General features: G+C 67.7%; 216 protein-coding genes, 3 tRNA genes, 2 rRNA genes, 1 other RNA gene and 1 riboswitch (2 of these 223 only partly in view). Of the genes, 99 read left to right on the top strand and 123 right to left on the bottom strand.

Annotated elements, in window-relative coordinates; genetic code table 11:
* From QO015_RS18950 to QO015_RS18915, 8 genes are all read left to right on the top strand, one after another.
* Positions 1–191, top strand: the 3' end of a protein-coding gene (locus QO015_RS18950) for a ribose-phosphate diphosphokinase (protein WP_266283556.1). It extends 781 nt beyond the left edge of the window; 191 of the gene's 972 nt are visible here — the last part of the coding sequence; its start codon lies off the left edge, out of view; it ends in the stop codon at positions 189–191.
* Between the two features lie 16 nt (positions 192–207).
* Positions 208–576, top strand: a complete 369-nt coding sequence (locus tag QO015_RS18945) for an MmcQ/YjbR family DNA-binding protein (RefSeq protein WP_266283555.1) — start codon at positions 208–210, stop codon at positions 574–576.
* A gap of 29 nt (positions 577–605) precedes the next feature.
* Positions 606–938, top strand: coding sequence for an ArsR/SmtB family transcription factor (locus tag QO015_RS18940; RefSeq protein WP_266283554.1), 333 nt, complete (start codon positions 606–608; stop codon positions 936–938).
* The gene (locus QO015_RS18935; protein ID WP_266283553.1) at positions 935–1,426 is read left to right on the top strand and encodes an SRPBCC family protein; all 492 of its coding nucleotides are present in this window, start codon (positions 935–937) and stop codon (positions 1,424–1,426) included. The genes QO015_RS18940 and QO015_RS18935 overlap by 4 nt, the downstream gene beginning before the upstream one ends.
* An 87-nt stretch (positions 1,427–1,513) precedes the next feature.
* Positions 1,514–2,719, top strand: coding sequence for a lytic murein transglycosylase (locus tag QO015_RS18930; protein WP_266283552.1), 1,206 nt, complete (start codon positions 1,514–1,516; stop codon positions 2,717–2,719).
* A gap of 37 nt (positions 2,720–2,756) precedes the next feature.
* Positions 2,757–3,227: an HXXEE domain-containing protein gene (locus tag QO015_RS18925; protein WP_266283551.1), complete on the top strand. Its 471-nt coding sequence runs from the start codon at positions 2,757–2,759 to the stop codon at positions 3,225–3,227.
* A gap of 156 nt (positions 3,228–3,383) precedes the next feature.
* A complete protein-coding gene (locus QO015_RS18920; RefSeq protein WP_266283550.1) occupies positions 3,384–3,938 on the top strand; it encodes a LemA family protein in 555 nt (184 codons plus the stop codon).
* A gap of 11 nt (positions 3,939–3,949) precedes the next feature.
* Entirely contained in the window at positions 3,950–5,842 is a 1,893-nt protein-coding gene (locus QO015_RS18915; protein WP_266283549.1) for a DUF2207 domain-containing protein, read from the top strand.
* Between the two features lie 19 nt (positions 5,843–5,861).
* Here QO015_RS18915 and QO015_RS18910 read toward each other — a convergent pair whose 3' ends face one another.
* The 5 genes from QO015_RS18910 to QO015_RS18890 all read right to left on the bottom strand — a co-directional run bounded on the left by QO015_RS18910 (position 5,862) and on the right by QO015_RS18890 (position 14,109).
* The gene (locus QO015_RS18910) at positions 5,862–6,836 is read right to left on the bottom strand and encodes an endonuclease/exonuclease/phosphatase family protein (RefSeq protein ID WP_266283548.1); all 975 of its coding nucleotides are present in this window, start codon (positions 6,834–6,836) and stop codon (positions 5,862–5,864) included.
* Between the two features lie 113 nt (positions 6,837–6,949).
* Positions 6,950–8,398, bottom strand: coding sequence for a virulence factor family protein (locus QO015_RS18905; protein ID WP_266283547.1), 1,449 nt, complete (start codon positions 8,396–8,398; stop codon positions 6,950–6,952).
* On the bottom strand, positions 8,395–11,046 hold the full coding sequence (mprF, locus tag QO015_RS18900) for a bifunctional lysylphosphatidylglycerol flippase/synthetase MprF (RefSeq protein WP_370877471.1): 2,652 nt from the start codon (positions 11,044–11,046) through the stop codon (positions 8,395–8,397). The genes QO015_RS18905 and mprF overlap by 4 nt, the downstream gene beginning before the upstream one ends.
* Positions 11,047–11,257: 211 nt before the next feature.
* Complete coding sequence (locus QO015_RS18895; protein ID WP_266283545.1) at positions 11,258–12,511, bottom strand: aminopeptidase; 1,254 nt, start codon at positions 12,509–12,511, stop codon at positions 11,258–11,260.
* A gap of 140 nt (positions 12,512–12,651) precedes the next feature.
* Positions 12,652–14,109: an MFS transporter gene (locus QO015_RS18890; RefSeq protein ID WP_266283544.1), complete on the bottom strand. Its 1,458-nt coding sequence runs from the start codon at positions 14,107–14,109 to the stop codon at positions 12,652–12,654.
* A 285-nt stretch (positions 14,110–14,394) separates the two neighbouring features.
* On the opposite strand from QO015_RS18890, the gene QO015_RS18885 reads away from it, so the two are divergent.
* The 8 genes from QO015_RS18885 (at position 14,395) to QO015_RS18850 (ending at position 24,172) form a co-directional block, all read left to right on the top strand.
* A complete protein-coding gene (locus QO015_RS18885; RefSeq protein ID WP_266283543.1) occupies positions 14,395–15,552 on the top strand; it encodes a Gfo/Idh/MocA family protein in 1,158 nt (385 codons plus the stop codon).
* 10 nt (positions 15,553–15,562) lie between these two features.
* Complete coding sequence (locus QO015_RS18880) at positions 15,563–16,447, top strand: carbohydrate ABC transporter permease (protein ID WP_266283542.1); 885 nt, start codon at positions 15,563–15,565, stop codon at positions 16,445–16,447.
* Positions 16,444–17,304 (top strand): carbohydrate ABC transporter permease, encoded by an 861-nt coding sequence (locus QO015_RS18875; protein ID WP_266283541.1) that lies wholly within the window; start codon positions 16,444–16,446, stop codon positions 17,302–17,304. The genes QO015_RS18880 and QO015_RS18875 overlap by 4 nt, the downstream gene beginning before the upstream one ends.
* A 57-nt stretch (positions 17,305–17,361) precedes the next feature.
* A complete protein-coding gene (locus QO015_RS18870; protein ID WP_370877436.1) occupies positions 17,362–18,576 on the top strand; it encodes an ABC transporter substrate-binding protein in 1,215 nt (404 codons plus the stop codon).
* Positions 18,577–18,690: 114 nt separating this feature from the next.
* On the top strand, positions 18,691–19,782 hold the full coding sequence (locus tag QO015_RS18865) for an ABC transporter ATP-binding protein (RefSeq protein WP_266283540.1): 1,092 nt from the start codon (positions 18,691–18,693) through the stop codon (positions 19,780–19,782).
* 23 nt (positions 19,783–19,805) lie between these two features.
* Complete coding sequence (locus tag QO015_RS18860; protein ID WP_266283539.1) at positions 19,806–20,672, top strand: MurR/RpiR family transcriptional regulator; 867 nt, start codon at positions 19,806–19,808, stop codon at positions 20,670–20,672.
* A gap of 36 nt (positions 20,673–20,708) precedes the next feature.
* Complete coding sequence (locus tag QO015_RS18855; protein ID WP_266283538.1) at positions 20,709–22,742, top strand: beta-N-acetylhexosaminidase; 2,034 nt, start codon at positions 20,709–20,711, stop codon at positions 22,740–22,742.
* Positions 22,739–24,172, top strand: a complete 1,434-nt coding sequence (locus QO015_RS18850; RefSeq protein WP_266283537.1) for a M81 family metallopeptidase — start codon at positions 22,739–22,741, stop codon at positions 24,170–24,172. Before QO015_RS18855 ends, QO015_RS18850 begins: the two co-directional genes overlap by 4 nt.
* Before the next feature lie 3 nt (positions 24,173–24,175).
* Here the strand turns inward: QO015_RS18850 and QO015_RS18845 are convergent, their stop codons facing one another.
* The gene (locus QO015_RS18845; RefSeq protein ID WP_266283536.1) at positions 24,176–25,660 is read right to left on the bottom strand and encodes a M81 family metallopeptidase; all 1,485 of its coding nucleotides are present in this window, start codon (positions 25,658–25,660) and stop codon (positions 24,176–24,178) included.
* 6 nt (positions 25,661–25,666) lie between these two features.
* Positions 25,667–26,041, bottom strand: coding sequence for a RidA family protein (locus tag QO015_RS18840; protein WP_266283535.1), 375 nt, complete (start codon positions 26,039–26,041; stop codon positions 25,667–25,669).
* A 123-nt stretch (positions 26,042–26,164) separates the two neighbouring features.
* On the opposite strand from QO015_RS18840, the gene QO015_RS18835 reads away from it, so the two are divergent.
* Genes QO015_RS18835 through QO015_RS18825 form a run of 3 tightly spaced genes read left to right on the top strand, consistent with a single transcriptional unit; the run spans position 26,165 to position 28,890 of the window.
* Positions 26,165–26,926, top strand: a complete 762-nt coding sequence (locus QO015_RS18835) for an SDR family oxidoreductase (RefSeq protein WP_266283534.1) — start codon at positions 26,165–26,167, stop codon at positions 26,924–26,926.
* A gap of 4 nt (positions 26,927–26,930) precedes the next feature.
* Positions 26,931–27,812 carry a MurR/RpiR family transcriptional regulator gene (locus QO015_RS18830; RefSeq protein ID WP_266283533.1) on the top strand — a complete coding sequence of 294 codons (882 nt, stop codon included), beginning with the start codon at positions 26,931–26,933 and terminating at the stop codon, positions 27,810–27,812.
* A 13-nt stretch (positions 27,813–27,825) separates the two neighbouring features.
* Positions 27,826–28,890, top strand: a complete 1,065-nt coding sequence (locus tag QO015_RS18825) for a D-TA family PLP-dependent enzyme (protein WP_266283532.1) — start codon at positions 27,826–27,828, stop codon at positions 28,888–28,890.
* A 6-nt stretch (positions 28,891–28,896) separates the two neighbouring features.
* Here QO015_RS18825 and QO015_RS18820 read toward each other — a convergent pair whose 3' ends face one another.
* The 4 genes from QO015_RS18820 to QO015_RS18805 are packed head-to-tail and all read right to left on the bottom strand — an operon-like array spanning position 28,897 to position 32,323.
* Complete coding sequence (locus QO015_RS18820) at positions 28,897–30,192, bottom strand: NAD(P)/FAD-dependent oxidoreductase (RefSeq protein ID WP_266283531.1); 1,296 nt, start codon at positions 30,190–30,192, stop codon at positions 28,897–28,899.
* Between the two features lie 27 nt (positions 30,193–30,219).
* On the bottom strand, positions 30,220–31,011 hold the full coding sequence (locus tag QO015_RS18815; RefSeq protein ID WP_266283530.1) for a sulfite exporter TauE/SafE family protein: 792 nt from the start codon (positions 31,009–31,011) through the stop codon (positions 30,220–30,222).
* A gap of 28 nt (positions 31,012–31,039) precedes the next feature.
* Complete coding sequence (locus tag QO015_RS18810; protein WP_266283529.1) at positions 31,040–31,378, bottom strand: protein tyrosine phosphatase family protein; 339 nt, start codon at positions 31,376–31,378, stop codon at positions 31,040–31,042.
* A 45-nt stretch (positions 31,379–31,423) separates the two neighbouring features.
* The gene (locus tag QO015_RS18805) at positions 31,424–32,323 is read right to left on the bottom strand and encodes an MBL fold metallo-hydrolase (protein WP_370877470.1); all 900 of its coding nucleotides are present in this window, start codon (positions 32,321–32,323) and stop codon (positions 31,424–31,426) included.
* A 193-nt stretch (positions 32,324–32,516) separates the two neighbouring features.
* Here QO015_RS18805 and QO015_RS18800 point away from each other — a divergent pair, with 193 nt between their 5' ends.
* Together QO015_RS18800 and trxC are read left to right on the top strand one after the other, a co-directional pair.
* On the top strand, positions 32,517–32,849 hold the full coding sequence (locus QO015_RS18800) for an ArsR/SmtB family transcription factor (RefSeq protein ID WP_266283527.1): 333 nt from the start codon (positions 32,517–32,519) through the stop codon (positions 32,847–32,849).
* Positions 32,846–33,292 carry a thioredoxin TrxC gene (gene trxC, locus QO015_RS18795; RefSeq protein WP_266283526.1) on the top strand — a complete coding sequence of 149 codons (447 nt, stop codon included), beginning with the start codon at positions 32,846–32,848 and terminating at the stop codon, positions 33,290–33,292. Before QO015_RS18800 ends, trxC begins: the two co-directional genes overlap by 4 nt.
* Positions 33,293–33,301: 9 nt before the next feature.
* Here the strand turns inward: trxC and QO015_RS18790 are convergent, their stop codons facing one another.
* Positions 33,302–33,661 (bottom strand): hypothetical protein, encoded by a 360-nt coding sequence (locus QO015_RS18790; protein ID WP_266283525.1) that lies wholly within the window; start codon positions 33,659–33,661, stop codon positions 33,302–33,304.
* 159 nt (positions 33,662–33,820) lie between these two features.
* Positions 33,821–34,036 carry a hypothetical protein gene (locus QO015_RS18785; RefSeq protein ID WP_266283524.1) on the bottom strand — a complete coding sequence of 72 codons (216 nt, stop codon included), beginning with the start codon at positions 34,034–34,036 and terminating at the stop codon, positions 33,821–33,823.
* Between the two features lie 182 nt (positions 34,037–34,218).
* On the opposite strand from QO015_RS18785, the gene QO015_RS18780 reads away from it, so the two are divergent.
* The 3 genes from QO015_RS18780 to QO015_RS18770 all read left to right on the top strand — a co-directional run bounded on the left by QO015_RS18780 (position 34,219) and on the right by QO015_RS18770 (position 37,180).
* Positions 34,219–34,416 (top strand): hypothetical protein, encoded by a 198-nt coding sequence (locus tag QO015_RS18780; protein ID WP_266283523.1) that lies wholly within the window; start codon positions 34,219–34,221, stop codon positions 34,414–34,416.
* Between the two features lie 203 nt (positions 34,417–34,619).
* Positions 34,620–36,023, top strand: a complete 1,404-nt coding sequence (locus QO015_RS18775; RefSeq protein ID WP_266283522.1) for a pyridoxal-phosphate dependent enzyme — start codon at positions 34,620–34,622, stop codon at positions 36,021–36,023.
* Entirely contained in the window at positions 36,017–37,180 is a 1,164-nt protein-coding gene (locus tag QO015_RS18770; protein ID WP_370877469.1) for a trans-sulfuration enzyme family protein, read from the top strand. The genes QO015_RS18775 and QO015_RS18770 overlap by 7 nt, the downstream gene beginning before the upstream one ends.
* 49 nt (positions 37,181–37,229) lie before the next feature.
* Here QO015_RS18770 and QO015_RS18765 read toward each other — a convergent pair whose 3' ends face one another.
* Both QO015_RS18765 and QO015_RS18760 read right to left on the bottom strand, forming a co-directional pair.
* Positions 37,230–38,855 (bottom strand): FMN-binding glutamate synthase family protein, encoded by a 1,626-nt coding sequence (locus QO015_RS18765; RefSeq protein ID WP_370877435.1) that lies wholly within the window; start codon positions 38,853–38,855, stop codon positions 37,230–37,232.
* Between the two features lie 22 nt (positions 38,856–38,877).
* On the bottom strand, positions 38,878–40,989 hold the full coding sequence (locus QO015_RS18760) for a hybrid sensor histidine kinase/response regulator family protein (RefSeq protein ID WP_266283520.1): 2,112 nt from the start codon (positions 40,987–40,989) through the stop codon (positions 38,878–38,880).
* Positions 40,990–41,421: 432 nt separating this feature from the next.
* Between QO015_RS18760 and osmF the strand changes: the two genes are divergently transcribed.
* The 5 genes from osmF (at position 41,422) to QO015_RS18735 (ending at position 45,723) form a co-directional block, all read left to right on the top strand.
* Complete coding sequence (osmF, locus tag QO015_RS18755; protein ID WP_266283869.1) at positions 41,422–42,294, top strand: glycine betaine ABC transporter substrate-binding protein OsmF; 873 nt, start codon at positions 41,422–41,424, stop codon at positions 42,292–42,294.
* Between the two features lie 9 nt (positions 42,295–42,303).
* Positions 42,304–43,455, top strand: a complete 1,152-nt coding sequence (locus QO015_RS18750) for an ABC transporter permease (protein WP_266283519.1) — start codon at positions 42,304–42,306, stop codon at positions 43,453–43,455.
* Positions 43,452–44,399 (top strand): ABC transporter ATP-binding protein, encoded by a 948-nt coding sequence (locus QO015_RS18745; RefSeq protein ID WP_266283518.1) that lies wholly within the window; start codon positions 43,452–43,454, stop codon positions 44,397–44,399. The genes QO015_RS18750 and QO015_RS18745 overlap by 4 nt, the downstream gene beginning before the upstream one ends.
* The gene (locus QO015_RS18740; protein WP_307290884.1) at positions 44,396–45,145 is read left to right on the top strand and encodes an ABC transporter permease; all 750 of its coding nucleotides are present in this window, start codon (positions 44,396–44,398) and stop codon (positions 45,143–45,145) included. The genes QO015_RS18745 and QO015_RS18740 overlap by 4 nt, the downstream gene beginning before the upstream one ends.
* Positions 45,146–45,270: 125 nt before the next feature.
* Positions 45,271–45,723 (top strand): DUF2934 domain-containing protein, encoded by a 453-nt coding sequence (locus tag QO015_RS18735; protein WP_266283517.1) that lies wholly within the window; start codon positions 45,271–45,273, stop codon positions 45,721–45,723.
* Between the two features lie 27 nt (positions 45,724–45,750).
* Here QO015_RS18735 and QO015_RS18730 read toward each other — a convergent pair whose 3' ends face one another.
* Positions 45,751–47,112 carry a sigma-54-dependent transcriptional regulator gene (locus QO015_RS18730; protein WP_266283516.1) on the bottom strand — a complete coding sequence of 454 codons (1,362 nt, stop codon included), beginning with the start codon at positions 47,110–47,112 and terminating at the stop codon, positions 45,751–45,753.
* The gene (locus QO015_RS18725) at positions 47,109–48,917 is read right to left on the bottom strand and encodes a sensor histidine kinase (RefSeq protein ID WP_266283515.1); all 1,809 of its coding nucleotides are present in this window, start codon (positions 48,915–48,917) and stop codon (positions 47,109–47,111) included. Before QO015_RS18725 ends, QO015_RS18730 begins: the two co-directional genes overlap by 4 nt.
* 238 nt (positions 48,918–49,155) lie before the next feature.
* Here QO015_RS18725 and QO015_RS18720 point away from each other — a divergent pair, with 238 nt between their 5' ends.
* The 7 genes from QO015_RS18720 to QO015_RS18690 all read left to right on the top strand — a co-directional run bounded on the left by QO015_RS18720 (position 49,156) and on the right by QO015_RS18690 (position 57,593).
* Positions 49,156–50,496, top strand: coding sequence for a dicarboxylate/amino acid:cation symporter (locus QO015_RS18720; RefSeq protein ID WP_266283514.1), 1,341 nt, complete (start codon positions 49,156–49,158; stop codon positions 50,494–50,496).
* Between the two features lie 219 nt (positions 50,497–50,715).
* Positions 50,716–51,618 (top strand): hypothetical protein, encoded by a 903-nt coding sequence (locus QO015_RS18715; protein ID WP_266283513.1) that lies wholly within the window; start codon positions 50,716–50,718, stop codon positions 51,616–51,618.
* Positions 51,619–51,789: 171 nt separating this feature from the next.
* Positions 51,790–52,830 carry a substrate-binding domain-containing protein gene (locus tag QO015_RS18710; protein WP_266283512.1) on the top strand — a complete coding sequence of 347 codons (1,041 nt, stop codon included), beginning with the start codon at positions 51,790–51,792 and terminating at the stop codon, positions 52,828–52,830.
* Between the two features lie 237 nt (positions 52,831–53,067).
* A complete protein-coding gene (locus tag QO015_RS18705) occupies positions 53,068–54,075 on the top strand; it encodes an ABC transporter permease (RefSeq protein WP_266283511.1) in 1,008 nt (335 codons plus the stop codon).
* Complete coding sequence (locus QO015_RS18700; protein WP_266283510.1) at positions 54,072–55,028, top strand: ABC transporter permease; 957 nt, start codon at positions 54,072–54,074, stop codon at positions 55,026–55,028. Before QO015_RS18705 ends, QO015_RS18700 begins: the two co-directional genes overlap by 4 nt.
* Complete coding sequence (locus QO015_RS18695; protein ID WP_266283509.1) at positions 55,028–56,560, top strand: sugar ABC transporter ATP-binding protein; 1,533 nt, start codon at positions 55,028–55,030, stop codon at positions 56,558–56,560. The genes QO015_RS18700 and QO015_RS18695 overlap by 1 nt, the downstream gene beginning before the upstream one ends.
* A gap of 22 nt (positions 56,561–56,582) precedes the next feature.
* On the top strand, positions 56,583–57,593 hold the full coding sequence (locus tag QO015_RS18690; protein WP_266283508.1) for a GntR family transcriptional regulator: 1,011 nt from the start codon (positions 56,583–56,585) through the stop codon (positions 57,591–57,593).
* 163 nt (positions 57,594–57,756) lie between these two features.
* Here QO015_RS18690 and QO015_RS18685 read toward each other — a convergent pair whose 3' ends face one another.
* Positions 57,757–58,323: a cytochrome b/b6 domain-containing protein gene (locus QO015_RS18685; RefSeq protein ID WP_266283507.1), complete on the bottom strand. Its 567-nt coding sequence runs from the start codon at positions 58,321–58,323 to the stop codon at positions 57,757–57,759.
* Positions 58,307–58,573 (bottom strand): PepSY domain-containing protein, encoded by a 267-nt coding sequence (locus QO015_RS18680; RefSeq protein ID WP_266283506.1) that lies wholly within the window; start codon positions 58,571–58,573, stop codon positions 58,307–58,309. The genes QO015_RS18685 and QO015_RS18680 overlap by 17 nt, the downstream gene beginning before the upstream one ends.
* Positions 58,574–58,719: 146 nt before the next feature.
* Between QO015_RS18680 and QO015_RS18675 the strand changes: the two genes are divergently transcribed.
* Together QO015_RS18675 and QO015_RS18670 are read left to right on the top strand one after the other, a co-directional pair.
* The gene (locus QO015_RS18675; protein WP_266283505.1) at positions 58,720–59,379 is read left to right on the top strand and encodes a response regulator transcription factor; all 660 of its coding nucleotides are present in this window, start codon (positions 58,720–58,722) and stop codon (positions 59,377–59,379) included.
* Positions 59,376–60,725 carry a sensor histidine kinase gene (locus QO015_RS18670; protein ID WP_266283504.1) on the top strand — a complete coding sequence of 450 codons (1,350 nt, stop codon included), beginning with the start codon at positions 59,376–59,378 and terminating at the stop codon, positions 60,723–60,725. The genes QO015_RS18675 and QO015_RS18670 overlap by 4 nt, the downstream gene beginning before the upstream one ends.
* 31 nt (positions 60,726–60,756) lie before the next feature.
* Here the strand turns inward: QO015_RS18670 and QO015_RS18665 are convergent.
* From QO015_RS18665 to QO015_RS18655, 3 genes are all read right to left on the bottom strand, one after another.
* Positions 60,757–60,833: transfer RNA gene (locus QO015_RS18665), tRNA-Met, on the bottom strand.
* Positions 60,834–61,195: 362 nt separating this feature from the next.
* Positions 61,196–61,534, bottom strand: coding sequence for a hypothetical protein (locus QO015_RS18660; protein ID WP_266283503.1), 339 nt, complete (start codon positions 61,532–61,534; stop codon positions 61,196–61,198).
* On the bottom strand, positions 61,524–61,724 hold the full coding sequence (locus QO015_RS18655; protein WP_266283502.1) for a hypothetical protein: 201 nt from the start codon (positions 61,722–61,724) through the stop codon (positions 61,524–61,526). Before QO015_RS18655 ends, QO015_RS18660 begins: the two co-directional genes overlap by 11 nt.
* 111 nt (positions 61,725–61,835) lie before the next feature.
* Here QO015_RS18655 and QO015_RS18650 point away from each other — a divergent pair, with 111 nt between their 5' ends.
* Positions 61,836–62,552 carry an SOS response-associated peptidase gene (locus QO015_RS18650; RefSeq protein ID WP_266283867.1) on the top strand — a complete coding sequence of 239 codons (717 nt, stop codon included), beginning with the start codon at positions 61,836–61,838 and terminating at the stop codon, positions 62,550–62,552.
* A 28-nt stretch (positions 62,553–62,580) separates the two neighbouring features.
* Here the strand turns inward: QO015_RS18650 and QO015_RS18645 are convergent, their stop codons facing one another.
* From QO015_RS18645 to mnmA, 7 genes are all read right to left on the bottom strand, one after another.
* Positions 62,581–63,879, bottom strand: coding sequence for a glycoside hydrolase family 130 protein (locus QO015_RS18645; RefSeq protein WP_266283501.1), 1,299 nt, complete (start codon positions 63,877–63,879; stop codon positions 62,581–62,583).
* A gap of 40 nt (positions 63,880–63,919) precedes the next feature.
* On the bottom strand, positions 63,920–66,208 hold the full coding sequence (locus tag QO015_RS18640) for a glycosyltransferase family 4 protein (RefSeq protein WP_266283500.1): 2,289 nt from the start codon (positions 66,206–66,208) through the stop codon (positions 63,920–63,922).
* The gene (locus QO015_RS18635) at positions 66,205–67,161 is read right to left on the bottom strand and encodes a class I mannose-6-phosphate isomerase (protein WP_266283499.1); all 957 of its coding nucleotides are present in this window, start codon (positions 67,159–67,161) and stop codon (positions 66,205–66,207) included. Before QO015_RS18635 ends, QO015_RS18640 begins: the two co-directional genes overlap by 4 nt.
* A 664-nt stretch (positions 67,162–67,825) precedes the next feature.
* Positions 67,826–67,902 (bottom strand) — tRNA-Met (locus tag QO015_RS18630).
* Positions 67,903–67,985: 83 nt separating this feature from the next.
* Positions 67,986–68,942: a glycoside hydrolase family protein gene (locus QO015_RS18625; RefSeq protein ID WP_266283498.1), complete on the bottom strand. Its 957-nt coding sequence runs from the start codon at positions 68,940–68,942 to the stop codon at positions 67,986–67,988.
* Between the two features lie 6 nt (positions 68,943–68,948).
* Complete coding sequence (locus QO015_RS18620; RefSeq protein ID WP_266283497.1) at positions 68,949–69,635, bottom strand: class I SAM-dependent methyltransferase; 687 nt, start codon at positions 69,633–69,635, stop codon at positions 68,949–68,951.
* Between the two features lie 9 nt (positions 69,636–69,644).
* Positions 69,645–70,835 carry a tRNA 2-thiouridine(34) synthase MnmA gene (gene mnmA, locus QO015_RS18615; protein WP_266283496.1) on the bottom strand — a complete coding sequence of 397 codons (1,191 nt, stop codon included), beginning with the start codon at positions 70,833–70,835 and terminating at the stop codon, positions 69,645–69,647.
* Between the two features lie 351 nt (positions 70,836–71,186).
* On the opposite strand from mnmA, the gene sciP reads away from it, so the two are divergent.
* A complete protein-coding gene (gene sciP, locus QO015_RS18610) occupies positions 71,187–71,462 on the top strand; it encodes a CtrA inhibitor SciP (RefSeq protein WP_026303994.1) in 276 nt (91 codons plus the stop codon).
* A 74-nt stretch (positions 71,463–71,536) separates the two neighbouring features.
* Here sciP and QO015_RS18605 read toward each other — a convergent pair whose 3' ends face one another.
* The gene (locus QO015_RS18605; RefSeq protein WP_266283495.1) at positions 71,537–72,238 is read right to left on the bottom strand and encodes a metal-dependent hydrolase; all 702 of its coding nucleotides are present in this window, start codon (positions 72,236–72,238) and stop codon (positions 71,537–71,539) included.
* 176 nt (positions 72,239–72,414) lie between these two features.
* On the opposite strand from QO015_RS18605, the gene QO015_RS18600 reads away from it, so the two are divergent.
* The 3 genes from QO015_RS18600 to QO015_RS18590 are packed head-to-tail and all read left to right on the top strand — an operon-like array spanning position 72,415 to position 74,111.
* Positions 72,415–72,990 (top strand): YqaA family protein, encoded by a 576-nt coding sequence (locus tag QO015_RS18600; RefSeq protein ID WP_266283494.1) that lies wholly within the window; start codon positions 72,415–72,417, stop codon positions 72,988–72,990.
* A gap of 26 nt (positions 72,991–73,016) precedes the next feature.
* Positions 73,017–73,538, top strand: coding sequence for a Holliday junction resolvase RuvX (gene ruvX, locus QO015_RS18595; RefSeq protein WP_266283493.1), 522 nt, complete (start codon positions 73,017–73,019; stop codon positions 73,536–73,538).
* 3 nt (positions 73,539–73,541) lie between these two features.
* The gene (locus QO015_RS18590) at positions 73,542–74,111 is read left to right on the top strand and encodes an HXXEE domain-containing protein (RefSeq protein WP_266283492.1); all 570 of its coding nucleotides are present in this window, start codon (positions 73,542–73,544) and stop codon (positions 74,109–74,111) included.
* A gap of 6 nt (positions 74,112–74,117) precedes the next feature.
* Here the strand turns inward: QO015_RS18590 and QO015_RS18585 are convergent, their stop codons facing one another.
* Complete coding sequence (locus QO015_RS18585; protein ID WP_266283491.1) at positions 74,118–75,761, bottom strand: acyl-CoA dehydrogenase family protein; 1,644 nt, start codon at positions 75,759–75,761, stop codon at positions 74,118–74,120.
* A gap of 285 nt (positions 75,762–76,046) precedes the next feature.
* Here QO015_RS18585 and QO015_RS18580 point away from each other — a divergent pair, with 285 nt between their 5' ends.
* Complete coding sequence (locus QO015_RS18580; RefSeq protein WP_266283490.1) at positions 76,047–76,835, top strand: hypothetical protein; 789 nt, start codon at positions 76,047–76,049, stop codon at positions 76,833–76,835.
* Positions 76,836–76,859: 24 nt separating this feature from the next.
* On the opposite strand, the gene rnr is transcribed toward QO015_RS18580, so the two are convergent.
* Together rnr and topA are read right to left on the bottom strand one after the other, a co-directional pair.
* Positions 76,860–79,214, bottom strand: coding sequence for a ribonuclease R (rnr, locus tag QO015_RS18575; protein WP_266283489.1), 2,355 nt, complete (start codon positions 79,212–79,214; stop codon positions 76,860–76,862).
* A gap of 208 nt (positions 79,215–79,422) precedes the next feature.
* On the bottom strand, positions 79,423–82,164 hold the full coding sequence (gene topA, locus QO015_RS18570; RefSeq protein ID WP_266283488.1) for a type I DNA topoisomerase: 2,742 nt from the start codon (positions 82,162–82,164) through the stop codon (positions 79,423–79,425).
* A 263-nt stretch (positions 82,165–82,427) separates the two neighbouring features.
* On the opposite strand from topA, the gene QO015_RS18565 reads away from it, so the two are divergent.
* Complete coding sequence (locus QO015_RS18565) at positions 82,428–82,622, top strand: hypothetical protein (RefSeq protein WP_266283487.1); 195 nt, start codon at positions 82,428–82,430, stop codon at positions 82,620–82,622.
* Positions 82,623–82,683: 61 nt separating this feature from the next.
* On the opposite strand, the gene dprA is transcribed toward QO015_RS18565, so the two are convergent.
* From dprA to QO015_RS18545, 4 genes are all read right to left on the bottom strand, one after another.
* A complete protein-coding gene (dprA, locus tag QO015_RS18560) occupies positions 82,684–83,802 on the bottom strand; it encodes a DNA-processing protein DprA (RefSeq protein ID WP_266283866.1) in 1,119 nt (372 codons plus the stop codon).
* 164 nt (positions 83,803–83,966) lie between these two features.
* Complete coding sequence (gene plsY, locus QO015_RS18555) at positions 83,967–84,563, bottom strand: glycerol-3-phosphate 1-O-acyltransferase PlsY (protein ID WP_266283486.1); 597 nt, start codon at positions 84,561–84,563, stop codon at positions 83,967–83,969.
* A 30-nt stretch (positions 84,564–84,593) separates the two neighbouring features.
* The gene (locus tag QO015_RS18550) at positions 84,594–85,913 is read right to left on the bottom strand and encodes a dihydroorotase (RefSeq protein ID WP_266283485.1); all 1,320 of its coding nucleotides are present in this window, start codon (positions 85,911–85,913) and stop codon (positions 84,594–84,596) included.
* Positions 85,910–86,887: an aspartate carbamoyltransferase catalytic subunit gene (locus QO015_RS18545; protein WP_266283484.1), complete on the bottom strand. Its 978-nt coding sequence runs from the start codon at positions 86,885–86,887 to the stop codon at positions 85,910–85,912. Before QO015_RS18545 ends, QO015_RS18550 begins: the two co-directional genes overlap by 4 nt.
* 214 nt (positions 86,888–87,101) lie before the next feature.
* On the opposite strand from QO015_RS18545, the gene QO015_RS18540 reads away from it, so the two are divergent.
* The 7 genes from QO015_RS18540 (at position 87,102) to rpmG (ending at position 93,715) form a co-directional block, all read left to right on the top strand.
* Positions 87,102–88,124, top strand: a complete 1,023-nt coding sequence (locus tag QO015_RS18540) for an ABC transporter substrate-binding protein (protein ID WP_266283483.1) — start codon at positions 87,102–87,104, stop codon at positions 88,122–88,124.
* 93 nt (positions 88,125–88,217) lie between these two features.
* On the top strand, positions 88,218–89,681 hold the full coding sequence (locus tag QO015_RS18535) for a sugar ABC transporter ATP-binding protein (protein WP_266283481.1): 1,464 nt from the start codon (positions 88,218–88,220) through the stop codon (positions 89,679–89,681).
* Positions 89,681–90,691 (top strand): ABC transporter permease, encoded by a 1,011-nt coding sequence (locus QO015_RS18530; RefSeq protein ID WP_266283479.1) that lies wholly within the window; start codon positions 89,681–89,683, stop codon positions 90,689–90,691. Before QO015_RS18535 ends, QO015_RS18530 begins: the two co-directional genes overlap by 1 nt.
* Positions 90,688–91,641 (top strand): ABC transporter permease, encoded by a 954-nt coding sequence (locus QO015_RS18525; protein ID WP_266283477.1) that lies wholly within the window; start codon positions 90,688–90,690, stop codon positions 91,639–91,641. Before QO015_RS18530 ends, QO015_RS18525 begins: the two co-directional genes overlap by 4 nt.
* 74 nt (positions 91,642–91,715) lie before the next feature.
* Complete coding sequence (locus QO015_RS18520; RefSeq protein ID WP_266283476.1) at positions 91,716–92,165, top strand: DUF983 domain-containing protein; 450 nt, start codon at positions 91,716–91,718, stop codon at positions 92,163–92,165.
* Between the two features lie 96 nt (positions 92,166–92,261).
* Positions 92,262–93,437 carry an MFS transporter gene (locus tag QO015_RS18515; RefSeq protein ID WP_266283474.1) on the top strand — a complete coding sequence of 392 codons (1,176 nt, stop codon included), beginning with the start codon at positions 92,262–92,264 and terminating at the stop codon, positions 93,435–93,437.
* A gap of 110 nt (positions 93,438–93,547) precedes the next feature.
* Positions 93,548–93,715: a 50S ribosomal protein L33 gene (rpmG, locus tag QO015_RS18510; RefSeq protein WP_266283473.1), complete on the top strand. Its 168-nt coding sequence runs from the start codon at positions 93,548–93,550 to the stop codon at positions 93,713–93,715.
* Positions 93,716–93,793: 78 nt separating this feature from the next.
* Here rpmG and QO015_RS18505 read toward each other — a convergent pair whose 3' ends face one another.
* Complete coding sequence (locus tag QO015_RS18505) at positions 93,794–95,167, bottom strand: PleD family two-component system response regulator (protein WP_266283472.1); 1,374 nt, start codon at positions 95,165–95,167, stop codon at positions 93,794–93,796.
* Complete coding sequence (locus QO015_RS18500) at positions 95,167–95,538, bottom strand: response regulator (RefSeq protein ID WP_266283471.1); 372 nt, start codon at positions 95,536–95,538, stop codon at positions 95,167–95,169. The genes QO015_RS18505 and QO015_RS18500 overlap by 1 nt, the downstream gene beginning before the upstream one ends.
* Positions 95,539–95,692: 154 nt before the next feature.
* On the opposite strand from QO015_RS18500, the gene QO015_RS18495 reads away from it, so the two are divergent.
* Positions 95,693–95,962: a DUF3572 domain-containing protein gene (locus QO015_RS18495; RefSeq protein ID WP_266283470.1), complete on the top strand. Its 270-nt coding sequence runs from the start codon at positions 95,693–95,695 to the stop codon at positions 95,960–95,962.
* Complete coding sequence (locus QO015_RS18490; protein ID WP_266283469.1) at positions 95,962–96,588, top strand: GNAT family N-acetyltransferase; 627 nt, start codon at positions 95,962–95,964, stop codon at positions 96,586–96,588. Before QO015_RS18495 ends, QO015_RS18490 begins: the two co-directional genes overlap by 1 nt.
* 22 nt (positions 96,589–96,610) lie before the next feature.
* On the opposite strand, the gene QO015_RS18485 is transcribed toward QO015_RS18490, so the two are convergent.
* Complete coding sequence (locus tag QO015_RS18485; RefSeq protein ID WP_266283468.1) at positions 96,611–97,042, bottom strand: flagellar export protein FliJ; 432 nt, start codon at positions 97,040–97,042, stop codon at positions 96,611–96,613.
* 474 nt (positions 97,043–97,516) lie between these two features.
* On the opposite strand from QO015_RS18485, the gene ctrA reads away from it, so the two are divergent.
* On the top strand, positions 97,517–98,218 hold the full coding sequence (ctrA, locus tag QO015_RS18480) for a response regulator transcription factor CtrA (RefSeq protein ID WP_266283466.1): 702 nt from the start codon (positions 97,517–97,519) through the stop codon (positions 98,216–98,218).
* A 205-nt stretch (positions 98,219–98,423) separates the two neighbouring features.
* On the opposite strand, the gene chpT is transcribed toward ctrA, so the two are convergent.
* Positions 98,424–99,077, bottom strand: coding sequence for a histidine phosphotransferase ChpT (chpT, locus tag QO015_RS18475; RefSeq protein ID WP_266283464.1), 654 nt, complete (start codon positions 99,075–99,077; stop codon positions 98,424–98,426).
* Positions 99,078–99,291: 214 nt separating this feature from the next.
* Here chpT and QO015_RS18470 point away from each other — a divergent pair, with 214 nt between their 5' ends.
* Together QO015_RS18470 and QO015_RS18465 are read left to right on the top strand one after the other, a co-directional pair.
* Positions 99,292–99,882: a DUF1134 domain-containing protein gene (locus QO015_RS18470; RefSeq protein WP_266283462.1), complete on the top strand. Its 591-nt coding sequence runs from the start codon at positions 99,292–99,294 to the stop codon at positions 99,880–99,882.
* Positions 99,883–100,013: 131 nt separating this feature from the next.
* A complete protein-coding gene (locus QO015_RS18465) occupies positions 100,014–101,183 on the top strand; it encodes a coiled-coil domain-containing protein (protein WP_266283460.1) in 1,170 nt (389 codons plus the stop codon).
* Positions 101,184–101,187: 4 nt separating this feature from the next.
* On the opposite strand, the gene QO015_RS18460 is transcribed toward QO015_RS18465, so the two are convergent.
* Positions 101,188–102,156: an NAD(P)H-binding protein gene (locus QO015_RS18460; RefSeq protein WP_266283458.1), complete on the bottom strand. Its 969-nt coding sequence runs from the start codon at positions 102,154–102,156 to the stop codon at positions 101,188–101,190.
* A gap of 82 nt (positions 102,157–102,238) precedes the next feature.
* On the opposite strand from QO015_RS18460, the gene QO015_RS18455 reads away from it, so the two are divergent.
* Positions 102,239–103,150, top strand: a complete 912-nt coding sequence (locus tag QO015_RS18455) for a LysR family transcriptional regulator (protein WP_266283456.1) — start codon at positions 102,239–102,241, stop codon at positions 103,148–103,150.
* A 136-nt stretch (positions 103,151–103,286) separates the two neighbouring features.
* Here the strand turns inward: QO015_RS18455 and QO015_RS18450 are convergent, their stop codons facing one another.
* Together QO015_RS18450 and QO015_RS18445 are read right to left on the bottom strand one after the other, a co-directional pair.
* Positions 103,287–103,439, bottom strand: a complete 153-nt coding sequence (locus QO015_RS18450; RefSeq protein ID WP_266283454.1) for a DUF1127 domain-containing protein — start codon at positions 103,437–103,439, stop codon at positions 103,287–103,289.
* A 288-nt stretch (positions 103,440–103,727) separates the two neighbouring features.
* A complete protein-coding gene (locus QO015_RS18445; protein ID WP_266283453.1) occupies positions 103,728–104,138 on the bottom strand; it encodes a DUF2000 family protein in 411 nt (136 codons plus the stop codon).
* A gap of 52 nt (positions 104,139–104,190) precedes the next feature.
* On the opposite strand from QO015_RS18445, the gene QO015_RS18440 reads away from it, so the two are divergent.
* The 7 genes from QO015_RS18440 (at position 104,191) to QO015_RS18410 (ending at position 112,809) form a co-directional block, all read left to right on the top strand.
* Positions 104,191–105,006 (top strand): AraC family transcriptional regulator, encoded by an 816-nt coding sequence (locus tag QO015_RS18440; RefSeq protein ID WP_266283452.1) that lies wholly within the window; start codon positions 104,191–104,193, stop codon positions 105,004–105,006.
* Between the two features lie 222 nt (positions 105,007–105,228).
* Positions 105,229–106,785, top strand: coding sequence for a GMC family oxidoreductase (locus QO015_RS18435; protein ID WP_266283451.1), 1,557 nt, complete (start codon positions 105,229–105,231; stop codon positions 106,783–106,785).
* 11 nt (positions 106,786–106,796) lie between these two features.
* Positions 106,797–107,714, top strand: a complete 918-nt coding sequence (gene yegS, locus QO015_RS18430; RefSeq protein WP_266283450.1) for a lipid kinase YegS — start codon at positions 106,797–106,799, stop codon at positions 107,712–107,714.
* A gap of 63 nt (positions 107,715–107,777) precedes the next feature.
* Positions 107,778–108,317, top strand: a complete 540-nt coding sequence (locus tag QO015_RS18425) for a gluconokinase (protein ID WP_266283449.1) — start codon at positions 107,778–107,780, stop codon at positions 108,315–108,317.
* Positions 108,318–108,393: 76 nt separating this feature from the next.
* Entirely contained in the window at positions 108,394–109,206 is an 813-nt protein-coding gene (locus QO015_RS18420) for a universal stress protein (protein WP_266283448.1), read from the top strand.
* Between the two features lie 199 nt (positions 109,207–109,405).
* Positions 109,406–109,552 (top strand): DUF1127 domain-containing protein, encoded by a 147-nt coding sequence (locus QO015_RS18415; protein ID WP_266283447.1) that lies wholly within the window; start codon positions 109,406–109,408, stop codon positions 109,550–109,552.
* A gap of 197 nt (positions 109,553–109,749) precedes the next feature.
* Positions 109,750–112,809, top strand: a complete 3,060-nt coding sequence (locus tag QO015_RS18410) for a PAS domain-containing protein (protein ID WP_266283446.1) — start codon at positions 109,750–109,752, stop codon at positions 112,807–112,809.
* A 25-nt stretch (positions 112,810–112,834) separates the two neighbouring features.
* Here QO015_RS18410 and QO015_RS18405 read toward each other — a convergent pair whose 3' ends face one another.
* Together QO015_RS18405 and QO015_RS18400 are read right to left on the bottom strand one after the other, a co-directional pair.
* Positions 112,835–113,065 (bottom strand): hypothetical protein, encoded by a 231-nt coding sequence (locus tag QO015_RS18405; RefSeq protein ID WP_266283444.1) that lies wholly within the window; start codon positions 113,063–113,065, stop codon positions 112,835–112,837.
* A gap of 163 nt (positions 113,066–113,228) precedes the next feature.
* Positions 113,229–113,492: a hypothetical protein gene (locus QO015_RS18400; protein ID WP_266283442.1), complete on the bottom strand. Its 264-nt coding sequence runs from the start codon at positions 113,490–113,492 to the stop codon at positions 113,229–113,231.
* Between the two features lie 37 nt (positions 113,493–113,529).
* On the opposite strand from QO015_RS18400, the gene QO015_RS18395 reads away from it, so the two are divergent.
* The 3 genes from QO015_RS18395 to QO015_RS18385 all read left to right on the top strand — a co-directional run bounded on the left by QO015_RS18395 (position 113,530) and on the right by QO015_RS18385 (position 114,373).
* The gene (locus QO015_RS18395; protein ID WP_266283440.1) at positions 113,530–113,853 is read left to right on the top strand and encodes a hypothetical protein; all 324 of its coding nucleotides are present in this window, start codon (positions 113,530–113,532) and stop codon (positions 113,851–113,853) included.
* A complete protein-coding gene (locus QO015_RS18390) occupies positions 113,835–114,044 on the top strand; it encodes a cold-shock protein (RefSeq protein WP_266283438.1) in 210 nt (69 codons plus the stop codon). Before QO015_RS18395 ends, QO015_RS18390 begins: the two co-directional genes overlap by 19 nt.
* Positions 114,045–114,148: 104 nt before the next feature.
* A complete protein-coding gene (locus tag QO015_RS18385) occupies positions 114,149–114,373 on the top strand; it encodes a hypothetical protein (protein ID WP_266283436.1) in 225 nt (74 codons plus the stop codon).
* A gap of 193 nt (positions 114,374–114,566) precedes the next feature.
* Here the strand turns inward: QO015_RS18385 and QO015_RS18380 are convergent.
* Together QO015_RS18380 and QO015_RS18375 are read right to left on the bottom strand one after the other, a co-directional pair.
* Positions 114,567–114,641 (bottom strand) — tRNA-Glu (locus QO015_RS18380).
* Between the two features lie 84 nt (positions 114,642–114,725).
* The gene (locus QO015_RS18375; RefSeq protein WP_307290825.1) at positions 114,726–115,115 is read right to left on the bottom strand and encodes a hypothetical protein; all 390 of its coding nucleotides are present in this window, start codon (positions 115,113–115,115) and stop codon (positions 114,726–114,728) included.
* Between the two features lie 28 nt (positions 115,116–115,143).
* Between QO015_RS18375 and QO015_RS18370 the strand changes: the two genes are divergently transcribed.
* From QO015_RS18370 to QO015_RS18360, 3 genes are all read left to right on the top strand, one after another.
* Positions 115,144–116,166, top strand: a complete 1,023-nt coding sequence (locus QO015_RS18370; protein ID WP_266283432.1) for an RluA family pseudouridine synthase — start codon at positions 115,144–115,146, stop codon at positions 116,164–116,166.
* Positions 116,167–116,287: 121 nt separating this feature from the next.
* Positions 116,288–117,208: an RNA polymerase sigma factor RpoH gene (gene rpoH / locus QO015_RS18365; RefSeq protein WP_266283431.1), complete on the top strand. Its 921-nt coding sequence runs from the start codon at positions 116,288–116,290 to the stop codon at positions 117,206–117,208.
* A gap of 112 nt (positions 117,209–117,320) precedes the next feature.
* Positions 117,321–119,132, top strand: coding sequence for a tetratricopeptide repeat protein (locus QO015_RS18360; protein ID WP_266283430.1), 1,812 nt, complete (start codon positions 117,321–117,323; stop codon positions 119,130–119,132).
* Positions 119,133–119,135: 3 nt separating this feature from the next.
* On the opposite strand, the gene QO015_RS18355 is transcribed toward QO015_RS18360, so the two are convergent.
* The 14 genes from QO015_RS18355 to QO015_RS18290 form a co-directional block, all read right to left on the bottom strand.
* Complete coding sequence (locus tag QO015_RS18355) at positions 119,136–120,080, bottom strand: ABC transporter substrate-binding protein (RefSeq protein ID WP_266283428.1); 945 nt, start codon at positions 120,078–120,080, stop codon at positions 119,136–119,138.
* An 11-nt stretch (positions 120,081–120,091) separates the two neighbouring features.
* A complete protein-coding gene (locus QO015_RS18350) occupies positions 120,092–120,880 on the bottom strand; it encodes an ABC transporter permease (RefSeq protein WP_266283426.1) in 789 nt (262 codons plus the stop codon).
* Positions 120,881–120,929: 49 nt separating this feature from the next.
* A riboswitch (TPP riboswitch) is annotated at positions 120,930–121,035 on the bottom strand.
* A gap of 87 nt (positions 121,036–121,122) precedes the next feature.
* The gene (locus QO015_RS18345; RefSeq protein ID WP_266283425.1) at positions 121,123–122,958 is read right to left on the bottom strand and encodes a hypothetical protein; all 1,836 of its coding nucleotides are present in this window, start codon (positions 122,956–122,958) and stop codon (positions 121,123–121,125) included.
* Between the two features lie 52 nt (positions 122,959–123,010).
* Entirely contained in the window at positions 123,011–124,303 is a 1,293-nt protein-coding gene (locus QO015_RS18340) for an adenylosuccinate synthase (RefSeq protein WP_266283423.1), read from the bottom strand.
* 146 nt (positions 124,304–124,449) lie between these two features.
* On the bottom strand, positions 124,450–126,036 hold the full coding sequence (gene serA / locus QO015_RS18335) for a phosphoglycerate dehydrogenase (protein WP_266283422.1): 1,587 nt from the start codon (positions 126,034–126,036) through the stop codon (positions 124,450–124,452).
* 136 nt (positions 126,037–126,172) lie between these two features.
* Positions 126,173–127,348, bottom strand: a complete 1,176-nt coding sequence (locus tag QO015_RS18330) for a phosphoserine transaminase (RefSeq protein ID WP_266283421.1) — start codon at positions 127,346–127,348, stop codon at positions 126,173–126,175.
* Between the two features lie 367 nt (positions 127,349–127,715).
* A complete protein-coding gene (locus QO015_RS18325; RefSeq protein ID WP_266283420.1) occupies positions 127,716–128,471 on the bottom strand; it encodes an outer membrane protein in 756 nt (251 codons plus the stop codon).
* Between the two features lie 263 nt (positions 128,472–128,734).
* The gene (gene phoB / locus QO015_RS18320; RefSeq protein ID WP_266283419.1) at positions 128,735–129,439 is read right to left on the bottom strand and encodes a phosphate regulon transcriptional regulator PhoB; all 705 of its coding nucleotides are present in this window, start codon (positions 129,437–129,439) and stop codon (positions 128,735–128,737) included.
* Positions 129,440–129,461: 22 nt separating this feature from the next.
* Positions 129,462–130,178 carry a phosphate signaling complex protein PhoU gene (gene phoU, locus QO015_RS18315; RefSeq protein WP_266283418.1) on the bottom strand — a complete coding sequence of 239 codons (717 nt, stop codon included), beginning with the start codon at positions 130,176–130,178 and terminating at the stop codon, positions 129,462–129,464.
* A gap of 22 nt (positions 130,179–130,200) precedes the next feature.
* The gene (pstB, locus tag QO015_RS18310) at positions 130,201–130,983 is read right to left on the bottom strand and encodes a phosphate ABC transporter ATP-binding protein PstB (RefSeq protein ID WP_266283417.1); all 783 of its coding nucleotides are present in this window, start codon (positions 130,981–130,983) and stop codon (positions 130,201–130,203) included.
* Positions 130,980–131,861 (bottom strand): phosphate ABC transporter permease PstA, encoded by an 882-nt coding sequence (gene pstA / locus QO015_RS18305; protein WP_266283416.1) that lies wholly within the window; start codon positions 131,859–131,861, stop codon positions 130,980–130,982. The genes pstB and pstA overlap by 4 nt, the downstream gene beginning before the upstream one ends.
* Before the next feature lie 11 nt (positions 131,862–131,872).
* Positions 131,873–132,865, bottom strand: coding sequence for a phosphate ABC transporter permease subunit PstC (gene pstC, locus QO015_RS18300; protein ID WP_370877434.1), 993 nt, complete (start codon positions 132,863–132,865; stop codon positions 131,873–131,875).
* Between the two features lie 82 nt (positions 132,866–132,947).
* A complete protein-coding gene (gene pstS / locus QO015_RS18295) occupies positions 132,948–134,000 on the bottom strand; it encodes a phosphate ABC transporter substrate-binding protein PstS (RefSeq protein WP_266283415.1) in 1,053 nt (350 codons plus the stop codon).
* Between the two features lie 142 nt (positions 134,001–134,142).
* Positions 134,143–135,492, bottom strand: coding sequence for an ATP-binding protein (locus tag QO015_RS18290; protein ID WP_266283414.1), 1,350 nt, complete (start codon positions 135,490–135,492; stop codon positions 134,143–134,145).
* A 101-nt stretch (positions 135,493–135,593) separates the two neighbouring features.
* Here QO015_RS18290 and ppk2 point away from each other — a divergent pair, with 101 nt between their 5' ends.
* Positions 135,594–136,616: a polyphosphate kinase 2 gene (ppk2, locus tag QO015_RS18285; protein ID WP_266283413.1), complete on the top strand. Its 1,023-nt coding sequence runs from the start codon at positions 135,594–135,596 to the stop codon at positions 136,614–136,616.
* Positions 136,617–136,685: 69 nt separating this feature from the next.
* Positions 136,686–137,915 carry a hypothetical protein gene (locus tag QO015_RS18280; protein WP_266283412.1) on the top strand — a complete coding sequence of 410 codons (1,230 nt, stop codon included), beginning with the start codon at positions 136,686–136,688 and terminating at the stop codon, positions 137,913–137,915.
* Positions 137,916–137,922: 7 nt separating this feature from the next.
* Here the strand turns inward: QO015_RS18280 and QO015_RS18275 are convergent, their stop codons facing one another.
* The 4 genes from QO015_RS18275 to cysQ form a co-directional block, all read right to left on the bottom strand.
* Positions 137,923–138,864, bottom strand: a complete 942-nt coding sequence (locus QO015_RS18275) for a sensor domain-containing diguanylate cyclase (protein ID WP_266283411.1) — start codon at positions 138,862–138,864, stop codon at positions 137,923–137,925.
* Positions 138,865–138,938: 74 nt separating this feature from the next.
* On the bottom strand, positions 138,939–140,855 hold the full coding sequence (gene cysN, locus QO015_RS18270; RefSeq protein WP_266283410.1) for a sulfate adenylyltransferase subunit CysN: 1,917 nt from the start codon (positions 140,853–140,855) through the stop codon (positions 138,939–138,941).
* Entirely contained in the window at positions 140,855–141,763 is a 909-nt protein-coding gene (gene cysD / locus QO015_RS18265; protein WP_266283409.1) for a sulfate adenylyltransferase subunit CysD, read from the bottom strand. The genes cysN and cysD overlap by 1 nt, the downstream gene beginning before the upstream one ends.
* 153 nt (positions 141,764–141,916) lie before the next feature.
* A complete protein-coding gene (cysQ, locus tag QO015_RS18260) occupies positions 141,917–142,735 on the bottom strand; it encodes a 3'(2'),5'-bisphosphate nucleotidase CysQ (protein ID WP_266283408.1) in 819 nt (272 codons plus the stop codon).
* Positions 142,736–142,881: 146 nt separating this feature from the next.
* On the opposite strand from cysQ, the gene QO015_RS18255 reads away from it, so the two are divergent.
* A complete protein-coding gene (locus QO015_RS18255) occupies positions 142,882–144,402 on the top strand; it encodes a glycosyltransferase family protein (RefSeq protein ID WP_266283407.1) in 1,521 nt (506 codons plus the stop codon).
* A 7-nt stretch (positions 144,403–144,409) separates the two neighbouring features.
* Here the strand turns inward: QO015_RS18255 and ald are convergent, their stop codons facing one another.
* Entirely contained in the window at positions 144,410–145,528 is a 1,119-nt protein-coding gene (ald, locus tag QO015_RS18250; RefSeq protein ID WP_266283406.1) for an alanine dehydrogenase, read from the bottom strand.
* 137 nt (positions 145,529–145,665) lie between these two features.
* On the opposite strand from ald, the gene QO015_RS18245 reads away from it, so the two are divergent.
* From QO015_RS18245 to QO015_RS18235, 3 genes are all read left to right on the top strand, one after another.
* Positions 145,666–146,127, top strand: coding sequence for an Lrp/AsnC family transcriptional regulator (locus QO015_RS18245; RefSeq protein WP_266283405.1), 462 nt, complete (start codon positions 145,666–145,668; stop codon positions 146,125–146,127).
* A 76-nt stretch (positions 146,128–146,203) separates the two neighbouring features.
* On the top strand, positions 146,204–147,382 hold the full coding sequence (locus QO015_RS18240; protein WP_266283404.1) for an NAD(P)/FAD-dependent oxidoreductase: 1,179 nt from the start codon (positions 146,204–146,206) through the stop codon (positions 147,380–147,382).
* 182 nt (positions 147,383–147,564) lie between these two features.
* Positions 147,565–148,116: a DUF2087 domain-containing protein gene (locus QO015_RS18235; RefSeq protein ID WP_266283403.1), complete on the top strand. Its 552-nt coding sequence runs from the start codon at positions 147,565–147,567 to the stop codon at positions 148,114–148,116.
* 122 nt (positions 148,117–148,238) lie between these two features.
* On the opposite strand, the gene QO015_RS18230 is transcribed toward QO015_RS18235, so the two are convergent.
* The 8 genes from QO015_RS18230 to aptA form a co-directional block, all read right to left on the bottom strand.
* Positions 148,239–149,231 (bottom strand): ABC transporter substrate-binding protein, encoded by a 993-nt coding sequence (locus tag QO015_RS18230; protein ID WP_370877433.1) that lies wholly within the window; start codon positions 149,229–149,231, stop codon positions 148,239–148,241.
* Positions 149,232–149,265: 34 nt separating this feature from the next.
* On the bottom strand, positions 149,266–150,393 hold the full coding sequence (locus QO015_RS18225) for an ABC transporter permease (RefSeq protein WP_266283402.1): 1,128 nt from the start codon (positions 150,391–150,393) through the stop codon (positions 149,266–149,268).
* On the bottom strand, positions 150,390–151,301 hold the full coding sequence (locus QO015_RS18220) for an ABC transporter permease (protein ID WP_370877468.1): 912 nt from the start codon (positions 151,299–151,301) through the stop codon (positions 150,390–150,392). Before QO015_RS18220 ends, QO015_RS18225 begins: the two co-directional genes overlap by 4 nt.
* 85 nt (positions 151,302–151,386) lie before the next feature.
* Positions 151,387–152,202, bottom strand: a complete 816-nt coding sequence (locus QO015_RS18215) for an ABC transporter ATP-binding protein (RefSeq protein WP_266283400.1) — start codon at positions 152,200–152,202, stop codon at positions 151,387–151,389.
* Positions 152,203–152,210: 8 nt separating this feature from the next.
* Positions 152,211–153,668, bottom strand: coding sequence for a dihydropyrimidinase (gene hydA / locus QO015_RS18210; protein ID WP_266283399.1), 1,458 nt, complete (start codon positions 153,666–153,668; stop codon positions 152,211–152,213).
* A gap of 33 nt (positions 153,669–153,701) precedes the next feature.
* Positions 153,702–154,952: a Zn-dependent hydrolase gene (locus tag QO015_RS18205; RefSeq protein ID WP_266283398.1), complete on the bottom strand. Its 1,251-nt coding sequence runs from the start codon at positions 154,950–154,952 to the stop codon at positions 153,702–153,704.
* A gap of 142 nt (positions 154,953–155,094) precedes the next feature.
* Positions 155,095–156,588, bottom strand: a complete 1,494-nt coding sequence (locus QO015_RS18200) for a CoA-acylating methylmalonate-semialdehyde dehydrogenase (RefSeq protein ID WP_266283397.1) — start codon at positions 156,586–156,588, stop codon at positions 155,095–155,097.
* A gap of 21 nt (positions 156,589–156,609) precedes the next feature.
* On the bottom strand, positions 156,610–157,932 hold the full coding sequence (gene aptA, locus QO015_RS18195; RefSeq protein WP_266283396.1) for an omega-aminotransferase AptA: 1,323 nt from the start codon (positions 157,930–157,932) through the stop codon (positions 156,610–156,612).
* A gap of 123 nt (positions 157,933–158,055) precedes the next feature.
* Here aptA and QO015_RS18190 point away from each other — a divergent pair, with 123 nt between their 5' ends.
* Both QO015_RS18190 and QO015_RS18185 read left to right on the top strand, forming a co-directional pair.
* Positions 158,056–158,619 carry a cupin domain-containing protein gene (locus QO015_RS18190; RefSeq protein ID WP_266283395.1) on the top strand — a complete coding sequence of 188 codons (564 nt, stop codon included), beginning with the start codon at positions 158,056–158,058 and terminating at the stop codon, positions 158,617–158,619.
* Between the two features lie 84 nt (positions 158,620–158,703).
* On the top strand, positions 158,704–159,066 hold the full coding sequence (locus tag QO015_RS18185; protein WP_266283394.1) for a VOC family protein: 363 nt from the start codon (positions 158,704–158,706) through the stop codon (positions 159,064–159,066).
* 18 nt (positions 159,067–159,084) lie between these two features.
* Here QO015_RS18185 and glmM read toward each other — a convergent pair whose 3' ends face one another.
* The 27 genes from glmM to QO015_RS18050 form a co-directional block, all read right to left on the bottom strand.
* Positions 159,085–160,431 (bottom strand): phosphoglucosamine mutase, encoded by a 1,347-nt coding sequence (glmM, locus tag QO015_RS18180; protein ID WP_266283392.1) that lies wholly within the window; start codon positions 160,429–160,431, stop codon positions 159,085–159,087.
* Positions 160,432–160,591: 160 nt separating this feature from the next.
* On the bottom strand, positions 160,592–162,514 hold the full coding sequence (ftsH, locus tag QO015_RS18175; protein WP_266283391.1) for an ATP-dependent zinc metalloprotease FtsH: 1,923 nt from the start codon (positions 162,512–162,514) through the stop codon (positions 160,592–160,594).
* 136 nt (positions 162,515–162,650) lie between these two features.
* A complete protein-coding gene (gene tilS / locus QO015_RS18170) occupies positions 162,651–163,958 on the bottom strand; it encodes a tRNA lysidine(34) synthetase TilS (protein ID WP_266283390.1) in 1,308 nt (435 codons plus the stop codon).
* Complete coding sequence (ybgF, locus tag QO015_RS18165; protein WP_266283389.1) at positions 163,945–164,943, bottom strand: tol-pal system protein YbgF; 999 nt, start codon at positions 164,941–164,943, stop codon at positions 163,945–163,947. The genes tilS and ybgF overlap by 14 nt, the downstream gene beginning before the upstream one ends.
* A 185-nt stretch (positions 164,944–165,128) precedes the next feature.
* Positions 165,129–165,623, bottom strand: coding sequence for a peptidoglycan-associated lipoprotein Pal (gene pal / locus QO015_RS18160; RefSeq protein WP_266283388.1), 495 nt, complete (start codon positions 165,621–165,623; stop codon positions 165,129–165,131).
* Between the two features lie 210 nt (positions 165,624–165,833).
* Positions 165,834–167,207, bottom strand: coding sequence for a Tol-Pal system beta propeller repeat protein TolB (gene tolB, locus QO015_RS18155; RefSeq protein ID WP_266283387.1), 1,374 nt, complete (start codon positions 167,205–167,207; stop codon positions 165,834–165,836).
* A 94-nt stretch (positions 167,208–167,301) separates the two neighbouring features.
* A complete protein-coding gene (tolA, locus tag QO015_RS18150; RefSeq protein ID WP_266283386.1) occupies positions 167,302–168,267 on the bottom strand; it encodes a cell envelope integrity protein TolA in 966 nt (321 codons plus the stop codon).
* A 7-nt stretch (positions 168,268–168,274) separates the two neighbouring features.
* Positions 168,275–168,733, bottom strand: coding sequence for a protein TolR (gene tolR, locus QO015_RS18145; protein WP_266283385.1), 459 nt, complete (start codon positions 168,731–168,733; stop codon positions 168,275–168,277).
* A gap of 3 nt (positions 168,734–168,736) precedes the next feature.
* Positions 168,737–169,429, bottom strand: a complete 693-nt coding sequence (gene tolQ / locus QO015_RS18140; RefSeq protein ID WP_266283863.1) for a protein TolQ — start codon at positions 169,427–169,429, stop codon at positions 168,737–168,739.
* A 232-nt stretch (positions 169,430–169,661) separates the two neighbouring features.
* The gene (gene ybgC, locus QO015_RS18135) at positions 169,662–170,129 is read right to left on the bottom strand and encodes a tol-pal system-associated acyl-CoA thioesterase (RefSeq protein WP_266283383.1); all 468 of its coding nucleotides are present in this window, start codon (positions 170,127–170,129) and stop codon (positions 169,662–169,664) included.
* On the bottom strand, positions 170,126–171,166 hold the full coding sequence (gene ruvB, locus QO015_RS18130; protein WP_266283381.1) for a Holliday junction branch migration DNA helicase RuvB: 1,041 nt from the start codon (positions 171,164–171,166) through the stop codon (positions 170,126–170,128). The genes ybgC and ruvB overlap by 4 nt, the downstream gene beginning before the upstream one ends.
* Positions 171,167–171,220: 54 nt before the next feature.
* On the bottom strand, positions 171,221–171,763 hold the full coding sequence (locus QO015_RS18125; protein ID WP_266283380.1) for a hypothetical protein: 543 nt from the start codon (positions 171,761–171,763) through the stop codon (positions 171,221–171,223).
* On the bottom strand, positions 171,760–172,257 hold the full coding sequence (locus QO015_RS18120; RefSeq protein ID WP_266283379.1) for a hypothetical protein: 498 nt from the start codon (positions 172,255–172,257) through the stop codon (positions 171,760–171,762). The genes QO015_RS18125 and QO015_RS18120 overlap by 4 nt, the downstream gene beginning before the upstream one ends.
* 40 nt (positions 172,258–172,297) lie before the next feature.
* The gene (gene ruvA, locus QO015_RS18115) at positions 172,298–172,915 is read right to left on the bottom strand and encodes a Holliday junction branch migration protein RuvA (protein WP_266283378.1); all 618 of its coding nucleotides are present in this window, start codon (positions 172,913–172,915) and stop codon (positions 172,298–172,300) included.
* Positions 172,912–173,325: a type II toxin-antitoxin system VapC family toxin gene (locus tag QO015_RS18110; protein WP_266283862.1), complete on the bottom strand. Its 414-nt coding sequence runs from the start codon at positions 173,323–173,325 to the stop codon at positions 172,912–172,914. Before QO015_RS18110 ends, ruvA begins: the two co-directional genes overlap by 4 nt.
* Positions 173,318–173,566, bottom strand: coding sequence for an AbrB/MazE/SpoVT family DNA-binding domain-containing protein (locus QO015_RS18105; protein ID WP_266283377.1), 249 nt, complete (start codon positions 173,564–173,566; stop codon positions 173,318–173,320). Before QO015_RS18105 ends, QO015_RS18110 begins: the two co-directional genes overlap by 8 nt.
* An 80-nt stretch (positions 173,567–173,646) precedes the next feature.
* On the bottom strand, positions 173,647–174,156 hold the full coding sequence (gene ruvC, locus QO015_RS18100) for a crossover junction endodeoxyribonuclease RuvC (protein WP_266283375.1): 510 nt from the start codon (positions 174,154–174,156) through the stop codon (positions 173,647–173,649).
* A gap of 62 nt (positions 174,157–174,218) precedes the next feature.
* Entirely contained in the window at positions 174,219–174,968 is a 750-nt protein-coding gene (locus tag QO015_RS18095) for a YebC/PmpR family DNA-binding transcriptional regulator (RefSeq protein ID WP_266283374.1), read from the bottom strand.
* 96 nt (positions 174,969–175,064) lie between these two features.
* Positions 175,065–176,321, bottom strand: coding sequence for a tetratricopeptide repeat protein (locus QO015_RS18090; RefSeq protein ID WP_266283373.1), 1,257 nt, complete (start codon positions 176,319–176,321; stop codon positions 175,065–175,067).
* Positions 176,318–177,028 carry a thiamine phosphate synthase gene (locus QO015_RS18085; RefSeq protein WP_266283372.1) on the bottom strand — a complete coding sequence of 237 codons (711 nt, stop codon included), beginning with the start codon at positions 177,026–177,028 and terminating at the stop codon, positions 176,318–176,320. The genes QO015_RS18090 and QO015_RS18085 overlap by 4 nt, the downstream gene beginning before the upstream one ends.
* 91 nt (positions 177,029–177,119) lie before the next feature.
* Complete coding sequence (locus QO015_RS18080) at positions 177,120–177,908, bottom strand: inositol monophosphatase family protein (RefSeq protein ID WP_266283371.1); 789 nt, start codon at positions 177,906–177,908, stop codon at positions 177,120–177,122.
* Between the two features lie 111 nt (positions 177,909–178,019).
* A complete protein-coding gene (locus QO015_RS18075; RefSeq protein ID WP_266283369.1) occupies positions 178,020–178,841 on the bottom strand; it encodes a TIGR00282 family metallophosphoesterase in 822 nt (273 codons plus the stop codon).
* A 23-nt stretch (positions 178,842–178,864) separates the two neighbouring features.
* Positions 178,865–179,473 (bottom strand): 5-formyltetrahydrofolate cyclo-ligase, encoded by a 609-nt coding sequence (locus QO015_RS18070; RefSeq protein WP_266283367.1) that lies wholly within the window; start codon positions 179,471–179,473, stop codon positions 178,865–178,867.
* Between the two features lie 37 nt (positions 179,474–179,510).
* Positions 179,511–179,669: non-coding RNA, 6S RNA (gene ssrS / locus QO015_RS18065), on the bottom strand.
* A gap of 87 nt (positions 179,670–179,756) precedes the next feature.
* Positions 179,757–180,275 (bottom strand): pyridoxamine 5'-phosphate oxidase family protein, encoded by a 519-nt coding sequence (locus tag QO015_RS18060; RefSeq protein ID WP_266283365.1) that lies wholly within the window; start codon positions 180,273–180,275, stop codon positions 179,757–179,759.
* 63 nt (positions 180,276–180,338) lie between these two features.
* Positions 180,339–180,704, bottom strand: a complete 366-nt coding sequence (locus tag QO015_RS18055; RefSeq protein ID WP_266283363.1) for a cell division protein ZapA — start codon at positions 180,702–180,704, stop codon at positions 180,339–180,341.
* Between the two features lie 17 nt (positions 180,705–180,721).
* On the bottom strand, positions 180,722–181,003 hold the full coding sequence (locus QO015_RS18050; protein ID WP_266283361.1) for a DUF4164 domain-containing protein: 282 nt from the start codon (positions 181,001–181,003) through the stop codon (positions 180,722–180,724).
* 289 nt (positions 181,004–181,292) lie between these two features.
* Between QO015_RS18050 and tkt the strand changes: the two genes are divergently transcribed.
* The 6 genes from tkt (at position 181,293) to QO015_RS18020 (ending at position 189,036) form a co-directional block, all read left to right on the top strand.
* Positions 181,293–183,284: a transketolase gene (gene tkt, locus QO015_RS18045; RefSeq protein WP_266283359.1), complete on the top strand. Its 1,992-nt coding sequence runs from the start codon at positions 181,293–181,295 to the stop codon at positions 183,282–183,284.
* 73 nt (positions 183,285–183,357) lie between these two features.
* Positions 183,358–184,365, top strand: a complete 1,008-nt coding sequence (gap, locus tag QO015_RS18040) for a type I glyceraldehyde-3-phosphate dehydrogenase (protein WP_266283357.1) — start codon at positions 183,358–183,360, stop codon at positions 184,363–184,365.
* 77 nt (positions 184,366–184,442) lie between these two features.
* Entirely contained in the window at positions 184,443–185,639 is a 1,197-nt protein-coding gene (locus tag QO015_RS18035; RefSeq protein WP_266283355.1) for a phosphoglycerate kinase, read from the top strand.
* Positions 185,640–185,802: 163 nt separating this feature from the next.
* Positions 185,803–186,834 carry a class I fructose-bisphosphate aldolase gene (locus QO015_RS18030; RefSeq protein ID WP_266283353.1) on the top strand — a complete coding sequence of 344 codons (1,032 nt, stop codon included), beginning with the start codon at positions 185,803–185,805 and terminating at the stop codon, positions 186,832–186,834.
* Positions 186,835–186,990: 156 nt separating this feature from the next.
* Positions 186,991–188,004, top strand: coding sequence for a flagellar motor protein MotA (locus QO015_RS18025; protein ID WP_266283351.1), 1,014 nt, complete (start codon positions 186,991–186,993; stop codon positions 188,002–188,004).
* Between the two features lie 3 nt (positions 188,005–188,007).
* A complete protein-coding gene (locus tag QO015_RS18020) occupies positions 188,008–189,036 on the top strand; it encodes a peptidoglycan -binding protein (protein ID WP_266283349.1) in 1,029 nt (342 codons plus the stop codon).
* A 192-nt stretch (positions 189,037–189,228) separates the two neighbouring features.
* On the opposite strand, the gene QO015_RS18015 is transcribed toward QO015_RS18020, so the two are convergent.
* Positions 189,229–191,022 (bottom strand): ABC transporter transmembrane domain-containing protein, encoded by a 1,794-nt coding sequence (locus QO015_RS18015; protein ID WP_266283347.1) that lies wholly within the window; start codon positions 191,020–191,022, stop codon positions 189,229–189,231.
* A gap of 238 nt (positions 191,023–191,260) precedes the next feature.
* Here QO015_RS18015 and rpmE point away from each other — a divergent pair, with 238 nt between their 5' ends.
* Positions 191,261–191,485 carry a 50S ribosomal protein L31 gene (gene rpmE / locus QO015_RS18010; protein WP_266283345.1) on the top strand — a complete coding sequence of 75 codons (225 nt, stop codon included), beginning with the start codon at positions 191,261–191,263 and terminating at the stop codon, positions 191,483–191,485.
* Between the two features lie 90 nt (positions 191,486–191,575).
* On the opposite strand, the gene rcdA is transcribed toward rpmE, so the two are convergent.
* Together rcdA and QO015_RS18000 are read right to left on the bottom strand one after the other, a co-directional pair.
* Positions 191,576–192,103 carry a protease adaptor protein RcdA gene (gene rcdA, locus QO015_RS18005; protein ID WP_266283861.1) on the bottom strand — a complete coding sequence of 176 codons (528 nt, stop codon included), beginning with the start codon at positions 192,101–192,103 and terminating at the stop codon, positions 191,576–191,578.
* 227 nt (positions 192,104–192,330) lie between these two features.
* Positions 192,331–192,522, bottom strand: a complete 192-nt coding sequence (locus tag QO015_RS18000) for a DUF1192 domain-containing protein (protein ID WP_266283343.1) — start codon at positions 192,520–192,522, stop codon at positions 192,331–192,333.
* A gap of 100 nt (positions 192,523–192,622) precedes the next feature.
* On the opposite strand from QO015_RS18000, the gene QO015_RS17995 reads away from it, so the two are divergent.
* From QO015_RS17995 to QO015_RS17980, 4 genes are all read left to right on the top strand, one after another.
* Entirely contained in the window at positions 192,623–193,621 is a 999-nt protein-coding gene (locus tag QO015_RS17995; protein ID WP_266283342.1) for an NAD(P)H-quinone oxidoreductase, read from the top strand.
* A gap of 54 nt (positions 193,622–193,675) precedes the next feature.
* The gene (locus tag QO015_RS17990) at positions 193,676–193,915 is read left to right on the top strand and encodes a DUF2171 domain-containing protein (protein WP_266283340.1); all 240 of its coding nucleotides are present in this window, start codon (positions 193,676–193,678) and stop codon (positions 193,913–193,915) included.
* A gap of 144 nt (positions 193,916–194,059) precedes the next feature.
* Complete coding sequence (locus QO015_RS17985; protein WP_266283338.1) at positions 194,060–194,269, top strand: hypothetical protein; 210 nt, start codon at positions 194,060–194,062, stop codon at positions 194,267–194,269.
* Between the two features lie 177 nt (positions 194,270–194,446).
* The gene (locus QO015_RS17980) at positions 194,447–195,169 is read left to right on the top strand and encodes a DUF1013 domain-containing protein (RefSeq protein WP_266283337.1); all 723 of its coding nucleotides are present in this window, start codon (positions 194,447–194,449) and stop codon (positions 195,167–195,169) included.
* A gap of 33 nt (positions 195,170–195,202) precedes the next feature.
* Here QO015_RS17980 and QO015_RS17975 read toward each other — a convergent pair whose 3' ends face one another.
* Positions 195,203–195,988 carry an SDR family NAD(P)-dependent oxidoreductase gene (locus QO015_RS17975; RefSeq protein ID WP_266283336.1) on the bottom strand — a complete coding sequence of 262 codons (786 nt, stop codon included), beginning with the start codon at positions 195,986–195,988 and terminating at the stop codon, positions 195,203–195,205.
* Positions 195,989–196,214: 226 nt separating this feature from the next.
* Between QO015_RS17975 and rpsU the strand changes: the two genes are divergently transcribed.
* Entirely contained in the window at positions 196,215–196,457 is a 243-nt protein-coding gene (gene rpsU, locus QO015_RS17970) for a 30S ribosomal protein S21 (RefSeq protein ID WP_266283860.1), read from the top strand.
* A gap of 147 nt (positions 196,458–196,604) precedes the next feature.
* A complete protein-coding gene (locus tag QO015_RS17965) occupies positions 196,605–197,474 on the top strand; it encodes a tetratricopeptide repeat protein (protein WP_266283335.1) in 870 nt (289 codons plus the stop codon).
* A 625-nt stretch (positions 197,475–198,099) separates the two neighbouring features.
* Here QO015_RS17965 and QO015_RS17960 read toward each other — a convergent pair.
* The 7 genes from QO015_RS17960 to QO015_RS17930 form a co-directional block, all read right to left on the bottom strand.
* Positions 198,100–199,989 (bottom strand): amidohydrolase, encoded by a 1,890-nt coding sequence (locus QO015_RS17960; RefSeq protein ID WP_307290762.1) that lies wholly within the window; start codon positions 199,987–199,989, stop codon positions 198,100–198,102.
* Between the two features lie 526 nt (positions 199,990–200,515).
* Positions 200,516–201,919: an NAD(P)(+) transhydrogenase (Re/Si-specific) subunit beta gene (locus QO015_RS17955; RefSeq protein WP_266283333.1), complete on the bottom strand. Its 1,404-nt coding sequence runs from the start codon at positions 201,917–201,919 to the stop codon at positions 200,516–200,518.
* 10 nt (positions 201,920–201,929) lie between these two features.
* Entirely contained in the window at positions 201,930–202,424 is a 495-nt protein-coding gene (locus tag QO015_RS17950; protein WP_266283332.1) for a proton-translocating transhydrogenase family protein, read from the bottom strand.
* Positions 202,425–202,441: 17 nt separating this feature from the next.
* Complete coding sequence (locus QO015_RS17945; RefSeq protein WP_266283331.1) at positions 202,442–203,596, bottom strand: Re/Si-specific NAD(P)(+) transhydrogenase subunit alpha; 1,155 nt, start codon at positions 203,594–203,596, stop codon at positions 202,442–202,444.
* A 77-nt stretch (positions 203,597–203,673) separates the two neighbouring features.
* Positions 203,674–203,799, bottom strand: a complete 126-nt coding sequence (locus tag QO015_RS17940; RefSeq protein ID WP_266283330.1) for an aa3-type cytochrome c oxidase subunit IV — start codon at positions 203,797–203,799, stop codon at positions 203,674–203,676.
* 101 nt (positions 203,800–203,900) lie between these two features.
* The gene (locus tag QO015_RS17935; RefSeq protein ID WP_266283329.1) at positions 203,901–205,253 is read right to left on the bottom strand and encodes an ABC1 kinase family protein; all 1,353 of its coding nucleotides are present in this window, start codon (positions 205,251–205,253) and stop codon (positions 203,901–203,903) included.
* Positions 205,254–205,541: 288 nt separating this feature from the next.
* A complete protein-coding gene (locus QO015_RS17930; RefSeq protein ID WP_266283328.1) occupies positions 205,542–207,365 on the bottom strand; it encodes a M3 family oligoendopeptidase in 1,824 nt (607 codons plus the stop codon).
* Between the two features lie 230 nt (positions 207,366–207,595).
* Between QO015_RS17930 and QO015_RS17925 the strand changes: the two genes are divergently transcribed.
* The 3 genes from QO015_RS17925 (at position 207,596) to mepK (ending at position 212,926) form a co-directional block, all read left to right on the top strand.
* Positions 207,596–209,059, top strand: coding sequence for a sigma-54-dependent transcriptional regulator (locus QO015_RS17925; protein WP_266283327.1), 1,464 nt, complete (start codon positions 207,596–207,598; stop codon positions 209,057–209,059).
* Between the two features lie 121 nt (positions 209,060–209,180).
* The gene (locus QO015_RS17920; RefSeq protein WP_266283325.1) at positions 209,181–210,842 is read left to right on the top strand and encodes a L,D-transpeptidase family protein; all 1,662 of its coding nucleotides are present in this window, start codon (positions 209,181–209,183) and stop codon (positions 210,840–210,842) included.
* A gap of 341 nt (positions 210,843–211,183) precedes the next feature.
* Positions 211,184–212,926: a peptidoglycan L,D-endopeptidase MepK gene (mepK, locus tag QO015_RS17915; protein WP_503128755.1), complete on the top strand. Its 1,743-nt coding sequence runs from the start codon at positions 211,184–211,186 to the stop codon at positions 212,924–212,926.
* A 163-nt stretch (positions 212,927–213,089) separates the two neighbouring features.
* Here the strand turns inward: mepK and QO015_RS17910 are convergent, their stop codons facing one another.
* From QO015_RS17910 to QO015_RS17900, 3 genes are all read right to left on the bottom strand, one after another.
* Positions 213,090–213,341, bottom strand: coding sequence for a DUF2312 domain-containing protein (locus tag QO015_RS17910; protein WP_266283321.1), 252 nt, complete (start codon positions 213,339–213,341; stop codon positions 213,090–213,092).
* A 118-nt stretch (positions 213,342–213,459) separates the two neighbouring features.
* Complete coding sequence (locus QO015_RS17905; RefSeq protein ID WP_266283320.1) at positions 213,460–213,765, bottom strand: DUF1244 domain-containing protein; 306 nt, start codon at positions 213,763–213,765, stop codon at positions 213,460–213,462.
* Position 213,766: 1 nt separating this feature from the next.
* The gene (locus tag QO015_RS17900; protein WP_266283319.1) at positions 213,767–214,597 is read right to left on the bottom strand and encodes an N-formylglutamate amidohydrolase; all 831 of its coding nucleotides are present in this window, start codon (positions 214,595–214,597) and stop codon (positions 213,767–213,769) included.
* A gap of 132 nt (positions 214,598–214,729) precedes the next feature.
* Between QO015_RS17900 and QO015_RS17895 the strand changes: the two genes are divergently transcribed.
* The 3 genes from QO015_RS17895 (at position 214,730) to pyk (ending at position 217,753) form a co-directional block, all read left to right on the top strand.
* Positions 214,730–215,650: a DMT family transporter gene (locus QO015_RS17895; RefSeq protein ID WP_266283318.1), complete on the top strand. Its 921-nt coding sequence runs from the start codon at positions 214,730–214,732 to the stop codon at positions 215,648–215,650.
* An 82-nt stretch (positions 215,651–215,732) separates the two neighbouring features.
* The gene (locus QO015_RS17890) at positions 215,733–216,317 is read left to right on the top strand and encodes a DUF1036 domain-containing protein (RefSeq protein ID WP_266283317.1); all 585 of its coding nucleotides are present in this window, start codon (positions 215,733–215,735) and stop codon (positions 216,315–216,317) included.
* A complete protein-coding gene (gene pyk, locus QO015_RS17885; RefSeq protein ID WP_266283316.1) occupies positions 216,314–217,753 on the top strand; it encodes a pyruvate kinase in 1,440 nt (479 codons plus the stop codon). The genes QO015_RS17890 and pyk overlap by 4 nt, the downstream gene beginning before the upstream one ends.
* A gap of 66 nt (positions 217,754–217,819) precedes the next feature.
* Here pyk and QO015_RS17880 read toward each other — a convergent pair whose 3' ends face one another.
* The 3 genes from QO015_RS17880 to ykgO all read right to left on the bottom strand — a co-directional run bounded on the left by QO015_RS17880 (position 217,820) and on the right by ykgO (position 219,370).
* Positions 217,820–218,362 (bottom strand): glyoxalase superfamily protein, encoded by a 543-nt coding sequence (locus QO015_RS17880; protein ID WP_266283315.1) that lies wholly within the window; start codon positions 218,360–218,362, stop codon positions 217,820–217,822.
* 196 nt (positions 218,363–218,558) lie between these two features.
* Complete coding sequence (locus QO015_RS17875; protein WP_266283314.1) at positions 218,559–219,173, bottom strand: hypothetical protein; 615 nt, start codon at positions 219,171–219,173, stop codon at positions 218,559–218,561.
* A gap of 71 nt (positions 219,174–219,244) precedes the next feature.
* The gene (gene ykgO / locus QO015_RS17870; RefSeq protein ID WP_073057941.1) at positions 219,245–219,370 is read right to left on the bottom strand and encodes a type B 50S ribosomal protein L36; all 126 of its coding nucleotides are present in this window, start codon (positions 219,368–219,370) and stop codon (positions 219,245–219,247) included.
* Between the two features lie 295 nt (positions 219,371–219,665).
* Here ykgO and QO015_RS17865 point away from each other — a divergent pair, with 295 nt between their 5' ends.
* The gene (locus tag QO015_RS17865; RefSeq protein ID WP_266283310.1) at positions 219,666–220,514 is read left to right on the top strand and encodes an amidohydrolase family protein; all 849 of its coding nucleotides are present in this window, start codon (positions 219,666–219,668) and stop codon (positions 220,512–220,514) included.
* An 85-nt stretch (positions 220,515–220,599) separates the two neighbouring features.
* On the opposite strand, the gene QO015_RS17860 is transcribed toward QO015_RS17865, so the two are convergent.
* From QO015_RS17860 to QO015_RS17845, 4 genes are all read right to left on the bottom strand, one after another.
* Positions 220,600–221,196, bottom strand: a complete 597-nt coding sequence (locus QO015_RS17860) for an OmpA family protein (RefSeq protein ID WP_266283308.1) — start codon at positions 221,194–221,196, stop codon at positions 220,600–220,602.
* A gap of 31 nt (positions 221,197–221,227) precedes the next feature.
* Positions 221,228–221,647, bottom strand: coding sequence for a cysteine rich repeat-containing protein (locus QO015_RS17855; protein WP_266283306.1), 420 nt, complete (start codon positions 221,645–221,647; stop codon positions 221,228–221,230).
* Between the two features lie 896 nt (positions 221,648–222,543).
* A 5S ribosomal RNA gene (gene rrf / locus QO015_RS17850) occupies positions 222,544–222,658 on the bottom strand.
* Positions 222,659–222,737: 79 nt separating this feature from the next.
* Positions 222,738–224,933 (bottom strand): 23S ribosomal RNA (locus QO015_RS17845); it runs 553 nt beyond the window's last position.

The following is a 224,933-nucleotide window of genomic DNA, read 5'->3' as shown; positions in this document are numbered from 1 at the left end:
CCGAGCCCGACATCGTCGAGATCGTCTGCACCAATACGGTCCCCGTACCGGCGGCAAAGCGCGTGCCGAAGCTGACCGTGCTCTCGGTAGCGCCGGCGCTCGCCGAGGCCATGCGGCGCATCAACTGCGGCGAATCCGTCAGCGCGCTCTTCTTCGCCGACACGGACGCTGCGAGGATTGCCGCGGAGTAGCCGAGACAGAAGGCGTTTGGCCAAGACCATGCCCGTGACCGCCGACGATCTCCGCCGTCTCTTCCTCGCGCTTCCCGGCGTCCAGGAGTCGACGCATCACGGGACGATGTCCTTCGTCGTCGGCAAGCGCTTCCTCGGCCGCATCCGCGACGAGGGCACCGTCTTCGCCCTCCCCTGCGACCGCGGCGAGCGCGACTTCCTGATCGAACTCGAGCCCGAGACATTCTTCATCACCGACCATTATCGCGGCTATGCCTATGTGCTCGTCCGCCTCGCCGCCACCGATCCAGACCGCCTCGCCCCGCTGGTGACCCGCGCCTGGCGGGCCGCGGCGCCGAAACGGATGGTCGCCGCCTTCGACAGGACCGCCGCCGGAGGCGCTTGATCTCCGCAGCCATCCTGCTATCGTAAGTCATGACTTACCAATCAGATCGATGGGCCGCCCTCGGCGACCCGATGCGGCGCGCCATTCTGGTGCGCCTCGGCCGTGGCCCGCTGCCCGTCGGACGGCTCGCCGAAGGCCTGCCGGTCAGCCGGCCGGCGGTCTCGCAGCATCTCAAGGTGCTCAAGGAGGCGGGACTGGTGCGGGACGAGGCGGAGGGGACGAGGCGCATCTATCGCATCGACCCGGCCGGCCTCGGCGAGATCCGCCGCTGGCTGGATCAGTTCTGGGACAACGCGCTCGCCGCATTCGCCGCCGAGGCGGACCGCGACGACGAGCCGGCAGGCAGGGAGACCCCGACGTGAACCCGATCATCCGCCCGGCGCCGGTTCGCCGTTCCGTCACCGTCAGAGCCGACCCCGCCCGCGCCTTCGAGGTGTTCGCCTCCGGCATGGACCGCTGGTGGCCGCGCAGCCATTCCGTCGGTACATCGCCGCAGCGGCGCGTCGTGATGGAGCCGACCGCCGGTGGCCGCTGGTACGAGATCGGCGAGGACGGGTCGGAATGCCTCTGGGGCAAGGAATGCCTCTGGGGCAAGGTTCTCGCCTATGAGCCGCCGGCTCGCCTGCTGCTTGCCTGGCAGATCGATGCCGACTGGCGCTACGACGCCGCGCTCCTCACCGAGGTCGAGGTCCGCTTCACGCCGCTCGACGAGGGCGGAACGCGGGTCGATCTCGAACACCGCGATCTCGAGCGCTTCGGCGACAAGGCGGAGATCGTGCGCCCGATGCTGGATTCGCCCGGCGGCTGGCAGGGGCTGCTCGCGCTGTTCGGCGAGGCGGCAGGCGGCTGATCGACCCTCTCCCACGGCCGGCGGCATTGCATTCTCGGCGCGGGAATGTCAGGTGTCGCCGATCACTTGCCGTTCGGAGGTTTCCCCATGCTGAAGGCCGGTTTGCGGCTGCTGACCGTCATTTGCCTCGCGACCGCCGCCGGAGCGGCCGGCGCGGCGACCTGCAGCAACAACGGCGCGGGCTTCCCGGCCTGGCTTACCGCCTTCAAGAGCGAAGCGGTCGCGGCCGGCATCTCGCCGCAGACCGTCTCCGAGGCGCTGGACGGCCTCTCCTACGCGCCGGACGTCGTCCAAAAGGACCGCGCGCAGAGCGTCTTCGCGCAGAACTTCCTGCAGTTCTCGGACCGCATGGTCGCGAAGTATCGCCTGCAGAAGGGCGCGCAGCTCATCAAGAGCAATGCGAAGACCTTCGCCCGCATCGACCAGGACTATGGCGTCCCGGCACCGGTGATCGTCGCCTTCTGGGGCCTCGAGACCGATTTCGGCGCCAATCTCGGCGACCTTCCGACGCTGCGCTCGCTGGCGACGCTCGCCTATGACTGCCGCCGCTCCGATCTCTTCCGCGACCAGCTTCTGGCGGCGCTCACCATCATCGAGCGCGGCGATCTCTCGGCCGCCGAAATGAAGGGGCCATGGGCCGGCGAACTCGGCCAGGTGCAGTTCCTCGCGACGCACTACCGGGACTTCGCGGTCGACTATGACGGCGACGGCAAGCGCGACCTGCTGCATTCGACGCCCGACGTGCTCGCTTCGGCCGCGGCGCTGCTCGTGCACGAGGGCTGGCGGCGCGGCGAGCCCTGGCTGACCGAGGTGCGCGTGCCGGCCACCATGGACTGGTCGCAGTCGGACCTCTCGATCCGCAAGACGGTCGCCGAATGGCAGAGCCTCGGCGTGACCGCGGCGCCGGGCTCGACGCTCGGCGCGGCGGGCCTCCCCGCCGCGCTGATCCTGCCGATGGGCCGCAACGGCCCGGCCTTCCTCGGCTATGCGAATTTCGACGTCTATCTCCAGTGGAACCAGTCCTTCGTCTATTCGCTGACGGCCGCCTATTTCGCGACGCGCCTCGCCGGCGCGCCGCCGGTCAGCCGCGGCGGCAAGGTCGATGCTCTCACCTTCAAACAGGTGCAGGAATTGCAACGCCTGCTCGCGGAGCGCGGCCATCCGGTCGGCAAGGCCGACGGCATGATCGGCTCGGGCACCCGCGCCGCCGTCCGCGCGGCGCAGCTCGAACTCGGCCTGCCGCCGGACGCCTATCCCGACACGACGCTGCTGAACGCGCTCAAGGGCGGCTGAACCGCGCCACACTGGCGCCGAGGATCAGGAGGCCATATTGACTCTGACCGTCTGGGCCTGGCTCGCTCTCGGCGCCTACACGATCCACATCTGCGAAGAGTATTTCTTCAACTGGCGCGATTGGGCGCGGGCGGTGATCCGCCTGCCGGTGACATGGGCCGATTTCGGAGTCGTCAACGGCGCCGTGATCGTCCTCGGCATCGTCCAGGCCGAGCTGGCGGGCAGTCTGACTCTGATCCCGTTGATCTATTCCGCGCTGCTCCTCATCAACGCGACCTTCTTTCATGTCGGGCCGTTCTTGAAGACGCGCGGGCGCTTCTCGCCCGGGCTGATCAGCGCCGTGATCCTGTTCTACCCGATCGCCATCGGCACCTATCGCGAAGCCACGCTGCAAGGGGCGCTCGGCCTCGGGACGCTTCTCGGTTCGATCGTCGGCGGGGCGCTGCTGATGGCGATGCCGATTGCCTTCCTGAAGCTCAGGGACCGGCCCTATTTCCGCCAGTCCTGAAACGCCGAGCGTCCGCGCCGCGCATAGGCTGTGAGCGCTGTTACAGTGGACGTCGAACGATCGGGCTAGCAGCTGGAGCGGGGGCGCCAAACGCCTCTGGAACCGCTACCATGGCCGAGGCGCCGGAAGAGCGCCGCGCCGTCCGGGGAAACGGGTATGTCAACGCTGATCGTCATCGCCGTCATCGTCGCCGTCGGCCTCTATGCCGTCGCGCTCTACAATCGCCTCGTCAGGCAGCGCAATCTCGCCCGCGAGGGCTGGAGCGGCATCGACGTGCAGCTGAAGCGGCGCGCCGACCTCATTCCCAATCTCGTCGAGACGGTGAAGGGCTATGCGGCGCATGAAAAGGGCATCTTCGAGGATGTCGCCGAAAAGCGCGCGGCCAGCATGCGCGCCGGCGACGTCACCAGCCAGGCCGCGGCCGACCAGGCGCTTTCGGGCGCGCTCGGCCGGCTGATCGCCATCTCCGAGGCCTATCCGGAGCTGAAGGCCGACGCCAATTTCCGCCAGTTGCAGACCGAGCTCGCCGCCATCGAGGACGAGATGCAGAAGGCGCGGCGCTACTACAACGCGACGGTGCGCGACCTCAACACCTCGATCCAGTCCTTTCCGGCCGTCCTGGTCGCGCAGAGCCTCGGCTTCCGCGAGGAGCCGTTCTACGAGATCGAGGATCGCGCGGCCGCCTCGATACCGCCCAAGGTCGCGTTCTGAGGTTGCAGCGGATGATGCGCGTCCTCCTCGCCGCGCTGCTCCTCGTCGCGACGCTGCTGCCGGCCGCGGCCGAAGAGCGGATCCTGTCCTTCCTCAGCGACGTCGCGGTCGAGCGGAGCGGCGACCTTCTGGTCACCGAGACCATCCGCTTCGATGTCGAGGGCGACCAGATCCGCCACGGCATCAACCGCGACTTCCCGACCCGCTACGTCGATGGCCGCGGCATGTCGGTCATCGTGGGCTTCACCGTCGAGACGGTGCTGCTCGATGGCGAACCCGAGCCCTACGAACTGCTGCCGCTCGCCAACGGCACCCGCATCCGCATCGGCTCGGCCGACCGGCTGGTGTCCCACGGCCCGCACGACTACACGATCCGCTACCGGACGACGCGGCAGATCGGCTATTTCGCCGATTTCGACGAGCTCTACTGGAACGCGACCGGCAATGGCTGGACGTTTCCGATCGAGAGCGCCGAGGCGCGCATCACCATCCCCGAGCCGGTCGGCTTCCAGAATCTCGCCGGCTATACGGGAGCCTCCGGCTCGCGCGAGCATGCCGTCGCGGTGATGTGGGACACGGCCCATCCCGCGACCGTCACCTTCCGCACGACACGCCCGCTCGGCATCGGAGAGGGGCTGACCGTCGCGGCGAGCTGGCAGAAGGGCATCGTCGACGCACCCTCCTTCGGGCGGCGGGCCGGCTGGTGGCTGCACGACAATCTCGGCGCGCTCGCGGCGATCGTCGGCAGCATCGGTGCGCTCGGCTATTTCGCCCTCGCCTGGCTCAAGGTCGGGCGCGACCCGCCGCGCGGACCGATGGTGCCGCTGTTCTCGCCGCCGGCGGGACTCAGCGCGGCCGCCACGCGCTATATTTCCTCCATGGCGTTCGACAACCGCGCCTTCACCGCCGCGCTGCTCGATCTCGGCGTGCATGGCCATCTGAAGCTTGCCGACAGCGGCCCGACGCTGACCATTTCGCGGCTGGCCGGCACGGCCCCGATCGGCGAAGCGGAGGCGGCGATGGAGGCGGCGCTCTTCAGGGGCGCCATGACGGTCGAACTCGTCCAGCGCAATCACCAGAAGCTGCAGGCCGCCCGCAGCGCATTGTTGGGCGGGCTGGCGCGCGCCTATGCGGGCACGATCTTCCACTGGAACGCTGGCTGGCTGGCGCTCGGCATCCTGTTGACGGTGCTCGTCTATGGTGCGACGGCGGCCGGCCTCATCGTCGCGCTCGGCCCCGATCAGGGGACCGCGGCGGTGCTCGGCCTCGCCTTCGCGTCGGTGGCCGGTATCGTCGTCGGCATCGGGCTCAATGCCGGCCAGACGGGCCAGTCGCTGTTCACCCGCCTCGTCGCCTGGATCGTGATGGGTATCTTCGCGGTCGCCTTCTTCGGCGCCGGCCTCGTCGCCTTCGCAACGACGATCAGGGCGCCGCTCGACGCCGCGCCGCTGCTTCTGCCGATCGTCGTCATGCCGGTTCTCGTCTCGTCCTTCGGCTGGATGCGCAGCCCGACGCCGGACGGGCAGAAGCTGCGCGACGCCATCTTCGGCTTCCGCCACTATCTCGGCACCGCCGAGGAGCATCGGCTCGAGGTGCTCCACCCGCCGGAGAAGACGCCGGAGCTGTTCGAGCGCTACCTGCCCTATGCCGTGGCGCTCGATGTCGAGAATGCCTGGGCGGCGAAGTTCGCCGGCGTGCTCGCCGCAGCCGGCGCCTCGGCCGCGGTCGCGTCCTGGTATGCGACGAGCTCGCATCGCGATCCCGGGAGCCTCGTCGACCGGCTCGGATCGAGCCTGTCGCAGACGGTGGCGTCGGCCTCGTCCGCACCCGGATCACGGTCCGGATCGTCGGGCGGCGGCTCGTCGGGCGGCGGCGGCGGTGGTGGCGGCGGCTCGGGCTGGTAGCGTCGGCGCCGGCCCGAGGCTAGGGCAGCGCGAGATCCGTGATCACCGCGAGATGGTCGGAGCCGAAATCCTCGCTGGTGCGGATGCCCGCCACGCCGATCGCCTTCGAGACGGCAACCCGGTCGATCGGCGTACCGAGCGCGATCGGGGCGCCGAACTCGCGGAAGAAGCGCGTGGGCGGCGGCCACGGGCCACGCTCGGTCGTCAGGATACCGGAGGTCGCGAAGAAGTTCGTCAGGACCGGGGACCAGTAGGGCGTGTTCCAGTCGCCGGCGACGATCACATCGGTCCCCGGCGGCTCCTCCGAGACGCGGCGCGCCAGACCCTCGAGATAGTAGTCGCGGGCGACCCAGCCCCTCGCATCGCGCGTCGTCGAGGGATGGATGCCATAGATGACGAGCGGACGCGCCGCGCCGGGCCGCTGCACTTCGGCACGCACGGCCATCGACCCGCCGATGAATTCGGTCGGGTTCGCCCGGGCGCCGAGCTCGACCAGCTCGGCGGTCACCGGATAGCGGCTCGCGACCATGACGGCCGAGCGCCGGGTCTCCGGTCCGTTGGTGACGTAGCCGAGCCCCGGCAGGCTCTCGATCGTCGAGCGCCAGCCTCGGATGACCTCGACGCCGATGACGACATCGGGCGCCTCCTTGCCGACCAGCGCGGCGAACCGCTCCTTCTCGGGATTGGCGCCGTTGACGTTGGCGACCATGACGCGCAGGTTTCCGGCCGCCGCGGCGGGCGCCGCGGGCAGCGTTGCCACCACCAGCGGATAGACGGCGGCGACGAACAGGGCGGCGGCGATCGCGATGCGGATCCAGCTCGCCGATCCGACCGCGAGCAGCAGGAAGACCAGCGCCACGACCGCGATGTGCGGCCGGAAGAAATTGGTCATGTCCAGCAGCCAGTCCATCGCCCCCAGCCGTCCGACCAGGACGAGGGATGCGATGCCGATGACCAGGACATCGAAGACAAGACGTGTGAGGGAGAGAGTCATGATGCTGCGCGAGGATGCACGATGAATGCCAGCGCTATCATGACGCCGAAGAGACCCTCTTGCGGCCTCGTCGGCTTCCGCATCTTCCGCAACGCTCAAACGGTATTCCCCTGTCAGCGGCCGGCGACCGGTTCGACCGACCCGGACAAGCGCCGGCTCAACCCGTCGAGAATGCGGCGCGCCAGCGCATCATAATCACCATCGAAGTGATGGCCACCCGTCGTCTTGATCAATTCGACGCCACTGCCCTCCAGCTTCGGGCAGAGGCTGTCGTCTTCCTCCTCGCCGTAGAAGCACTGGATCAGCGCCGGCTTGATCGTCTTGATATCCGGCAGCGTCTCGCCGTCGCCCGAATTGGTCCCGAGGAAGGCGCCGACCGAAATGACATAGTCGACCTGGTCCGACAAGCCGAGAAGCGACAGTTCCGCGACCTGGCTCTGCTCGTCCGGCGGCAGCAGCCGGTAGGCCGAGGGCAGCACGTCGGCGCCGAAGGAATAGCCGACCAGCACGACGTGATCGATGCCCCATTTCTCGGTGTAGTAGTCGATGATCCGGGCAAGGTCGGCCGAGGTCTGCTCGGGCGTCCTGCGCGACCAGAAATAGCGCAGCGAGTCGACCCCGATGGTCGGAACGCCCTCCTTCTGGAAGGCATCGCCGATCGACTTGTCGAGATCGCGCCAGCCGCCGTCGCCGGAATAGACCACCGCCATCGTGCCGTGCCGCGCCTGCGCCGGCAGCTCGACCAGCGGCAGGTCCGCCAGCGGATTGCTGGTATCGATCTTCGGCGCGAGGAGCCGGGCAAGGCGCGACTTCAGCGCCGCGAAGCCGGTCTCGGCGACGTCCTTGGTCTTGATCTGGAAGCCCTGCCCCTGCAGCACGGCGACGTGATCGCGGCCGTCCTTCGGCGCGGAGCTCGTATAGAGCACATCGACGGGATTGGTGAGATCACCTTCGGCGAGACCATAGACCGTCCCTCCGGCGACGTCCTGGCGCGGCGCATCGGTGCAGAGCGGCTTCTTGAGCGGCAGCACCAGCGCGGGATCGACGGCGACTCCGTGGCCGATCGTTGCGTCGGGCGTCTGCGCGGCGATCGAGAGCACAAGAGTGCCGCCGGTGCCGACGCCGGCGAGGATCGGCGAGTGATAGTTGGGCGTGCCGAGCGCGCGCTGGACCTGATGCGAGAGGTCCTCGATATCGGCGACGAGATAGACGCACTCGTCCTCGCTGTCCTTCTCGAGGCCGGCGAACATCGATGCGGTGTCGATGCCGACCACGATGGCGCCGCTCTTCTTCAGCGTGTCGGCAAGCGACGCCTCGTCGGCGGTCCAGCCGTCCAGATCGGCGAAAAGGAACACTGTCCCCGTCACCGGGCCGTCGGGAAGAAAGATCTGCGGCTTGCCGAGCAGGCCGGCGGTGAAGGCGGGCAGCGCCTTCGCGGGCGCGGCGGCGGCGGCCGGAGCTGCCGGGGCCGCGGGAGCCGCGGCATCCTCTGCGAGTGCCGGCAGGGCGAGGCCGGCCGTGAGGGCGGCGGCCGCGACGAGGGAAGCGAAACGACGCATCATTTACCCACCACTCCCTTGAGTCCGCCGCCGATCAGGACGGCGACATCGGCGAGCGCGACGATCGCGCTGGTCCCGCCGGAGACCGCCATGTAGCGCGGCTGCCATTCCGGCTGGAATTTGGCCTTGAACGCCCGGAGGCCGTTGAAGTTGTAGAAGCGCTCGCCGTGTTCGAAGACGGCGCGGCCGAGGCGATGCCAGAACGGCGCCGCCGGGCTGCCATGGAGGCCGGACAGCGGCGCCATGCCGAGATCGAAGACCTCGTAGCCGTCATCCTTCAATGCGAGCATCAGACTGACGAAGAGAAACTCCATCGTCGCCGCGGGCGCATCGGGCGCGAAGCGCATCAGGTCGACGGTCGCCTCGTGCTTGCGCGCCGTGGTCATCACTGTCGCGAAGGCGATGATCCGCCCTTCGCGCCGCACCACCGCCGCCGGCTGCGCCGCGACATAGGCGCGGTCGAAAGCGCCGATCGAGAAGCGCTTCTCGCGTGCCTTGTGCTCCGCGAGCCAGAGATTGGACACCGCCTGCAGCGCGTCGATCTCGGCGGCGACCCGCTCGGGCGGCAGCAGCTCGAAGGAGAGTCCTTCGCGGATCGCCCGGTTGTTGCCGTGCCGGAGGCCGGCCCGCTTGGCGCCCTTGAGGTCGAAGGTCGCAAGACGGACCTGCGCCGCCTCGCCGAGCTTGAAGGCGCGCAGCCCGGCATCGGCATAGAGCGAGAGGTTCTGCGGCTGCACCTGGTAGAAGATCGCCCGCCCGCCGGCCGCCTGCGCCATCTCGACGAACTGCCAGACGAGCGCCGGCCAGGCGTCGCGCGGGCCGATCGGGTCGAACAGCGCCACCCAGGAATGCGCCTGGCGGCCGAACATGATGAAGGCGCGCCGATCCTCGGAGAAAAGCAGCGACTTGTCGCCCATGCGGACGAGATTGGCGTCGGGATGCGGCTGGTCGGCGAGGATGGCGACCGCCAGGGCGACTTCCTGCGACGTCGGCGCGCCGGTCTTGCCCTTGGAGGGGCGCAGCAGCGACCAGGCGGCCAGCGAACCGGCGGCGATCACGACTCCGAGCAGCGCACGAAGGCTGCGCGGCGCCTCCTCGGAGAATTCGAACTGCCACCAGAGCTGATGCGAATAGTCGACATCGCTGTAGACGAAGAACAGCACGACCACGGCGCTGACGATCACCGTCGCGATCGCCATCCACCAGCCGGGCGTCAGGCGCTGGTGGAACAGCGAGGCCGGCCGCGTGAACTCGCGCCGGGTCGCCAGCAGCGACAGGAACAGCAGCGAGAGCACGATCGACTCGGTGACGGCGATCGCCTTCAACAGCGACAGCACCACGCCGAGGCCAACCGCGATGGTCGCCGCCCACCAGGCACCGTCCAGACGATGCGCGAGGCCGCGCGAGATGGCGATGAGCCCAAGGCCGAGCACGCTTTCGAGGAAATGCGCGCCCTCGACGATCGGCAGCGGCAGGATGCCCGACAGGATGTCGAGACGCGAGTCGGCGGCCGGCGTCACGCCGGAGAAGATCAGCGCCGCGCCCATGGCGAGCGTCAGCGCCGAGATCACGCGCGGCGACAGCTGCGCGCCGACACGGATGACCCGCGAGGTCTTCGCGCCCGCCGTGGCACGGCGAAGCTCCAGCGTCGCGACCACCGCGGACGCGACGACCAGCGGCAGGCCATAATAGATGACACGGTAGAGGAAGAGCGCCGACAGAACCTGATCGACCGGCGCCGTGCGGCCGATGACGGCGACGATCACCGCCTCGAACACGCCGAGGCCGGCCGGAACATGGCTTGCGACGCCGAGGCCGATCGCCACCGCATAGACGGCGATGAAGGCCGGGAAGCCGAGATCGGTCTGCGGCAGCAGCACCCAGAGAACGGCGGCGGAGGCGGCGACATCGATGAAGGTGCCGCCGAACTGCGCCAGCATGATCCGCGGCCCCGGCAGCGCGACCGAGGCGCCGCGCCAGCCGATGCGGCCCGAACCGAAGGCGGACCATCCGAGCAGCGCGGCGAGCGCGACGAGGACGCCGCCGCCAATGAGCGAGAGGATCGCCGGCGGCAGCCCGACGGGCGCGGCGACATCGACAGGATCGAAGACGAGGCCGAGCGCCGTGACACCCGCAAGCCCGAGGCCGAAGGCGATGGTGATGAAGGCGACGATGCGCGCCACATCCGCCGGCTCGAAGCCGAGACGGCCATAGAAGCGATAGCGGATGGCGCCGCCGGTCAGCGGCCCGAAACCGGCGGTGTTGCCGACGGCATAGGCGCAGAACGATGTGAGCGCGACCAGCGGATAGTCGACCTTGCGTCCCTGATGGGCGAGCGCCGACCAGTCATAGACGCTGAGCGCGAGGAAGGAGAGCGCGGTGAATCCGACCGCGGCGGCGATCGCGCCGAGCGGCGTGGCATGAAGCGCGGCGACGACGTCGTCGTAGTTGACCTCGCCGATCAGGTGGCTGATCGCGAGCCACACCAGCACCAGAACGGCGAGACCGGCGCCGATGCCGATCGCCGGTTTCGACGCGGCGAGGAATTCCGCGATGCGCGCGCCGAAGCCGCGGGGCGATCCGGCCTCTCCGCGCGGTTCACCGGATGCGGGAACGGGCGCGGCGTCGGGCTCCTCGACACGGCGGGACATGGTGGCGGCTTCTGTCATGCGATTTTCGAGGCGCCGCTGTCTGGCTCGTGCCGGCGGCGCCTCTCCCGGATATTGCGTTGCCACTGTGATGAGGCCGCAAATCTGGCTGGATTGAGGCCGCTTCCGCGGCGTCAGGACGCAACCGGGAAGGCGCGGCCGGCGTTTCCGTCGGCCTCACGCAAACGTGCGCTGAGCGGGAGAACGGGCCGCGTCAGACCCACTCGCCCTTGCGCATGATCGGCTCGGCGGCGCCGTTTTCGGAGAGACCGTCGATATCCACCTCGCCCGAGCCGATCATCCAGTCGATATGGATCAGGCTGCGATTGGCACCCTTGGCCGCGAGCTCGTCGGCAGTCATCGTGTCGCCGCCGCGGATGCACTTCGCATAGGCCTGTCCGAGCGCGATGTGGCAGGCGGCGTTCTCGTCATAGAGCGTGTTGTAGAAGAGAAGGCCGCTCGCCGAGATCGGGGAGGAGTGCGGCACGAGCGCCACCTCGCCGAGCCGCGCCGCGCCCTCGTCCGTCTCCAGCACCTTGCGCAGCACGTCCGCGCCGGTGCGGGCCGTCGCCTCGACGATGCGGCCCTCCTCGAAGCGGACGCTGATCTCGTCGATCAGCGTGCCCTGGTAGGAGAGCGGCTTGGTGCTGGTGACGGTGCCCGAGACACGGTCCTTGTGCGGCGTCGTGAACACCTCTTCCGAAGGGATGTTGGGATTGCAGACGATGCCGTTCTTGGCCGTGCCGGCGCCGCCTTCCCATTCATGGTCGTCGGCGAGCCCGACGACGAGATCGGTGCCCGGCCCCGTGAAATGCAGCGCGTGATAGCGCTTGTCGTTGAGCAGCCGGGTGCGCGCATGCAGGGCGCGGTTGTGCTCGGCCCACGCAGCCACGGGATCGACGCGGTCGACGCGCGAGGCGGAGAAGATCGCGTCCCAGAGCTTCGCGACCGCCACCGTCTCGTTCTCGTCCGGAAACACCGACTTCGCCCAGGCCGGCGAGGCATAGGAGACGATGGTCCAGTTGATGTCGAAGCCGGCGATCAGCTCCAGCGCCGGCTGGTAGGCGCGCGAGCGGGCGCGGTTGGCGCGGGCGACGCGGTCGGGATCCTGCCCCGACAGCAGCGACGGGTTCTCGCCGGCGATCGCGAGACGGGCGGCGCCGCCGCGGAATGCGCTGGCCATGCCCTCGAACAGCCAGCCGGAGGCGACGTCGAAGCTGCCGTCCGGCGCATGGCGGAAGCGCATCAGCGTCGCTTCCTCGTCGCTGAACAGGGTCGTCACCAGCGAGGCGCCCGCCTTGTAGGCGTGTTCCGTGATGCGGCGCACCAGCGGCAGCGCGTCGATCGGCGCCGTCATCACGAGCTCCTGGCCGGGCTGGAGGCCGAGGCCGACCTTGACGGCGACCTCGCCGAGCCGGTCGAGCTTCACGTCATGGGTGAGAAAGGGATCGCGATTGGCGACGTTCATGGACGAGTGCTCCTTGCAGCGGCCCAGGCCTCAAAGAGGCCGGCCTCGCGTCGCAGCCGGGGCTGGGCGCAGTCTTCGTGGACGACGACCTTCCGGCCGGCCGATATTGCGGGCGAGATATTGTCTGTCCTCGCCACCCGTCAAGGGCGGCGGGGCGCGGGCGCCGGCATGCGATGGCGGCTCACCAGCGCGCCGGCGTCGCGCGGCAGGCGAAGGCTGTCAAAGAGGCCGAGGAGGCCGATCGCCCCGATGATGAGGAAAGTCCAGCGGAAATCCACCAGCATGAGCCCGCTCGAGCCCGGCGAGGCGACGGCATCGGCGAAGCGCAGGACGACGGCGCCGACCGCGATGCCGAGACCGAAGGTGATCTGCTGGACGAGGCTGAACAGCATGTTCGCCCCGGCCATCTTCTCCTGCGGCACGTCGACGAAGGCGAGCGTATTGATGGCGGTGTACTGCATCGAGCGCGCGGCGCCGGAAACGACGAAGAGGATCGCGATGATCCAGGGCGGCGTCGCCGGCGTCAGCATCGCGCAGCCGACCATGGTGGCGACGAAGACGAGGCCGTTGCCGATCAGGGTCGCGCGGAAGCCGAAGGTCCGCAGCACGAGGCTCGTCAGCGGCTTCATGCCGAGATTGCCGGCGAAGAGCGCCAGCACATAGAGGCCGGCCTGGAAGGGATCGAGCCCGAAGCCGAGCTGCAGCAGCAATGGCAGCAGGAACGGCACGGCGCTCACCGCCGTGCGGAACAGCGAGCCGCCCATCATGGTGACGGCGAAGGTCTGGATGCGCACCGCGGCGAGATCGGGCACGGGATGCGGATGGCGTCCGGCATGGCGCCACGCGGCGGCACCGAACACGAGGCTTGCCAGGATCGAGACGCCGCCGATCATCATGCCCTGCTCGGAATGGCCGATCACCTCGAGCCCGTACATGAGCCCGGCACAGGCGAGGCTGGTCAGAAGGAAGCCGATCCAGTCGAACGGCGGCCGCGTCTGCGACCTGTCATTGGGGATGAGCCAGAACGAGAGGCCGAGCGCCACGATGCCGATCGGCACGTTGAGGATGAAGATCCAGTGCCAGGAGGCATAGGTGGTGATGAAGCCGCCGAGCGGCGGGCCGATGATCGGCGCCGAGAGGGCCGGCCAGGTCAGCGTCGCGATGGCGCGCATCAGGTCGGCCTTGGAGGTGTTGTTGAGCACCACGAGCCGACCGACCGGCACCATCATGGCGCCGCCGACGCCCTGCAGGATGCGCGAGAGCGTGAAGCTGACGACCCCCGTCGAGATGGCGCAGAGCACCGAGGCGATGGTGAAGACGGCGACAGCGGAGGCGAACACGCTCCTGGCGCCGAAGCGGTCGGCCATCCAGCCACTCGCGGGGATGAAGATCGCCAGGGCCAGCATATAGGCCGACATGCCGATATTGAGATCGACGGGCTGCACGCCGAAGGACTGCGCCATCGCCGGCAGGGCCGTGGCGATGACGGTGCCGTCGAGGTTCTCCATGAAGAAGGCCCCGGCGACGAGAAAGGCGATCAGCGACGATTTGGATGCGGAGGAGGTCATCGGCGGGGCGGGATATCGACGCTTCTCCATCGCGCGTTCGCGACCTCGGCACAAGCGGGAAAGCTCCGGCGGCCGGACGCCCAGGTGGGGCCCGGACGGTCGGCGGGCGAAGCGTCGGACTGCCCGGAAATTCAGCAGCGCGATCATTTTCTGAAAAGTCCTTTCAGACCTTGTCAGAAAGCCGCGGAAATGCGGGGCGATGCAACAAATGCCCGCTTGACAGGCCGACATGTTGCGGCATGATCGTGGAAAGAATTTACAGAAATGGCCGGGCGCGGCATGCGTTCGGACCATACGTCATATGCAGGGAATTCAATGAAAGTCGGCATTGTCGGGCTCGGCTATCGGCTGGGCTATCTGGCGCGCATCTTCTCGGCCTCGCTGCCCGATTTCGAGGTCGTCGGCTATGTGGACCCGGAGCCGGCCGGGCTCTCCTACACGAAGCAGTTCGACGTTCCGGTCGGCAAGAACTACGAGACGCTCGAGGCGCTGCTCGCGGGCGAAAAGCTCGACCTCCTGATGGTCGGCTCGCCGAACCATCTCCATCTCGGCCATATCCGCACCGGCCTCGACCATGGCGTGAAGGTCTTCACCGAGAAGCCGGTGGTGACCTCGACAGAGGAGACGATGGAACTGGCGAAGCTGATCGCCGAGCACGGTTCCGACAATGTCATGGTCGGCCTCGTGCTGCGCTACGCACCGCTCTATGTGGACCTGCGCAAGGCGCAGGCGGAAGGCCTTCTCGGCGACATCGTCTCGATCGAGGCTTCGGAGCATATCGCGCCCTATCACGGCGCGTTCTTCATGCGCGACTGGCGGCGCTACGAGAAGTATTCCGGCTCGTTCATGCTGGAGAAATGCTGCCACGACCTCGACCTCTACAACGGCGTCATGGGCGTTCGCCCGTCCCGCGTCGCGAGTTTCGGCGGCAAGCGCAGCTTCGTTCCGAAGAATGCGCCGGAAGGACTCGGCATCAACGACACCGAGGTCTATCATCGCAAGCCGAGCGGCTGGATGGGAACCGACAAGGTGTTCGACAGCGATGCCGACATCATCGATTTCCAGACCGCGATCGTGGAATACGCGAACGGCGCGTCGATGACCTTCCACACCAATCTGAACGTGCCCGACGAATTCCGCCGTTTCTGCGTGATCGGCGCCAAGGGCATGGCGGAAGGCGACTTCGTGCGCAACTTCTTCCGCGTCCATGACGCGCGGACGTCGCAGAAGGTGATCGATACCGCCTATACCGGCTCGGAACTCTCGGTCCATTACGGTGCCGACGAACAGATGGCCCGCGACATCGGCGCCCACATGCTGAACGGCGCGCCGCTGCCGGTCTCGGTCGTCAATGCGCTGGAAGCCGGCCTGCTGGCGCTCGCCATGGACGAGGCGCGGCGCACGCGGCAGGTCGTCGACATGACCGAGACCTGGAAGCGCTTCGACGCGGCGCTCGCCGGCGGCGGCAACTGAGGACGCGGCGATGACGGGCTCCCGCGGTGCCACGCTCTTCGCCCTCGCCCTTCTTCTTCCGGCCATCCTCTACATCCTGATCATCGTCGCCTATCCGCTGGTCGACACCTTCACGCTCTCCTTCACCGACGCCTCGCTGCGCAAGACGGTGAAATGGGTCGGCTGGGCGAACTACCAGAAGATCTTCGGCGGCGATTTCGCGACGATCATCGTCCGGACCTTCGTCTGGACGTTCTTCTCCGTCGCCATCAAGATGATCATCGGCACCTGCGGCGCCGTGCTGCTCAACGCGCTGGTGCCGGGCCGCGCCCTCTTCCGCGTCCTGACCCTGCCGCCCTGGATCGTGCCGATGGCCATCGGCATCTTCATGTGGGGCTGGATGTATAACGGCCAGTTCGGGATGATCTCCGGCGTCCTGCAGAATGTCGGCCTGCTCGACCGGCCGCTCGCCTGGCTGGCCTATGGCGGAACCGCCTTCTGGGCGACGATCATCACCGATGTGTGGATCGGCGTGCCGCTGGTGACGCTTTACCTGCTGGCCGCCATCCAGTCGATCCCGAAGGATCTTTACGAGGCCGCCTGGACGGACGGCGCCGGCCGCTTCTACCGCTTCCGCCGCATCACGCTGCCGCTGATCGTGCCGGCGCTGGTCACGATGTCGATGCTGTCGCTGATCGCGACCTTCAATTCCTTCGACATCATCTGGATCCTGACCCAGGGCGGGCCGAACGGCCAGACCACCACGATGATCATCGACACCTACAAGACGGCGATCGGCTCGTACAAATATGGCGAGGGCGCCGCCCGCGCCGTGATGATCTGCCTGTTCCTGTCGGTCTTCTGCTTCTTCTACTTCCGCGTCGTCAGCAAGATCTCAACGGGAGAAGGCAAATGAGCAGCGGACGCCCGATGATCGACCGCTATCGCTGGTACGAATATGTCGCGATCTATTGCGGCCTGGCGCTGTTCCTGACCTTCGTGCTGGCGCCTTTCGTCGAGGGCTTCCTTGTCTCCCTGAAGCCCCTGACGCATCTCTTCTCGTCGCCCTATCGCTTCTGGCCCGACGACGGCTCGTTCGACGCCTATTTCACGATGTGGGAGCATGTGCCGCTGCTCGGCCGCTACATCTTCAACTCGCTGCTGATCTCGACCGTGGCGACGATCGCGGTGCTGATCCTCGTCGTGCCGGCCGCCTATGCCTTCGCCCGCTTCCAGTTCCGCGGCGCCGGCGCGCTGCTCGGCGCCTTCCTCGCGGTCAACATGTTCTCCGGCGCCGTGCTGCTCATCCCGCTCTACCGGCTGATGCGCTCCATGGGCCTGCTCAACACCTATTTCGCGATGATCGTGCCGGGCGTCGCCTTCCTGATCCCCTCGGCGATCTGGCTGCTTCGGACCTATATGCTGCGCATCCCGCGCGAGCTCGACGAGGCGGCCTGGGTCGACGGCGCCAGCCGGCTCTACATCCTGCGCCGCATCGTCCTGCCGATCGCCGGGCCCGGCATCCTCGTCGTGGCGCTCGCCACCTTCATCGGCGCCTATGCACAACAGTTCATCTTCGCGCTGACCTTCAACTCGAAATCGGAATACATGCCGCTCGCCGTGGGCCTGTTCGCCTTCTTCGGCAAGGAGCGCGTGGTCTGGAACGAGCTGATGGCGGCCAGCTTCGTCGGCATCGCTCCGGTGATGATCGGCTTCATCTTCCTGCAGCGCTACCTGGTGGCCGGCCTCACCGCCGGCGCCGTCAAGCAATAGCGCTCAGGCGCAGCACCGACCCGACGAGAAGGGCCGGCCAAACAACGAGGGAAAGCGATGAGACATTACGGGACCCTTCTGGCGGGAAGCGCCGTCGTCCTGGCGACGATGACGGCTCCGTCCTTCGCCGAGGACAAGACGGTCAGCATGATCCAGTGCGGCGACGCGATCGCCGAGACCTATCCGGATCTGATCAAGAAGTGGGAAGCCGCCAATCCCGGCTTCAAGGTCAATGTCGAGATCGTCGGCTGGGCGCAGTGCCAGGACAAGATCACGACCCTCGCCGCCGCCGGAACGCCCGTCGGGCTCGCCTATGTCGGCTCGCGCACGCTGAAGCAGTTCGCCGACAGCGACCTCATCGTCCCGATCCCGATGACGGACGAGGAAAAGGCCGGCTACTACCCGCATATTGTCGAGACGGTCACCTTCCAGGACCAGGCCTGGGGCATCCCGGTCGCCTTCTCTACCAAGGCGCTGTTCTGGAACAAGGCGCTGTTCGAGAAGGCCGGCCTCGACCCGAACAAGCCGCCGACCACCTGGGCGGAACTGCTGAGCGACGCCAAGACCATCAAGGAGAAGACGGGCGTCCCCGGTTACGGCCTGCCGGCCAAGACCATGGACAACACGATGCACCAGTTCCTGCACTACGTGTACACGAACGACGGCACCGTGATCGATTCCGAGGGCAAGATCACCCTCGACAGCCCGCAGAATCTCGAGGCGCTCGAATTCATCAAGAGCCTGGTGCCCTATTCCGAGGACGGTCCCTCGGCCTATGACCAGGACGACATGATCAAGCTGTTCTCGGACGCCAAGGTGGCGATGATCGAGGGCGGCCCCTGGGTCCGCAACCAGGTCTCGAAGGACATCCAGTGGGGCGTCGCGCCGCTTCCGGTCGGCCCGAAGGCCAAGGGTCCCGGCACGCTGCTGATCACCGACAGCCTTGCCGTGTTCAAGGGCACCGGCGTCGAGGAGCAGGCGATCGACCTCGCCAAGCTGCTGACCAATCCCGAGAACCAGTTCCTCTACGAGAAGACGCACGGCCTGACGCCGCTGCGCCCCGTGGCCGGCGTCGACGGCCTCGTCGCGGAGGATCCGAGCTGGAAGCCGTTCCTCGACGGCATCGCCTTCGGTGGTCCGGAGCCGCTGTTCCTCGACTACAAGGGCTTCCAGAACGCCATGATCGACATGGTCCAGTCGGTCGTGACCGGCAATGCCGAGCCCGCCGCCGCGCTGACCAAGGCGGCCGGCGCCATCGACCAGTACAAGTAAGGCCAGGGCCCTCGTCCCGACCCCTCTCCCACGGGAGAGGGGAAGGCGCCTGCCGCCTCTCCCGCTCGCGGGAAAGGCCGGGGTGAGGGCTTCTCTCCAGCGGAGACCGAAGACTTGAGCGCGCTCACGCTTTCACGCCTGAAGAAATCCTTCGGCGGCACGGACGTCATCAAGGGCGTCGACCTCGACGTCACCGAGGGCGAGTTCGTCGTCTTCGTGGGACCGTCGGGCTGCGGCAAGTCCACGCTCCTGCGCATGATCGCCGGCCTCGAAGAGGTCAGCGGCGGCGAGATCGTCATCGCCGGCAAGCCGGTCAACGACCTGCCGCCCGTCAAGCGCGGCATCGCCATGGTCTTCCAGTCCTATGCGCTCTATCCGCATATGAGCGTGTTCGAGAACATCGCCTTCCCGCTGCGCGTCGAGCGGCTGGCGGAAGACGAGGTCCGCCACCGCGTCGGCGAGGCGGCCCGCATCCTGCAGCTCGAAAGCCGCCTGCAGCACAAGCCGGGCATGCTGTCCGGCGGCCAGCGCCAGCGCGTCGCCATCGGCCGCGCCATCGTCCGCGAGCCACGCATCTTCCTGTTCGACGAGCCGCTCTCGAACCTCGACGCGGCGCTGCGCTCCGACATGCGGGTCGAGCTGACGCGCCTGCACAAGCGCCTCGGCGCGACGATGATCTATGTGACGCACGACCAGGTCGAGGCCCTGACCATGGCCGACAAGATCGTCGTGCTGAACGGCGGCCGCATCGAGCAGGTCGGCACGCCGCTCGATCTCTATCACCGCCCGCAGAACCGCTTCGTCGCCGGCTTCATCGGCAATCCGAAGATGAACTTCCTCGAGGGCCGCTGCACGGCCGCGAGCGGCAGCGGCGTCACCGTCGATCTCGGCCCGCTCGGCACGATCACGCTGCCGCGGCCGGGCAGCGCCGGCCTCGTCGGCGAGACGCTTTCGGTCGGCATCCGGCCCGAGCATGTCCGCCTCGATCAGGACACCGGGTTCCGCCTCGCGCTGAAGCCCGGCATCATCGAGCGGCTCGGCATCCACACCGTCGCCTATGCGCCCCTCCCCTCCGGCGACACCTTCGTCGCGCTGTTCGAGGGCGATCCGCCGGTGAGGGACGACGAGGAGGTCACGGTCAGCGTCGATCCTTCCGCCTGCCATCTCTTCGATTCCTCGGGCGCCGCCATCGGCGTCGCGGCCTGACCATCGGCAGGAAGGCCGCCGCCATGCTGGACCTCGTCGGCCTGTTGCAGACGGAGATGGAGAGCCTCAGCCGCTCCGAGCGGCGGCTCGCCGATCTCGTACTCTCCGACGTGCAGGCGGCGGTCAACGCGTCCATCGTCGAACTGGCGGCGCGGGCCGACACCTCGCCGCCGACCGTGACGCGCTTCTGCCGGCGCCTCGGCTGCCAGAGCTTTGCCGATTTCAAGGTCCGCCTCGCGCAGAGCCGCTTCATCGCCCGCCGCTACCTTCTGCCGCCCTCCGGCCCCGAGACGGCCGGCGAGATCGCGCGGCACATCGTCAACTGTGCGCAGGCGACGCTCTATTCCTTCTTCGAGACCATCGATCCGATGGCGATCGAGGCGGCGGCGGAACGCATCGCCGGAGCGCCCTACATCCTGTCCTTCGGCTCCGGCGGCGCATCGTCCATGATCGCCAACGAGATCGAGACCCGCCTCTTCCGGCTCGGCCTGCGCGTCACCGCCTCGATCGATCACCAGGCGCAGATGATGCGCACCGCCGGGGCGCCGAAGGGCACCGTCATCATCGCCTCCTCGACCAGCGGGCGGAACCTGCAGCTCGCCAACACGCTCGCCATCGCCGGCGAATATCATCTCGAGCGCATCGTGCTGACGCGCCCCGGCTCGCCGGTCGCGGAACAGGCCGACGTGCTGCTCGCCATCGACGTACCCGAACAGGACGACATCCTGCGGCCGTCCTCGGCCCGCTACGCCTTCCTCGCCATGATCGACGCGGTCGCGCAGACCGTCGCGACCCGCATGCAGCCGCGCTCCGTCGAGAGCATGCGCCGCATCAAGCACCAGCTCATGGTCAACCGCGACGGCGACGACACGCAGCCGCTCGGCGACTGATCCCTCCCCTCCGACGAACCACCGACAGGCCCTGCCATGACCATCGCGCCGCGCGCCCTCCGCCTCGAAACCGAATGGACGCCGCCCGCCGAAGGGCGTCCGCTTTCCTACAGGCTGACGCTGAGCAACCGCTCCGACACGCCGCTTTCCGGCTTCCGCCTCGCGGTCAACGGGCCGGCGCGCATCGATCCGAAGGCGGTCGTCGAAGGCGGCACGCTCGTGGCGCGGCTGTCCAACCATGCCGAATTCGCGCCGCCGGAGGGCTTCGTGCTGGAGGCGGGCGCGAGCTGGACGCTGACGGTGCGCGGCCTCTCCTACCCGCTGCGCCACTGGAGCGACGGCGCCACGTCCGCCTATGTGATCCTCGCGGACGACAGCGCCGTTCCGGTCGCCATCGCGGCGACGGTCGCGCGCGGCGACAACGCGCCGCTGAAGCGTGGCGCGGTGCTCTATCCCGTTCCGGCCACCGCACCGGTCTCCGTCTCGGTCATTCCCTGGCCGGCCGAGGTCGCCGTCGCCGGCCGGGCGCCGACGCCGGCCGGGCTCGCGCCTGCCGGCACGACCGCGGAAGCGGCAGCCGCGGCCGCGACCTTCGCGGGCCTCGCCGATGCGCTGTTCCCCGGCGACGCGCTGGTGCGGAGCGCCGCCGAGGGCGGGCGCACGGTCACGCTGGAGAAGCGCGAGGGCTTCGCCGCCGAGGCCTATCGCATCGACTTCGCCGCCGACGCGATCGCCGTCGCGGCCTCGACCGAGACGGGTTTCCTGTATGGCCTCGTCACGCTCGGCCAGATCCTGCGCGGCGCGCTCCGCCACCCTTCGGCGTTCCTCTTCCCCGCCTCCGGCCACATCGCCGATGCGCCGCAGCTCGGCTGGCGCGGCACCCATCTCGACGTGTCGCGGCAGTTCTATTCGACAGGCGAGATCAAGGCGCTGCTGCGCATCCTCGCCTGGAACAAGATGAACCGCTTCCACTGGCATCTCTCGGACGACGAGGCCTGGCGCGTCGAGATCGAGGCCTATCCGGCGCTGACGGAGATCGCCGCCTGGCGCGGCCACGGCCTCAAGCTGCCGCCGCTGCTCGGCAGCGGACCGCAGCCGACCGGCGGCTACTACACGAAGGACGCGATCCGCGAGATCGTCGCCTATGCGAAGAGCCTCGGTATCGTCGTCGTGCCGGAGATCGACATCCCCGGCCATTGCTACGCGCTGCTGCAGGCGCTGCCCGAATTGCGCGATCCCGGCGAGAGCGGCGAATACCAGTCGGTGCAGGGCTTCCCAAACAACTGCCTCAACCCGGCGCGCGAGGAAACCTACCGCGCCCTCGAGACGATCTTCGACGAGCTGATCCCGCTCTTCCCGGACCGCATCATCCATATCGGCGCCGACGAGGTGCCGCTCGGCGCCTGGTCCGGCTCGCCGCAGGCGCTGGCGCGGCTGGAGACGCTGGCCGGCAAGGCGGCGGCCGAGTCGCATGCGCGCCGCAACAATGTCACGACGAACCATGACGGCGCCGATCACATCGAAGGCTCGGGCGCGGCGATCCTGCAGGCCGAGTTCCTCGCCCGCGTGCAGGCGTTCCTCGCCTCGCGCGGCTGCGTGACCGGCGGCTGGGAAGAGGCCGCGCATGGCAATGTCATCGACAAGGCGAAGGTCTATCTCGTCGGCTGGCGCAATCACGAGGTCTCGGCGTCGCTGGCGCGCGAGGGCTACGACATCGTCGTCTCGCCGGGCCAGGCCTATTATCTCGACATGTCGCAGGCGATCGACTGGGCCGAGCCCGGTGCCAGCTGGGCCGGCATCTCCAGCCCGGAAAAGACCTATCGCTTCGATCCGACCGGGGGCTGGAGCGAGGCGGAGCGGGAGCATTTTCTCGGCATCCAGGCCTGCATCTGGTCCGAGCCGATGTCCGACCGCGCCATCTTCGACCGCCTCGTCTTCCCCCGCCTCTCGGCCATCGCGGAGACGGCCTGGACGCCCGCCTCCGACAAGTCGTGGGAGCGCTTCCGCGCCATCGCCGGCATGATGCCGATCCTCTATGGCTGGCAGGACCTCACCGGAGAGAACGCATGAGGATCGCCGTCGGGGGCATCCATACCGAATGCTCGACCTACAATCCGCTGCTGGCCCGGGCGACGGACTTCACCATCCTGACCGGCGCGGCACTCACCGCCTCGCCCGATTTCGCCTGCCTCGGCGAATGGGACTGGGAGATCGCGCCCACCTTCCATGCCCGCACCATCCCCGGCGGCCCGGTCGAGCGCGCGACCTATGAGGCGTTCCGCGCAGAATTCCTGGAGCGGCTGCGCCAGGCGCTGCCGATCGACGGGCTCTATCTCGCCATGCATGGCGCGATGAAGGTCGAGGGGATCGACGATTGCGAGGGCGACTGGTGTGCCGCGGCCCGCGCCGTCGTCGGTCCCGATTGCCCGATCTCCGTCAGCTATGACCTGCACGGCAATGTCAGCCAGCGCGTCATCGACGCGATCGACATGTTCTCGGCCTACCGGACCGCGCCACATATCGACGTGACCGAGACCAAGCGGCGGGCGCTGGCGATGCTCCATCGTCGCCTCGCGGGCGAGATCGACCCGTTCGTGGTCTGGGCCAGGGTTCCGGTGCTGCTGCCCGGCGAGCGCACGAGCACGGTCGACGAACCGGCGAAGTCGCTCTATGCGCGGCTGCCCGCGGTCGACGCTATACCCGGCATTCTCGATGCCTCGATCATGGTCGGCTATGTCTGGGCCGACGAGCCGCGCGCCACCGCCTCGATCATCCTGACGGGTACCGACCGCGCCGCCATGGAGGCCGAGACGCGCAGGCTCGCCGCCGCCTACTGGGATGCCCGCGAGGACTTCCGCTTCGGCCCCGTCACGACATCGGTCGAGGAGTGCATCGCGCTCGCCGCCGCTTCGCCGACGCGGCCGGTGATCCTCGCCGATTCCGGCGACAATCCGACGGGCGGCGGCGTCGGCGACCGCGGCGACGTGCTGGCGGTCTTCCTCGACCGCGGACGCGGCAGCGCGCTCTTCGCGGGAATCGCGGACCGGCCGGCGACCGAAGCCGCCTATCGCGCCGGCATCGGCCAGCGTCTGTGGCTCTCCATCGGCGCCACGCTCGACCCGTCCGGCGTCTCGGTCGAGACAGAGGTCGAGGTGCTCGCCCTTCTCGAAACAGGGAAGGCGGACCTGCGCGAAGCCGTTGTGCGCAGCGGCCAGGCGACGATCATCCTGACCGCCCGACGCCGGCCGTTCCACGATATCGGCGATTTCACGCGCTTCGGCTTCCGCCCCGAGGATTTCGATCTCGTGGTGGTGAAGTCCGGTTATCTCTCGCCAGACCTCGCCCCGATCGCCAATCCGAACCTGATGGCGCTTTCGGAAGGCGTGGTCGACCAGGACATCCCGCGCATCGGCAATCTGCGCCGCACACGACCGATGTTCCCGTTCGATCGCGACTTCGCCTTCACGCCTGAGGTGCTCGCTTCGGTGCGGGCAGGCTGAGGGTCAGACGGTGCCGAGGTCGTGCGGATCCTCGACGCGCGGCCAGATCGGCCGGTCGAGCTTGCGATAGTCCGTGAGGCGCGGATTGGAGGGATAGGGCGCGCCGGCGTCGATATAGACGATCTCCGACGCGATCGGCGCGAAGCCGGCATAGAAGTGGTTGGTCGACTTCACCAGGAGCATCGTCTTCGCCATCGGGTCGATGCCGAGATTGGTGAAGATGTCGGGTTCGAAGGTCTGCGTCCGGTTGGTGTTGAGGATGACGTCGATCGTCGTGCCGACGAGGCGGACCGCCGCCGCCGGCCCGAGCGTGACGCGGCTCATGCCGAAGCTCTGCCAGCCTTCGGCCGCGACCCGCAGCACCTCGACCTCGGCATCGATCGGCGCGCCGCCATCCGGGCCCGCCTTGCCGCCGAAGCGCAGCGGGATGCGCGCGCCCTCCCCGGCCGCGATGCAGAAGGTGACGGCGATCGGATCCCAGATGGTCGCGACCGCGATGCGGTCCAGACCGCGTTCGATCATGCGGCGGAGGATCAGCGTGCCGTCGCCCGCGACGCCGCCGCCCGGATTGTCCCAGGTGTCGGCGGCGACGACCGGCCGGCCCGGACGCTCGGCGGCGATCGCCAGCGCGCGGTCGAGCCCTTCGTCGATGCCGTATTGCGGCATCATGGTCTTGCCGCGCAGGCCAAAGATCTCGAGCCCGAGCGTCCGCGCCAGCGCGTCGCCGGCGGCCTGATCGTCGTCGGTGACCACCAGCATGCGCGTTCCGAGTTCGGGCACGTCGCCTGCCATGAAACCGTGGATGAGCGAGATCGACAGCACCGTTCCCTGTCCCTGCATCGCCTTGATGCGGTCGACGAAGGAGCGCATCGGCTCGCGGCTGGTCGGGAACACCTCGATCATGCGGCAGTCGAACACCGACATCCGCGGCCGGATCTCGCCCCGGATGGCGCGGATCGCGAGTTCGACGACATGCTCGCCGCGCTCGTAGAAATCGGTGTGCGGAAATTCCAGGAAGCTCGCCAGGATATCCGCGTTGGCGACCCGCTTGCGCGTCAGGTGGCTGTGCGGGTCGAGTTCGGCGGCGACGATCACATCGGGGCCGACCATCGCCCGCACGCGCTCCAGAAGATCGCCCTCGCAATCGTCGTAGCCCTGCGCGACCATCGCGCCATGCAGGCCGAACACGACGCCGTCGACCGGAAGCGCCGCGGCGAGCTGGCCGAGAATCTCGTCGCGCAGCCCTTCATAGGCGGCGCGCTGCATCAGCCCGCCGGGCTCGGCCCAGGTCGCGGTGCCCTCGACGAGATCGATGCCATCAGCAGCCGCGCGCCGGCGCAGCGCCACCATCGGCGAGGAGCAGAGCGTCGGCGTGGCGGGATGGGCGCCGGGAGGCGCATAGAAGGCCATCTCGAAGCTCGCCCGGTCGGTCGGCACGGGCGAGAAGGTATTGGTCTCGGTCGCGAACGAGGCCGTGAAGATGCGCATGGACGATCAGCCTTGCGGCGCGTAGGCGATGGCTTCGACCTCGATGCGGATGTCGATCATGAGACGCGCCTCCACCGTCGTGCGGGCCGGCGGCTCGCTCGGGAAATAGGTCGCGTACACCTTGTTGAAGGCGCCGAAGTCCCGCGCGTCGGAAAGGATGACGAAGGTCTTGACCACCTGGTCGAGCGAGCAGCCGGCAAGCGCCAGCGCGGCCTTCACATTGTCCATGACCTGCCGGGTCTGCGCCTCAATGCCGCCGGCGACGACGGCGCCCGAGGCGTCGGTCGGAACCTGGCCGGAGATATAGACGAAATCGCCGGCCCGGACCGCCGGCGAAAGAGGCACATGCGCCGCGCCGTAGACCTGTTTCAGCTTCGCCATCGCCATCTCCCTGCGCCAACCGGACGTCTATGTAAATTCCCGACATGATGGCCCGTCAAGCGACAAATCCATGTTGCTTTTTTTCATTTTGCGGCGAAGCATGAGGCTTCATCGGAGGCGGCGATGTTCGATCTGGCGGGAAGACATGTCGTCATCAGCGGTGCGGGCGGCGGCATCGGCCGGGCGCTCGTCCGCCTCTTTCTCGACGTCGGCGCGCGGGTCACCGCCTGCGACCGCGAGGCGGCGCTTCTGCACGGCCTCGGACAGGCCGAGACGACCGTCTTCGAGCTGACCGACCGGGCCGCGACGCGCGACGCGCTCGCCGCGATCATCGCCCGTTCCGGCACCCCTGCCGCCGTGATAGCCAATGCCGGCTTCAGCCGCGCCGAGCTGATGGACGACACGACCCCCGAAGCCTTCGACAGCGAGATCGCGGTCAACCTCACCGGGACCTACAATTTCGTCGCGCCCGTGCTCCAGCCGATGATCGCGGCCGGAGGCGGCTCGATCGTGCTCGTCTCGTCGGTGAACGGCCTGGCCCATTTCGGCAATCCCGCCTATTCGGCCGCCAAGGCGGGCCTCAACGCCTTCGCACGGGCGCTCGCGGTCGAGCATGGGCGGCATGGCATCCGCGCCAACGCCATCTGCCCCGGCTCGGTGCGCACGCCGGCCTGGGATCACCGGCTCGAAAAGCGGCCCGACCTGCTCGAGGAAGTCGAGAAGCACTATCCGCTCGGCCGGATCGTGACGCCGGAGGAAGTGGCGCACACAGCGCTCTTCCTCGCCTCGCCGCTCTCCTCGGGCATCACCGGCGTCTCGCTGGCCGTGGATGGAGGCCTCACCGCCGGCAACCGCCGCTTCGTCGCCGAGATCCTCGGAGGCTGACGGCATGGCGGCCGTCATCGACCTGATCGAGGCGATCCGCCGCGCCGAGGCCGGCGGCAGCCGGTCGGAGCGGCGGCTGGCCACCACCATCCTCGCCGATCTCGATTTCGCCTCGCGCGCCTCGATCGTCGATCTCGCGCGGCGCGCCGGCACCAGCGAGCCGACCGTCACCCGCTTCTGCCGCGCCGTGGGCACGGACGGCATCCGCGATTTCAAGTTCCGTCTCGCCCAGGCGCTGGCCATCGGCGGCGCCTATCTCGCGAGCCGCGCCGCGGACCGCGCCGCCGAACGCCGCTTCGTCGACGCCGTCGCCGACGGCGCGATCGGGGCGCTGGAACTCCTGCGCGCGCAGGTCGATGCCGGCCGCATCGTCGAGGCGGCCGGGCATATCGCCCGCGCCCGCTCTGTGCTCGCCTTCGGCTCCGGAGGGTCGTCGTCGATCGCGGCGCTCGAGACCGAGCACCGCCTGTTCCGCCTCGGCCTCGCCGTCGCAACGCATTCCGACGGCGAGATGCAGCGCATGACGGCCTCGGTCGCATCGAGCGGCACGGTGGTGATCGCCTATTCGATCTCCGGCTATGTGCAGCCGCTCGTCGAGGCGGTGCGCATCGCGCGCGGCTACGGCGCCGAGACGATCGCCGTCACCGCGCCGGGCTCGGCGCTGGCGGACGCTGCCGCGACGGTGATCTCCTTCGCGGTGCCGGAGGACGAGCAGCTGCTGTTCCGCCCTTCGCCGACGCGCTATGCCCTGATCGGCATCGTCGACATGCTGGCGAGCGCCACGGCCGAGCAGCTCGGCCCGCGCGTCCTGGAAGGCCTTCGCCGCATCAAGCACAGCCTCAACACGCTGAAGGTCAACGACCCGCGCCTTCCCATCGGCGACTGAACGAGGACCCGAAATGCCGCTGACCATCGACCAGCTCGACACGCCCTGTGTCCTCGTCGACATCGATCGCGCCGAAGCCAATCTCGCGCGGGCGCAGGATTATGCCGACGCCCACAGGCTGAGGCTGCGTCCCCATATCAAGACGCACAAGCTGCCGCGCTTCGCCAAGCGGCAGGTCGCGCTGGGGGCGATCGGCATCACCTGCCAGAAGCTCGGCGAGGCCGAGGTGATGGCCGATGCCGGCCTCGACGACATCTTCCTGCCCTACAACATCATCGGGCCCGAGAAGCTGCACCGGCTGCGGCGGCTCAACGAAAGGCTGACGCTCGCCGTCACCGCCGACAACGCGCCGACGATCGAGGGCTATGCCGCGACCTTCGCGGAGGCGGAAAAGCCGCTCAGAGTGCTGGTCGAATGCGACACCGGCATGGGGCGCTGCGGCGTGCAGTCGCCAGAGGAGGCGGTGGCCCTGGCGGCGCTGATCGCGGGAAGCCGCGGCCTCGCCTTCGGCGGCATCATGACCTATCCGCCCGCCGGGAGCCCCGGGCCGGCTCGCGAACTTCTCGGCGCGATCATCGCGGCGCTCGCCGATGCCGGCCTGCCCCCCGCGATCGTCTCGACCGGCGGCACGCCCGACCTCTGGTCGGCGCATGAGACGGCCGCGGCGACCGAATACCGGCCCGGCACCTATATCTATCTCGATCGCTATCAGGTCGCGAAAGGGGTCGGCACGCTGGACGACTGCGCGCTGACCGTCCTCACGACGGTGGTGAGCCGCCCGACCGACGATCGCGCCATCGTCGATGCGGGCTCCAAGGCGCTGACGAGCGACCTGCTCGGCCTGTCCGGCTACGGCCTCGTGCTCGGTTATCCCGACGCCGTCGTGACCGGGCTGAGCGAGGAACACGGCACCATCGATTTCTCGGCCTCGGCGCGGAAGCCCGAGATCGGCGAGCGGCTGCGCATCCTGCCGAACCACGCCTGCCCGGTTTCCAACCTCTTCGACCGCGTGCATCTCGTCTCCGGCGACCATGTGGTGGCAACCGAGACCGTCGCCGCGCGCGGCCGCGTCGACTGAGCGCCGTCAGACCTCCCCTGCGTCCGTCTTCACCGCCTTCAGCTTGTCGATGCCGAGCACCTGAAGCGCGAGATGCTCGTAGAACGGCTCGGACTTGCCGGCCTTGATCTTGCCGAGAAAATACTTCTCGAAGCCGATCTTGGCCATGTGCACCCACTTGCCCTCTGCCGACCAGTTGACGTTGCGCGGCGGAATCTGCGGCTGCGCGACGAAGGCGATGCCGGAATAGCCGAAGTCGGCGAGGCAGACGGCGTTCCAGGTGCCCTCCGCATTGGGTTGCTCGCCCGCGACGAGGCGGCCGATATTCTGCGCCGTCGCCGTCACCATGGACTCGATCATGAAGCCGGTCTTCGGAACGCCGATCGGCACCGGCGTCTTGCCCAGCGGCGGAATGGCGACGCAGACGCCGACGGCGAAGATCTCGGGATAGGTCGGGTTCCGCTGGTGGCGGTCGACGAGGATGAAGCCGCGCGGATTGGTCAGCCCCTCGATGCCGCGCACCGCCTCGACGCCCCTGAAGGCCGGCAGGATCATGGAATAGGCGAAGGGCAGCGCATGCGCCGCGGCGACGCTGCCGTCGCCGGCGATCTCGGAGACGGACATCGTCCCCGCCTCGACCTTGTCGATGCGGGCATTCGTCACCCACTTGATGTGCCGGTTGCGCATGGCGCTTTCCAGCATGCTCTTGGTGTCGCCGACCCCGTCGAGCCCGAGATGGCCGATATAGGGCTCGGCGGTGACGAAGGTCATCGGCACGCGGTCGCGCACCCGCGCATCGCGCAGTGCCTTGTCGAGGATGAAGGCGAACTCGTAGGCCGGGCCGAAGCAGGAGGCCCCCTGCGCCGCGCCGACGATGACCGGTCCCGGATTGGCGACGAGCGCGTCGAAGGCCGGCTTCGCCGCCAGCGCATGGTCGATATGGCAGACGGACTGGGTGAAATGTTCCGGGCCCAACCCCTCTACCTCGTCGAAGGCGAGCTCGGGTCCGGTCGCGATCACGAGATAGTCGTAGTCGACGCTCGTCCCGTCCAGCATTTCCAGCCGCCTCTCGGCCGGATGCAGTCGTTTCGCCCCGGCGGGAAGGAACTCGATGCCGCGTTTGCGCATGACCGGCGCGAGGTCGACGGTGATCGCCTCGCGGCTGCGCCAGCCGACCGCCACCCACGGGTTGGACGGCACGAAGGAATAACTCGAACCCTTGGCGACGAGGCAGACGGCGTGCTCGCGGCCGAGTGCCTCGCGCAGTTCATACGCCATGATCGTGCCGCCGAGACCGGCGCCGAGAACGACGACTTTGGACATTGTCCTACCTCCCAGTCGATGCCGGTATCACCCGGCCCAGAACGCCGTGGCGGAGCGCACGGCGACGTAGATCGCGACGACGAAGACGAGGCCGGCAAACAGCGAGCCGAGCAGGCCGCGGCTCTTCGAGAGATGGCCGGCGGAAAAGGCCCCCGCGACACCGCCGCCGACCCCGCCGGCGATGAAGAGCCCTGCGAGCGGCCAGTCGACGAGGCCCGAGAAGGAATAGTTGATGGCCGTGGTGAGGCCGAAGGCCGTGACGGCGACCAGCGAAGAGCCGATCGCGTTGAGGAGCGGCATGCCGGTCGCCGCGACGAGCCCGGGGACGATAAGGAAGCCGCCGCCGATGCCGAAGAAGCCCGACAGCACGCCGGTCGCCGCGCCGTAGCCGACCGTCTTCGGGGCGTTGACCATGGTGCAGACGGAGTGCGGATTCCCGGCCGCGCCGCGACGGCGGAACATCAGGAAACTGACCACCATCATCAGCAGCGCGAACAGGAAGAGGAGCTTCTGGCCGTCGATGGCCTTGCCGACCGACGAGCCGACAAAGGCTCCGGCGACGCCGGCCGCGGAATAGACCGCCGCGCAGCGCCAGTTCACGTTGCCGCGCCGCGCATGGGCCAGGAGATTGGCGCCGGCATTGGCGGCGACGGCCAGGGCGCTGGTGCCGATGGCGATCTGCGGGCTCGGTACGCCGACGAGATAGACCATCAGCGGAACCGCGAGGATCGACCCCCCGCCGCCGAAGAGGCCGAGCGTGAACCCGACCAGACCGCCGGACAGGAGGCCGAGCAGATACTGGAGAGGTTCGAGATGCATGGTTCGATCCGGGCCGGAGGGAAGAGCCTCAGCTTTGCGCCGCCTTCTGCGCCGCCGCGTAGAGCGAGCCGGCGCGGCCGCCGGAGCGGCAGTAGCCGAACATCGGCTTGGGCATCGCCGCGAGCGCATCGCCCATGCGGATGATCGCGCCCTCGCCGATCGAGCCGGAGATCGGGATCTGGATCGCGGTGAGCCCGTTCTCGGCGGCGGCGCGCTCGATCTCGGAAAAGGCCGGCTGGCCGTGATCCTCGCCGTCGGGCCTCGCGCAGAGGATGGACTTGAATCCCGCCGCCGCGATGTCGCGGACGGCATCGGGCGTGATCTGGCCGGCGACGGCGAAATCAGCGTCGATCATGCGATAGTTCATCGTCTTCTCTCGTCTGGTGAAGGGCCACATGGGCAGGCAACTCGCTCAAAGTCCGTTGACGGGGACCTTCAGGAACGTGCGCCCGCTCTCGTCCTTGGGCGGAAGCCGACCGGCGCGCATGTTGACCTGGAGGGAGGGAATGATGAGACGCGGCATGGCCAGCGTGCGGTCGCGCGCCTCGCGCATCGCGACGAACGCGTCCTCGCCGATGCCGTCGCGCACATGGATGTTGTGGCGCCGCTCCTCGCCGACCGTTGTCTCCCAGCGGATGTCGCGGCCGTTCGGCGCGTAGTCGTGGCACATGAAGAGGCGGACGGCGTCGGGGAGCGAGAGGATCCGCCGCATCGACCGGTAGAGCGTCGCCGCGTCGCCGCCGGGGAAATCGGCGCGGGCCGAACCGCCGTCCGGCATGAACAGCGTATCGCCGACGAAGGCCGCGTCGCCGACGACATGCGTCGTGCAGGCGGGCGTGTGACCGGGCGTGAACAGCACATGCACCGTCATGCCGCCGATCCGATAGCTGTCGCCATCGCGGAACAGACGGTCGAACTGGCTGCCGTCGCGCTGGAACTCGGTCCCCTCGTTGAACACCTTTCCGAACGTGTTCTGAACGACGGTGATGTTCTCGCCGATGCCGAGCTTGCCGCCGAGCTTCTGCTGGATGTAGGGCGCCGCCGAAAGATGATCGGCATGCACATGCGTCTCGATCAGCCACTCCACCCGCCAGCCGGCGGCGCGGATGTGGGCGATCATGGCATCGGCATGCTCATAGCTGATACGGCCCGAGGCATAATCGAAGTCCATCACCGAATCGACGACCGCGCAGGCGTCGGATGCCGGGTCGCGCACGACGTAGCTGATCGTGTTGGTGGCCGGGTCGAAGAAGGGCACGACCTCCGGCCGGAGCGTCAGGTCGACCTTGAACGGGATCGAAGCGGATTCCATGTTCTCGCGATCGTTCTTCGGGCGCTCGGTTTTGGCAGGCATCGATGCGCTCCAGATTTCTTGGCCCTCGCGGCCGATACCGCCTCGCGACCCCGGCGAGGCCGGGCGGGCCGGCGCGGGAGAGGCTGGCGGGCCGGAGACCCGGCCTCGGTTTCTCTTGCATTCATATATTCGAATGTTCTAATGTGTCAATATGAAGATCGCCGATTTCGAACAGCACGCCCATGAAGCCGCGGAACTGCTCGCCGCGATGGCCAACACCAAGCGGCTGCTGATCCTCTGTCATCTGGTGGAGGGCGAGCTCAGCGTCGGCCAGCTCGTCGAGCGCGTTCAGCTTGCGCAGTCGCCGCTCTCGCAGCATCTCTCGAAGCTTCGGGCGATGAAGCTGGTGGCGACGCGGCGCGACGGCCAGCAGGTGCTCTATCGTCTCGCCTCCAGCGAGGTCGCGCGCGTCCTGACGACGCTGCACGGCATCTATTGCGGCGACGAGACCACTACGGAAACCGCGATGGAGGCGGGAGAATGAGCGAGGAAAGGATCGAGATCGTCTGCCCGCATTGCGGCGCGATCAACCGCGTGCCCGGCGGCGCCGACCTCGCGGCCGGCAAATGCGGCAAATGCCATCAGCGATTGCTCGTCGGCGGACCGGTGGCCGCGACGGAGGAGAGCTTCGACCGCTTCGTCACGCGCAACGCAATGCCGGTGGTCGTCGATTTCTGGGCGGCCTGGTGCGGGCCCTGCCGGGCTATGGCGCCCGTCTATGAGCGCGTCGCCGCGAAGATGGAGAAGGAGTTCCGGTTCCTGAAAGTCGACACCGAAGCCGAACCAGGGCTCGCGTCCCGCTACCAGATCCGCTCCATCCCGACGCTGATGATCCTGCACAAGGGCCGCGTGGTGGCGCAGCGCGCGGGAGCGAGCGACGGTCACGCGCTGGAGGCCTGGCTCCAGCAATACGGGATCACTGCCTGACGGGGCGTCTCAGTCTTCGGCCTGCTGCACGCGCAAGGCCTCGATGGCGCTGGCGAGAAGCTTGTCCAGCCGTTGCAGGAATTCCGTATGCGTCTCGAGCTCGTCGCGCCGCTTCTCGCCGCGCACGAGGAAGCGCTCGGCCTCGCGGATCATCTCCGAATTGGAGCGCTCCTCTTCCCCGCTGCCCTCGATCACGTCGCCATAGAGAAAGGCGGCGCGGGAACGGGCATCGTCGAGACGGCTCATCAAGCCCTGCGACTCGCTGCCGGCTTCGCCGAGCGCCCGCGAGACCGCCTGATGGATGGTGGTGAGCCGGTCGATATCGCTGCGGAGATCGCGCTCCTTGGAACGGAAGCGGGGGAAAAGCACGTGACGAATCCTGATCTTGCCGCTTCAATCAGCGGGCGGCCCTGAGCCGGGAACAATACTGCCAGTCGTGACGGGCGCCAAGCCTGCCGGCTTGTGCCGTCTGCCCGATCCGACGGCGCGGCGTCCCCCGACGCACCGCCCCGGCCGGGAAAGCCCGCGCTATCCCCTCGACTGCGACGAGGATTTCGACGATGCCGGCTTGGTGCTGCCAAGATCCTCGATCATGTGCTCCACCGCCATGATCGCATTCTCGATATCGGATATCTTTCTGATGGCACTGTCGGTCGGCAGCATACCGGTCGTTGCAGCCTGGGTGATCAGCTTCTGTTGCTCTTCGACAAGCCGCGCCCTGAGCGCAACCAACTTCTTCTGCATAACGTCTACTCCGCGTCGTTCCTATTTATAGGCTTCGACGCCACCCCGGCAATCGCTTTCCCTTGCCCCGCACGAGGCAACGGATCGTGCACCATGCCATCATCCAGTGCAGCGCAGCTTGATTTCGTCGGTGAAGAGGTTGACGATTCATGAATTGGAATCAGTTGGCTGGGGTTAATCCGATGCTGCGTCGAATATTCCTCACCGAGGCTCTCGACAGGCTCGTCGAAGAGGGCCGGGTCAAGCGACGGTCCAAGGCCTTCCGCATCATCACGCTGGTCATCGAGGACGGCGTCGCAGCGCTCGACGATACGCAGCGCAAGGTCTACGACCAAGTCCTCGTCCCGCAGATCGAACAGTTGCACGCCGGCCTAAACTGAGGCTTCGCCGCCGGTAGCGCCGCAGCCGGGAAATTCGTTCCGTCGGACACTCCGTTCGGCGTCATCGACCGCATTCGGTTTCTTGCATCCTCGCTTGGCGGAGCAATCTGTTCCACAGATCGCGGTCTGGCGCCGCAGCGAGCGCCTTGAGGCCGGAGGCGCGACCGACTAGATCAGGGGTGTCCCCGCCGGAGGCCCCGATCATGACTGGCACGACTAGCGCCGCCACACCCCTGCCCCGCCCCGTCCGCTCGAGCCTCGACCTCATCGGCCGCACGCCGATGGTCGAGCTGACGACCTTCGACACCGGCCCCTGCCGCCTGTTCGTGAAGCTCGAGAGCCAGAACCCCGGCGGATCGATCAAGGACCGCATCGCGCTGTCGATGATCGACGCGGCAGAGCGCGACGGACGCCTGAAGCCCGGCGGCACGATCGTCGAGGCGACGGCCGGCAATACCGGCCTCGGCCTCGCGCAGGTGGCGCTGCCCAAGGGCTATCGCCTGATCCTCGTCGTGCCCGACAAGATGTCCCGCGAAAAGGTGCAGCATCTGCGCGCCATCGGCGCCGATGTGCGCACGACGCGCTCCGATGTCGGCAAGGGTCATCCGGAATACTACCAGGACATGGCCGAGCGGATCGCCGCCGAGACGGGCGGCTTCTTCGTGAACCAGTTCGGCAACCCGGCCAATCCGCTCGCCCATGAGACGACGACGGGACCGGAGATCTTCGAGCAGCTCGACGGAAACGTGGACGCGGTTGTCGTGGGCGTCGGCTCCGGCGGCACGCTGTCAGGTCTCGGCCGCTATTTCAGCCGCGTCTCGCCCTCGACGCAGATGGTGCTCGCCGATCCCAAGGGTTCGATCCTGGCACCGCTCATCGAAACGGGACAGATGATCGAGGCCGGCAGCTGGGCGGTCGAGGGCATCGGCGAGGATTTCGTGCCGCCGAATGCCGACCTGTCGCTGGTCCGCCGCGCCTTCACCATCACCGATCGCGAGAGCATCGCCGCCGCCCGCGCGCTGCTGGCACAGGAAGGCCTTCTCGCCGGCTCGTCCTCGGGTACGCTTCTGGCTGCGGCGCTTCGCTATTGCCGCGAGCAGACCGAGCCGAAGCGGGTCGTGACCTTCGTCTGCGACTCGGGCAACAAGTATCTCTCGAAGGTCTTCAACGATGTCTGGGTCGCCGAGCAGGGCCTCGTCGAGCGTCTTAAGCACGGCAATCTGCGCGACCTCGTGGCGCGCGGCTTCGCCGAGGGCGGCACGATCACCGTGGCGCCGACCGACACGCTCGCCACCGCCTATGCGCGCATGCGCTCGGCGGACGTCTCGCAGCTTCCCGTGATCGAGGACGGACGCCTGGTGGGCCTCCTCGACGAGAGCGACGTGCTCGGCGCGATGGGACGCCTGCGCCGCAGCGGCGGCACTTCGGGCAACAGCGTCGGCGACGCCATGGTCACCGAACTCAACACCGTGCCGGCCACCGCGCCGGTCGATGTCCTGCCGCCGATCTTCGAGCGCAACGAAGTCGCCATCGTCATGGACGGCGCCGATTTCGTCGGCCTCATCACCCGCATCGACCTCATCAACCATCTGAGACAGGCATCGTGACCGCATCGAACCGCCTCGCCTTCGCCACGCGCACCATCCATGGCGGGCAGAGCCACGATCCGCTGACCGGCGCGGTGATGGTGCCGATCTACGCCACCTCGACCTATGCGCAGGAGAGCCCCGGCGTTCACAAGGGCTTCGAATATGCCCGCTCGCAGAACCCGACGCGCTTCGCCTTCGAGCGGGCGATCGCCGATCTCGAAAGCGGCAGCGCCGGCTTCGCCTTCGCCTCGGGCCTCGCGGCGATCGGCACCGTGCTCGAACTGCTCGACAGCGGCGCGCATGTCATCGCCACCGACGACATCTATGGCGGCACGTTCCGCCTGATGGAGCGGGTTCGCAAGCGCTCCGCGGGCCTTTCGATCAGCTTCGTCGACGTGACCGACCTCGCCGCCATCGAGGCGGCGATCCGGCCCGAGACACGCATGATCTGGGTGGAATCGCCCACCAATCCGATGCTGCGCATCGTCGATCTCGAAGCGGTCGCGACGCTCGCCAAGCGCCACAACCTGATCGCGGTCGCCGACAACACCTTCGCCAGCCCCTATATCCAGCGCCCGCTGGAGATCGGATTCGACCTCGTCGTGCATTCGACGACGAAATATCTGAACGGCCATTCGGACATGGTCGGCGGCTGCGTGGCCGTCGGCCCGCGCGAGGATCTCGCCGAACAGCTGAAATTCCTGCAGAACGCCGTTGGTGCCATCTCCGGCCCCTTCGACTCCTTCCTCGCGCTGCGCGGCCTCAAGACGCTGGCGCTGCGCATGCAGCGGCACTCCGAGAACGGCATGGCGATCGCGCGCTGGCTGGAGGCGCGGCCGGATGTCGTCTCGGTCCGCTATCCCGGCCTCGAAAGCCATCCGCAGCATGCGCTGGCGAAGCGCCAGATGCATGCCTTTGGCGGCATGATCACGGTCGAGTTCGACCGCGACCTCGCGGGTACGACGCGGTTCCTGGAGCGCGTGCGGCTGTTCGCCCTCGCCGAGAGCCTCGGCGGCGTCGAGAGCCTCATCGAGCATCCCGCCGTGATGACGCATGCCTCGATCCCGCCCGAGCAGCGGCAGGCGATCGGCATCTCGGATTCGCTGGTGCGCATCTCGGCCGGCATCGAGGATGCGCAGGACCTCATCGCCGATCTCGAGCAGGCGTTGGGATAGCGACCTTTCGCCGGAGCATCACCGGACGCTCGCGTCGGGACCTGCCGGCCTATGCCGGCATGGCGTCGAAGCTCTCGGCCTGCGCCCGCGCCCAGCTCGTCTGGTAGAAGCCTGGCTCGGCTACGGGCGCGAGGAGTTCGCCCGGCTTCAGGAACGCATGCAGCTGCGACAGCAGGCGGATCTCCGTCGGCGTGACGCGGCGGGCGAGATGATGCGGCCCGAGTTGGCCCGGATGGCTGAGGCCGGCGGCGGCCAGCATCTCGGCGAGCGCCATCAGCGTATGCCGGTGGAAGGCCGCGACCCGTTCCGCCTTGTCCTCGACAACCAGCGAGCGCTGGCGCAGCGGATCCTGCGTCGCGACACCGGTCGGGCAGCGATTGGTGTGGCACGAGAGCGACTGGATGCAGCCGAGGGCGAACATGAAGCCGCGGCCCATATTGACCCAGTCGGCGCCGATGGCGAGGCACGAGGCCATGTCGAAAGCCGTGATGACCTTGCCGGCGGCACCGATGCGGATCCGGGGCCGGAGGCCGGCGCCGACCAGCGTGTTGTGGACGAAGATGAGACCCTCGCGCATCGGCACGCCGAGATGATCGGCGAACTCGACGGGCGCGGCCCCCGTGCCACCCTCGGCGCCGTCAACGACCACGAAATCGGGCACGATCCCGGTCGCCAGCATCGCCTTGACGATGCTCATGAACTGCCAGGGATGACCGATCGCCAGCTTGAAGCCGACCGGCTTGCCCCCTGAAAGGCGCCTGAGCTCGGCGAGAAAGTGCATCATGCCGATCGGCGTGTCGAAGCTCGAATGCGACGACGGCGAGACGCAGGCCTCGCCGACCGCGATGCCGCGCACACGCGCGATCTCGGGCGAGACCTTGTCGGCCGGCAGGATGCCGCCATGGCCCGGCTTGGCACCCTGGCTGAGCTTCAGCTCGATCATCCGGATCTGCGGACTTCTTGCGCGCGCGGCAAAGGCCTCGGGATCGAACGCGCCCGTCGCGGTGCGGCATCCGAAATAGCCGCTGGCGATCTGCCAGACGAGATCGCCGCCCGCTTCCTCGTGATAGGGGCTGACGCTGCCCTCGCCGGTGTCGTGGGCGAAGCCGCCGAGCCTGGCGCCCTTGTTGAGCGCGCGGATCGCGGCCGCCGACAGCGCGCCGAAGCTCATGCCCGAGATGTTGAGCACGGAAGCGTCATAGGGCTCGGTGCACTGGTCGTTGCCGATCGTGACGCGGAAGCCGGCGGGATCGGAGACGGGCCGCGGCCGCACCGAATGGCCCATGAACTCGTAACCCTGGCCATAGACATCGAGCAGCGTTCCGAACGGGCGCTGGTCGGGCTCGCTCTTGGCGCGCTGGTAGACGAGCGTGCGCTGGTCGCGCGAAAATGGCAGCGCGTCGCGATCGTCCTCGAACAGATATTGCCGAAGCTCGGGCCGGACATTCTCGAAGAGGTAGCGGATATGCCCGATCACCGGGTAGTTCCGCAGCAGCGCATGCCGCCGCTGCAGCAGATCGTGAATGCCGAGCGCGCCCAAGCCGCCGAACAGCGCCAGCGCCGCCCAGCCCCGCCCCGTCGCGAGGACGAAGGCGAGCGCCACCGCCGCCAGCAGCAGCGACAGTCCGAAAACGGCGTGACGGCCGAGAAAGCCTGCGTCGACCAACCGTCTCACATCGCACCCGATCCGCCGCCGGTCATGAATCGATGGCCGCTCTCACGCTGACGGCGAGTTGTTCGATCGAGAACGGCTTGCTGAGTAGCCGGACGCCCGGATCGAGCAATCCGTTGTGCACCACGGCGTTGCGCGTGTAGCCGGTCGCATAGAGCACCTTGAGAGCGGGGCGCAGCGCGCGGGCGCGGTCCGAAAGCTCGCGCCCGTTCACATCGGGCATGATGATGTCGGTGAAGAGCAGGTCGATGCGCGGCTGTGTCTCGATCAGTTCCATTGCCTTGTCGGCATGATCGGCATGCAGCACGGTGTAGCCGAGCTCGCGAAGTGAATCGACGCTGAGCCGGCGTACATTGGCCTCGTCCTCGACCACGAGGACGACCTCCTCATGCGAGCCCTCCGGCCGCGCGACCGACGCCTTGCCGGCGGGGTCGGCTTCCTGGTCGACGCCGTAATAGCGGGGCAGGTAGATCTTGATGCTCGTGCCCTGCCCGGGCTCGGAATAGATCTTCACGTGCCCGCCGGACTGGCGGACGAAGCCGTAGACCTGCGAGAGACCGAGCCCGCTGCCCTTGCCGACCCCCTTCGTCGTGAAGAAGGGCTCGAAGGCGCGGGCGGCGACATCGGCCGGCATGCCCGTTCCGGTGTCAGTCACGGCGACCATGACATATTGCCCGGCGGGAACGTCCGAGTTCGCCGCCGAGTAGCTTCCGTCGATGCTGGCATTTGCCGTCTCGATCGTCAGCCGCCCGCCGGCCGGCATGGCGTCGCGCGCATTGACGGCGAGATTGAGCAGTGCGTTTTCGAGCTGCGCCGGATCCACGTGCACCTTCCAGAGCCCCGCCGCGAGCACGGTCTCGATGCGGATAGCCTCGGTGAGCGTCCGCTGCAGCATTTCCGACATGCCGGAGACGAAGCGGTTCGGATCGACGGTCTGCGGCGCGAGCGGCTGCTTGCGGGCGAAGGCGAGCAGGCGCTGCGTCAGCGCCGCCGCGCGGCTCGCGCCATCCTGCGCCGCGCTCACATATTTCGCGATGTCGAGCTCGCCGCGCTGCAGCCGCTTCTCGATCAGGCTGAGGCTGGAGACGATGATCGCCAGCATGTTGTTGAAATCGTGCGCGATGCCGCCGGTGAGCTGGCCGATCGCCTCGATCTTCTGCATCTGCCGCAACTGCGCCTCGGCGCTTTCGCGCTCGCTCATGGCGCGCAGAAGCTCCGCATTGGCGGCCTTGAGCGAGGCCTGCGAGGCGCGCTCCTGCCGCGAGCCGCGGACGGCGAGCCAGGTGAGGCCGCCGAACAGCGCGATCGCGACCGCCGGCACCGGCAGGATATTGGCGAACCAGGCCTTCCACGCCGCCTCAACGGCGTCATGCGAGATGTCGACCGTCAGATAGACCGGATGGTCGCCGACACGCCGAAACGCGCCGAAGCGGCCCTCGCCGCCGGGCTCGGCATAGACCCCCTCGCCCGGCAGGTCGCGAACGCTCCCGGCGAGACCGGGCGGCGTCAGGGGAGTGCCCGCGCCCTGTGGGTATTCAGCGAGGACCGCCAGCGTCGGCGCGTGGGTGATCGTGACCCGGGCGTCGTAGGGCTGGATGATGTTGCGCCAGTAGTCGTTGAAATAGGAGAGGTCGGCCGTCACCGAGGCCATGCCGCGGAATCTGCCGTCCTCGCCTTCCATTCGGTTCGAGAGCAGGAAGGTCGGTCGTCCGGTGACGCGGCCGCGGATGGGCGGGCCGACGAAGATCTCGTTGACCGGCTGCCTGGCCGCCTTGAAGTTCTCCCGATCCGACGCGTTCGACTGCGGCGACGGAAAGGCGAAGCTCGTCGCGCGCAGGTCGCCGTTCGGGTCGTTGAGCCATACATCCTCGACATATGCCGTGCCGCGCGCGAGATCGCGCAACTGGCGGGCGAGCCCGGCATCGGCGGCGATATCGTCCCATTCGCGGCCGCGTGTCAGCGCGTCGGCGCTCGCAAGGGCCGCGCGCGCCACCTCGAACAGGCGGTTGGCATGATCGGAGAGGAAGAAGGCCTCGGTCGCAAGCTGCGCGCGGGCGTCCGCATAGCGCCGCTCATGCTCCCGCCAGGCGAGATAGGCGGTGGCCGCAAGCGTCATGACGATGCCAAGAAGGCCCATGAGGGCGACGAGCCGGGTGACGTCAAGTCGGAAACGGGGGCGTCCGGGGCCGGGGAGAGCCAAGTGTCGGTCTCGCTTTCGCATCGCAGATGAGAGAGCCTATACGGCGGCGCGGCGTGGCGCCACGCCCAGCTTGCGCCGCGTCCGGCATCCGCCCATCGTCCTCATAGCGGAACGACATCACGAGCGGCGTGGCCGACAAAATGCGCCCTGGCCGCCCCAAACCGGGGTGACGAACCAGAACGAATAGAGTACGATTTACGGCAGCAGGAAGATGTCGCCTCCTGGACCGGGCCAACACGTGCCCTAAGTCCGATCCATGGCCGTGCCGGTCGTCCGGCGCCCTCTCAAGGAAACGAACCGATGATCGCGATCCTCGACCGCCGTGCCCTTTTTGGCGCCGCCTTCGCCGTCCTCGTCGCCGGGGGGCTGATGCCCCTTCCGGCGGCCCACGCAGCCGATCCCGTGAAGGTCGGCTCCAAGATCGACACCGAAGGCGCCATTCTCGGCAATGTCATCATCGACATGCTGGAGGCGAACGGCATTCCGACCGTGAACAAGGTGTCGCTCGGCAACACCAAGATCGTACGCGGCGCGATCACCGCGGGGGAGATCGACGTCTATCCCGAATACACCGGCAACGGCGCCTTCTTCTTCTCCCTCGACAGCGACCCGCTCTGGAAGGACGCCAAGGCCGGTTACGACAAGGTCAAGGCTCTCGACTACGACGCCAACAAGATCGTCTGGCTGTCACCGGCCCCGGCCGACAACACCTGGGTCATCGCGGTGCGCAAGGACGTGGCGGACGCCAACAACCTCAAGTCGCTCGAGGACTTCGCCAAGTGGATCAACGGCGGCGGCAGCTTCAAGATGGCCGCCTCCGCCGAGTTCGTCGAAAGCCCGGCCGCCCTGCCCGCCTTCCAGTCGGCCTATGGCTTCAAGCTCGGGCCCGACCAGATCGTGACGCTGGCCGGCGGCGACACGACCACCTTCATCCGCGCCGCGGCCGAGCAGACCTCGGGAGTCAACGGCTCGCTCGCCTATGGCACGGACGGCGCGCTCGCGGCGCTCGGCCTCGTCGCGCTGGCCGACGACAAGGGCGTGCAGCCGGTCTATGCGCCGGCGCCGATCATCCGCGAAGCGGCGCTGAAGGACTATCCGAAGATCGCCGAGATCCTCGCCCCGGTCTTTGCGAGCCTCGATGCGGCGACGCTCCAGTCGCTCAACGCCAAGGTCTCCGTCGAGGGCCAGGACGCCGGCCAGGTCGCGAGCGACTACCTGAAGTCGAAGGGCTTCATCAAGTAAGCGGACGACGTGGTCAAGAACCCCGTCCTGCTGGTTCTGGTCGTCGCCGCCCTCGCGGCGTCGATCGCACTTCCCTTCCTCAGCCACGCGCCGAACCGGCTCCTTTCCGGGCAACCGGTTCCCTGGCCCGTGGTACTGGAGGGATGGCGCAGCGCGGCTTTCGCTCCGGCGCTCGTTCTCGTCGCCGGCCCCTTCCTGCCGGGCGGGCGGATCACGCACGGGCTCGTCGCCATCGCCGCGTCGGCGCTGGTCGCCGGCATGATCTGGCTGGCCGGCGACGTGGCCGCTTCGATGGCCGACCCCGCGACCCCGGCGGCGCGCACCTCCTTCGGCGGCGCCTTCTGGATCCTCGCGGTCATGGCGGCCCTCGCCGCTTCCGATGCGCTGCAAAAGCTGACGCGCGAACCCGCGCTGAGGATCGGTCTCGCGCTGCTGATGGCGCTTCCCTCGGTGCTTCTCGTCGCGGGCGGCTCGATCGACGCCCTGTCGATCATGAAGGAATATGCCAACCGCCACGCCGTCTTCGCCGCCGCGGTGACAACGCATCTCGCGATCATCGCCGCCATGCTGGTCCCCACGCTCGCCATCGGCCTGCCGCTCGGCCTCCTCGTGCACCGGCGGCAGCAGCTCGGGCGGCCGATCTTCGCCGTGCTCAACATCATCCAGACCGTTCCCTCGATCGCCCTGTTCGGGCTGCTCATCGCACCGCTCGCGGCGCTGGTCGCCTTCGCCCCGGCGCTCGCCCGGCTCGGCATTTCCGGCATCGGCGTCACGCCCGCGATCATTGCGCTGACGCTCTATTCGCTGCTGCCGATCGTGCGGAGCACGGCGGCCGGCCTCGCCGCCGTCCCCGTCGCCGCGATCGAGGCCGCCCGCGGCATCGGCATGACCCGCGGCCAGATCTTCCGCACCGTTGAGGTGCCGCTGGCGCTGCCGGTGCTGGTCGCAGGCCTCCGCGTGACCGTGGTGCAGGCGGTCGGGCTGACCGCCGTCGCGGCACTGATCGGCGCGGGCGGGCTCGGCGCCATCATCTTTCAGGGCCTCAATGCGAGTGCGATCGATCTCGTCCTGCTCGGCGTCGTGCCGCTGGTCGGAATCGCTGTCCTCGCCGATCTCGCGCTGAAGCTCGCCGGCGCCATGCTGAAAGCGAGGACCGGATGATCCGCTTCGAGCATGTCGGCAAGGACTATGCCGGCTGGACCGCCATCGAAGACCTGTCGCTCACCGTCGAGAAGGGCGAGTTCTGCGTCCTGATCGGCCCTTCCGGCTCGGGCAAGACGACGACGCTGAAGATGATCAACCGCCTGATCGAGCACGATCGCGGGCGGATCCTCTTCGAGGGCACCGAGATCCGCTCCTTCGCGCCTGAAGAACTGCGCCGCCGCATGGGCTATGCGATCCAGTCGATCGGCCTCTTTCCGCACTGGACGGTCGAGGAGAACATCGGCGCCGTGCCGAAGCTGCTCGGCTGGCCGCGCGGGCGCATCCGCGACCGCGTCACCGAACTTCTCGAAATGCTGACGCTCGATCCGGTCCGCTACCGCGCGCGCTATCCGCGCCATCTTTCTGGCGGCGAACAGCAGCGCGTCGGCGTCGCCCGCGCCCTCGCGGCGAACCCGTCCGTCCTCCTGATGGACGAGCCCTTCGGCGCGCTCGACCCCGTTACGCGCGACACGCTGCAGGCCGAGATGCTGCGCATCCAGGCCGCGTCCGGAACGACCGTCGTCCTCGTGACTCATGATATCGACGAGGCGATCCGTCTCGCCAGCCGGATCGTCATCCTCGATCACGGCCGCATCGTGCAGTCCGGCAGTCCGCGCGACATCCTCGCCGCGCCGGCCAACGATTTCGTCGCCGACTTCCTCGGCCGGTCGGATCGCGGCCTTCGCCTCCTCGCCGCCGAGCGCGTCGGCGACCGCATGCGGCGCGGCGAGGTGGCGACCGGCGAGCCGCTGCCGGTCGATGCCAGCCTGCGCGAGGCGCTCTCGCTGTTCGTGGCGCGCAATGTCGACCGCCTGCCGGTGCGCGATGGCGACGGCACGCCGCTCGGCTCGATCCACCTCGCCGACCTCGTCCGTCCGCCGTCGTCGGACGCAAAGCCGTGAGACGGATCGATCCGCTCGTTCCGGCCACGATCGCGCTCGTCGCCCTCGTGCTCGGCATGCCGGCGCTGAAGCCGGTTTTCGGCTGGATGTTTCCCGACCAGGAGCGTCCGCTCTACGAGCAGGACAGCTTCCTGTCGCTGACAGTCGACCATCTCGCGCTGGTCGCCGTTTCGAGCGTCGTTTCGGTGGTGGTTGGCGTCGCGGTCGCGCTGTTCGTGACCCGCCCGGCCGGACGCGCATTCCGCCCGCTCGCCGAAACGCTGACCGCCGCCGGCCAGACCTTTCCACCGATCGCGGTCCTCGCCATCGCCGTGCCTCTGCTCGGCTTCGGCCCGCTGCCCGCGTTGATCGCGCTCGCTCTCTACGGCTTGCTGCCTGTGACCGAAGCGACGGTCGCGGGCATCGAGCAGGTTCCGTCCGGCGTACGCGAGGCGGCGCGCGGCATCGGCATGAGCCCGGCCGGCATCCTCGCGAGGGTCGAGCTGCCGCTGGCAGCTCCCGTCATCGTCGCCGGCATCCGCACTTCGGTGATCATCAATATCGGCACCGCGGCGATCGCATCGACCGTCGGCGTCAAGACGCTGGGCCTGCCGATCATCGTCGGCCTCAGCGGCTTCAACACTGCCTATGTCCTCCAGGGCGCGCTCGTCGTCGGCCTGCTCGCCGTGGTCGTCGATCTCGCCTTCGATCGGCTCGGCGCCTTCCTCGACCGCTGGAATCGCGACTCGGCCGCCGAAACCGCCTGAGACGTGCAATTTCGGCGTCGAATATCGGCGCGAGCAGTGGCACACTCGCCCCGTCCGCGGAACTCCGAGGAATGAATGGCGTTTGATGACGCCGGCGCTGCAGGCGACCAAACAGGAGAGAGCCCATGCCAGGTGGTAGAGACGAGGCGATCCGAATCCGGGCTTACGAGATCTGGCTGGCCGAGGGCCAGCCCCATGGCCGCGACTGGGACCACTGGGTAATGGCGGCCGCCGAGATCGAAGGCGTGCCGGTCGACACGAAGCCGGCGAAGAAGACCGCCGTGAAGAAGGCGGACGCGAATGCGGACAAGGCGAAGCCCGCGAAGGCGAAGCCGGCGCCGGCGAAGAAGGCCGCCGCGAAGGACGAGGCCGCGACGACAGATGCGGTGAAGGCTTCCCCCAAGACGCGCGGCAAGGCCAAACCGGCGCCGGTCGAGGCTCCCGCCGAAGAAGCCGCATCCTCTCCCGCCGAGGCGACCGCTGCCGCCGAGGCTGCGCCGGAGGCCGGGGCCGGAGACGTCGAGGCTGCGGCGTCCAGCGCTCCGAAGAAGCCGCGCGCCAGCAAAGCCAAGGCCTGACGCCAACGTCCACGGCGCCTGGCTCGCTCAGTCCTCGCCCTCGCTCATGGCGAATTCGGCGCGCGTGATGCCGTGCCGCTTCAGCTTGTCGTAGAAGGTCTTTCGCGGCAGGCGGAGGCGCGCGAGCGTCGCGCGCACATCGCCATTCGTTTCGCGAAGCGCAGCGCGGATCAGCTCCGCCTCGAAGCGCTCGACCTGCTCCGCGAGCCCGCCTTCGTCGGGGGCTGCCGACGCCTCCGCGACCGAAGGCTCCCCATGGAGCCCCAGCACGAAGCGCTCCGCGAAATGCAGCAGCTCGCGGACATTGCCAGGCCAGTCGTGACGCGCGAGATGCTCGCGCGCCTCCGCCGTCAGGTCGGGTAGCGGCCGTCCGAAGCGTTCGGCCGAGCGCCGCAGGAAGGCGCCGAACAGGAGTGGCACGTCCTCGCGCCGCTCGCGCAGGGGCGGCAGGCGCAGCGTCACCACATTCAGCCGGTAGTAGAGATCGCTCCGGAAGTCGCCGCGCGCCTTCGGGTCCGACAGATCGACCTTGGCCGCTGCGACGACGCGCAGATCGACCTTCCGGCTCTCATTCGTTCCCAGTGGCTCCACCCGCCTCGTCTCAAGCACGCGCAGGAGCTTGACCTGCAGCGACGGCGGCATGGACTCGATCTCGTCGAGAAAGAGCGTCCCGCCGTCGGAATGCTCGATGCGGCCGACGCGGCGTTTCTGCGCGCCGGTGAAGGCGCCCGCCTCGTGCCCGAAGAGCTCGCTCTCTATGACCGTCTCCGGCAGCCCGCCGCAATTCAGCGCCACGAAGGCCCGCGACGACCGCCGGCCCCAGCGGTGGAGATGCTCGGCGACGACCTCCTTGCCCGTCCCCGTCTCGCCCTCCACGAGCACATCGACATCGGCATCGGCGATCTGCCGCACGGTCGCGCGCAGCCGCCGCATCGCCGCGGCCTCGCCGAGAAAGGCGATGTCGTCGCCCCCGCGCGCGGCTGCGGCCCTGAGAACCCGGTTCTCGAGGACGAGGGCGCGCTTCTCCTGCGCGCGGCGGATCGCTTCGAGCAGGCGGTCGGCCGGATAGGGCTTGGCGATGAAGTCGTAGACACCCTCATGCAGCGACGCGACCGCGAGCGCGATGTCGCCATGGCCGGTGACGAGGATCACGGGCAGGTCGGGATCGAGCCGATGGAGGCGGCGGAAGAACTCGAGGCCGCCGAGCCCCGGCATGCGGATATCGCTGACGACGACGCCGGGAAAGGACGCATCGAGCGCCGCGAGCGCCGGCTCGGCGGCGGCGAACACGAGCGCGCGATAGCCGGCGAGTTCGAGCGTCTGCGCCGTGGCGGCGCGAAGATCGTCGTCGTCCTCGACGAAGACGACGGGAAGCGGCTGGTCGCTCATGGCGCACACGGAAGTTCGAGCACGAAGACGGCCCCCGGCCCGCCCTGATCGCCGAGCCGGAGGGTGCCGCCGAGCTCGCGCGCAATCTCGGCCGAGATGACGAGCCCGAGCCCGAGCCCGGCTTCCTTGGTGGTGATGAAGGGCATGAAGAGCGTATCCGCGACTTCGGGCGCGATCCCCGACCCGTTGTCGGCAACGCGGAGGCTGACCGTGTCGCCCGCGCGCTCGACGGCGATCGCGATCCGTCCGTCGCTTCGGCCTTTCAGAGCATCGAGTGCGTTCTGGAGCAGGTTGACGATGATCTGCTCGAGGCGGATGCGGCTCGCGCTGACCACCGCCGCGCCCTCGCCTCGCGTGCGGGTCATCACGACGCCGCTGTCGCGGATGCGCCCGGCAAGGAGCGACAGCGCGCCGTCGATGGCGTCGTCGAGCGCCACCGGACCGGCCGAGCCGGCGGCGCGGCGCGCGAAACTGCGAAGCGAGCCGGTGATCTCGCCGATCCGTTCGGTGACGCGGGCGATGGCACCGAGATTGTCACGAACGCTCTCGCCCTTCCCGGCATCGAGGAGGCGCGCGGCATTGTCGGCATAAGTGCGGATGGCGGCGAGCGGCTGGTTGACCTCATGCGCGACGCCGGCCGCGATCTGTCCGAGGATCGAGAGGCGGTTGGCCTGCGCGAGCTCGTCGCGAAGGCGCCGCACCCGCCCCTCCGCCGCCTCGCGGCCTTCCATCTCCGCTGCAAGCGCAGCGGTGCGCTCGGCAACGCGGCGCTCGAGCTCGGCGTTCATCTGCGACAGCGCCAACTGCCGGCGCCGCACGGACCGGCGACGCCGCTCGATGGCGACGCCGATGCCGGCCGCGAGCAGCAGCGCGGCGATGGTGACGAAGAGCGCCAGCCTGACCGAAGCGGCGATCGCGGCATCGGCGGGAATGAGGACCGTCAGCCGCCAGCCGGGCGCGACCTCGCCGACGGGGCCGCTTGCCGGGGCGAAGCTCACGGTCCCGCCCCCTGCCGGCGCCGTCATGAGCCCGTCGGAATCGGAGCGGAGCGGAAGCGGCCGCAGCGGCAGGTCGCCGATCTGGAGCGCCGCACGCGTGGCGTCCTCGTCCGGGAGGGGCGCGAGCGTCGCGAAGCGCCAGTCCGGCCGGCTGGTGGCGAGCACGACGCCGGCGCCGTCGCTGGCGAAGACGGTATAGCCGCTGTCGTGCCAGTTGGCCTCGACACGGCCGAGTTCCGCCTTGACGACGACGACGCCGGCCGGGCCGTCCGGACCATCGACCCGGTGCGAGAGATAGAGGCCCGGCCGCCGGCTCACCGTGCCGAGCCCGTACTGGAAGCCGCGACCGGTTGCCATGGCGTGCGAGAAATAGCTGCGGAAGGCGTAGTCGCTGCCGACGAAGCTGTCGGGGGCGTCGAAGTTGGACGCAGCGACCGTCACCCCATCGCGCCCGATCACGTAGAGGACGCTCGAGCCGGCATCGGCCGCGAGCGCCTTCAGCTTGGCGCCGATCGTCCGCGCCGACGCCGCGTCAGGCGTGGCGAGAAGCGCGCGGACGTCGCTGTCCTCGGCGAGGACGGCCGCGAGCAGTTGCTGCTTGGAGATTTCGCCAGCGAGCGCGGCGTTGGCCAGCGGCAGAGCCGCGGCGGCCCGTGCGTCGAGCGCGCCGACGGCGACGCGTCGCCCATAGCGCTCGGCGCTGACCAGGATGCCGGCGACGACAACGAGCGCGACGGCCAGCAGCGCGGCCAGCGTCAGGCGGCGCTGCTGCGGCGGCACGGCGGATCGCGCGGCGATCAGGGTCATAAAAAAAGGCTAGTGCGGAATTCCGCACAGCGCAACGCATCGCGTGCGGCATATCGCATTCATTCGAGCGGCCAGGGACGGAGAAATGGCGTAAAACTGCCGATTTTCCCTCTTGGCACGGCGGTTGCGCCTCCTTTCCCCGAGACGCGGCGCCCGTGCGGAAATCGTGCCGGAGCGCCGGTGGAGGATAGGCCCGGATCACGCGTCTCGCCCGGGTTTCGAGGAGGGGAGAACCTCAATGGCCGTCATCACCGCGCCGGGCGCCCACGAGACGCAGCGCAAACCGCTCTACGCCCAGCTCTATGTCCAGGTCCTCACCGCGATCGCCCTCGGCATCGCGCTCGGGCATTTCTATCCCGAGCTCGGGACGGCGCTGAAGCCGCTCGGCGACGCCTTCATCAAGCTCGTCAAAATGATCATCGCTCCGGTCATCTTCCTCACGGTGACGACCGGCATCGCCTCGATGCACGATCTCAGGAAGGTCGGCCGCGTCGTCGGCAAGGCGATGGCGTATTTCATCACCTTCTCGACCCTGGCGCTGGCGATCGGCCTCGTCGTGGCGAATGTCGTCCAGCCGGGCGCCGGCTTCAATGTCGATCCGGCCAGCCTCGACCCGGCCGCCGTGCAGACCTTCGCCGAGAAGGCGCACGACCAGACGATCGTCGGCTTCCTGATGAACATCATCCCGGTGACGATGATCGATGCGCTCGCCTCGGGCGACATCCTGCAGGTGCTGTTCATCGCGGTCCTGTTCGGCATCGCCCTCGCCATGGTCGGCGAGGCCGGCGAGCCGGTGACGCGCTTCCTGACCGCGGTGACGGTTCCGATCTTCCGCCTCGTCGCGATCCTGATGAAGGCGGCCCCGATCGGCGCGTTCGGCGCCATGGCCTTCACGATCGGCAAATACGGCATCGGCTCGGTCGTGAACCTCGCCTTCCTCGTCGGCACCTTCTACGTCACGGCGCTCCTCTTCGTGCTGGTCGTGCTTGGCGCCGTCGCCCGCTACAACGGCTTCTCGATCCTGAAGCTCATCCGCTACCTCAAGGAGGAACTGCTGCTGGTGCTCGGCACGTCCTCGTCGGAGGCGGCCCTGCCCTCGCTTATGGACAAGATGGAGAAGGCCGGCGCGAAGCGCTCGGTCGTCGGCCTCGTCGTCCCGACCGGCTATTCCTTCAATCTCGACGGCACCAACATCTACATGACACTGGCGGCGCTGTTCATCGCGCAGGCGACCAACACGCATCTGTCGCTGGAGCAGCAGGTGTTGCTGCTGCTCGTCGCCATGCTCTCGTCCAAGGGCGCGGCGGGCATCACCGGCGCCGGCTTCATCACGCTGGCCGCGACGCTGTCCGTCGTGCCGAGCGTGCCGGTCGCCGGCATGGCGCTCATCCTCGGCGTCGACCGCTTCATGTCGGAATGCCGCGCGCTCACCAACTTCATCGGCAATGCGGTGGCGACGCTGGTCGTGGCCCGCTGGGAGGGCGAACTGGATACCACGCGCCTCGCGGCAGCGCTGAACGGCGAGGCGACGGCGGATCTCGAGGAGGAGCCGGAGGGCGTCCTCGTCGCGGCAGAGTGAGCCGCGCGGGCGTGTTCGAGATATCGGCAAGGGGCGCTTCGGCGCCCCTTCGCTTTGGTGCCCTCGGAACCAAGGCGGCTCCGGCGAAGTTGTGTGCGCAGTTCAACCCATGCTGCGGAGGCAAAGTAAAATGGGCCGTTCAATTCTCCTCTGGCTGCTCGGCGTTCCGATCCCGATCATCATCCTGCTCGCGATCTTCTGGCATTGAAGGGAGAAGACATGACCGTCATCGCTTCTCCCGTCCCCGTCGCCGCGCCTGAATCTTCGCAGTCTGCCATTTCGTGGGGCGCCGTCTTCGCGGGCGCGGCCGTAGCGGCGGCGGTTTCCCTGGCAATGTTCGTGCTCGGCTCCGGCCTCGGCTTCGCCGCGGTGTCGCCCTGGGCGAATGCCGGGGTCGCCGCAGGCACCTTCGCGATCTCCGCTGCCATCTGGCTCGTGATCGTCCAGTGGGTCGCCTCGGCGCTCGGAGGCTACATCACCGGCCGGCTGCGCACGCGCTGGGTCGGCGTCCATACCGACGAGGTGTTCTTCCGCGATACCGCGCACGGCTTCCTCGCCTGGTGCGTCGCGACGATCATCGCAGCCCTGTTCCTGTCGTCGGTCGCCGTCGGCACCGTCTCGACCGGCGTGAAGGCCGCGGGTTCGATCATCTCGGGTGCCGCCCAGACGGCGAGCGCCGGCGTCGGCGCTGCCTCGGCCAATGGTGCCGATCCCGCCGGCTATCTGGTCGACACGCTGTTCCGCCCGATCGCCGACCAGCTGCCGCCTGCCCAGCCTGCTCCGGCCGGCGCGGCCGACGCTCGTGGCGAGGCGCTCCGGATCGTGGCATCCGGCATCGCCAGCGGCGAAATGCCCGATGCCGACAAGACCTATCTGGCGCAGCTCGTCGCCAGCCGTACCGGTATCCCGGTCGCTGACGCCGAGAAGCGCGTCAACGACATGCTCGCCGCCGTCGAGACTGCCAAGACGCAGGCCAAGGAAGCTGCCGACGCCGCTCGCAAGGCCGCTTCGACGACGATGCTGCTCGGCTTTCTCGCTCTCGTGATCGGCGCCTTCATCAGCGCGGTCGCTGCCGCCCTCGCCGGCAAATTGCGCGACGAGGACGTCCCGTCCACGACCTGACGGATCGCTTCGCGACGCATTCTGAAGGGGGCGGCTTCGGCCGCCCCTTTTCCGTTGCGCGGAGACCGTTCCGCTCGAAAACGCACATTGCACGCGATATCCGTTCGTGTTACGCCTTCAGCGATGCGGAAAACGGCTGAGGAGAGCCGCTCCGCACGAGGGAGGAAATCAATGACGAAGCGCTTCACGGGCGTCGCTGCGCGCGCCCTGCCGATGATCGCCGCAACCCTGCTGGGACTTGCCGCGGCGCATGCATCCGACAACAAGATCGCCCTCATCCCCGGCGGTCCGCATCCCTATTTCGCACCCTGGGAGCAGGCAGCCGCCGACGCCAAGAAGGACTTCGGCATCGCCGCGGTCGACTTCAAGGTTCCGGCCGAGTGGAAGCTGAACCTGCAGACCGAGCTGATCGAGAGCCTCGTCAGCCAGGGTTACAACGCCTTCGGCATCTTCCCGGGCGACGCGGTCGGCATCAACACGACCGTCGAGGAACTCGCCTCGAACAACATCCCGTCGGCCGCGCTCGCCGGCTGCAGCCAGGACCCGACCAAGGTCGCCTTCTGCCTCGGCACCGACGTCTATAATTCGGCCTATCTCGGCACCAAGGCGCTGATCGAGTCGATGGGTGGCAAGGGCAAGATCGTGCATCTCGCCGGTCTCCTGGTCGATCCGAACACCAAGCTGCGCATGGAAGCCGTCGAGAAGGCGGTCGGCGAGACGAATGGCGCCGTTTCGCTCGTCCAGCACATCACCGACACAGACGCGCAGGAAGCGGCAGACCAGAAGATCAACGCCCTGCTCGGCGCGCAGAAGGACCAGATCGACGGCCTGATCGCGACGGCCTACATCCCGTCCGTCGTGGCGGCGAAGTCGCTGCGCAATCTCGGCGACAAGCGCATCAAGCTCGTCGGCATCGATGACGATAAGATCGTGCTCGACGGCATCAAGGACGGCTTCGTCGCCGGCACCATGGCCCAGAACCCCTATGGCCAGGGCTATGTCGGCGCCTATGTGCTCGACCTTCTGGCGAGCGGCACCTGCACGGTGAAGGACGATGCGCCCTGGATCAAGACGCCCCAGACCGCGCATTTCATCGACTCCGGCACGCTCCTCATCAGCGCCTCCAACCTCGAAAGCTACGGCGCCGACCTGAAGAAGCTGACCGGCGAGATCCAGTCGACGTTCAAGGACAAGTACCTCGCCTGCAAGTAAGGCGACTGGCGGCCGCGGACGACTGTCCGCGGCGGCCCGACACCCGACACTGTCCACGAGCGGCGGAGGGTCTGTCTTCGGCATCTCCCAGAGGGAGAGGCCGGATCAAAGGTTCGGATGAGGGCTTGAGGCCTCTCCGGATCGTTCCCTGAACCCTCTCCCGCCGGCTCCGCGTCAACACTTCTCCCTTGAGGAGTGGTGACGCCGACCTGCGATGCCAGCCACAACGGTGCAGCCATGACCCTTTCCGCCACATCGGAGGATCGCCGCAATCCCCTCGCGGGCCTGCTGGCCGAGAACTCCAACCTGATCGGGCTCGCCGCGATCATCGTCCTGTTCTGGATCGGTTTCACGAGCTACGCGCCGGGCTTCGTCTCGTCGTTCAACCTGTTCGCGCTGTCGCGATCGCTGGCCATCGACATCGTGGTCGGCTTCTCGACCATGGTCGTCCTGGCGACCGGCGGCATGAATCTCGCTATCGGCTCGATCGGCGTCTGCTCGGTGATGCTCGCCGGCTGGCTGATGCAGGAGCTGGGCTTTCCGCTGCCCATCGCGCTCGCCGCCGGCCTCGGCCTCGGTGCGCTGCTCGGCTTCCTCAACGGCTTCGCCATCGTGCGCTCCGGCGTCAACGCCTTCATCATCACGCTGGCGAGCGCCAGCCTCTTCCTCGGCGCCATGCTGATTCTCTCCAAGGCCGTGACCTTCAACACGCTGCCACCCGAGGTCGCCGCCTTCGGCCGCATGAAATGGGGTTTCGTCTCGCCGCTGATGGTGATCGCGCTGGCCATAGGCGCCGCGCTGGTCGTGCTCTTCCGCTTCACGGCGCTCGGCCGAGAGATCCTCGCCGCCGGAGCCAATGCGCGCGCGGCCGAGCTTTCCGGCGTTCCGGTCGGCCGGGCGATCATCGTCGCGCATATGCTCTCCGGCCTGCTGGCCGCAGCCGCCGGCCTGATGCTGCTCTTCCGCCTCGGCGCCGCGATGCCCTCGATCGGCCAGGACTGGCTGCTTCCCTCCTTCCTCGCGCCGGTGCTGGGCGGAACGCTGCTCTCCGGCGGCTATGTCTCCGTCATCGGAACCATTCTCGGCGCGCTGCTCGTCACCACCATCCGCAGCGGCCTTCTCGTGATGCAGATCGGCAATTTCTGGCTGCAGCTCTTCCTCGGCCTCATCCTGCTCCTCGCCGTGATGCTCGATCGCTATCGCAGCGTCCATGCCGAGCGGCGCAGCCTCGGACGTCGCGCATGATATCTCTCTTCGACCGCATTCTCGCCAAGGAGTGGTCGGCGCTCGCCGCGGCGATCATCGCCGGAACCATCGGCCTCGCGCTGACCTCGCCCGCCTTCCTGACCGAGTTCAACGTCTATGTGATGCTGCGCTCGTTCTGCGTGGTCCTCGTCGTTGCCTTCGCGCAGATGCTGACGCTGGCCGTGGGGCAGCTCAATCTCTCGATCGGCGCGCTGGGCGGGCTGGTCGCCGTGCTCGTCGGGGGCATGATGGAGAAGCTCGGCCTGCCGATCCCCGTCGCCATTCTCGCGGGCCTCCTCGTCGGCGCGGCGGGCGGGCTCGCCAACGGCCTGCTGACGGTCCGGACCGGCATCAACGGCTTCATCATCACGCTCGCCACCGCCTCGGCCTTCACCGGCATCAATCTCGGCATCACGGAATCGGTGCCCTTCTACGACATGCCCGCCGCCTTCGTGGCGTTCGGATCGGCACGCTTCTCCGCGTTCCCCTATCTGCTCATCCCGCCGGTCATCGTCGCGCTTGCGCTCGGCCTCTTCCTCGCCCGCACCATTCCGGGCCGGCAGTTGCTGGCGGTCGGCGGCAATCCGCATGCGGCGGAACTCTCGGGCATCCCGAAGGACCGGATCGTGGTGCTGGCGCATACGCTGTCGGGCCTCCTCTCCGCGGTCGGCGCCATCCTCGCCGTCGCGCAGCTCGGATCCGCACAGCCGACCATCGGCGCCGACTGGCTGCTGATGTCCTTCGCGGCGCCGATCATCGGCGGCGCGGCGCTCACCGGTGGCCACATTTCCGTCGCGTCCACCGCGCTCGCGGTGGTCCTGATCGTCCTCATCCAGAACGGCATGGTGCTGGCGAAGGTCGACCCCTACTGGGTGCAGTTCATGCTGGGCGCACTGATCCTCGCCGCCGTCGGGCTCAACCGGGCGCGCGCGCTCAGGGCGGAGCGCAGCTGATGCAGCTTTCCATCGAGGATATCGGCAAGAGCTTCCCCGGCGTCACGGCGCTGGACGGCGTCTCGTTCACCATCCGCCCCGGCGAGATCCATGCGCTGATGGGCGAGAACGGCGCCGGCAAGTCGACGCTCATCAAGATCATCACCGGCCTCTACAAGCCCGATCGCGGCCGCCTGCTCGTCGACGGCAAGGAGGTCGCCTTCTCCTCGCCGCGCGACGCGATCGCCGCCGGCATCAGCGCCGTGCACCAGGAGCGCAACCTCATCCCGCGCTTCACCGTGGGCGAGAACATCGTCATCGAGCGGCTTCCGACCAAGGGCGGCCTCATCGACTACGGCGCCGTGCACCGCGAGGCGCGCCGCTTCCTCGACATGATCGATCCCTCGATCGACACCCATACCGAGGTGCGCCGCCTCTCGGTCGCGCAGATGCAGATCGTCGAGATCGCCAAGGCGCTGTCGCTGGAAACGGGCGTGCTGCTGCTCGACGAGCCGACCGCCTCGATCACCGGCCACGAGACCGAAGCGCTGTTCGCCGTGCTGCGGCGCCTGCGCGACGAGGGCAAGGCGATCGTCTTCGTCAGCCACAAGCTGGAAGAGGTCGTGTCGATCTGCGACCGCGTGACGGTGCTGCGAGACGGCCGCGTCGCGGCCGCGGGCGAGCCGATCGCCACCATGGGCCGCGGCCGCATCGTCTCGGCCATGATCGGCCGCGAGGAACGCGTGGCCGAGATCGGCGAACGGCGGCTGGAGGGGGCGAAGCCTGTGCTGGAGGCGCGCGCCATCGCCACCAGCCTCGGCCACCGCGATGTCAGCTTCACCCTGCGCAAGGGCGAGATCCTCGGCCTCTACGGTCTCGTCGGCGCCGGCAGAACCGAACTCGCCCGGGCGCTGATCGGCGACGCCCGCATCCTGTCCGGCGGGGTCGTCCTGCGCGGCGAGAAGGTCTCGATCGGCAGCGTGCCGGAGGCGATCCGCCGCCACCGCCTCGGCTATATCTCGGAGGATCGCAAGGCCGAGGGCCTGATCCTCGCCCATCCGATCCGCTCCAACATCGTCATTCCGATCTGGCGGCGGATCGCCGGCCGCCTCGGCCTCATCAGCCGGGCCGGCGAGCGCCGGGTCGCCGTCCCGCTGGCGCAGCGGCTCGAGGTCAAGGCGCCGTCGATCGAGCAGGCCGTCGGCAAGCTGTCCGGCGGCAATCAGCAGAAGGTGTCGATCGCGAAATGGCTCGCAGCCGGCGTCGACATCCTCATCATCGACGAACCCACCGTCGGCATCGACATCAAGACAAAGACGGCGATCCACGAACTCATAGGCGAGATCACACGCTCGGGCGTCTCGGTACTGCTCATTTCGAGCGACATGCCGGAGATGATCACGCTCGCCGACCGCATCCTCGTGATGAAGGATTTCGCGATCCGCGGCGAGATCGAGAACACGCGCCGCTACGAGGCGATGAGCCAGGCGATCATGGCCCATATCCATGACGCAGAGGGCGAGGCCGCGCCTCGCGAGGCCGGCCATGGCTGAGCGCGGCGGTGGAGACTGAGCCGTGACGACGACGGCAGCCGAGACGGCCGAACGCGCCGACGGCGAGTTGCCGCTTTACGAGGTCATCTATCGCGTGCTGCGCCAGCATGTCGCCGGCGGGCAGCTCCCGCCGGGGCTCGTGGTCGGCGAGGCGGCGGTCGCCCGCGCCTTCGGCTCGAGCCGCGTCCCCGCCGCCGCGGCCCTGCGCCGCCTGCAGGCCGAGGGGCTGCTCGAGCCCTTCGACGGCCGCGGACTGGTCATCGCCGGCGGCGCCGCGCCGATGCGGCTGGATCTCGTCGAGGCGGGCCTGGTGCTGCCGGAGGAGATGGGCCAGTCCGGCGCGCCGCGCAGCCGCCGCGCCCGCATCTATCCCGAGGTCGAGCACATCGTCGCTGCGAGCATGGCGCATGGCCGCTTCCTCCTCAACGAGAGCATGCTGGCCGAGCACTACGGCGTCAGCCGCACGGTCGCGCACGAGATCATCGCGCGGCTCGATCGCGCCGGGCTGATCATGCAGGACCGAAACCAGCGCTGGTACGCCGGCCCGCTCACGCCGGAGCTGATGGGTGAGCATTTCGAGATCCGCTGGCTGATGGAGCCGCTGGCGCTGGCGCAGGCGATGCCCGCGCTCGACCGGCGCGACCTGGTGGCCAAGCGCGATCGCGTCGCGTCGACCCAGGCTGGCCGTCGCACGCCGGCCCGCATGGAACGTCTCGAACACGACCTCCATGTCGATACCGTGCTGCGCTGCCCCAATGGCCAGCTCCGCGACGCCATTCATCGCAGCCAGCTGCCGCTGATCGCGATCCACGACACGTTCCGGCTCTTCCTGGACGATGCCGAGATCGAAACCATGCTCGGCGAGCATCTCGCCGTCTATGACCGCCTGATCGCGGGCGACGCGACGGGGGCCATGCAGGCGCTCGATGCGCATCTCCGTCGCTCTCTGGCACCGAACGTCGCGCGGCTCAGGCAGCTCGGCCCCCTCCCCGCCGACCGCCGCGTGCCCTTCCTCGTCGAGGTCCAGCGCTGACGGATCGAGGCATGCGGTTGTCGGTGAAAGGATCCAGGCGGCGCGCGCCCACGGGCGCGGACCGGGAGGGCGGCCGGACGGTGTGGGTCCCGTCCGGCCGCGTCCGCGGCACGGAGGCGGCGCGCGCAGGGCGCGCCGGCCGTGGCACCGCGGAATAGCGAGCTCAGTGCGCCTCGTCCGCGAGGAGTGGACGCTTGCGGCCCGTGACCATGGCGAGCGGGAGATTCTCGCGATGGCGGATGCTGGCGAGAAGGACGCCGGCGAGATGCAGTCCGATCAGGCCGAGGATCCCGTAGGCGAGCGCCTCGTGAAGCTCCTCCAGCCAGTCGACGCCGAAGAAGGCGTCGGTCGTCAGCAGGTAGCCCATCGAGGCCTGCGCGATGATCGCGAGGATCAGCGCCACGATCATCGCGCCGCCGGCAGGGTTATGGCCGAGAAAGCGCCGCTCGCGGCCGGCGGCGATGTCCTTCAGGTAGCCGAACACGACGGAGGGGCGGCGGACGAAGGCGGAGAAGCGCGCCTCGCGCGGACCGATCACGCCCCAGACGAGGCGGATCGCGATGAGCGCCGCGGCGCAATAGCCGGCGACCTCGTGCACCGCCTGCCATTCTCCGGCCGAGAGCCACGCCGTCGCGATCGCGACGACGAGCCCCCAGTGGAAGGCGCGCACCACCGGATCCCAGACCCTGACGCGGCCGGTCATCGCCGCGGCCTCAATCGGCCTCGACATCCAGCATCTTCAGCGTTTCGGGGTCGAAGAGCTTCTCCATGCGCTCCTTGCCCTTGACGGCATAGGCCTCGTAGCAGCCCTTCTGATGCTTGATCTTGCGGACGCTCCAGCCTTCCTTCTCCAGCTGCGCCTTCAGCGCATCCACCGACTGCGCCTTGTCGGTCGGGACGTTGCAGACATCGGCGGCGAAGGCCGGGGCGGTGGAGGCGAGCGTCGCGGCCAGCGCGACGGCGGAAAGGACGAACTTCATCGGGAAGCCTCATCTGTTGCCTGTCGATCGTGTCGACGGCGCCCTTTTGGCCCGCCCCGCTGACGCGAGGCTGACGGAAGCGCCCGCGGGCCGTAAGCTCCCCGTCAGCTTCGGCGGCTTCACTGCGACCGGGGCACGAGAAAGCGATGCGCATCCTCCTGATCGAAGACGACCCGATGCTGGGCGGCGCGCTCGGCGATCATCTCGATGCCGACGGCCATGCCGTCGACTGGGTGCGCCGGCTCGACGATGCGCTCGCCGCCCGGCAGACCGTTTCCTATGATCTCATCCTGCTCGATCTCGGCCTCCCGGACGGACGCGGCCTCGATTTTCTCAAGCAGTTGCGCCGGCGCGGCGACGTGACTCCGGTGATCATCCTCACCGCCATGGACCAGCTCTCCACCCGCATCGAGGGCTTGAATGCCGGCGCCGACGACTATCTCGTGAAACCCTTCGATCTTTCGGAGCTGACGGCGCGGCTCGGCGCGGTCGCGCGGCGCTATGCGGGGAACCCCAACCCGCTCCTCGTCCTCGGACCGCTCGAGGTCGACCAGGCGCATCGCACCGCGACCGTCGAAGGACGCCTGCTCGAGCTCACGGCGCGCGAATGGGCGGTCCTGGAGCGGCTCTGCCAGCATCCGGGCGTTCTCGTCTCGCGGCAGCAGCTGGAGGAGGCGCTCTACGCCTTCGGCGCCGAAATCGAGTCGAACGCCGTCGAGGTCTATGTCAGCCGCCTGCGCAAGAAGCTTGGCGTCGATCTCATCCGGACGGTGCGCGGCCTCGGCTACCGGCTGTCCGCCGAATGAGGCGGCCCGCCAGCCTGACAGGCCGCCTCATCCTGTGGCTCAGCCTCGGCGCCGTGCTGCTGTGGCTGTTCGGGGCCGCGATCGGCTTCGTCATCCTTCGCCACCAACTCGAGGAGGCGTTCGACGGGGGATTGCGCGAAACGGCCGAGCGGCTGCTGGCGCTGGCGGCCGAAGGCCTAGCGGAGGGCGGGGAGGCCGAGGGCGAGGACTATGCCCACGAGGTCCCGATTCTCGATGCCGACGATGGCGAGTACATCGTCTACCAGGTGCGTCGCGGAGACGGCACGGTGCTGCTCCGCTCCTTCGACGCTCCCGCGAAGCCGTTCGCGGCGCCGCTCGCGGAAGGCTTCGCGGTGGAGGACGACTGGCGCATCTTCACCATCGGCAATCGCTCCGGCCGGCTCTTCATCCAGGTGGCGGAATCGCGCAGCCGCCGCGCGGGTGCCCTGCACGAGACTCTGCTCTCGCTGCTGCTGCCGATCGTTCTCCTGATTCCGCTCTCGGCGATCGGCATCTTCGTCGTCGTCCGGACGGGCCTCAGGCCGCTCACCGGGTTCAGCGCCGAGATCGCGCGGCGCGATGCACGCCATCTCGACCCGATCGACATAGGTCCGCTGCCGAAGGAACTGGTCCCGACCGCCGAGGCGGTGCAGTCGCTGATCGCCCGGCTCGGCGCGGCGATTGCCGCGGAGCGGGCCCTCGCCGCGAACAGCGCCCATGAACTGAGGACACCGATTGCCGGGAGCCTCGCCCAGACGCAGCGCCTCATCGCCGAGCTCAGGGGACATCCGGCCGAGGCCCGCGCCCGACAGGTGGAAGAGAGCCTCAGCCGGCTGCGTCACCTCTCGGAGAAGCTGCTTCAGCTCGCCCGCGCCGATGCCGGCATCGCGCTGACGGAGCGTTCTGCCGACCTGATGCCCGCGCTCCGCCTGGTGGTCGAAGATACGCGGCGGTCGATGGTGCGGCCCGAACGGCTATCGCTGACGGTCGCCGCGGGCGCCTCTCTGGTCGCGCCGTTCGACGTCGACGCCTTTGGCATCGCGATCCGCAACCTGATCGAGAATGCGCTGAGACACGGACCGGCCGGGGGACTGATCGCAGTCACCGTCCCCTCGAATGGCGTCGTCGCCGTCACCAGCGAGGGTCCCGCGGTCGCTCCGGATCTTCTCGCAAGTCTCGCCCGGCGCTTCGCCCGCGGAAACACTGCCGCGCCGGGATCGGGGCTCGGCCTCGCCATCGTCGCAGAACTGGTGGAAAGCGCCGGCGGGACGCTCGATCTGCTCTCGCCGGTTCCGGGACGAGACGACGGCTTTCGCGCCGAAGTGACGCTGCCGAAGGATCGATGAGTATGCGGGAGAAGCCGTCGAGACGGCGAATTGGTTGCGGGGGCAGGATTTGAACCTGCGGCCTTCAGGTTATGAGCCTGACGAGCTACCGGGCTGCTCCACCCCGCGCCAATTGGGAAGCGGCTTGTAGGACGGCAGCCGTCCGAACGCAACCCCCTTCTGCACCTCCTCCCTTTGGTCGATCCCGGGTCGCTCCTCTCCGGGTCATCGACGTGCTATGAAACGGGCCTGATCTTCGAGCTGGCCGTTCGGGGGAACCGCCCACATGCTGATCTCCGCCATTGTCGCGACCTGTGTCGGCTTCTTCTATCGGGCACGAAAGGCGCGCCGGCTGGTCCGGGAGCAGTCGGACCGTGCCCGGCCCCGCGACGATCTCGGGATGTGACAATCACGACGCCGGACCGGATGGGCCAGTCGCTGTCCCTTCCATCGCAAAAAATCGATCCAGAGGATTCGCGACTCGGCTGCGGCTAGCGCTTCTGGTGCTTGCGGTGCCCGCCGTCATACCAGCCGCGGTCACCGAAATGGTCGGGCTCGCCGCGCATCATGCATTTGAGCTCGTGGCCGAGATCGAGGCAGCGTCGGCAGAGCGGATCGCAGGGCTCCGGCCGGGCATGCCAGCGCATGCAGATGATCCGTGCCAGCGCGTCGCGCTTCGGATTGGCGACATAGGCGCGGAGCGACTCCAGCACGACGACGCTGGTCTCCCAGGTCAGTCGCGCGCCCTTCTGCCGTTCGACGAGCCTCTCCAGCCGCTGGATGATCCCCCAGGGAGTCAGGCGCCGGCGAGAGCCCTCGTCATCCGCCACGGCCTCGCCCGCGCACGAAGCCGAAGGAGACCTGCTCGACCCGGTCGTCATAGGCCATCAGCAGCGTTTCGATGACGGCGCGAAGATCGCCGCCATGCACCGCGATCAGCTCGTCGACGCGGCGCAGCAGCGCTTTCTCCTGCTCGGTGAAGTCGTCGAGCCCCTGGCCCTCGTCGTCCGGCTCGGCCATCGCCGCCTCCGCTGCCTCATTTTGTTCTTATAATGTTCTCGTTTGAGGCAGAGTCAATCAACCGCCGGGCGGCTGTGGATGGCCCCCGCGCGTCATGGCATGCTCGGGGCCATGTGCAATCTCTACTCCATGACCTCGAACCAGGAGGCGATCCGCGCCTTCGCCCGGTTCTATGCCGACCTGACCGGCAATCTGGCGCCGATGCCGGGCATCTTCCCGGACTATGCGGCGCCGATCGTGCGCAACGCGCCGGAGGGCCGCGAACTCGCCATGGCCCGCTGGGGCATGCCCTCGTCGTCGCAGGCGCTGTTCGCGGCGACGAGCAAGCGCGCCGACAAGTTGCGCGCCAAGGGCAAGGAGGTCGACTTCCAGGCACTTCTGAAGGCCGAACCCGACAGCGGCACGACCAATATCCGCAACACGGCGAGCAGGCACTGGACGCGCTGGCTGGACATCCCCAACCGCTGCGTCGTGCCCTTCACCTCGTTCAGCGAGTTCAACAAGGAGGCCGGCGGCGACATCTGGTTCGCGCTCTGCGACAGCCGCCCCCTCGCCTTCTTCGCCGGAATCTGGGTTCCGCAATGGACCGGCGTGCGCAAGGTGAGGACCGGCCCGGAGACGATCGACCTCTACGGCTTCCTCACCACCGAGCCCAATGCCGAGGTCGGCGCCGTTCACCCCAAGGCGATGCCGGTCATCCTGCGCACGCCCGAGGAGGTCGACGCCTGGCTGACCGCGCCGACCGCCGCCGACGCGATCGCGCTGCAGAAGCCGCTGCCCGATGGAGCGCTCACGATCGTGGCGCGGGGGCCCAAGGAGGACCGTTGACCCCTGCTGCTGGCACGGAGGCAGTTACTCAGTCCAGGCTCTTCAGCAAGTCATCGATGCGGATGGTCGCGAAGTTCGTGAAGGTGTCGGAAACGGCGTAGGGGAGAATGATCTGATCGCCGTGGCGCATGGCGCCGCAGGTGTAGACGACGTTCGGCACATAGCCCTCCCGCTCGGCCGGCTCGGGTCGGAGCAGAGGTCGATGCGACCGCCCGAGGACCTTCGACGGATCGTTCTTGTCGAGCAGCGCGGCGCCGATCGAATAGCGACGGACCGGTCCGACGCCGTGCATCAGCAGCAGCCAGCCTTCGTCGAGCTCGATTGGCGCGCCGCAGTTGCCGATCTGCACGAACTCCCACGGAAAGACCGGCCTCAGGATCGCCTCGCCTCCGTTCCAGATGCGCAGGTCGTCCGAATAGATGAGATAGAGGTTCTCGTTGTCCTGTCGGGCGATCATCGCGTAGCGGCCGTCGATCTTGCGCGGGAAGAGGCCCATGCCCTTGTTGCGCGCCGCGGTACCGGCGAGCGGCGAGAGATTGAACACCCGGAAGTCGCGCGTCTCGATCAGTTCGGACCGGATCGTGCTGCCGCTATAGGCCGTGTAGGTCGCGTAGTAGATCGTGCTGCCGCCACCTTCGTCGAAGGCCACGAAGCGCGCATCCTCGATGCCGTTGGCCTGAGCCGGCGTCACCGGGAAGATCACCCGCTCGCTGAGGTCCTCGTCGCCCGAGAACGCGATTTCCACCTCGTCGCCATCCATGCCTCCGACGAGGCGCACGAGGCGGGGAAGCGTCGCAAGCCGTTCCGTCCGATCGACGGTGATCGTGCCGTCGGCGGAGACGATGCCGGAGCGGAATGTCAGCGACGATACATGACCTTCACCGACGGCGCGGAGACTGACGATGAACCGGCAGGAACCGGCGGCGACGCCGCTTTGATCGGGATGGGGAACAATGCTCGGGTTGAAGAGCGCTGCGGCCTCGAACGAATATTCATGCATGAAATAGGCGCCGACCAGCCGGCGTTGCAGCAACGTGAAGCTGGGATGCGCGGCGAAGGCCGGCTCCATCTCGTCGGCGCGTGCTTCGAAACGCGCGAGCAGGTTGCGGTGCCGCCCGTCGAAATTCTCGAGCACTTCGGCGAGCTGCGCGGCCGCCGCTTCAGGATCGAGCGCCATGACGCGGTCGACAATGTGGTTGGCGCGTGTCTTCTCCCCCGGCTTCAGAGCGAGCGGCTCGGCCGTGAGGCGGAACGAACGGACGATGACCCTGCCCGGGTCCGGACGCAGAAGGGGCGCCTGGCGGGTCAGGAATGCGGATTGTGGCAAGGTGGGACTCGCGCTCTCGCTGGAGGGGACGTGCCGAAGCTCAGGCGCGCAGGGCGCGCGGCAAAGCCAGTTTCATGCGCTCGCCACTCACGCGGCGCAGCTGTCTGATTTCTGCAAGACTGAGGAGATAGGAGACGACGGATTCGCCGCCGCGGTTCTCGTTGGGCCGGTCGGCGTGAAGGCCGTCGCGACAGCTGCCGGTTTCGGGATCGACCAGGGACTCTCCGAGATCATTGGCGCCGAAGAACCAGCTGAACGCCTTGAGGGCGCTCGTGCGCCACGCCGCGTTGCCGTCGGCCCGCCAGGCGGCGAGGCAGGCGGAAATCGAGGCAGTGGCCTCCAGCGGCTGCTGGTCGAAAGGACGCGGTCGTTTGCGGCCGCCGTCGCCGAAGCTCTCCGAGCCGACAGGCCTGAAATGCCCCGTCGGCGCGGTCTGCTGCGCCATGAGCCAGCGCAGCGAGCGCAGGCCCGCCTCGACATGCGACAGCGTGCGTGTCGCAAGTCCGGTCTGGATCAGGGCCTGGGAGAGGCGGGCATTGTCATAGGCGAGGCCCTCCTCGAACCAGGTCCAGTCGTCGGTCTCGGCAGCCGAGAGCGAGGCCGCAAGCCGTTCGGCGAGGACCGAGCGCAGGCGCTCGGCCTCGGGATCATCGACTCCGGAGGCCATGTAGGCGTCGAGCCCCAGCAGCGTGAAGGCGAAGGCGCGGGGTGACCTGAAGCGCTCCACCACGGGCAGCGCCACAGCGAAAAGCGCGGCTGCCCACTGCCGGCGCGCAGAGGTCGCGTCGCTGCGCGCAACCTCGCCGAGCGCCCAGAGCGTTCGGCCATGACTGTCCTCCGAGCCCCGATCTTCCAGCCAGCGCCTGTCGAAGCTCATGAAATTGCGAAACCGGCCGCTGTCGGGGTTCCAGGCATGCTGCACGAAGGCGGCGAAGCGCGAGGTCAGCACCTCCGAGAGCCGTTGCTCGCCCGGCGCGTTCAGGGCGCAGGCGACGAGGAGCGCACGCGCATTGTCGTCCACGCAGTAGCCATGCAGCCGGTCCGGAACGGAATGGACGGCATGCTGCAAAAGCCCGGTATCGTCGCACATGGAGAGGAAGTGTCCGATCTGCATGTCAGGCAGAATGGATTGGTCGCTCGGCATGCGATCCGGATCGGCACGCGGCAGCATCCTCAGCTTCTGTCCGTGGCGCGCGCTTTCCAGAACCGCCAGATAGCGCTCGGCCGTTCGCTCCCATGTCATCGAGCGGCTGACCGCATAGGCGCGCGCTCGCATCGCCTGCCGCTTTTCGTCGTTCGTCAGCAGGTCGGTGATCGCGGCGCCGATTGCGGCGGCATCCCCGAAAGGCACCAGCAGGCCTCGTCCATCGGCGAGCAGCTCACGCGCGTGCCAGTATGGCGTGGAAACCACCGCTCGCCCGAGGCCGAAGCTGTAGGCCAGGGTCCCCGAGGTCATCTGTGATTCATTCAGATAGGGCGTCGCATAGACGTCGCACATCGAGATGAAGCCGAGCAGGGTCGGCTGGTCCACGAACTGGTCGAGGAAGACGACATGGTCCTCGATGCCGAGTTGGCCGACGCGCCGCACGAGGCTTTCCCGATAGGCCTCGCCATGATCCCTGACGAGATTGGGATGTGTCGCGCCAAGAACGACATAGACCGCGTCCGGCCGCTTCGCGATGATCGCCGGCATGGCGTCGATCATGACTTCGATCCCCTTGTTGGGCGACAGGAGCCCGAAGGTGAGGATCACCGAGCGCCCGCTGAAGCCGAACTCGGCCTTGGCGCGATCGGGCTCGACGAAGGCGAAGTCCGGAATGCCATGCGGAATGACTTCGATCTTGCCGGCCGGCACGCGATAGACGCTGCGCAGCAGATCACGCCCCTTCTCGGCCATGACGACGACTTTCGCCGATGCCTCCACGATGCGCATCAGCACCTCGCGCTGGACCGCGGTCGGTCGCTCGAGAACGGTGTGAAGCGTCGTCACGACAGGCATGGTCAGCCGCGACAGCAGCGCGAGGATATGACTGCCGCCCGGTCCGCCGAAGATCCCGAATTCGTGTTGCAGCGAGACGGCGTCGAAGCGCTTCGCATTCAGAAAGCCGGCCGCGCGCTCATATTCGTCCAGCATCCCGTCGTTGATTTCGAGGCCGACGGTGGACGGGTAATCATAGGAATGGCCATGATCGGTCATCGCCACGATCGTGGTCTCGACATCGGGAGCGGATCGCGCGATGGCCTGCTGCAGGTCCGTCGTGAAGGTGGCGATGCCGCAGCGGCGCGGCAGCGAATTGCCGATGAAGGCCAGGCGCTTGATCTGGGTCACGATGTAGCCTTGCTCGGGATGGACGGCGCGTTTGCGAATGACGGGAGCGGGGCGACGGGCCGTGGCTCGGAGGCAGCCGGATGGCCGGCACGCTGGCTGAGATCGACGAGAAGGCCGGCCTGGATCTCCGAACCGGCATAGGCGACGAGCGCCGTGAACTTCTCCGGCCCGACGTCCAGCGCGACATTGTCGTCGTCGAGGAAGAAGGCTTCGCCCACGGAGGCGGCCATAGGTCCGATCTTCGCCCGGCCCCGCAGCACGAGCACCCAGGTCTCGCGGTCCGTCTCGATCCGCCATTTGGACTTCGGCGGCAGATCGAACCGCTCGAAGACGAAGTAAGGGGTCTCGACGAGGAGGCTGCGCACATCGGTCAGCGCGCGGGGCCCTACCGAACGCGGAAAGGGCCTCGCATCCGCGGCCGCGACAGCGTCCTCGACATGCAGGGGGCGTCGCCGCCCATAGTCGAAGATGCGGTAGGTCGCGTCGCTTCGTTGCTGGATTTCGGCGATCACGAGTCCGGCACCGATCGCATGGATCGTGCCCGCCGGAACGGAAACGGCGGCGCCGCGCTCGACATGACGCCAGGCGATGATGTCGGCGATCGACCCGTCATCGATCGAGGCGCGCAGCGCCTCGGTGGTCAGCGGCCGCTTGAGCCCGAGCGCCACCTCGCCCCCGGCGCGTGCATCGAGAATGTACCAGGCTTCGGTCTTGCCATTGGGAAGGCCCTTGGCCTGTGCCTGCGCGTCGCCCGGATGAACCTGGATGGACAGCCGCTCGGTGGTGAACAGGAGCTTCAGGAGGAGCGCCGGCTCCGGCGATCGGCGATCGGCGCGCTGAAACCATATCTCGCCGATCGGGCCGTCCTTGTCGTGAAGCTGGCTCCACGGACGAAGATCATGGCTGCCCCAGGGCTTCCGAACGGCCTCGCTGGCTGCATGCTCGAGTGTCATGACCTGTCGCTCCTGGTGTCTGATGGCTCCCCCTGGACGGGTCGGCGAAGGATGTCGGCGGACGGAACGCGGCTGTCAGCGCTCGGAGAAACCCGGTCCCGCGTCGAACTGGCCGTGGCCATCATCGACGCTTCCCCGGCTGCCACGAGCTACGCCAAGGTCGCTCGGCTACCGAGCCCGCAGCGGCGAAGGCATTACGCCAAGCAATTTCACTATCTCCAATCTGCCTTGTCGACGAGGGTGTCGGATGAGCCGAGCGCCCAGCGCCGGTCGGCAGAGCAGATGCAAAGAGCGAGACCCGAAAAATGGATCGGCTAGCGCTTGCGAATGTTTGAGATCACTACTCAATTATTATGTGGGTTCTGCTTCGTTTTTTTACAACGACAAGATGTCTACTGGGGAATATATAGAGGTCGAACGCTATCGACGAGACCCGCCGCCGGCCGATCTTGAGAGCGCGCTTGCCGTGATCAAGCGGCTGATCCAGCGCGGCGCGAACCTAGCCATCGAAGGGCGTTCACCGAGGACGAAGCATGCCCCAACGAACATGATCATCCGCCGCGGCGTCGGCCGCGACGAATGGACGGGGGGAGCTTGACCTCACGATCGCCGGAACGTTGGCGAATCTTGTGAAGAGCCATCATCAGAAAAAGGGGGGAAGTGGTGGTAGCGGGAGAGGGACTTGAACCCCCGACACGCGGATTATGATTCCGCTGCTCTAACCAGCTGAGCTACCCCGCCACACGCGATGAATGATCATCGATGGGGCGCTTATAGGAAGCGTGGCGAAGCGCTGTCAAGCGCGATTGCCGCCCGGAACGGGTTCACCCACCATTGGCAAGCGCCGGATCGAGGGGCCAGGGCTCGACATCGCGGCTCGCGACCAGCCGTCCGTTCTCGACCGCGATCCGTGCGAGATGGATCACCGTGCGCCGCTCGCGGAAATCGACCGGAACGGGCGTCTCCGTCTCCGCCCAGTCGGGGTGGGTGAAATAGTAGAGCGCCGCGTGATCGCCCTGCGGCACCACGTCGGCATGGCGGGCGAAGCGGCGGTCGTCCGGATGGATGCCCGGTTCGCCCAGGATGAGGCCCTGCCGCTCCCAGCCCCGTGCGTCGTCGGACCGGTATACGGCGAGGCCGCGCCACTCGTCGGTGATCATCCACCACCAGCCGCCGAGGGAGAAGACGTTCGGTCCCTCGTGCGGCGGCGCGTCGGGCGCGCCGGCAATGACCTCGCCTTCGAGGCGCCAGTCGCGAAGATCCGGGCTCGTCAGCGCATAGGTCGCCGAGCCCTTGCCCTCGTCCTTGTACCAGAGGCGATAGAGGCCGTCCGGACAGCGGGCGACGGCGGCGTCGATGACATTGCGCGAGGTGCGCGGCAGTTCGCCTACCCGCGCCCAGGTCTCGAGGTCGGGACTGGTGAAGTGCACGAGGCGCCTGTCCGCGTCGGCCGCGCTGTCGGAGGCGCCCGGCATATAGGTGAGGAACATGTGATAGGCGCCCTTGGCGCGGATCACTTCCGGGGCCCAATGGGTGTTGAGACCGGGATGCTCGGGCGCGTCGAGGCCTGCGACCGTGCCGCGATAGGTCCAGGTGAGGCCGCCGTCGCGCGAGACGGCGGTGCCGATGGCGCTGCCGTGGATCCAGCCGAACCCCTCGCCACCGAGATCGGCGCGGCGGTTGGTGTAGAACATCCACCATTCGTCGGTGCCGGCGCGGTGGATCACGGTCGGATCGGCGGCGCCGTCATGCACGGGATCGCCATAGATCGGGCGCGACATCGTCCCTCAGAGCCTCTCGAACACGATGAGCGTGAAGAAGCCGATCGGCCCGACGCGGCGCTGCTCGACGAGGCGAAGCTCGTCGCGGCCGAGGATGCGGGCAATCGGGAAATCGGAATGCCAGCCGAGCGCCGACGCGAAGGGCGCGGCGGCATCCTCGATCCATTTCCGCCAGCCCCTGTCGGCGGCGAAATGGCTGACGATGACGACGCGGCCGCCCGGGCGCGTGACGCGGACGAGCTCCGCCATCACGGCCTTCGGATCGGGAACGACAGTCATGACGAACATCGCGACCGAGGCATCGAAGCGTCCGGTCTCGAAGGAGAGATCGCCGGCATCGGCCTCCTCCAGAGCCTCGACGTGATCGAGCGCGCCCTCGCTCACCCGCCGCCGCGCGACGTCGAGCATGTCGGGGCTGAGATCGATGCCGGTGATGCGATGATCGCGACGATAGGCGGCGAGCGAAAGGCCGGTTCCGACGCCGCATTCGAGCACACGGCCGGCCGGCAGCGCATTGATGGTGGCGACCGCCGCGCGGCGACCGGCATCGAGCGCGGCGCCGAAGACGCGGTCGTAGACCGGCGCCCAGCGGGCATAGGCGGCGCGCACGGCGCCGTCGTCGATCCTGCCGGCGGCGCGGCGGCCGGAACGGTCCTTCCAGCGGCGGGCGACGTCCTCGAAGAGATCCGGCATGGGCGTTCCTTAAGCTGCGGGCTGCGGTGCGTCCGCGAGCCGGGCGAGCGCCGCCTCGGCGGCGTCGGAGCGGCGGCTGGTCGCGATCCATCCCCCGCCGAGCACCCGCGCGCCGGCGCCCTCCCCCTCATAGAGCACGCAGGCCTGGCCGCTGGCGACGCCGCTCTCCTCGCCGAGAAGCTCGACCTCGACCTTGTCGCCGTCCATCACGAGCCTGGCCGGCTGCGGCGCCCGGGTGGAGCGGACGCGCGCGAACAGCTCGATGCCGTTCTCATCGAGTTTTGCGAGCGGCCGGTCGCCGAGCCAGTTGACGTCGCGGAGCACGAGGCGGCGGACGGCGAGCGCGGAACGCGGCCCGACGACGACGCGGCGACGGGCGGCGTCGAGCGCCACGACATAGAGCGGCTCGCCGGCCGCGACGCCGAGGCCGCGTCGCTGGCCGATGGTATAGTGGATGATGCCGTCATGGCGGCCGAGTACCGTGCCGTCGATATGCACCACCTCGCCCGGCTCCGCGGCATGCGGCCGGAGTTTCGCGATGACCTCGGCATAGCGACCGCCGGGGACGAAGCAGATGTCCTGGCTGTCATGCTTGTCTGCGACTTCGAGGCCCAGCTCGCGGGCGAGTGCGCGCGTCTCGGGCTTGGTCATCCCCCCGAGCGGAAAGCGCACGAAATCGAGCTGCTCCTGGGTGGTCGCGAACAGGAAATAGCTCTGGTCGCGATCGAGATCGGCCGGTCGGAACAGGCCGCGATGGCCGGAGGCGAGTGGCTTCGTCGAGACATAATGGCCGGTCGCCAGCGCCGCCGCGCCGAGGCCGCGTGCGGTGGCGAGCAGGTCGACGAACTTGACGGTCTGGTTGCAGGCGATGCACGGCACCGGCGTCTCGCCCGCGATGTAGCTGTCGGCGAAACGGTCGATCACGGCCTCGCGGAAGCGAGACTCGTAATCGAGGACATAATGCGGGATGCCGAGCTGGTCGGCGACGCGGCGCGCGTCGTGGATGTCCTGTCCGGCGCAGCAGGCGCCACGCCGATGCGTCGCGGCGCCGTGGTCGTAGAGCTGCAGCGTGATGCCGACGACGTCGTAACCCTCGCGCGCCAGGAGACCGGCGACCACCGAGGAATCGACGCCGCCCGACATGGCGACCACGACACGCTGATCCTTGGGAAGGCCGGGAAGATCGAGGCTGTTCGGCATGACCGCTGTCGATAAGGCGCGCCGCCGAAGACTGCGCGCGCGATATGTCGGATGCGGCTCGCGCCACCGGGATCAGCCCTATATAGCCGCGACGCTCCGCTCTTCAAGGGAGAAGCGTCGTCATGGCGCGCGGACCTTCATGACGAGGGCAGGCGCCAGTTGGCGGACAGGTCCGGCCGAGGTTACCGGGCGGCGCGATTGCGTTTTGTTGCAATTTGCATTGCAGAACGAGTCCTCGCGAGGCGGAAACGACGGAAATCGCTTCGAATTTCACCGATCGGCTTAGCCAAAATTTAAGGGGGACCGCCTAGTCTCAGCTCCTGACAAGGTCAGGTTGAGTGTGAGTGTAGAATGACCGATCAGATGCGTCCGCGCGTGAAGTATGTCATCGGACCCGATGGTAGTCCGCTGACCATCGCGGACCTCCCGCCGCGCGACACCAAGCGTTGGGTCATCCGCCGCAAGGCAGAGGTGGTCGCCGCCGTTCGTGGAGGACTTCTCAGCCTCGAGGAAGCCTGCCAGCGCTATACGCTGACGGTCGAGGAGTTCATTTCCTGGCAGCAGTCGATCGACCAGCACGGCCTCGCCGGCCTTCGGACGACCCGCATCCAGCAGTATCGCCAATAGTTTCCCCACCCCGGAAATGCGAGGGCCGGCGTCAGCGCCGGCCCTCTGTCGTTGCGGCGAGGGGATTCTCCGGCTCAGAGCGTCAGCACCTCGCCGACGGCGGGAACCAGGACGTCGACACCCGACCCCTCCATGCCTGAGACGAAGGCGTCGGCCGTGGCATCGACGAGCGGGAACGTCGCGTAGTGGCCCGGAATGACCGTCTCGAAATGGAAGAAGCGGCGCGCCGCCATGGCCGCCACCTTGCCGCCCATGGTGAAGCGGTCGCCGATCGGCAGGATGCCGATCTTCGGCGCGTAGATCTCGTCGATCAGCGCCATGTCCGAGAAGATATCCGTATCGCCGGCGTGGTAGAGCGTCCGCTCGCCGGGAGCGCGGATGACGACACCGTGCGGGCTGCCGAGCGAGTGGACCACGCCGTTCTGGTCGATCGAGCCCGAGGAATGATGGGCGACGGTGAGAGAGACGCGGAACGGGCCCTCGTCGACCGTGCCGCCGGAATTCATCGGATCGCCGTTGGCCACGCCCTGCCGCGAGAGATAGCCGATGAGGTCGGCATCGCCGACCACCTTGGCCCCGGTCTCGCGCGCGATCGCGACCGTATCGCCGACATGGTCGCCGTGACCATGGGTGAGGACGATATGCGTGACACCGCGGGCCGCAGACGCGACATCCCCCGCAAATTTGGGGTTGCCGGTGAAGAACGGGTCAATGAGAATGACCGCGTCGGTGATCTCGATGCGGAACGCGGCGTGGCCGAGCCAGGTCAGTTTCATGAAATCGACACCCAATCATTGTTGGTGGCGGAAGTATGGGGTCCGGTTCCGGCGGCGACCAGTGCGCGGCCGGTGAACAGTGAAGCCGCAATCGGACCGCGGCGCTGAGCCGATGAACGGCAGGAGGCCAGGTGACGGAGCTGGAAACGACGGCTGATCGCGGAGGACGCGGTCTGATGAAGCGGATCTTCGACCGCATCATGGTGCTTTCCGCCGGTCCGCACGCGCTGTGGCTGCTCGCCGCGGTGTCCTTCGCGGAGGCGTCGTTCTTCCCGATTCCGCCCGACCCCGTCCTCGCCGCCATCGTGCTGGCGCGTCGCGACCGCGTCTGGATCGCCGCCGCGGTATGCACCATCGCCTCCGTGCTGGGCGGTCTCGCGGGCTATGCCATCGGCGCGGGGCTATACGAGGCCATCGGCCAGCCGGTGATCGCCTTCTATCATCTCGAGGAAGCCTTCCATAACTTCCAGACGCGTTTCGAGGAGTGGGGTGGCTGGATCATCGTCGCCAAGGGGTTGACGCCGATCCCGTTCAAGCTGGTGACGATCGCATCGGGCGTGGTTCATCTCAACCTCGTCACCTTCATCGTCGCTTCGCTGCTGACGCGCGGCCTGCGCTTCTTCATCGTCGCGTGGCTCTTCTACCGCTTCGGCCCGCAGGCGCGCGCGATGATCGACCGCAACTTCAACAAGGTGATGATCGGCGGCACGATCCTCGTGATCCTCGGCTTCGTCGCCATCATCTACATCTGAGGCCAAACGGCCTTTTTCGAGGGCAAGTGCCAGGACGCATCATCGACATCGCCGCGCTCGACGCGGCGCTCACGGGGCCGGGCGTTCTGTTCGGCCTCGATCTCGGCACCAAGACGATCGGGGTCGCCCTCTCGGATCTCGGCCGGCGAATGGCAGCGCCGCTCGCGCTCATCAACCGGCGGAAATTCTCGCTCGACGTCGCCGAGCTGAAGCGCCTGGCCGAGATCCATCAGGCAACGGCGATCGTGATCGGCCTGCCGCTCAACATGGATGGCAGCGAGGGGCCGCGCGCGCAGTCCACGCGCTCCTTCGTGCGCAACCTGCTGCCGCTGATCGACGTGCCGGTCGTCTTCTGGGACGAGCGCCTTTCGACGGTCGCCGTCACGCGCACGCTGCTCGAGGCGGACACCAGCCGGCGCAAGCGGGGCGAGCTCGTGGACAAGATGGCGGCCGCCTTCATCCTGCAAGGCGTGCTCGACCGCCTGGAGCGCATCGCGGAGGATCGGGAGGATGGGGCCGGCGACGGCGCCGACGATTCGGGGGGATAGGAGATGATGGGGCGGCTCGCGGCGTACTGGGTCTATGGCGGCGCGCTCGCCGGCCTGCTCGGCCTCGGGCTTCTCTGGCTCGCGGCCCCCGAGATGAGCGCCCCGCTCGCGGCCGTGGCGCTGCTGCTGCCGCTCTACATGCTGCACCAGTTCGAGGAGCATAACGACGACCGCTTCCGCCGCTTCTTCAACACGCTGATCGGCGGCGGACGCGAGGTGCTCACGGTCCCGGCGGTGTTCGTGATCAATATCGGCGGCGTCTGGCTCGTCTATTTCATCGCCATCGCGCTGGCGGGGCGGGTCGATCTCGGCCTCGGCCTGATCGCGGTCTATGGCACGCTGGTCAACGCCGTCGTGCATCTCGCTGCCGCGGCGGCGAAGCGGCGCTACAATCCCGGCCTCGCGACGGCGGTCGTCTTCTTCCTGCCCGCCGGCATCGCGGCGTTGTGGCTGGTGACCGCCACCGGCGAGGCGGGACCTATCGAACATGCGATCGGCCTTGCCGTCGCAGTCGGCATCCATGCCGTCATCGTCGCTTATGCCTTGCGGCGCAGGCGAAGCCTCGGCGGCTGAGGCGTTTCACATCCGCGGGAAGACGTAGTCGACGAATGCGCGCGCATCGAAGCGTGCGTCGAGCATGCCATAGGTCGAGCGCCAGGGCTTGCCAAGGCGGGTCTCCAGGAACGCATCGGCAATCACCGAGGGGAACCGCCTGCGCAGCGTCGCCGCGGCGACGGTCATCGCCAGCTGTTCGGTGAGGATGCGGGCCGATCCCTCGTCGGCGATCGCCACGGCGGCGGCGGCGCGCAGCACGTTGAGCGTCGAGCGGGCGGCCGGGCCGAGACCGTCCTCGATCACCTTGAGCACCGCCTCCAGCGGCTCCGGCGAGCGCTTCAGCACCCTTAGGACATCGAGGCAGAGCACGTTGCCGGGACCGTCGACCATCGGCAGCGCCTGAGCATCGCGGGCGAGGCGCGCCAGAAGCCCCTCCTCGACATAGCCGTTGCCCCCGGCGCACTCCATCGCCTCGGACGCAATGGCGGGACCGATCTTGGCCACCCAGTATTTGATCGCCGGTGTCATGAGCCGCGCGAAGGCGGCCTCCGCCGGGTCGTCCTGCGACCGGTCGACGGCCTCGGCGAGGCGGAAGACCAGCGCCGTCGCGGCCGTGACGTCGAGCGCCATGTCGGCGAGGACGCGCGTCATCAGCGGCTGGTCGATCAGCGGCGCGCCATAGGCGCGGCGGTAGCGGGTGTCGTGCACGGCCTCCGCCACCGCGGCCCGCGCGACGCCGGCCGCCGCGACGGCGTCGTCGACGCGCAGCAGCGTCACCGTCTCGGCAATGGTGGCGACGCCGCGGCCAGGCTCGCCGACCATGAGGCCGACCGAGCCGGGAAACTCGATCTCGGCGGCGGCGTTGGAGCGGGTTCCGAGCTTGTCCTTGAGCCGCATCATGCGGATCGGGTTGCGCTTCCCGTCCGGCAGGAAGCGCGGGACGAGAAAGAGCGACAGGCCCTCGAGCGTCTGCGCGAGGACGAGCAGCGCGTCGCTCATCGGCGCGGAGACGAACCATTTGTGGCCGACCAGCCGATGCGTGCCGTCGCCGAGCGACTCGGCACGGGTGGTCGCGGCGCGAAGATCGGAGCCGCCCTGCTTCTCTGTGGTCGCGAGGCCGATGAGCGCGCCTGACTTCTGGCCGACGGCAACGGGCCGCGAATCGTAGCGCCGCGAGCGCAGAAGCGGCAGCCAGGCCTCGGCGAGCGGCTGGGCGTGGCCGAGCGAGGCGACGGCGGCGCTCGTCAGCGACAACGGGCCGATATGGCCGAGTTCCACCTCGGCGGCCATGTAGAGGCGGGCCGCGCGCGCGACGGCGCGGACATTCGATTCCTCCCCCACCGCGTCCCAGATCGAGGCATGCAGTCCCGCGGCGACGCCGCGCCGCATCAGCGCGTGCCAGGCGGGATGAAACTCCACGAGATCGACACGGCGCCCGCTCGCGTCATGGCTGCGCAGATGCGGAAGCACGGTATTGGCGAGGCGCGCGAGATCGGCCATCTCCGCCGAGCCCCACTGAGCGCCATGCGCGGTGAGACCCTCGACGACCGGCTGCGGCAGGTCCTCGACCAGGGCGGCCAGCACGGGATCGGAGGCATAGAGATTGGCGCCGAGCCGAGGCGGTATCTGGTTTGCGACCTCGTGCGTCTCGAAATCCGGCGAAACCATCCCTCACCCGCCCCTTGCGAAGGCCGTCATCATGCGCCCGCACCCGTTAATAGGCTGAAAAGCCTCACCTGTCTCGCCCTGGGACGGATGTCGGTGCCGCCAGCACGCAGCGGCTTCCCCCGGGAGGCGGTCGGGCAGAAGCCGCGGCCGCTCGGCCCGAGCTTGCGAAGCGACGCGAATTCGCCTCATCTTTGCGTGCGGCCTGGCACGACTGGTGCCGCCGCAAGCTCCGGGGGGACTTCCATGAACACTGCCAGAACTCTTCTGGCCGGGGTGGCGGCTGGATTGAGCGCACTTGCATGCACCCATGCGAGCGCTGCCGAGGGCGGCCTCACATGGCAGGCGGCGAACGGCCGGCCCTGCGAACAGGTCTGCGGCGGCGCCGGCCTGGAGCCCGTGCAATCCGGCGTCCACGCGCCCGGCGGCCGCTCGACCGGCGAGGCCTTCTACATCTGCGCGACCGACATGAACGGCTATCGGCCCGGCTATAACCTGCAGCCGAAATGGAGCAAGGCCTGCTGGGTCGGCTATGGCGGCAAGGAAATCGCCGCCAAGAACTATCTCTGCGCCTGCAGCGGCTCGGCACTGGCCTCGGCTCCGGCAGTTGCAGCCGCCGCACCGGTCGCCGCCGCCGGCAAGCCCGGCCAGGAGCGGCCCTATGGCAAGCCGGTCGGATCCTGGAAAATCACCGTGACGGAAGAGAAGCCAGGCGTCGTCAACTGCCGCGCGGTGCGCAAGTCCGGCAACCGCCTCGACATCATGGCGATGCGCAACGACGGCACGGACCCCTATCTCAGCGTCGATGCCGAGGGCCGCAAGGGCAAGTGGCCGGGCACGCTCATCAATGTTCCCGGCCAGCCACCCGGTGTGCAGGAATGGGAAGTGACCGGCGAGGCGAACGCCAAACGGATGTGGTTCCCCATGGGAGCCGTCACGATCAGCGAGCTCGCCGCGGCCGGCGCGTATCAGTTCAGCCTGCCCGACTCGGAGGACACGGGCGTCGTGCTGCTCGGCAAGGACGCGCCCGCGGCCTGGAGCCGCGTCAACGACTGCGTCTTCGCCAACGGGCGCTGAGCTGCCCTGCGCGCCGGGGCGGCCTCAGCGCCGCCTCGGTCCGGGGCGAGGCTTCTGCACGGTACGGCTCCTGGCGATCTTGTCGCGGAAGCCACGCTCGACGACGCGTCGCTCACCCTTGGGCACGCGCCTTCCTTCCGACATGAGTTCAAAGCGCAGCGCGCCCGCGATGGGTGCCACCTCGACGAGTTGCACCTCGACCCGATCGCCGAGCTGGTGCATCTCGCCGGTCCGCGCGCCGATGACGGCGTGGCGGGCCTCGTCATAGGCATAGAAATCGGCGCCGATCGAGCCAATCGGAACGAAGCCGTCGGCTCCGGTCTCGTCGAGCTTCACGAAGAGGCCCGAGCGCGTCACGCCGGCGATCCGCCCCGTGAAGAACGCACCGATCCGGTCGGCCAGCCAATGCGCGACCAACCGGTCGACGGTCTCGCGCTCGGCCGCCATGGCGCGGCGCTCAGCGCCGGAAATCTCCTGTGCGATCTGCTCGAGATCCGCCTCGGCGCCATCCGGCAGCCCCCCTTCGCCGAGTTCCAGCGAGCGGATCAGCGCGCGATGCACGATGAGGTCGGCATAGCGGCGGATCGGCGAGGTGAAATGCGCGTAACGGCGGAGATTGAGGCCGAAATGGCCGATATTCTCGGGGCTGTAGACCGCCTGGCTCTGCGAGCGCAGAACGACCTCGTTGACCAGCGCCTGGTGCTCGCTGTCCTTCACCCTGTCGAGGATGGTGTTGAAATGGCCAGGCCGGAGATTGCCGCTCCGCGGCAGGTTCATCTCGATCGAGGCGAGGAATTCGCGCAGCGCCTCGAGCTTGGCGAGCGACGGCGCGTCATGGACGCGGTAGACGAGCGGCGACTTCTTGCGCTCCAGCGTTTCCGCCGCCGCGACATTCGCCTGGATCATGAACTCCTCGATCAGCCGATGCGCGTCGAGCCGCTCCGGCACGATGATGCGCTCGATCGCGCCGTCGGGCCCGACGATCACCTTGCGTTCGGGAAGGTCGAGATCGAGCGGCTCGCGCTGGTCGCGTGCCCGCTTCATCAGCGTATAGGCCGCCCAGAGCGGCTTCAGCACCGGCTCCAGCAGCGGTCCCGTCTTGTCGTCGGGCCGGCCGTCGATCGCTTCCTGCGCCTGCTGGTAGGAGAGCTTGGCAGCCGACCGCATCATGACGCGGTGGAACCAGTGGAACTTCTTCTTGCCGTCGGCGGTGATCTGCATCCGTACGGCAATCGCCGGGCGGTCCTCGCCCTCGCGCAGCGAGCAAAGATCGTTCGAGATCCGCTCGGGCAGCATCGGCACGACGCGGTCCGGGAAATAGACCGAATTGCCGCGCTTCAGCGCCTCGCGATCGAGCGGCGAACCCGGCCGCACATACCAGGCGACATCGGCGATCGCGACCGTGACGAGGAAGCCACCGGGATTCTCCGGATCGCTGTCCGGTTCTGCATGCACCGCGTCGTCATGATCCTTGGCGTCGGCCGGATCGATGGTGACGAGCGGCATGTTGCGCCAGTCTTCGCGACCGCCGGCGATCGGCGCCGGCTTCGCCGCCTCTGCAGCATCGATGACGGCCTGCGGGAAGATGTGCGGGATGTCGTGGGCGTGGATCGCGATGAGGCTGACCGCCTTCTCGCTGTGAACGGCACCGACGACCTCGATGATCCGCGCCGGCGACAGGCCGTAGCGGGTCACGCGCTTCACCTCGATCGCGACGAGATCGCCGTCATGGGCGCCGTTGAGGTCCTCCTCGGCGACCTGGTACTCGCTCTGCTTGCGGTCGACCGGCTCGATCCGGCGCGTCCCGTCGAGCGCGGTGCGCAGCACGCCGAGGATCGACGGCGCCCGCTTCTCGAGAACCTTGATGACCCGTGCCTTGTAGGGGAACGGCGCCTCGGCATCGTCGTCCGCCTCGACGCGGGCGAGCACGCGGTCGCCGATGCCCGGCGCCGGGATAAGCTGCTTGCGCCCGGCGACCACGAGGACGCGCGGCGGCCCCGTCCGGTCGTCGGCCCAGTTGGTCGGCTGGGCGATGAAATCGCCCTCGGCGTCGCGGTCGACGATCGACAGGACGCTGACCGAGGGCAGCGTGCCGGCCTTGGTGAGGCGCTTGCGATCCTTGCGGACGAGGCCCTCCTCGCCGAGCTCCTTCAGCATCCGCTTCAGAGCGATGCGGGCACCACCGGAAACCCCGAACGAGCGCGCGATCTCGCGCTTGCCGGCCTGTCCGGGATGTTCGGCGATGAAGGTGAGAATCTGCTCGCGGGTCGGAAGCCCGTTCTGGTCGGGCGCCGGCTTTTCGGCGCGCGTCGAGCGCTGGGCCGGCTTGCGGGCCGGCTTCGCCGTGGTCTTGTCTGGCTGGTCTGGCTTCTTGGCCAAGGGTGTTCTTTCAAAAGGAAATACGTTTCGGCGGCCGCCGCGAAGGCGCCGCTTCAGGGTTCAATCGACAATGGCGACGCGCGCCGGCGCTTGCAACAGGCGGCGGTGGCGCAGCGGTTCGCGATGTCAGGCCGATGACGGCTCGGAAAGGCCGGCCGGAACATCCCGGCCGGTCCGATTTTCACTGCGCTTCAGGCTTCGGCGGCTTTCAGGCTTCGGCGGCCTTCTTGGCCGGAGCCTTCTTGGCCGGCGCTTTCCTGGCGGTCGCAGCCTTGGCAGTCGAAGCCTTGGCAGTCGAAGCCTTGGCAGTCGTGGATTTCGCCGCCGCTTTCTTCGCAGGCGCCTTCTTGGCCGCACCATCTTCGCCGGTGGCCTTGCGGGCCGCGCGCGGCGCCTTCACGGGCGTCTTGCCGGCTCGCTCGGCGATGAGCGCCACCGCCGTCTCCATCGACACGGCCTCGGGAGCGGTGCCCTTCGGAATGGTCGCGTTGACGGCGCCATGCTTCACATAAGGGCCGTAGCGGCCGGCATGGACAGTAACCGGTCCGCCGAGGGTCGGGTGGTCGCCCAGCGTCTTCAAGGGTTCGGCACCCGCGCGGCCGGCGCGCGGGCCGCGTGCCTGCTTCTCGGCGAGCACGGAGACGGCGCGGTTGATTCCGACGCTGAACACCTCGTCGATGCTGTCGAGATTGGCGTATTTGCCGTCGTGCAGCACGAACGGCCCGTAGCGCCCGAGGCCGGCCTGGATCGGCTTGCCGTCCTCCGGATGCGCCCCGACCTCGCGCGGCAGCGCCAGAAGCGCCAGGGCGCGGTCGAGATCGAGCGTCGCGGCTTCCCAGCCCTTGGGCAGGCTCGAGCGCTTCGGCTTCTCCTTGCCCTCGCCCTCTCCGAGCTGGACATAGACGCCGAACCGGCCCGAGCGCAGCGTGACGTCGAGGCCGGTCTCCGGATCCTTGCCGAGCACGCGGACGCCGTCGGCGCCGAGCTTGGCGCCGTCCTCGCCGCCCTCGCCAGGGGCCGAATCCTCGCCCGCCACCGCCAGCTGCCGCGTGTAGCGGCATTCGGGATAGTTGGAGCAGCCGATGAAGGCGCCGAACTTGCCGAGCTTCAGGGAGAGCTTGCCGTTGCCGCAGGCCGGGCAGGCGCGCGGATCGCCGCCATCCGCCCGCTCGGGGAAGATGTGCGGGCCGAGCAGTTCGTTGAGCGCATCGAGAACCTGCGCGACGCGCAGTTCCTTCGTCTCCGACACATCGAAGGAGAACTGTTGCCAGAACTCGCGCAGCACGTCCTTCCAGGCGATGTCGCCGGCCGAAATCTGGTCGAGCTTGCCTTCGAGATCGGCGGTGAAGTCATACTCGACATAGCGCGAGAAGAAGCTCTGCAGGAAAGCCGTCACGAGGCGGCCCTTGTCCTCGGGAAAGAGCTTCTTCTTTTCCAGCCGCACATAGCCGCGGTCGCGCAGCACGCCGAGTGTCGCCGCATAGGTGGAGGGACGGCCGATGCCCAGTTCCTCCATGCGCTTCACCAGCGTCGCCTCGCTGTAGCGCGGCGGCGGCTCCGTGAAGTGCTGCGTGGCCGAGATGCCGCGATTGGCGAGCGCCTCGCCCTTGTCGATGCGCGGCAGGCGGCCCTCGTCGTCGTCGCCGTCGTCGTCGCGATCCTCGTTGTAGAGAGCGAGGAAGCCTTCGAACGTCACGACCTGACCGGACGCGCGAAGGTCGAGCTTGCGCCCTCCCGCTTCGGCGAGGATGTCGACGCTGGTGCGCTGAAGCTCGGCCGATTCCATCTGGCTCGCGATCGTGCGCTTCCAGATGAGTTCGTAGAGCTTCGCCTGCTCCTGATCGAGGTAGCGGGCGACGTCGCGCGGCCGGCGGTCGGGCGACGTCGGACGGATCGCCTCATGCGCCTCCTGCGCGTTCTTGGCCTTCACCTGATAGCGACGCGGCACGTCCGGCAGATGGCGGGACGAGAAGTCCGCGCCGATCACCTTGCGCACGGCTGCGACCGCCTCCGGCGCCATGTCGACGCCGTCGGTTCGCATATAGGTGATGAGGCCGACCGTCTCGCCGCCGATATCGACGCCCTCGTAGAGGCGCTGGGCGATCTGCATCGTCCGGTTCGGCGCGAAGCCGAGCTTCCGGCTCGCCTCCTGCTGGAGGGTCGAGGTCGTGAAGGGCGCGAAGGGGTGGCGGCGCGCCGGCTTCTGCTCGACATCGACCACCGTATAGCGGCCGTTCTCGAGCGCCGTGCGGAAAGCCGCGGCGTCCTCGGCATTGCCGACATCGAGGCGGCCGATCTTCCTGCCGTCGGCACCGACGAGGCGGGCGTCGAACTCGTCGCCGCGCGGCGTCGCGAGACGGGCGACCAGCGACCAGTATTCCCGCGGCCGGAAGACCTCGATCTCGTTCTCGCGATCGCAGACGAGGCGCAGCGCCACCGACTGGACGCGGCCGGCCGACCGTGCGCCTGGCAGCTTGCGCCACAGCACCGGCGAAAGCGTGAAGCCGACGAGATAGTCGAGAGCACGCCGTGCGAGATAGGCATCGACCAGCGCCGCATCGATCGGGCGCGGATTCTTCATCGCGTCGAGGACAGCCTGCTTGGTGATCGCGTTGAAGACGACGCGCTCGACGGGCTTGTCCTTGAGGACGCGCTTCTGCTTCAGAACCTCCAGCACATGCCAGGAGATCGCCTCGCCCTCGCGGTCGGGGTCGGTGGCGAGGATGATGCGGTCGGCCGACTTGGCCGCCGTCGCCATCTCGGAAAGCCGCTTGGCCGATTTCGGATCGGCCTCCCACTGCATCGCGAAGTCCTCGTCCGGCAGGACGGAGCCGTCCTTCGAGGGCAGATCGCGCACATGGCCGTAGGACGCCACGACCTGGTAGGCCGAGCCCAGATACTTGTTGATCGTTTTCGCCTTCGCAGGCGATTCGACGATGACGAGATTCATCGGTGCCGTTCGGTGTGGCCACCGGTCAGAGGACCGGTCGGCGGAGATTGGATGGGGTCGCGCCGCTGAGGGCGCCACCGCCCGGACTCGGGGTTTCACCGGGCGCGGTCGAGCCGGACAATCCGGGAAAGCTGCCAGCCTGTCAATCAAGCCCCGACGATGACGACCTCAATCATAGCGAGCATTCGGTTGTATTTGCTTCTTTTGATTGCATCATGTCAGTATGACTGACAATTGCGGCCAGGCCGCACGATCGATTGAGGATGCTGATCATGACAGTTCCGGAAATGCCTCCGGACAATCGTCCCCAGAGGCCTGATCCGACCGACAGGGGTGAGACAATCCGTTATATCGGACGTATGGCAGCCGAATTGAAGGGGCTCGCGTCGAGCGCCGAACTCGACTTCGTCGCCTATCTTCTCGGCATGGTCGAGGAGGATCTGCGCCGCGGGACATGACGCGGCGCGCGGCGAAGCCTCAGCCGGCGACAGCGTGCCGGATCCTTTGTCAGGCACCTAGCTACCCGATCAGCGAGACCCGCTGTCCGGAATGACGCCCGATGCGGCCGGCGAGATCGAGCTCCAGCAGCAGCACCTGAACCACTGCCGCCCCGAGCCCCGTGAAGCGGATGATGTCGTCGATCGCGGTTGGCACCGGACCGAGCGCCTCGATGAGCACGGCGAGGTCGCCGTCCTCCGGCAGGCGTATCGCGCGGGATGCAGCACTGTCGCCCTCCCCCCAGGCCGGTGGCGGCGCAACCACGCGGCCCAGCATCGGGGCCACGACCTCGACCACGTCGCGCGCCGTCGTGACCAGATGGGCGCCATCCTTGATGAGACGATTCGATCCCGAGGAGCGGGGATCGAGCGGCGAACCCGGGACGGCGCAGACGATTCGCCCCTGAAGCCCGGCGAGGCGCGCCGTGATCAGTGAGCCGGACCGCTCGGCCGCCTCGACGACGACGACCCCAGCCGCCATGCCGGAGACCAGGCGGTTGCGGCGCGGGAAATCGCGGGCCCGCGGCTCCCAGCCGAGCGGCATCTCGGAGACATGCGCACCGCCCGAGCCGATGATCCGGTCGGCCAGGGCCGCGTTCTCCGGAGGATAGAGCCGGTCGAGACCGCCGGCGAAGGCCGCGACCGTGCCCCCGGCGAGCGAGGCCTCGTGAGCGGCCGCATCGATGCCGCGGGCGAGCCCGGACGCGACGACGAAACCGTCCGTGCCGAGTTCGGCCGCGATCATCGCGGCGATCTTGCGGCCCGCGACGGAGGCGTTTCGGGCACCGACGATCGCGATCATCGGCCGCTCCAGCAGCGACGCGCCGCCGCCGCGCATCGACAGAAGGGGCGGCGCCGCGTCTATCGCGCGTAGCCACTGCGGATAGTCGGGATCGCTGATCGCGACCATGCGCGCGCCGATCGCCAGATGCCCGGCAAGTTCACGCTCGGCCTCCTCGCGGCTGGCGAGGCGGATGCGCCGGCCGCTGCGCTTCACGAGATCAGGAATGCCCTCGAGGGCGGCCGCCGCCGACCCGAAATGACGCAGCAGATCACGGAATGTCGCGGGACCGACGTTCTCGCTGCGGATCAGCCTCAGCCAGTCGAGCCGCTGCCGGTCGCTCAGGCTGATCGGCGGCATTGTCGGTGGCAGCGCGGTCACCGACTGAGTTCCGATCTGCCGTCCATCTCTCAACCCCCGCTTGCAGGATTCGTTCAGCCACGACCGATTGTGCCGGCAATGGCGCCGCAAGTGAAGAGGGGACGTCGGGATCGTTAACCAGAGGTTGCAGCGACAGCGGCAGATCAGCCCTTGCTGCCGATCTTGCTCTCGCTGCCGGCGATCAGGCGGCCGATATTGGCGCTGTGCCGCCACCAGACGAGCGCCGTGAGGATGGCGAACACGACCGCCTGAGCCCATTGCCCCATGACGGCGAAGGCAACCGGGGTCAGCAACGTCGCGGTCAGCGCGGCGAGCGAGGAATAGCGCAGCGCAGCGGCCATCGCGATCCACACGAGGGCGAAGCCGACGGCCAGGGGCCATCCGGCACCGATCAGGACGCCGAGATAGGTTGCGACGCCCTTGCCGCCCCTGAAGCCGAGCCAGATAGGGAACATGTGGCCGAGGACGGCGAACAGCGCCGCCGCAAGCGCGCCCGCCTCGCCGAACCGCCAGGCGATCACCACCGCCAGAGTGCCCTTCAGCGCGTCGCCGAGAAGCGTGGCGGCGGCAAGGCCCTTTCGGCCGGTGCGCAACACGTTGGTGGCGCCGATATTGCCGGAGCCGATGCTGCGCAGGTCGCCCGCTCCAGCCAGCTTCGTAAGGATGACGCCGAACGGCACCGACCCCAGCAGGTAGCCGAGCACGGCCGACGAGATCACGGCGACGATCACTGGGTCCAACGCGGCCTCCGGTTCGTTCGGGCCTGCTGCTCAGGCCTCGCTGTCCTTATACACCGTACGCCCGCCGACGAGCGTCCTCAGAACCCGCCCCTCGAAGCGCGCGCCCTCGAAGGGTGTGTTCTTGGAGCGCGAATGCAGCCGTTCCGCTTCGCAGATCCAGGGCTTCTCGAGATCGACCAGGATGAGGTCGGCCGGAGCCCCGGCCGCAATCCGGCCCGAGGGAAGCCCGAGCAGTTCGGCCGGACGCGTCGACAGCGCCCTGACGATCGAGGCGAGGCTCGCCTCACCATTGTGGACAGGACGCAGGGCGGCCGCGAGCAGGGTCTCGAGGCCGACGGCACCGTCGGCCGCCTCGGCGAAAGGATGGCGCTTGGTATCGACGTCCTGCGGATCGTGGCTGGAAACGATGACGTCGATGGACCGGTCCGCGACGCCCTCGATCATCGCCAGCCTGTCGTCCTCGTCGCGCAGCGGCGGCGACAGCCGGTAGAAGGTGCGGTAGGGTCCGACATCGCGCTCGTTGAGCGCGAGATGAGTCGCCGACACGCCGCAGGATACGGAAAGGCCCGCCGCCTTCGCGCGGCGGATGACCTCCAGCGATGCGGCGCACGATATCTGCGCGGCGTGATAGCGGCCGCCGGTCAGTGCCGCGATGCGGATGTCGCGCTCCAGCATGATGATCTCGGCCTCGCGCGGGATGCCCGGCAGGCCGAGCCGCGTCGCCGTCTCGCCCTCGTTCATCACGCCCGATCCGACGAGGTCGGGATCGGCCGGGTGATGCATGACGAGGGCGCCGAAATCGCGGGCATAGGTGAGCGCGCGGCGCAGCACGAGTGCGTTGGTGATCGAGTGGCGGCCATCCGTGAAGCCGACCGCGCCGGCGGCGCCGAGGAGGCCGAACTCGGTCATCTCGCGGCCCTTGAGGCCCTTGGTGATCGCCGCCATGGGCAACACGTTGACGGCGGCGGTGTCGCGCGCGCGGCGGGCGATGAAATCGACCAGCGCCACGTCGTCGATGACGGGATCGGTATCGGGCATCGTGACGATGGTCGTGACGCCGCCGGCCGCCGCCGCCTGGCCGGCAGAGGCGAAGGTCTCGCGATGCTCCGCCCCCGGCTCGCCGACGAAGACGCGCATGTCGACGAGGCCCGGCAGCAGCGCCTTGCCGCGTGCCTCGATCGTCTCGGCACCCTCCGGCGTTCCCGGCGCCGCGCCAGTCACGACGCCTTTGATGAGGCCGTCCGCCACCAAGACGCTGCCGATCGCGTCGAGACCGCTCTTGGGATCGACGATTCGCGCACCGGTGATGACGAGCGGCCGCGATTCGGCCCTGATGGCGGAAAGGCTCATGCGGCACCCGGACGGTTCGGCAGATGGGCGGACAGCGCCTCGAGCACCGCCATACGCACGGCGACGCCCATCTCGACCTGCTCGCGGATCAGGCTCTGTGCGCCGTCGGCGACCGCCGAATCGATCTCGACGCCGCGGTTCATCGGGCCCGGATGCATCACGAGCGCGTCAGGCTTTGCATAGGCGAGCTTTTCCTGGTCGAGGCCGAAGAAATGGAAATACTCCCGCACCGACGGGACGAAGGAGCCGTCCATCCGCTCGCGCTGCAGGCGCAGCATCATCACGATGTCCGCGTCGCGCAGCCCGCTCTTCATGTCGGTGAAGATCTCGACGCCGAGACGGTCGAGCGCCTTGGGCAGCAGCGTCGAGGGTCCGACGCAGCGCACCCGCGCGCCGAGCGCGTTGAGCAGCAGGATGTTGGAGCGGGCGACACGCGAGTGCAGGATGTCGCCGCAGATCGCCACCACCAGTTCGCCAAAGCCGCCCTTGTGGCGACGGATGGTGAGCGCGTCCAACAGCGCCTGTGTCGGATGCTCGTGCGCGCCGTCGCCGGCATTGATCACCGAGCAGCCGACCTTCTTGGCCAGAAGATGCACCGCGCCGGCCGCATTGTGACGAACGACCAGGATGTCGGGGTTCATCGCGTTCAGCGTCATCGCCGTGTCGACGAGCGTCTCGCCCTTCTTCACCGAGGACGAGCCGACCGACATGTTCATGACGTCGGCACCGAGCCGCTTGCCGGCCAGTTCGAACGACGACTGGGTCCGCGTCGACGCCTCGAAGAAGAGATTGATCTGCGTGCGTCCACGCAGGACCGCCTTCTTCTTCTCGACCTGGCGGCTGATATCGACCGCCTCCTCGGCGAGATCGAGCAGCGTCAGGATCTCCGGCGGCGTCAGGCCCTCGATGCCGAGCAGGTGCCGGTGGGCGAACGCCGGCGGGCGGGCCGTGAAAGTCGGGTTTTCGCGTGTCATTTGAAGGCATCGCTATAGGACCAAAGCCGTGCGCCGGCAAGGCGGGCGTCGGAGAGTTCAGCGGCCGCGCGCGAGGGTTGCGGATCCGGCGCAGGCCGCGCCGGTGCTTGACAAGGAGAAGCGCCTTTGCGTCACTCTCGGTCTTCGCGCGACATCCGGCATCGCCGGGAAGCATAATCAAGCAATCGCGCGATTTTTTGGGAGGGAGACCGTCATGACCCGTCTTGCGGGAACCGTATCGCTTTTGGCTCTTGTCGCGGCGCTCGGCGCGGGCTCTGCGCTCGCCGATACCAAGGACAAGAAGATCGCGCTGTCCAACAACTATGCCGGCAATTCCTGGCGCCAGGCCATGCTGCGCAGCTGGGACAAGGTGACGAAGCCCGCCGTCGAGGCCGGCATCGTCGCCGCCGCCGATCCGTTCACCACCGCCGAGAACCAGGTGACCGAGCAGGCCGCGCAGATCCAGAACCTCGTACTGCAGGGCTACAACGCCATCGTCCTCAACGCCGCCTCGCCGGACGCGCTGAACGGCGCCGTCAAGGAGGCCTGCGACGCCGGCGTGATCGTCGTCTCGTTCGACGGTATCGTCACCGAGCCCTGCGCCTGGCGCATCGCCGTCGACTTCAAGCAGATGGGCAAGGACGAGGTCCTCTATCTCAAGGACAAGATCCCGGCCGGGGGCAACGTGCTCGAGATCCGCGGCCTCGCGGGCGTGTTCGTCGACGACGAGATCTCGAAGGGCATCCACGAGGGTGTCGCCGAGAATCCGCAGTTCAAGATCGTCGGCTCGGTGCATGGCGACTGGGACCAGGCCAAGGCCCAGGCGGCGGTCGCGGGCATCCTGCCCTCACTGCCCGACGACATCGTCGCTGTGGTGACGCAGGGCGGCGACGGCTATGGCGCGGCGCAGGCCTTCAAGGCCGCCGGCCGCAAGATGCCGACCATCATCATGGGTAACCGCCAGGACGAGCTTGCCTGGTGGAAGGAGCAGAAGGACGCCAACGGCTACGAGACGATGTCGGTCTCGATCGCCCCGGGCGTTTCGACGCTCGCCTTCTGGGTGGCGCAGCAGATCCTCGACGGCAAGGACGTACCGAAGGATCTCGTGGTGCCCTTCCTGCGCATCGATCAGGCGAATCTCGAGAAGAATCTCGAGACCACCGAAAAGGGTGGCGTCGCCAATGTCGAGTATTCGGCAGAGGACGCGCAGAAGGTGGTCGACGCCGCCAAGAAGTAACGGCTGATGCCTGGCTGATCGGCCGCCGCCGGCCCGTCCGGCGGCGGCCTTCTTCGATAGTGACCGTCCTCCTGCCGGGATCCCCGCTCCGCCATGACCGGACCCTCGCCCTTCATCCGCCTCGAGGATGTCCGCAAGAGCTTCGGCGCCGTGCGGGCACTGCAGGGGGTCGACCTTTCCTGCAGCGCCGGCGAGTGCATCGGCCTCGTCGGCCATAACGGCGCCGGCAAGTCGACGCTGATGAACCTCCTCGCCGGCGTCTTCGGTGCGGAAGGCCGTATGACGATCGATGGCGAGGATGTCGCGGACCGGCACACGGTTGCCTCCGCGCAGGCGCAGGGCATCCGCTGCGTCTTCCAGGAACTGTCGCTGTGCCCCAACCTGACCGTCGCCGAGAATGCGCGCGTCATGCATCGCGCGCTGAAGGGCTTCGGCTGGCGTAAGCGGGCTGGCGCGCTGATCGTCGCCAAGCTCGACCAGGTCTTTCCCGGCCATGGTATCGGCGCCTCCGACATTGTCGGCGACCTGCCGATCGCGCGGCGCCAGATGGTCGAGATCGCCCGCGCCTTCACGGTGACCGATGCGCCGGCGCGCCTCGTCATTCTCGACGAGCCGACCTCCTCGCTCGACGCGCATCAGGCCGGCCAGCTGCTGGCCTATGTCCGCCGTTTCGTCGCCGAGGGCGGCGCGGTGGTGCTGATCTCGCACCTGCTCGGGGAAATCCTCGAGGCCGCCGACCGCGTCGTGGTGATGAAGGACGGCCGCGTCGTCGCAGAGCGGCTTGCCTCCGACTTCACCCGGTCGAGCCTCGTCGCCGCGATGGGAACCGTCGCCCGCGAGGAGGCGGAGGAACGCGCCGTCGTCTCCGGACGGCGTGGCGGTGAGGCGCCGACGCGGGTCCGTGCCCGCGCGGCCGCCGGCGGCGTCGACCTCGTCGCCCATCGCGGCGAGATTGTCGGCCTCGCCGGCCTCGGCGGCCAGGGTCAGTCCGAGATGCTGATCCGCATCTTCGATGCCGCGCGGCGCTCGGTTTCGGGCATCACCGTCGAGGGCGGCTCCGCGCTCGTCGCCGGCGACCGGCAGACGGATGGCGTCTTTCCGCTCTGGTCGATCGCGGAGAATATCACCATCACCTCGCTCAACCGCCTCAAGCGAGGCATCCTCATCGACAGCGGCAAGACGGACGCGATGGCGGAAGACTGGAAGGCGCGCATCGGCATCCGCACGCCCGACATTCACAACCCGATCCTTTCGCTCTCGGGCGGCAACCAGCAGAAGGCGCTGTTCGCCCGCGCCCTCGGCTCCACCGCCGAGACGGTCCTGATGGACGACCCGATGCGCGGCGTCGATATCGGAACCAAGCAGGAGGTCTACGGCATGATCCGCGCCGAGGCCGAGCGGGGTCGCACCTTCCTCTGGTACACGACCGAGATGGATGAGCTGAAGCACTGCGACCACGTCTATGTCTTCCGCGACCAGCGCATCGTCGCCGACCTGTCGCGCGCCGAGCTGACCGAGGAACGCGTGCTGCACGCCTCCTTCGAGGAGGTCGCCTGATGCGCCTGACCGCCCGCCAGCTGCGCACGCTCCTGCCGGCGCTTTCGCTCGTCGTGCTGCTCGCCGCGATCTTCTATCTGCAGCCGCGCGCGATGAGCTATGTCGGCTTCAACCTGATGCTCAACCTCGCCATCCCGATCGCGCTGGCGACGGTGGCGCAGATGTGCGTGATCACGGTCAACGATCTTGACCTCTCGATCGGCACCTATGTCGGCTTCGTCGCCTGCGTCGGCGCGACTCTGCTCTCGGGCGGCATGGGCGCGCTGCCGGTCGTCAAGGAGTTGCAGGCCTCCGGCGCCCTCCCCGCGACGCTGCCCTGGATCATGCAGACTCCGCTCGTCGGGGTCGTTGCGCTCGCTTTCGGCATCGCCGTCTATGCAGCGCTCGGCGCGCTGATCCACTGGCGCAACCTGCCCTCGATCGTGGTGACGCTCGGCATGTCCTTCGTCTGGCTGGGCCTCTCGGTGCTCATCCTGCCTGTTCCCGGCGGCCAGGCCCCCGCCTTCCTGCGCTCGCTGATGACGCTGAAGCCGGCCTACGTCCCCTTCCCGATCATCGCGGCGATCGTCATCGCCATCCTCGCCAACCTGTTGCTGATGCACACCTCCTATGGCGCGGTGCTGCGCGGCGCGGGCGGCAATCCGAAGGCCATCGAGCGCGCCGGGTGGTCGCTGCTCAAGGTCAAGATCACGATGTTCGCGCTGGCCGGCTTCTTCGGCATGCTGGCCGGGCTGTCGCTGGTCGGGCTGACCACATCGGGCGACGCCAATATCGCGCTGCGCTACACGCTGTTGTCGATCGCCGGCGTCATCCTCGGCGGCGGCGAGTTCGTCGGCGGCCGCATCTCGCCGGTCGGCGCGGTGATCGGCGCCGTGACGCTGACGCTCGCCGGCTCGTTCCTCTCCTTCATGCGCATCTCGCCGGACTGGCAGATCGGCGCGCAGGGCGCCATCCTCATCATCGTGCTCGCAGCGCGCACGCTGATCGACCGTGCGGAGCGCCGCAGATGAACAGCAGCTTCCTGCGCAATCTCGCCGGCCGACCCTGGCTCTGGGCCTATGTCGCGGCGATTGCCGTCTGGCTCGTCATCGTCGCCTTCACCGGCGGCCGCGGCGGCGGCGAGGTGCTGACGGCCGCGTTCACCTTTGCCACCTTCTCGGTGATCGTCGGCATCGGGCAGATGTATGTCGTCACGCTCGGCCCGGGCAATGTCGACCTCTCGATCCCGGCGACCATCACGCTGGCCGGCGCCGTCGCCACCAAGGTGATGGACACGCAGAACGGCATGATCCTCACGGGGCTCCTGATCGCGCTCGCCTGCGGCGTCGCAGTCGGCATCGTGAACTATGCGCTCATCTGGCTGCTGCGCATCCCGCCGATCATCGCGACGCTGTCGTCGAGCTTCCTCGTGCAGTCGGTCGCGATCGCCTATGGCCGCGGCATCCGCATCAAGCCGCCGCCGGCCCTCGCCGACTTCACCACCGCGCAGGTGCTCGGCATGCCGGTCCTGGCAATCTGCGTCATCGCTCTCGCCGCCTTCATGGAACTCGTGCTCCGCCGCACGCTCTACGGCCGCTGGGTGACCGCCATCGGACAGAACATCCGCGCCGCCCGCCTCGCAGGCGTCGATGTCGGGCGCACGCGATTCTATGCCTATGTGATGAGCGCGGTGTTCGCCGGCCTCTGCGGCTATCTCCTCTCCGGCTTTTCCGGCGGCTCGTCGCTGTCGATGGGCGAGGAATATCTCCTCACCTCGATCGCGCTCGTCGTGATCGGCGGATCCTCGGTCGCGGGTGGCAACTCGAACGTCCCCGGACTGTGGGGGGCGGCGCTGTTCCTCTTCCTCGTCGTGACGATGCTGAACACCTACGGCTTCGGCGCGGGCCTTCGCTATCTCGCGACCGGACTGATTATCATCGCGGTCATCGTCGCCGCGAGCGCTCGGCGGCCGGCGCGCTGAAGCGGCGGCGGTCTGCCGCGCTTGTCTCCCGATGGCCCGCCACGATATGACGGGAAGCTGAAGGAGTTCTCCCCATGAGCGAATGGACCGGTCAGGCTGACACGGCGAGCGCAGCGCGGCCCCAGCGCTCGCCCTGGCGCGCCATGGCGCGCGGCTTCGCCTGCCGCTGTCCCCAGTGCGGCAAGGGTCGCATGTTCACGGGCTATCTGACGGTGGTCGACCGCTGCGAGGCTTGCGGCGAGGATCTCTCCCATCAGCGCGCCGACGATGCTCCGCCCTATTTCACCATCGTCGCGGTCGGCCACATCATCGTGCCGCTGATCCTGATCGTCGAGACGGCGTTCCACCTTTCCAATTTCACCCATCTCGCCATCTGGCTGCCGCTGACGCTGATCTTGACTCTGGCGCTTCTGCGACCGATCAAGGGGGCCGTCGTCGGCCTGCAATGGGCGCTGTATATGCACGGCTTCGATCCCGACCACCGGGAGGATGCCGAGGCGCCCTGGCAGCCGGATATCGGCTAGCGGCTGCAAGCAACGCGCATCGCGCGGAAGGTGTGGCCGCGGCTCTGTCCGCTGCCCCAGCGCCTTCCCGTTTTCCCTGCCCTGAAAGGCGAGGCGATGACAAGCGAAGCATTGCGCGGCGAGGCGCCGGGCGCGTCCGGCGGCGGTATCACCGGCCTCGTTGCGGCGATCGGCTCGATCGCAGCCGTCGGTCTCGGCTTTTCCATCACACTGCCGCTTCTCGCGCTGACGCTCGAGGATCGCGGCATTTCCTCCACCTGGATCGGCCTCAACACGGCCTTCTGGGGCCTAGCCTCGCTGGCGATCACGCCGTTCATCCCTCGCCTCGCGGGCCGCGTCGGCACGGGACCGTTGCTGGCGCTCTCCATCGGCGTGCTGGCGATCTGCCTGCCGGTCTTCTTCCTGTCGCCCTTCTGGCTGTGGTTCCCGCTCCGCCTCGTCGCAGGCGCCGCGCTCACCGTCACCTTCGTGCTGTCCGAGTTCTGGATCTCGAGCGCTGCCCCGCCCGAGCGCCGCGGCATCATCATGGGCATCTATGCGACCGTGCTCTCGGCCGGCTTCGCGCTCGGGCCTGCGATCCTGACGCTGACCGGCACGCGCGGTTTCACGCCGTTCCTGACGGGCAGCGCGGTGCTGCTCCTCGGTACGCTGCCCGTCCTTATCGGCATGGGCGTCGCGCCGAAGCTCTCCCATCATGCGGGAGGGTCGTTCAGGCGCTTCCTCTTCCTGGCGCCGGCCGCGACCGGCGCCTCGCTGCTGTTCGGCGTCGTGGAGAGCGGCGCCTTCTCGCTACTGCCGCTCTACGGCCAGCGCGTCGGGCACGACCGCGACACCGTCATCCTGCTCGGAATCGCGGCGACGATCGGCAACATCCTCCTGCAGATGCCGATGGGCCTCCTTTCGGACCGGGTCGACCGGCGCAAGCTTCTGTTCGGCATCGCCCTGGTGGGCCTTGCCGGCACCCTGCTGCTGCCGCTGGTCTCGGCCTCGTTCTGGCCCTTCATGCTGACGCTCGGCCTCTGGGGCGGGATCGTCGGCTCGCTTTACACCGTCGGCCTCGCCCATCTCGGCGCCCGATTCTCCGGCGCCGACCTCGCCGCGGCCAACGCCGCCTTCATCTTCTGTTATTCGCTCGGGGGACTCGTGGGGCCAGCGACGATCGGCGGGGCGATGGACGTCCTCGACCCGCACGGCTTCGAGGCAGCGCTGGCGGTGTTCTTCGTCGCCTATCTGTTTCTTGTCCTCACCCGCATTCGCCGCGCCGGACATTGACCGCGGATTTGGCGCCGACTTTCCTTGACTTTCGGCTTCATATCCGTAGGGTGCGCCCACATTTACCGCTGGCGGGGCTCGTCCCGGCCGGCTGCATGCAGAGGTTCGCCATGGCCAAGGCCACCACCATCAAGATCCGGCTCGTCAGCTCGGCCGACACCGGCTTCTTCTACGTCACGAAGAAGAACTCGCGCACCATGACCGAAAAGTTCTCGGTTAAGAAGTACGACCCGGTTGCTCGCAAGCATGTCGAGTTCCGCGAGGCCAAGATCAAGTAAGCCCGTCGCCGCAAGGCTGGACGGTTCAAGGCGCCGCTTCGCGGCGCCTTTTTCTTTTGTCGATCTGAAAGCGGTCCGTCAGGCGACCGCGGCAGCGACGCGGTTGCGTCCCTCGCGCTTGGCGCGATAGAGCGCCTCGTCGGCCCGGCGCAGCAGCGTCTCCGGCGTATCGCCGCGACCCGAGCGGGCCGAGAGGCCGATCGAGACGGTGACGGCCAGCTGCCGCTCGCCGCCCTCGATCAGGAAGGGCTGCGCGGCGATCCGCTCGCGAATCCGCTCGCCGACCATCTCAGCGATCCGGCTCTCGGTGTCCGGCATCACCACGACGAATTCCTCGCCGCCGAGCCGGCAGACGAGGTCCATGCTGCGCACGGTGCGGCGGACGCGGCGCGAGAACTCCCGCAGCACATCGTCGCCGGCGTCGTGGCCATGGGTGTCGTTGACCGACTTGAAGAAATCGATGTCCAGCAGCAGCACCGAGAGCGGCCGCTGGCGCTGCGCGGCCTGGTCGACAAGGCCGGCGAGATGGCGTTCCAGATAACGGCGATTGTGCAGGCCGGTGAGCCCGTCGGTGATCGCCATCTCCATGGTGAGATGCACGTTGTCGCGCAGCCGCTCCATGAAGCGGCTGCGGCGCACCTGCGTGCGCACCCGGGCCAGCATCTCGTTGCGGTCGATCGGCGCCAGCAGGTAGTCGTTCACACCGAGATCGAGACCGCGCACCAGGCGATGCGTCTCGTCCGCCTGTGCAACGACGAGAATCGGCAGGAGCCTCGTTCGCTCCAGCGAGCGGATCTGCGAGCACAGCCGCAGCCCGTCGAACCCGTCGAGATCGAGGCTGACGATCACGAGGTCATAGGGACCCTCGGCGATCCGGAACAGCGCCTCCTGCGGGTCGCTCTCGGCATCGACACGGTGCCCGGCCTCGGCGAGGCCCTCGACGATGCGGCTGCGCCGCGAAGGCTTGTCCTCGACGAGGAGGATGCGGCCGTGATCGCCGGAGGCGACGGCGCCGTCGAACGGATCTGTCATGCCGAGCTCGCTCGACGCCGAGGCACGCACCATCAGCTGGTCGGTCAGCGTCTTCAGGCGGACGAGGCTTTTCACCCGCGTGATAAGCGCCAGCTCGTTGATCGGCTTGGTCAGGAAGTCGTCGGCGCCGGCCTCGAGGCCCTTCAGGCGATCGGAGGGCTGGTCGAGAGCGGTGACGATGATGACGGGAAGCTGGGCGGTCTGCGGATTCTGCTTCAGCCGCCTGCACACCTCGAACCCGTCCATGCCGGGCATCATGACGTCGAGCAGCACGAGATCGCAGAGCCCGCGCGCGCAGACGGCAAGCGCCTCCGGACCGTTCGACGCCGTCACGACCTCGAAATATTCGGCGTTCAGCATCGCCTCGAGCAGCTTGATGTTCGCCGGCTGGTCGTCGACGACGAGGACGCGGGCGGTCATCAGGCGTCTCCCAGATAGGCCTTCACGGTCTCGATGAACTTGGTCACCGAGATCGGCTTGGAAAGATAGGCCTCGCAGCCTCCCTGCCTGATCCGCTCTTCGTCGCCCTTCATCGCAAACGCGGTGACGGCGATGATCGGGATGGCGCGAAGCTCGTCATCCTCCTTGATCCACTTGGTCACCTCGAGGCCGGAGACCTCCGGAAGCTGGATGTCCATGAGGATCAGATCGGGGCGGTGGCGGCGGGCGAGATCCAGCGCTTCCAGGCCGTTGCGGGTCTGGATGATGTTGTATCCATGCGCTTCGAGCAGATCGTGGAAGAGCTTCATGTTCAGCTCGTTGTCTTCCACGACCAGTACGGTCTTCGCCATCCGAACTCAGCCTCCACCGGGTCCGGTCGTCCCGGCGCGCGGCTCCTCAGGGGGCAGTCGGCCACCGGCCGACCGTTTGGTGGTATTCGGCTTAAGTTCTAGCGACGATTCGTTTCGGAAAGGGAAATGCATGATCCGCGACCGGGAGCCGCCGATGACGATCGAAGGCGCCGAGGCGCTGGCGATCCGCGCCCTCGCCTTCCTGGCCGGCGAGCCGGAGGAGCTCGGCCGCTTCCTGGCGCTGACCGGTATCGGTCCCGAGATGCTGCGCAGCGCCGCGGCCGATCCCGGATTCCTCGCGGCCGTGCTGGAGTATTTCATGGAGAACGAGCCGCTTCTCCTCGTCTTCGCCGCGCGCGAGAATGTTCGCCCGACGCTTATCGCCGCCGCGCGCTATCTCCTTGACCGCGAGATTCTGGACTGATGCCGACAATCCCTCTCTTGCTCGATGGCTATACCGACCTTCCGCCCGGCTATATCGCCGACGTGGTCACCTATCTCGAGCTGAACGCCCGCGACGGGGGACGCTCGGCGCCGCTTCCCGCCGGCTTCACCGTCGTGGAGCAGGATCCAATCGAGCTAGCGGCCTATCGCGCGCTTTACCGCAGGATCGGCGAGCGCTGGCTGTGGTTCGAGCGGGCCCGCATGCCGGAGGCAGAACTCCGGGCCAAGCTGACGGCCGACGGCGCGCGCGTGCTCTTCCTCGTAAAGGACGGCGAGCCGGTCGGGCTCGCGGAACTCCAGGCCGAGCGGGACGGCGCCGATATCGAGGTCGCCATGTTCGGCGTCGTCGAGGAAACGACGGGAACGGGCGCCGCGAGCGCCCTCATGTCGCATGTGCTGGACATATCCTTCGCGGCGGGGGCCGAGCGGGTCTGGCTGCACACCTGCCATTTCGACCATCCGGCCGCCCTACCCTTTTACCGGAAGATGGGCTTTCGGCCGTGGAAGATGGCGATCGAACTCGCGAAAGATCCTCGCCTCGAGGGGCACCTTCCGCGCGAGGCGGGCCCGCATGTGCCGCTGATCGACCCGAAAGCGGGCCGGTAAAAGAGAAGAGGCAGCGGGAGAGCTAGACGCTGCGGCGCTCGCCGGCGAGCGGTCGGCCCCGCCGCGGCGCCGGCTCCTCGGCTGCCTGGCCTTCGGCGGCAGGCTGCGAGGCGCGCTCGCGCTCCTGGTCCCGCTCGACCATCAGCTCGTATTTGCGCAACTCGTCCGTCGCGGCGAGGAGTTCGTCCTGCGCGCCTTCGAGTTGGCTCTGCAGCTCCTGGGCCGATGCCTTCAGATTGTCGCGGCGCTGCGCCGCCGCCTTGGCGAAGGTCGGATAGGCGAAGTGGTTCTGATCGCGGATGCCGGAGCGTTCCTGCTCGACGCGGATCTGCTCGTCGAGATCGCGCGCCATCTTCTCGAATTCGGCGATCATCAGCTCGATCTGCTGGACACGGCGGCGTTTCTCCTCGACCTGGAAACGCTTCAGCCGAACGAGACTCTCACGCGACTTCATCGGACTCACAACTCCCCTCGGTCCGGGGCGGCAGGGAACCCGCTCCGCGACACGCACTAACGCCGCCCCCCTGGCGGCACGGCTCTCCCGACGTGGGACGAGCCGCTTGTCGAAACCTTAAACCTTTCGCTCCGCGCTAACGTTTCGTTTACGTCTCGCGTTAATCATGGCGAAGGACGGCTTAAGGCGAGGTAAACCCAACCGGTAACCGCGCCATCCTAGACCGAGGAGTCCGACGAATTGGTTACCGCGATCCGTGCAATTGCGCCGATCGGCGCCTAAGGCGCGGATCGGCCGCAAACGCAGGCGCCGGGCGGAATTTCCACCTCATCCGCCGAGGCCGCTTGTGGGTGCGAATCGGAATTTGTTAACCATTGTTCGTTAGGCTTCGAATCGGGGTTGAGCCGCTTCCCAGGGCGGCCGGTTCGCAAGGACCGGAGCGCCGAGCCCAGGACAGGCAATGAGGGGATTGGTATGCGAGTTCTGCTGATCGAGGACGACAGCGCTACGGCGCAGAGCATCGAGCTGATGCTCAAGTCCGAGAATTTCAACGTCTACACGACGGATCTCGGCGAAGAGGGTGTCGATCTCGGCAAGCTCTACGATTACGACATCATCCTGCTCGACCTGAACCTGCCCGACATGTCGGGCTACGAAGTTCTCCGCGCGCTGCGCCTCTCCAAGGTCAAGACGCCGATCCTGATCCTCTCCGGCCTCGCCGGCATCGAGGACAAGGTCCGCGGCCTCGGCTTCGGCGCCGACGACTACATGACCAAGCCGTTCCACAAGGACGAGCTGGTTGCCCGCATCCACGCCATCGTCCGCCGCTCGAAGGGCCATGCCCAGTCGGTGATCAACACCGGCGACCTGACCGTCAATCTCGACACCAAGACCGTCGAGGTGAACGGCAGCCGCGTGCATCTGACGGGCAAGGAATACCAGATGCTGGAGCTGCTCTCGCTCCGCAAGGGCACCACCCTGACCAAGGAGATGTTCCTGAACCATCTCTATGGCGGCATGGACGAGCCCGAGCTGAAGATCATCGACGTCTTCATCTGCAAGCTGCGCAAGAAGCTCGCCAACGCCACCAACGGGCACAACTATATCGAGACGGTCTGGGGCCGCGGCTACGTGTTGCGCGAGCCCGACGAAGCGCCGTTGCGCGCCACCGCCTGAGGGCGTCTCCGCCGCCAATCCTGTCGAACCCCGCTCCGGCGGGGTTTTGCATTTTCGGTCGATCGATAGCGGAAATGGCAGAGCCCTTGCCGGGCGCAACAAACGGGCGTCGCGCTTCTGGGACGCTCGTGCGTTGCGAGACCGGACGAACGGGATCAGTCCTGTGGACGACCCGCGCTTCGATCCTTCGGAAGGGGGACTTCGGTCAGTCCTGCGGACGGCTCTTGGCCGTGATCACGATGTCGCTGCCCTCCAGCACGGCCGCGACATCCATGCGGCAGGCGCGCGCCAGGAGGCCGGTGTAATAGGGCTGCACCGCATGCGCATCAAGATGCACGTCGACGAGATTGCCGGGCACCAGCTTCTCGAACGCGGCCGGGATGCGGGCATTCGGCCCCGTGCAGAGGAAGGTAAAGTCGGGCGATGACGGTGCGCCCGAGACCGTCACCTTGATATGCCCGCCGCGCGGCACCGCGGCGACGGCGAGCAGCACCAGATTGAGCAGCAGCTTGACGCGGTTCTTCGCCATCAGCGCCTGCGGCGCCGACCACGAGAACTCGGCCTTCTCGCCGTCCATCCAGCCGCGCGCGACCTTTTCGGCATCGCCGAGATCGATCTCGGCCCCGGACGAGCCGGCGGCGCCGAAGGCGAGGCGTGCGAATTGCAGCTTGGCGGACGCCTGCCGAGCGCTCTTGCGGATGAGATCGAAGGCGAAGGCCTTCATCTCCTCGTTGTTCTCCTCGTCGAGAACCTCGAGGCCGTTGTTGATGGCGCCGACCGGGGAAATGATGTCATGGCAGACACGGCTGCACAGCAGCGCCGCGAGATCGAGCGCCTCGATTTCTGCCGCCTCAGACATCGTCGATCCCCCGTCTCCGCAACCGAATCGCGCGCGCGGCGCTGAGGGACAGGGGATACACCGCGAAGCCGGAGATGCCAACCGCGCCGCGTCGCGGGCGGCGCCGCGATTGAGCCGCTTTTTTCAGCCACTGCTTGTCGGCGGCCCCGTCATTGGGCAGGCTCACTCCCGCGCTTCGCCCGATGCGCGCGACCGTCTCGATGAGGTGAATGCGATGACCCGTCCCGCGTCCTTCCTGCGCCTCCTTGCCACCCTCGTCGGGCTGGCGATCCTCGTGGCCGGCGCCGCCGCTGCTCCGGCATCGGCCCAGACCCAGGATGGCGAGCACTATTCCGTCGACGAGATCGTCAAGACGGGCGGCGCCTTCTTCGGCGAGGTCTCCGGCGGGCTCGCATCGGTCGTCGAACACTCGATGTCGCAATATGGCCAGCCCAACGGCTACGTGCTCGGCGAGCAGGGCAGCGGAGCGCTCATCGCCGGCGTCCGCTACGGCCAAGGTACGCTCTATACGAAGAATGCCGGCAAGCACCCGGTCTATTTCCAGGGTCCGTCGATAGGCTGGGATTTCGGCGGCGACGGCTCCAAGGTCATGATGCTCGTCTACAACCTGCCCTCGGTGAACGCGATGTACGACCGTTTCGTCGGGGTCAACGGCTCGGCCTATCTGGTCGGCGGCGTCGGAGCGACCGTTCTATCTCGCAACAACATCTTCGTCGTGCCGATCATCTCGGGTGTCGGCGCGCGGCTCGGCATCAGCGTCGGCTATCTGAAGTTCACCGACAAGCAAACCTGGAACCCCTTCTGATCCGCGGTTTCGCGGGTCTTCACGCTCCGGAGATAACCTCGCTCTAGGATGAACACGGCTGGACTCGCCGCCGCGGCAATGCCAATGCGGAGAAAGGCGGATGGCCGGACGGGCGCGATGCGGAGCAAGGCGTGATCGAAGCGGCGATGTATGTTGCGCTGGGGGGCCTCGCGACGGGGCTCGCCGCGCTGATCGTCCTGCCGCCCTTCTGGCGGCGCGCCGTCCGCCTCACGCGTCGCGACATCGAGATGACGCTGCCGATGACGCCGGCCGAGATCGCCGCCGACCGCGACCAGTTGAGGGCGGATTTCGCGCTGTCGACGCGCCGGCTCGAAACCACGATCGAGAAGCTGGAGAAGCGGGTCGCCGGCCGCGAGGTCGAGCTCGGCGAGAAGCGGGCGCTCATCGCCCATCTCTCGGCGGAGCAGTCTCTGGCCGCCGACGGCATGGGCCGTCTCGAGAACGAACGGGGCCAACTCCTGACAACCCTCGCCGAGCGCGAGCGACGGCTCGGCGAAGCCGATGAGGCCGGCAGGACGGCGGAGAAGCGGATGCAGGACATGGAAGCACGCCTCGACGCGGCACGCCGGCAGCTCGAAGCCGTCGTGGCGGAGCGTGAGGCGCAGAAGCTCGAAGTGGTCGCGCGCGAGACCGAGCTCGCCAATCTCCGCGACCAGATCCGCGCCGCCGGCCGACAGGCCTCGGAGGCCGGGGCTGCAGGGGCGGCGCTTGCGGAATTGCGCGCGACACTTGCCGGCGAGCAGATGCGCCGCGAGGCCGCGCTCGGCGAGATCGCAGCCGGCGCCGCGGCCCGCCGGGCGCTCGATGCCGAGTTGAAGGCCGCGCACGCGGCTTCCGATGCGCTGCGCGCCGAGCTTGCCGCGGCGAACGACAAGATCGCGATGCTGGAGGCCCGCCTCGCCGGGACGCCTGCCGCCACCCTGCCTCCCCCGACCGCCGCGCCCGCCCATGACGACCGGCAGGCGCTTCTCGCGCGCATCGCAGCGCTGGAGACGGACGCGCGCCTCGCTGCCCGCGGCGGCGCATCGCCGCCCGCGGCGGACAGCAGCGCGCTTCGGCAGTCCCTGCTCGATATCGGCGCGGCTGTGGCGAAGCTCGCCCGCGAGGAGGCGCCGAAAACGATAGAGGCGCCCGCGCCCGTGCCAGTCGAGCCGGCAGCGAAGACCCCCGCCTCGCCTGCCGTGGAGCCTGCCATTGAGGTCGTGCCGGTCAAGGGCGAGGCGCCGATGGGGCTTGCAGCGCGCATCCGCGCCTTGCAGCAGCGCTATCCTTTGCCCTGATCGCTCAAGTCGAGGCAAGGCAGCCGAGACCCATAAGGGTCGCACGCAGGGCTTCGTCCGTCTCGGTGTGCGGCTCGCGTCCGAGAAAGGCGACGAGGCTGCGATTGTCGAGCCGGACGGTCTCGCGCCAGAGATAGCGCATCTCCAGAAGCTCGCGGAACTTCTCGACGACGGGCGACGCAAGGGTGACCGCCCACCATGGGAAGCGCCGGATCGGCAGGTCCGGCCGCCCCGCGACCACACGCACGCGTTCAGCGATCTCGATGCCACGCGCGAAGTCGTGCCCGGCGAAGTGGAAGCGGGCAAAGGCGGGCAGTTCGTCGGCCCGGTCGATCAGCGCGGCGAATGTCTCGGCGAGATCGGGCAGATAGGCGAAGGCATGGCCGGCATCGGGCCCGCCGGGATAGGTCACCGCCGTCACCGGGCGGCCCGGCTTCACGATGCCCTGGCCGAACCAGCTGTTGCCGACGCTGGGTCCGAAGAAGTCGCCGGCCCGGACGATGAGGACGGGGACAGTCTTTGAGGCTCCCTCCAGCCGCCGCTCCATCTCGGCGCGGATCCGCCCCTTGCGCGTCAGCGGTCGCTGCGCCGCCGTCTCGGCGATGAGCGGAAACGTATCGGGCCCGTAGTTGTAGAGCGTACCTGGAAAGACGATCCGTGCTCCAGCCGCGCGCGCCGCGGCGATGGTGCTGTCCAGCATCGGCAGCGCGAGGCCGGCCCAATTGCGATAGCCCGGCGGATTGGCGCCGTGAAAGACGATCGACGCGCCCTCCGCCGCCTCGCTCACGTCGGAGGGGTTCATTGCGTCGCCCTGCCGCCAGTCGAGCGGCGGGCCACGCCAGCGCTTCTGCGCGGCACCGACATCGCGGGCAAGCGCTCGCACCGTCCAGCCGCGCGCCGCGAGCGTGCGGGCGACTTCGCCGCCGATACCGCCGGTCGCCCCGATCACCAGCGCCACAGATTCCGTGTTCATCGCATCTCTCCTGTTCTTTCCGACAGTTGGAAGCTAGCGATCGGCCGGCTCTGCCAAAATTGTTGAAACACCCATAGTCGCCATGCATTATCGCATGATGGCGCTGTCCTGGGATCTCTGCCGCTCTTTCCTCGCCGTTCTCGACGAGGGCAGCCTCTCGGCGGCAGCGCGTAGGCTCCGGCTGACTCAGCCGACGCTCGGCCGCCATGTCGCCGAGCTGGAACAGCAGCTTGGCATCGTGCTGTTCACGCGCAGCCAGACGGGGCTCGATCCGACCGATGCCGCGCTTGAGCTCCGCCCCCATGCAGAGGCGATGGCGCTGGCCGCCGAAGCGCTGCGGCGCACCGCTACGGGCGAGGCGGCCGAGGAGCGCGGCAGTGTGCGGATCACGGCGAGCGAGATCGTCGGGACGGAGGTGCTGCCGCCGATACTGGCCGCGTTCAATCGGCTGCATCCGCGCATCGCGATCGAACTCGTCGTCTCAAACCGAAGCGAGGACCTGCTGCGCCGCGAGGCGGATATCGCCGTGCGCATGACGACGCCGGTCCAGGGGGCGCTGCTGCAACGGCATATCGGCCGCATCGCACTCGGCTTCTTCGCCCGGCGCGATTATCTGGAGCGGAACGGCACACCGGAGAACCGCGATGCCCTTCGGGGCCATGTCCTGATCGGGTTCGACACGGAAACGCCGAGCGTGCGGGCGGCGCAGCGGCAGGGCGTCATCCCGGATCGGTCCGCCTTCACGCTGAGAACCGACAGCGACGTCGCAGGTCTGCAGGCGGTGCGGGCCGGCTTCGGGATCGGCGTGTGCCAGGTCAGGATCGGCGAGCGCGACCCGTCGCTTGTGCGCGTGCTGCCGGACGATTTCGAGATCGGTCTCGAGACATGGCTCGCGATGCACGAGGACCTGAAATCCGTCCGCCGCATGCGGCTCGTCTTCGATCATCTCGCCGAGGCGCTCGGAGCCTATGTGCGCGGCGGGCCGTCCGACTGAGCACAAAAGAAAACGCCCGCCGGGGAGGAGGTCGGCGGGCGTTCTCTTGTACTGGCGAGGGGCCGGGGAGGAGGTCGGCCGCTCGCCGATCGCGGGAAACGAGGGAGGAGGTTCGTTCCCGGCGAATTCCTGAAACTCAGTAGGCGGCCGACCGCTTGGCGACCTTCGCGATTTCCGAACGCTCGATTCCGAGGTCGGCGAGCTCACGGTTCGTCAGCCGATTGAGCTCATTGCAGGTCTGGCGAAACTTCACCCAGCCCTTGTAGGAAGCAATGATGCCATTAGCCATTGTCGTCGTCCTTCTCATCGAGGCGCCGACCACTGCCAGCGCGCTTTCGATGTCAGGAATGTAGACCGCTCAAGGGAGGATGAGCACTCGTCCTTTGCTCATGGCAGGGCTGCGGTTTGTGCAGAGCAAAACCACAAGCCCGCACTATGTTGCGCCGCACAACAGCCATATTCGGGGTGCTGATGCCGCATCGTCGCCCGAATTGGCCAAGCCGAGGCGCGAAGAGCAGCCAATGCTGCCGCCCGGCTGGCATCGCCAAAGGCGTCAGCGCAAAGCTCCGGATCAGGCTCAGCCCATGAATTTGAGGCCGGCCGTCACCTTGTCGACGATCTTGCGCTCGGCATGAAGCCCGATACCGACGAGATCGAGGCCGGCGCCCGAGACCGCGGCGACGGCGGCGCGATTGTCGGCGTCGTTCGAGGTCGAAAACATCTCGCGGATATAAAGTGCGATATCGAGCCCGCGGGAGAGCGCCCGGCCATGCGTGCGTGCGAGGCCGGCGCCGTCCGCGCCGAAGACGAAGACCGGCTCGCGGATGAGCGCGGTGTAGGCCTGGCCGGAGGCATCGCGATAGGGCTCGCCGATGATATCGGGATGCCGGTTCACGAGCCCTCCGGCGAGGAAGGCGGCGATGTTGACCTTCTGCCAGGGCAGGAGGTCGTCGAGGATCACGAGGGCGGTCTTGGTGGCGTAAAGCATGCCGAGAACCTAGGATCAATGCCCGACACCGTCTTGAACGATCGTGCGTCCGATGCCCGACGACTTCATCTCCACCGAGCCGCCCCAGCGCGGCGTGCAGCGCCTGCTGGCGAGGTTCGGCGGCCATGCCTATGACCTGCACCGCCACGAGACCTATGCGGTCGGCGCGACGCTTTTGGGCGCACAAGGCTTCCGCTATCGCGGTGCCGGCCGGATCAGCGCCCGCGGCCAGTGCATGGTGCTGCATCCCGACGAATGGCATGACGGCCGCTCGGCGACGCCGGACGGGTTCCTCTACCGCATGGTCTATCTCGACCCGGACCGCGTTCTCGCGGCGCTCGGTGGCCGGGGACCGTTGCCCTTCGTCGGCGAGGCGGTCGCGGAGGATGCGGTTCTCGCGACGCTTATCGACGAGTTTTTCGCTTCCTTCCCGGAGCCGGCCGATCCGCTCGCGGTAGACGGCTTCCTCGCCGATTGCGCTGGACGCCTAGCGCGCCGGGCCGGCCTCGCACCGGCCGACCGGTCGAAGCCGCTCGCCCGCATGCGGCGGGTCAAGGCGCTGATCGATGCCGAGTTCGACCGGCCGATCGCCTCCGAGGACATCGAGCGCGTGTCGGGCCTCGACCGCTTCGAAACGGCGCGCCATTTCCGTGCCTTCGTCGGCACCTCGCCGCATCGATATCTCGTGGGCCGCCGCCTCGCTGTCGCCCATCGACGGATCGCCCGCGGCGAGGCTCTGGCCGATGTCGCCGCAGAGACAGGCTTCTCCGACCAGAGCCATCTGACCCGCGCCTTCAAGGGGCGCTACGGCCTGACGCCCGGTCGCTTCCGCGCCCTTCTGGCGGCTGGCGGAGCCGGTTTCCGCTGATTCTCGCCGGCGGCACGCACGCTCTCCACCGCTGCGTCAACCCGCTCCTAATTTCGTACTAGGCGATGCGCAACGCCCCTGCGATTGTTCGTGCATACACAGATCAGTCGCGGCGGGGGCATCCATGCAACAGATTGGATTCGGGCGCGGATCACCGCATCCGCAGATCGATTTTTCGTGCGCAGGCCGATGCAATGGCGACCGCCGCAACGGACGCGGCCGATGACGGCATCGACACCGCCCGCGCTCCTCCCCTCCTACGACTATATCGTCGTCGGCGGGGGCACCGCCGGCTCGGCCGTGGCCCGCCGCCTCGCCGAGCGGAGCAGCGCGACGGTTCTCGTCATTGAAGCCGGGCCCGACGACGAGGGCTTCGACGGGATCGCCGATCCCGCCCGCTGGGTGGCGTTCTGCAACGGCAGCCTCGACTGGGGCTACGAATATGCCGCGACCAGCCTCGTCAACGGCCGGACCATGGCCCTGCCGCGCGGCCGGGTGCTCGGCGGCTCGTCCTCGACCGGCGCACTGCACTGGTATCGCGGCCACGCCGCCGACTACGACGCCTGGGCGGCCGCCGGCGCGACCGGCTGGTCGTTCGACGCGTGCCTCCCCTTCTTCCGCCGCATCGAGGACTGGGAGGACGGCGAGACCAGCCTGCGCGGCGCTGACGGCCCGATGAGGATCGAGCGCAGCCGCGACCCGCATCCGCTGGCCTGGGCCATGATCGAGGGCGCCGCCGAACTCGGCATACCGATCATCGACGACCCGAACGGCGCCAGCAACGAAGGCGCGGCGCTGGCCAATCTGACCCAGTCGGGCGGTCGGCGCTGGAGCGCGGCGACCGGCTATCTCCACGCCGGCAGGCCGCTTGCGAACCTTACAGTCCTCACCCGCTCCCTCGCTCTCCGGCTCACCTTCGCGCACGGCCGCTGCACCGGCGTGCATCATCTCGTCGGCGACCGCGTGACGGAGACGGCCGCGCGGGTCGAGGTCATCCTGTCGCTCGGGGCGATCGATACGCCGCGGCTGCTCCTGCTCTCGGGCATCGGCAATTCCGCCGCGCTCGGCAGACTCGGTATCGACACTGTCGCGGACCTGCACGGCGTCGGTGCCAATCTGCAGGACCATCCGATGATCAGGGCGGTGAACTTCCGGGCCCGGGCGCCGCTGGGTCCCATCAGGGACAACGGCGGCGGCAGCGTCATCAACTGGAGGAGCCGGCCGGGCCTCGCTCGGCCCGATCTCACCGCCATCTGCTTCCAGCGCGCAAGCGCCGTTCCCGAACTCGCCGCCGACTACGACCTCACGGGAGATGTCTTCGCGATCGCGCCTGGCCTGATGGAATCGCGCAGCAAGGGCCATCTCCGCCTGCTTGAATCGGGCCCCGGAGGACGGATGGAAATCCAGCCGAACTTCCTGTCGCATCCCGACGATCTCGAGGCGCTGGTGACGGCGGTGGATTTCGCGATGGACCTCGTGGAGACCTCGGCCTTTGCCAAGCTGTTCGCGAGCTATCTCGCGCCGGGGCGGCGCCTCGACCGCGCCGAAACGGTCGACTTCATCCGGACCACATGCACGACCTATTTCCACACCTGCGGCACCTGCAGGATGGGAACGGACGACGAGGCTGTGGTCGATCCGGAGCTCCGTGTCCGCGGCATCGAGGGGTTGCGCATCGCCGACGCCTCCGTCATCCCGGTCATTCCGAGTTGCGGCACGATGGCGCCGACACTGATGATCGCCGAGCGGGCGGCCGATTTCATCACCGGCCCGCATTGAAGGGAACCGCGATGAGGCTACGCCTGATTCTGCATGGCAAGGTGGCGCGGGAACAGCGCGTTCGCGAGGCGATCGGCGCGGTGCGTGCCGACGGCCATGTCGTGAGCGTGCGCGTCACCTTCGAGTCGGGCGACGCGTCGCGGATGGCGGCAGAAGCGGTGGCGGACGCGAAAGCCGGTTTGGTCGACACCATTGTCGCGGGTGGCGGGGACGGCACCGTCAACGAGGTCTTCGGCGCCGCGCTCGCCGCCGACCCGCCGCCCGGCTGCGGCTTTGCCGTGCTACCGCTCGGCACCGCCAACGACTTCGCCCGGTCCGCCGCCATCCCCGCCGAGGACACGACCGCCGCGCTCCGCCTCGCCGCGACGGCGCCGGTGCGGCCAATCGATGTCGGCTTCGTCGACGCGCGCCTCTTCATCAATCTGCTGACGGGTGGCTTCGGTTCGCGCGTGACGGTCGAGACCGACCCCGACCTCAAGCGCCGCATGGGTGGGCTCGCCTATGTGCTGACAGGTGTCTCGCGCTTCAGCGAACTCTCGGCCAATACCGGGCGGATCATTGGCGAAGACTTTTCGTGGGAAGGATCCTTCCTCGCTCTCGCGATCGGCAATGGAAGGCAGGCGGGCGGCGGCATCGCGCTCTGCCCCGACGCGATGCTCGACGACGGGCTGCTCGATCTCATGATCGTGCCCGAGATCGCGGCGGAGGCGCGCCTTGATGCGCTCGGCTCGATCCTGATGCAGGGGATGACGGCGATCGAGACCATGGTCGTGCGGGCGCGCGGTCCCTGGTTCGAATATCGCTCGGACAAGGAGCTGTCCGTCAATCTCGACGGCGAACCGATGCGCGCACGCCGCTTCCGCGCCACCTGCCGGCCCGGCGCGCTCGCTCTCCATGTCGGCCAGGGCGCGGCTGTCGTCGCGGCGTGAGGCTTGCGCCGCCATGCGATCCGGACGATCTAGGCAGGACAACAACCCGACACGGCGGATCGCATGACCGGCACGACACCTGTTCTGAAGCGAAACCTCATCGTCATGGGCGTGTCCGGCTCGGGCAAGACGACGGTCGGCGAACGGCTCGCCGCCCATTTTGGCGCCCCCTTCATCGAAGGCGACAAGCTGCATCCACCGGAGAACGTCGCCAAGATGTCGGCCGGCACGCCGCTCAATGACGACGACCGCCTGCCCTGGCTGAAGGCCATCGCGACGCGACTGGCAGAAGCGGACGACGCGCCGTCTGGCGTCGTCGCCGCCTGCTCGTCACTGAAGCGCAGCTATCGCGCGATCCTGACCTCCGGCGTCGCGCGGCGGACCAGCTTCGTTTTCCTCGACGGCTCGCATGCACTGCTCGCCGAGCGCATGAAGACGCGCAAGGGTCATTTCATGCCCGCCTCGCTGCTCGAGAGCCAACTGGCGACCCTTGAGCGTCCGGGCGACGACGAGGACGTCATCCGTATCGATCTCGACGGCGATATCGACGCGGAACTCGAAGCGGCGCTCGCCACGATCGCGCGGGAGGACGCCGCGAACTGATCCTGATCACGACGCGGCGCTCCGAAACCGCTAATCTCCCTCAGTCGTATCCAAGGCTGGGGAGCCCGACCGGACCATGACCGGACCACGCTATCGCATCGCCCACACAACCGATTTCTCGCTCGCGAGCCGACCCGCTTTCGTGCATGCGCTGGCCCTCGCCGTGGCGCTGAAGGCAGAGTTCCAGGTCCTGCACGTCCAGGGCCGCGGCGACGAAGCCGGGCATTTTCCGGCCGTCCGCGAAACTCTCGCCGGCTGGGGGCTCATCGCCGCCGACGCACCGCGCGAGACGGTCGACCGCGATAGCGGCGTCCTCGTCTCCAAGGTCGATATCCGCGACCACGACCCGGCGAGCGGCGTGGAGCGATTCCTCTCGGCCCATGCGGCCGATCTCCTCGTGCTCGGCTCGCATGCCCGCGAGGGGCTCGACCGGGTTCTGCATGGATCGATCTCCGAACGGATCGCCGCCGAGACCGAGGTGCCGGTGCTCTTCGTTCCGCTCGACAGGCCAGGCTTCGCCGATCCGGCGACCGGCGCGCTGTCGCTCCAGCACATCCTGATGCCGATCGCCGATCAGCCGCCGGCCGGCCATGCGCTCAACGTCGTGGCACGGCTCTCCAGCGCGCTCGGTCTCGCGGACGACGCCGTCGAACTGCTGCATGTCGGCGAACGCGCGCCGCGCATTCCGACGCCGAGCGGCGAAGGCTGGGCTCCGGTCCGGCTCGCCTCCGGCCCGCTGATCGAGACGATCCTCGCCCATGCCGGCAGCGCCGACCTCGTCGCCATGCCGACGCGCCGCCACGACAGCCTGCTCGACATGTTGCGCGGCACGCATACCGAGCGGGTGATGCGGCAGGCGCCCTGCCCCGTCCTCGCCATTCCAGCCTAGCAGGGCCGCGCATCGGCATCGGCCGCCATATTGCATTGCAATATGGTTGGGGTTTCTCGTGCTGCCATGCACCAGATGCAAGCCAGCCTTGACCAAATCGGCCCTGCTCGGAGAGTCGGAAGGCGCCTATCTCTTGTCTCGACAGGGACGGACGGACGAAAACGGGACCGCCCCTTGAAATCAAAGCAAGGGTGCCGAAATGAACATCGTCAAGAACTTCAAGAACTGGCGGAAGTACAAGGAAACCTATGGTGAGCTGGTCAGGTTGAACAACCGGGAGCTGGCCGACATGGGGATCCAGCGCGGCGACATCGACCACGTCGCCCGTCGCGCCGCCGGTTACTGAGAGAGCTTCGCCGGACGGTCCTCCCCCGTCCGCGATAAAGGCGGCAGGCGACCTCCTCCCCGCTGCGCCGCTGACGTGAAGACGCCCGCCGATCTCCTCCCCGGCGGGCGTTTTCTTTTTTGTCCGCGACCTTCGATGGAACTTCGACCCGGTTTCCGGCATTGAAGCCCTCGCGGAATTGCGTGGGGACTTGCGACATGCTGAACGACGGGGTCGGGTCGATCGGACCGGCCTTCCTGCGGGAAGGCGGCGAGATGGGCCGGCTGATCGCCGCTTTCGCCTGGGAACGGACATCGCTTGGAGCGATCGAGCGCTGGCCGCAGGGCATCATCAGCACCGTCGCCATGATCCTCCGTTCTCCGGTGCCTATCGTCACGCTCTGGGGCGAGGACGGCGTCATGATCTACAACGACGCCTATTCGGTCTTCGCCGGCGCCCGCCATCCCGCCCTGCTCGGCTCCAAGGTGCGCGAGGGCTGGATCGAGGTCGCCGATTTCAACGACAATGTCGTGCGAACCGTGTTTGGCCGCGGCGAGACGCTCAGCTACGCCGATCAGGAGCTGACGCTCTACCGCAACGGCCGACCCGAACAGGTCTGGATGAACCTAGACTATTCGCCCGTTCTCGACGAGGACGGTCACCCGCTCGGCGTCATCGCCATCGTCGTGGAGACGACGGACAAGGTGGCGGCCGAGCGCTGGCTGCGCGGCGAGGCCGAGCGTCTGCGCATGATGGTCGAGCAGACGCCCGGATTCTCTGCCCTGCTCGAGGGTCCGGACCACGTCTTCACCATGGCGAACCAGGCTTATCTGCGCCTCGTCGGCAATCGCGACATCATCGGCAAGCCGGTGATCGAAGCGCTGCCGGAAGTGGTCGGCCAAGGCTTCCTCGAATTGCTCGACCGGGTCTATGAGAGCGGGAGCGCCATCTCCGGCATGACTGCGCCGGTCTGGCTGGAGAGCGCGGCGGGTGCGGCCCCCGAACTGCACTATCTCGACTATATCTATCAGCCCGTCCGCGACCGGTCCGGCGCGCTCGCCGGCATTTATGTCCAGGGCACCGACGTCACCGAGCAGGTGATCGCCCGCAAGGCGCTGGAGGAGAGCGAGGCGCGCTTCCGCCTCGTGGCCGAGAGCGCCCCGGTCATGCTCTGGATGGGCGATCAGGACGGCCGCTGCATCTACCTGAACCGCGCGCAGCGCGAGTTTTGGGGAACGCCCGACGATTTGTCCGATTTCGACTGGTCGACGACGGTTCATCCCGAGGATCGCGAGGCGCTCGCCGGCCCCTTCGAGGAGGGCATGCGCACGCGCACCCGCTTCACGGCCGAGGCGCGGTATCGCCGCGCCGACGGCGCCTGGCGGACGCTTCTCACCGACGCCCGGCCGCGTTTTTCAGTCGAAGGCGAGTTCGTCGGAATGATCGGCGTCAATGTCGACGTCAGCGAGCAGAGGCAAGCCGAGGCGGTGCAGCACAAGGAGCGGCGGCGCCTCGAGATCCTCAATTCGAGCGGCGCGGCCATCGCCGCCGAGCTCGATCCCGAGAAGATCGTCCAGACGGTCACCGATGCCGGCGTCGCCCTGACCGGCGCGCAGTTCGGCGCCTTCTTCTACAACGTCATCGACGAGGCGGGCGAGCGCTACCGCCTCTATTCGCTGTCGGGCGTCGATCGCAGCCATTTCGACAGTTTCCCGATGCCGCGGAACACGCCGCTCTTCCATCCGACCTTCGAAGGCAAGGGCATCATCCGTGCCGGGGATGTCTTGAAGCATCCCGAATATGGCCTCAACTCCGGCTTCCTCGGCATGCCGCATGGACATCTCCCGGTGCGGAGCTATCTCGCTGTGCCTGTCGTCTCGCGGACCGGCGAGGTGATCGGCGGCCTTCTGTTCGGCCATCCGGAGCCGGACCGCTTCTTCGAGGAGCACGAGAAGCTGCTCGTCGGCATCGCCGGGCAGGCTGCGGTGGCGATCGACAATGCCCGTCTTTTCCAGACCGTGGAGCAGGAGAACCGCCAGCGCGCCAAGGCAGAGGAGCAGCTGAGGGCCCTCAACGAAACGCTGGAGGCGCGGGTCGCCGCCGAGATCGCCGTGCGCCAGCAGACCGAGGCGGCGCTCTTGCAGGCCCAGAAGATGGAGGCGATCGGCCAGCTCACCGGCGGCATCGCTCATGACTTCAACAACCTGCTGATGGCAGTGATGGGCAGCCTCGAACTGCTCGGCAAGCGGATTCCCGCCGATCCGCAGCTGCGCCGCCTCATCGACAACGCCATGGAAGGCGCGCGGCGCGGCGGGGCCCTCACGTCGCGCATGCTGGCCTTCGCGCGGCGCCAGGAACTGCAGATCGCCCCGGTCGACATCGCTCGGCTTTTCGACGGCATGGCAGAGTTGCTGCAACGCTCGCTCGGGCCGATGATCGCCATCGAGACGGATTTCCCCGCAGCGTTGCCGACGGTCCAGACAGACCCCAACCAGCTCGAGACGGCGCTGCTCAACATCGCCGTCAACGCGCGCGACGCCATGCATGAGCAGGGCACGATCCGCGTTTCCGCATCGGAAGAGATCATCTCCGAAGACCCGGAGCTCGCGCCCGGACGCTATGTGCGCCTCTCTGTCAGCGACACCGGCGAGGGCATGGACGCCGAGACGTTGCGGCGCGCGCGGGAGCCCTTCTTCACGACGAAAGGCGTCGGCAAAGGCACCGGGCTCGGCCTGTCGATGGTGCATGGCCTCGCCCAGCAATCGGGTGGCCGGCTGGCACTGCACAGCGAGCCCGGCCGCGGAACGACTGCCGAAATCTGGCTGCCGGTGGCCGTCTGCCCGGCGGGCGTGGAGACGGCTCCGGTTGCACCGGTCGCCGAGGCCGCACCGCCGATGAGCCTCTCCGTTCTGGTCGTAGACGACGACGCCCTCGTGCGCATGAACACCGTCGCCATGCTGGAAGACCTCGGCCATCGCGTCGTCGAGGCTCAATCCGGAATGGAAGCGCTGGCGCTGCTGGCCGGGGACCGCGTCGATCTCGTCGTGACCGACCACGCGATGCCCCAGATGAGCGGAGCCCAGCTCGCCGAACAGTTGCGCCGGGATTATCCGGGCCTGCCGATCATCCTCTCGACCGGCTATGCCGAGCTTCCGGATGGCGGCGACCCTGGGCTTCCGCGCCTCTCGAAGCCCTTCACGGAGGCTCAGTTGGTCGCGATCCTCGCCAGCGTGGTCGGCGAGGGACCGTCAGCGCGCGCCAGCCAGCGATCCGCGTGATCGAACAGCTGGGCTACGGCACCGGTCAATCGTCGGGGTCGAGCCAGAACGCAGTCGAACGGAGCAGTTCGCCGCTTTCGGGTGATGAGGCCGACGTCTCCGAGGCGGCGAGCAGCATCGCCTGGCGCAGCGCCGACTGCGGCGTGTCGGGATTGAGCCGGCGGGCGAGCGCCAGCAGTTCGTAGGAAGACGTGCTCCCCTCGGCCAGTTCGATGAGAGCCTGCGCGAGCAGCCTGTGAAGCTCGTCGTCCGACATTGGGATGCGTCCCCGCGCAGACTGAGAAAGGTTTCCCACCTCTCAAGCGCTTCGGACGCGATTGTTTCCCTAAATTCTCCGAACGGACCGCATCCGAGGGACCGCCTGTGCCGTCGGAGTGAATGCCGAATGAGACAGAACATCTGGCTCGGCTGCGGCGGAATCAGGCCGCCAGGGTCCCGTCCGTATCCTTGCGAAGGCCGACCTCGCGGAGGACGGCATCCCGCAGTGACACGGGCTCCTGGATCGCAGACCGTTGCAGGCGGAGGATGATCTCGGCGATGCCGGTTCTCAGTTCGTCGACATCGATCGCGGCTGGTCCGCGCCGGAGCAGGATCTCTTCGCAGAGCGACTCGAGCAGGACGGCCATCGCCACGAGCTCGCCGTCTTCATAGAGGCCGGGATTGGGCTTCAGGATTGCTGGCAAGTTCCGCTCCTCTCCTTTGGCAAGGCGGGAGCCGAGCGTGACTCTCAGCCGCCGGCGCCTCGATGATCGCCTGCCGACGGTGTTTCGAGGATGCGCGCCTGGGCACGATAATTCAACGCTGCGGGAACTTTTTCCGGCATCAGGCGATGTTATTTTCCCTATTGCGCCGGAGTGCATTGTTTTCACGTTCCACTTCGCCTATATGTGGGAAGTCGAACTTGTTGACGAACATTGCTACGGCCTTCGAGCCTTTGCCGATCTTCTTTTCCAAATTCGTGAGCTGAGCCGCCCGGTCGCGAGACGGGGTGATGATCAACTGTGTCGATTTGAAAGGATATCGTCATGGCTACCGGAACAGTGAAGTTTTTCAATACGGCCAAGGGTTTTGGTTTCATCGAGCAGGGCGGCGGCCAGCCGGACGTGTTCGTGCATGCCACGGCTGTCGAGCGTGCCGGCATGCGCAGCCTCGTCGAGGGTCAGAAGATCAGCTTCGACCTCGTGCGCGACGCCCGCTCGGGTAAGCAGGCCGCCGAGAATCTCAGCGCCGCCTGAACGAGATAGCGCTTCGATCGCGACCACGGATGTACTGGCGCTGATCTGAAGCCGTTGAAACGGTCGGGCTTGCCCGGCCGTTTTTGCTTTTGAGGAGACCAGTCATGTCGAAGAAGGCAACCGCCGAGCTGTTCCGCCCCAAGGCGATCGTCAAGGCGGACCAGACCACCGAGATCGCCCAGGCGATCATGGCCGAGGAAACCGCGGCCCGCGTCGCCAAGACGGCGCGCCTCAAGGCCGCCCGCCTGGCTCAGGAAGCCGCCGCGCCGCCTCCGGTGAAGAAGCCGCGCCGCGCCGCAGCCAAGGCAAAGCCCGCCGCCGCCCGATAGGCCGAACCGCCGCTCGGTCGCGACAGTCAGGCTGGGGCGCCCGGCAACCGGTCCGTCACGACCGGCTGGCGGCCGCTGCCCGAAGGGCCGTTCGCGGGGTCGCGGGGTCGCGGGAGGCTGCACCTGCATGCGCAGGCCGCCAGTTCTGCAGCGACAGAACTGGAACAAACTTCAACAAATATCGACAAAGTTTTGGCGCGCCCACGGGGAATCGAACCCCGGTTTTCGCCGTGAGAGGGCGACGTCCTGACCGCTAGACGATGGGCGCGCGGGCCGCCGATGGCGACGACCCGCGATATAGCGAACGCGCCCGCGCTTGGCAAGCACATGCGTCACGCCGCAGTGGACAACTTCACTGCGCGCTGACCGGAGGCGCCTCGGAGAGGCGGGCACGGCGGACGACGGCGCCGGTCGAGAGATCGACGACGACGACGCGAAGACTGCCCGCCTCCGAGAAGGTCAATGCCATCAGCCGCCCGTCGAGAGCGGTTGCGAGCAACGTTGCCCCGGCCGGAAGCGCGCCGGTGATCACCGCCTCGCCCGACTGTGTCGCGAGCACGGCCTTGTCCTCGGCGCGGCCGATCTTGTAGATGACGGCGACGAGCACGGCGCCGAGCCCCACCAGGAGCGTGGCGCTCGAAATGACGATGAGGCGCTTCAGCCGCTGGCGGATGCGCTCGACCGCCGGATCGAGCGGGACCTCGTCGGCATCATCGTCGTCGTCGAGCGGACGGCGCGGCATGGACACGTGACGGGAAGAAGCGCGAAGCATGAACGACCTTCAGGACGACGGCCAGGATGACGGCGAGGAAATCGTCGACCTCGTGGTCGAGCCGGAGGCGGCGGGCAGGCGCCTCGATGCGTGGCTCGCGTCCCGGATCGACACGCTGAGCCGCAGCCGCATCAAGGCATTGATCGAGAGCGGCCATGTCGCCATCGGCGGCGCGACCATAGTCGAGGCGAAAAAGCCGGTCAATTCGGGCGACGTCGTCCAGCTGTCGGTGCCGGAGGCGGAGCCGGCCGAGCCCGAGGGCGAGGACATCCCGCTCGACATCGTCTTCGAGGACGAAGCCCTGATCGTGATCGACAAGCCGGCAGGCCTTGTGGTGCATCCAGGCGCCGGCAACTGGACCGGTACGCTGGTGAACGCGCTGATCGCCCATTGCGGCGACAGCCTCTCCGGCATCGGCGGCGTGAAGCGGCCCGGCATCGTTCACCGCCTCGACAAGGGAACTTCGGGGCTGATCGTCGTCGCCAAGACCGACCGCGCCCATCAGGGCCTCGCCGCACAGTTCGCCGATCATGGCCGCACCGGCCCCCTCGAGCGCGGCTATCTCGCACTCGTGTGGGGCGTGCCCTCCCTCCCCTATGGCCTCGTCGACGCTCCGCTCGGCCGCTCGCCGACGAACCGCCAGCGCATGGCGATCGTCAAGCAGGGCGGCAAGGAGGCGATCACGCATTACACGGTGGAGGAGAGCTACGGCCCGGCGAGCGCGCCGATCGCCAGCCTCGTCGACCTTCGGCTCGAGACAGGCCGCACGCACCAGATCCGCGTCCACATGGCCGCGCTCGGCCATCCGCTCATCGGCGATCCCGACTACGGCAAGGGCTTCCAGACCAAGGTGCACCGCCTGCCGGAGCCGCTCGGGGACGAGGTGGGCGGTTTCCAGCGCCAGGCGCTGCATGCCTGGCTGCTCGGCTTCGAACATCCGCTGACCGGCGAGACGCTGCGCTTCGAGTCAGAGCCGCCTGAAGATCTCGCGGAACTCATCGAGGGCTTCAAGGCGTTGTGATGAATCGGGGCGGAACAGCCCTGTTTTCGCTGGATTTGATCCCCATATAGGACCATGCGGGCCGTTGCGGCCGCATTCGGCGTCGGCCTGGAGGCGACGCCGACAAGGAAAGGGGGTCTTCATGGCTGCCAAAGCTTCTCTGCCGGTCATCGCCTCGGGCGAGGCCGGTCTTTCGCGCTATCTCGACGAGATCCGGCGCTTTCCGATGCTCGCCCCCGACGAGGAATACATGCTCGCCAAGGCTTATCGGGAGCATGACGACAGGAACGCCGCCCATCGGCTGGTGACGAGCCATCTGCGTCTCGTGGCCAAGATCGCCATGGGCTATCGCGGCTACGGCCTTCCGATCGGCGAAGTAATCTCGGAAGGGAATGTCGGCCTCATGCAGGCTGTGAAGCGGTTCGAGCCCGAAAAGGGCTTCCGCCTCGCGACCTATGCCATGTGGTGGATCAAGGCCTCGATCCAGGAATACATCCTGCGCTCGTGGAGCCTCGTGAAGATGGGCACCACGGCGAACCAGAAGCGCCTGTTCTTCAACCTTCGCAAGATGAAGAGCCAGATCCAGGCGCTCGACGAGGGCGATCTTCGCCCGGACCAGGTTCAGCAGATCGCGACCAAGCTCGGCGTCACCAATGAGGACGTCATCTCGATGAATCGCCGACTCGGCGGCGACACCTCGCTGAACGCGCCGCTGCGCGCCGATGCCGAGGGCGGCGAGTGGCAGGACTGGCTGGTCGACGACAGTGAAGACCAGGAGACCGTGCTCGCCAATCAGGAGGAGGCGGACAACCGCCGCAAGCTCCTGAAGGACGCCATGGGCGTGCTCAACGACCGCGAACGCCGCATCTTCGAGGCGCGCCGCCTCGCCGAGGAGCCGATCACGCTCGAGGAATTGTCGAGCGAGTTCGGCGTCAGCCGCGAGCGCGTCCGCCAGATCGAGGTGCGCGCCTTCGAGAAGGTGCAGAAGGCCGTCAAGCGCGGCGCGCGCGAACTCGAGCGCGGCCATGGCGGCGACGACGAACTGGAGGCAGCCGGCGCCTAGCCGTTAACCTGTCTGACATCTCCGTGATCGGGCTTGAAATCGACCCCGGTCGCGCTTGTCCTGTTGCGACACATGAGTCACAGTCCGCTCCCGCGAAAATCGGAAACGGATCATGGCGCGCCCGCGTCGTCGGCTCACGGTGATCGCCGCGCTGGACATGGTCGGATATTCGGAGCTCGTCCAGCAGGACGAACTCGGCACGCTTCGCGAGATGCGTGCGATCTACAAGACTCTCGTCCGGCCGACGCTCATCAAGTTCGGTGCCCACATCATCAAGATGATGGGCGATGGCGGACTCGTGGAATTTCCCAGCGTCCTCGATGCGATCGAGTGGTGCATGGCGTTCCAGACCGCCATGGCCGAGCGCAACGCGGCGCCGGACCGGCCGAAGATCGAGGTCCGGGCGGCGGTTGTTCTCGCCGATGTCATCCTCTCGGACGACGATCGCTTCGGCGCAGCCATCGGTTTTGCGATGCGGCTCCAGGCGGCAGCTCCGCCCGGTGGCATCGCGATCACCCATTCCGTCCGCTGGCAGCTTCTCGGGGAGCCGGCCTCTGCCTTCAAGCCGGTCGGCTTCCTGATGCTGCGCAGCGTCCCCTACCCGGTCGAGGCCTGGTTCTGGGTGCCGCCGGGCCGCACGCTCCCGGATGTCCAGCCGACGCAGAACCAGATGCTGACGCCGGGCGTCCTGGCGCTTCCAGGCATCGCGGCCGAGCCGCAGGAGGACCAGCGGCCGCTGATCGTCGTGCTGCCCTTCGACGACATCTCGTCAGACCGCAGTTGCGACAGCATCGCCGACGGCATCGCCGAGGAGACGACCGCAACCCTGGCGCATGTTCGATCCGTACGCGTCATCGCGCGCAATTCCGCCTTCCAGTACAAGGGCCGCGCGGCCGATATCCGCACCCTCTCCCGCGACCTCGGCGTACGCTACGTCGTCGAGGGAAGCGTGCGGCGGGCCGGGGCGCGACTGCGCGTCACGGCGCAGCTGATCGACGCCGGGACGGGGACGCATCTGTGGTCGGGCCGGACGGAGGGGACGCTCGACGATCCCTTCGCCCTGCAGGACGAGGTGGCGATGCAGATCGCAGGCGCGCTGCATTCCGCCATTCGCAGCGCCGAGATCGAGCGCGCCCGGCGCAAGGACGGCGACCATATCCGCGCGCATGACCTCGTGCTGAAGGCGATGCCCCACTTCTGGGCGCATCGTCGCGAGGACAACGCCATCGCGCTGCGCCTGCTCGACGAAGCGCTGGCCTCGGACCCCCGCTCGGGCCAGGCGCTCGGGCTCAAGGCCTGGTGCCTCAGTCAGGAGGTCACCTATCTCTGGTCGGACGATGTCGAGCGGGACAAGCAGCTGGCCCTGGCGCTGGCCGAGAAGGCGGCGGAAGCCGGCGAGCCCGACGCGCTCGTCTATACGATGATCGGCGCCACGCATTCGATCCTGAGCGTCGACCAGTCGCGCGCCCGCGTGTTCATCGAGCGGGCGCTGGCACTCGATCCGACACTCGCCTGGGCCTGGACGCGACTCGGCTTCATCCAGGCCTATTCCGGCGAGCCGCGCGAGGGTCTCGCCAGCCTCCGGCGCGCGATCCTCATCAGTCCCGACGACCCGATCCGTTTCAATGCCTATGCGGGCATGGCGACCTGCCTGTTCCTGCTCGGCGACTATGCCCAGGCGGCGCGCGAGGCGCGCCAGGCGATCGACGCCCGCCCCGGCATGATCTGGGCCTATCGCCTGCTCGCGACGTCGGCCGCACTCGGCGGCGACCTCGCGCAGGCGCGCGCCGCCGTCTCGAGGCTGTTGAACGACCGTCCCGGCATGACAATCGCCGAGGTCAGGCGCGCCGTCCACAATCTCGGCGGCGCCGACCTCGACCGCTATCTCGAGGGCCTCCGCCTCGCCGGACTGCCCGAGGGCTAGCGCTCACCGAGGCGCGATGGCGTAGCTCTCGACGGGCGGGATCGTGTCGATCAGTCCGCGCTCCTTCAGGAAGGCGGCGAACCGGTCGTAGCGGCCGGGATCCAGCGCCGCCGGGCGCTTGGCGAAGCGCGGCAGCGTATCGGAGAAGGCCGTACGGTTCAGCCGGTCGTCGAGATCGGGATGCGCCTTGACGAAGATCTGCCACGCCTCCTCGGGATGATTGGTCATGAAGATCGTTGCCTCCTCGACCGCGGCGACGAAGCGCGCGACGGCCGGGTCCTTGGCGCGGTCGGTCTTCGTCACATAGATCAGCTCGTCATAAGGCGGCACGCCGTGCTCCTCCGGATAGAAGGCGATGCCGGGCTTGCCCTCGATCGCGAGCTGGGTCAGCTCGAAATTACGATAGCCGTCGATGACCGCATCGACCTGTCCCGACATCAGCGCCGTGGTCAGGTTGAAGTTGACGTTGACCATCTCGACATCCTTGGCCGTGAGACCGGCCGAGCCGAGAATGGCGCCGATATAGGCCTCCTGCAGGCTGGCGACCGAATAGCTGACCTTCCTGCCCTTGAGGTCGGCGAGGGTTTTGATCGGCCCGTCCTTGAGTACGATCAGGCAATTGAGCGGAGTCTCGATCAGCGTGCCGACGCGGGTCAACGGCAGGCTCTCCTTCACGTTCAGCATCAGGTCGGGCTGATAGGTGACGGCGATGTCGGCCTGGCCGGCGGCGACCAGCCGCGGCGGCGCGCTGGCATCCGAGGGCGCGACCAGCTCGACGTCGAGATCGCGGGAGGCGAAGAGCCCCTTCTCCTTGGCGATGACCAGCGGCGCATGGTCGGGATTGACGAACCAGTCCAGCAGCACCGTCAGCTTGTCGGCGGCATGCGCCTCGGCGGCGGAAAGAACGAGCGCGAGCGCCAGCGCGGCGCGCCTCAAGGCGGCATTCATCGAATATCTCCTCATCGGAACGAGACCTGTGTTTCCGGCGCCCAGGGCGCGATGTGGCGGGTGAGAGCGACGACGGCGGCGCGCAGCAGCAGCGCCATGGCGGCGAGCAGCGCCAGCGCGGCGAAGACGACATCCGTCTGCGCGCGGCCATTGGCCATGAGCATCGCATAGCCGAGCCCCGCCGATGCGCCGACCCATTCGCCGATCAGCGCGCCGACCGGCGCATAGACGGCGGCGACGCGCAGTCCCGAGGCGAGCGCGGGCAGCGCAGAAGGCAAGCGCAGCAGCAGGAGTTCCTGGCCGCGTCCTGCGCGATAGAGCCGGCCGAGATCGAGCAGGCTTTCGTCGGTCCTCGTCAGCCCGTCATGAAAGGCCGACGCGACCGGAAAGAAGATGGCGATCGTCGCCATGACGATCTTGGACCCGATGCCGAATCCGAACCAGAGGACGAGCAGCGGCGCGATCGCGAAGACGGGAAAGGCCTGCGTCACCACGAGGACCGGCATCAGCACGCGGCCGAGCAGCGGCAGGCGCAACATCAGCAGGGCGAGCAGCACGCCGGTAACGGCACCGGCGACGAGCCCGATGACCGACTCGGCGAGCGTCGTCGGCGCGTCGCGAAGCCAGAGTTCGGGACGATTGACGAGCGCCTGCCAGACCCGTGCCGGCGGCGGCAGCATGAAGGGCGGCGGCGCGAAGATCACCACGACCGCCTGCCAGAGCGCGACGAGCGCAGCCGCGATCGCGAGGCCGCGCAGGAGCGATGGCAGAACAGTTGGCAGTTGTCGTGCGAAAGCCAAGCGGCCGATCCCCAAAGAGACCGGACCATGCGGATGCGAACGAGCCGTCTGGCTGAAGCCTTCCCGTCCCTTCGCCGGCATGACCCGGATCAGGTTCTAAGGGTTCGGCCCCAGGCCATCTCAGCTCGCGTCGGCGAACACCCCTCGGAATGACGTGAGGATGGACGAAGGCAGCCGGTGGCGCAAGAGCCGCGCAGCGCCGACCGTGCGGGTCCTTTCAGAACCGCACGGCGAGCGCCTCGTCAGTTGCCCCAGGCGGCGAAGGCCTTGTCGAACACCCGCTGGCCGGGCGTTCCCTTCTCGAGCGTCAGGATGGCGCGCTGGTCGTTGTCGTAGACGATCGGGATGTCGATCCAGTTGCGCTCGCGCAGCAGCGCGATGTTCTGCTGCATCGTCGGGCCGTCATTCGCGAAGGCGATCCAGAAATAGCCGTCCGCGACCTTGGCGGCGGCACCGTCGAGCGGCTGGCCGCGCGATTCCTCGGTCGGCTTCATCACGAGGGCCGGAACCGCCTTGATACCACCGCCGGGGAAACCGGCGGGCGTATCGACGATGACTTCGACGAGATGGCTGGCCGGCAGGGCGGTATCGGTATTCTTCCGGAAATTCACCGTAACCTTGAGGTCGCGCTCCGGGACGGTCGCCGTGGCCACGATCTCGGGACCGTTCGGCGTGTCGGGCTCGAACTTCCAGACGACACTGGCGCTGAGGGCCGTGACGCTGGTGGCGCCGTTCAGCGGCTGCTCGTAGAGAATCGCCTTCTGCGCCACGAGGTCGTCGCCGGGCGAGGTGCTCTGAGTCGTCGCCGGAGCGGCGTCGCTTTGCGGCGCCGTGGCGCCGGGCAGCGTAACCGGCCCGTCGGTGCCGGGAAGCGGCGCCGTCGGCTCCGTGGCGTCCGGCGCCGCGTCGGCGGCGGGCGCGCCGCTGTCCGGCTGCATGACGCCGGCAAGCGGGTCGGGCTCGGTGCCCTCGGCCGGCGGCGTCGCGGTGATGGTCCGGACAGACCGCGGCACGACATCCTCGGCCGGAGCATCGCCGAGACGGTCGGCGTTCTTCGGGCTGCCGGATTCGGACGGTGCCTCGGCCGAGGGCGCGGCGCCCTTGTCGGTCGAAATCAGGTCGCCGATCACGTCGTTGACACGGGCGCGCTGCGACCAGCCGAGCGCGGCGATGCCGCCAACCATGAGGAGCACGAGCACGCCGATGATGATGGCGGGCAGTCGCGAGGACCGAGACTTCTCGACGGAAGCAGCGGCCTGAGCGGCGCGCGGCCGCTTCTCGCGGCGCGGGCGGCGCTCGACCGGCTCATCGGCGACGAGCTGTTCCTCGTCGAGGCTGTCGTCGGGCCACTCGGACCGCTCCTCTGCGGCCACCGGCGCGACGATGTCCTCGGCTTCCGCGTGGCGCGGCGCATCGGGCCTGTCGCGAGCGGGATCGAATCCAGGTTCGCGCCGGCGTCCGGTCTCGAAGACGGGCTCCTGATGCGGGAGTTCTTCCGCGGCGAAATCCTGTCGCGCGGCATTCTGGAGCGTCGGCTCCTGTCGTACCGGCTCCTGGCGCGGGCCCCGGCCAAGGGGGCGGCGCGGCGCATCTTCCGGATCGATCCTCGGCGAAACGTCGGCGCGGGGCGACTCGGGAGAGGCGGCGCGGATCGGCGGCGCGGTGCGCTCGGCGGCGGAGAGGCCTGGCCGGAAGTCCGGCGGAACCGGCGTCGCGCGCGGGGCGGGGCGCTGCGGGACGGCGGCCGGCGCGGGATGAGCCCCCTCCTCCGAGACGTCCTCCTCCGGCGAACGCATGACCTGCGCGGCCATCGCCTCGGCGGCGGCGGCGGCGGCACGGGCGCGAGCAGGCGACGGGCCGGCCGCGGTCACGGCCGCCTCGCGCTCGACGCGTCGGATGGCTTCCTCGAGCTCGAGCCGCTGGCGCGAGATCTCGGCCGTGCCGAGTGGAGGCGTGATCGCCTTCAATTGCCCCAGCAGCGCCGCCCGCGCCTTGTCGTAGATGGAGCGGCGCACATCGACGGATTCGTGCTCCAGTCCGCCGACAGCCCTTTTCAGTACCGCGTAATAGTCGGTCATCGTTCCATTCTGCCAAGCGGTGCGTCCGGAGGGTCGCCGATGGCCGCCGCGTTCAGTCCTGGAAAGGATCCTGGACGAGAATCGTGTCGTCGCGCTCCGGGCTCGTCGACAGTAATGCAACCGGCGCGCCGATCAATTCCTCGACATGACGCACATATTTCACAGCCTGAGCGGGAAGATCGTTCCAACGCCGTGCCCCGGCCGTCGAATCCTTCCATCCCTCCAGGGTCTCGTAGATCGGCTCGACACGCGCCTGCGCCGCCTGCGCCGCCGGCAGATAGTCGATCTCGCGACCGTCTAGCCTATATCCGACGCAAATCTTGATTTCTTCAAGGCCGTCGAGCACGTCGAGCTTGGTCAGCGCGATGCCATGGATACCCGAGGTGCGAACCGTCTGGCGCACCAGCACGGCGTCGAACCAGCCACAGCGGCGCTTGCGCCCCGTCACCGTGCCGAATTCGTGGCCGCGCGTGCCGAGGAAATCGCCGATCTCGCCGGTCTGTTCCGTCGGGAACGGTCCCTCGCCGACACGGGTCGTATAGGCCTTGGTGATGCCGAGCACATAGCCGACCGCGCCCGGACCGACGCCCGAACCGGTCGCTGCCTGTCCGGCGACCGTGTTCGAGGACGTAACGAACGGATATGTGCCGTGGTCGATGTCGAGCAGCGCGCCCTGCGCGCCCTCGAACAGGATGCGCTTGCCAGCCTTGCGATGCTCGTCGAGCAGCCGCCAGACCGAATCCATGAAGGGCAGCACCTTGTCGGCGACGGAGGCAAGCTCCTCGACGAGCACGGCCGGCTCGATCTCGCTCTGTCCGAGGCCGCGACGAAGGGCATTGTGATGGGCGAGCAGACGCTCGACCTTGTCGCGCAGCACGTCGATGTCGGCGAGGTCCATGACGCGGATGGCACGGCGGCCGACCTTGTCCTCATAGGCCGGGCCGATGCCGCGCTTGGTGGTGCCGATGCGCGTTCCGCTGTTGGAATTCTCGCGGAAGGTGTCGAGTTCGCGATGCAGCGAGAGAATCAGCGCCGCGTTCTCGGCGATGCGAAGATTGTCGGGCGAGACAGAGACGCCCTGCGCCGCGAGGCGGTCGATCTCGGCGACCAGCGCATGCGGATCGACGACGACGCCGTTCCCGATGACGCCGAGCTTGCCGGGGCGCACGACGCCGGAGGGCAGCAGGCTCAGCTTGTAGCTGACGCCGTCGATGACGAGCGTGTGGCCGGCATTGTGGCCGCCCTGAAAACGCACCACGACATCGGCGCGCTCGGAGAGCCAGTCGACGATCTTGCCCTTACCCTCGTCGCCCCACTGCGAGCCGACGACGACCACATTCCCCATTGAAACGGCCTCTCGGCGCCCCTTCCGGGCGCGTTACGGGATATCCTCACAAGCCTCGCCCCGGCACGGGACCGGGGCGAGAGCGCGCGGACTATATCGATTCCGGCGGGACCATGCGAGCCCCGCCGCAAATTGAGGCGGATTGCTCAGAAGGAGAGCCGCTTCGCCTGCACAACGCCTTCCAGCGCCGCGACGCGGTCGATCACCGCGTCCGAGATCGCCTCGTCCACCTCGACGAGCGCGATGGCGTCCTCGCCAGCCGCCTTTCGGCCGAGATTGAAGGTGGCGATGTTGATGCCCTCGGCCCCGAGCAGGCTCGCGAAACGGCCGATGAAGCCCGGCTTGTCGCGGTTGGTGATGTAGAGCATGTGGCGGCCGAGCTCGGCCTCCATGTTGATGCCCTTGATCTGGATGATGCGCGGCCGGCTGTCGGCGAAGACCGTCCCCGCGACCGAGCGCTCCTGCTTCTCGGTGAGGACCGTCAGGCGGATATAGTTCTCGTAGGCGCCCTGCTGTTCGCGGCGAACCTCCTCGACAGCGATGCCGCGCTCGCGCGCGATCGCCGGGGCGGAGACCATGTTCACCGTCTGCAGCTGCGGGCGCAGGATGGCCGCGAGCGCGGCCGCCGTCAGCGCCTTGACGTTCAGCCCGGCGACATCGCCCTCATATTCGAGGCGGATGCCCTGGATGCCGGTGTCGGTGAGCTGGCCCGCGAAGGAGCCGAGCTGCTCGGCGAGCTTGACGAAGGGCGTCAGCCGCGGCGCCTCTTCGGCCGTGATGGACGGCATGTTGAGCGCGTTGGAGACGGCACCCTTGGTGAGATAGTCGGCCATCTGCTCGGCGACCTGCAGCGCGACGTTCTCCTGCGCCTCGGTCGTGGAGGCGCCAAGATGCGGCGTCGCGATGAAATTCGGCGCGTGGAAGAGAACGTTGTCCGTCGCCGGCTCCTCGACGAACACGTCGAAGGCAGCACCCGCGACCTTGCCGCTCTTCAGCGCCTCGGCCAGATCGGCCTCCACGACGAGACCGCCACGCGCGCAATTGACGATGCGCACGCCGTCCTTCATCTGCGCGATCGCCTTGGCGTCGATGATGCCCCGGGTCTTGTCGATCAGCGGCGTGTGCAGCGTGATGAAGTCGGAGCGGCGGAACAGAGTCTCGAGATCGACCTTCTCGACGCCGAGAGTCAGGGCGCGCTCGTCGGACAGGAACGGATCGAAGGCGATGACGCGCATCTTCAGCCCGACGGCGCGGTCGGCGACGATCGAGCCGATATTGCCGCAGCCGATGATGCCGAGCGTCTTGCCGGTCACCTCGACGCCCATGAAACGGTTCTTTTCCCACTTGCCGGCCAGCGTCGAGGCATTCGCCTCCGGGATCTGGCGGGCGAGCGCGAACATCATCGCGATGGCATGCTCTGCGGTAGTGATGGAATTGCCGAAGGGCGTGTTCATCACGATGATGCCCTTCGCCGTCGCAGCCGGAATGTCGACATTGTCGACGCCGATGCCGGCCCGGCCGATGACGCGCAGATTGCCCGCCGCCGCGATGACCTTCTCGGTCACCTTGGTATTGGAGCGGATCGCGAGACCGTCATAATTGCCGATGATCTCGAGCAGCTTCTCCTTGTCCTTGCCGAGATCGGGCAGATAGTCGACCTCGACGCCGCGATCCTTGAAGATCTGGACGGCGGACTTGGAAAGCTTGTCAGAAATGAGAACGCGCGGTGCCATGGTGCTTGACCTTTTTCAGGCATCGTCATGGCCGGGCTCGTCCCGGCCATCCACGTCTTCCTGCCTCCCCGAGGGGAAGTCGTGGATGCCCGGGACAAGCCCGGGCATGACGGAAAGGATGATGAACGCGATGAAGTCAGGCGGCCTGCTTGAGGCCGGCCTTCTGCGTGGCGAAGGCCCAGTCGAGCCATTCGGTCAGGATCGCGAGATCGGAAGCCTCGATCGTGGCGCCGGCCCAGATGCGCAGCCCGGCCGGGGCGTCGCGATAGGAGCCGATGTCATAGGCGACCTTGGCCTTCTCCAGCGCCGAGGCGATACCCTTGGCGAAAGCCGCCTGGCCGTCGGCGTCGAGCGCCTTGACGGCCGGGTCGGTGATCACGAGACAGACCGAAGTATTGGACCGCGTCTCGGGCTCGGCAGCCAGGAAATCGACCCAGTCGCGCTTCGCTACCCAATCGGCCAGTACGCCGAGATTGGCGTCGCAGCGTGCCTCGAGCGCCGCAAAGCCGCCGAGGCCCTCGGCCCAGGTCAACGCGTCGAGATAGTCCTCGACCGCGAGCATGGACGGAGTGTTGATCGTCTCGCCGACGAAGATGCCTTCGATCAGCTTGCCGCCCTTGGTCATGCGGAAGATCTTGGGCAGCGGCCAGGCCGGCTTGTAGCTCTCGAGCCGTTCCACGGCGCGCGGCGACAGGATCAGCATGCCATGCGCAGCCTCGCCGCCGAGAACCTTCTGCCAGGAGAAGGTGACGACATCGAGCTTCGACCAGGCGAGGTCCTGCGCGAAGGCGGCGGAGGTCGCGTCGCAGATGGTGAGGCCGGCGCGGTCGGCGTCGATCCACTCGCCGTCCGGCACGCGAACGCCCGAGGTGGTACCGTTCCAGGTGAAGACGACGTCACGGTCGAAATCGACCTTGCCCAGATCGGGCAGCTTGCCATAGTCGGCGGTGAAGGTGCGGACGTCGGCGAGCTTCAGCTGCTTCACGACGTCGGTGACCCAACCTTCGCCGAAGCTCTCCCAGGCGAGGAGGTCGACGCCGCGCGCACCGAGCAGAGACCAGAGCGCCATCTCGACGGCGCCGGTGTCCGAAGCGGGCACGATGCCGATGCGGTAGTCCGCCGGCACGCCGAGCACGGACCGCGTCAGGTCGATCGCCTTCTGGAGCTTGGCCTTGCCGATCTTCGCGCGGTGCGAGCGTCCAAGCGCCGCATCCTTGAGCGCCTCGAGCGACCAGCCGGGTCGCTTCGCGCAGGGGCCGGAGGAATAATTGGAATTCACCGGCCGGCGGCCGGGCATCGCGAGATCTGCCATGATCTACCCTCTCAGATAGCAGCGCCTCGTTGGGGAGGCGTGTCCCGCCGTCGCTGTTACGCGCGGCGATGAGGGAAGTCAACGCGGCGTTTCTGCGCCGCGACGCTCCGGACTCAAAGGGACAGGGGTCTGCGTGCGAGGAAACGATGAGAGGGCAAGAAGCAGGCGAAGCGGGCCCTCCCCCGCGGGTCGCCCTCGACGCCGAAATGGCGTCGCTACACCTACGCCTTCGGGCCTGACGAAGATGGCCGAACGCCAATCCACTCCTGGCCGAGTTCGGGCCCTGGGCCGCAAAGGAAAAGGGCGCGCCCCTCGCGGTGACGCGCCCTCGATCATGTCCGGAGAAAGCCTCTCCCGGATAGCGCTCTCAATAGAAGTTGTAGCGCAGGCCGAGACGGACTTCGTTGGCCGAGATGTTGTCGTAATTGATCACGCCGCCGCCGCCGGCCGGGATATAGCCCGAGACCGCGTCGCCGAGATTGAGATAGCGATAGTTGAGGTCGACCGACATGTTGGGCGAGAAGGCATAGGACACGCCGGCCATGAGGGCATAGGCGAAGTTCCACTGGCTGCCGCCGTCCCAATAGCCCGAATTGCCGTCCGGATTGACGAAGGCGACATTCGAGGTCTGAAGGTAGGACGTACCGATACCGGCGCCGACATAGGGCGTGAAGCCCGACCAGGTGCCGACATCGACATAGCCGTTGACGAGGAAGGTCCAGGCGGCGATGTCCGCAGTCTCGACGGTGTGATCGATGCCGTAGAGCTCGCCACAGCCGCCGCAATAGCCCTGCCCGTAGGAGCCCGACTGGAATTCGTAGTCGATCGTGCCGTCGACGCGGAAGTGGTCGTTGAAGCGATAACCGGCGCCGATACCGATGAGGCCGGTATTGTCGAGCGAGTTGTTGCTCCAGTTGTCGACATAGCTTGGCGTGACGAAGCTGATGTCGGGATTATTGTACCACTTGTAGCCGATATCGCCGCGCAGATACCAGCCGCCCGTCGCGATGACGGGCGCGGGCTCCACATAGGGCTCCGGAAGGTCGGCCGCGTGGGCGGCGCCCGCGGCGGCGATGCCCGCCCCGACCACGGCAGCGAGCGTTAAGGTCTTCACGTAACCCATCGAAGTCTCCCCGATCGAAGGCTGGACCGAGACATCGCCCGATCAATCTGAATCCGTCGCAGCCGACTTTGCCGGGGAACGTTTAAGAACAGATTAACTACGTCACTTAACCACGATTGTTTACGTTACTTCTTCGTTAACGGCCGAGAGCCGGCCGCTTTCTCTTTGCGAAGAAGGGGTTGCCGCAACAGCGAAACGGCCGGAGCGGGGCTCGCGCGCCCGCTCCGGCCGTCAATCATGCTGAAGTTCGGTAAGGCGGCCGATCAGTTTGCGGCACCGGCAAACTGGTCGTCGAAGGCATAGCCGGAGCCGCGCACCGTGCGGATCGGATCCTTGACGCGGCCGCGATTGACCGCCTTGCGCAGCCGGCCGATATGCACGTCGACCGTGCGCTCGTCGACATAGACGTCGCGGCCCCAGACGCCGTCGAGCAATTGCTCGCGCGAGAAGACGCGGCCGGGGCTCTTCATGAGGAACTCGAGCAGCCGGAATTCCGTCGGACCGAGCCGCAATTCGCGGCCCGAGCGGCGGACGCGGTGCGTCTCGCGGTCGAGCTCGATGTCGCCGGCCCGAAGCAGCGAGGCGATCACCTCCGGCCGCGAACGGCGCAGGATGGCGCGCACGCGGGCCATGAGTTCAGGCACCGAGAACGGCTTAACGACATAGTCGTCGGCCCCGGTCGCAAGGCCGCGGATCCGCTCCTGCTCCTCGCCGCGGGCGGTGAGCATGATGATCGGCAGCGTGCGGGTCGTCTCGCGTGCGCGCAGGCGGCGGCAGAGCTCGATGCCCGAAATGCCGGGCAGCATCCAGTCGAGCAGCAGGAGATCAGGCGTCGTCTCCTTGAGCCGCGTCTCGGCGTCGTCGCCGCGCGGCACGGCCTCGACGCTGTAGCCCTCGGCCTCGAGATTGTAGCGGAGCAGGAGGGCGAGCGCTTCCTCGTCCTCCACGATCATCACGCGGGGGGTCATCGCGATGTCCCTTCAGGCCCGGTCAGGCGGCGTCGTAGGAGACCTTGGTCACGCTCGATTCGTCCTGCTTCGGCCGGTCCTGCGTCAGCGACTCGCCGGTCACCACATAGTGCACGGTCTCGGCGATGTTGGTCGCGTGGTCGCCGATGCGCTCGATGTTCTTGGCGCAGAAGAGCAGATGCGTGCACAGCGAAATGTTGCGCGGATCCTCCATCATGTAGGTGAGGAGTTCGCGGAACAGCGAGGTGTACATGCTGTCGATGTCGGCGTCGCGGCGCCAGACCTCGAAGGCCTGGTTGACGTCGCGCGAGGCATAGGCGTCGAGGACGTCCTTGAGCTGGGCGAGCGACAGCTCGGCCATGTGCTCGACGCCGGTGATGAAGCGCTTCGACTGGAACTGCCCGTCGAGCGCGAGGACGCGCTTGGCGATGTTCTTGGCCAGATCGCCGATGCGCTCGAGGTCGTTCGAGATGCGCATGGCGCCGATCACCTCGCGCAGGTCGAGCGCCATCGGCTGGCGGCGGGCGATGATCATGATCGCCAGCTCTTCCGTCTCGCGCTGCACCTGGTCGAGGCGGCGATCGTCGGCGATGACCGCGTTGGCCATCGTCACGTCCAGCCGCGTCAGCGCCCGCACGGAGAGATCGACCAGCCGCTCGGCCATGCCGCCCATCTCCGCGATGCGGCGCTGCACGTCCTTGAGTTCGTCGTCGTAGCGGGAAACGATGTGTTCCGACATGTCGTCCTCCTGGCCGTGGGGCTCAGCCGAAGCGTCCGGTGATGTAGTCCTGGGTGCGCTTGTCGCCCGGGGCCGTGAAGATCTTCGACGTCTCGTCGAATTCGATCAACTCGCCGAGATACATGAACGCGGTGTAGTCGGAGACGCGCGCCGCCTGCTGCATGTTGTGCGTCACGATGGCGATCGTGTAGTCGGCGGTCAGCTCGTCGATCAGTTCCTCGATCTTCGAGGTCGAGATCGGGTCGAGCGCCGAGCAGGGCTCGTCGAACAGCACGACCTCGGGCCGCACCGCGATCGAGCGGGCGATGCAGAGGCGCTGCTGCTGGCCGCCCGAGAGGCTGAGGCCGCTCGAGGAGAGCTTGTCCTTGACCTCGTTCCAGAGGGCTCCGCGCGTCAGCGCCGCCTCGACGCGCTCGTCCATCTCGGAGCGCGACAGATTCTCGTAGAGGCGGACGCCGAAGGCGATGTTGTCGTAGATCGACATCGGGAACGGCGTCGGCTTCTGGAAGACCATGCCGATGCGGGCGCGCAGCAGGTTGAGATCCTGGCCCGGGGCGAGGATGTTGCCGCCGTCGAACAGAACCTCGCCCTCGGCGCGCTGCTTCGGATAGAGGTCGTACATGCGGTTCAGGACGCGCAGCAGCGTGGACTTGCCGCAGCCCGACGGGCCGATGAAGGCGGTGACCTTCTTCTCGTAGAGCGGCAGGTTGATCGACTTCAGCGCGAGGTTGTCGCCGTAGAAGAACTTCAGGTTCTTGATCGAGATCTTCTCGGGCAGCGTGTTCTGGAGCGTGGACACGGTCATTTCGACGTCCTCGGGCTAAGGAAGGCACGCGCGACGATGTTGAGCGCGAGCACGGTCAAGGTGATGAGCAGCGCACCGGTCCAGGCCAGCTTCTGCCATTCGGGATAGGGGCTGAGGGCGAACTGGAAGATCGTCACCGGCAGGCTCGCCATCGGCGCGTTCAGGTTGGTGCTCCAGAACTGGTTGTTGAGCGCCGTGAACAGCAGCGGAGCCGTCTCGCCCATCACGCGGGCGATGGCCAGGAGCACGCCCGTCACGATGCCCGACATGGCGGCGCGGTAGGCGACCTTCTGGATCATCACGGAGCGCGGCAGGCCGAGGGCGGCCGTCGCCTCGCGCATCGTGTTCGGCACGAGGTTCAGCATGTCCTCGGTGGTACGCACGACGACCGGGATGACGAGGATGGCGAGGGCCAGCGAGCCGGCCATGGCCGAGAAGTGACCCATCGGCGCCACCACGACCTCGTAGACGAAGAGGCCGATGACGATCGACGGCGCTGCCAGCAGGATGTCGTTGATGAAGCGCACGACATTGGTCAGCTGGTTGTGGCGGCCGTACTCGGCCATGTAGGTGCCGGCGCAGATGCCGATCGGCGTACCGATCACGACGCCGATCACCGTCATCACGATCGAGCCGTAGATGGCGTTGATGAGGCCGCCGGTCGCGCCGGGCGGCGGAGTCGTCTCGGTGAAGATCACGAGCGACAGGCCAGAGAAGCCCTGCCAGAGCAGGCCGACCAGGATGAGCGCCAGCCAGACGAGGCCGAACACCGTCGCCGCGAGCGAGAGCGACAGCAGGATGCCGTTGCCGCGGCGGCGGCGGCGATAGAGCGCCTGCGCCATCGGCGTGGAGACGGCGGAATTTCCGAGCGTTGCCATGATCTCTTGCCTCAGTTGCCGGCCTTGACGTTCATGCGCAGCAGCAGCAGCCGCGCCGCCGCGAGCACGAAGAAGGTGATGACGAACAGGATGAGGCCGAGCGCGATCAGCGAGGAGGTGTAGAGCTCGCCGGTCGCCTCGGTGAATTCGTTGGCGATCGAGGCCGAGATCGTCGTGCCGGGCGCGAGGATCGAGGACGAGATCTTGTGCGTGTTGCCGATGACGAAGGTGACCGCCATGGTTTCACCGAGCGCGCGGCCGAGGCCGAGCATGATGCCGCCGATCACGCCGACCCGCGAATAGGGCAGCACGACCTTGGTCACCACTTCGCTGGTGGTGCAGCCGAGCCCGTAGGTCGCCTCCTTCAGCACCGGCGGCACCGTGTCGAACACGTCGCGGGTGATCGAGGTGATGAAGGGCAGCACCATGATCGCGAGGATGATGCCGGCGGTCAGCACGCCGATGCCGTAGGGCGGGCCGGCGAAGATGTCGGAGAGGATCGGGATCGGCCCGAACACCCAGATCAGGAAGGGCTGCACGGTCGCCTGGAAGAAGGGCGCGAACACGAACAGACCCCAGATGCCGTAGATGATCGAAGGGATGCCGGCGAGCAACTCGATGCAGACGCCGATCGGCCGCTTCAGCCAGGGCGGGCAGAGCTCGGTCAGGAAGATGGCGATGCCGATGCCGACCGGGACGGCGATCAGGAGCGCGATGATCGAGGTCACGATGGTGCCGTAGATCGGCGCCAGCGCACCGAAGATCTCCGTGACCGGGTTCCAGCGCTGCGTCGTCAGGAAGCCGAGGCCGAAGGTCGAGAAGGCCGGAACCGAACCCCAGACGAGCGAGAAGATGACGCCGCCGAGCAGCAACAGCACGGTCAGCGCCGCCGCGAGGGTGAGCCCGTGAAAGGTGCGATCGGCCATGCGCATCCGCGCAAGACGACCAAGCTTCTGGTTACCGATCTCAGCGCCTTGCACGCCGGCCATGACTGCGTCCGCCATCACGATCTCCCGACCCTAGCCCGGGGTCCACGGTGTCAGAGGTTGGGGGAGAGGCGACGCCCCTCCCCCGCCTGGTGACGGATTACTTCGTCTCGACGTAGAGCGGCTTGCCGTCGGCGCCCATCACGTCCTTGGCCCAGGTCGCCTTGATATTCTCGACGACGCTGTCGGGCAGCGGGATGTAGTGGAGCTCGTCCGCCATCTGGTCGCCCTTGGCATAGGCCCAGCTGAAGAACTTCAGCGCGGCGGCGGCAGCGGCGTCATCCTTCGGCTGCTTGGGGATCAGGATGAAGGTGGCGGCGGTGATCGGCCAGGACTTGGCGCCGGGCTCGTTGGTCAGGATCACGTAGTAGCCGGGGGTATTGGCCCAGTCCACGCTCTCCGCGGCAGCCGCGAAGTTCGCCGCCTCCGGGGCGACCGTCTGGCCGTCGCGGTTGATGAGCTTGGCATAGGGGATGCCGTTCTGGGCAGCGAAGGCATATTCGACATAGCCGATCGAGCCGGACGTCTGCGTCACGCTGGCGGCGACACCTTCGTTGCCCTTGGCGCCGAGGCCGGTCGGCCATTCGACGGCGGTCGCGGCACCGACCTCATCGGCCCAGGCCTTCGAGGCCTGCGACAGATAGGTCGTGAAGACGAAGCTGGTGCCCGAGCCGTCCGAACGGTGCACGACGGCGATCGCCGACGAAGGCAGGGTCAGGCCGGCGTTGAGCTTCTTGATCGCCTCGTCGTCCCACTTGGTGATCTTGCCCTGGAAGATGTCGGCGAGGGTCTGGCCGTCGAGCACGAGCTCGCCCGCCTTGATGCCCGGAACGTTGATCACCGGCACGACGCCGCCGATCACGGTCGGGAACTGGACGAGGCCGTCCTTCTCGAGCTGCTCGGGCTTCAGCGGCGCGTCAGTGGCGCCGAAGGTGACCGTGCGGGCCTGGATCTGCTTGATGCCGCCGCCGGAGCCGATCGACTGGTAGTTGAGGCTGTCGCCCGTTTCCTTCTTATAGGCGTCGGCCCACTTGGCGTAGATCGGATAGGGGAAGGTCGCGCCGGCCCCCGAGATATCGACGGCGGCCGCGGGGCCGATGCCGAAAGCGGCGACGGCGAGGCCGGCCGCAATTGCGATGTTCGTGAGTTTCACTGACCATCTCCCTGGTGGAGTCATTGTTCTGAGCCCGAGCGGTTTCCGCACCGCAACATCCGGGCGCAGGCCGGACCCTAGAGTTCGCAGGTAATGGTTCTATGACAGGCGCAATACGCTTTTATGACAGCGTAAGCCTTTGTCATTTTTCGCTTTTGACGGATTGATCGAAATCCGGCGCGCGTCGCTGGGCCGGGAACTCGACACTGAACGCGGCGCCTTGTCCCGGCTGGCTCTCGATCAGGAGACGGGCGCGATGCCGGTTGAGAATGTGCTTCACGATCGCGAGCCCGAGACCCGTTCCCCGGGTCGAGCCGCCACCTTCCGAGGCACGATAGAACCGCTCCGTCAGGCGCGGCAAGTGCTCGGCGGAGATGCCGGGACCGAAATCGCGGACCGTCACGCGCGGTCCTTCCTCGCCCGCCGGCGGCGTCATCTCAACGAGGACCCGCCCGCCGGAGCGACCATATTTGCAGGCATTCTCGACGAGGTTCTGGAAGACCTGCACCAGTTCGTCACGGTCGCCGGCGACGATCACCGGAGCCTCCGTCAAGGCGCTCTCGATCGCCACCTGCTGCTCGCGCGCCAGCGGCTCCATCGCCGCGACGACGCCGGAGAGCACCGGCACCAGATCGACCGGCGCCTCGGGCCGCATATGCGCCTTCATCTCGATGCGCGAAAGCGACAGGAGGTCGTCGATGAGGCGGCTCATCCGCGTCGCCTGCTCGTGCATGATGCCGAGGAACCGCTGGCGCGCCGCCGCGTCGTCGCGGGCGGGTCCCTGCAGCGTCTCGATGAAGCCGGCGAGCGAGGCGAGCGGCGTGCGCAATTCGTGACTGGCGTTCGCGACGAAGTCGACGCGGATCTTCTCGCTGCGCCGCTGCTCGGTCTTGTCGGAAAAGAGCAGGATGACGAAGCCGCCGCGGCCCTCCCCTTCCCGCGCCTCGACCGGCGCGAACCACGCGTCGTACCAGCGTTCGGTCGGAACGCGCTCGGCGAATTCCAGGCGTTCGGCCCGCCCCCCCGCCGCGACGCGCTCATAGGCGGCGACGAGGTCGGGCGCGCGCAGGCGGAAGGTCAGCGGATCGCCGGGCCGGATGGGAAAGGCGTTCTCGGCGAGGCGGTTCTGGTAGCGCACATAGCCACGCCGATCGAGAATGATGCAGGGCTCCGGCAGAGCATCCGCCATCCTTTTGAGGCTGGTCTCCGGCCACACCGAAGGCGGCGCGCGCTGCGCGAGGCGGCGGATCGACGGCCTGTCGGCGGACGAGGCCACAGCGAGCGGCAGGGCGCCCAGCATCAGCGCGACCGAGAAAAAGATCAGCGCTGCGGATGTCAGCGTGGCCGCCTCGGTGAAAACGAGCAGCGCGAGGATGCCGGCAAGGCCGATGAGCAGCATGCGGCCGGCCGCCAGGCGGGCGAAGAACCCTCCGACGCTCGACTGCTTCGCTTCTGCCGCCTCGTCCGCCATGTCGCTTTCCAGACCGACCATGCGCCTATCGCCCAAGCGACGAGCTTCGCATGTGATGCGGGACAAACACGTGACGTCTGTGACAGAATCCGCGGCTTCGGAAAAGCCGGGAGGAAGAAGCGATGTCGAAAGGCGACCGGAAGAGCGGCAAGCGCAAGGAAGCCGGCAAGGAGAACGCCGCTCCGGCCACGATCGACGCGCCGGCGCAAGAGATGGAGGGCGGTGGCGCGACCGGGCCTCGTCCGCGCGCCGACACGCTGCCGCCGCAGCTGGAGCCGACCGAGGACGCCGCGCCGATCGAAACCAGCCACGGCCGCTTCGATCTCGACGATCCCGTCCTGCCGGACTGGGTCGACAAGAAGGCGCTGAAATCCGGCGGCTATCCCTACGACAAGACGATGAAGAGCGAGGACTACGACAAAGAGCTGGAGACGCTTCAGATCGAGCTCGTCAAGCTGCAACACCATGTCCAGACCGCCGGTCTCAAGCTGGTGCTCGTCTTCGAGGGACGCGACGCCGCCGGCAAGGGCGGCGCGATCTTCGCCTTCCGGCAATATCTCAATCCCCGCCATGCCCGCGACGTCGCGTTGCCGAAGCCGACCGAAACCGAGGCGGGGCAATGGTATTTCCAGCGTTATGTCGCGGAGATGCCGACCGCCGGCGAGATCGTGACCTTCGACCGCTCCTGGTACAATCGCGCCGGTGTCGAGAAGGTGATGGGCTTCTGCACGCCCGCGGAACACAAGGCCTTCCTGAAGCAGGTGCCCCGCTTCGAGGGCCTGCTCGTCGAGTCCGGCCTTATTCTCTTCAAGTTCTGGCTCGATATCGGCCGGGAGACGCAGATGAAGCGCTTCCACGAGCGGCGCCACAATCCGCTGAAGATCTGGAAGCTGTCACCGATCGATTATGCCGCGCTGGACCGCTGGGACGACTACACGAAGGCCCGCGACGAGATGCTGGATGCCTGCCACGCCGAGCATGCGCCCTGGACCGTCGTGCTCGCCAACGACAAGCGGCGCGCCCGCCTCGCCATCATCCGCCAGGTGCTCGCCAGCGTCGACTATCCCGGCCGCGACGCGAAGGTCGTCGACAAGCCCGATCCTCGCATTCTCGGCCTCGGGCCGTCGATCCTGTCGAGAAAATGACGCCGTCGGCGGGGCATCCCGGCCGGCTCGCCACGAAGGAGCGGATGGCATAGGGTCCGCGGTCGAATCATGACCCATCTCGAAACCGTCCTCCGGCGCGCGGTCGCCGAGCTCGATCCATCGGACCGCGAGGGACGACGCCGCGCATTCGGCGATGTCCGCTCCCAGATGATGCGGCTGCTCGCGGTCTACGAGCCACCGCTCAGCGCGGCCGAGATCGAGGGCAAGATCGACGAGCTCGATACCATCATACGCCGGCTCGAGGCGGAATATGCCGCGCCGCCCGCACCGGCCGCAGTGCCGGCCCCAGCGCCGGACTCCCCCGCCGCATCCGACTTCACGGACGAGTACGAAGCGGGCGAAGAGGAATTCGTCGACGAGGAGCCCGACGAGGGTCCGTTCGAACTCGACGATGGCGAGCTCGACGTCCGTGACGATGGCGTCGAGGAAACGCCGGCGATTGCGCCCGCCTCCGCGATGGGGCGGATCGCGGCCGTGGTCCTCGCGCTCGTGATCGTCGCGGCCGGCGCGGCGTTTCTCGTTTATCTCGCCCGCGAGCCGTCGCGCCAGCAGATGGCGGAGGCGCCGCCCGCTGCGGCGGCCCCGGCCGTCGAAGCCGAGCCGCGACCGGCTGAGCCCATGGCCTCGCCCGCCAGCGATTCACCAGCAGCGGCGACGCCGGCCGAGCCGGCTGCCGAAAGCGAACCGCCGTCGCCGGGCGCGCCCGGCGCCGCTTCGGCCGAGGCACCTTCCGAGCCCGCCCCGACCGCAACGGAGCCGGCCGTCGGAACGGCCAATCCTGCGCTGCAGCCCGCCGCCCCTCTCGCCGCGGGTTCTCCCGAGGCCTCCGGGCCCGTCGCGGAGAGTCTCATCCTGTTCGACGGCAGCGATCCCGGCATGTTCCGCAGCACCGCCGACAATCCCGTCCGCTTCGACGGCTATCCGAATGGCGGCTCGGTGCGCATCTCCTCGTCCGCCAATTCCAACGGCGCGCGGCTGCGCGTCGGTCCCGGCGTTTATCAGCGGATTGCCGGCAAGCATGTCCGCATTCTCGTCGTCGCCCGCGCGGCACCGGACGATCCTGCGGATGCACTGCGCTTCGCCTATCAGAACGGACGGCGCCTCAGCCCCTGGTCCGACCAGAAGCTCACCGACGATTTCCAGGCGCTTGTCCTCGACTGGACCGTACCCGCGGAACGAACGGGCGCGGAGGGCGACTCGCTCCTGATCGAGCCCGGAATTCCCGGCGACGGAACCGCGGCCGACATCCGTTCGGTGACGATCGACGTCCTCCCCTGAGGCGCGCTCAGGAAGAGCGTGGCTCCATTTCGGGCCTGAACGCCACCACCGCGGCGCGCCCGCCCCGCTTTCCGCGATAAAGGGCGATATCGGCGGCGCGCATCAGACCGTCGGCGTCGCCGGCGTCGTCCGGCATGAAGGCGAATCCGATCGTCACCGTCGACCGGAGGCCGCCGGCTTCGGCCAGCAGCGGCGCTCCATTGTTGATGACGGCGCCGACCTCGTCGAAAAGCCGGTGCACCGCGCGGCGATCGGCAGCATCGTGGACGAGAACGGCGAACTCGTCGCCGCCGAGCCGGCCGACCATGCCCGCCTGGCCAACTGCGCCATGAAGGCGCGAGGCGGCCTCGACCAGCACGCCGTCGCCGGTCAGATGACCGAGATTGTCGTTGATCTGCTTGAAGAAATCGATGTCGATGATCGCGAGGGCGAGTACGCCCCCGCTGCGCTGCGCCACCGCCGCGGTGAGGGCGTCGATGAAATGACCGCGATTCGGAAGGCCCGTCAGGCTGTCGATATGCGCGAGACGCCACAGCGCCGCCTCGGCGCGCTTGCGCTCGGTCACGTCGATGATCATCTCGATATCGAAGGCACGCCCGTCGGCCACGAATCGCTGGGCCGAGATGAGTGTGGAGAGGATCACGCCATCGGCGCGCCGGATCTCCACCTCCTCCAGCTCGTAGCGGCCCACCGTCGCCAGCAGCTTCTGCCGGCGCGCTCGCCGTGCATCGTCGATGACGGCCCCTGCCGACTGCATCGGCCGAGCGTCCAGAAACTCCCGACTGCGGCCGACGAGCCTCAGATACGCGTCGTTGACCTTCACATACCGCGAGGCCTCGGAGTCGGTCGTCGAGACGCAGATGGCCAGCGGGCTGAAATCGAACAGCCCGTGCAGGAGCGTATTGAACAGGCCTTCCTCGATCGGGTCCGTCCGGTTGGTCTCGTACATATCCGCCCCGCCTGTCTACCGACGGTAGCATGCCGGCGGGCGGGGATGAAGTTAAGGGACCACGAGAGCGGCCCTCACCGCGGGACGATACCGCGCGCGACGAGATAGGCGACGACGCGGTCGGCCTGAGCTTCGGCGTCGCCGTCCTCGGCGGACAGGCGCAGCTCGGGATCTTCCGGTCGCTCGTAGGGGCTGTCGATACCGGTGAAATTCCTGATCTTGCCCTCGCGCGCCTTGCGGTAGAGGCCCTTCGGATCGCGCGCCTCGGCTGTCTCAAGCGGCGTGTCGACGAAGATCTCGACGAACTCCCCCGCCTCGACGAGATCGCGTGCCAGTTGGCGCTCCGACCGGAAGGGCGAGATGAAGGAGGCGAGCACGATGAGGCCGGCATCGACGAACAGCTTCGCCGTCTCGGCGACGCGGCGGATGTTCTCGACCCGGTCGGCATCGGTGAAGCCGAGGTCGCGGTTGAGGCCGTGGCGGACATTGTCGCCATCGAGCAGATAGGTATGTCGCCCGGCGAGATGCAGTTTCTGCTCGACGAGATTGGCGATGGTCGACTTGCCGGCACCGGAGAGGCCCGTGAACCAGAGCACGGCCGGCTTCTGGCCCTTGGCACCGGCGCGCGACGCCTTGTCGACCGCGAGCGCCTGTCGGTGGATATTGGTCGCGCGGCGCAGGCCGAAGCGGATCAGGCCCGCGGCGACGGTCTGGTTGGTGAACCGATCGATGAGGATGAACGCGCCGGTGGTGCGGTTGTCGTCATAGGCGTCGAAGGCGATCGGCTCGGCGGTCGAGAGGTTGGCGAAGCCGATATCGTTGAGCGCCAGCGTCTTGGCGGCGAGCGGCTTCAGCGTATCCATCTCGACGCGGTGCTTGAGCTCGGTCACGGCGGCGCCCACGATGCGGGTGCCGATCTTCATGAGATAGGGTCGGCCGGGCAGCATCGGCTCGTCGGCCATCCAGATGAGATGAGCCGCGAACTGATCGGCGACTTCCGGACGTGCATCGGACGGCACCAGCAGATCGCCGCGCGACACGTCGATCTCGCGGTCGAGCGTCAGGGTCACAGCGGCCTCCGCCTCCGCGCTCGCGAGATCGCCGTCATGGGTGACGATGCGCTCCACGCGCGCCGCCTGGCCGGTCCGCGCCACGACGACCTCGTCGCCGCACCGCACCGCACCGGCGGCGATCGTGCCGGCATAGCCGCGGAAGCTGAGATCGGGCCGGTTCACCCATTGCACAGGAAAGCGAAGCGGCTTTGCGGCCGCGCCGTCGGCGGCGAGTTCGACGCCCTCCAGATGCTCGATCAGCGTCGGACCGCGATACCACGGCATTGCCGGGCTCTGGCTGCTGACATTGTCGCCGAAGCGAGCCGAGATCGGGATCGCGACGCGGCTCGAAAAGGTGTAGTTGCCGGCATCGGCGTCGAAGGCCGCGACGATCGCGTCATAGACGGAACGGTCGAAGCCGACGAGATCGATCTTGTTGATGGCGAGCACGACATGGCGGATGCCGAGCAGCGAGGCGATCGTCGCATGCCGGCGCGTCTGCGGCAGGATGCCCTTGCGCGCGTCGATCAGCAGCACCGCGAGATCGGCCGTCGAGGCGCCGGTCGCCATGTTGCGCGTGTACTGCTCGTGGCCCGGCGTATCGGCGACGATGAACTTGCGCTTCTCGGTGGCGAAGAAGCGATAGGCGACGTCGATCGTGATGCCCTGCTCGCGCTCGGCCTCGAGCCCGTCGACCAGCAGCGCGAGGTCCATGTCGTCGCCGACCGTGCCGAAGCGGCGCGAGTCCTTCTCGAGCGCAGCGATCTGGTCCTCGAAGAGACGCTTGGAATCGTAGAGCAGGCGGCCGATCAGCGTCGACTTGCCGTCGTCGACGCTGCCGCAGGTGATGAAACGCAGGAGGCTCTTGTCGGCATCGCCGAGGGCGAGGCTGCGCGCGGAACGAACCGCCTCGGGCGCGAGGGTGAGCGGCTCGGCCATCAGAAATATCCCTCGCGCTTCTTCTTTTCCATCGAACCGGACTCGTCGTGGTCGATCAGCCGCCCCTGCCGCTCGGAGGTCGTTGCCAGCAGCATCTCGGCGACGATGTCCTCGACCGTATCGGCCTCCGACTCGACCGCGGCGGTCAGCGGGTAGCAGCCGAGCGTACGGAAGCGGACGCGCCGCTTCTGCGGCACCTCGCCCGGCAGCAGGCGCATGCGCGCGTCGTCCGCCATGATGAGCTGGCCGGAGCGCGTGACGACCGGCCGCTCGGCGGAGAGATAGAGCGGCACGATCGGGATGTTCTCGGCGAGGATGTATTCCCAGATGTCGAGCTCGGTCCAGTTGGAGAGCGGGAACACGCGGATCGACTCCCCCGGCGCGATGCGGGTGTTGTAGAGCGACCAGAGTTCGGGACGCTGGTTCTTCGGGTCCCAGCCATGGCTGCCGGTGCGGAACGAGAATACCCGCTCCTTGGCGCGGCTCTTTTCCTCGTCGCGCCGGGCCCCGCCGAAGGCCGCGTCATAGCCGCCGGCCCCGAGCGCCTGCTTCAGCGCCTCGGTCTTCATCACCTGGGTATAGTTGGACGAACCGTGATCGAACGGATTGATGCCCGCCGCGCGACCGTCCTCATTGGTATGAACGATGAGATCGAGCCCGAGCCGGCGCGCCGTCTCGTCGCGAAACGAGATCATCTCGCGAAACTTCCACGTCGTATCGATGTGCAACAGTGGAAAGGGCGGCCGCGCAGGATGAAAGGCCTTCATCGCCAGATGCAGCATGACCGACGAATCCTTGCCGATCGAATAGAGCATCACCGGCTTGGTGAAATTCGCCACCACCTCGCGCATGATGAAGATGGCCTCGGCCTCGAGGCGGCGAAGATGCGGCTTCAGCGGGGACGACATAAGGCGAGCTCCTTGCGAGAAGAAAACTAGTCTTCGCAGGAGGTCGCTCTCAAGCACGGGCGTCGCGTTTATCGGCCGGATCGCCACTCCGCTTGGCGCGACGGGGCGTTTCGGTGGAACCCGATTTCCACTAACACGATGAACTTGATCGTCTTAGGCTTTGTCCGCCCCGCGGGCCAGGAACCATGGATTGGCATAGGCGGCCGTGCCGGCCGCGCCGTTCGGCCCGTATGAGAGCGGCCGGCCGTCCATATCAGTCACCATGCCGCCGGCCGCGCGCAGGACCGCGTCGCCGGCGGCGGTGTCCCACTGCATGGTGGGGCCGAGGCGGGGATAGAGATCGGCCTCCCCCGCCGCCATCAGGCAGAATTTGAGCGAAGAGCCGGCCGCGACGATCGAGGCGCCGGGATGGCCGGCGATGAAGGCATCGGTCTCCGGCGTGCGATGGGAACGGCTGGCGATGATGCGCGGGGAACCGTCGGCCGCCTGCACCGCCTCGATGGCGACACGGCCGATCACACGTCCGTCCTCGATCGTCAGCATCGCGGCCCCCTCCCCGACGACGCCGAGGAAGAGGCGCGAGCGGGCCGGCGCCAGCACGAGGCCGACCACGGGAACGCCGCCTCGCACCAGTGCGACATTGACCGTGAAATCGCCGTTGCGCTGGATGAACTCGCGCGTCCCGTCCACCGGATCGACGAGGAAGAACGCGTCGGCCACGTCGGGAATGACGCCCGCCGCGCAGGATTCCTCGGCGACGACGGGAATCTCCGGGGCCAGGCGGGCGAGGTCGGCGAGGATGATCGCCTCGGCCAGCTTGTCGGCCTCGGTGACAGGCGAGGCATCGCCCTTGGTCTCGACGGCGAAATCGCGGCGATAAATCTCCATGACGGCGGCGCCTGCCGCGAGCACGGTCGGCACGAGCGCCTCGGCAAGCGCGACGTCGGATCTTCTCGGGGAGGCGGTCGTCATGACGAACCCATCGCTCTGAGCGCCCATGCGCGGTCCACCGGCATCGCCGGAACGAAGCCGGCATTGCGAGCCGGCGAGGCAGCAGCTACTAGCGCCGGTCGCCACCAGACACAACAATCGTGCGGGGGATTCGCGGGAGGCGAGCGATGGCCGTGATCATCGAGGGGAAGACGTCGCGCCGGCTCTCGCCGGCCGGCAGCGCGCCGCTCACCTTTGCGATGACAGCCTTTCTGATGAACCTCGCCATCTCGCTGCCGACGCTGGGACGACAGGCTTTCTGGGGCGACGAGACGTTGACAGCTCAAGCCGTCGACATGGATGTTCCCGCCCTCGTCGCCGACCGGTTGGGCGCCGGCCATTTCCCGACTTACTTCCTGCTGCTCAAGGGCCTCGGCCTCGCCCATGCCAGCGACGCACTGATGCGCCTGCCTTCTGCGCTGTTCGAGGCAGGTGCGGCAGCCGTTTTCACCGTCATCGCCCTTTCGATCGGCGGGCGCATCGCGGCGGTGGCGACGGCCGTGCTGTTCGCCCTTGTTCCGCTCCTCTTCTTTTACGCCCAGGAAGCCCGGCCCTATGCGCTCATGCTGCTCTTCCTGGCGATCGCGACCGCCGCCCATCTGAGGATCATCGCGGGGCGCATCGAGCAGGGCCGGCCCGGTCTGGTCGCAACGATCGGCTGCGTGGGAGCGGCGCTCGTCATTCCTGCCGGAATCGTCTCGGTGGCCGCGCTGCATGCGGGGCTTCTCGCAGCCGGGTCCATGGCTCGCGGGCGTCCTGAGCGCAGGCTCGTGCTCCGACATCTCATCGTGACCTGGGTTGCGATCGGGCTCGCAGCGCTGGCGCTGATCCCCAACGTGATGGCAGCAGCTCAAGGGTCGCGGGGGCTGATGAAGTGGCAGCTCGGCATGAGCCCCGGCAGGCGCCTCGTTGAAGCCTGGAACGAGATCTTCGGTCTTCTCGTTCGCCAGGACGCCAACGTCTTTCTCCCCGCCGGCTGGGAGATCGTCCCGTCTCTCGGATTTGTCGCCTTGATCGTCACGGGCGCATGGCTCGGGCGGAAGAACACCGCCATCCGCTATGTCACGGCAACCGTGGTCACAACTGCCCTCGGCTTCGTGGTGATCGGGTCCTTCACGGTAACCGCGGGCCGCTATCTGCTCGGGATCCTTCCGCCTGCGATTCTGCTGGCGTCATTCGCCAGCGCGCAACTTCTCGCGGCCGGCCGCTTCCGGCTGCCAGCGGCGGCGATGCTCGCCGCGCTGGCGGGCGCGATGGCGCTCCAGACGCTCGATGCCTCGATCTCGGACACCCGGTTCAACTGGCGGCGCCCGGCGGATTTCATCGCGGCGAATGATCTCGGCCACGCCGAAATCCTGACGAACATGCCCTTCTACGAGGCCACGCTCCGCCGCTATCTGCCGGCGAACATGGCGCCAACGCTTCGTGCGCCCCTTCCCCCGATCGAACCGCCAGGCATCATCTGGCAGTGGTCGCGCGAGACGCCGAATGCCTATGTCCTCGCATTCGATGGCGATGCTACGCCGCCGCCCGAAGCCGTGGCGGGCCGCACAGTGTGCAGCTGGGCATTCGGGCGGGCGACCTTCTTCGTCCTCGCCGCCAACATGACGACCCTGCCGGCGCCCCTTCGCGGCTGCGCCGGCAACTGACGCGGCGTCAGGCGGCAATGCCGCCCGCATCCGGATCGGCAAAGCTCTCGCCGAGCGCCTCGGCGACGGCGCGATGCGTGATGCGGCCGCGATGCACGTTGAGCCCGTTCCGAAGATGCGGATCGCGGGCGAGCGCGGCGAGGCCCTCGCCCGCCAGGGCGAGCCCGAAGGGCAGTGTCGCGTGGTTGAGCGCGTGGCTCGAGGTGAGCGCCACGGCGCCGGGCATGTTGGCCACGCAGTAGTGGATCACGCCGTCGACGACATAGGTCGGATCGGCATGGGTCGTGGCATGCGAGGTCTCGAAGCAGCCGCCCTGGTCGATCGCGACATCGACCATCACCGCGCCGCGTTTCATCTTGCCGAGCATGGCACGCGAGACGAGCTTCGGCGCCGCCGCACCGGGAATGAGCACGGCGCCGATGACGGCATCGGCCGCGAGCACCTCGCTCTCAAGCGCATCGATGGTGGAGTAACGGGTGCGCACCCGGCCGGCGAAGAGCTCGTCGAGCTCGCGCAGCCGCGGCACGGAACGGTCGAGCACCGTGACTTCGGCGCCGAGGCCGGCCGCCATGCGCGCGGCATGCATGCCGACGACGCCGCCACCAATGACGACGACCTTGGCCGGCGCCACGCCCGGCACGCCGCCGAGCAGGATGCCGCGGCCGCCATTCGGCTTCTGCAACGCGGTCGCCGCGGCCTGAATCGACAGCCGGCCCGCCACTTCGCTCATGGGTGCGAGAAGCGGCAGCCCGCCATGCGCATCGGTGACGGTCTCGTAGGCGACGGCGGTGACGCCTGATTCCATCAGCCCGCGCGCCTGCGCCGGATCGGGCGCGAGATGCAGATAGGTGAAGAGGATCTGGCCCGGACGGAACTGCGTCCATTCCGACGGCTGCGGCTCCTTGACCTTCACGATCATGCCGGCCCTGGAAAAGACCTCGGCGGCGGAGGACGCGATGTTTGCGCCGGCGGCGACATAGGCCGCGTCATCGGCGTCGATGCCGAGCCCGGCGCCGGTCTCGACCAATACCTCGTGGCCACGCGCCACATATTCGCGCACGGCTGCCGGCGTCAGGCCGACACGGAACTCGTTGTTCTTGATTTCCCTCGGAACGCCGACCAGCATGATGACTGTTTCCCTGCAGCGATTTTTTGGATGCAGCACGATATCGCCGGCTCGAAGCGATTTTCGTGCTTTTCCATGCTTCCTTCGTGGACCTTCCGCACGTAATCTCCGTATCGGATGATCGGGGCGCATGAATCATGCAGATCGATGAATTCGACCGGCGGATGCTCGCGGCGCTCGCCCGGGATGGGCGCCTGACGGCGGTGGAACTCGCCGAGCGCATCGCCCTTTCGCCCTCCGCCGCGACGCGCCGCCTGCAGCGCCTGGAGACCGAGAGGATCATCACCGGCTATCGCGCCGTGCTCGATCCGAACGCGCTCGGCCTCGGCATCACGGCCTTCGTCGAAATCTCGCTCGACCGCCAGAACGACGAGGCCCTGAAGGCCTTCGAGGCCGCGGCGCGTCGATGCCCCAACATCCTGTCGCTGCACCTGATGTCCGGATCGAGCGACTATCTGCTGAGGATCGTGGCGCGCGACCTGCCGGATTTCGAGCGGCTGCACGCCAATGTGCTCGGCCATCTGCCGGGCGTCGCGCGCATCGAGTCGAAGTTCGCGCTCCGCGAGGCGATCGAGCGGCCGCTCGTGCCGATCGGGTGAGAGGAGTTGCTACGCCGCATCGACGGGTTTCGAGGCCCGTGGCAAGGTCGCGCCCGTCCTATTGCTGGAGATCATCATGTCGCGCGCCTTTGACGTCGTCATCGTCGGCGGCGCCGTGCATGGCGCCTCGGCCGCCTATCACATCGCCGCGCATCCAGCTTTTTCCGGCCGCGTGCTGCTCGTCGAGAAGGATCCGTCCTTCGCCTTTGCCGCGAGCGCGCTGTCCGCCGCCTCCATCCGCCAGCAGTTCTCCGATCCGACCAATATCGCGATCTCGCTCTACGGCATCGAGTTCCTGAGGCGGATCGGCGAGACGCTGGCGGTCGGCGCCGACCGCCCCTCGATCAGCCTCGTCGAGGGCGGCTATCTCTTTCTCGCCACCGCCGCGGGCCTGCCCGTCCTCACGGAGAACCACGCGCTGCAGGCCTCGCTCGGGGCGGATATCGCGCTCTTCTCGCCGGACGAGATCGGCGAGCGCTTCCCCTACCTGGATCTGGACGACATCGTCGCAGCCGGTTTCGGCGCCACCGGCGAGGGTTGGTTCGACGGCTACGGACTGATGCAGGCGCTGCGCGCCAAGGCGAAGTCGCTCGGCGTCGAGACCTTGTCGGCCGACGTCGCCGCGATCCGCCACGCGAACGGCCGGGCTGTGGGCGTGCGCCTCGCCGATGGCAGCGAGATTACGGCCGGCACCGTGATCGTCGCCGCGGGTACCGGCACGCGCGATCTTCTCGCGCCGCTTGGCATTCCCCTGCCCGTCGCGGCGAGGAAGCGCTGCATCTTCACCTTTTCCTGCCGCGACCGCCTGCCCGGTTTCCCGATGCTGATCGACCCCTCAGGCGTCTATTGCCGGCCGGAGGGCGAGCTCTTCCTCACCGGGACCGCCCCGCCGCGCGATGAGGAGGGCGATGCGCGGGACTTCGATGTCGACTGGGATCTCTTCGAGGACGTGATCTGGCCGGTGCTCGCCGCCCGTGTGCCGGCCTTCGAGGCGATCCGCCCGGCGCGGGCCTGGGCCGGCCATTACGACATGAACCTCTTCGATCACAATGCGATCATCGGCCGCCTGCCGACCTTCGACAACGTCCTGGTCGCGAACGGCTTCTCCGGCCATGGCCTGCAACAGGCCCCCGCCGTCGGCCGCGGCCTCGCCGAACTCGCCGTCGACGGCCGCTACACAAGCCTCGATCTGTCACCGCTCGGCTATGGGCGCATCCTCGAAGGCCGGCCGCTGATCGAGAAGAACATCGTCTAGAGTTGCGGGATCGCGACGCGCGGATTATAGGCGGGTCAGGGTCAGCAGTTCACCCAGGCGTCACCGTCCCCGCGAGGGGAAGCTAAACCTGCCGCGATCGAAGACAACGACACCAGCCCTCGTGCCGGGTCGAAGACGGTGACCACGACAATCCCTCTGGATCGGCACAATGAGGATTGGTCATGACCCGAACTCCCATTGCGCTCCCCGTCGGCGATGTCTCGACATTCGCGAAGTCGCTGCGAAAGCAGATCGAAACCCATGACGGTGCGCCGACCCATGTCGAACTGCTCAACATGCTCGCCCGCTCGGCCGGCTATCGAAACTTCCAGCAACTCCGCGCCCATGCGCCGGCGGAGGCACCCGTTGGCGGCGCAGCGCCGCTCGCGGCACCACAGGCAGACGCGGCTCTCGTCGCACGCGTCTTCGGCCATTTCGACGATGCCGGCCGCCTGATCCGCTGGCCGTCGCGGCGTAGCCACCAGATCCTCGCCCTCTGGGCGATCTGGAGCATGTTTCCAGCGGGTGTCAGCCTCGACGACGCCGCGGTAAAGGGCTTCCTCGCGGATCGCCATTCATTCGGCGATCATGCCCTGCTCCGACGCGAACTCGTGGACATGGGGCTGCTCGTCCGCACTCCCGACGGGCGCGACTACCGCCGCATCGAGCGGCAACCGCCACCCGATGCGCTCGCGCTCATCCGGCAGCTTTCGGCGCGCATCGCTGCTGTCTAGCGATACGCGGATGCCCGGGGCGAGATCCGGGCATGACGGACGCGGGAAGAGCTCGGCCTGCCCCAAAAAACGCAATCGGGCGCCCAGGGGCGCCCGACGGAGTCTCTATGCGGGCGTGAGTCTTACTTCAGTCCCGCCTTGTCGGTGACGACCGTCGAGGTCGCCGCCGCGTCCGGCTCCTTGGAGATGACGCCGCCGGCGGAGAGCAGCGTTCCGACGGTCTGCTTGTAGTCGGCCGGGTCGAGGGCGCCGGACGTGCCGGCGGTCAGCTTGTTCACCTCGCCGATCATGTATTTCTGGTGCTCGAGCGTCTGCGAGCCGGACTCGTCGGCATCGACGGTGATCTGCGCTGCCTCGTCGGGGTTCTCGCGGGCATACTGCCAGCCCTTTTCCGACGCCTTCACGAAGCGCGCCAGCTTGTCGACGAAAGCCGGGTCGGCGAGCTTGTCCTCGAGGACGTAGAGACCATCCTCCAGCATGCCGACGCCCTGGTCGCGATAGTTGAAGACGACGAGGTCTTCAGGCTTCAGGCCGGCATCGAGGATCTGGCCATATTCGTTGTAGGTCATCGCCGAGATGCAGTCGGCCTGCTTCTGGACGATCGGATCGACGTTGAAGGCCTGCTTCAGAACGGTGACGCCGTCCGGCCCGCCCTCGGTCTTGTAGCCCAGCTTGTTCATCCAGGCCATGAACGGATATTCGTTGCCATAGAACCAGACGCCGAGCGTGTGGCCCTTGAAATCGGCCGGCGAGGCGATGCCGCTGTCCTTGCGGCAGACGAGCAGCAGGCCCGAGCCCTTGAAGGGCTGCGCGATGTTCACGAGCTTGACGCCCTTCTCGCGCGAGGCGAGCGCATCGGCCATCCAGTTGACGATCACGTCGGCGCCGCCGGCGGCGATCACCTGCACGGGCGAGACGTCGGGACCGCCCGGCTTGATCGTGACGTCGAGATTCTCTTCGTCGTAGAAGCCCTTTTCCTTGGCGACCAGATAGCCGGCGAACTGTGCCTGCGTGACCCATTTCAGCTGCAGCGTCAGCGGATCGGCCGCGAAGGCCGGAGCGCTCATCGTCAGGCTGGCGGCTGCCGCCAACGCGCCGATCATCCACTTCTTCATTGTCGACCCCTCCGTCGGGTTTTCGTTTCCGTCCCTAGGTGCGGAAGGACGGATGCCAGAAAGTGGCGGCCCGCTCGATGAGCGCCACCACGCCGTAGAACGCGGAGCCGGCCAGCGCCGCCACCGCGATTTCCGCCCACACCATGTCGATGTTCATGCGCCCGACTTCGGTTGAGATGCGGAAGCCCATGCCCACGATCGGCGTGCCGAAGAATTCGGCAACTATGGCCGCGATCAGGGCGAGAGTCGAATTGATCTTGAGTGCGTTGAAGATGAACGGCAGTGCTTCCGGGAGGCGCAGCTTGAACAGCGTCTGCCAGTAGGAAGCGGCATAGGTGCGCATCAGGTCGCGGCTGATCGGCTGCGAGGCCGAGAGCCCAACGACCGTGTTGACGAGCATCGGGAAGAAGGTCGAGACGACAACGACCGCCGCCTTGGACGGCCAGTCGAAGCCGAACCACATCACCATGATCGGTGCCACGCCGACAATCGGCAGCGCCGAGACGAGATTGCCGATCGGCAGCAGGCCGCGCTTCAGGAACGAGACGCGGTCGACGAGGATCGCGACGAGGAAGCCCGAGCCGCATCCGATCGCGTAGCCGGCGATCACGGCCTTGAGGAAGGTCTGGTTGAAGTCCGCCGCAAGGATCGGCAGCGACGAGGCGATGCGCGCGCCAATCGCCGAAGGCGGCGGGATCAGCACGAAGGGCACCTGGAACACGACCACGACGATCTGCCAGAGGATCAGCAGCCAGGCGCCGAACAGGAGCGGGATGACCAGCGAGAGCAGGAAGCCGCCGATCCCCTTGCGGACCGGCCATTCGGTGAGTTCGGTGACGAGTGCCCAGGCGAGCAGCCAGGATGTTCCGACCAGCATCCAGAAACCGCTGCCGGCATGGCCGGCGAGACGCGGCAGAAGATCGATCGCCAGCGCCGCCCCGCCATGCGCCGCGAGCGCCAGCAGGACAGCAGCGGCGACGCTCCGGCTCATGCGGATCGCCGCGACGATCGCCAATGCGACGAGCGCAAGCACCGCAAGCCCGGGGAGCCCGAGGCCGGTCAGCCGCAGCGACGGATCGGCGGCGTCGAGCGGCAGCACCGCCATGCCGATCAGCCCGGCGAGCGCGATCCAGGGCTGGATATGGCCACGCGCACGGGTCATCGCATCAGCCCCATGCGCTTCACGACGGCGGTGCCGCCGAGATTGACCATCCAGACGAGCAGCGCGGCGAGGATCGAGGCGGCGACGAGCGCCGACCAGATCTGCACCGTCTGCCCGTAATAGGAGCCCGCGAGCAGCCGCGCGCCGATGCCGGCCGAGGCGCCGGTCGGCAATTCGCCGACGATGGCGCCAACGAGGCTGATGGCGATGGCGACCTGCATGGACGCGAACAGGAAGGGCAGCGCCGCCGGCAACCGCAGCTTCCAGAAGGTTTGCCAGCGATTGGCGGAGTAGGTCCGCATCAGATCGACGAGGATCGTGTCGGGCGAGCGCAGCCCCTTCACGAGCCCGACCGCGACCGGGAAGAAGGAGAGATAGGTCGAGATCAGCGCCTTGGCCATGAAGCGCGAGGCGTCCGGCGAGAGGCCCATCTGTCCGTTCATGAGGTTGTAGCCCACGACCACGATCATCGGCGCGATGGCGACGATGGGCACGGTCTGCGAGGCGATGATCCACGGCATCAGGCTGCGGTCGAGGCTCGGCACATGGACGATCGCCGCGGCGAGGACGAGGCCGAGCAGCGTGCCGGAGAGGAAGCCGGCGAGCGTCGCCGAGAGCGTCACCCAGGCGTGATAGACGAGGCTCCTCTTGGATGTCACCGGCGTGCCGACGGTCGATTTCCACACCTCGGCGACGATCTGGTGCGGCGCCGGCAGCAGCGGGCGCTCCATGGAATAGGTGGCGACGACGAGTTCGGTGCCCGTCAGCACCTTGTCGGCCCGCGCCGCGGCATCACGCGCGAGTCCGGCGTTCATGAACACCGCCGCCACATACCAGACGAGGACGATTGCCGCCGCCACGGTCAGCACCGGCACCAGCTTGCCGCCGGGCTTCTGCGGCGCGCGCATGGCGGGTGCAGCCGCGCTCATGAGCGGACCCCCGACGTCGCCGGGGGGGCGGACGCCCCTCGCTTCCGCCGATGCGATCGCCGCCTCAGTCCTCATAGGAATGTCCCGCCCTGAGGCCGGCGCGAACGCGGGCCGCCACTTCGAGGAATTCCGGCGTTTCGCGGATATCGAGCGTGCGGTCGCGCGGGAAGCCGCATTCGATGATGTCGGTGACGCGTCCCGGTCGCGGCGACATGACCACGATCTTGGTTGAGAGGAACACCGCCTCGGGGATCGAGTGGGTGACGAAGACGACCGTCTTCTGCGTCCGGTCCCAAAGTCGCAGCAGTTTCTCGTTGAGATGGTCGCGCACGATCTCGTCGAGCGCCCCGAAGGGTTCGTCCATCAGGAGAAGATCGGGCTCAACCGCCAGCGCGCGGGCGATCGAGGCGCGCTGCTGCATGCCGCCCGAGAGCTGCCAGGGGAACTTGCGCTCGAAGCCGGAAAGATCGACCAACGCCAGATTGTCGGCGATGCGCTTGTCGCGCTCCGCCTTGCTGAGGCCCATGATCTCCAGCGGCAACGCGATGTTCTTCGCGATGGTGCGCCAGGGATAGAGCGCCGCCGCCTGGAAGACATAGCCATAGGCCCGCGCGAGCCGGGCCTCCTCGGGCGACACGCCGTTGACGGTGATGGAGCCGCCCGTCGGCTGCTCGAGATCGGCGATGACGCGCAGCAGCGTGGTCTTGCCGCAGCCCGACGGGCCGATGAAGGAGACGAACTCGCCGCGCTTCACCTCGAGATTGATGTCGCTGAGGGCCTGGACCGGCCCGTCATTGGTGGCGAAGACGAGGGACAGGCCGGCGATCTCGATCGCCGCCGCTGCCTCCGCCTTCGCGCCTTGCTCCTCCCCGGCGCGCATGCGGTTCCTCAGACGCCGATCGGCATATGTTCGGGCGAACGGGTCACCGCGCGGGGCGCCGTCAGTTCCTTCCAGGTGGAGAGCGCACGGTTCACGGCCGGGAAGGGCTTGCGGGAAATGAACTTGCCGCGGCCCGGCTGCGGACCCGAGTTCTGGCCGTCAGACCAGACGACGTCGCCGCGCGACAGCGTGTAGCGCGGCAGGCCGCGCACCTCGACGCCCTCGAAGACGTTGTAGTCGATGATCGACTTCTGGTTGGCGGCCGAGATCGTCTTGGAGAGCTTCGGATCCCAGACGACGAGGTCGGCGTCCGAGCCCGGCATGATGGCGCCCTTGCGCGGATAGATGTTGAGGATCTGCGCGATATTGGTCGACGTGACGGCGACGAACTCGTTCGGCGTCAGACGGCCCGTCTCGACGCCCCGCGTCCAGAGCACGGGCATGCGGTCCTCGAGACCGCCGGTGCCGTTCGGGATCTTGCGGAAATCGCCGAGGCCGAAGCGCTTCTGCTCGGTTGTGAAGGCGGCATGGTCGGTGGCGACCACCTGAAGCGACCCGGCGGCGAGGCCGGCCCAGAGGCTGTCCTGATGGACCTTGTCCCGGAAGGGCGGCGACATCACGCGCTGCGCCGAATACTCCCAGTTCTGGTTGAAATAGTCGCGCTCGTCGAGGACGAGATGCTGCACCAGCGGCTCGCCATAGACGCGCATCCCCTTCTGCCGCGCCCGGCGGATCGCCTCATGCGCCTGCTCGCAGGAGGTGTGCACGATATAGACCGGCACGCCGGCGGCATCGGCGATCATGATCGCGCGATTCGTGGCCTCGCCTTCCACCTCGGGCGGGCGGGAATAGGCGTGGCTCTCCGGCCCCGTCTTGCCCTCGGCCATATATTTCTGCTGAAGCGCCGCGACGATGTCGCCGTTCTCGGCATGGACGAGCGGCAGCGCGCCAAGGGCGGCGCAGCGCTGGAACGAGGCGAACATCTCGTCGTCGTTCACCATCAGCGCACCCTTGTAGGCCATGAAATGCTTGAAGGTGTTGACGCCGCGCGACACCACGGTCGCCATTTCGTCGAAATGCTTCTCCGACCAGCCGGTGATCGCGACATGGAAGGAATAGTCGCCCGAGGCCTGGCGCGCGGCCCGCTCCGACCATTCGTCGAGCGCCGCCACCATGCCGTCGGCGCCGGGAATGACGAAGTCGACGACCATGGTCGTGCCGCCCGAGAGCCCGGCGAAGGTCCCGCTCTCCCAGGTCTCCGCCGTCGTGGTGCCCATGAAGGGCATTTCGAGATGGGTGTGCGGGTCGATTCCGCCCGGCATCACATAGGCGCCGCCCGCATCCAGCACCGTGTCGCCGGAAAGCCCCTCGCCGATCGCCTTGATCGTCTCGCCCTCAATGAGGATGTCCGCCTCGTAGGTGCGATCCGCTGCGACGATGGTGCCGCCCTTGATGACCGTCGACATGATGATCCCTCGTTCTCTCTGTTCCGCTCGCGTTCAGCCGACGATCTCTGCCGTCTCCAGCACGGCATGCAGCAGCACGTCCGCGCCGGCCGCCGCCCATTCGGGCGTGATGGCCTCGTCCTCGTTGTGTGAAAGCCCGTCCACGCAGGGGCACATGACCATCGTCGCGGGCGCGACCTTCGCCGCCCAGCAGGCATCGTGTCCGGCGCCGGAGATGATGTCCATGTGGCTGTAGCCGAGCCGCTCGGCCGCCGAGCGCACACGGCCGACCAGCGCAGGATCGAATGTGACTGGATCGAAATGGCCGACCGGCTCGATCGAGCAGCCGACGCCGAGTTCGGCGGCGATCAGCGGCGCCTCGGCCTCGATCACGGCGCGCATGCCGTCCAGCTTCTCGCGGTCGGGACTGCGGATATCGATCGTGAACACGACCTTGCCGGGCAGGACGTTGCGCGAATTGGGCGAGAAGTACACCTGCCCGACGCCGCCGACGGCGCCCGGCTGGTTCTCCATCGCGATCGCCTGGACGCGCTCGATGATGCGCGCCATGGCGAGGCCGGCATTGACCCGCATGGCCATCGGCGTCGAACCGGTATGCGCCTCCTTGCCGGTCAGCGTCACCTCCAGCCACCACAGGCCCTGGCAGTGCGTGACGACACCGATCGACTTCTGTTCAGCCTCGAGGATCGGGCCCTGCTCGATGTGATACTCGAAATAGGCGTGCATCTTGCGCGCGCCGACCTCTTCGTCGCCGAGCCAACCGATGCGCTTCAGCTCCTCGCCATAGGTCTTGCCCTCGGGATCCTTGCGGCCATAGGCATAGTCGAGCGTCAGCTGCCCGGCGAAGACGCCGGAGGCCAGCATCGCCGGGGCGAAGCGGGCGCCTTCCTCGTTGGCCCAGTTGGTGACGACGATCGGATGCTTCGTGCGGACGCCGAGATCGTTGAGCGTGCGCACCAGTTCCAGCGCGCCGAGCACGCCGAGCACGCCGTCGAACTTGCCGCCGGTCGGCTGCGTGTCGAGATGCGAGCCGACATAGACGGGCAGCGCGTCGGGATCGGTGCCGGGACGCGTTGCGAACATGGTCCCCATCCTGTCGACGCCCATCGTCATCCCGGCCGCTTCGCACCAGGACTGGAACAGCGCCCGCCCCTCGGCATCGGCGTCGGTGAGCGTCTGGCGGTTGTTGCCGCCTCTCACCCCCGGCCCGATCTTCGCCATCTCCATCAGGCTGTCCCAGAGGCGCTCGCCATTGATGCGGAGATTGTCGGTGGGGGCGGTCATCGTCTTCAGTCCTTCGATCGGTAAGGGCACTGTGTCACTGCCGGGAGCGCCCCGGCAATCCGGTCTCCCATCTGCGGCAGGGAAAGACCGGAGCCCCGGGGCGAAGCCCGAGGCCGACAGGTGGTGAAAGGTCGGCTAGCCCTCACATCGTCGGGAAGTTGAACACCGCGCCCGACTTGATGCCGTCCGGCCAGCGGCTGGTGATCGTCTTGATGCGCGTATAGAAGCGCACGCCCTCGGGCCCGTAGATGGCGTGGTCGCCGAAGATCGACCGCTTCCAGCCGCCGAAGGAATGATAGGCGACCGGGACCGGGATCGGCACGTTGATGCCGACCATGCCGGCCTCGATCTTGTCCGCGAAGGAACGCGCGGCGTCGCCGTCGCGGGTAAAGATCGCGGTGCCGTTGCCGAATTCATGGGCATTGATCAGCCTGACTGCCTCGTCATAGGACCCGGCGCGCAGCACCGAGAGGACAGGACCGAAGATCTCCTCGCGGTAGATCGTCATTTCCTTGTCCACATGATCAAAAAGCGTGCCACCGATGAAGTAGCCGCCCTCGTAGCCCTGCAGCTTGAAGCCGCGGCCGTCGACGACGAGCTTCGCGCCCTCGGCGACGCCCTTGTCGATATAGCCCGAGACCTTGTCGAGATGCTGCTTGGTGACGAGCGGCCCCATCTCGGCCTCGCGGTCCGTCGCCGGGCCGATCTTCAACGCGCGGACGCGCGGCGCCAGCGCCTCGATCAGCGAATCCGCCGTCTTCTCGCCGATCGGCACCGCGACCGAGACCGCCATGCAGCGCTCGCCGGCCGAGCCGTAGCCGGCGCCCATCAGCGCGTCCGCCGCCTTGTCCATGTCGGCGTCGGGCATGATGACCATGTGGTTCTTCGCGCCGCCCAGCGCCTGGACTCGCTTCCCGTTGGCGGTGCCCGTCGCATAGACATAGGAGGCGATCGGCGTCGAGCCGACGAAGCTCACCGCCTTGATATCGGGATGGGCGAGGATCGCGTCGACGATCTCCTTGTCGCCATGCACGACATTGAGGAGGCCCGCGGGCAGGCCCGCCTCGTGCAGCAGTTCGGCGACCAGCATCGCGGCGCCGGGATCCTTCTCGGACGGCTTCAGGATGAAGGCGTTGCCGCAGGCGATCGCCACCGGATACATCCAGAGCGGCACCATGCAGGGGAAGTTGAACGGCGTGATGCCGGCGACGACGCCGAGCGGCTGGCGATCGGAATAGCTGTCGATCGCCGGGCCGACATTCTTCGAATACTCGCCCTTGAGAAGATGCGGGATGCCGCAGGCGAACTCGACGACCTCGAGCCCACGCTGGACCTCGCCGAGCGCGTCGTCATGCGTCTTGCCGTGCTCGGCCGAGATGGCGCGCGCGATGCGGTCGGCGTTCTGCTCCAGCAGGTCCTTGAAGCGGAACATGACGCGCGCCCGCTTCAGCGGCGGCGTGTCGCCCCAGGCGACCTGCGCCGCCTTGGCGACCGCGACCGCTGCGTCGAGCTCGACCGCCGTCGAGAGCGGCAGTTCCGCCGTCTGCTCGCCGGTGGCGGGGTTGAACACTGGCGCATTGCGCGTCGAAGCCGAGCGCTGCTTCTTGCCGCCGACGAGATTGTCGATCACCTGCATGGCGTCCTCCCGATCCTGATCTCAGTCGATGTCCCGGAGCACGCCTGCGAGCGTCTCGAAGATGCGGTCGATCTCGGCCTTCTCGATGATGAGCGGCGGCGAGAGCGCGATGATGTCGCCGGTGGTGCGGATCATCAGGTTCCGCTCGAAGGCCTTGAGGAAGGCCGAGAAGGCGCGCTTGGTCGGCGCGCCGGCGATCGGCTCCAGCTCGATGGCGCCGACGAGGCCGAGATTGCGGATGTCGATGACATGCGGCAGGCCCTTCATGCCGTGCAGCGCATCCTCCCAGTAGGAGGCGAGCTCGGCGGCGCGGGTCAGCAGCCCCTCTTCGGCATAAACGTCGAGCGTGGCGAGCGCGGCGGCGCAGGCGACCGGATGCGCCGAATAGGTGTAGCCGTGGAACAGCTCGATCGTGTTCTCGGGCGCGTCCATGAAGGCGTCGTAGATCTTTTTCGAGGCGAAGACGGCGCCCATCGGGATGACGCCCGAGGTGATGCCCTTGGCCGTGCAGACCATGTCCGGGATGACGTCGAAATGGTCGACGGCAAACGGCGTGCCGAGGCGGCCGAAGCCGGTGATGACCTCGTCGAAGATCAGCAGGATGTCGTGCTTGTCGCAGATCTCGCGCAGCCGCTTCAGATAGCCCTTCGGCGGGATGAGGACGCCGGTGGATCCGGCGACGGGCTCGACGATCAGCGCCGCGATGTTCGACGCGTCATGCAGCGCGATGACCTTCTCCAGATCGTCGGCGAACTCGGCGCCATATTCCGGCTCGCCGCGCGAGAAGGCGTTGCGGGCGAGATCGTGCGTGTGGCGGATATGGTCGACGCCGGTCAGCAGCGTGCCGAAGGTCTTGCGGTTGCCGGAAATGCCGCCGACCGAGATGCCGCCGAAGCCGACGCCGTGATAGCCGCGCTCGCGTCCCAGAAGGCGGAACTTCGTGCCCTTGCCGCGTGCCCGGTGATAGGCGAGCGCGATCTTCAGCGCCGTGTCGACCGATTCCGAGCCCGAATTGGTGAAGAACACATGGTCGAGCGGCGAAGGCATCATGTTGGCGAGGCGCGAGGCCAGCTCGAACGCCTTCGGATGGCCCATCTGGAAGGCCGGCGCATAGTCGAGCTCGGCGACCTGGCTCGAGACCGCCTCGACGATCTTCTCCCGCGCATGACCGGCGTTGACGCACCAGAGGCCGGCGGTGCCGTCCAGGATCTCGCGACCGTCGGCGTCGGTGTAATACATGCCCTTCGCGCCGACGAGCAGGCGCGGCGCCTGCTTGAACTGCCGGTTGGCCGTGAACGGCATCCAGAAGGCTTCGAGATTGTTCGGACGAAGCGGGGCGGTCATGATGGAAGGGTCTCCGGAGCGACGGTCTGCGAAGGCGAGACCGGTCATTTTCCTGAACGTATTCCCGCCCCCGAGGGTGGTCAATTCGTTGCGGGCGTTAAGACTGTTCTATATCTTGAACACATGAACGCCTCGCATTTCGAAATCGACGTCGGCGCGCGACTGCGGGCGCTGCGCCTGCGCGAGGGGCTGTCGCAGCGGGCGCTCGCCAAGCGCGCCGGCGTTTCCAACGCCACGGTCTCGATGGTGGAGGCGAACCGCATCAGCCCGTCGGTCTCGGGGCTCCGTCAGATCCTCACCGGAATCCCGATCGGCCTCGCCGAGTTCTTCGCCGATCCCGAGGCCGAGCGCGAGCAGGTGGTCTTCCGCGCCGAGGACCTGAAGGAGATCGCCGGCGGCCCGATCTCGTTCCGCCAGGTCGGCGCCAATCTCGAGGGACGCTCGCTGCAGATGATCCACGAGCGCTATCGGCCGGGCGCCGAAAGCGGCAAGGCGATGCTTTCCCATCAGGGCGAGGAAGCCGGCCTCGTCATCCGCGGCCGCATGCTGCTCGAAGTCGCCGGCGCCCGCTACGAACTCGGCCCGGGCGACGCCTATTTCTTCGACAGCCGCAAGCCGCATGCCTTCCGCAATATCGGCGAGGGCGAACTCGAGCTCGTCTCGGCCTGCACGCCGCCGAGCTTTTGAACCTTCCGGAGCCGTTGCGCATTCGACGTTGCATCAGTCCCGCGGAGCACGGCTGTTCCTGCGGTACCGAACGTGGAGAGAGGCATGACCGTCAAGCGGATCGTCGCCAATATCGGACCCGTGCGCCCCTCTGAGGCGATGGCCTTCTATGGCGACATCCTCGGGATGGAGATCGTCATGGACCATGGCTGGATCGTCACTTTTGCGGGCGCCGGCTCATCACGACCGGAGGTGAGTTTCGCAGAGGAAGGCGGCTCCGGAACACCGGTCCCCGACCTCTCGATCGAGGTCGACGATCTCGACGCCGTTCTCGGCGCCCTGTCGGCGGCCGGCATCCCGATCGAGTATGGCCCTGTCAGCGAACGCTGGGGCGTGCGCCGGCTCTATGTGCGCGACCCTTTCGGGCGGCTGGTCAATATTCTCGCCCATGCCGATACCAGAGACTGAGCCTCACTCGCGCTCCGCTTAGGCCGCGACCTGCTTCAGCGCGACGCAGATATCGTCGACCACGGCCTCGACGACGCGTTCATCGTCGCCTTCCGCCATGACACGGATCAGCGGCTCGGTGCCGGAGGGGCGGATGACGAGCCGGCCGGAGCCGTTGAGGCGCGCCTCGCCCTCGGCGATCGCCGCCTTGACGCTCGCGGTGTCGAGCGGCTTGCCGCCGCCGAAGCGGACATTCTTGAGGATCTGAGGCACAGGATCGAAGCGGCGGCACACCTCGCTGACCGGCTTGCCGGTCTGGCGTACCACCGCGAGGATCTGCAAGGCGGAGACGAGGCCGTCGCCGGTCGTCGAGAAGTCCGAGAGGATGAGATGGCCCGACTGCTCGCCGCCGACATTGAAGCCGCCCGAGCGCATGCGCTCGACGACATAGCGGTCACCGACCTTGGTGCGGTCGAGCGACAGGCCGAGGCCGCCGAGATACCGCTCGAGGCCGAGATTGGACATGATGGTCGCGACGATGCCGGGCTTCGACAGCCGCCCCGCCTCGGCCCAGGACGCGGCGACGACCGCCATCAACTGGTCGCCGTCGACGACCTCGCCGCGCTCGTCGACGATGATCACGCGGTCGGCGTCGCCATCGAGCGCGATGCCGATATCGGCGCGGACCTCGTGCACCTTGGCGCGCAGGGCGGCCGGCGCCGTCGAGCCAACGTCGCGGTTGATGTTGTAGCCGTCGGGATCCGTGCCGATGGCGATCACCTCGGCACCGAGCTCCCATAGCGCCTCGGGCGCCACGCGATAGGCGGCGCCGTTGGCGCAGTCGATGACGATCCTGAGGCCCGTCAGGTCATATGCCTTCGGCATGGTCCGCTTGGCGAATTCGATATAGCGGTCGCGCATGCCGTCGATCCGTCTGGCGCGGCCGAGATCCGAAGGTCCGGCCAGCCGGTCGGAAAGGTCCTCCTCGATCAGTGCCTCGATCCGCGCCTCGGCCTCGTCGGAGAGCTTGTACCCGTCGGGACCGAACAGCTTGATGCCGTTGTCCTCGAAGGGATTGTGCGAGGCGGAGATCATCACGCCGAGATCGGCGCGCATCGAGCGCGTCAGCATGGCGACGGCCGGCGTCGGCATCGGCCCGAGCAGGAAGACGTCCATCCCGGCGGCCGTGAAGCCGGCGGTGAGCGCCGGCTCGATCATGTAGCCGGACAGCCGAGTATCCTTGCCGATGACGACCCGGTGCCGATGCTTGCCGTTGCGGAAGGCGATGCCGGTGGCGATGCCGACCTGCAGTGCCATCTGCGGCGTGATCGGAAAGGTGTTCGCCTTGCCGCGGATGCCGTCGGTTCCGAAGAGTTTCCTGGCCATCACAATGATCCGTCTTGTCGCGCGCGGATGTTCATAGTCCGTAACCTAGGCCAAGAGGGTTCAAAATTCATGAGCGACCGCAACAATCGCCCCTGGCAGACCTCGCAATGAAAAAGGGCGGCCCGAAGGCCGCCCCCTGAATTCTGCGAAAGACCTTGGATCAGGCCTGCGGCTGCGGCTCGAGACCGCCGCTGTCCTTCGGACGAGGTCCGCGTGTCGTCGGAACGACCGAGGGACGCGAGGGCGGAACGTCATCGCCCGTATCGCGCACCGGCGGCTTGCCGGCGAGCAGCCCGCGGATTTCCTCGCCGGTCAGCGACTCGAACTCGAGCAGGCCCTGTGCCAGCGTCTCGAGATCGGCATGCTTCTCCGAAAGGATGCGGCGGGCGTCGTCGAGGCCGGTCTCCACCAGGCGGCGCACCTCGGCGTCGATCTTGCGCGCCGTCTCCTCGGAGACGTTCTGCGTGCGGGAGACCGAATGACCGAGGAACACTTCCTCCTGGTTCTCGCCATAGGCGACGGTGCCGAGTTCCTCCGAGAAGCCCCAGCGGGTCACCATCGCACGAGCGAGACGGGTCGCCTGCTCGATGTCCGACGCGGCGCCGGAGGTCACCTTGTCCTTGCCGAAGGTGATCTCCTCGGCGATGCGGCCACCCATCATGATGGCGAGGCGCGAGGTCATCTGCTCGTAGCTCATCGAGAGCTTGTCGCGCTCGGGAAGCTGCATGACCATGCCGAGGGCACGGCCGCGCGGGATGATCGTCGCCTTGTGCACCGGATCGGTAGCCGGAACGTTCAGCGCGACGATGGCGTGGCCGGCCTCGTGATAGGCGGTCAGCCGCTTCTCGTCCTCGGTCATGACCAGCGAGCGACGCTCGGCGCCCATCATCACCTTGTCCTTCGAATCCTCGAACTCGCGCATGGTCACCATGCGCTTGTTGCGGCGGGCAGCCATCAGGGCCGCCTCGTTGACGAGGTTCATCAGGTCGGCGCCGGAGAAGCCGGGCGTGCCGCGGGCGAGCGTCTTCAGGTCGACATCGGGGGCCATCGGCACCTTGCGGGCGTGCACCTTCAGGATGCGCTCGCGGCCGACGACGTCCGGGTTCGGGATGATGACCTGACGGTCGAAGCGGCCGGGACGCAGCAGCGCCGGGTCCAGCACGTCGGGCCGGTTGGTCGCGGCGATGATGATGATGCCTTCGTTCTGCTCGAAGCCGTCCATCTCGACGAGCAGCTGGTTCAGCGTCTGCTCGCGCTCGTCATTGCCGCCACCGAGGCCGGCACCGCGATGGCGGCCGACGGCGTCGATTTCGTCGATGAAGATGATGCACGGCGCGTTCTTCTTCGCCTGCTCGAACATGTCGCGCACGCGGCTGGCGCCGACGCCGACGAACATCTCGACGAAGTCCGAACCCGAGATGGTGAAGAACGGCACATTGGCCTCGCCGGCGACGGCGCGGGCGGTCAGCGTCTTGCCGGTGCCGGGCGGGCCGACCAGCAGCACGCCGCGCGGAATGCGGCCGCCGAGGCGCTGGTACTTCTGCGGATCGCGCAGGAATTCGACGATCTCCTGAAGGTCTTCCTTGGCCTCGTCGACACCCGCGACATCGTCGAAGGTGACGCGGCCATGCGCCTCGGTCAGCAGCTTTGCCTTGGACTTGCCGAAGCCCATCGCCTTGCCGCCGGCCCCGCCCTGCATCTGGCGCATGAAGAAGATCCAGACCGCGAGGATCAGGAACATCGGGAACCAGGAGATCAGCACGCCGATCAGCGAAGTGCCGGCCTCGGACGGCGGCTTGGCCGAGATCGCGACGCTCTTCGCCTCGAGGCGCTTCACGAGGTCGGAATCCTGCTGGGGCGCAAAGGTCTGGAACGGCGCGTTGTCGGTGTAGGAACCGCTGATCTGCTGGCCGGAGATCACGACACTCTTCACACGGCCGGAATCGACGTCGGTCAGGAACTGCGAATAGGCGATGTCCTGCCCGGCCGCGCGCGGACCCGGATTCTGAAAGAGATTGAACAGCGCGATCAACAGCAGGCCGATGATGACCCAGACTGCGAAATTGCGAAAATTCGCGTTCATAGAAATCCCTTCAAGGGCGGTGAGCCGCGCTGCCGCGCCGCTCGTCATCGGCTAAGATAGGTGGACGGGCCGATGAAGCCAAGACGAGGCCGCGTCCGGCCCCGGCAATAAATGCCCGAATGGTTGAGGCGGCCGGTCATAGATCATCGCTTCGGCTCCGATCAAGCAGTCGATCCTTCACGATGGAGCGTGTGGTGAAGGAAATTCCGTCGGGTGGCGCCACCCCCGCGAGCGGGGCGGCGATGATGCCTTCGGGTCCGATCAGCGCCGGAGTCGCCGCGAGCGCGAGCGGCAGCGCATCGACGATACAGCCGCGGACGGCGCGGCGTCCGTCCACGCCGAGCGCCCCAAGCCGGGCGCCGGGCGGCGCGCCGGCGATCGTGACGGCGAAACGCCCGTCCCAGACGGCGTCGAAGCCGCCGGCGACCGCCATTTCCGGCAGCCCGTCGCGGCCCGCCTCGCGCTGGAAGCGGAAGAGCCCCTTGCGACGGTCGACGACGACGCCGGCAACGGTGCGCTTCAGCGGCTCGCCGTCATTTGCCATCGCCGCCACCAGAGCGCCGATGCCGCTGAGTCGCGGTGGATAGGTGCTTCCGCCGACGGCGCGCAGGATGCGCGACACCGCGCGCAGCAGCGTCTCCTCCGGCTCTGCCAGCGCCGCCGCGACGTCCAGCCGCACGCCACCTGCTTCGTCGATGACCGCAGCGGTGGCGAACAGGCGCTCGACATAGGCGTCGATGGCCAGGGCGGCGGAGCGGAACCGCGCGGCCGTGGCGACGAGGCGGGGCGTGTCCAGCCCCTCGGCAGCGAGGCGCGGCATCAGCGCGCGCATACGGGCGCGGGCGAAGCGGCCATCCTCGTTGTGCGGGTCGGCAACGGGCTCGAGACCGGCCCGCGAGACCATGGCGGCGAGATCGGCATGGCGGAGCACGAGCAGCGGCCGTGCGATGCGCAGCCCGTCCCGCTCCGTCTCGGGCTCCATCGCCGCGAGCCCGTAGATCCCCGATCCGCGCGCGAGCCGCAGCATCACGGTCTCGGCCTGGTCGTCGGCGTGATGCGCGGTCATGAGGACGCTCGCCCCAGCCTCCCGCGCCGCGGCGCCGAGCAGGCGGTAGCGCAGGGCGCGCGCAGCCGCCTCGATATCCGACGGCGGCAGGGATGTATCGGCGGCCAGCGCCCTGAACGGCAGTCCGAGCGAGGCGGCAACCCGCCCGACCATCGCGACCTCGGCGGCGGCCTCGGGCCTGAGGCCGTGATCGAGCGAGAGGACGATCAGCCGGGGTGCCGCGCCGCCGTCGCGCCAGCGCGCGGCGAGCAGCATCAGCGCGAGGGAGTCGGCCCCGCCGGAGACGGCGAGCGCGAGCGCGCCCTCCCCGCTCCAGCGCGCGAACAGCCGCGCCGGATCGATCGCAGCGCCCGCCCCTCCGCCGTCAGCAGCTCGCACTAGCCTGTTCGGTCTTCACGCGCTGGAGAAGCGCGTTCGACGCCTTCGGATATTTCTTGAGGATCTCGGCATAGGTGCCGCAGGCCGCGTCGCGCTGGCCGAGCCCGACCAGCGACAGGCCGAGCTTCAGCAGCATGTCGGGCGCCTTGGCGCTCTTCGGATATTGCTGGTAGCCGGTGAGGAAGGCGTCGGCGGCGCCGCGGAAATCGCCGCGCTGATAGAGGCTCTCGCCGATCCAGTATTGCGCGTCGGGCGCCAGCGGATCGCCTGGATAATTGGCGAGGAAAAGCTGGAAGGAGTTCTCGGCGACGTCGTAATCGCCCTTGAGGACGAGGTCATAGGCCGCGTCGTAGTCGTTGCGCGAGTCGCCGCTCGGCGCGGGCGCTGCGCCAGCACCGGGCGGTGGCCCAGCCAGCGTCGCGAGGTCGAGCGGCTGGCCGCCCGGCCCTGCGGGAAGTTCGCCGAGGCTTTGCGGCGGGGCTCCGGGCCCCGTCGGCGCGCCCGCTGGGGCGGCAGCGACCGGCGCCGAGCCGATCGCCTGTCCGATGGGATCGGCGGCCGTGCGCGGCGCCTGCGGGGCGGCCGCGACCGGCTGCGGCGCCGCGGGGGCGGCCGAGCCGGTCCGCCGCGCGCCGGCCGGCTGCATCGCCCTGATCTGCGCCTGAAGCTGGTTGAGCTGGAAGGTCAGTTCCTCGATCTGGCCCGTCATCTGGCGCATCTGCTGCTCCATGCGGTCCATGCGCATGGCGGCCTGCGCCTCGCTGGCGGGAGAGGCGGCCCGCAACGGCGCCACGCCCGGATCGGGCGCGACACCGACATCGGCCGGCGGCGCCACGGCATCCTGCGGCGGCTGTACCTGTGTCTCGCGCTTGTTGAAGAGATCAAACAGCCCCGCATGGGCAGGGGCCGGGCCAAGGCCCGGGCCGAAGGTCGGCAGCGTCAGCGCGGCGAGCGCCACGGCCAGCAATCTTGCGCGTGTCGTCATGGGTCCATCCGCTGGGCGGCGGCAAAGTCCGCTCTGGAGCTGCCGCGCGGAAACGCGTGGGCAAAATCAGGCCCTTCGCCTTCGGAACTAGCCCCGCGAGTTCGGCCAAAGTGAGGCCGAAAGCGAAGCGGCGGCCCCGTCGCCGGGAGCCGCCGCCTCACGCGATCCGCTGGTGGACGTCGCGATTACATGGCGTTGTCGAGCACCGTCACGGCGCGACGGTTCTGCGACCAGCAGGAGATGTCGTTGCAGACCGCGACCGGGCGCTCCTTGCCGTAGGAGATGGTGCGGATGCGCGCCGGGCTGATGCCGAGCGAGACGAGATAGTTCTTCACATTCGTCGCGCGGCGGGCGCCGAGCGCGATGTTGTATTCGCGCGTGCCGCGCTCGTCGGCATGACCCTCGATCGTGACCTGGTAGCGCGGATAGCGCTTCAGCCACGCCGCCTGCTTCTGCAGCGTCACCTGGCCCTGGGCCGAAACATCGGTCTGATCGGTATCGAAGAACACGCGGTCGCCGACATTGACGACGAAGTCCTGCGCGCTGCCCGGCGTGGCCGAACCGATGCCGCCGGCGCCTTCAGGGCCACCCGGCTTGTTGGCGCAGGCGGCCAGCATCAGCGCCAGGCCGAGGAACGCGACGAGCTTGATCCCGTGCGAGACCGATCGAATATCCATCATCAAAGAAACTCCTTGTCCACCATGCTCGGACCTGTCCGCTCTTATCAGCCGCTTGGTTAAGCGCGGGTTCAGGAACAGGGTTGACCGAGGGTTAACCGTTGCATCGCGGCAAGCCGCGGTTCATCCAAAGCCCTTGATCCGCCATCGCATTCTTGATGAACGCGCGCCGGCGGCGGCGGATCCCCTCGCCGCGGCGCAAATCGGCAGCGGTCAGTCGATCAGCGGCGACCAGGCCGGATCGGACGCGAAATTGGCGGTCGGCACGCGCATCTCGTTGTAGCCGGTCAGGTCGATCGACCAGAGCTGCGGGCCGCCGGTCGGGCCGGGAATGTCGCGGAAGAACATCAGCACGCGGCCGTTCGGCGCCCAGGTCGGGCCCTCGTTGTGGAAGCCCTCGGTGAGGATGCGCTCGCCCGAGCCGTCCGGCTTCATGACGCCGATGGCGAAGCCGTTCGCGGACTGGCGCGTGAAGGCGATGAGATCGCCGCGTGGCGACCAGACGGGCGTGGAATAGGACCCCTGGCCGAACGAGATGCGCGTCGGGTTCGAGCCGTCGCCGCCCATCACATAGATCTGCTGGCCGCCGCCGCGATCGGAGGTGAAGGTGACCTGCGAACCATCCGGCGAATAGGACGGGCTCGTGTCGATGGAGGCCGAGTTGGTCAGCCGCGTCGTCTTCCGCGAGCGCAGGTCCATCGCATAGATGTTGGCGTTGCCCTGGTCCTCCAGGCTCATGACGATCTTCTGCCCATCGGGCGAGAAGCGCGGCGCGAAGGTCATGCCCGGGAAATTGCCGACCAGCTCACGCTGCCCGGTCTCGATATTGAGCAGATAGACCCTCGGCTGGTCCTGCCCATAGGACATGTAGACGATTTCCTGCGACGACGGATTGAAGCGCGGCGTCAGCACGAGATCGTTGCCACGCGTCAGGAAGCGGCCATTGGCGCCGTCCTGGTCCATGATCGCGAGGCGCTTGACGCGCCTGTCCTTCGGGCCGCTCTCGTCGACATAGACGATGCGGGTGTCGAAATAGCCGGTGTCGCCGGTGAGCCGCTCATAGATCGCGTCGGCGATGATGTGGGCGACGCGACGCCAGTTGTCGGGGCTGGTGAAGAACTGCTGGCCGGCCATCTGCTGGCCCGCATAGATGTCCCAGAGACGGAACTCCGCCTTGAGGCGGCCGTCGGCCTGCCGCGTGACGCCGCCGGTGACGAGCGCCTGCGCGTTGATCACTGTCCAGTCCTGGAAGCGCGGTACCTGGTCGGCGCGCGTGATCTTCTCGATGAAGGACGCCGGATCCAGCGGCTGGAACAGCCCGGAGCGCTTCAGGTCGGCGGCGACGACGCCTGAGATGTCGGCCGCGAGCTGCGCATCCGCCTCGCTGCCGCCGATGAAGTTCGGGATCGCGATCGGCAGCGGCGCCACATTGCCCTGCGTCACGTCCAGGCTGACCAGCGCCGCGGCCGGACCGCTCGCCAGAAGCCCGGCGGCGAGCGTTGCCGCGCCGATGGGAAGCGAGGCGAGCGCCGCGCGGCGGGTCAGGCGCAGCCCACCGGCCCGACCCTCAGCTGCGTGTACCGTCATGTTGAAATTCCCTCGATCCGAACGTATCGCCGCGATGCCCCCGTCGATCGGCCGATCATCGGCCCGAATAACGGCGGCGAGGTGACGATGACTGTCAAAGCTGCGGACTGAAGCGCATCTGCACTTCGCTCCACTGGTCGTATTTCTCAGCCGGAAGCTGATAGGGGCCGCACTGCAGGATGGCGCGTACCGCGCCTTCCGCCGCGACCGTCCCGTAATTGCTCGCCGGATACTGCTCGACGCTCGGCGTCCCGTTGACGGTACCGTCCTGGTTGAGCTTGAAGCGGATCGTCACCGTCACCTCGCGCGGATCGGTCCAGCCAACCGGCAACTGCCAGCAGCGTTGAACCTGCGCGCGCAGCGCGTCGAGCTCGCTCTGCGTCATCATAGCCGTCGGGTTGCGGGCCTCCGCGGCGCCGAAGCTCTCCGGGTTCTGGTTGGCCTCGGCCCCGCCCGCCGGCTTCTGCCGGTCGAGCAGTGCCGAGATGCGGTCGGGATCGAACTTCGAATCCGTGGCGTTCTGGGTCGGCGTCTGCGGCTTCTGGACGGCCGCGGTCTGTTCAGGCTTCGGCGGCGCCGGCTTGACGCGCGGCTTCGGGGCCGGCGGCGGCGGGGGTGCCTCGGCGACCTTTTCCGGCTCGGCCGGCTTCACCGGGGCCGGCTCCTGCTTCGGCGGAGGCGGCGTTTCCTTGGGCGGCTCCGGCGGCGGCGCCTGTTCGGCCGGCGGCGTCGGCGCGGGCGGCTGCTCGGCCGGCTTCGGCGGCGGCGGTGTCGGTTCGGCCTTGGGCGGCGGCGGGGTCGCCGGCGGCGTCGGCTTCGGCGGCGCCGGCGTCGGCTTCGGCGTCTGCTGCTTCTCGGATTTCTCGGGCGAGGGCGTCGGCTTCACCTCTGCCGTCTTCTTGCCCTTCTGCAGGCTCGTCACATCGGCGATCGGCACCAGCTCGACCGGCAGCGCCTCGACGGTGCTGGCGTCGAACGGCTTCGTATCGGGCAGGCCGAACAGGCCCCAGACGAGCAGGAGCAGATGGGCCAGAACGGAGGTGATGAGCCCGGTGCGCATGCGGAAATCATCCGCCGTCGGTGCTGATCGTGACCAGACCGATGTTGCGATAGCCGGCACCGGAGATGGCGCCCATGACCTGCATGATGGCGCCGTAATTGCTGCTCTTGTCGCCGCGCACGAAGATGCGCTCGTCATAGCCCGTGGTGGCGATCGCCTTCAGCTTCGGAATGAGCTCGTCGAGCGTGACCTCGGTTTCCTGCAGGAAGATCTTGCCCGCCGGATCGATGGTGATCGAGATCGGGTCCTTGTCGGCCGAGAGCGCCTTCGCCTGCGTCTCGGGCAGGTCGATCGGAACGCCGGCTGTGAGCATCGGCGCCGAGACCATGAAGATGATGAGCAGAACGAGGATGACGTCGACGAACGGCGTGACGTTGATCTCGCTCATGACCGCGGTCGAGCGCCGGCGCCGGCGCCCGCCCCTGCGGCCGCCTCCCCCGCCCGATCCGCCGACCGACATCGCCATTCTCTACACCCTCTCGTCGATCTGGCGCGACAGGATGGCCGAGAATTCGTCGGCGAAGCCTTCGAGCCGCGACGTGATCTTGCCGGCGGAGCTCGACAGCTTGTTGTAGGCGATGACGGCGGGAATGGCGGCGATGAGACCAAGCGCGGTCGCCATCAGCGCCTCGGCGATGCCGGGCGCGACGACGGCGAGCGAAGTGTTCTTCGAGGCCGCGATGGCCTGGAAGGACGTCATGATGCCCCAGACCGTGCCGAAGAGACCGATGAACGGACCGGCGGAACCGACGGTGGCGAGGAAGAGCAGCCGGCTCTCGAGCCGCTCGCTCTCGCGCGTGATCGTGACGTCGAGCACCCGATCGATGCGCATCTGCAGGCCGATCGGCGAACGCGCGCCAGCCTCGAAGGAGCGCTTCCACTCGCGCATCGCCGCGACGAACAACGCCGCCATGGCCGAAGCCGGGCGGCTGGACAGCGAGCGATAGAGGTCCTCGAGCGACTGGCCCGACCAGAAGACCTTCTCGAAGCGGTCGATCTGGCGGCGCACGCGTCCGAAGAGCAGCACCTTGTCGATGATGATCGCCCAGCTCCAGATCGAAGCGAGGGCGAGGCCGAGCATCACGCACTTGACGACGATATGCGCGTGGAGGAACAGCGTGATGAGGGACAGGTTCGGCGCGTCAAGCGCGGCCTGGCCCACGTCGGCCGGATTCATTCGCTTCAAACCTCTCGGGGTTGACCCTCGCGCGCCTTCGGCGCTCGCGAGGTCGGGACCGGCCCTCGAGCAGATCCCCGCCTGGAACGATGCCCTTGCAAGCGGCGGGCCGGACGAGCCTTTCCGGTCGCTGTCTCGCCTTCAATTTTGTCGAAAAGAGGGCTTGCAGCCGCTTCCGCGCCCGTTCCTTATACCCCCCGCATGGTTAATCAATTCCTTATTGAGGCGCTGCGGCAAAGCGCTCCGCCAGCGCGTCCGGGATCCGGCTCGGCCTGCCGGCGCGGTTGACGAGAACGACTGTCACCGTCGCATCGACCAGCAGCTCGTCGCCCCGGCGGACCTTCTGCGACAGGATGATGCGCGCGCCGCGGATCTCCTTCGGCCGCGTCACGACCTCGACGACGTCGTCGATCCGCGCCGGGCGCCGGAACTCGACCTCGAGCCGATGCACCGCGAAGGCAAGCGGCTCGCCGGTCTCGCCGGCATCGAGTGCCGAATGATGCACGCCGAGCAGGCGCACATACTCCGTGCGGCCCCGTTCCAGGAAGCGGATATAGGAGGCGTGGTAGACAACGCCCGAGAAATCCGTGTCCTCGAAATAGATGCGCACCGGCAGCACATGGCCGTCGGCGGTATGGCGTCCGGACGAGGGCATCCCCTCGGCGGTTCCGATCTCGCCCGTCATTGGTCTTCCTCGAAGAGCGGCATCTGCACGACCGACGGCGCGATCGGCACGGCGAGACCGAGATGGGCGAAGGCGTGCGGCGTCAGGATGCGGCCGCGCGGCGTGCGCTGCACCAGCCCCTGCTGGATGAGATAGGGCTCAACGATCTCCTCGATCGCGTCGCGCGGCTCGGCGATGGCGGCGGCGATCGTCTCGATGCCGACCGGCCCGCCGCCGAACGAGGCGGCGATGGTCGAGAGATACCGCCTGTCGAGCTGGTCGAGCCCCATGGCATCGACCTCGAGGCGGATCAGCGCCTTGTCGGCGACGGCCCGGTCGATCTCCCCCGGGCCCTCCACCAGCGCGAAGTCGCGCACGCGGCGCAGCAGCCGGCTCGCGATGCGCGGGGTCCCGCGCGAGCGGCGCGCGATCTCGTGTGCACCGTCAGCCGTCATGCCGATCCCCATCAGCCGCGCGCCGCGCGAGACGATGTGTTCGAGCTCGGGCACGGTATAGAACTGCAGCCGCACCGGAATGCCGAACCGGTCACGCAGCGGCGTCGTCAGGAGGCCGAGCCGCGTCGTCGCGCCGACCAGCGTGAATTTCGAGAGTTCGATGCGCACCGAGCGCGCCGCCGGCCCCTCGCCGATGATGAGGTCGAGCTGGAAGTCCTCCATGGCCGGATAGAGGATTTCCTCCACCGCCGGCGAGAGGCGGTGGATCTCGTCGATGAAGAGCACATCGCGCTCTTCGAGATTGGTGAGAAGCGCCGCGAGATCGCCGGCCTTGGCGATCACCGGGCCGGATGTCGCGCGGAAATTGACGCCGAGTTCGCGCGCGACGATCTGCGCCAACGTCGTTTTCCCGAGGCCGGGCGGTCCGACGAAGAGAACGTGGTCGAGCGCCTCCTTCCGCGCGCGCGCCGCCTCGATGAACACCGAGAGATTGGCGCGCGCCTGCGCCTGGCCGACGAAATCGGCCAGGACCTTCGGGCGCAGCGTGCGCTCGTCATCGTCATCGGGCCGCGCTGCCGCGCCGACCAACCGGCTCTCGCTCATTCAACCTCCTGGCGGCGCATGGCGTCCGCGCCCCGTGCGTAGCAGACCGGCCGGTCAGGCTCCACGATCAATGTAGCGCCGCCCCGCCGCCGCGGCCCGCCAGCAGGCGAGCGTCGCGACGAGGCTTCCGATGACGACCCAGCCGGCGAAGATGCCGATCCGCGTCGCGCCGACGAAGCGGATGCCGTAGCCGACGACGACGATATCTGCCGCGATGCCGACCACGAGACCGGTCAGGAGCGCGAAGCGGAGACTCGCGCCACCGGTGACCAGGCGGCGCAGCGCGATGATTGTGCCGCTCACCGCGCTCGGGCCGATCAGCATGCCCCAGACCGCGGTCCAGCCGAAGCGCAGCACGACGAGCGTCAGCCCGATCGCCACTGTGACCGAAGCCGCGGGATCGAAGCGCCGTCCCTCGGCGAGCGAATCGACCGCGTCCCCGGCGAGATTGGCGGCGACGATGCCGACGAGGACCACAAGCCCGAGCACCAGCGGCCCGCCGATGAGGAACACCGCGATGCCGAGGCTCGCTTCCAGCAGATCGCGCCGCGCGGTGGGGCGCTCCGGCTCGAGGCCCGGCGGTGCCGGCACGCTCACGCGGCCACCTTCGCCTGCGATCGTCTCCGCCGCCCGACCGCGATCCACCAGCAGACGCCGCTCGCCGCGGCGGCCGAAAGGATCAGCCAGACCGGCACGGCCGGATATCGGACGAGCGCGCGGATTCCGAGCCTGATCACGCCCGCCGCCAGGACGAGCGCTGCCGCGCCCCCGCCCGTCAGCGCCGCGTGCAGCAGGCCGGACCGTCCGGAAGCCGCCTCGCGCAAGGCGACGATGATCCCCGTCGCCGCCGCGGGCAGCAGGCCGACGAGATAGGCGATGACGACGGTGCCGACCGAGATCGTCGCGACCTCGCCGAGACTTCCAGGATCGAGCATCTGGACAAACACAGCCAGCGACAGCATCGCCACCAGGGTGAACAGCAGAGGGCCGAAGAGCACGAAGATCGCGACGATGCGGATGAAGAGCGCGGATCGTCCTGTGAGCGTGGTGCGCTCGCCCCCGAAAGCGGGCCCGGCGCCGCCCCCGTTCACGGCGACCTCTCCACGAAAAAGCAGGCCAAGGGCGGCGCGCTCACCGCGCGAGTTCCTTGAGGCCGAGGCGGATCAATTGCTGCGTCGTCGCGTCCTCGCCGGCGCTGCGCGAAGCGGCCGCGACGGCGGAGGCCGCCTGCACCTGCGCATAGCCGAGATTGACCAGCGCCGAGACCGCGTCGGCAACCGGCTGCGGGGCGCGCTTCTCCGCGACCGCGTCGTTAAGGGCGATGGCGCCCGGTTCGACGCTGGCATAGGCCGGCGCCTTGTCCTTGAGCTCGGCCACGACGCGCGCCGCCACCTTCGGCCCGACGCCCTGCGCCCGCGCGACCTGCGCCTTGTCGCCCATGGCGATGGCGGTGGCGAGGTCGCCCGGCTTCAGCACGCCGAGGATCGCCAGCGCCACCTTCGCGCCGATGCCCTGCACGGTCATCAGGAGGCGGAACCACTCACGCTCGACATCGGAGGCAAAGCCGTAGAGGCGGATCATGTCCTCGCGGACATAGGTTTCGATGGCGAGCACCGCCGCCTCGCCGACCGCGGGCAGCGTCTGCAACGTGCGCGTCGAGCAGTGGACCTGATAGCCGACGCCGCCGACATCGAGGATCACCCAGTCCTCGCCGAAGGAATCGACGAGCCCCTTCAGCTTGCCGATCATGGCCGCTCCGGCGAGATGATCTGGAGCTCGGGGAAATAGACGGCATAGTTGCCGCGGTCGCGCGTCAGCAGCCGATAGCCGCGCGATGCGGCATGGGCGCCGATGAAGAAATCGGGGAGCGGCGCGGTCCGCACCCCGCCGCGACGGCGATAGGCGAGATAGACCTGTCCGGCGCCGAAGGCCGCATCCCAAGGCAGATCTTCGCGGACGAAGGGATGCTCCGTCAGGATTTCGTCCAGCGCCTCTTTTTCGCGGAAGCCGGAGCCGACTTCGGCATAGACGATCTGGTTGATCACCACAGCGCCCTGATCGAGCGCATCCGCAAGCATGCGGCTGGACCATGCGAACCACTGCGAATCCTTCGCCAGCACGTCCAGCAGCACATTCGTGTCGACGAGCGTGTCAGTCATCGCCACGCAGCAGCTTCATGATCTCATCCGTGGAAAGGTCACGATTGGCCGTGGCCGTCCCCGCAATGCGCGCAACGAGCTGCTCGCCCTTCGTCAGCTCGCGCGGCGGGCCCCTCTCGATCTTGCGCAGCGTGATGACGTTGCCGTCATGGCCGAGCTCGACCTCCTCGCCTGGACGGATCCCGACCCGCTCCAGCAGCTCCTTGGGCAGGGTCACCTGCCCGTTCGCATTGACGCGCATGGCGTTCGTCCGTCCTGATATTCCGAACCGAGGCTAGAACAATTGCGGAACAACCGCAAGGCGAGGCGCGGCCTCGGGACCTAGCCCGCCAGCGCCTTCATGCGAGCGAGCGACACGCGGTGATGGGCGTGGCAGATGGCGACCGCGAGCGCGTCCGCGGCATCGTCGGAATCGAAATCTGCCTTCGGCAGGAGAACGCCGACCATCATGCGAATCTGCGCCTTCTCGGCATGCCCGGCGCCGACGACCGTCTTCTTGACCGCGTTCGGCGAATACTCGGCGACCGGAATGCCGGCCAGCGCCGGCACCAGCAGCGCGATGCCCCGCGCCTGGCCGAGCTTCAGCGTTCCCGCCGCGTCCTTGTTGACGAAGGTCGCCTCGACGGCCGCCTCGTCGGGCTGGAAGGCGCCGACGACCTTGGTGAGGCCGGCATGCAGTTCGACGAGGCGCTGCGCCATTTCGCCGTCGAGGCCGGCGCGAACCGTGCCCGCGGCGACATAGGACAGCGCATTGCCGCGGCTCTCGATGAGCCCCCAGCCGGTGCGCCTGAGGCCCGGGTCGATGCCGAGTATGCGAATCACGGATGCCATCCTCGTTGTGGTAGCCGAGGATGACCCGCCAGAAAAGAACGATTGGTGAACGTAACGACCGATCAGGCGGCGGTCAGCTTCTGCAGCACCTCGTCCGACACCTCGAAATTGGTGTAGACGGCCTGGACGTCGTCGTCGTCGTCGAGCTGGTCGATGAGCTTCAGCAGCGAAGCCGCCTTCTCCTCGTCGACCGGAACGAGGTTCTGCGGCCGCCAGACGACCTTCGCCGATTCCGGCTCGCCGATCGCTTCCTCGAGCGCCTTGGCGACATCGCCGAAATTCTCGAAGGACACGGTGATGACGTGGTTCTCGTCGGAGCTCTCGACATCGTCGGCACCGGCCATGATCGCCGCTTCCATCACGGCATCGGCGGTTCCCGCCTCGGCCTTGTAGGTGATCTCGCCGACATGGTCGAACATGAAGGAGACGGCGCCCGTTTCACCGAGCGCGCCGCCGGCGCGCGTGAAATAGGAGCGAACCGCGCTGGCCGTGCGGTTGCGGTTGTCCGTCAGTGCCTCGACGACGACGGCGACGCCGCCCGGACCGTAGCCCTCGTAGCGGATCTCGTCATAGTTCTCGCCGTCATTGCCGAGCGCCTTCTTGATGGCGCGGTCGACATTGTCCTTCGGCATGTTCTCGGCGCGCGCGTTCTGGATCGCGAGGCGCAGCCGCGGGTTCATCTTCGGGTCGGGCAGGCCGAGCTTCGCAGCGACGGTGATCTCGCGGGCGAGCTTGGCGAACAGCTTCGAGCGCTTGGCGTCGGCCGCGCCCTTGCGGTGCATGATGTTCTTGAATTGTGAATGGCCGGCCATCGTCGGAATCCCCGGACTGCAGAAGCGGCCCGTCGGAGCCGCGCGAATGACCGCCGCTTATAGGCAGTCGGACCGTCGAAATAAAGCCGGCGGCGCTCAGTTCGCCGGCGCGGCGGGCGCCGGAGCGTCCGGCGCGGCGCGGGCCGGCTTCGCTCCCGGATTGGGCTTCAGCCCCGGCGCCGGCATCTCCGGCTCCGGGCCGCGCCCGGTCGCGACGGGGGCCGAAGGTCCGGTGGCCTTGCCGAGCGGCTGCGCGGCGGTGGCTTTGGGATCGCGTCCTTCCGGCCAGTGATCGGCCTCCGACTCCGCCTTCTTCCTATCGGCCTCGGTGAGACGGGCGACGAAATCGTCGAGCCATTCGTCCTTGGCGCCCGATCGCAGCGCCACAAAATGCCATTTCGCCGCCTCGAGGCGGTCCTGCGGGACACCGGCGCCGACCGCGAGCATGCGCGCATAGCGGTTCTGGGCGATCGGGCTGCCGGCCAGCGCGGCACGCCTGAACCAGGTCGCGGCCGTCGCCTCGTCGCGCGGCACGCCGATGCCGTTGAAGAGGCGGATGGCATATTCGACCTCGGCGTCGGAATGGCCCGCCTCGGCCGCCTTGGCCAGCCACATCGTGGCGATCGTGTCGTCGAGCACGACGCCGTCGCCGGCGCCATAAAGCTGGCCGAGCGCATATTGCGCGTCGGCGCTGCCCTTGGCGGCGGCCCGGCCGAAATAATCCGCCGCCTTCAGCGGATCGCGCGGCCGCACCTCGCCTTCGAGATAGAGCAGGCCGAGATTATACAGCGCGGCGCGGTCGTCCCATTTGGCGGCCTGCTCGAAGGCGTCGGCGGCCTTGGCCTTGTCCTTCGGGACGCCTCGCCCGTCGAGATACAGAAGGCCGAGCTGCAACTGCGCGGCCGGGTCGCCGCCCAGCGCCGCCTGCTGGAACCAGGCCGCGGCGGCCTTGTCGCTCTGCTTGATGCCGAGCCCGTCGAGATAGAGCCGCGCCACCAGCGTCTGCGAAACCGGGTCGCCGAGCCGCGCTCGCTCCAGCGCCAGCGAGAAGGCGGTGAGATAGAGCCCGCGCTGGAACGCGCCGAAGGCCGGATCGCCGACATCGACATCGAGACCGCGACCGGAGCGCAGGAAGTCGCCCGGCGTCGGCAGCAGACCCGCATCCGGCGGCGGCACCCCGAGCAGCGGATCGGGCGGCGGCTGGAATTTCTCGGCCTGGGGATCGGCCGGCTTGGCTTCCGTCGCCGAGACATCCGGCTTCGGCGCCGGCTTCGGTGCGCTGGCCGCGACAGCCGGCATCGCCGCGAGCAGCGCGGCGCAGAAGGCGAGCCCGGCCGGAAGACGGCGGCTCACGACATCGTCTCCGCCTGCGCGGCGAGCACCAGCCGGTGCGCGGTCTCGACGGCCGCGGCCGCGCCGTCCGGATGTGACCAGATCGCCGAACGCAGCGCGATGAACTCGACCCGCGCCGCGGCGGCCTCAGCGATCGAGGCGAGGTCGCTGCCGCCCATCACGATGGCCGGAATCTCGAACAGCGCGCTCCACCAGGCGGCGAGGTCGAGCGTCTTGTCATGAATGGCCGGGCCGGCGTCGCCGTCGAAGCGGCCGAAGAAGAGATAGTCGCATTCGGTCTCGGCGAGCAGCATGGCGTCGTGGCGGCTGTGGATGCCGCCGCCACCGACGATGCGGTCCGGCCGCAGCGCGTCGACGGCGCGGCGAAGATCGGCAAGTCCGGTATCGACATGCAGGCCGTCGGCGCCGCAGCGCTCGAGCAGCGCGCCGTCGGTGACGATCGCGGCCGTGCCGTTCGCCTGCGCGATCGGCACCAGCTTCTCGGCCGCCGCCTGCCGCGCTTGAGGCTCCAGCCCCTCGGCGGCGATGATCAGCGACGTCACCTCGCCTGCCCGGAGCGCGGCGTCGAGCAGGGGCGCGAATGCGGCAGGATCGAAGGCCGGCGGCGTGATCAGGCAAAGCCTTGCGAAAGGCGGCTCGATCGGCTCCGGCTTCTTCTTGCCGCGCTTGTCCTTCGGCGCTCCGCCGCGAGGTTTCGATGGGGCCATGCTGACCGGCGCTTCCTCGGCTTCTTGTCCTCGCCGGCTAGACCGGCACAGGCTTGTGGCGAAAACGGGACGCGGCCCCGCCCGGCCCGTGTCAGGCCTTGGCGAGCGTCGCGAGAAGGCGGCGCTGCACGGCCTCGTTTCCGGCGCAGATATCGCCGGTCTCGAGCATGCGATCGCCGCCGGATAGGTCGGAGACGAAGCCGCCGGCCTCACGGACGAGCAGCATGCCGGCCGCGATGTCCCAGGGCTTGAGGCCGTCCTCCCAGAAGCCGTCATAGCGGCCGGAGGCGACCCAGGCGAGATCGAGCGCCGCGGCGCCGGCCCGGCGCACGCCCGACGTCTCCATCATGACGGCGGCGAGCTTCTTCACATAGGCGGCGTGGCCGGGCTTGCCGAGATGCGGAATCCCGGTCGCGATCACGCAGTCCGGCAGCGCCGAGCGCTGCGCGACGCGCAGGCGACGCTCGTTCATGAAGGCGCCGCCACCGCGCTCGGCGACATAGAGTTCGTCCATGACCGGGTTGAAGATCACGCCGGCGACGATCTGGCCGTCGCGTTCCAGCGCGATGGAGATCGCGAAGATCGGGATGCCGTGCAGGAAATTGGTGGTGCCGTCGAGCGGGTCGATGATCCAGCGATGCGAGCGGTCGCTGCCTTCGACGGCCGGCGACTCCTCGGCGAGGAAACCGTAGCCGGGGCGGGCCTTGGAGAGCTCCTCGACGATCGTCCGCTCGGCCTTCTTGTCGGCGGCCGAGACGAAGTCGCCCGGCCCCTTCACCGAGACCTGCAGTTGCTCCACCTCGCCGAAATCGCGCGCCAGCGCGCGCCCGGCCTTGGTCGCGGCACCGACCATCACGTTGAGAAGGGCCGAGCGGGCCATGGCGAAAACTCCTGTTCAGCAACGCCGAGCGCGGCGCAGCATGCCGGCGAGGCCGGCATCGGACAATGTCATTTCGGCGGGCGCCTCTCCCATCACGGACGACGCGCGCCGTCAACCCCAGAAGGGCGGCAACCGCTGCTCCAGCGCGCCGCCGATCGAGACCGGCGCGACGGCGAGCGCCAGCCCGCTGCTCTCGTCGATCTCGACCGCGAGCCCGCAGAGCGTGCCGCTGCCAGAGGCGGGCGAGAAGCGCGCCGAGGGAATCTTGGTCAGGAAGCGCCGCACCGGCTCCTCCTTGTCCATGCCGAGCACGGAATCATAGTCGCCGCACATGCCGGCATCGGACTGGTAGGCGGTGCCGCCCGGCAGGATGCGGTGATCGGCGGTCGGCACATGCGTGTGCGTGCCGACGACGAGGGTGACGCGGCCATCGAGATAATGCGCCGCGGCCTGCTTCTCACTCGTCGCCTCGGCATGGAAATCGACGACGATCGCATCGGCCTGCTCGCCGAGGGGACAGGCCGAGATCTCGCGTTCGAGCGCCGCGAAGGGATCGTCGAGCGCATCCATGAAGACGCGGCCCATGACATTGACGACGAGGACGCGCGCGCCATTGCGGGCGACGAAGAGATTGGCGCCGCGGCCGGGCGTTCCGGAGGGGAAATTGACCGGCCGCAGGAAACGCGGCTGCCGCTCGGCGAAGACCAGCGCCTCGCGCTGGTCGAAGGCATGGTTGCCGGTCGTCACGACATCGGCGCCGGCATCGAGCACATCCTGGAGGATTTCCTCCGTAATGCCGAAGCCGCCGGCGGCGTTCTCGCCGTTGATCACCACGAAATCGAGACGATGCCGCTCGACGAGCGCCGGCAGGCGATCCGCGACCACGGCGCGGCCGGGCCGCCCGACGATGTCACCCAGAAACAGCAGCCGCACGGTCGCTCCCAAGCATCGAGGCTTCAAGATCCATGACCGGTCACCCGGCCCGGATGATCCGCCGCGATCAGTTCTTCCTCCGTGACGATGAAATCGAGGGGAATGTCGTGCGGCTCGTCAGGAACCTTGTCGACTTCCTGCGCCGCGAAGGCAAGACCGAGCAGGCGCGGACGACGGCCCTTCGCGGCGAGCGCGTCGATCGCCCGGTCGTAGTGGCCCTTGCCGTAGCCGATCCGGTGCAGACGCCGGTCGAAGGCGGCGAGCGGCATGATCATGAGATCGGGGGTCACTTCGGGCGAAGCGGGCGACGGCCCGAGCGTCCCGAACCCGGCCGGGACCAGAGCCTCGCCGTGCTGCCAGCGACGGAAGACAAGTCCCGACGGCGTCGTCACCGGGAGGGCCGCGATGGCCCCCCGCTCGGTGGCGACCGCAAGAAGCGGCATCGGGTCGGCCTCGCTGCGGATCGGCCAGTAGGCCGAGACGACGAGACCGGTGAGATCGACGAGAATGGGCTTTGCGCGCGCCACCGCCGCGGCGGAGGCGGCAGCGCGATGGCCCTCGCTGAGAGCGTCGCGCCGCGCGAGGGCTGCGGCACGAAGGCCCGACTTCAGCAGCGCGGTGTCGGCGGACAAGGAGAAAGAAGCCCGTCCTGCGGGAGAGAGGGGAAGTGGCGACCCACGATGGGCCGATGGATTGATCGATCCCGGGAACCTACAACGTAGGTGGGCGCCGTATATCCGAGCCCAGGGGCCCAGTCAGGGACAGCTCCCTTTTGGATCGATAAGGCCCCGGGGAATATTGTCATCCTGTCGGGCCGCGCAGCATCGCCGAAAGCGAATATAGGGCAGCCGCGATGTCGCCGCTAGGGCGGGCGGGAAACTGTCCCCGCCCTTCCCCTGCGAACGACAAAAGCGCTCAGCGGAACACCACCGTCTTGTTGTCGGCCACCTCGTTCGGCGGCTCGCCGGTCAGCATCATCTTCGCATAGCCGTAGAGGTGGACCATGGTCGAGGACGGCGCATCCCAGTATTCCGCGATCTCAGGCTCGACCCGGATCAGCGCGATCTTCGGATCGTCGGGACCGTCGGGGAACCAGATGCGCGCCGGCTCCGACCAGAGGGCATGGATCTTGTCGCGCTCACGCGAAATGGTCGCCGTGCCGGAGATCGAGACGTAGTTCTGCTTGTCCTCGTCCGAATAGGACAGCAGCACGCTCGGCTCCTGCTCGAGTTCCTCGATCTTGCCGGAGCCGGCATCGGTCAGGAACCAGAGCGCGCCCTCGAGCGGCTCCTTGCCGGTGGCCATCGGGCGCGCATGCCAGCGTCCGCCCTCGCCGAGGCTCGCCATCATGGCGATGCGGGCATCGGCCACCAGCTCGAAGACCTTGTCCCGGGCGGCGGGGTCGTTGGTGACGTCTGGGCTGTTCGCAGTCATCGCGTTTCCTTCCTTCGAGACGTTTCGTCGGGAAGGGAACGGCGGGGGCGGAAGCCGGTTCCGCTAGTCGCGATCGGCAGCGAGGCGGTCGGCGAAGCCCTCGAGCCGCATCGCGACATGATCGACGGCGCGGGCGAAGCCCGCCTGCGCCTCTTCGTAGCGGGCGATCACGGCGGCCTTGGTCTCGTTGACGCCGGCAAGCTCGGCCTCGAGGCGGCGAATGCGTCGATAGGCCTCGGAGAGTTCGTCGCCGAGGGTCAGCGCCGCCATCACGGTCAGCCGCTGGTCGCCGATCTCGCCGAAGCTCTGCCGCAGCCGGTCGATCGTGACGTTCAGCCGCTCGGCGAGGCCTTCGAGATGGGCTTCCTGCCCATCGTCGCAGGCCATGCGGTAGACCTTGCCGTTGATGGTGACGTTGACCTGCGGCATCGCGCGGCCTCCCTGGGTCAGACCCCGTGGCGGTCGAGAACCGACCGGATGGTCTCCATCGCCGCCACGAGCCGGCGCGACACGTCCTGATTCGCATCCTCGAGCCGATCGGAACGCGCTTCGGCGGCGTCGAGCGACTGGGCGAGTCGCGAGCGGTCGAGATTGACCCGGTGGAGTTCGCCTTCGAGCTGCTGCTGCCGCCCGGCGCTGGATACACGGCCGTCCACCGCGGCTTCGAGCGTGTCGAGCGCCGCGTTGAGGCGCCGAAGCGCCGTCTCGATCGGTGACGATCCCTGCATGTCCCGCGCCGGTTCAAGCCCGCTCGACGAAGCCTCGCTCGGCGGATTCTAGGCGCCGTGCGAAGCGACCGTCAATGGTTCGATGCCGGCGAACAAAACCGCGGCGGACGCGCGGAATCACGGGGCTCCGGCACCCGTCGGTGTGATTGACTCGACTCCCTGACCTGTTATTTGTCGCAGCGGGTTACAGGGGGCGGGGTCAGTGCCGAAGCCCTCGATCGGGCACGGCCCGGCGCGGCACCCCCACCGGCTAGGCGGTTCTGCCCCCCTCTGGAGCGAAGAGCGAACCATGACTGATCCGAACATCGAAGCGCGCATGGCCAATGCCATTCGTGCGCTTGCCATGGACTCCGTCGAGAAGGCCAAGTCCGGCCATCCCGGCATGCCGATGGGCATGGCCGATGTCGCGACGGTGCTCTTCAACCGCTTCCTGAAATTCGACGTCGCCAATCCGCACTGGCCGGATCGCGACCGCTTCATCCTCTCGGCCGGCCACGGCTCGATGCTGCTCTATTCGGTGCTCGAGCTGCTCGGCTCCAGCGTCGTGACGATGGACGAGCTGAAGCAGTTCCGCCAGCTCCACTCCAAGACCCCCGGCCATCCCGAGAACTTCCACACCACGGGCATCGAGACGACGACCGGCCCGCTCGGCCAGGGTCTCGCGATGTCGGTCGGCTTCGCGCTGGCCGAACGCATGCTCGCTGCCGAGTTCGGCGAGGATGTCGTCGATCACCACACCTATGTGATCGCGGGCGACGGCTGCCTCATGGAAGGCGTCAGCCACGAGGCGATCGACCTCGCCGGCCATCTGAAGCTGAACAAGCTCATCGTCCTCTGGGACGACAACCGCATCACGATCGACGGTCACACCGATCTCGCCACCTCGATCGACCAGGTTGCGCGCTTCAAGGCGTCGGGCTGGAACGCCGAGCATGTCGACGGCTTCGACCGCGAGGCGGTCGCCGCGGCGATCGAGCGCGCCAAGGCCTCCGACAAGCCGTCGATGATCGCCTGCCGCACCATCATCGGCTATGGCGCGCCGACCAAGGCCGACAGCCACGCCTCGCACGGCTCCGCCCTCGGCGCGACCGAGATCGCCGGCGCGCGCGAGAAGCTCGGCTGGCCCTACCCGGCCTTCGAGATCCCCGAGGATGTCGCAGGCGCATGGCACGAGGCCGGCAAGCGCTGGATCAAGGACCGCGAGGCCTGGGAGGCCCGGTTCGCCAAGCTCGACCACGAGAAGAAGTCCGAGTTCAAGCGCCGCTTCGCGGGCGAGCTGCCGGGCAACTTCGAATCCGCCATCGAGGCCTACAAGCGCACGCTGTCGGACACGAAGCCCAAGGTCGCGACGCGCAAGTCGTCCGAGATGGCGCTCGACATGCTGACCGCGGTGATCCCCGAGATGGTGGGCGGCTCGGCCGACCTCACGGGCTCGAACCTCACCCGGGGCAAGCCGCAGAAGCCGCTGACGCCGGACGATTATTCGGGCCGCTACATCCATTACGGCATCCGCGAGTTCGGCATGTCGGCGGCGATGAACGGCATCGCCCAGCATGGCGGCTTCATGCCCTATGGCGGCACGTTCCTCGTCTTCTCCGACTATGCCCGCCCGGCCATCCGCCTCTCGGCGCTGACCGGCGCTCCGGTCATCTATGTCATGACGCATGACTCGATCGGCCTCGGCGAGGACGGCCCGACCCATCAGCCGGTCGAGCATCTCGCGGCGCTGCGTGCGATTCCGCACCTGAACGTGTTCCGTCCGGCCGACGCCGTGGAAGTCGCCGAGGCCTGGCAGATCGCGATCGAGAGCCGTCACCGGCCCTCGCTGCTGGCGCTGTCGCGCCAGAACCTGCCGGTCCTGCGCGTCCAGCATTCGTCCGAGAACAAGTCGGCCCGCGGCGCCTATCTCATCGACGGACCGGAAAGCGCCGACGTGACGCTGTTCGCGACCGGTTCCGAAGTCGAGATCGCCGTCAATGCCAAGGCCAAGATCGAGGCGGCCGGCCGCACGGCCCGCGTCGTCTCCGTCCCCTGCTTCGAACTGTTCTTCGAGCAGGACGAGGCCTACCGCGCCGCGACCATCGGCGACTCGAAGGTCAAGATCGCCATCGAGGCCGCGGTCCGCCAGGGCTGGGACGCGATCATCGGTTCGGACGGTCTCTTCGTCGGCATGACCGGCTTCGGCGCCTCGGCGCCGATCGAGGCCCTCTATCCCTATTTCGGGATCACCGCCGACGCGGCCGCCGAGGCGGCGCTGAAGCGGCTCGATTCCAACACCTGATCGATACGGCCGGGCGCGAAGCCCGGCCGCTCATGACAACGACGGCGCGGGGCGCCACTTCAGGAGATCGACTATGGCGGTGCGGGTTGCAATCAACGGATTTGGCCGGATCGGCCGCAACATCCTGCGTGCAATCGTGGAATCGGGCCGGACGGACATCGAGGTCGTCTCGGTCAACGATCTCGGCCCGGTCGAGACCAATGCGCATCTGCTCCGCTTCGATTCGGTGCATGGCCGCTTCCCGAAGGACGTGAAGGTCGAGGGCGACACGATCGTCGTCGACGGCAAGCCGATCAAGGTGACGGCGATCAAGGATCCGGCGACGCTGCCGCACAAGGAGCTCGGCGTCGACATCGCGCTGGAATGCACGGGCATCTTCACCGCCCGCGACAAGGCCGCCGCCCATCTGACGGCCGGCGCGAAGCGCGTGATCGTCTCGGCCCCGGCCGACGGCGCCGACTACACCGCCGTCTACGGCGTCAACCACGAGGGCCTCACGAAGGACCACCTCGTGATCTCCAACGGCTCCTGCACGACCAACTGCCTGGCGCCGGTCGCCAAGGTGCTGCAGGAACTGGTCGGCATCGAGCACGGCTTCATGACGACCATCCATTCCTACACGGGCGACCAGCCGACGCTCGACACGATGCACAAGGACCTCTACCGCGCCCGCGCCGCGGCCCTGTCCTCCATCCCGACCTCGACCGGCGCCGCCAAGGCGATCGGCCTCGTGATCCCGGAGCTGAAGGGCAAGCTCGACGGCAGCTCGATCCGCGTGCCGACGCCGAATGTCTCGCTGATCGACTTCAAGCTCGTCACCAAGCGTCCGACGACCATCGCCGAGATCAACGACGCGATGAAGGCCGCCGCCGCCGGTCCGCTGAAGGGCGTGCTCGCGATCACCGACCAGCCAAACGTGTCGCACGACTTCAATCACGACCCGCATTCGGCCACCTTCCATCTCGACCAGACCAAGGTGATCGACGGCAATTTCGTGCGCGTGCTCGCCTGGTACGACAACGAGTGGGGCTTCTCGAACCGCATGGCCGACATGTCGGTCTATTTCGCGAAGACCATCTGATCGCCCGCGGCCGCACGCCTTCCGACAACCGGGTCCGGAGCCTCTCCGGACCCCGTGACGAACGGGGATATGACGCCATGACGTCCTTCAAGACTCTCGATTCCGCTGATGTGAAGGGCAAGCGCGTCCTGATCCGCGTCGATCTCAACGTGCCCATGAAGGACGGGATCGTCAGCGACGACACGCGAATCCGCGCCATCCTGCCGACGGTGAAGGACGTCTCGTCGCGAGGCGGCAAGGCCATTCTTCTCGCCCATTTCGGCCGGCCCAAGGGCGAGCGCGTGGCGGACATGTCGCTGGCCCCCGTCGTGCCGGCGCTGCAGACGCTGCTCGGCCGCGAGGTCGGCTTCGCCAATGACTGCATCGGCAACGACGCCGCCTCCGCCATCGCCAAGATGTCGAACGGCGACGTGCTGCTGCTCGAGAACACGCGCTTCCACAAGGGCGAAGAGAAGAACGACCCCATCTTCGTCTCGGCGCTCGCCGAACTCGGCGACATCTATGTCAACGACGCCTTCTCGGCGGCGCATCGCGCCCATGCCTCGACCGAAGGCCTCGCCCATCACCTCCCCGCCTTCGCCGGTCGCTCGATGCAGGCGGAGCTCGAGGCGCTCGGCAAGGCGCTGACCGCGCCGCGCCGGCCGGTTATCGCCGTCATTGGCGGCGCCAAGGTCTCGACCAAGATCGAGCTGCTCGAAAATCTCGTTACCAAGGTCGACGCCCTCGTCATCGGCGGCGGCATGGCCAACACCTTCCTCAACGCCGAGGGCTATTCGGTCGGCAAGTCGCTCTGCGAGCATGAACTCGCCGAAACGGCCCGCCGCATCATGGCAAAGGCGCAGAACGCCAACTGCGCGATCATCCTGCCGGTTGACGCGGTCGTCGCCTGGCGCTTCGAGGCCAATGCGCCGAGCCAGGCCTTCGCCGTCGATTCGATCCCGGCCGACGGCATGATGCTCGATATCGGCCCGCACTCGATCGAGCGCGTCCGCGCCGCCATCGACGACGCCGCGACGCTCGTCTGGAATGGCCCGCTCGGCGCCTTCGAGATTCCGCCTTTCGATCGCGGCACCTTCGCTGCGGCGCAGCACGCGGCGGCCCGCACGCGCGACGGCCATCTGCTCTCGGTCGCCGGCGGCGGCGACACGGTGGCGGCGCTCAACGCGGCCGGTGTCGCGGGCGATTTCTCCTATATTTCCACGGCAGGCGGCGCCTTCCTGGAGTGGCTGGAAGGCAAGCAGCTGCCGGGCGTCGAAGTTCTGCGCCGCGCCTGATCAACTGCCCGCGCCATAGTCGAGCGCAAGGTGACGGACGGTTCATCCTGCCGCGGGACTGTCATTCGCCGGTTTTATTTTGCGATGCAAAATCGAAACGGCCGGGTTATTCAGGTCCAGCGGTCCGGATCGGCCGGTCCGCCATCCCGGAAGAGATCGACGCATGAGCGAAAGCTTGCAGGACATCGCCCGCCGCCTGGTCGTGCCGCAGAAGGGCATCCTCGCTGCCGATGAAAGCTCCGGCACCATCAAGAAGCGGTTCGACACGATCGGGCTGCCCTCGACGGAGGAGAACCGCCGCAACTATCGCGAGATGCTGTTCGGCGCCACCAAGGCCATGCACGATCACATCTCGGGCGTGATCCTGTTCGACGAGACGATCCGCCAGAACGCCAAGGACGGAACGCCGCTCGTCAAGATGATCGAGGATGCCGGCTCGCTTCCGGGCATCAAGGTCGACATGGGCGCCATCCCGATGGTCGGCTTCCCCGGCGAGACGATCACCGAGGGCCTCGACGGGCTCGGCAAGCGCCTTGCCGAATATCGCCGCCTCGGTGCCCGCTTCGCCAAGTGGCGCGCCGCCATCGCCATCTCCAAGGTGCTGCCGACCTCCGGCTGCGTCTATGCCAACGCCCATGCGCTGGCCCGCTACGCCGCGCTCTGCCAGTCGGAAGACATCGTGCCGATCGTCGAGCCCGAGGTGCTGATGGACGGCAAGGAGGCGACGCATGACATCGAGCGCTGCCATGCGGTGACCGAGGAAGTTCTGCGCGTCGTGTTCGAGGAACTCGTGCGCATGCGCGTCGACCTCACCGCGATGATCCTGAAGCCGAACATGGTCGTCCCCGGCAAGGACAGCGGGCAGGTCGTCGGCGCCGACGAGATCGCCGAGCGCACGGTCGCCGTCTTCCATGCCAGCGTGCCGACCGTCGTGCCGGGCATCGCCTTCCTCTCGGGCGGCCAGGGCGACGAGGAGGCGACCGCCAATCTCTCGGCGATCAACCGCATCAAGGGCCTGCCCTGGAAGATCACGTTCTCCTATGGCCGCGCGCTGCAGGCCGCCGCGCTCAAGGCCTGGGACGGCAAGGACGCGAATGTCGAGGCCGGCCGCGCCGCCTTCCTGCACCGCGCCGAGATGAACGGTCTCGCGACGCTCGGCGAGTGGAGCGAGGCGAAGGAGAAGGTCGCGGCCTGACGCGCCGTCGCCCCTCGCGGCGCCGCGCCGCAATTCAGCCATCCCGGCCGGGCCTGATCATCGGGCCCGGCCGTCCAATTTGCTTCCTATCGCCGGCCAAATCACGCTAGAGGATGAAACGATCCTCAAGCTTCGAGCAACGGGCCGACGCGACCGATGGCACGAGATTTCGATCCCTACAGGCTGGCCAGCCCGCAGGTTTATCTCTGGCGCATGATCATCTTCCTGATCATCGCCGGCTTCGTCGCGCTGATCCTCTACCGGCAGGTCTATGCCTCCTTCCTCGCCAATCCGGCGCTGAACGGCGTCATCCTGGCGGTGCTCGCGATCGGCATCCTGCTGGCATTCAGGCAGGTGATCCGCATCTTCCCCGAGATCCGCTGGGTGAACTCGTTCCGCACCTCGGACCGCTCGTCCGAGATGGAGCGGATGCCGGTGCTGCTGGCGCCGATGGCGGCCATCCTCGGAGACCGCATCGGCCGCATGGCGATCTCGACCCAGACCATGCGCTCGGTGCTCGATTCGATCCTGATGCGCCTCGACGAGGATCGCGACACGTCGCGCTACCTGACCGGGCTCCTCATCTTCCTCGGCCTGCTCGGCACCTTCTGGGGCCTGCTGCAGACGGTCGGCGCCGTTGCCGATGCGATCGGCAGCCTCAATGTCGGCACCGGCGACAGCGCGGTGATCTTCGAGGACCTGAAAGCCGGCCTGCAGGGTCCGCTGACCGGCATGGGAACCGCCTTCTCGTCCTCGCTGTTCGGCCTCGCCGGCTCGCTGATCCTCGGCTTCCTCGATCTCCAGGCCGGCCAGGCGCAGAACAAGTTCTACACCGAGCTCGAGGACTGGCTAGCGACCGTCACCGATCTCGACCCGACCATGCTCGACATGACGGACCGTGCCGCTTCCGGCGACGACCTCCGCCTCGCGGTCGAGCGGCTCACGGCGGCGCTTCAGGAAGGAGGCGTCGGCACACCCGGTTCCTCGCAGCGTGCGACCGCGGCCATGGCCAATCTCGCCGAGGGCATCCAGGGCCTCGTCCAGCACATGCGGTCGGAGCAGCAGGTGGTGCGCGGCTGGGTGGAGCAGCAGGCCGACCAGCAGCGCGACATCCAGCAATTGCTGGAGGTCATCGCCCGCGCGCTGAAGCAGCCGACGCCGGGGGGCTAGTTCGTGGCCGTGCGAGCCCGCCGCCGCGAGGCGAGAAGCGACGTCTGGCCGGCTTTCGTCGACGTCCTCTCCAACCTCCTGCTGGTCTTCATCTTCCTGCTGTCGATCTTCGCGCTGCTGCAATATCTCCAGACGCGCGAGATCACCGGCAAGGACACAGTGCTGAACCGTCTCAACGCGCAGATCGCCGACCTGACGGAGCTGCTCGCCATGGAGCGCTCCAACAAGCAGGAGCTGACCGACGAGCTGCAGAATGTCCGCGCCTCGCTCGCCGCCGCCGCGGCGGAGCGTGATCGTCTCAAGGGCGCCGCCGACAGCGCCTCCGCCGCCGCGGGCTCGGCAGACGGGCAGATCGCCATCATCACCAAGGCGCTCGAGAACGAGAAGGTGGTGAGCCAGAAGGCGCTGTCGCAGGTCGAGATCCTCAACCAGCAGATCGCGGCGCTGCGCCGCCAGATCGCGGCGCTCGAGGATGCGCTCGGCGCCTCGGAGAAGCGCGACCGCGAGAGCCAGGCGCAGATCGCCGATCTCGGAAAGCGCCTCAACGTCGCCCTCGCCCAGCGCGTGCAGGAACTCTCGCGCTATCGGTCGGACTTCTTCGGCCGCCTGCGCGAAATCCTCGGCGACCGGCCGGACATCCGCGTCGTCGGCGACCGGTTCGTCTTCCAGTCCGAAGTGCTGTTCCCCTCCGGCTCGGACGAATTCAACGAGGCGGGCAAGGCCGAACTCGACAAGCTGGCCGATGCGCTGAAGCAGCTCGAGGGCGAGATCCCGCCGGAAATCGCCTGGGTGCTGCGCGTCGACGGCCACACCGATGCCCGCCCGCTCTCGGGCTCGGGCCGATTCCGCAACAACTGGGAACTGTCGTCGGCCCGTGCCATCGCGGTGGTGCGCTACCTGATCGACCGCGGCGTGCAGCCGCAACATCTGGTCGCGGCCGGCTTCGGCGAGTTCCAGCCGATCGAGCCCGGCACGACCGACGAGGCCAACGCCAAGAACCGCCGCATCGAGCTGAAGCTCACCGAGCGGTAGCGTAAACGCGCGGGCTTCAACGCGGGAAGAGCCCCCTCCCCAGCCCTCCTCCACTGCGCCGGAGAGGGAGCGGCAGCCGGCTCCAACGCGGGCTGCAGGCAAGCCGGTTCAGCTGCTGCGATCGGCCCCTGTCCCCTTGTGGGGGAGTTGGAGAGGGGGACGTCGTGACAGGACAGGTTGCGCCCTCGGCCGTCACGCCGCGTCGGCGCGGAACTGTAGCCTTGCGAGGCGCGCATAGAGACCGCCGGCCGCGACGAGTTCGTCATGGCGGCCCTGCTCGACGATGCGGCCGTCTTCCATGACGAGGATGCGGTCGGCCTTGAGGATGGTCGCGAGCCGGTGCGCGATCACGATCGTCGTGCGCCCCTCCATCAGCCGGTCGAGCGCCTGCTGCACCGCCGCCTCGCTCTCGGCGTCGAGGGCGCTGGTCGCCTCGTCGAGGAGGAGAAGCGGCGCGTCGCGCAGCACCGCGCGGGCGATGGCGATGCGCTGGCGCTGCCCGCCCGAGAGCGTCACGCCGCGCTCGCCGAGCTCGGTCTCGTAGCCCTTCGGGAGCGCCGTCACGAAGCCGTCGGCATGGGCCGCGGAGGCGGCCGCCCGGATGGCGGCTTCGCTGGTCGACCCGGCGCCGAAGGCGATGTTCTCGCTGGCGCTGGCGGCGAAGATGACCGGATCCTGCGGCACGATGGCGACATGCCGCCGCCATTCGATCGGATCGAGGCGGGCGAGGTCGACGCCATCGACGAGGACGCGGCCCGACGCGGGATCGTAGAAGCGCAGGATCAGATTGAAGAGCGTCGACTTGCCGGCCCCGGACGGGCCGACCACCGCGACACGCTCGCCCGGCGCGACGGCGAAATCGACGCCGTGCAGCGCAGTCGCGCCGCCGCCTTCAGGATAGCGGAAGGTGACCCGCTCGAAGCTGACGCCGCCGCGCAGCGGCGCGGGAAGAGGCAGCGGCGATGCCGGCGCGCCGATGCTCGGCCGCTCGTCGAGAATTTCCGAGAGCCGCTCGGCCGCACCCGCGGCATTGGCGATGTCGCCCCAGACCTGGCTGAGTTCGCCGAGCGCCCCGGCGCCGATGACGGCATAGAAGAGGAACTGTCCGAGCGTGCCGGGGCTCATGCGGCCGGCCAGCACATCCTGCGCGCCCCACCAGAGCACCGCGACCATGGACGAGAACACCATGAAGATGCCGAAGGCGGTGAGCGCGGCACGCGCCGCGGTCGAGCTGCGCGCCGCATGGAAGGCAGCTTCGACCGAGCGGGCAAAGCGGCCGGCGACCGACGCCTCGGCGGTGAAGGCCTGCACGGTGCGCATCGCACCGATTGCTTCGCTGGCATAGGCCGAGGCATCGGCCAGCATGTCCTGCGCCTTGCGCGAGCGCAGCCGTACGCGGCGGCCGAAAGCGACGAGCGGGAGGACCACGATCGGCAGCGCGACCAGCACGAGACCGGAGAGCCCCGGGCTGGTGACGACCATCATGGTGATGGCGCCGGCGAACATCACGAGATTGCGCAGCGCGATCGAGACATTGGCGCCCGCCACCGCCTTGATCTGCGTCGTGTCGGCCGTGAGCCGCGAGGCGATCTCGCCGGATTTGTTGCGATCGAAGAAGTCGATGCCGAGCGCCGTCAGATGGCGGAAGACGTCGGCGCGCAGATCGGCCACGACCCGCTCGCCCAGCCAGCTGACGAAATAGAAGCGGAGGCTCGATGCGGCGGCCAGCACGGCGACGACGGCGATGAGGGCGAGGAAATAGGTGTTGATGGCCGCGGCATCGTCGGCGTTGAAGCCGTGGTCGATCATGCGGCGTATGGCGATGGGAACGGTCAGCGTCGCGCCGGCCGCCGCGATCAGGGCGAGGCCGGCCGCGGCGAGCTGCGCGCGGTAGCGCATGAGATACGGCAGAAGCATGCCGAGCGGCCGCATCGACCGGCGCCGGCGCCCCTCCCCTTCCACCGTCGCGCTCGTGCCATCCGCCATATTGGTCCTGTCCTCGCGCCCGGTCCCCGCGTCTTTGCCGGCTGCGGCTTAGTTGCATGAGGGAATCGGCCGATTCAAGCCGCGGCCGGCCCTTGTGCGCCGGGTGGGGGTGGGCTATATCGTCGCCCCGAACGAGCGGCCGTCCATGGGGCGGCCGCATTCCCATTCACATGGCCGAAGGGTCGTCGCGGCAACGAGCCGAGCGGTCCCGAAACGACGCCCTTCTGAGGACCGAGCGATGAAGAAGAACATTCATCCCGACTACCACTGGATCACGGTCGTGATGACCAACGGTACCGAGTACAAGACCCGCTCGACCTATGGCGAGGAAGGGGCGCGGATGAATCTCGACATCGATCCGACGACTCATCCGGCCTGGACCGGCGGCGACCAGCGCCTGCTCGACCGCGGCGGCCGCGTCTCGCGCTTCAACAACAAGTTCAAGGGCTTCATCGGCAGTTGATCGCCGGCGAAACGCCTCGCACGAATCGAAACCCCGGCCGCTGGCCGGGGTTTTCGTTTGTGGATCGGTGAGAGGCGGTACGACGGAGCCTCAGTCAGCGCCGCCGAAGGCGCGGGCGAGCCGGCCCAGCGCATGACTGACGGGATTGTCGGCGGCCGGCTCGGGCAGCGCGCCGGACAGCGCGTCGTCGAGCCGGATCACCCGCTCCTGGAGCCGCACCGACCGCTCGACGAGGTCGCGTAGCCGCTCCGGCAGTTCCTCCCAGGCCGGGCCGGTGACGGCGGAACTGTAGCCACGCAGCCGGACCTTCGCCTTCTCCTGCCCCGCCTGCTCGGCCGTCATCTCGCCCTCGTTCACGGCGCGCTGCAGCAGCAGCCAGGAGGCGATCTGCATCAGCCGCGTCGTGAGGCGCATCGATTCGGTCGCGTAGCCGAGCGATGCCCCGCGCGAAAGCTCGCGCGATTCGGACCGCCCGTCGCCGTCGAGATAGCCGGCGGTTTCCTCGACCAGCGCCATCCCCTCGCGGAACAGCGATTTGAACGTGTCGGAATGCGCCAGGCGGCGGCCGAACACGATCGGCTGAGCGCCGTGGCCTTCGGCCGTTTCGTCGGTCGTGATCAAGCGTGTCGTCTCCCGAGAGGGGCCGTGGCGTCGTTCCGGACAGCATGGCAGCGAACCGCTAAGGGAATCCTGCCGCGTGACCGGAAGCCGGCGCAAAAAAAGAGCCGCTGAAAACGACGGCTCTTATAGGCCAACAGGGAGGGAGGGAGACAGAGCGGACAGGCCCCGCTCGGACCTGCAATTGCAGGCAAGGTCCATAATCGCACGTAAAGGTTAACGAAACCCTAACGCTTGAAAAAGGACGAGGCGGCGGATCGCGACGCCGTCTTGGCGGCAATCGCTTCTCGAAGACGGGCGATCTCAGCGTCGAGAAGCGCGATCCGCGCCTCCAGTTCGTCGATCGAAAGCGCTGCGAGATCCTCGCCGATCCTGTGCGGTTGCGGCTTCTCGCGCGGCGGATCGTCGAACAGGGCCATGAGCTTTCCCTCCTCCACATGCTTGTCTCGAAGGCTCGTCGACCAGAGATTAGGGAGCGGCAGCGGCTGCGTCGAGCCGCCTGGACGAGAGGACCACCAGATGGATGCGCTGCCCGAAACCATGACCGCCGTGGCGATCCGCGAGCCGGGCGGCCCCGAGGTACTGACGGTCGTCGAGCGTCCGGTGCCGAGGCCCGGGCCGGGCGAAGTGCTGATCCGCGTCGCCGCGGCGGGCGTCAACAGGCCCGACGTGTTCCAGCGGCGGGGCGGCTATCCGCCGCCGGCCGGCGCGTCCGACCTGCCCGGCCTCGAGGTCGCCGGCGAGATCGCGGCACTCGGAGCGGGCGTCGAGGGCCACGCCGTCGGCGATGCCGTCACGGCGCTGGTATCGGGCGGCGGCTATGCGGCCTTCGCGCTCGCGCCCGCCGGGTCCTCCCTCCCCGTCCCTGCCGGTCTATCGCTGGTCGAGGCCGCCGCGCTGCCAGAAACCGTCTTCACCGTCTGGCACAATGTCTTCGAGCGCGGCCGCCTCGAGGCAGGCGAGACGCTGCTGGTGCATGGCGGAAGCTCGGGCATCGGCACGACGGCGATCCAGATCGCGGCGGCGCGCGGCGCGACCGTGCTCGCAACGGCGGGCTCGGCCGAGAAATGCGCCGCCTGCGTCAGGCTCGGCGCCAGCCGTGCGATCGACTACCGGCGCGAGGACTTCGTGGCGGCGACGCTGGAGGCGACCGGCGGCAAGGGCGCCGACGTCATCCTCGACATGGTCGGCGGCGACTATGTGCCGCGCAACATCGCCGCTGCCGCTTTCGACGGGCGCATCGTGCAGATCGCCTTTCTCGGCGGCTCACGCATCGAGGCGGATTTCCAACGGCTGATGGTGAAGCGTCTCACCTGGACCGGATCGACGCTGCGGGCCCGCCCGGACGCATTCAAGGCGCGTCTTGCCGCCGAGGTTCGCCGCCATGTCTGGCCGCTGGTCGAATCGGGCCAGGTTCGCCCGGTGATCGACCGCACCTACCCCCTCGCCGACGCCGCAGAGGCGCATCGGCGGATGGAGAGCTCGGGGCATGTCGGAAAGATCGTTCTCACGATCTGAGCCGTGAAACCAATCGGCCCTTCCCGAATTGGGTCTTTCGGGAAGGAGAACGCCATGACCATGACCCTCAGAAACCTCCACCTGCCGATCTCCCATCGCATGCTGGTTCTCGATGCACGCGGCAATCGCGTCGGCCGCGTGGATGGGCTCGCCGAGGGAAACGAGATTCGCCTGACGCGCGACGACTCGCCGGACGGTGTCCATCACTACATCCCGCTCGACTGGGTCGCCGAGATCGGCCGGTCCGTGCATCTCAATAAATGTTGCACTGAAATCTACCGCGACCGCGCCTGATCGCCCCGTTTACAGCAGTGGACCGGCGCCTCGCCGTCCGCTGCATGCACGCGTCAAGTCGGCGATGCAGCAAGCTCTTCGTCGATCGCCGTGAATCGGCTATGAATACAGGGCCGTGAGCCACAAACAGCAAGGAGGAACGGCATGCAACGCCAAAATACATGGATCTGGGTCGTCGTCGTCATCGTCGTGATCGTCGTCGCATGGTTCTGGTGGAGTTCTCGCGCCGTCGCCCCGCCCGCGCCGCCGCCTCCTGCCGCAACCGAGACCGCTCCGGCGCCCGCCGCGCCCGCGACGCCGGCTCCCGCAGAGCCTGCGCCTGCCGCACCGGCGACACCCGCGCCCGCCAACTGATCTCGAAGGCTCTCTTGGAGAAGGGCGCGGCCTCCGCCGCGCCCTTCTTCTTTGGACCGGAGGTGACGCCGTGTTTGATTCGAGGCAGGCGGCGGTCTATATAGCGGTGATCCCCGTCATTCAGACGACATGCTGCCCATCCGGCTCGCCAGCCGGGCGGGCGATCAGGAGAGACTTATGTCGAACATCCCGCTGATGCCGAAGGCGACCGCCGTCTGGCTCGTCGAGAACACCTCGCTCGGGTTCGACCAGATCGCCGAATTCTGCAAGCTGCACCCGCTCGAGGTGAAGGCGATCGCCGATGGCGAGTCCGCCCAGACCATCAAGGGTCTGGACCCCGTGCTGACCGGGCAGCTGACGCGCGAGGAAATCGACCGTGCCCAGCGCGATCCCAAGCACAAGCTCAAGATGGCCGACACCAAGGTCCGCGTGCCGGTGCAGAAGCGCAAGGGACCGCGCTACACGCCCGTTTCGCGCCGCCAGGACCGCCCCAACGCCATCCTCTGGCTGCTGCGCAATCATCCCGAGCTGAAGGACGCGGCGATCATGCGCCTCGTCGGCACGACCAAGCCGACGATCGACTCGATCCGCGGCCGCAGCCACTGGAACTCGACCAACCTGACGCCGATGGACCCGGTGACGCTCGGCCTCTGCTCGCAGATCGATCTCGACTTCGAGGTCGACAAGGCCGCCAAGAGCGCCCCGCCGCGCGAGTACACCCCCGACGGCGAGACGCTGCTGCGCCCCGAGGAGACGACCGCTGCCGACGCGCTCGCCGCCGCGGCGCTCCGCTCCTATCGCCCCGAAGAGCCGAAGGAAGAAGAGCTCGACGCCGACGCGGTGTTCGCGAAGCTCAAGTCGCTCAAGGGTCCGGTCGAAGAGGACGACGAGGACCTCTGAGCCTCGCGGGCATGAGGGCGGGAGGCGCGGGCCTCACGCCTTCACCGGCACCGTGTAGTTGAGGGCGAGACGGCCGCCATCGGCATAGATCGTCTCGCCCGTGACGTAGCTGGCATCGTCCGAGGCGAGGAACACGGCGATCGCCGCGATCTCCGACGGCTCGCCGATGCGCCCGAGCGGCGTGCGCGACAGCAGCCGCCGCTTCGCCTCCGGGTCGTTGTTGACGCTGGCGAGAATGTCGGTTGCGATCGAGCCCGGCCCGATCGCGTTGACGCGGATGCCGCGCGGCGCCAGCGAGACCGCCATCGCACGCGTCAGCTGCATGAGGCCGCCTTTCGACGCCGTGTAGGGCACCTGGTTCGGCAGCCCGAACACCGCGTTGACCGACGTCATGTTGACGATCGCGCCGGGCGCGCCGCCGGCATCGACCCGTTCGGCCATATGCCGCGCCACGGCCTGTCCGCAGAGGAAGGCGCCCTTCAGGTTGACGCGCAAGACGCGGTCGAAATCCTCTTCCGAGACGTCGAGGAAGTCGCCGGCAGCGACGATGCCGGCATTGTTGACGAGGATGTCGATCTCGCCGCCGAAATCGAGCGCGGCCGCGACGAGATTGGCGACATCGTCGCGGTTGCCGACATCGGTGCGCACGAAGCGGCAGGCGCCGAGCGATCCCAGCCGCTCGATCGCCGCGGCGCCGGCATCGGCGTCGATGTCCGCGACGACGACCCGCGCGCCTTCGGCCAGGAAACGCTCGGCAATGGCATAGCCGATTCCCTTGGCACCTCCGGTGACGATGGCGACCCTGTTTTCGAGCTTCACGATGCCGCTCCTTCGCTGGTTTACGAGCGTCGATTGATAGCCGCGCCGCGCCGGCCGCGACACGAGAGAATCCGCCATTTTCCTGGCCGAGACGCTTTGACGCCCCTTGGGTCATCTGCTATGAGAGCGCCGGAATCGGGACGGGGATGACCGGCGGGCGATGGCCCTCGGCGCCTCGCCGGGGAAAAACGACCATCCGTTTCGGATCAAGACAGGACGCAACCGCGTGCAGATACTCGTTCGCGACAACAACGTCGACCAGGCGCTCAAGGTCCTCAAGAAGAAGATGCAGCGCGAAGGCATCTTCCGTGAGATGAAGCTGCGCGATTTCTACGAGAAGCCGTCGGTCAAGCGCGCCCGTGAGAAGGCGGAGGCCGTGCGCCGCGCCCGCAAGCTGGCTCGCAAGAAGGCCCAGCGCGAGCTCGGCATCGTCGCTGCCCCCAAGGCTGCGGCCAAGGGCCGGCACTGAGCCGCGTCGGCGTGATCGGCGGCCGGAGATGTCCGGCCACTTGCTGCGCCCTATCTGTTGATCGAGGGTAACGAGCCCGCCGCTGCGGTGCCCGTTGCCCTTGTTCTGTTTTCTGCTCCGCGACAGCGCGGCCGAAAGGATATCCGGATGAGCCTCTTGACGCCGACGGTTACCTCGAAGACCAGCCTCGTGCGCGGGGCGAGCCTCGCCTCGGCCGGCCTCTTCGCGCTGGCGCTCGCGGCATGCCAGTCCTCGACGGGCATGGGCGGACCGGAAGCGGGGATCGACCCGGCGACGGCCTCGCCGACCAACATCGCCTCGCTCAGCGATGTCGTCGGCCAGAACCCCACCGATGCCTCGGCCTACAATGTCCGCGGCACCGCCTTCGGCCGCGCCGGCAAGTATCAGGACGCGATGGCCGACTTCAACAAGGCCATCCAGCTCAATCCGAACTTCTATCAGGCCTATGCCAACCGCGCGCTGGTCGAGCGCCGGCTGAAGCAGGACCAGCAGGCCCTCGCCGACTACAACACCGCTCTCCAGATCAATCCGAACTACAGCGACGCCTATGTCGGGCGCGCCAATCTCTATCGTTCGCAGGGTCAGGTCGACCTCGCCCTCGCCGATCTCACCAAGGCGGTCCAGCTCGAGCCGAACGATCCGAAGGGCTATTACAACCGCGCCCTGATCTATCAGAGCCAGAACCGCCACGACGACGCGATCTCGGACCTGACGGCCGCGACCACCTACGCGCCAAACCAGATCGACCCCTATCTCTCGCGCGGCCTCTCCTATCTCGCGATCGGCGACTACAAGGCGGCGCTGGACGACTTCAACATCGCGGTGCGCAAGGACAAGCAGTCCTATCTCGGCTGGACCTATCAGGGTCTCGCGCTCGAGAAGCTCGGCGAACCCGGAAAGGCGCATGACGCCTTCGCGCGGGCACAGATCATCAATCCGAACTACGCTCCGGCCCGCGACGGCATGCGCCGCACGGCCCCGCAGCAGGGCACCTGAGAGAATCCATCGATCGGGCCGTGCGGGTCAGGCCCTCGCACGGTCGAACAGAAGTCCGATCAGGATATCGTCGTGGAAGGCACCCACGGCGAACTGCGCGCTTGGCACGACGCGGTATAGCCCGAAACCTGGTGGTGGGACCGAGACGGACGGGGCCGTTTTTAGAGATTCCGCCCCTTCGCGCCGTGCGACTTTGTAGGATGCGTACCGGACTCTCCGTTCCAGTAAGTGACGCAGACCGAACCCGTCTCCAGCGCATCGCCTCCAACTACAACGCGCCAGAAGCTCGTTTCGCGTGCTCGGATCGCGCTTCCCGGCGCAAACAGCACGTGGACGAACGCCATCATGGCGGCGACTGGTCCGGCGCGGCCAACGATCTGACGATGGCAGGAACGGTTCATGGGAGCGCGCGCAGAGGGCCTATTGCGCGACAGGGCCCGGCGGCCCTGCAAGCGTGCCAGACACGATGCCGCCCGACTCACGACGCTGACCTCGGGCACCTGGATGAGGCAACCTCGGACTGGACAGCAGTCGTTCGCCTCGGTCAGGCGGGGCGTTCGCTTCGTGCCGGATCGGGACGATCGGAGACGCTCCTCGCCGGCCGGGAGGCTGCGGCCGACCTGGCTCAGCGATGAGCGTGCACGACATTCAGCGCGTGCCGCAGCGCCGCCCGGTCGAACGCCGGTGCGGTCCCCCCGGGACCCGCGGGCACTGCCGAGGCATCCCGCTTGCCTTTCGAGCCGGGTATCACGCGACCTTCCATCACGGTTCCCCAGACCGCGATGTCACGGATCTCCATGGGGGCCACGGCCAGCGGATTCCGGTCGAGGATCGTCATGTTGGCGCGCTTGCCCGGCACGAGGCTGCCAATCTCGCTCTCCATCTTCAGCGAGTAGGCCGCCTCGATCGTCACGCCGCGCAGAGCCTCCTCCGCCGAGATCCTCTGATCGGGGGCGGCGACGCGGCCCGACGCGGTCACGCGGTTGACAGCGCACCACATCAGGAACAGGGGATCGGCCGGCGCCATCGGCATGTCGGAATGCAGGGACCAGCGCACGCCCGCGCGCGACAGGTCTCCGAGGCGCACCATAGCGTCCGCGCGCGCAGGGCCGAGGCCGACCTCCGCATATTGGTCGGCGAGCGCCGTGACGTAGTAGGGATTGCCGCTGACGATTGCGCCGAGGTTGCGGATTCTCTCGACCTGCTCGAAGGCGCTCACCGCGAAGTGCACGATCACGGTCCGGTGATCGTAGCGTGGATTACGCCGCAGGTTCGCCTCCAGCGTGTCGAGCACGCGATCGAGTCCGGCATCCCCGTTGACGTGAACATGAAGCTGGTAGCCGGCGTCCCAATAGATGCGGAAGGCCCGCTCGAAGAGCGCCTTGTCCATCATCCACTCGCCATGGTGGTCGTCGAGATAGGGCTCGCGCACCTGCATGAGTTGCGAGTAGATCGCGCCATCGCTGAAGAGCTTGGCTTGCCTCGGCGCGAGGCTCGTCATTCCGCCATACCAGGAGGCAAGCGCCTCCGACCGGGCGATGACCTCGGCGTCGTCGTCGTGGGCGGCGACGAGGCTCTTGGCATCGACGATAAAGGACCAGCGGAAGGGCATGTCGGGGCTCGAGAAGACCGCGTTTACCCCGTCCTGCACAGGCTTTGAGAGAATCCCGCCGGGCTCGTTTCCGAAGGTGATCCCCTTGGCGTGCATGTAGTCGCGGCTCAGCTCGAGCCCCGCGCGCAGCCGCTCGGGCGTCGCGGCCAGGGGCGCGATGTGCGGCAGGACGGCGAACAGCCCCTGCTCCCAGAACCGCCCCTCGTCGAAATTGGACTGCTTGCGGGACGTATCGTCGAACCCGTCCACGACCGCCTGCGTCACGCCGCCGGCGGCAAGGGCCGCGCCGTTGAGGATCATCTCGTGGCAGGAACGCGCCCAGACGAGTATGGGGCGCTCGGAACTGACCGCGTCCAGGTCCTCGCGTGTCAGCGGGCCGTAGAAGGCCGGGTGATAGCCCCAGCTCACGAGCGGCTCGTTCGGATCGCTCCGCGCGTTCGCAGCCCTCGTCAGGCGCTCGATGAAGTCCCGCTTGTCCTTGACGGCGCGGACCGTGCCGGACGGCAGCACCCAGTCCTCGATGGAGAGGATTTCCGACGACATGGTCAGGGCGGCGAGGACAGGGTGATCGTGCTGTGCGATGAAGCCCGGCACGACGACCTTGTCCCCGAACCTGTCGTCGATGCGATGCGGCTGATCGCCGAAAATGAGCCGCATGTCGTCGAGCGAACCGACCGCGAGGATCCGGCCGTTCACGACGGCGACCGCGTTGGCCGACGGACGAACGGGATCCATTGTAACAATCTCGCCCGCCAAGTAGATCGTCGCCTCTGGCGACGATACAAGCGAGGTTCCGAGGTCCGAAAGTGAGCTAGTCTCGCCGAAGGCACGTCCAGCCCCGCCCATCAGGGCCGCGGCTGCGAGTCCGCCCTTCATCAGTCCTCTGCGGTCGAAGGTTTTCATGGCACCCTCTTGCCATTCATTTTGCCACTATAGATGAAGCTGCCGGCAAAACGAAGAAATTCGACTGAGCTGACCGGCCGCAGGGCGCCCCGGCCCATCGTGACCACTAGACCGGCATGGAGCGCCCGCGCCTCGGTACCTTCCCCCGATACGTCCGCGTCGAGAAATCGCGCGTGCTTCGCCGCATGGTCGATGACGGCGAGGACGAGTCGACGCGCAGGCCGCGGCCGCGATGGGCCGCTGGCCGTATACGCCCCAGAGCGTGCCGCGACGGTGCTTCTTCTCGCGTTCGTTGGCGCCGAAGACGGCGGAGGGCCAGGCATGGGCGAGGCGCCGCAGCACCTCTTCGTCGGAGGTCGCGGCGTTCTCGAGAGGCGTCGTCAGGAAGGCATCGTCAGGACGGCGAACGGCGCGAGCGTCACCGACTCGCGCCTCAGTCTGCGGCAGGCGACGAAGTCCGCCGCTCCCAGCCTGCGGACGGCAATGGGCTCGCCGTCCGCGATCGGCATGTCAGTCGAGAGCCGTGTCAGTCGAGCGCCTTGACGATGCTCTCGACCATCTTCTTCGCGTCGGCGAAGAGCATCATCGTGTTGTCCTTGAAGAACAGCTCGTTCTCGACTCCGGCATAGCCCGAGCCCATGCCGCGCTTCACGAACAGCACCGTTCCCGCCTTCTCAACGTCGAGGATCGGCATGCCATAGATCGGCGAGGACTTGTCGGTCTTGGCGGCCGGGTTGGTCACGTCGTTGGCGCCGATGACGAAGGCGACGTCGGCCTGCGCGAACTCCGAGTTGATGTCCTCGAGCTCGAACACCTCGTCATAGGGAACGTTCGCCTCGGCGAGCAGCACGTTCATGTGGCCCGGCATGCGGCCTGCCACCGGATGGATGGCGTATTTGACCTCGACGCCATGCGCCTTGAGCTTGTCGGCCATCTCGCGCACGGCATGCTGGGCCTGCGCCACCGCCATGCCGTAGCCCGGCACGACGATGACCTTCGAGGCATTCTTCATGATGAAGGCCGCGTCGTCGGCCGAGCCCTGCTTGACCGGCCGCTGCTCGACCACGCCGCCGCCCGCCGCCGCCGTCTCGCCGCCGAAGCCGCCGAGGATGACGGAGATGAACGAGCGGTTCATCGCCTTGCACATGATGTAGGAGAGGATCGCGCCCGACGAGCCGACCAGCGCGCCGGTGACGATGAGCGCCGTGTTGCCGAGCGTGAAACCGATTCCCGCCGCCGCCCAGCCCGAATAGGAATTGAGCATCGAGACGACGACCGGCATGTCGGCGCCGCCGATCGGGATGATGATCAGGCCGCCGAGCACGAGGCTGACGATCACCACCAGCCAGAACCAGACCGGGCTTCCGGTCACGACCAGCGCGACGACGAGCAGGACCAGCAGCGCGGCCAGCGCGATGTTGATGAGATGGCGCATCGGCAGCAGGATCGGCTTGCCCGACATGTTGCCGTTGAGCTTGGCGAAGGCGATGACCGAGCCGGTGAAGGTGATCGCGCCGATGGCGACGCCGAGGCTCATCTCGACCAGCGCCTGGCGATGGATGTCGCCGACCTCGCCGATGCCGAAGGCCGCCGGGGCATAGAGCGCCGCCGCGGCGACCATGACGGCCGAGAGGCCGACAAGGCTGTGGAAGGCGGCGACGAGCTGCGGCATCGCCGTCATGGCGATGCGGCGCGCGACGACGGCGCCGATGCCGCCGCCGATGCCGAGGCCGAGAATGATCAGCGTCCAGGCGAGGCCGCTGCTCGGGGCGGCGAGCACCAGCGTGGTCAGGATGGCGATGGCCATGCCGACCATGCCGTAGAGATTGCCCTGGCGCGAGGTCGCCGGGCTCGAAAGCCCGCGCAGCGCCATGATGAACAGGACGCCGGAAACGAGATAGAGGACGGCGGTGACGTTGGCTGTGGTCATCGCGGCGTCCTCACTTCGTCTTTTTCTTGTACATCGCCAGCATGCGGCTGGTGACGAGGAACCCGCCGAAGATGTTCACGCTGGCGAGGATGAGGCCCACGAAGCCGAAGCCCTGCGCGAGCGAATGGCCGGTGGAATTGCCGACGGCCTCCACGCCGACGGCGAGCAGCGCGCCGACCACGATCACCGAGGAGATCGCGTTGGTGACCGACATCAGCGGCGTGTGCAGCGCCGGCGTCACCGACCAGACCACGTAGTAGCCGACAAAGATCGCGAGGACGAAGATCGAGAGGCGGAAGACGAACGGGTCGATGACCCCGCCCGAGGCGGCATGCACCGCCATCGCAGCGGCGTCGCCGAGGCCGCCCTCGCCGGGAACGCCGGCCTGGACGGCATATTGATGGGCGGCCGCGGCCGCTTCCTGGGCCGCCTGCGCGGCTGCGGTGGCGGCATCGGCAGCGGCCCGCGCGGCGCTCGCCGCCTGTTCCGGCGTCAGATTGGCCATGGCCATGGCTCCTTGTGTCAGGCGGGGACCGTCTCGGCGAGTTTGGGCTTGAACGCGGCATGCACGATGGCGCCGTCGCGCGTGAGAAGCGTCGCCTTCACCAGCTCGTCGTCCCAGTTGACCGCGACCTGCTTCGAGGCCTTGTCGATCATCGTCTCGAGGAAGGCGGCGAGGTTCTTGGCGTAAAGCTGCGAGGCGGTCGCCGGGATGCGGCCGGCGACGTTGAGGTATCCGACGATACGCCGGCCGTCGATGTCGACGACCTCGCCCGCGACGCTGCCCTCGACATTGCCGCCCCGCTCCACGGCGAGGTCGACGAGCACGGCGCCGGGACGCATCGAGGCGACCATCGCCGCCGTGACCAGTCGTGGCGCGGCGCGGCCGGGGATGAGCGCCGTGGTGATGACGATGTCCTGCTTCTTGATGTGCTCGGCGACGAGCGCGGCCTGCTTCGCCTGATATTCGGCCGACATCGGCTTCGCATATCCGGCGGCGGTCTCGGCCTGGCGGAATTCCTCGTCCTCGACGGCGATGAACTTGGCGCCGAGGCTCTCCACCTGCTCCTTGGCGGCCGGGCGGACGTCCGTGGCGGTCACGACCGCGCCGAGGCGGCGGGCGGTGGCGATCGCCTGAAGGCCGGCGACGCCTGCGCCCATGACGAAGACGCGGGCGGCCGGCACGGTGCCGGCGGCGGTCATCATCATCGGCAGCGCGCGGTCATAGGTGGCCGCGGCGTCGATCACCGCCTGGTAGCCGGCAAGGTTCGCCTGGCTGGAAAGAACGTCCATGACCTGCGCGCGGGTGATGCGCGGCATGAATTCCATGGCGAAGGCCGAGACGCCGGCTTCGGCCATCGCCGCCACCGCGTCCTCGTGGCCATAGGGATCCATGGTCGCGATCACGAGTGCGCCGCGCCGGTAGGTCGGCAGTTCGGCTGCCCCCGGACGGCGAACCTTGAGCACCACATCGGCATCGGCGAGCGTCGCCGCGGCGTCGTCCGCGATGCGCGCTCCGGCGGCCTCATAGTCGGCGTCGATGATGCGCGATTTGAGGCCCGCGCCGCGCTCGACAACGACCTCGGCGCCGAGCGCCACGAACTTCTTGACCGTGTCGGGGGTCGCCGCGACACGCGTCTCCCCGCCGTCGATCTCCGCGGGAACAGCGATCTTCATGGATTGTCCTCGACTGTGAGCGGAGGCCGCGCGGGCTCCGCCTTGCATCGGGTCGCCGGCAGGCGGCCCGTCGATGCTCAGAGCAGGAAGAACGCCATCAGGATGAGGATCACGACGACAGCGATGGTTCCCCACTTGGTGAGCGCCGTGAAGAACGCATAGGTGCGCTCGTGCTCGGGATAGTCCATCGCGTTGTCAGCCATCGGCTCGTCTCCCTCGTGACGGATTGCAGCTGACCGGGGCTATATCGCAGAAGCGGCATGGCCTGCAATCGGCCACGCTGACGCGCCGCCGCGACGGAGCGTCAGGCGAGGCCGACGCCGCCGAGCGCCGCCTGCTGGCGATGGCCGAGGAGGCGGACGTCGAAGCCGTCGAGGGTTTCCATGAACAGGCGGTGGAAGTTCATCTCCGCCTTGAGATGCAGGAACACCGCGCCGAGCCCGATCGCCGCGCGGTCCATGAACACGAATTCGCGGGGCACCGTGACCGGCCCCTTTTCCTTGAGCACCTGATGCACGCGGAAGGCCTCGCGGCGGCCATACTCGGCAGGCGCGACGCCGTCGGCGATGGTGCGGACGCGATCGTCGAGCAGCGGCGCATAGATGAACCGCGCCCAGATATTCAGCGCATCGATCAGCTCGTCGGAGAGACCCTTGAAGCCCCAGCTCTCATAGGCTCCAACCACCCGCGCGCGATCGTCCTCGAGCAGTCCGTGGAAGAGGTCCACCACGCCGGCGACGAAGGACGGCGGGAAGATGCGGATGCAGCCATAGTCGAGCAGGTTGATGCCCGCTGCGACACCCTCCTCCTCGAAGACCGTGTAGTTGCCGAGATGCGGGTCGCCATGGATGACGCCGTAATGGGCGAAGGGCGACCACCAGGCGGTGAACATCGCGGTCGCGATGCGGTTGCGCTCGTCGAGCGGGCGGTCGCGGAAGTCGAGCAGCCGGCCCCCGTCCAGCCAGGTCAGCGTCAGCAGCCGCCCGGTCGAAAGGCTCGGCTCCACCTCGGGCACGCGCACGATCGGCGCCCCGTCGAGCATGATCTTGTAGAGCAGCGCATGCCGCGCCTCGCGGCCATAGTCGAGCTCCTCGCGGATGCGCGCGCCGATCTCCTCGTAGATCTGGCTGGTATCGATCGAGGAATCGATGCGGCGATAGACCGAGAACAGCATCTTGAGCTGGGTGAGGTCGGCTTCGACCGCGGACTGCATGTCCGGATACTGGAGCTTGACGGCAAGCGCCTTACCGTCCTTGGCCGTCGCACGGTGCACCTGTCCGAGCGAGGCGGCCGCCGCCGGCTGCCGCTCGAACGAGGCGAAACGCTTCTCCCAGTCCGGCCCGAGTTCGGCCTGCATGCGGCGGCGCACGAAAGGCCAGCCCATCGGCGGCGCGTTCGACTGCAATTGCGACAGCTCGGCCGCATATTCCGGCGGAACGAGATCGGGCACGGTGGAGAGGATCTGACCGACCTTCATCAGCGGACCCTTGAGGCCGCCGAGCGCCGTGGCGAGTTCCGCGGCATTCTTGCCCTTGTCGAGCGAGGAGCCGAACAGACGCGACGACGCGACCTTCGCCGCGACGCCCCCCACATTCACGCCGACGCGGGCATAGCGGGAAAGGCGGCCGGTGAGACGGTTGCGTTCGGAATCGGACATTGGTCTCTCGGCTGGGGGCGCTCGGCTGGGACTGGACCCTTAAGATGCGGCGCGGCGCCGAAGCTGCAAGGGCACGCGGCGAGCCGCCGCGGCGGGAGACCACGCCAGGCGGTAGGAATACGTCATCTCCACCTCTCCCCAAGGGAGAGGTGGACGCGCAGAAAGCGCATAGGGTGAGAGGTTACGTCGCCCAAGAGGTCACGCCCTCACCCAGACCTTCGGTCCGACCTTTCCCATGGGAGAGGCCAAAGGGCCGCCTCCCGAACCCCGCAGATAACCGCCCTCTTCCTATTCCTCCATCGCCTCCAGCTCGCTGATGAAGCCTTCGAGCACCGAGAGGCCCTTTTGCCAGAACTGAGGGTCGGTGGCGTCGAGGCCGAAGGGGGCGAGGAGCTCTGCGTGATGCTTCGTTCCACCCGCCTTCAGCAGCGCGAAATAGCGATCCTGGAAGCCGCTCTCCGCCTCGCGATAGACCGCATAGAGCGAGTTCACCAGGCAGTCGCCGAAGGCATAGGCGTAGACGTAGAATGGAGAATGGATGAAGTGCGGGATATATGTCCAGAACAGCTCGTAGCCCGGTCCAAGGCGGATCGCGTCGCCGAGGCTCTCGCGCTGGACGTCCATCCAGATCGCGTTCAGCCGGTCCGAAGTCAGCTCGCCCTCGCGGCGCTCGGTATGGACCTTGCGCTCGAAGCTGTAGAAGGCGATCTGGCGCACCACCGTGTTGATCATGTCCTCGACCTTCGAGGCGAGCATCGCCTTGCGCTGCACCGGATCGGTGGTCGCGTCGAGCAGCGCGCGGAAGGTCAGCATCTCGCCGAACACGCTCGCGGTTTCGGCAAGCGTCAGCGGCGTCGGCGCCATCAGGGGCCCCTGCGGGGCCGCCAGAACCTGGTGCACGCCGTGGCCGAGCTCATGGGCGAGCGTCATCACGTCACGCGTCTTGCCCTGATAGTTGAGCAGCACATAGGGGTGCGCCGAGGGTACCGTCGGATGCGCGAAGGCGCCGGGTGACTTGCCGGGTCGCACCGGAGCGTCGATCCAGCCCTTGTCGAAGAACTGCTCGGCGATCGCCGCCATTTCCGGCGAGAAGCGGCGATAGGCCGAGAGCACGGTCTCCCGCGCTTCCGTCCAGGGAATGGTCCGGCTCGCCACCTTCGGCAGCGGCGCGTTGCGGTCCCAGTGGTCGAGCCGCTCCTTGCCGAACCACTTCGCCTTCAGGGCGTAATAGCGATGCGAGAGCCGCGGATAGGCGGCCCGGACGGCCGCGACCAGCGCGTCGACCACCTCGGGCTCGACCCGGTTCGCGAGATGCCGCGATTCCGCGACGTCCTGGAATCCACGCCAGCGATCGGAGATTTCCTTGTCCTTCGCCAGCGTGTTGGTCACCAGCGTGAACAGGCGGATATTCTCGGCAAAGGTCGCGGCGAGCGCATCCGCGGCCGCCTTGCGCTTCGTCTCGTCCGGGTCCTGCATCAGGTTGAGCGTCGGCTCGAGCGTCAGCATCTCGCCGTTCACGTCGAAGCGCAGCGAGGCCATGGTCTCGTCGAAGACGCGATTCCACGCAGCCCGTCCGGTGACCGACTTCTCGTGGAACAGCTGCTCGACGCGGTCCTCGAGCTGGTACGGTTTCTCCTTGCGCAGATCCTCGAGCCAGGGGCGATAGTGGGCGAGCGCCGGATCGGCCACCATCGCCGCCTCGATCAGCGCGTCGTCGATGCGGTTCATCTCCAGCGTGAAGAAGAGGAGATGCGTGCTGGCATCGGTCACCTTCTGCTGCACGTCGCCATAGAACTTGGCGCCGGCGGGGTCGGTCGTATCGCCCGAATAGACCAGGCCGGCATAGGAAACGAGGCGGCCCAGCAGTTCGTCCAGCTCCTCGTACTGGCGGATCGGCTCGACCAGCCCGCCCTCGCGCGCCAGCACCTCGAGCGTTCCCTTCCAGCGGCCTTCGAAGGCCTCGCTATCCCGCGCCGCCCGCCCGAGGTCGCCCTGGATCTCGGGAGACTGGGTGCCTGGATAAAGATCGGTCAGGTCCCATTCGGGCAGATGGCCGATGTCCCCGGCCGCGCTGGTCGCGGCGGCGGAGCTGAAGGTCTGGCGCAGGGTCATGGGCAGGGGTCCGCTCTGGGAAGGTTCGAAGGGCTAGATAGGGTGGGAGGAGCGTTGGGATCAACAGGCGGGATCGACACGCCCCGCTGGAGAGGTCCCGTTCAATACCCGCCGGCGACAGAGGTTGCCGTAAGGCCCGCGTTAAGGAAGGGCCGCGATCATGCCGTCCGTGGCCAGCCCCCACGCGGGCAGCGTCGGGGAGCGCGCTGGCCGGAGAGAACCGGCCGCCGATGTCATCGAGAATTCTCATCGTCGACGACGATCCCGTGCAGCGTCGGCTGCTGGAGGCGGCCGCTACGCGTCTCGGCCACAGCGCGGTCACGCTCGACAACGGCCGCGCAGCGGTCGAGATGCTCGCCGGCCCGGACGGCGACCGCTTTCACCTGATGATCCTCGACCTCGTGATGCCGGAACTGGACGGCATGGGCGTGCTGGAGCGCCTGCCCGCGCTCGGTCGCACGCTTCCGGTAATCGTGCAGACGGCGCATGGCGGCATCGACACGGTCGTCGGCGCGATGCGGGCCGGAGCAAGCGACTTCGTCGTGAAGCCGGTCTCGCCGGAGCGCATCGAGGTTTCGATCGCCAACGCGCTGCGGCTAGGCGCCCTGGAGGGCGAGCTCCAGCGCGCCAGGCGCTCGGCCTCCGGCATGCTCGGTTTCCGCGACATCGTCACGGCCAGTCCGGCGATGGACCGGGTGATCGCGCTGGCGCGCCGCGCCGCCGGCTCCCAGATCCCGATCCTCATCGAAGGCGAGAGCGGCGTCGGCAAAGAACTGATCGCCCGCGCGATCCAGGGCTCGGGCGATCGTCGCGCCAAGCCCTTCGTCACGGTCAATTGCGGCGCCCTCCCCGCCAATCTCGTCGAATCGATCCTGTTCGGCCATGAGCGTGGCGCCTTCACCGGCGCGACCGAGAAGCATGCCGGCAAGTTCCAGGAGGCACATGGCGGCACGCTGTTCCTCGACGAGGTCGGCGAGCTGCCCCTCGATGCGCAGGTGAAGCTGCTGCGGGCGCTGCAGGAGGGCGAGATCGATCCGGTGGGCGGGAAACGTTCGGTCCGTGTTGATTTTCGTCTGATTTCGGCGACAAACCGCGATTTGATCGCCCTCGTCCGCGAGGGCCGCTTCCGCGAGGATCTCTATTACCGGCTGAACGTCTTCCCGATCCGCGTGCCGCCGCTCCGCGAACGGCGCGAGGACATCCCGGAGCTCGCCCGTCATTTCCTGACGCGGTTCGCGGCCGAGGAGAGGAAGCCGCGCCTTGCCGGCATCGCGCCGGAGGCGCTCGATCTCCTGATGCGCCATGACTGGCCGGGCAATATCCGCCAGCTCGAAAACGTGATGTTCCGCGCGGTCGTCCTCGCCGACGATGTCATACTGACCCGCGAGGAATTCCCCCAGATCGCGCCCCATCGCTTCGAGCCGCCCCACGTGGAGGTGGCCGGCGACGCTGGAGCGGAGCCACCTGTCTTCGAGACGGCGCTGCCCGAAGGCTGGCTGCCGGCCCTCGGCGACGACGGCGAGATCAGGACGCTCGAAGCGATCGAGGCGGAGATGATCCGCCTCGCCGTCGAGCGCTACCGTGGCCGCATGGCAACGGTGGCGCGCAAACTCGGAATCGGCCGTTCCACCCTCTATCGCAAGCTGAAGGAACTCGGCATTGCCGAAGAGGACGAGGAACTGGCGACGGAGTGATCGCGGTCGCAGCGCCGTGCCGCATTCCGGTGTTCAAGAAAGAGCCGGCTCGAACGGGAGCCGGGTGGGAACGACAGGCCCGCTGGCGCGTATCTTGTCGGTGCAGGGTGAGGATCGGACGATGATCGGCAGGGTGTTGCGGACGGCTTTGGCGGGCACGGCGCTCCTGGCGCTTTCGGCGGGCGCAGCGTCTGCGTTCCTGCCCGAGGGCCAGACCTTCCGAGAGCGCGCGGGCAGCGCCGCCAGCCTCACCATGGCCGATGTCGCCAGCGACCCGGCCGCGATCGCCCTCAAGGCAGCGCTCGCCATCGCCCCGACCAAGGAGAGCTTCCTCGACAAGCGCGACCGCGCGGCGATGGAGCAGTTCTACTCGGCGCGGGACTATCAGCCCGTCTGGGTCAGGGACGGCCGCTACACGCCGGCGGCCAAGGCCGTGATGGCCGCCATCGGCGCGGCCGCGGAGGAAGGGCTCGATCCGGCAGCGTATCGCCTGCCCGTCGCAACGCTGGGCGAAACGGCGCCGCTCGGGCCGGACCTCACGGCCGCCGCAGAGCTGACGCTCGACCGGGCGCTGCTGCTCTATGCCCGCCAGGCCTATGCCGGCCGTCTGGACCCGTCCTCGATCGGCAAGCTCATCACCATCAAGCCGCTGCTGCCCGATCCGGTCGAGATCCTGGCGAGCGTCTCCGCGGCGCCCGATGCGAGCGCGGCCGTCATCGCCTACAACCCGCCGCATCCCGGCTATCAGCGGCTCAAGGCGGCGCTCGCAGACGCCCGCAAGCTGCCCGCGACGGAGGCGCCGGCGCCGATCGCCGAGGGCAAGCTGATGAAGCTCGGCGTCAGCGATCCGCGCGTGCCCCAGCTGCGTGCGCGCCTCGGCCTGCCGGCGGCGACCGAGAAGCCCGAACTCTACGACAACGCGCTGGCCGAGGCGGTGGCCCGTTTCCAGGCCGAGAGCGGCCTCAAGGCCGACGGCGCGGCGGGGGGCAACACGATCGCCTTCCTCAACCGCGCCGGCAAGGACAGCACCGCCGAGATCCTCGCCAATATGGAGCGGTGGCGCTGGCTGCCGCGCGACCTCGGCGCCTTCCATGTCGAGGTGAACGTGCCCGAGTTCCAGGTGCGCATCGTCGATGACGGCAAGGTGGTGCACGAAACCCGCGTCGTGACCGGCAAGGTCACGAACCAGACGCCGATCTTCTCCGACGAGATGGAATCGATCGTGGTCAATCCGAGCTGGAACGTCCCGGCCTCCATCACCATGAAGGAGATGCTGCCGAACGTCCGCCGCGATCCATCCTATCTGTCACGCAACGGCTATCAGGTGCTCGCCAAGGTCAACGGGAAGGTCGTTCCGGTCAGCCCGAGCTCGGTCGACTGGAGCACGGCGAGTGCGCGCAACATCCAGATCCGCCAGCGGCCGGGCGACGACAACGCGCTCGGCTCGATCAAATTCCTCTTCCCGAACGAGCACTCGGTCTATCTGCACGACACGCCTTCGAAGAGCCTCTTCCAGCGCGACCAGCGCGCTTTCAGCCATGGCTGCGTGCGGGTCCAGAACCCGCTGGAATTCGCCGACGTGCTCCTCGCCTATCAGGGCGGCTGGACCAAGGAAAGGCTGCGCAAGATGGTGGGAGGTCGGGAGAGCTGGGTCAATCTTCCCAAGCATATCCCCGTCCACATCACCTATTTCACCGCCTTCGTGGATGATTCGGGCACGCTCCAGACGCGACCCGACATCTATGGCTACAACGCCCGCGTGGAGCGCGCCCTCGGCCTCTGAGAAGAACTCCCCGCTGCGGCCTGCCGCCGCGTAACCGCGATCAGCGGTCGACATTCCCTGCCGAACATGCGAAACCGCGTTTGGAGCTTCCAGACGCGGTCATCGTGTTGCCCCGTTCTCGCCACGATTGCTGCTGATGGTGGCTCCGTATCGGTACGCAGAGCCGCGCGCGGATACTGGGGTCAGGCAATGACGATCACGGTAAATGCTGGTTAACTCTATTCGAGCATTCTGCCCTCGACGGGGGCGCCCGAACGGGCCGTGGACGCAGAAGCAGGTTGACTAGTCTCATGAAAGAGTCTCAGCGCACAGACGGTTGGCGGAAGCGGGTCTTCTCCTCCATCCGTTTCGCGACGGCCTCGGCACTCGTCGCCGGAGCAATTCTTGTGACGGCCAAGGTCGGTGATGCCGACGCTGCCGCCGGAGACCGGGCTCTCACCCTTCACAACGCCCATACCAACGAGAGCGCGACGATCGTCTTCAAGCGCAACGGCCGCTACGATCCGGCCGGGCTCAAGAAGCTCAATTATCTGCTGCGCGACTGGCGCAAGAACCAGCCCACCAACATGGACCCGCGGCTGTTCGACCTGATCTGGTCGGTCTATCAGCAGAGCGGATCCAAGGTGCCGATCCAGGTCGTCTGCGGCTATCGCTCGCCCGAGACCAACGGCATGCTCCGCTCCCGCTCCCGCGGCGTCGCCAAGCAGAGCCAGCACATGCTCGGCAAGGCGATGGACTTCTACATCCCGGACGTCCCGCTGACGAAGCTCCGCGAAATCGGCTTCAAGATGCAGGTCGGTGGCGTCGGCTTCTATCCGACCTCCGGATCTCCCTTCGTCCACATGGACACGGGCAGCGTCCGTTCCTGGCCGCGCATGAGCCGCCAGCAGCTCGTACGCCTGTTCCCGGACGGCAAGACGATGCATATCCCCGACGATGGCAAGCCGCTGCCCGGCTACGCCGCCGCGCTCGCCGCCTACAAGTCCCGCAAGGCCGGCGGCAATGACGACATCGTTCTGGCCAGCGCCTCCTCCGGCGGAAACGGCAACAAGTCCTTCCTGGCGCGTCTCTTCGGCGGCGGTGCCGACGAGGAAGAGGATAACTCCGATATCCCGGCCCCGACCGTGAAGGTCGCCGCAAAGGCAGCCAAGGCTCCGGCCCCGGCGGCCGACGACGACAGCGATGCTCCGGCCACCGCGACGGTGAAGGCGCCGCAGGCCGCTCCGGACGTAGAAGCCGCTCCGGCCGAGACCGTGGTGGCGATGGCTCCCCTGCCTCGCCGCTCGCCGATGCCACAGCAGCAGGATGACGGCGCCGCCGATGCGCCCGTGGCCGCGGCCGAGGACGCAGAAACCGTGGTCGCCATGGCCCCCGTTCCGAGGCCGTCGCCGGTCGCGAACGAGGCCGCCGAGGAGGCCCCGGTGGTGGTTGCCGACGCATCCGCCCCTGTTCCGCGCAGTTCCCCTGCCGCTCAACCGGCGGTCGCCAACCCGATGGTGGCGCTCGCCAGCGCATCGTCGACGGGCGGCGCTTCCGGTCCGGCGGTCGCGGCCCAGCTCGCGGCTTTCGATGCCTCCGAGCAGCCCCATCAGCCGGCCACTGCCGCCGAGGCGATCGCCGACGCGGTCGGCAAGGGCGGCAGCATGGGACCGGCTCCGGTTCTGGCCTATGCCGCTGCCGACGAAGGCGCGCCCCGTATCGACGCCAGCACCGGCGCGCTTGTCGCCGGCCGGGCGGCTTCGGCTTCCGCCGACGTCACCGGCGCGCCGATGGAGAGCGCCGACGACTGGCAGGATCCGCTGGCCCGCTTCACGGCGCTCGGCTACTCGGCCGACACCATCGAGCTGGTCACCCGCCAGGGGTCGACCCGCCAGAAGGGCTATGCGGAACTCGAGATGCCGCGTCCGTTCGGCGATCCCGCCCTGTTCACGTCGCCCGAGCGCGCCGTCCGCCTGGGCTTCGGCCGCATCGCCTATGAGGGGCTGCGCACCGATCGCTTCTCGGGCCCGCTGTTCCAGCCGGTTGTCACGGTGACCTTCGCCTCGGCCGATCTCGGCAGCACGAAGCTTGCGATGAAGCGCTAGGCACCTCGTCCATGATCGATTTCGACGGGCGCCGCGGCAACGCGGCGCCCGTTTTCTTTTGCGCCCGCGAGAGACCGAGGAATCCAAACGAAAACGCCCGGGCGAAGCCCGGGCGTTGCCGTAGAAGTGGATGTTGCCGTAGAAGTGGATCTGGTCGGTCGATTCAGACCATACCGAGCGCCTGCTTGTAGAGGTCGAGGATCGCGTCCTGCTCCTCGCGCTCATTCGCGTCCTGCTTGCGCAGGCGGATGATCGTCCGCAGGACCTTGGTGTCGTAGCCGTTGCCCTTGGCCTCGCCATAGACGTCCTTGATGTCGTCGGCGATCGCCTTCTTCTCTTCCTCGAGACGCTCGATCCGCTCGACGATCGAGCGGAGCTGGGCCGCGGCGATGCCCTGGACGTCGTCATTCGACATGGCTGCTGTCCTCGAAACTGTGAACTGAGGCAGGGTCACTGCCCGTTTCCTTCGGCCCGGTCAAGCCGCCCCAAGGGCGCACCGCCGCGGTCCACGGCTTTCCGGGCTTATCCACCGCTCATTCCTTGGGCCGGCTCGTCTCGAAGGCGGCGAGTTGCTCGGGGCTCGCGTCGCGCTGGTTCGCCGCCCGCCAGGCCTCATAGGGCATGCCGTAGACGACTTCGCGCGATACGTCCTTGGAGAGCGCTATCCCCTTCGCCTCGGCCGCCTCGCGATACCAGTTGGCGAGGCAGTTGCGGCAAAAGCCCGCGAGATTCATGAGATCGATGTTCTGCACGTCGGGCCGGCCGCCGAGATGCTCCAGCAAGCGGCGGAAGGCGGCGGCTTCGAGCTCCGTGCGGGTCGCAGCGTCGAGTTCGGTCATGTTAGACACTCCACGGAAGCGGCTCGACCGGGCCGGTGAGCGAGCCGTGCATCAGGACGCCGTGCGGCGACCGGTCGAGCCCCATGCCATCCAGCGCGGCGCCGATCCGCTCCACCCAGTCGGCGACGCCGGCGGCATCGGCGATGAGATCCTGGCGCACTTCGATCAGCGCATGGGCGAGGCCGCGCCTTGTCGCGTGGCGATAGAGCGTGTCGCCCTTCAGCGCCCCGTGATAGGGCTCGTTGTCGCCGATCGTCAGAAGCCGGTCGACCGCGAGCCCCTCGATGAGGGGCCGCGCGAAGCGAGGATCGGCATCCCAGAGTACGCCCGCCTGCCAGGGACGCGGCACGCCTTTCCAGACCGGCGTGAAGCTGTGTACCGAGAGGATCACCGGAATGCGGCCGCTTGCCATCGCGGCATCGATCAGCGCGCCCACCGCCTCGTCATAGGGCCGGTAGAAGCGGTCGATCCGCCGCTGCCGCTCGGCGGCGTCCGCCCGCGCATTGCCGGGGATGACGGCGCCGTCCGACAGCCGCATCACCAGTGTCGGATCGTCGAGGCCGCGATTGGGATCGATGAGGAGCCGCGAGAAGCGCGACAGGACGGCCGGAACGCCGAAGCGCGCGGCGAGGCCACGCGTCACCGCGGCGGCGCCGATGTCATAGGCGATGTGACGCTCGAAGGCCGCCTCGTCGAGACCGAGCCGTCCATAATCCGCCGGCACGGCATTCGACGCATGGTCGCAAAGCAGCAGCAGGCCGGCCGATGCGTCGCCGCCAATCTGCTCGAAGGCCGGCGCGTCGATGTCCTGAAGAAGCGCGGCCGCCGTCATGGATCGGCGATCGGCCGGGCCATCGGAGGTCGGGCCGCTGAAGGGGGGCTTGTCGTGCATGGCCATGATGATACTGACGGGGGCGGCAACCCGCCATAGCCTTTGCACCCCGTCCCCGACTGGATCCCGACCGTGACCGACCAATCCCGCCAGGGGGCGCAGACGCTGGCCCTGCCGGCCCTCGTCATGGGCGCCCTCGCCATGGCAATCTCGCCGATCTTCGTGCGCCATGCCGAGGTCGGTCCGTTCGCCAGCGCGTTCTGGCGCGTGGGCGGCGCCATCCCGTTGCTGTTCGCCTGGGCTTATGTCGAGGGTCGGCGGTCCGGCAGGACGTTGCGCGATCTCTTCCGCTTCAGCCCCGCCATCATCTATGCGGGCCTGTTCTTCACCGCCGACCTCATCTTCTGGCATCTCGCGATCCTCAACACCTCCGTCGCGAACGCCGTGTTCCTCGCCACCATGGCGCCCGTCTGGGTCGCGCTCGGCTCGGGCTTCTTCATCGGCGAGCACGTTCCCCGCAGCGTCTTCGCCGGCCTCGGGCTTTGCCTCGTCGGAGCAGCTTTCCTGATCGGCATGAGCTGGCAGCTCGCGCCCGACCGCCTCTTCGGCGATCTCTGCGGCCTCGCCACCTCGCTGTTCTTCGGCGCCTATTTTCTGCCGGTGCGCGTGGCGCGCAGGACGGAATCGGCCGCCAAGATCACCTTCCTCTCGACGATCGTCACGAGCCTGGCGCTCCTTGCCGTGGCACTCGCGATCGAACCCCGCATCCTCCCGAAGACCGTGGAGGGCGCCACCGCCATTGTCGGCCTGTCCTTCGTCAGCCATGCCGGCGGCCAGGGTCTGCTCGCCTTCGCGCTCGGCCATCTGCCGGCCGCTTTCTCTGCCCTCGTGATTTTCCTCGAGGCCATTGCCGGCGCGATCTTCGGCTGGCTGTTCGCCGGCGAGTCCATCTCGCTGCCGCAGGCGGTGGGCGGCCTGCTCATCCTCGCCGGGATCATGGTAGCGCGGCCGCGCAAGGCCCCTGCTCGGCCGGACGCCGGGGCGGCGTCATGATGCCGCCGCCTTTGGCGCGATCATCGGAGGTCGCCGCCGCGAACCGCGCGGGGGCGCCTGCGATCCCCAAATCCGAAGACGCATGACCCTTGTTTTCGCTCCTTCGCACCGCGCCGGCGCCCCGGCGGCGGCCAGACCGTTGACAGCCGAAAAAAATCGCGCCCATAAAGCGCGCGACCATGTCGAGAGTTCGATCACCTTGATGGTGCGCCGCATGTTGTCGGGGCGCAGTCTCGCTGCGGCGATCGCGCTCGCCGCAGGGTTCCTGCTGGCGCCGAGCGTTGGCATGGCTCCTGCATTTGCCGATCTCAGGCTCTGCAACAAGACGAACAACCGGGTTGGCGTCGCCATCGGCTACAAGGACAAGAAAATCTGGACGACGGAAGGCTGGTGGAACATTCCCGTCAACAGCTGTGAAACGCTCGTCAGCGGCACGCTGGTGTCACGCTTCTATTACGTCTACGCGGTCGACTACGACCATGGCGGCGAATGGAGCGGCAAATACGTGATGTGCACCAAGGACAAGATGTTCACGATCCAGGGCACGGAGGACTGCGTGGCCCGCGGCTTCAACCGCACCGGGTTCTTCGAAGTGGACACCGGCGAACAGACGAACTGGACAATCCAATTGAACGAACCCGCCCAAGCAGGAGCGAAGACGCAATGAGACGGTCGCGTAAGGTCAAGATTCTCGCGACGCTCGGACCCGCCTCCTCCGACAAGGCGACGATCCTGGCGTTGTTCCGTGCCGGAGCCGACGTGTTCCGCATCAATATGAGCCACACGCCGCACGACAGGCTGCATGAGCTCGTGTCGATCATCCGCGAGATCGACCGCGAGGAAGGTCGTCCGATCGGCATCCTCGCCGATCTGCAGGGACCGAAGCTGCGCCTCGGCACCTTTGCCGACAAGGCGGTGGAGATCACCGTCGGCCAGGCCTTCACGCTCGATTCGGACCCGACGCCGGGCACGGCAGGCCGCGTGTTCCTGCCGCATCCGGAGATCCTGGAGGCGCTGGAGCCTGGCCACCGGCTGCTCATCGACGACGGCAAGGTGCGCCTACGCGTCGTGTCGACGGACGGCAAGTCTGCTCTGACGACGGTCGAGGTCGGAACGAAGCTCTCGGACCGCAAGGGCGTTTCCGTGCCGGATTCGACGATCCGCACCGGAGCGCTCACCGAGAAGGACCGCGCCGATCTCGACGCGGCGCTCGAGGCGAAGGTCGACTGGATCGCGCTCTCCTTCGTGCAGCGCCCCGAGGATGTCGCCGAGGTGCGCAAGATCGCCGCCGGCCGCGCCGGCATCATGTCGAAGATCGAAAAGCCGCAGGCCGTTCAGCGCCTCGCTGAGATCATCGAGATCTCCGACGCGCTCATGGTGGCGCGCGGCGATCTCGGCGTCGAGATGCCGCTCGAGGAGGTGCCAGGCATCCAGAAGCAGATCACCCGCGCCTGCCGCCGAGCCGGCAAGCCGGTGGTCGTCGCGACGCAGATGCTCGAATCGATGATCACGGCGCCGGTTCCGACCAGGGCCGAAGTGTCCGATGTGGCGACCGCCGTCTATGAGGGCGCCGACGCGATCATGCTGTCGGCCGAATCGGCGGCCGGCGCGTTCCCGATCGACGCCGTTGCGACGATGGACAAGATCGCCGCCGCGGTCGAGCGCGACATCAACCACAAGAACATCATGCATGCGCAGCGCACCGAGCCGGAAGCGACCGGCGCGGACGCCATCTCCGCGGCAGCGCGCCAGATCGCCGAGACGCTCAATCTCTCGGCCATCTGCTGCTACACCGCGTCGGGGTCGACCGGCCTGCGCGCCGCGCGCGAGCGGCCACGCACGCCGATCATCGCGCTCTCGCCCATCGAGGCGACCGCGCGGCGCCTGTCGATCGTCTGGGGTCTCCACTGCGTGGTCTCGGACGATGCCTACGATCTCGACGACATGGTCAACCGCGCCTGCCACATCGCCGGCCGCGAGGGCTTCGCGCAGGCCAACGACCGCATCATCATCACTGCCGGCGTGCCGCTGCGCACGCCGGGCGCGACCAACATGCTGCGCATCGCTTTCGTCGGCGCCGGCAGCGAGGGCGCAAGCTACTAGCCGGACCCGCCAGGCGGCAGGACGCAGCGATGCCCGGGCTCGGCCCGGGCATCGTCGTCTTGGGGCTCAGCGATCCGTCCGTTCCATGAAACGGATCCGGTTCTGGAAGGGGTCGATGACCTCCAGCTCGAGCCGAGTACCCTCTTCCGAGAGGCCGGGCTTCATGTAGCGATAGTTCTTGCCGGTGAGTTCGGCGTGGAGCGCGCGAATCCCGGTCATGCCGACCACCATGTTGCAGCCTGGCGTCGCGTCCCCGGCATGTTCGGAGAGATGCAGCCGCAATCCGGCGCGAGAGACCTGCGTATAGAGCGGGAAGTTCTCGCCATAGCGATGCTCCCAGTCGACCGAGAAGCCGAGAAACCCGAGATAGAACTCGTGTGCCTTCCCGACATCGAAAATGCGCACGATCGGAACGGCCTGTTCGAATTGCGGCGTATCGGGCGGCCTGGCCTCCCGCTCGACGATCGACGACAGGACGTTCCAGTCGCTGAACCCGAACTGCGACGCGACGATTTCAAGCGCATCACTATGGTTGATTGAAGTTCCCCGGGCCTTGAGGGCCTGGCGAAGAGCCTTGGCCATAAGCTTGGCATCGCGATGATCGCGCATGTCCGTTCCCTCGCACGGGCAAAGCCATCGCCGGTGTCCGCATTGCCGACGCCTTCGCCCGACGATTGAACGTGGAGGACGAGCAGCGCATGGAGGCGTTCGCCATAGCCGTGCGGGTGCGGACTGCAGGCCACCTCCGGCCCGATCCCAGCCTAGCCGAGGCGGGCGCTCCGGGAAAGACGGATGCGGGCCGACGTCAGATCTGCTCGCCCTCGACGTCGGGCTTCAGCTGCTCGATGGATTTGCGGACATCGTCGTCGAGATAGGGATCGATCGCCAGCGCCTTCTCGAAGGCCGCCAGCGCGTCGGCCTTGCGGTCGAGTTCCTCGAAGATCGTCCCGATTCCGGCGAGGGCGCCGAAATGGCGCGGTTCCAGAACCAGCACCTTCTCGATGTCGGAGAGTGCCTTGCCATACTCGTCCTGGAGATAGAATACGGTCGCCCGGCGATTCCAGCCCTCGGCATAGTCGGGCTTCAGCATCACGACCTGATCGAGAAAATCGAGGGCGCGACCATATTCCTTGGCGGCAAGAGACTGTTGCGCCCAGCTCATCAGGAGATCGATGGTGGCGCTGCCCGAGCGGGACCAGCGGCGCTGGATCTCCTTCTCGGCGGCGCGCCCTCGCACAGGATTGGCCGGGTCGGCAAGGGTCGCAAAGAGCTCGTCCATCGACATCTCGCCGAGCGGCTTGCTCGCCAGCGACTGCGACGGCGAAGGGCTTGCGGCAGAGGGAGGCTCCGCGGCCAGCGTCGGCGCGGCGCAACCGAGCAAGGCGGCAAGAACGATGGCCTTGAAGACAAATGCCTGCATGCGATCCAAGCTAGGACGGCATGCAGGCATCGTCAAATCACGAGCGCGTCCGGAGAACCGGACGCCAGAGATCAGCCCTGGCGCGCCTTGTAGCGCGGGTTGACCTTGTTGATGATGAAGACGCGGCCCTTGCGGCGCACGAGCCGATTGGCGCGATGGCGCCCGAGCAGCGCCTTGAGCGAGTTCTTGATTTTCATGGCGCAGAGTTCCGCAATTCCTGAGGCCTACAACGAAACGAGCGCCCAAGGCGCCCGTCTCGAAAGTTGGCCGGACCATAGGCAGGCGGTCCGCGAATGTCAACCGGATGACGGGCTTTGCGGTGGATGGTTTGGGACAACCGCCGCTCATCGCCTCGTCCATTCCGGCATGCTATGCGAGGGAGCGGACGCGGCCCCCTCCCCCGAGGAGTGAGAAGCCGAGGCCGGGGAACAGGGAGGAGAGCCCGATGCAGAACCGCTTGCCGATGACCAGAGCCCGGCGAGGAAACGACTGATGCCCACCATCCCCTTCGTCGACACGCATGTCCATCTCTGGGACCCGATGCGACTCGGCTATGACTGGATCGCCGGCAACGACACGCTCGACCGGCGCCTCGAGCTGCCGGAATTCGCGGCCGCCAGCGCCGCGCTGCCGCTCGAGTCCATGGTGTTCATGGAATGCGCGGTGAACGCCGGCCAGGCGCTGGACGAGGCGCGGTGGGTCACCGGACTCGCCCGCCAGGAACCACGCCTGAAGGGAATCGTTGCCGCTGCCCCGCTCGAGCAGGGCGAGGCGGTCCGGTCTCATCTGGAAGCCCTCTCCGAGCTGCCGCTGGTGCGCGGAGTCCGCCGGCTGCTGCAATCCGAGGCTGACGACTTCTGCCTGAGGCCCGGCTTCATGGACGGCGTGAGGATGCTTTCCGAGTTCGGGTTCAGCTTCGATGTCTGCATCTTTCATCGGCAGCTCGCCAATGTCATCGCCTTCGCGGATAGGGTCGAGTCCGTGCCGATGATCCTCGACCACATCGGGAAGCCAGGCATCGCCGATGGCCTCGTCTCGCCTTGGGCGGAGGAGATGCGTGAGCTGGCCCGCCGGCCCAATGTCGTCTGCAAGATTTCGGGCGTTGCGACGGAGGCAGACCACCGCAACTGGACCGAGGACCAACTGAAGCGCTACGTCTCGATCGCCATCGACGCCTTCGGCTTCGACCGCGTGATGTTCGGCGGCGACTGGCCGGTTTCGACGCTCGCGATCACCTATCGCCGCTGGATCGAGATCCTCGACGACCTCCTAGCTGGCACCAGCGAGGACGAACGCCGGAAGTTCTGGCGCGACAACGCGGTCGCCTTCTATCGCCTTTGACGCGAAGGCCGCGGCCGCCTTCCGGCAGCCGCGGCCCTCGTGAGCTTCGCGATCGATCCCGGCGGCCTATCGGCCGGGACAATCCCTACTTGCCGGGCAGATACTTGCCGACATTGATGAGCTGGACACGCCGATTGATCGGATCGGTCGGGTTCTGCACGTCCTGCAGATTCTCCTGACCGAGGCCGACGGCCTCGAGGCGGGCAGGATCGACGTTGAAGACGGTGACGAGCGCGTTCATCACCGCGTTGGCACGGCGCTGGCTGAGCTCGAGATTCTTCATGCGGTCGCCGGTCGTGTCCGTATTGCCGGTCACGACGAATTTGTACCCGGCGAGAATCGGATGATGCAGCGCGTCGGCGATCGAGCCGATGGTCGCATAGGACTCGGGGCGGATGATGTCCGAGTTGAGCGCGAACTGGATCTGCACATTGATCTGCGCGAGGCCGTCGAGCAGCTGGAGCGGCGTCCAGGTGATCGGCATGCCCGGATTGTTCTTGATGTGCTCCTGCACGGCGTTGGCGATCAGCGCGGCCGAGAGATTCGGCGGCGCGACACGCGCGGCGCTCTGGAGGCTCTGCAGGATCTGGTTTTCGCTGAGCGCGGTCTGGGCCGAGGCCGGCAGCGTGGCCCCGGCAAAGGCGAGGACGGCGGCGAGCGCGGCGATGCGGGTCTTCTTCATGATCTTGGTTCCTTCCGATCCGTCACGCCGCTCAGCGCCAGCCTGCATCGACGATCGCCTGATTGCAGGCGGCGGTCACGACGCGATAGGAAGCGTTCAGGCAGGAGAGGAAATGCGCGTCGCCCGGGACCATGCCCTGGCAATGGCGGGCCACGTCGTTGCGGCAGAGCTTCGGAACGGCGGCCTGCGCGGCAGCGCGCTTGGTCAGCGAAGCGACGACCGCCTGGTAGTCGGCGACGCACTGCGGATTGACCTTGGCATTCGGTCCCATGAGGCAGTCCCGCAGGGCTCCGTCGCCGAGATTGATCTTGGCGCAGTACTTCTCGATATCCTTGCCACAGCTCTTCGCGAGGAGAGCGCCGGCGTCGGAATAGCTCATGGTCTGGGCGGAGGCGGCGGCAATGCCGGCTGTCAGAGCGGCGGCCGCCAGCCCGATCGTGATGAATCGCATAGATAATCCTTCCCCGTATAAAGCACCGGCGAGGCCGGCGAGCCTGCCCGCCGCGAGGCGACGAGCCGGATGCCGGCAGATGCGGAGATGGCTCGATTCGCTCCCCGCCGGCGCGCCTAGAATGGCGGTGCTTTAGCTTCGTTAGTCAACTGCAACTCACGACAGAGTGAGAATATTGCTCTTCCCGGGAATGAATAGACGCGGCAATCGCGCAAGCATTTGTTAACCTTGCGCCTGGCCAGCATGCATTGTGACCACGCGAAGCCGACGGGCGCGATGCCGATGCGGGTCCCGAAGGCGGTCGAAATCTCGGCGGCCCACAGAGCCGCCGGCCTTGTCGAGAGCTGCGTCCGAGCTCGTCGGCTCGGCGGGTCCGGCGGAGACGGCGATCGACCATTGCCTGGCCTTGTCCGGTCTGAATCTGGTGTCGCACGCAGTGATTGCCCGCCACACGCCGGATGGTCTTGTGTTGAGCGATCACGAGGGGTTGGTGGTGCGCCTGGCCTGGGCATCGCGCTGATCGCCTCGTCCACTCGCCTCGTGCACTCCGGGGTCGGTCGCGCTGGACCGCGGGGGTCTGCGGCTGGGGTTGTGGCGGGCCTGACTGTCGGCGGGGGTTTGACGGAGGATGGTCGCGGTGGCGCGGTGGGTTTTCGGGCCGGGGGTGAGGCGGCTGGATGGCTCTTGCGCGTCCGGGGTGGGGCGAGGTGCGCGAGTGCATGGGCTCAGGCCCCCTGCTCCGCCTGTGCGGCCGATGCTCTGGGGCGGGCGTGGCTGGGCGTCCGTTTGGGGGTGATGGGGTGTTCAGGACGACAAAAAGCCCCCGGCCAGGGTTCACCTGAACGGGGGCTTTTTGGAAGGCGTGAAGAGAGGTTGTTTCTTTCTGCGTTTTGCAGGCCTGGCAGCGACCTACTCTCCCGGGTCTTGAGACACAGTACCATTGGCGCGGAGGAGTTTAACGGCCGAGTTCGGAATGGGATCGGGTTCAGGCTCCTCGCCATGACCACCAGGCCGGCAAAGCGCAGAAAGGGAAGAAGCTGGAATTGATCATTGGAGCGCATCGCGGATGCGATGGGCATTGTTAATGAGGGCGATCAAGCCGATCGAGTGATTAGTACCGGTAAGCTGCATGCGTTGCCGCACTTCCACACCCGGCCTATCGACGTGGTGGTCTACCACGACTCTCAAGGGAAAACTCGTTTTGAGGTGGGTTTCCCGCTTAGATGCTTTCAGCGGTTATCCCGTCCGTACGTAGCTACCCTGCAATGCGGCTGGCGCCACAACAGGTCCACCAGAGGTACGTCCATCCCGGTCCTCTCGTACTAAGGACAGATCCTCTCAATTTTCCTACACCCACGGCAGATAGGGACCGAACTGTCTCACGACGTTCTGAACCCAACTCACGTACCACATTAATCGGCGAACAGCCGAACCCTTGGGACCTTCTCCAGCCCCAGGATGTGATGAGTCGACATCGAGGTGCCAAACGATGCCGTCGATATGGACTCTTGGGCATCATCAGCCTGTTATCCCCAGAGTACCTTTTATCCGTTGAGCGATGGCCCGTCCACGTGGGACCACCGGATCACTATGGCCGACTTTCGTCTCTGCTCGACTTGTCAGTCTCGCAGTCAGGCGGGCTTATGCCATTGCACTCGACGAGCGATTTCCGACCGCTCTGAGCCCACCATCGCGCGCCTCCGTTACACTTTGGGAGGCGACCGCCCCAGTCAAACTACCCACCATGCACTGTCCCGGACCCGGATGACGGGCCGCGGTTAGATATCCATATTCACAAGGGTGGTATTTCAAGGATGGCTCCATCCGAGCTGGCGCCCGAACTTCAAAGCCTACCACCTATCCTACACATGCAAACACGAATACCAGTGCAAAGTTGTAGTAAAGGTTCATGGGGTCTTTCCGTCTGACCGCGGGAACCCCGCATCTTCACGGGGAATTCAATTTCACTGAGTAGGTGCTGGAGACAGCGGGGAAGTCGTTACGCCATTCGTGCAGGTCGGAACTTACCCGACAAGGAATTTCGCTACCTTAGGACCGTTATAGTTACGGCCGCCGTTTACCGGGGCTTCGATTCAAAGCTTGCACCTCTCCTCTTAACCTTCCGGCACCGGGCAGGCGTCAGACCCTATACGTCGCCTTACGGCTTCGCAGAGCCCTGTGTTTTAGGTAAACAGTCGCTACCCCCTAGTCTGTGCCCCCTGATGCTGGTTGCCCAACACCAGGGCCTCCTTCTCCCGAAGTTACGGAGGCAATTTGCCGAGTTCCTTCAGCACCATTCTCTCAAGCGCCTTGGTATGCTCTACCAGTCCACCTGTGTCGGTTTAGGGTACGGTCTATACGCGGGAGCTATTTCCCGGAACACCTTCACTGCCAGATCAATCCAATAAGACCTGACAATACACGGCATTCGTCACTACCCGCAGGCTGAGGAATATTCACCTCATTCCCATCGACTACGCCTTTCGGCCTCGCCTTAGGAGCCGGCTAACCCTGCGCAGATTAGCTTTACGCAGGAACCCTTGGACTTTCGGCGACAGTGTCTCTCACACTGTTTGTCGTTACTCATGTCAGCATTCGCACTTCCGATACCTCCAGGAGCTCTCACGAGTCTCCCTTCGCAGGCTTACGGAACGCTCCGCTACCGCGTGACTTGCGTCACACCCGCAGCTTCGGCACATGGCTTGAGCCCCGTTACATTGTCGGCGCAGGAACCCTTGTCTAGACCAGTGAGCTGTTACGCTTTCTTTAAATGATGGCTGCTTCTAAGCCAACATCCTGGTTGTTTTGGGATCCCCACATCCTTTCACACTTAGCCATGATTTGGGGGCCTTAGCTGGCGGTCAGGGTTGTTTCCCTTTTGACGATGGACGTTAGCACCCACCGTCTGTCTGCCGGATAGTACTCTCAGGTATTCGGAGTTTGGTTAGGTTTGGTAAGATGGTAAATCCCCCTAGCCCATCCAGTGCTCTACCCCCTGAGGTATTCGTCCGACGCTCTACCTAAATAGATTTCGCGGAGAACCAGCTATTTCCGAGTTTGATTGGCCTTTCACCCCTAGCCACAAGTCATCCGCGTCTTTTTCAACAGACGTCGGTTCGGCCCTTCAGTGCGTGTTACCGCACCTTCAGCCTGCTCATGGCTAGATCACCCGGTTTCGGGTCTAATCCGACGAACTGAACGCCCTGTTCAGACTCGCTTTCGCTGCGCCTACACCTACCGGCTTAAGCTTGCTCGTCAGATTAAGTCGCTGACCCATTATACAAAA

The sequence above is a fragment of the Kaistia geumhonensis genome (assembly GCF_030815145.1).
Lineage (GTDB): Bacteria > Pseudomonadota > Alphaproteobacteria > Rhizobiales > Kaistiaceae > Kaistia > Kaistia geumhonensis.
This window is presented reverse-complemented; position numbering and strand designations above follow the sequence as displayed.

What these genes read in the sequence shown, in the direction of transcription:
- QO015_RS18940 (WP_266283554.1), top strand. Translation starts at nt 606, where the DNA reads ATGACTTACCAATCAGATCGATGGGCCGCCCTCGGCGACCCGATGCGG.
- QO015_RS18930 (WP_266283552.1), top strand. Translation starts at nt 1,514, where the DNA reads ATGCTGAAGGCCGGTTTGCGGCTGCTGACCGTCATTTGCCTCGCGACC.
- QO015_RS18920 (WP_266283550.1), top strand. Translation starts at nt 3,384, where the DNA reads ATGTCAACGCTGATCGTCATCGCCGTCATCGTCGCCGTCGGCCTCTAT.
- QO015_RS18915 (WP_266283549.1), top strand. Translation starts at nt 3,950, where the DNA reads ATGATGCGCGTCCTCCTCGCCGCGCTGCTCCTCGTCGCGACGCTGCTG.
- QO015_RS18910 (WP_266283548.1), bottom strand. Translation starts at nt 6,836, where the DNA reads ATGACTCTCTCCCTCACACGTCTTGTCTTCGATGTCCTGGTCATCGGC.
- QO015_RS18905 (WP_266283547.1), bottom strand. Translation starts at nt 8,398, where the DNA reads ATGATGCGTCGTTTCGCTTCCCTCGTCGCGGCCGCCGCCCTCACGGCC.
- mprF (WP_370877471.1), bottom strand. Translation starts at nt 11,046, where the DNA reads ATGTCCCGCCGTGTCGAGGAGCCCGACGCCGCGCCCGTTCCCGCATCC.
- QO015_RS18895 (WP_266283545.1), bottom strand. Translation starts at nt 12,511, where the DNA reads ATGAACGTCGCCAATCGCGATCCCTTTCTCACCCATGACGTGAAGCTC.
- QO015_RS18890 (WP_266283544.1), bottom strand. Translation starts at nt 14,109, where the DNA reads ATGGAGAAGCGTCGATATCCCGCCCCGCCGATGACCTCCTCCGCATCC.
- QO015_RS18885 (WP_266283543.1), top strand. Translation starts at nt 14,395, where the DNA reads ATGAAAGTCGGCATTGTCGGGCTCGGCTATCGGCTGGGCTATCTGGCG.
- QO015_RS18880 (WP_266283542.1), top strand. Translation starts at nt 15,563, where the DNA reads ATGACGGGCTCCCGCGGTGCCACGCTCTTCGCCCTCGCCCTTCTTCTT.
- QO015_RS18875 (WP_266283541.1), top strand. Translation starts at nt 16,444, where the DNA reads ATGAGCAGCGGACGCCCGATGATCGACCGCTATCGCTGGTACGAATAT.
- QO015_RS18870 (WP_370877436.1), top strand. Translation starts at nt 17,362, where the DNA reads ATGAGACATTACGGGACCCTTCTGGCGGGAAGCGCCGTCGTCCTGGCG.
- QO015_RS18860 (WP_266283539.1), top strand. Translation starts at nt 19,806, where the DNA reads ATGCTGGACCTCGTCGGCCTGTTGCAGACGGAGATGGAGAGCCTCAGC.
- QO015_RS18855 (WP_266283538.1), top strand. Translation starts at nt 20,709, where the DNA reads ATGACCATCGCGCCGCGCGCCCTCCGCCTCGAAACCGAATGGACGCCG.
- QO015_RS18850 (WP_266283537.1), top strand. Translation starts at nt 22,739, where the DNA reads ATGAGGATCGCCGTCGGGGGCATCCATACCGAATGCTCGACCTACAAT.
- QO015_RS18845 (WP_266283536.1), bottom strand. Translation starts at nt 25,660, where the DNA reads ATGCGCATCTTCACGGCCTCGTTCGCGACCGAGACCAATACCTTCTCG.
- QO015_RS18840 (WP_266283535.1), bottom strand. Translation starts at nt 26,041, where the DNA reads ATGGCGAAGCTGAAACAGGTCTACGGCGCGGCGCATGTGCCTCTTTCG.
- QO015_RS18835 (WP_266283534.1), top strand. Translation starts at nt 26,165, where the DNA reads ATGTTCGATCTGGCGGGAAGACATGTCGTCATCAGCGGTGCGGGCGGC.
- QO015_RS18830 (WP_266283533.1), top strand. Translation starts at nt 26,931, where the DNA reads ATGGCGGCCGTCATCGACCTGATCGAGGCGATCCGCCGCGCCGAGGCC.
- QO015_RS18825 (WP_266283532.1), top strand. Translation starts at nt 27,826, where the DNA reads ATGCCGCTGACCATCGACCAGCTCGACACGCCCTGTGTCCTCGTCGAC.
- QO015_RS18820 (WP_266283531.1), bottom strand. Translation starts at nt 30,192, where the DNA reads ATGTCCAAAGTCGTCGTTCTCGGCGCCGGTCTCGGCGGCACGATCATG.
- QO015_RS18815 (WP_266283530.1), bottom strand. Translation starts at nt 31,011, where the DNA reads ATGCATCTCGAACCTCTCCAGTATCTGCTCGGCCTCCTGTCCGGCGGT.
- QO015_RS18810 (WP_266283529.1), bottom strand. Translation starts at nt 31,378, where the DNA reads ATGAACTATCGCATGATCGACGCTGATTTCGCCGTCGCCGGCCAGATC.
- QO015_RS18805 (WP_370877470.1), bottom strand. Translation starts at nt 32,323, where the DNA reads ATGGAATCCGCTTCGATCCCGTTCAAGGTCGACCTGACGCTCCGGCCG.
- QO015_RS18800 (WP_266283527.1), top strand. Translation starts at nt 32,517, where the DNA reads ATGAAGATCGCCGATTTCGAACAGCACGCCCATGAAGCCGCGGAACTG.
- trxC (WP_266283526.1), top strand. Translation starts at nt 32,846, where the DNA reads ATGAGCGAGGAAAGGATCGAGATCGTCTGCCCGCATTGCGGCGCGATC.
- QO015_RS18785 (WP_266283524.1), bottom strand. Translation starts at nt 34,036, where the DNA reads ATGCAGAAGAAGTTGGTTGCGCTCAGGGCGCGGCTTGTCGAAGAGCAA.
- QO015_RS18780 (WP_266283523.1), top strand. Translation starts at nt 34,219, where the DNA reads ATGCTGCGTCGAATATTCCTCACCGAGGCTCTCGACAGGCTCGTCGAA.
- QO015_RS18775 (WP_266283522.1), top strand. Translation starts at nt 34,620, where the DNA reads ATGACTGGCACGACTAGCGCCGCCACACCCCTGCCCCGCCCCGTCCGC.
- QO015_RS18760 (WP_266283520.1), bottom strand. Translation starts at nt 40,989, where the DNA reads ATGGGCCTTCTTGGCATCGTCATGACGCTTGCGGCCACCGCCTATCTC.
- osmF (WP_266283869.1), top strand. Translation starts at nt 41,422, where the DNA reads ATGCCCCTTCCGGCGGCCCACGCAGCCGATCCCGTGAAGGTCGGCTCC.
- QO015_RS18745 (WP_266283518.1), top strand. Translation starts at nt 43,452, where the DNA reads ATGATCCGCTTCGAGCATGTCGGCAAGGACTATGCCGGCTGGACCGCC.
- QO015_RS18735 (WP_266283517.1), top strand. Translation starts at nt 45,271, where the DNA reads ATGCCAGGTGGTAGAGACGAGGCGATCCGAATCCGGGCTTACGAGATC.
- QO015_RS18730 (WP_266283516.1), bottom strand. Translation starts at nt 47,112, where the DNA reads ATGAGCGACCAGCCGCTTCCCGTCGTCTTCGTCGAGGACGACGACGAT.
- QO015_RS18725 (WP_266283515.1), bottom strand. Translation starts at nt 48,917, where the DNA reads ATGACCCTGATCGCCGCGCGATCCGCCGTGCCGCCGCAGCAGCGCCGC.
- QO015_RS18720 (WP_266283514.1), top strand. Translation starts at nt 49,156, where the DNA reads ATGGCCGTCATCACCGCGCCGGGCGCCCACGAGACGCAGCGCAAACCG.
- QO015_RS18715 (WP_266283513.1), top strand. Translation starts at nt 50,716, where the DNA reads ATGACCGTCATCGCTTCTCCCGTCCCCGTCGCCGCGCCTGAATCTTCG.
- QO015_RS18710 (WP_266283512.1), top strand. Translation starts at nt 51,790, where the DNA reads ATGACGAAGCGCTTCACGGGCGTCGCTGCGCGCGCCCTGCCGATGATC.
- QO015_RS18705 (WP_266283511.1), top strand. Translation starts at nt 53,068, where the DNA reads ATGACCCTTTCCGCCACATCGGAGGATCGCCGCAATCCCCTCGCGGGC.
- QO015_RS18700 (WP_266283510.1), top strand. Translation starts at nt 54,072, where the DNA reads ATGATATCTCTCTTCGACCGCATTCTCGCCAAGGAGTGGTCGGCGCTC.
- QO015_RS18695 (WP_266283509.1), top strand. Translation starts at nt 55,028, where the DNA reads ATGCAGCTTTCCATCGAGGATATCGGCAAGAGCTTCCCCGGCGTCACG.
- QO015_RS18685 (WP_266283507.1), bottom strand. Translation starts at nt 58,323, where the DNA reads ATGTCGAGGCCGATTGAGGCCGCGGCGATGACCGGCCGCGTCAGGGTC.
- QO015_RS18680 (WP_266283506.1), bottom strand. Translation starts at nt 58,573, where the DNA reads ATGAAGTTCGTCCTTTCCGCCGTCGCGCTGGCCGCGACGCTCGCCTCC.
- QO015_RS18675 (WP_266283505.1), top strand. Translation starts at nt 58,720, where the DNA reads ATGCGCATCCTCCTGATCGAAGACGACCCGATGCTGGGCGGCGCGCTC.
- QO015_RS18670 (WP_266283504.1), top strand. Translation starts at nt 59,376, where the DNA reads ATGAGGCGGCCCGCCAGCCTGACAGGCCGCCTCATCCTGTGGCTCAGC.
- QO015_RS18655 (WP_266283502.1), bottom strand. Translation starts at nt 61,724, where the DNA reads ATGGCCGAGCCGGACGACGAGGGCCAGGGGCTCGACGACTTCACCGAG.
- QO015_RS18650 (WP_266283867.1), top strand. Translation starts at nt 61,836, where the DNA reads ATGTGCAATCTCTACTCCATGACCTCGAACCAGGAGGCGATCCGCGCC.
- QO015_RS18635 (WP_266283499.1), bottom strand. Translation starts at nt 67,161, where the DNA reads ATGACACTCGAGCATGCAGCCAGCGAGGCCGTTCGGAAGCCCTGGGGC.
- QO015_RS18625 (WP_266283498.1), bottom strand. Translation starts at nt 68,942, where the DNA reads ATGTCGCGCCCGATCTATGGCGATCCCGTGCATGACGGCGCCGCCGAT.
- QO015_RS18620 (WP_266283497.1), bottom strand. Translation starts at nt 69,635, where the DNA reads ATGCCGGATCTCTTCGAGGACGTCGCCCGCCGCTGGAAGGACCGTTCC.
- mnmA (WP_266283496.1), bottom strand. Translation starts at nt 70,835, where the DNA reads ATGCCGAACAGCCTCGATCTTCCCGGCCTTCCCAAGGATCAGCGTGTC.
- sciP (WP_026303994.1), top strand. Translation starts at nt 71,187, where the DNA reads ATGACCGATCAGATGCGTCCGCGCGTGAAGTATGTCATCGGACCCGAT.
- QO015_RS18605 (WP_266283495.1), bottom strand. Translation starts at nt 72,238, where the DNA reads ATGAAACTGACCTGGCTCGGCCACGCCGCGTTCCGCATCGAGATCACC.
- QO015_RS18600 (WP_266283494.1), top strand. Translation starts at nt 72,415, where the DNA reads ATGAAGCGGATCTTCGACCGCATCATGGTGCTTTCCGCCGGTCCGCAC.
- QO015_RS18590 (WP_266283492.1), top strand. Translation starts at nt 73,542, where the DNA reads ATGATGGGGCGGCTCGCGGCGTACTGGGTCTATGGCGGCGCGCTCGCC.
- QO015_RS18585 (WP_266283491.1), bottom strand. Translation starts at nt 75,761, where the DNA reads ATGGTTTCGCCGGATTTCGAGACGCACGAGGTCGCAAACCAGATACCG.
- topA (WP_266283488.1), bottom strand. Translation starts at nt 82,164, where the DNA reads ATGAATCTCGTCATCGTCGAATCGCCTGCGAAGGCGAAAACGATCAAC.
- QO015_RS18565 (WP_266283487.1), top strand. Translation starts at nt 82,428, where the DNA reads ATGCTGATCATGACAGTTCCGGAAATGCCTCCGGACAATCGTCCCCAG.
- dprA (WP_266283866.1), bottom strand. Translation starts at nt 83,802, where the DNA reads ATGCCGCCGATCAGCCTGAGCGACCGGCAGCGGCTCGACTGGCTGAGG.
- QO015_RS18550 (WP_266283485.1), bottom strand. Translation starts at nt 85,913, where the DNA reads ATGAGCCTTTCCGCCATCAGGGCCGAATCGCGGCCGCTCGTCATCACC.
- QO015_RS18545 (WP_266283484.1), bottom strand. Translation starts at nt 86,887, where the DNA reads ATGACACGCGAAAACCCGACTTTCACGGCCCGCCCGCCGGCGTTCGCC.
- QO015_RS18540 (WP_266283483.1), top strand. Translation starts at nt 87,102, where the DNA reads ATGACCCGTCTTGCGGGAACCGTATCGCTTTTGGCTCTTGTCGCGGCG.
- QO015_RS18535 (WP_266283481.1), top strand. Translation starts at nt 88,218, where the DNA reads ATGACCGGACCCTCGCCCTTCATCCGCCTCGAGGATGTCCGCAAGAGC.
- QO015_RS18530 (WP_266283479.1), top strand. Translation starts at nt 89,681, where the DNA reads ATGCGCCTGACCGCCCGCCAGCTGCGCACGCTCCTGCCGGCGCTTTCG.
- QO015_RS18525 (WP_266283477.1), top strand. Translation starts at nt 90,688, where the DNA reads ATGAACAGCAGCTTCCTGCGCAATCTCGCCGGCCGACCCTGGCTCTGG.
- QO015_RS18520 (WP_266283476.1), top strand. Translation starts at nt 91,716, where the DNA reads ATGAGCGAATGGACCGGTCAGGCTGACACGGCGAGCGCAGCGCGGCCC.
- QO015_RS18515 (WP_266283474.1), top strand. Translation starts at nt 92,262, where the DNA reads ATGACAAGCGAAGCATTGCGCGGCGAGGCGCCGGGCGCGTCCGGCGGC.
- rpmG (WP_266283473.1), top strand. Translation starts at nt 93,548, where the DNA reads ATGGCCAAGGCCACCACCATCAAGATCCGGCTCGTCAGCTCGGCCGAC.
- QO015_RS18505 (WP_266283472.1), bottom strand. Translation starts at nt 95,167, where the DNA reads ATGACCGCCCGCGTCCTCGTCGTCGACGACCAGCCGGCGAACATCAAG.
- QO015_RS18500 (WP_266283471.1), bottom strand. Translation starts at nt 95,538, where the DNA reads ATGGCGAAGACCGTACTGGTCGTGGAAGACAACGAGCTGAACATGAAG.
- QO015_RS18495 (WP_266283470.1), top strand. Translation starts at nt 95,693, where the DNA reads ATGACGATCGAAGGCGCCGAGGCGCTGGCGATCCGCGCCCTCGCCTTC.
- QO015_RS18490 (WP_266283469.1), top strand. Translation starts at nt 95,962, where the DNA reads ATGCCGACAATCCCTCTCTTGCTCGATGGCTATACCGACCTTCCGCCC.
- QO015_RS18485 (WP_266283468.1), bottom strand. Translation starts at nt 97,042, where the DNA reads ATGAAGTCGCGTGAGAGTCTCGTTCGGCTGAAGCGTTTCCAGGTCGAG.
- ctrA (WP_266283466.1), top strand. Translation starts at nt 97,517, where the DNA reads ATGCGAGTTCTGCTGATCGAGGACGACAGCGCTACGGCGCAGAGCATC.
- chpT (WP_266283464.1), bottom strand. Translation starts at nt 99,077, where the DNA reads ATGTCTGAGGCGGCAGAAATCGAGGCGCTCGATCTCGCGGCGCTGCTG.
- QO015_RS18470 (WP_266283462.1), top strand. Translation starts at nt 99,292, where the DNA reads ATGACCCGTCCCGCGTCCTTCCTGCGCCTCCTTGCCACCCTCGTCGGG.
- QO015_RS18460 (WP_266283458.1), bottom strand. Translation starts at nt 102,156, where the DNA reads ATGAACACGGAATCTGTGGCGCTGGTGATCGGGGCGACCGGCGGTATC.
- QO015_RS18455 (WP_266283456.1), top strand. Translation starts at nt 102,239, where the DNA reads ATGCATTATCGCATGATGGCGCTGTCCTGGGATCTCTGCCGCTCTTTC.
- QO015_RS18450 (WP_266283454.1), bottom strand. Translation starts at nt 103,439, where the DNA reads ATGGCTAATGGCATCATTGCTTCCTACAAGGGCTGGGTGAAGTTTCGC.
- QO015_RS18445 (WP_266283453.1), bottom strand. Translation starts at nt 104,138, where the DNA reads ATGCTTTACGCCACCAAGACCGCCCTCGTGATCCTCGACGACCTCCTG.
- QO015_RS18440 (WP_266283452.1), top strand. Translation starts at nt 104,191, where the DNA reads ATGCCCGACGACTTCATCTCCACCGAGCCGCCCCAGCGCGGCGTGCAG.
- QO015_RS18435 (WP_266283451.1), top strand. Translation starts at nt 105,229, where the DNA reads ATGACGGCATCGACACCGCCCGCGCTCCTCCCCTCCTACGACTATATC.
- yegS (WP_266283450.1), top strand. Translation starts at nt 106,797, where the DNA reads ATGAGGCTACGCCTGATTCTGCATGGCAAGGTGGCGCGGGAACAGCGC.
- QO015_RS18425 (WP_266283449.1), top strand. Translation starts at nt 107,778, where the DNA reads ATGACCGGCACGACACCTGTTCTGAAGCGAAACCTCATCGTCATGGGC.
- QO015_RS18420 (WP_266283448.1), top strand. Translation starts at nt 108,394, where the DNA reads ATGACCGGACCACGCTATCGCATCGCCCACACAACCGATTTCTCGCTC.
- QO015_RS18415 (WP_266283447.1), top strand. Translation starts at nt 109,406, where the DNA reads ATGAACATCGTCAAGAACTTCAAGAACTGGCGGAAGTACAAGGAAACC.
- QO015_RS18410 (WP_266283446.1), top strand. Translation starts at nt 109,750, where the DNA reads ATGCTGAACGACGGGGTCGGGTCGATCGGACCGGCCTTCCTGCGGGAA.
- QO015_RS18405 (WP_266283444.1), bottom strand. Translation starts at nt 113,065, where the DNA reads ATGTCGGACGACGAGCTTCACAGGCTGCTCGCGCAGGCTCTCATCGAA.
- QO015_RS18390 (WP_266283438.1), top strand. Translation starts at nt 113,835, where the DNA reads ATGGCTACCGGAACAGTGAAGTTTTTCAATACGGCCAAGGGTTTTGGT.
- QO015_RS18385 (WP_266283436.1), top strand. Translation starts at nt 114,149, where the DNA reads ATGTCGAAGAAGGCAACCGCCGAGCTGTTCCGCCCCAAGGCGATCGTC.
- QO015_RS18375 (WP_307290825.1), bottom strand. Translation starts at nt 115,115, where the DNA reads ATGCCGCGCCGTCCGCTCGACGACGACGATGATGCCGACGAGGTCCCG.
- QO015_RS18370 (WP_266283432.1), top strand. Translation starts at nt 115,144, where the DNA reads ATGAACGACCTTCAGGACGACGGCCAGGATGACGGCGAGGAAATCGTC.
- rpoH (WP_266283431.1), top strand. Translation starts at nt 116,288, where the DNA reads ATGGCTGCCAAAGCTTCTCTGCCGGTCATCGCCTCGGGCGAGGCCGGT.
- QO015_RS18360 (WP_266283430.1), top strand. Translation starts at nt 117,321, where the DNA reads ATGGCGCGCCCGCGTCGTCGGCTCACGGTGATCGCCGCGCTGGACATG.
- QO015_RS18355 (WP_266283428.1), bottom strand. Translation starts at nt 120,080, where the DNA reads ATGAATGCCGCCTTGAGGCGCGCCGCGCTGGCGCTCGCGCTCGTTCTT.
- QO015_RS18345 (WP_266283425.1), bottom strand. Translation starts at nt 122,958, where the DNA reads ATGACCGACTATTACGCGGTACTGAAAAGGGCTGTCGGCGGACTGGAG.
- QO015_RS18340 (WP_266283423.1), bottom strand. Translation starts at nt 124,303, where the DNA reads ATGGGGAATGTGGTCGTCGTCGGCTCGCAGTGGGGCGACGAGGGTAAG.
- serA (WP_266283422.1), bottom strand. Translation starts at nt 126,036, where the DNA reads ATGGCACCGCGCGTTCTCATTTCTGACAAGCTTTCCAAGTCCGCCGTC.
- QO015_RS18330 (WP_266283421.1), bottom strand. Translation starts at nt 127,348, where the DNA reads ATGGCAGATCTCGCGATGCCCGGCCGCCGGCCGGTGAATTCCAATTAT.
- QO015_RS18325 (WP_266283420.1), bottom strand. Translation starts at nt 128,471, where the DNA reads ATGGGTTACGTGAAGACCTTAACGCTCGCTGCCGTGGTCGGGGCGGGC.
- phoB (WP_266283419.1), bottom strand. Translation starts at nt 129,439, where the DNA reads ATGACCCCCCGCGTGATGATCGTGGAGGACGAGGAAGCGCTCGCCCTC.
- phoU (WP_266283418.1), bottom strand. Translation starts at nt 130,178, where the DNA reads ATGTCGGAACACATCGTTTCCCGCTACGACGACGAACTCAAGGACGTG.
- pstB (WP_266283417.1), bottom strand. Translation starts at nt 130,983, where the DNA reads ATGACCGTGTCCACGCTCCAGAACACGCTGCCCGAGAAGATCTCGATC.
- pstA (WP_266283416.1), bottom strand. Translation starts at nt 131,861, where the DNA reads ATGGCAACGCTCGGAAATTCCGCCGTCTCCACGCCGATGGCGCAGGCG.
- pstC (WP_370877434.1), bottom strand. Translation starts at nt 132,865, where the DNA reads ATGGCGGACGCAGTCATGGCCGGCGTGCAAGGCGCTGAGATCGGTAAC.
- QO015_RS18290 (WP_266283414.1), bottom strand. Translation starts at nt 135,492, where the DNA reads ATGGTCGGTCTGGAAAGCGACATGGCGGACGAGGCGGCAGAAGCGAAG.
- ppk2 (WP_266283413.1), top strand. Translation starts at nt 135,594, where the DNA reads ATGTCGAAAGGCGACCGGAAGAGCGGCAAGCGCAAGGAAGCCGGCAAG.
- QO015_RS18280 (WP_266283412.1), top strand. Translation starts at nt 136,686, where the DNA reads ATGACCCATCTCGAAACCGTCCTCCGGCGCGCGGTCGCCGAGCTCGAT.
- QO015_RS18275 (WP_266283411.1), bottom strand. Translation starts at nt 138,864, where the DNA reads ATGTACGAGACCAACCGGACGGACCCGATCGAGGAAGGCCTGTTCAAT.
- cysN (WP_266283410.1), bottom strand. Translation starts at nt 140,855, where the DNA reads ATGGCCGAGCCGCTCACCCTCGCGCCCGAGGCGGTTCGTTCCGCGCGC.
- cysD (WP_266283409.1), bottom strand. Translation starts at nt 141,763, where the DNA reads ATGTCGTCCCCGCTGAAGCCGCATCTTCGCCGCCTCGAGGCCGAGGCC.
- cysQ (WP_266283408.1), bottom strand. Translation starts at nt 142,735, where the DNA reads ATGACGACCGCCTCCCCGAGAAGATCCGACGTCGCGCTTGCCGAGGCG.
- QO015_RS18255 (WP_266283407.1), top strand. Translation starts at nt 142,882, where the DNA reads ATGGCCGTGATCATCGAGGGGAAGACGTCGCGCCGGCTCTCGCCGGCC.
- ald (WP_266283406.1), bottom strand. Translation starts at nt 145,528, where the DNA reads ATGCTGGTCGGCGTTCCGAGGGAAATCAAGAACAACGAGTTCCGTGTC.
- QO015_RS18245 (WP_266283405.1), top strand. Translation starts at nt 145,666, where the DNA reads ATGCAGATCGATGAATTCGACCGGCGGATGCTCGCGGCGCTCGCCCGG.
- QO015_RS18240 (WP_266283404.1), top strand. Translation starts at nt 146,204, where the DNA reads ATGTCGCGCGCCTTTGACGTCGTCATCGTCGGCGGCGCCGTGCATGGC.
- QO015_RS18235 (WP_266283403.1), top strand. Translation starts at nt 147,565, where the DNA reads ATGACCCGAACTCCCATTGCGCTCCCCGTCGGCGATGTCTCGACATTC.
- QO015_RS18230 (WP_370877433.1), bottom strand. Translation starts at nt 149,231, where the DNA reads ATGAAGAAGTGGATGATCGGCGCGTTGGCGGCAGCCGCCAGCCTGACG.
- QO015_RS18225 (WP_266283402.1), bottom strand. Translation starts at nt 150,393, where the DNA reads ATGACCCGTGCGCGTGGCCATATCCAGCCCTGGATCGCGCTCGCCGGG.
- QO015_RS18220 (WP_370877468.1), bottom strand. Translation starts at nt 151,301, where the DNA reads ATGCGCGCGCCGCAGAAGCCCGGCGGCAAGCTGGTGCCGGTGCTGACC.
- QO015_RS18215 (WP_266283400.1), bottom strand. Translation starts at nt 152,202, where the DNA reads ATGCGCGCCGGGGAGGAGCAAGGCGCGAAGGCGGAGGCAGCGGCGGCG.
- hydA (WP_266283399.1), bottom strand. Translation starts at nt 153,668, where the DNA reads ATGTCGACGGTCATCAAGGGCGGCACCATCGTCGCAGCGGATCGCACC.
- QO015_RS18205 (WP_266283398.1), bottom strand. Translation starts at nt 154,952, where the DNA reads ATGACCGCCCCCACCGACAATCTCCGCATCAATGGCGAGCGCCTCTGG.
- QO015_RS18200 (WP_266283397.1), bottom strand. Translation starts at nt 156,588, where the DNA reads ATGCAGGTGATCGACAATCTCGTCGGCGGCAAGAAGCAGCGCTCGGCT.
- aptA (WP_266283396.1), bottom strand. Translation starts at nt 157,932, where the DNA reads ATGACCGCCCCGCTTCGTCCGAACAATCTCGAAGCCTTCTGGATGCCG.
- QO015_RS18190 (WP_266283395.1), top strand. Translation starts at nt 158,056, where the DNA reads ATGAACGCCTCGCATTTCGAAATCGACGTCGGCGCGCGACTGCGGGCG.
- QO015_RS18185 (WP_266283394.1), top strand. Translation starts at nt 158,704, where the DNA reads ATGACCGTCAAGCGGATCGTCGCCAATATCGGACCCGTGCGCCCCTCT.
- glmM (WP_266283392.1), bottom strand. Translation starts at nt 160,431, where the DNA reads ATGGCCAGGAAACTCTTCGGAACCGACGGCATCCGCGGCAAGGCGAAC.
- ftsH (WP_266283391.1), bottom strand. Translation starts at nt 162,514, where the DNA reads ATGAACGCGAATTTTCGCAATTTCGCAGTCTGGGTCATCATCGGCCTG.
- ybgF (WP_266283389.1), bottom strand. Translation starts at nt 164,943, where the DNA reads ATGACGACACGCGCAAGATTGCTGGCCGTGGCGCTCGCCGCGCTGACG.
- pal (WP_266283388.1), bottom strand. Translation starts at nt 165,623, where the DNA reads ATGATGGATATTCGATCGGTCTCGCACGGGATCAAGCTCGTCGCGTTC.
- tolB (WP_266283387.1), bottom strand. Translation starts at nt 167,207, where the DNA reads ATGACGGTACACGCAGCTGAGGGTCGGGCCGGTGGGCTGCGCCTGACC.
- tolA (WP_266283386.1), bottom strand. Translation starts at nt 168,267, where the DNA reads ATGCGCACCGGGCTCATCACCTCCGTTCTGGCCCATCTGCTCCTGCTC.
- tolR (WP_266283385.1), bottom strand. Translation starts at nt 168,733, where the DNA reads ATGGCGATGTCGGTCGGCGGATCGGGCGGGGGAGGCGGCCGCAGGGGC.
- ybgC (WP_266283383.1), bottom strand. Translation starts at nt 170,129, where the DNA reads ATGACGGGCGAGATCGGAACCGCCGAGGGGATGCCCTCGTCCGGACGC.
- ruvB (WP_266283381.1), bottom strand. Translation starts at nt 171,166, where the DNA reads ATGAGCGAGAGCCGGTTGGTCGGCGCGGCAGCGCGGCCCGATGACGAT.
- ruvA (WP_266283378.1), bottom strand. Translation starts at nt 172,915, where the DNA reads ATGATCGGCAAGCTGAAGGGGCTCGTCGATTCCTTCGGCGAGGACTGG.
- QO015_RS18110 (WP_266283862.1), bottom strand. Translation starts at nt 173,325, where the DNA reads ATGACTGACACGCTCGTCGACACGAATGTGCTGCTGGACGTGCTGGCG.
- QO015_RS18105 (WP_266283377.1), bottom strand. Translation starts at nt 173,566, where the DNA reads ATGCGCGTCAATGCGAACGGGCAGGTGACCCTGCCCAAGGAGCTGCTG.
- ruvC (WP_266283375.1), bottom strand. Translation starts at nt 174,156, where the DNA reads ATGGCATCCGTGATTCGCATACTCGGCATCGACCCGGGCCTCAGGCGC.
- QO015_RS18095 (WP_266283374.1), bottom strand. Translation starts at nt 174,968, where the DNA reads ATGGCCGGCCATTCACAATTCAAGAACATCATGCACCGCAAGGGCGCG.
- QO015_RS18085 (WP_266283372.1), bottom strand. Translation starts at nt 177,028, where the DNA reads ATGGCCCCATCGAAACCTCGCGGCGGAGCGCCGAAGGACAAGCGCGGC.
- QO015_RS18080 (WP_266283371.1), bottom strand. Translation starts at nt 177,908, where the DNA reads ATGGCCCGCTCGGCCCTTCTCAACGTGATGGTCGGTGCCGCGACCAAG.
- QO015_RS18060 (WP_266283365.1), bottom strand. Translation starts at nt 180,275, where the DNA reads ATGACTGCGAACAGCCCAGACGTCACCAACGACCCCGCCGCCCGGGAC.
- QO015_RS18055 (WP_266283363.1), bottom strand. Translation starts at nt 180,704, where the DNA reads ATGCCGCAGGTCAACGTCACCATCAACGGCAAGGTCTACCGCATGGCC.
- QO015_RS18050 (WP_266283361.1), bottom strand. Translation starts at nt 181,003, where the DNA reads ATGCAGGGATCGTCACCGATCGAGACGGCGCTTCGGCGCCTCAACGCG.
- tkt (WP_266283359.1), top strand. Translation starts at nt 181,293, where the DNA reads ATGACTGATCCGAACATCGAAGCGCGCATGGCCAATGCCATTCGTGCG.
- gap (WP_266283357.1), top strand. Translation starts at nt 183,358, where the DNA reads ATGGCGGTGCGGGTTGCAATCAACGGATTTGGCCGGATCGGCCGCAAC.
- QO015_RS18035 (WP_266283355.1), top strand. Translation starts at nt 184,443, where the DNA reads ATGACGTCCTTCAAGACTCTCGATTCCGCTGATGTGAAGGGCAAGCGC.
- QO015_RS18030 (WP_266283353.1), top strand. Translation starts at nt 185,803, where the DNA reads ATGAGCGAAAGCTTGCAGGACATCGCCCGCCGCCTGGTCGTGCCGCAG.
- QO015_RS18025 (WP_266283351.1), top strand. Translation starts at nt 186,991, where the DNA reads ATGGCACGAGATTTCGATCCCTACAGGCTGGCCAGCCCGCAGGTTTAT.
- QO015_RS18015 (WP_266283347.1), bottom strand. Translation starts at nt 191,022, where the DNA reads ATGGCGGATGGCACGAGCGCGACGGTGGAAGGGGAGGGGCGCCGGCGC.
- rpmE (WP_266283345.1), top strand. Translation starts at nt 191,261, where the DNA reads ATGAAGAAGAACATTCATCCCGACTACCACTGGATCACGGTCGTGATG.
- QO015_RS18000 (WP_266283343.1), bottom strand. Translation starts at nt 192,522, where the DNA reads ATGGCCCTGTTCGACGATCCGCCGCGCGAGAAGCCGCAACCGCACAGG.
- QO015_RS17995 (WP_266283342.1), top strand. Translation starts at nt 192,623, where the DNA reads ATGGATGCGCTGCCCGAAACCATGACCGCCGTGGCGATCCGCGAGCCG.
- QO015_RS17990 (WP_266283340.1), top strand. Translation starts at nt 193,676, where the DNA reads ATGACCATGACCCTCAGAAACCTCCACCTGCCGATCTCCCATCGCATG.
- QO015_RS17985 (WP_266283338.1), top strand. Translation starts at nt 194,060, where the DNA reads ATGCAACGCCAAAATACATGGATCTGGGTCGTCGTCGTCATCGTCGTG.
- QO015_RS17980 (WP_266283337.1), top strand. Translation starts at nt 194,447, where the DNA reads ATGTCGAACATCCCGCTGATGCCGAAGGCGACCGCCGTCTGGCTCGTC.
- QO015_RS17965 (WP_266283335.1), top strand. Translation starts at nt 196,605, where the DNA reads ATGAGCCTCTTGACGCCGACGGTTACCTCGAAGACCAGCCTCGTGCGC.
- QO015_RS17960 (WP_307290762.1), bottom strand. Translation starts at nt 199,989, where the DNA reads ATGAAAACCTTCGACCGCAGAGGACTGATGAAGGGCGGACTCGCAGCC.
- QO015_RS17955 (WP_266283333.1), bottom strand. Translation starts at nt 201,919, where the DNA reads ATGACCACAGCCAACGTCACCGCCGTCCTCTATCTCGTTTCCGGCGTC.
- QO015_RS17950 (WP_266283332.1), bottom strand. Translation starts at nt 202,424, where the DNA reads ATGGCCAATCTGACGCCGGAACAGGCGGCGAGCGCCGCGCGGGCCGCT.
- QO015_RS17945 (WP_266283331.1), bottom strand. Translation starts at nt 203,596, where the DNA reads ATGAAGATCGCTGTTCCCGCGGAGATCGACGGCGGGGAGACGCGTGTC.
- QO015_RS17940 (WP_266283330.1), bottom strand. Translation starts at nt 203,799, where the DNA reads ATGGCTGACAACGCGATGGACTATCCCGAGCACGAGCGCACCTATGCG.
- QO015_RS17935 (WP_266283329.1), bottom strand. Translation starts at nt 205,253, where the DNA reads ATGTCCGATTCCGAACGCAACCGTCTCACCGGCCGCCTTTCCCGCTAT.
- QO015_RS17930 (WP_266283328.1), bottom strand. Translation starts at nt 207,365, where the DNA reads ATGACCCTGCGCCAGACCTTCAGCTCCGCCGCCGCGACCAGCGCGGCC.
- QO015_RS17925 (WP_266283327.1), top strand. Translation starts at nt 207,596, where the DNA reads ATGTCATCGAGAATTCTCATCGTCGACGACGATCCCGTGCAGCGTCGG.
- QO015_RS17920 (WP_266283325.1), top strand. Translation starts at nt 209,181, where the DNA reads ATGATCGGCAGGGTGTTGCGGACGGCTTTGGCGGGCACGGCGCTCCTG.
- QO015_RS17910 (WP_266283321.1), bottom strand. Translation starts at nt 213,341, where the DNA reads ATGTCGAATGACGACGTCCAGGGCATCGCCGCGGCCCAGCTCCGCTCG.
- QO015_RS17905 (WP_266283320.1), bottom strand. Translation starts at nt 213,765, where the DNA reads ATGACCGAACTCGACGCTGCGACCCGCACGGAGCTCGAAGCCGCCGCC.
- QO015_RS17900 (WP_266283319.1), bottom strand. Translation starts at nt 214,597, where the DNA reads ATGACGGCGGCCGCGCTTCTTCAGGACATCGACGCGCCGGCCTTCGAG.
- QO015_RS17890 (WP_266283317.1), top strand. Translation starts at nt 215,733, where the DNA reads ATGACCCTTGTTTTCGCTCCTTCGCACCGCGCCGGCGCCCCGGCGGCG.
- pyk (WP_266283316.1), top strand. Translation starts at nt 216,314, where the DNA reads ATGAGACGGTCGCGTAAGGTCAAGATTCTCGCGACGCTCGGACCCGCC.
- QO015_RS17880 (WP_266283315.1), bottom strand. Translation starts at nt 218,362, where the DNA reads ATGCGCGATCATCGCGATGCCAAGCTTATGGCCAAGGCTCTTCGCCAG.
- QO015_RS17875 (WP_266283314.1), bottom strand. Translation starts at nt 219,173, where the DNA reads ATGCAGGCATTTGTCTTCAAGGCCATCGTTCTTGCCGCCTTGCTCGGT.
- ykgO (WP_073057941.1), bottom strand. Translation starts at nt 219,370, where the DNA reads ATGAAAATCAAGAACTCGCTCAAGGCGCTGCTCGGGCGCCATCGCGCC.
- QO015_RS17865 (WP_266283310.1), top strand. Translation starts at nt 219,666, where the DNA reads ATGCCCACCATCCCCTTCGTCGACACGCATGTCCATCTCTGGGACCCG.
- QO015_RS17860 (WP_266283308.1), bottom strand. Translation starts at nt 221,196, where the DNA reads ATGAAGAAGACCCGCATCGCCGCGCTCGCCGCCGTCCTCGCCTTTGCC.
- QO015_RS17855 (WP_266283306.1), bottom strand. Translation starts at nt 221,647, where the DNA reads ATGCGATTCATCACGATCGGGCTGGCGGCCGCCGCTCTGACAGCCGGC.